This is a genomic window from Amycolatopsis sp. WGS_07 (assembly GCF_045278895.1).
Lineage (GTDB): Bacteria > Actinomycetota > Actinomycetes > Mycobacteriales > Pseudonocardiaceae > Amycolatopsis.
The window spans coordinates 6,591,310-6,821,995 of sequence record NZ_CP136053.1; the positions used below are offsets into that span (position 1 = coordinate 6,591,310).

Genomic DNA, 230,686 nt, shown 5'->3' on the forward strand with positions numbered 1-230,686 from the left:
GATCCGGTCGGCACGTTCTCCGGCGGCATGCGCCAGCGCGTCCAGATCGCCAAGGCACTGGCCACCGAACCGCCGGTGGTGCTGCTCGACGAGCCCACCACGGGGCTCGACGCCTCGGTCGCCGCCGGGGTGCTCGACCTGCTGCGCGGCCTGCTCGCCGAACGGGACGTCGCGGCCGTCGTGGTCAGCCACGACTTCTCGGTGATCGACGCGCTCACCGATCGGACCCTGGTCATGCAGCTCGGCCGCGTGGTCGAGCACGGCCTGACCGACCAGCTGTTCCACGATCCGCACCATCCCTACACCCAGCGGCTCGTCGCCGCGGCCAGGAGGTGATCCCCGTGTTGCCCGTGCTTTCCGTTCGCGACCTCCGCAAATCCTTCACCTTGCACACGATTGACGGCCGCACCGTCCATTCGTTGCACGGTGTCGATCTCGACGTGCACGCCGGCGAGCACGTCGCGCTCGCCGGGCCCAGCGGGGCCGGGAAGTCCTCGCTGCTGCGCTGCGTCAACCGGACCTACCTGCCGGATTCCGGCTCGGTCCGGCTGCGCACCGGCGCCGACGACGTCGAGCTGACCGACCTCGCCGACCGCGCGATGGCCCGGCTGCGCGGCCGAGAATTCGGCTATGTGTCGCAGTTTCTCGCCGCCCCGCCGCGCAGCGGACCGATGGCCGTGGTCTCCGCGACCGCCCGCCGCCGCGGCCTCGACCGGGCGGAGGCTCGCGACGCGGCCGCCGAAGCGTTGCAGCGCCTGAACTTGGACGAAGCGCTCTGGGACGTCGACTGCTCGGTTCTGTCCGGCGGCGAGCGGCAGCGGGTGAACCTGGCCGCGGGCACGGTCCGGCCGCCTCGGCTGTTGCTTCTCGACGAGCCAGTGTCCGCATTGGACCCAGAGAACCGGGAGGCCGCCTTGGAACTGGTCGCGGGCTTGACCGCGCAGGGAGTCGCGGTCCTGGCCGTGTTCCACGACCTCGACGCGATGCACCGGCTGGCCTCGCGAGTCGTCCTGATGCGGGACGGGCAGATCGCCGCCGAAGGCGCCCCGGCCGAGATCCTGGCGGCGGCATGACGACCGGACTGGAGGAACGCTGGACGCTTGGCGCACCGCCCGCCGACTACGTGCTCGGCCACGTCCGCGCTGTGCTGGCCGACCGGGTCGTGGACAACGCGCTGGTAGCCGTGCGAGACGGCCGGATCGCCGAGGTCGCGCCGCATCCGCCTGGCGTGGTGTCCGATGTGGATGGTCAAGGCCTGCTGTGCGTGCCCGGTCTGGTAGACGTGCACAGCGACGGCCTGGAAAAGGAACGGCTGCCGCGTCCCGGTGCCGAGCTGCCCGCGGAGTTCGCGCTGTTGTCCTTTGAAGGAAAACTCCGCGCGGCGGGCGTGACCACCGTGTTCCACGGCGCTGGCTTCGAGGAAAGCTTCGGCCGCGGCTTGGACCGGTCGGTGGCGCGAGCCCGCAGCCTGTGCGAGGTCATCGACGGCCGCCCGGACGGACTGGTGGGCCACCGGATCCTGTACCGATTGGACGTACGCTGCCCAGAAGGCTTGCGTGCCCTCCGGGAACGACTGTCCACAGTCGACGGTACGCCGGTGGTGTCGCATGAGGACCACACACCCGGGCAGGGCCAGTACGCCGACCGCGCCTATTACGAGCGTTACCTGCGGGGCACGCGCGGAATGTCCGAAGTGGAGGCATCTGATCACGTAGACCGGCTGATCGCCGACCGCGACGGACGGCTGGACGTCCGAGAGGAAGCCATGGCCTGGCTCGGCGAACAAGCTCGGGCGGGCCGGATCCGCTTACTGGGACACGATCCCAGCTCGGCGGAAGAAATCGAAACCCTGGTGGAACGCGGCGGCGCGGTCGCCGAATTCCCGACCACTGTGGACGCCGCCGAAGCCGCCCGTGACCGCGGACTGCCGGTAGTGATGGGCGCGCCGAACGTCCTGCGCGGCAGCTCGCACAACGGCAACGCCTCCGGCCGAGACCTGGTCTCACGCGGCCTGGTTACGGCTCTGGCGTCGGACTACCTGCCTTCGGGCTTGCTGGCCGCCGCCTTCACCCTGGCTGAGGAAATCGGCCTCCCGTCGGCAATTTCCCTGGTCACCGCCGGTGCCGCCGAGGTAGCCGGACTGCCCGACCGCGGACGCCTGGCCCCCGGCCTGCGCGCCGACCTGGCGTTGATCTCGCCCGGCACCCGGTGGCCGGTCGTCCACTCTGTACTCACCGGAGGCCGCACGTGAGCCACATTCATTGGCCAGTACCAGAACCCGTGCTGCCGTCCGATGTGGACCCGGTCCTGGCTCATGCGACCCGCGCCGCTGCCAGCGCTTTCGCGGAAGCCCGGCGCATCCACGACCGTGCCGCGCTGGCGGAAAAGGTGCAGATCGGCGCCGACGGCACCCCGACGATGCGGCTAGACATCCTCGTCGACACCGCAGTCGCCGAGACAGCCAACGCACACAAGGTAAACCTCCTCAGCGAGGAAATCGGTTCGATCGACAACGGCTCCGCGTTGACCCTCGTCGTCGACCCAGTGGACGGCACCGCCAACGCCGCCGCCGGGGTGCCGCTGTCGGCGTTCGCCGGGGTGATCGCGGTGGACGGAGTCCCGAAGGAAGCCTTGACCTGCTGGCTGGACACCGGCCGCTGCTGGCACGCTGTCGCCGGTCGGCCCACGCCGTACCGCACCAGCGGCCGTCGCGAGTTAGACGGTGCCGCCGTCAGTCTGTTACGTCCTCACGGGCCGGACGACGACGCGTGGTGGCGGATCACAAAACGTGCCGCGCGGGTGAGAATCCTTTCCAGTTCGTGCATCGAAGCCGCGCTGGTGGCGGAAGGCTCGACCGACGCCTTCGCCGACGCCGGCTCCGACACCCACCGCATCATGGACCTGGCCGCCGCGATGATCACCGTCCCCGCCGCGGGCGGCGCGGTCCTGGACGTGCACGGCCGCCCGCTGGAGATCGACCCGGACCTGACCCGCCGCTGGTCCGGCGTCGTCGCCGCGACCCGGGAGCTGGCCGAGGAACTGGCTTCCACGATCAAGGAGGCGTTGTGAACGAAACGGAACTCGCGTCGCTGGTCGACGGCCTGGCAGGCTTGCCCTACGGCGGAGAAGTGGTCGACCAGCGGACGCACGCCCTGCAGACGGGCTGGTTCGCCGCCGAGGCCGGTGCTGATGACGAGCTGCTGCTGGCCGCCGTCCTGCATGACGTCGGCCGCGCGGAGCCGGTGCGCGCGCAGTACCCGGGGTTGCCGCACGAGCTGTCGGGCGCGGAGTTCGCCCGGGCGCAGCTGAGCGAGGCGGCGGCGTGGATCATCGCGCAACACGTGCCAGCGAAACGCTTCTTGGTCGCGACGGACGACGCCTACGCGGCCCAACTGAGCCCGGCTTCGGTGGAGTCGCTGGCCCGTCAGGGCGGGCCGATGTCCACAGTGGAGGTCGAGGAGTTCCGCCGCCACCCACGCTGGGAGGACGCGGTGCGAGTCCGGCGATGGGACGACGCCGCCAAAGACCCGGACGGGCCGCAGCTCCGCACGGAGGATGTGGTGGCGGCTTACCGGCGGTGGTTGGTGGGGAGGTAGGGGGTTGTGAGTGTTTATGCCAGTTCTAACCGGGATTGGCACTCACGACCCTTGTTCAGCCGCGGCGGGCGCGGCAAGGTCCCGCTGCCCGCTGCCCGCTGCCCGCTGCCCGCTGCCCGCTGCCCGCTGCCCGCTGCCCGCTGCCCGCCGTTGCGCCATGCTGCCGGGCGAGGGCGTGGCCTGTCCGGTGAGGGGGCTGTGTCGGTGCCGGTCTCGTGAGTGGCTATCCCGGTTCTAACCGGCATAGCCGCTCACGACCCATCCTGCCGACGGCACCCCGCGCACCGGATGGCGGTCGGTGCGCGGGGCGCGGTCGGGCTGCGGCTGTTCCCCCCGACGTGTGGGACAGCCGCAGCCTCGGAATTGCTGTGTTGCTGCTTCGCGCGGCCTGTGCTGCGTTGCCGCTCGCGGCTTGCTGCGCTACGGCTGCGTGCGGGTTGTCGTGTTGTGGTTTCGCGTGGGGCTGCTGCGCACCCGCTTCGTGCGAGCTGCTGCGTTGCGGCTTTGCGTTGCCGCTTCATGGCTTGCTGCGCTACGGCTGCGTGCAGGTCGTCTCGTTGCGGTTTCGCGTGGGGCTGCGCGCTCCCGTTTCGCGCGAGCTGCTGCTTCGCGCGAACCGTCGCGCTACTGCATCGTGCAGGCTGCGTTGCTGCTTCGCGAGAGCTGGTGCGTCGCGGCTTCGCGAGGCTGCGTTGCGTTTCGCGTGGCTATCGCGCCACTGCTTCGCGCAAGCTCCACTGCTGCTTCGCGTGGGCCGTCACCGCGTCGCGCGGGGCCGTCGAGACTGCTTCGCGCACCACCAGCTCACCCGAGCGACCGCAGGCCCGGCCCCACCCGAGCCCCCGACACCACCGTCTCACCCGAAGCCGCGCTACCCCTTAGCCCGCTTGGAAGTCACCTGCGCAACCGCGCTCCCCGCAAGGTAAAGCCCCAGCCCGTAAATCGCATGCGTCCGCAAGCTGCGCAACCGAGCCACCGCCGGCTTCGGGGTCTTCGCCGCCGCCACACCCAGGCCGAACGCAGGCTGCATGATGAACCACGGCGCCGCAGTCGTCGCGAGGCCGGTCAGCAACGCTGGCAGCGGCGTCGGCTTGTTCGCCCAGCCAGGGCGGGTCGCGACGAGCAAGCCGGCGAAGGCTGTGCCGATCGAATAGTGCGCTGCCCAGCCGATTTCGCGTTCGTGCGGGACCGGTTCCGCCTTCGCGATGCTCTCGTGGCGGACGGTGCCCTCCGGCAGGTGGCCGATCCATCGGCCGAGGAGGCGGTAGTCCAGCGGTTGCACGCCGGTGGTGCGGCGGACGACTTCGCCGCCGAGGTCCATGATGGCGGTGGCGCCGACGCCGATGGCGACGGTGCGCGCGAGGGTCGAGAACATGGTGCTCCTCAGGTTCGGGGTAGGGGACCGGGAAACGAAAGTCAGGACGGGTCGCCGGCGAGCGGGTGGCCGTTCACTTTCCACTCGAGGATGCCGTCGGAGAGGCGGAACGCGCGGAAGCCGTGTGCGGTCAGCAGCCGGACGGCGTCGTGGGAGAACGCGCAGTACACGCCGCGGCAGTAGGCCACCACGTCGAGGTCGGCGGGGAGTTCGCCGATCCGGTCGGCCAGTTCCGCCATCGGGATCGAGATCGCGCCGGGGATGTGGCCTGCGGCGTACTCCTCGGCGGGGCGCACGTCGACGACGATCGCCTGGCCCGCCTCGACGCGGCGCATCAGCTCGTCGCGGTCGACGGCCTCGGTGTCGTCCGAGCCGAGGTAGCGGCGCGCGGCGGCGTCGACCGCGGGCGACTGCGCGGCGGCGACCGCCAGCAGCCTGCCGTACAGCGAGGCGACGTCGGGGCTCGCGATGTGGTGGCGGACGGTCGTGCCGTCGCGGACCGCGGCGACGAGCCCGACCTGCTTGAGGACCTGCAGGTGGGCGGACGCGGTCGTGACGTTCAGCCCCGCGGCCTCGGCCAGTTCGACCACTCCGCGCGGACGCTGGACGAGCAGGTCGACGAGTTCGAGCCGCTTGTCGTTGCCCAGTGCTTTGGCGACGCGCGCCAGTTCCCCGAACAGGGCTGATCGCGGAGGCGAGGGGTCGGTCAATCGATGCTCCGAAGGTGGTACCCGAGGGTGCGGCTATATTCCATAATTCCATGGAATACCGTAATGTGCCATCCGGCAAAGATCAAGGGGAAGGGAGACCGAGGGTGACCCTGCTCAACCGGCGTGCCGACGACGGCGGGCCCGAAGGACGGAGGGGACTCCGATGACCTCGGCGGACAACCGGAAGGGCGCGCTGCCCGCGGCCGTGTACCTGCTCGGGCTCAGCCTGTTCGCGATGGGCAGCTCCGAGTTCCTGATTTCCGGCGTGCTGCCCGGGATCGCGTCGGACCTGCGGGTCTCGCTGCCCTCGGCGGGCGCGCTGATCTCCGCGTTCGCGGTCGGGGTGCTGGCGGGCGCGCCGCCGCTCGCGGTGCTCACGCTGCACTGGCCGCGGCGCGCGACGCTGCTGGCCAGCCAGGCGCTGTTCGTGGCCGCGATCGCGCTCGGCATGCTCACCTCGAGCTACTGGATCCTGATGGTGGCCCGCGTCATCAGCGGGGTCGCCTACGCCGGGTTCTGGGCGGTCGCGATGACCACCGCGGTCAGCCTGGTGCCGCCGGACCGCACGGCGCGTGCGCTGTCGGTGGTGGTCAGCGGGCTGAGCCTGGCGATGGTCGTCGGCGGCCCGGCGGGCACGGTGATCAGCGGACTGGCCGGCTGGCGCGCCGGGTTCTGGGCGGTCGCGATCGCCACGGCGGCGACGGCGGTCGCGGTGTGGCTGACGCTGCGCCAGCCGGGACAGGACGGCGGGCCCGAGCCGGACCTCAAAGCGGAGCTGCGGACGATGAAACAGCCGCGGCTGTGGGTCGCCTTCGGCACCACGATCGCGACCACCGCGGCGTACATGGTGACCTTCGGGTACCTGGGCGCGATGGTCACCGAGACGAGCGGGCTCTCGGAGTCCTGGGTTCCGGCGGTGCTGTCGCTGTTCGGCATCGGCGCGTTCGTCGGCCTCACCATCGGCGGCCGGGTCGCGGACCGGTTCCCGTTCCGCGTGCTGGCGGCCGGCATCGCCGGGATGATCGTGTTCTCGGTCGCGCTGGCGGCGCTCGCCGCGCAGCCCGCCGCCGCGATCCCGCTGGTGTTCCTGCTCGGCGTCGCGGCGTTCCTGGTCAACCCGGCGGTGATCGGCCGCGTGTACACCATCGCGGCGGGCGCGCCGACGCTGGCCGGGGCGACGAACGTGTCGGCGTTCCAGCTGGGCATCACGCTGGCCCCGCTGGCGGGCGGGCTGGCCATCGGCGCGGGATTCGGCCTCGCCTCGGTCTGCTGGGTCGGCGCGGCGATCGCGGTCGTGTCCGGAATCGCGGCGTTCGCGGACAGCAGGCTGCACCGCAGCCCTGCCGTGCCGGAAGGAGCGGTTTCGGCCGTGGCGGAACAGTAGGAACAGCAGGAACGGTTTTTCGCGGCACGGGCGGAATGGGGTTTCGCGCCGCGTCCGGGCGCCGCGCCGCCGGAGGTTCTTCCGGCGGCGCGGGCGCCACCGTTTGGTGGCTTACGCAATGGCGGCAGGCAATTACTGTGTGATTCGAACAACTACATGTCTGGGGGGACAATGGTTCAGGTGTTGCGGTGCCGGGATTCCGCAGCCGGAAGCCTGCCCGAGGACTGGGCGGACGAACGGCTCGCCTGGCAGGCAGTAGACGAATGGATCGAAGGAGAACAGGCGGTTCCGGTGCCGATCGCCGCGCTGCGGCCGTCGGATTCGCCCCGGCTGGCCGGCGAGGACTGCGCGCACGCGCGGCTGCTCGCCTCGGCTCCCGCCGAATTGCCGCCGGTGCTGGTGCACCGGCCCAGCATGCGGGTGATCGACGGAATGCACCGGCTGCAGGCGGCGCAGCTGCGCGGCGCGGAAACCGTGCTGGTCCGGTTCTTCGACGGTTCGGCGGCGAACGCTTTCGTGCTCGGCGTCCGGCTGAACGTCGCGCACGGCCTCCCACTGTCCATTTCGGACCGGCGGGCCGCGGCGATGCGGATCGTGGCCTCGCATCCGCGATGGTCGGACCGGGCGATCGCGGCGGCGACCGGAATGTCGGCGAAGACCGTCGCGGCCGTGCGCCGGTGCGCAAGCGAGGACAATCCGCAGTTGCGCGTCCGGCTGGGCCGCGACGGAAGGGTGCGCCCGCTCAGCACCGCGCCCGGAAGGCTGCGCGCGAGCAAGCTGCTGCAGGAGAAACCGGACGCTTCGCTGCGCCAGATCGCGATGGAATGCGGGATTTCCCCGGGCACGGTCCGCGACGTGCGCGACCGCATGGCCCGCGGTGAGGACCCGGTCCCGCCCGCGCAGCGGACCGGCCCGCGCGCGCAGCTGACGAGCCGCCCGGAGCCCGCCCGCTGCGAGACCGGCGAGCTGATGGCGTTGCTGCGCAAGGATCCTTCGCTGCGGCTGACCGAAAACGGCAGGCGGCTGATCTCGCTGCTGAGCGTGTCCGCGATCAACGGGCGCGAGCAGCAGGAACTGCTGGGGACGGTGCCGCCGCACTGCCGCCGGACGGTGGCGGAACTCGCGGCGGCGTGCGCCCAGGCGTGGCAGGAGCTGGCGGAGAAACTGGTGGAGCACGCCTGAGCTGACCGGAAAACCGTTGTGGCGCGGTCAAGTCCTCATTCCGAGGACGCGGACGACAGGATGTCGGCGACGATCTTGACCGCTTCCGCGGGCGGCGGCATCGTCGGATGCCGGGAGATCCGGCCGAGGCCCACGTCGTACGTGTCGTGCCACACCGGTTCCGGCAGGTGCCCGCCGTCGGCGCGGATCGTGGCGACATTGCGGCGCACAGAAGGCTTTTCCCACATCGCCGCGCCCATCGACGGGAAATAGACCACCGGGTACGGCACCGACAGCACGACGGTCGCCAGGCGGTTGGGAGCCGCTCCGGTCGCGGCCGCGGCGAGGAAGTTCGCCGTCGCCGGCAGCACGATCACCACATCGTGGTCGGCGGCGAGCCGGGACGGTTTGTCGGCGGGCCAGTCGTCCGGCGATTCGCCGTGCACGACGCGGTCGGCGTGCAGGCGCACGGTCGCGGCCGGCAGGAATTGTTCCGCGGTGTGCGTCATGAGCACGGTCACCGGTCCGCCGAAATGGCTGCGGAATTCACTCAGATAGGCCGGGAGGGCGGTCACGGCGATCGAACCGGTGGCGCCTATCAGCAGTCGGGGCGGCCGGGCGCCGGCGGAATCCTGAGTCATGGGCGCGATCGTGCCCGGAATCCGGGGACGAGCGCAATACGCTATTGCACGCGTGTGCAACCTCCCGTTCTTGACAGTCTCCACTTGTGGGTGATGTCATCTGCCCCTCGTCGCATTTCCTCGGCCGGACCGCATTGTTCCGGTTTTTCGGTGTGTTTCCTATTCCATCGTGATGTCTGGGGGCAGGATGGCCGACCCGAATGTAGAACTGATGGATTTTCTTTTCAGCAGTGCCGGCGCCCGGCCGGGCGAACCGTTCCCGCTCACCGACATCCAGCAGGCCTATCTGGCCGGACGGCATCCCGGGCTCGAACTCGGCGGCGGCGCGGCGCACTCCTACTTCGAGTTCGACTGCACGGACCTCGACCTGCCGCGGCTCTCGCGCGCGCTGGACAAGGTGATCGAACGGCACGACGCGCTCCGCACGGTGGTCGACGGCGCGGACCGGCAGCGGGTGCTGGACCGGGTTCCCGCTTACGAGATCGCCGTGCGGGACGTCAGCGAGCGGTTGGCGGAAGCGCAGGCCGCGGAGCTGGCCGCCGTCCGCGCCGAACTCGGCGCGCAGATCCGGGACGCGGGCGCCTGGCCGCTGTTCGACATTCGCGCGACAGTGCTGCCCGGCGGCCGGACGCGGCTGCACCTGAGCCTCGACCATCTTTTCGTCGACCTGCGCGGTTTCCTCGCGATGTTCGCCGATTGGCAGCGGCACTACGAGAACGAGTACCTCGAGGCCGACCCGCCGGAACTTCCGTTCCGTGCCTACGTTCTCGACCGGCAGCGGGCGGCCGAGGGCGAGGAGGGCGAGCGGGCCCGGCAGTACTGGCTCTCCCGGCTCGACGAGCTGCCGCCGGGCCCTGAACTCCCGCTCGCCGTAGCGCCGGAGCAGCTGGGAACGCCGGAGTTCGTCCGGCTCGGCTCTTCGCTGGAGAGCCCCCGCTGGAGCGCGCTGGAGGCCGCCGCGGCGAGCCGGGGGCTGAGCCCGGACGCGGTGCTGCTCGCCGCTTACCGCGAGGTGGTGCGGGCGTGGTCGAACCGGCCGGACTTCACCGTCACGCTGACCTTGCTCGACCGGTGCGGGCGGAAGGACAGCGAGGTCGGCAACTTCGTGTCGCCCAGCCTGTTCGCGGTGTCCGATGTGGACTGTGCGACGTTCGCCGAGCGGGCGGCCGCCGTGCAGCACCGGCTCGCCGAGGACCGGCGGCACACCGCGTTCAGCGGGATCCGGGTGCTGCGGGAGCTGGTGCGGCGGCGCCACGACAGCCGGGCGGTCGCGGTGCCGGTGGTGTTTTCCAGCCTGGTGGAAGAGGAATCCGGCGCGGACGTGCTGCGGGCGTTCGGCGAGCCGGTGCACGGCGCGAGCCAGACGCCGCAGATCTGGCTGGAGAACCAGGTTCTGCGGCGCGACGGCGGACTCGTGATCGCCTGGAACGCGGTGTCCGGGCTGTTCCCGGACGGCATGCTCGACGCGATGCTCGCTGCGTACCGGTCCGTGCTGGCGCGCTTGGCCGACGAACCCGAAGCCTGGGACCAGCCCGGCCGGATCGTGCAGCTCCCGCCGGAAGCCGCGGCCGAGCAGGCAGCCGCCAACCGGACGGCCGCTGATCTGCCTCCGGCGGCGCTGCACGAACTCGTGGCCAGGACGGCCAACCGCACGCCGGACGCGGTGGCCGTGATCGCCGACGGCACCGAGACCACTTACCGCGAGCTGACCTCGAACGCGCACCGTCTCGCCCGGCGGCTGCGGGACGCTGGCGAGGGGAAGCCGAACACGGTCGTCGCGGTGTCCATGCGGCCGGGTGCGGGCCTGATCGCCGCGTTGCTCGGAGTCCTGCACTCCGGGGCCGCCTACGTTTCGATCGACCCGGACCTGCCCGAACAGCGCCGCCGCAAACTGCTGAGCCGGTGCGCGGCGACGGCGGTGATCACCGATCCGGAGCTGCGGGACGGGCTTGCCTGGCCGTCCGGGATCACCGTGGTGACCGCGGCCGACGCGGAGGTGCTCGCCCAGGACGACGGCCCGCTGGACCTCCGACAGGGATGGGACGACCTGGCGTACGTGATTTTCACTTCGGGTTCGACCGGCGAGCCGAAGGGTGTGATGATTTCACACCGCTCGGCGGCGAACACGGTGCAGGACATCAACCAGCGGTTCGGCGTGACGGCCGCGGACCGGGTGCTCGCGATGGCCCCGACCGGGTTCGATCTGTCGGTCTACGACGTCTTCGGGGTGCTCGGGGCCGGCGGCGCGATGGTCGTGCCGGAACCGGGGAAGGCGGGCGACGCCGGGCACTGGACCGAGCTGATCGACCGGCACCGCGTGACGATCTGGAACAGCGTGCCCGCCCCGATGCGGCTCTGGACGGACTCGCTCGACGACGCCCCGCCCGGCGCGGGCTCCAGCCTCCGGCTCGCACTGCTGTCCGGCGACTGGATCCCGGTGACCCTGCCGGGACGGATCCGGGACCGGCTGCCCGGGATGGAGGTGGTCAGCCTCGGCGGCGCGACCGAGGCGTCGATCTGGTCGGTGTTCCACCGGATTCGCGAGGTGGCGCTCGACCGGCCGAGCATCCCGTACGGCAAGCCGCTGGCGAACCAGACGCTCTACATCCACGACGAGAACTTCGAACCGTGCCCGACCTGGGTGACCGGCGAGATCCACATCGGGGGCGTCGGCGTCGCGATCGGGTACTGGGGCGATCCGGAGCGCACCGCGGAACGGTTCGTCACGCATCCGCGCACCGGCGAGCGGCTGTACCGCACCGGGGACCTCGGCCGGTACCTGCCCGGCGGGGACATCGAGATCCTCGGCCGGACCGACTTCCAGGTGAAGATCAACGGCTACCGGGTTGAACTGGGCGAGATCGAGGCCGCGCTGGCGGCGCGGCCCGGTGTCCGGCAGGTGCTGGTGGACGCGCCGGTCTCCGCGGCCGGACAGCGGCAGCTCGCCGCGTACCTGATCGTCGACGACCCCGGCGCGGCCGACCCGGCGAAGCTCCGGCCGGCGCTGGCGGAGACCCTGCCCGGCTACATGGTGCCGCACCATTTCGTCGCGGTGGACGCGTTTCCGCTGACCGGCAACGGCAAGATCGACCGGGCCGCGCTGCCCCGGCCGTGGCACGCGACCGGCGAACCGCAGCGGGATCCAGCCCCGGACGACGAGGTCGAAAGCGGTCTCGTGCGGATCTGGGCCGAGCAGCTCGGGCACTCCGAAATCGGCGTCGAGGAAGGGTTTTTCGACGTCGGCGGGGATTCGCTGCACGCGATGGCCATCGTCCGGCGGCTGCGCGCCGAGTTCGGCATCGGCGACGCCGCCGAACAGGAGGTGATCGAGGGGCTGTTCACCAACGCCACCATCGCGGAGTTCGCCGACGTGATCCGGTCGCTCGTGGACGGGCGGCGATGACCGGCCCGGAGTACGACCTGATCGTGGCCGGGGCCGGTTCGGCGGGTTCGGTCGTGGCCGCGCGGGCGGCGCAGGCGGGCCGCCGGGTCCTGCTGCTCGAGGCCGGGCCGGACCAGCCGCGCGATCCGAATCCGCTGAGCGACGGCACCCGGCTGATCCTGCAGGGCTTCAACTGGGATTACACGGCCAACCTGCGTTCCGGCGGCGGAAAGGGCGCGCGGCGGGCGTTGTGGGAGCGGTTCCCGTACCGGCTCGGCAAGGTCGCCGGCGGTTCCTCCGCGGTCAACGGCGCGGTCGCGCTGCGCGCCCTGCCCCGGGATTTCGACGACTGGGTCAAGCTGGGCAACCCGGACTGGGCGTGGGACCGGGTGCTGCCGTGGTACCGGAAGATCGAGCGGGACGCCGATTTCCCGCGCGACGGACGGCACGGCGACGACGGCCTGATCCCGGTCCGCCGTCCGCGCCGGGACGACCTGCACCCGCTCGACGCCGCGTTCTGGGCCGAGTGCCGCGCGGCCGGGCTGCCCGAGCTGACGGATCTCAACGGCGGCACCGAGATCGGCGTCGGCGCGGTGCCGGCCAACGCCGTCGACGGGGTCAGAATGGACGCCGCCGCCACCTATCTGGCCGCCGCGCGCGAGTGCCCGGGCTTTGCGCTGCGGACCGGCATGCCGGTCTCGCGGGTGGTCCTGGACGGACGGCGCGCGGTCGGCGTGGAAGCGGGCGGCGAAGTCTTCCGGGCGCGGGACATCGTGCTTTCGGCCGGCGCGATCGGTTCGCCGCTGGTGCTGGAGCGCTCCGGCATCGGGTCGGCGGCCCGGTGCGCCGCGCTGGGCGTCGAGCCGGTCGCCGATCTGCCCGGGGTCGGCGAGAACCTCGCTGATCATCCGTCGGTGATGATCTGGGCGAAGCCGGCCGACGGGCTGTGCCGTCCGGGGCTGCCGTGGCGCCAGGTCGCGGCGCGGGTGGCGAGCGGGCTGTCCGACGACGGCGCGGACCTGCAGGTGTGGCTGCTCAACAACGTCCCGAGCCAGGCGATCCCCAGTTTCGCCGACCGGCTCGGCTGGCCGATGGTCATCGGGATCTCGGTGATGCTGCTGCGCCCGCGGTGCCGGGGCAGCGTGCACGCGACGGGCGCGGACCCGGCGGCCCCGCCGGACATCCGGCTCGGCTTCGGCACCGACGCCGACGACGTGGAACGCCTCATGCGCGGCGTCCGGCTGGCGTGGCGGATCCTGCGGTCCGAGGGGTTCCGCGGGCGGCTGGAGAAAATCCAGCTCTGGAGCGACCGGATGGTCGAGGACGACCAGCTGCTGCGCGGCGCGGTGCGCAACGTGATGAGCCCCGGCTGGCACGCCGTCGGCTCCGCCCGGATGGGCCCGGCCGCGGACCCGCAGGCCGTGGTCGGCCAGGACTGCCGTGTGCACGGTGTCGAACGGCTCCGGGTGGTGGACGCGTCGGTGTTCCCGACGATGCCGAGCGCGCCGACCCATCTGACTACTTCGATGCTCGCCGAAAAGATCGCGGGCGAGGCAAGGGAGTGACTTCCGTGCGGCTGTACTGCATTCCCCACGCCGGCGCGACCTCGTCGGTGTACCGCTCCTGGCCGGATCAGCTGCCACCAGGCGTCGAGGTCGTCGGCCTCGACCCGCCCGGCCGCGGCGCGAAAGCCCGGGAGAGACCGGCAGCGGACTACTCGACGCTGGTGGAAGCCCTTGCGTCCCAGGTGATCGCCGATCTGGAGCGAACGGGCTGCCCGGCGTACGCGACGTTCGGGCACAGCTTCGGCGCGATGCTCGCGTTGGCCGTCGCCGCCCGTGCGGCGGAGACGACCGGCACGGCCCCGGCCGGAGCGGTGCTCTCCGCGTCGCTGCCGCCCCGCCTGCTTCCGGTTCCGGACGAACTCGCCACCCTCGGCGACGAGGAACTGCTGGCGAAAATGGCCGCGGACGGCGGAACCGCGCCGGAACTGCTGTCGTCCGGCGCGATGGCCGGGTATCTGCTCCGCCTGTTGCGGCAGGACCTGACGATCCGGCCGGAGTTCCGCGAACACGCCTCGTTGCGGGTCGATTTCCCCTTGGTGCTCGTCGCCGCCCAAGAAGACGCGTACGTCCCGCCGGAGCAGATGTGGGCGTGGGCCGAGCACAGCACCGCGTCCGTCCGGTGCGTCGAGATACCCGGCGGGCATTTCGCGGTGCTGCAGCGTCCGCGCGAAGCTCTCGCGCCGTTGTTCCGGGAAGTGGTGTGCTGACATGGACCTCAACGCCTACGAACCCGACCACGAGGACTTCCGCGCGCTGTGCCGGACTTTCCTGGAGCGCGAAGCGGTGCCGAACCATCCGCGGTGGGAGCAGGAAGGCATCATCGGCCGCGAATTGTGGCTCGCCGCCGGGAAAGCCGGGCTGCTGGGGCTGGACGCGCCCGAGGAAGACGGCGGGGCGGGCGAGCCGGATTTCCGCTACTCCGGGGTGTTCATCGAGGAACTGGTCCGCGCCGGGGTGAGCGCGCCCGGTTTCGTCGCGCACAACGACCTGATCTCCTCCTATTTCGCGACCAGGACCACCCCGGAACAGCGGGCCCGGTGGCTGCCCGGCCTCTGCTCCGGGGAATTGATCGCCGCGCTCGCGCTCACCGAACCGGACGCCGGGTCCGACCTGTCCGGGATCCGGACGACCGCGACGCGCGACGGCGACTGCTACGTCCTCAATGGACAGAAGACGTTCATCACCAACGGCGAGAACGCGGACCTGGTCATCGTCGCGGCGAAGACCCCGTCCGCCCGGGGCGGCTCCGGCATGACCCTGCTGGTGGCCGAACGCGGAATGCCGGGCTTTTCGCGCGGACGGCGGCTCGACAAACTGGGCTGGCGGGCCAGCGACACCAGCGAACTGTTCTTCGACGACTGCCGGATCCCGGCCGCGAATCTGCTCGGCCGGGAGAACGGCGGAATGGGCTGCCTGATGCGCGGCCTGCCGAGGGAACGGCTCTGCATCGCGACCGTCGCGGTGGCGACCGCGGAGAAAATGCTCGCCGCCACTCTCGACTACGCCCGCGAACGCGCCGCCTTCGGCAAACCGATCGGCAGTTTCCAGCACAACAAATTCCTGCTGGCCACTTTGGACACCGAGGTGACGCTGGCGCGGGTGTTCCTCAACCACTGCACGGCGGAACTCAACGCCGGGCGGCTGACCGTCGCCGACGCGGCGAAGCTCAAATGGTGGACGACCGAACTGCAGAACACGGTCGCCGACCGGTGCCTGCAATTGCACGGCGGATACGGCTACCTGAAGGAATCGGAGATCGCCCGAGACTGGGCGAACAGCCGAGTCCAGACGATTTACGGCGGCACCACGGAAATCATGAAAGAGATCGTCGGCACCGCACTGGGCCTGTGACGGCCCGGCAACGAAGGGAGACCGCGATGGGGGACCACCAGCCGACCGTCTACGAATGGGCGGGCGGGGAGGAAGCCTGGCACCGGCTGACCGAAGTCTTCTACAAAAAGGTCGTCGAGGACGATCTGCTGAAGCCGCTGTTCGAGCACATGCAGCCGGACCATCCGAAACACGTCGCGATGATGCTCGGCGAGGTGTTCGGCGGACCGCCGGTCTACACCGAGGAGTTCGGCGGCTACCCGCGGCTGGTCCGGCGGCACCGCAACCGGGACATCCAGCCCGCCCAGCGGGCGCGGTGGGTCGAGTTGATGCTCGAGTCCGCCGACGAAACCGGTCTTCCGCAGGACGCGGAGTTCCGCGCGGCCTTCGTGTCCTACCTCGAATTCGGGTCGCGACGGGCGATGGCGAACTCGGCGCCGGGCGCGGTTCCCGGCGAGCGCGAAACGCTGAAGCTGTGGGGCTGGGGCGAGGCGCGGCCGGGAGGCGAGTGAGGTGGGCATCGGCGAACGGGCGGCCCGCCTGCTTCGCGAGGCCCCGGACGAGGCGGTCGCGGTCGAACACGACGGGACGCAGTGGACGTGGGGGCGGCTGCGCCGGTGCGCGGAAGCGGTCGGCGACGCGGTGCGCGGCGCCGGGATCGAGCCGGGTGCCCGGGTCGGGCTGGTCCTGGAGAACCGGCCCGAACACGTCGCCGCGTTCGCTGCCTTGCTCGCCGGCGGATGGTGCGCGGTCGTGGTCGATCCGTTGCAGCCCGCCAGACGGCTGCGCGAAGACCTCGAACGCGCCGAGGTTCCGGTGGTCATCGGAGCGGCCGAACGGCTGGCCGACGCACCGGGCGTGATCGCGCTCGGCCGGGACGGTTCGGCCCGGCTGCGCGGCGCCCCGGCCGAGACGAAAGCCGAGGACTCCGACGCGGCGTTCGAGATGTCGACCTCCGGCACCACCGGGACGCCCAAACGGATCGCGATCCGGCACCGGCAGGTGGACCGGGCGCTCGCGTCGGCCTCGCGGCCGTCCGGGACGGACGCGCTGCTGCTGCCGTCCGCGTCGGTGATCGCCAGCCCGCTCGCGCACATCGGCGGGCTCTGGGGCTTGGTCCACGCGCTGCACACCGGCCGCCGGATCGTGCTGATGACGAAGTTCGCGGTGGAGCCGTGGGTCGCGGCGGTGGAACGGCACCGGGTCCGCGCCGCGTTCCTGGTTCCCGCCGCGCTCCGCGACATCCTTGCTTCGGAGGTGCCGCCGGAGCGGCTGCGGTCGCTGAAGCTCGTCACGTCCGGCTCCACCGTGCTGCCCGCCGAACTGGCGGACCGGTTCTTCCGGCGGTATGGCGTCCGGGTGCTGATGACCTACGGCGCGACCGAGTTCGCCGGTGCGGTCGCCGGGTGGACTTACGCGCTGCACGAGCAGTGGTGGGACCGCAAAGCGGGCAGCGCCGGGCGGGCGTACCCGGGCGTGCAGCTGCGCGTGACCGACGACCTGGGCCGGGAAGTACCGCCGAACTGCGCGGGCAGGCTGGAAGTGCGCACGGCGCAGTCCTCTCACGGCGCACAGGACTGGGTCCGCACCAGCGATCTGGCGCGGATCGACGAGGACGGCTTCCTGTGGAGCATGGGCCGCGCGGACGACGTGATCAGCCGCGGCGGCTTCACCGTCCGGCCGGACACCGTCGAGCGCGCGCTGGAACGGCATCCGGCGGTCCGCGAGGCGGCGGTGACCGGGGTGCCCGACGAACGGCTGGGCGCGGTCCCGGTCGCCGCGGTCGAGCTGGAACGGGGGCAACCCCCGCCCGCCGCCGAGGAGCTGATCGCCTGGTGCCGCAAGGAATTGCTGCCCTACGAACTGCCCGAGCGGGTGGTGCTGGTCGACGCGCTGCCGCGCACAGCGTCGGCGAAGGTCAGCCGCGTCGCGCTGGCCGAACTGGTGCGCGCCGCACCGCCGGACGAGACCCCGATTCCCGACGACACAGAAGGTTCCCGCCATGAGCACGACTTCGCACCGAGTCCCGACGGCGCTGCCCGGGTTCACCGTGAGCACCGCCACCGCGGACGACTGGCGGCAGGTGACTGACTGGGCGCACCGGGAGGGCTGGAACCCCGGGCTGCGCGACGCGGAATGCTTTCTCGTCACCGATCCGGGCGGGTTCTTCGTCGGGAGCCTCGGCGACCGTCCGGTGGCGGCGGTGTCCCTGGTCAACCACAACGACCGCTACGCCGTGTGGGGCCATTACCTGGTCCATCCGGAGTTCCGGAACCGCGGGTACGGCCGGGCGACCTGCCGGGTGGCCCGCAAGCACGCGGGCGACCGGATCCTGGCGTCCGACGCCATGCCGGAGCAGGTCGAGAACTACACCAGGTCCGGGCTGGTCCGCGCGCACGACACGGTGCACTACGCCGGAACGCCGAGGCGGTCCGGAGCGAACTGGGCGGTGCCGTTCGATCCCGGTTGGCTGGACCGGGTCGTCGAGTACGACCGGCGGAGTTTTCCCGGCGGAAGGCCGGAATTCCTGCGGCACTGGCTCACCGCGCCCGGGCACGTGACGTTCCTCCGGGTCGTCGACGGCGCGCTCGCCGGGTACGGCGTCCTCCGCCCGGCGCGGGGACGGCACCGGATCGGCCCGCTGATCGCGGATTCCGCCGCGGACGCCGAAGCCGTGTTCGCCGCGCTCGTCGACTCGCTCGACCCCGGCGCCGAGGTGTCCCTGTTCGCGCCGGGCGAGCAAGGCCCGTTCGCCACCAGTCTCGGGCTCGCGGAGGAATTCCGGGTCGTGCGGATGTACACCAAGGCGCCGGACACGTCCGCGGACCGCGTCTACGCCATCGGCAGTCTCGAACTCGGCTGAAACCGGCCGCTGGAACGGAGGAGAACATGACCGGAATCGGCGCCGATCAGGCGAAGGCGCGCGGCACGCTGCTGCGGCGGCTGTTCGGCTCGCGGATCACCGAGGTGGTCGCGCTGATGGCGAAACTGGACCTCGCCGACGCGATCGGGGACGGCGTCGCCGACGTCGGCGATCTGGCCCGCGCGTGCGACATCCCGGCACCGCAGTTGCACCGCTTGCTGCGGGCGCTGGTCAGCCTGGGCATGTGCGTCGAAGCGGGTCCGGGCAAGGTGTCGCTCAGCGAGACCGGCGCCTTGCTGCGCAAGGATTGCCCGGGTTCGATGTACGAGTTCGCGCGGTTTCACACCGCCGCCGAGACCACGCGGCCGTGGCAGCGCCTCGAACACAGCCTGCGCACCGGGAAACCGGCTTTCGACGAGGTATTCGGCAGCCCGCTGTACGACCATCTCGGCGCGCATCCGGAGATGTCCGCCCGGTTCGGGGCGGCGATGGGGGACGAAAGCCGGGCCGCCGCCGAGGCGATCGCGGCGCAGCACGATTTCTCCGGCTGCCGGATGGTGACCGACATAGGCGGCGGCGACGGCACGCTGATCACCGCGATCCTGCGCGGGAACCCGGGGCTGCAGGGCACGATCTTCGACACCGAGGAGGGCGCGGCCCCCGCGGTCGAGCGGCTGCGGGCGGAGGGGCTGGCGGACCGCTGTTCGATCGTCACCGGGGACTTCTTCACCGCGGTGCCGACCGGGGCGGACCTGTTCCTGATCAAGAGCACGATCCACAACTGGGACGACGAGCACGCCGTCCGCATCCTGCGCAGCTGCCGGACCGCCTTGGGGGACAACGGAAAGCTGCTGATCGTCGACGTGCTGCTGCCGGACCGCGTCCAGCCGGACCCGGCCGGGCTGAACCCGTACATCAAGGACCTGCAGATGCTCGTGCTCCTCGGCGGGCAGGAGCGCACGCGCGCGGACTTCGACCGGCTGTGCGCGCAGGCGGGCCTGCGGATCGCCGGGGTCGAGGCGCTGCCGCCGCACGTGGGGCAGAGCATGCTCGAAGTGGTGCGGGCATGACGGGGTCGGTCGGCGCGCTGGTCGAGCGGTGTGCGCGACGCTACGGCCAGGAGGTCGCGGTCGAGTGCGGCGGCCGGAAGATCACCCATCACGAGCAGATCGGCCGGATCCGCCGGACCGGCCGGGCGCTGCTCGCGCTGGGACTGCGGCCGGGGGACCGGGTCGCGCTGCTGATGGGCAACTCCCCGGAACTGGTCGACGTGTGGTTCGGGCTGGCGTGGGCCGGGCTTGCCGTCGTGCCGCTGGACCCGGTCGGCGGACCGCCGGACCACGCCTTCCGGATAGGGGATTCCGGCGCCCGCGCGGTCGTGCACGATCCGGTGCATGCCGGCGCCGTGACCGCCGAGCACACCCTCGACACCGAGCGGCTGTCGCGGCTGGCCGCCGCGCAGCCGGACGGCCCGGGAATGCCCGACGTCGCCAGCACGGACCTGTTCGGCATTTACTACACCGGCGACGAGAACGGCCATCCGATCGGCGCGGTGCACACGCACGGCACCTATCTCGCCGCGGTGCTGGGGCATCTGGCCGACAGCGGGCTCGGCGAGCGCGACCGGTTCGCCCACGTCGCCCCGATCACCCACGCCAGCGGGATGTTCGTCCTCCCGACCTGGCTGCGCGGCGGCACGAACGTGCTCCTCGACCGGTTCGATCCGGACCTGTTCGCCCGGACCGCCGAACCGGTCACCGCGACGATGTTGGTGCCGACCACGCTGCATCGGCTGGTGGAGCACGGGCGGCCGGCCGCACTGTCCACAGTGGTCTGCGGAGTGGCGCCGGCGCGGGCTTCGCTGCTGCTGGCCGCGCGCGAGCTGTTCGGCCCGGTCGTCACCTGCCTTTACGGGCTCGCGGAAGCGCCGAACCTGATCACCACGCTGGCGAAAACGGACCGGGCGTCGGATGCGCTCGGCCGTCCGGTCACGATCGCCGAGACCCGGCTGGCCGGCGACGGCGAACTCCTGGTCCGCGGGCCGCACGTCTCGCCGGGGTACTGGCGGCGTCCGGACCGCGATCCCGGCGGCTGGCTGCACACCGGAGACCTGGTCGAAGAGGACGACCAAGGGTTCCTGCACCCGGTCGGCCGGAAGAAGGACCTGATCGTCTCCGGCGGCTATCCGGTGTTCGCCGCGCCGGTGGAGGAGGCGCTGGCCGCGCATCCGGCCGTCCGGCAGGCGGCGGTGATCGGCATTCCGGACGACCTCTGGGGCGAGCGGGTCGCCGCGGTCGTCGTGGCCGATCCCGGGAGCGCGGTGAGCGGCGCGGACCTGACCGCGTGGACGGCGGAGCGGCTGGGCCGGGTGCGGGCGCCGAAGACGGTCGAGTTCGTCGCGTCGATTCCCCGCCTCGCCTCGGGACAGCCGGACAAGGCCGCGCTGCGGGGGAATGCCCGATGCGGGACCTGACGATCAGCAGCCAGCTGGCCCGGCACGCGCGGATGCACGGCGAGCGGGTCGCGCTGGGGCAAGGCTCCCGGCAGCTGACCTACCGCGAGCTGGACGACCGGGTCGGCCGGCTGGCGGCGACGCTGCGAGCCCGCGGGGTCCGGCACGGCAGCCGGGTGGCGGTGCTGAGCCCGAATCTGCCGGAGGTGCTCGAAACGTACCTGGCCGTCGCGCGGCTCGGTGCGCTGTCGGTGCCGCTGAATTTCCGGCTGACCACTGCGGAAATCGGCTTTCTTCTCGCCGACAGCGGGGCCGAAGTCGTGCTGGTGCACGAATCCCTTGCGTCCAAAGTGGAGGGTACCGAGCGGCTGGTGTTCGGCGCGGACTGCTACGCACCCGTCCGCGCGGCCGAAGCCGAAGTGTCCGATGTGGACGCTGCGTTCCTGATGTACACCTCCGGTACCACTGGCCGGCCGAAGGGAGCGGTGCTGACCCACCGCAACCTCCTGGCCAACACGCTCGCCTACCGGTGCGAGCTGGGCGGCGGCCCGGAGGACGACGCGGTGTGGCTGGCGGCGACCCCGCTGTTCCACATCGCCGCGCTGGCCGGGCTGCTGCCGACGTTCCTTCGCGGCGGCCGGATCGTGCTTGCCCCGCCGGGAAAATTCGACGCCGCCGAGGTAGTCGACGTGATGGCTCGCGAACGGGTCACCGCCTGCTTCCTGGTTCCGACGCAGTGGCAGGAGATCTGCGCGCTGCCGGAGGTCAGCCTGCCCGCGCTGCGCCGCGTCGTCTGGGGCGCCGCGGCCGCGCCGGACAGCCTGGTCCGGACGCTCGCCGAGACCTTCCCGCACGCCGAGCTGACGACCGGCCTCGCGCAGACCGAATGCGGCCCGATCACCACGGTCGCGCGCGGTCCCGAGCTGCTGCGCAAGATCGGCTCGGTGGGGCGGCCGATGTTCGCCGTCGAAGCCCGGGTGGTGGACCGCGAGATGCGCGACGTGCCGCCCGGCACGGTCGGCGAGATCGTCTACCGCGGCCCGTCGGTGATGCGGGAGTACTGGAACCGGCCGGAGGAAACCGCCGAGGCGTTCCGCGGCGGCTGGTTCCATTCCGGGGATCTCGTGCGCATGGACGACGACGGATGCTGCTGGCTGGTCGACCGGATGGCCGGCCTGATCGTGTCCGGCGGGGAGAACGTCTACAGCGCCGAGGTGGAGAACGCGCTCGCCGGACATCCGGGGATCGGCGAGGTGGCGGTGATCGGGGTTCCCGATCCGCACTGGGGAGAGGTGCCGCTGGCGGTGATCACCGCGTCCGCCGGGCAGCCGGCGCCGACACTGGAGGAAATCCGCGCGTGGTGTGAGCCGCGGATCGCCGGGTACAAGCATCCGCGCCGCGTCGAGGTCGCGCCGGAGCTGCCGAGGAACGCGACCGGGAAGGTCGCGAAGGCGCTGCTGCGCGCCGAATACACCGGATCCTGAAGGAGAATCATGCCTGAATGTTCGTTCGACCCCTACGCCGAGACCCTCACCGAACCGGAGGTGTGGTCGGTCTACGCGGATCTCCAAGCCCGCTGCCCGGTCGCGCATTCGCCGGAACGCGGCGGATTCTGGATGGTGAGCCGCTTCGACGACGTGCGCGCCGCGCTGAAGGACCCGGAGACGTTCTCGTCGGCTTGGGGCCACCGGGTGCCGACCACGGTCGAGCACGGATCGATCCCGATCAACTTCGACCCGCCGCTGCACACGCAGTACCGGAAGCTGATGACGCCGTTCTTCACACCCAGCCGGGTACGGGAGCTGCGGCCGCGGCTGGCGGAGGTGATGGCCGAGATGATCGGCCGGTTCCGGCGGGACGGCGGCGGCGATTTCGTCAGTGCGGTGGCGCTGCCGTTCCCGTTGCAGGTCCTTGTGGAACTGCTGGGCTTCTCCGAGGACACCGTCTCCGGGCTGCGGGAGCTGACCGAGGGGCTGTGGGCGAAGGTCGCCGATTTCGACTACGCCGACGCGATGCAGGACATCTTCGCCCTGATGCGCAAGGAACTGGCCGAGCACCGGACGAGCCGCCGCGACGATTTCGTGACGTCGCTGCTCGACGCGACGGTCGACGACCGCCCGCTCACCGAGGACGAGCAGTGCCGGATGCTGTCCGCGCTGGCCGTCGCCGGGCACGAGACGACGATGAACTCGATGAGCACGCTCGTGTTCCTCCTCGTGTCCGATCCCGCGCTGCAGCAGCGGATGCGCGCGCGGCCCGAACTCGCTCCGCACTACGTCGACGAAATGCTGCGCCTGCGGACCCCGGCGCAGAACTTCGCCCGGAAGACCACCCGCGAGGTCGAGATCGGCGGCGTCACGATCCCGGAGGGCGACGCGGTGCTGCTGTCGTACGCGGCGGCGAACCGGGACCCGGCGAAATTCCCGGACCCGGACCGGTTCGACCCGGACCGCGACACGCGCGGCCACCTCGGGTTCGGCTGGGGGATCCACCAGTGCCTCGGATCCGTGCTGGCCAGGGCCGAGCTGACCGTGCTGCTCGAAACGCTCGCCGCACAGCCTCCGGTCCGCGCGGCCGGGGAGGCGAAGTGGAGCCCGCTGCACGGCGGGCACCATCTCGGGCCGGTGGTGCTGCCGGTCCGGTTCGAGACGGAAGAAAGCGGGGTGGCCTGATGCGGTACGCCGTCGAAATCGACCGGGAGATCTGCAACGGATACGGGAACTGCGTCCTGGCCGCGCCGGACGTGTTCGACCTCGACGACGAGGACTACGCCGTCGTCCGCCCGGGGAGACCGACCCCCGAGGACGTCACCGCGGTGGCGGAGGCGGTCGACGACTGCCCGATGCGCGCGATCCGGCTCCGCCGCGACCCCGGGGACCCGCGATGACCGCCCCGGCGCGCTACGGCACGATCGGCCTGCTGTTCCTGACGCTGATCTTCGACGGATTCGACGCCGTCGCGATGAGCATCGTGGTGCCCACCCTCAGCCGGGACTGGCACCTCCCGCCGTCGGCGTTCACCGCGCCGCTGGTGGCGACCAACGTGGGCGTCGTCATCGGCCTGCTGGCGGCGAACCGGTTGTGCCGCTTGCTGAACCGGCGCACGGTGATCTGCCTGGCGACCCTCGTGTTCACCCTCGGCGCGTTCGCCACCGCCCTGGCCGGGAACGTCGCGCTGCTGACCGTGATCCGGGGACTGACCGGCCTCGGCTTCGGCGCGGTGCTGACCGCCGCCACCTCGCTGGCCGCCGACATCGTTCCGGACCGCTGGCGGGAAACGGCGAGCATCGTCGTGCCGCTGGGCCTGAGCTTCGGCGGCAGCGCGGCCGGCTTCGTCGGCAGCCAGGTGCTCGCGACGCTCGGCTGGACGTCGGTGTTCTGGCTGCCCGGGATCTTCGGGCTCGCACTGGTCGCGATCCTGTTCTGGCGGCTGCCGTCGGTCGAATCGGCCGCGACGGTCTCGGACGGCTCGCGCGCGACGGTCCGGGACCTGTTCGCGCCCGGCCTGCGGTTGACGACCATCGCCATGTGGGGCTTGGCTTTCCTGGTGTTCGCGACGATGTACTCGCTGGACGCCTGGCTGCCGACCTTCGCGGTGGACTACGGCATGACGCCCGCGCAGGCCCCGGTGAGCAGCGCGGTGAAGGGCATCGGCGGACTGGCCGGGGGAGCGGTGCTCGTGTTCGGCACGATGGCCTTCGGCGCCCGCCGGATGATGCTCTTCTTCCTCGCCCTCGCCGCGGTGTGCCTCGGCGTCGCCGGTCTCGTGCCGATCGGGACCACCGCCCTGCTCGCCCTGGTCGGCGGGATGGGCGCCGGGCTGATCGGCGCGTGCGTCGGCCAGGTCGGCCTGGCCACCCGCATCTACGACGGCGACCGCCGCACCGCCGGCATCGGCTGGACCCTGGGCATCGGCCGCGTCGGCTCAATCGGCGGGCCCGCAGTGGCCGGCCTGCTGCTGGCCGGGGGCGGGAACCCGCGCACGGTGCTGCTGATCATGGCGGCAGTGATCGTGGCCGGGCTGGCGGTGACGGTGACGCTGGGGCGGAAGGGCGTGGTCGAGGCGGAGGAGGTGCGCGCGCCGGTGTCGTGAGTGGCAATCCCGGTTCTAACCGGGATTGCCACTCACGACCCCACCTCACCGGCTGGCGATCACCACCGGACGTTCCGTCGGCCCACTGTTGACATTCGTCCGCCGGTGCCAGCGCAGCTGCCCGTCCGCGAATTCCACCGTGACGGTGTCGTGGAACGGCGACTCCACGAAGTACCACTCCAGCACCAGCTCCCGAGACGACCGCCATTGCGCAGCAGCGAGAACACGCGTCGATTCGGACTGGTACGAGTGGTGCAGCTGCCAAGTCGAGACGCCAGTCTTCGACTCGACCCAAGTGGACAGTCCACAACGGACGGAATGACGACCGCGCCCATCCTCCAGCGTCACGACAAGAACATCATCCTCCACCGCGAACGAGATCTCCGTCAGGGAGTCCTCATTGGACTCGCACCGATACCGCTGGCCATCCAGCTCAGCAACAGTCGGCGAAAGCCCCGGAGCAACCGAGGTCTCAGCGAGATCAGCCGCCAGCGAGGCATCGGCCGCAGCGGACGGGGCGCCGTCGAACGCGGGCACCAGCAGGTCGTGCACCAGGCCGGACAGCAGCCGGTGTTTGCCGTGCGCGATGCTGCCGGTCGTGACGACCACCGCGTCGTGCTGGGGGAGCACGAAGACGTCCTGGCCGAACATCCCGGACGCTCGGTACCCGCCGTCGGCGTCGAGCCACAGCTGGTATCCGTAGCCCTCCGGCCGCTCGTCGGAGTCGGTGGAAGCGGGGACGAACTCGGTCCCGTTCCAGCTTCCGGCGTCGGCGTTCTCGACGTGCCACGCGGTGGCCTCGCGCACCCAGCCCGCGGGCAGGATCCGTTCGCCCTGCCAGATTCCGTCGTGCAGGTGCAGCACGCCCCACTTCAGGAAGTCGATGCTGCGCAGGCTGAGGCCGTTCCCGCCGGAGCAGATGCCTTCCGGGTCGGTGTCCCAGCTGTGGCCGGAGAAACCGAGCGGCTCGAACAGCCGCGGCTGGAGGTAGTCGAAAACCGGCTGGCCGGACGTGCGCTGCACGATCGCGGACAGCATGTGCGACGTCGCGCTGGAGTAGGTGAATGCCTTGCCCGGCGGCAAATCCACCGGAGTGCGCAGGTATTCCCGGACCCAGCTCGTCTTCAGCAGCCGCCAGGTCTTCCCGGACAGGCCGACGCGGTGTCCGGTCCGCATGGTCAGCAGGTCTTCGACGGTGATCGCGCGCAGGTGTTCCGAGGCGTCCTCCGGCACGAGTTCCGGGAAGAACGACACCAGCCGGTCGTCCAACCGGAACAGTCCTTCGTCCAGCGCGAGCCCGACTGCCGTGCCCACAAAGGACTTCGTCGCCGAGTGTGTCGTGTGTGGACGGTCCGCGCGGTAGGGCCACCAGTACTGCTCGAAGGCCAGCTTGCCCGACCGGTAGACGAGCAGGCTGTCGAGCGAGATCCCGTCGGCGGCCAGGCGGTGCAGGAACCCGCGCACGCCGTCGGCGTCGAGGCCCGCTTCGGACGGGGCGGCGGAGGGGAAAGCAGAGGTCACGAAGGCTCCCGGACGAGTGTTTTCTTGCGGTTCGCGAGCCGTTCGGCGACCCGCGAGAGGAGGATGTTGACGACGATGTAAAGCAGCCCGGCCCCGACGTACGCCTGGATGAAGTCGCCGCTGAACTCGCCGAGCACCTTGCCGTTGTTCAGCAGTTCGGCGATGCCGACGACGTAGCCGAGGCTGGATTCCTTGATGACCCGCACGGTCTGGCTGATCAGCGCGGGCGCGAGCGCGCGGGCGGCCTGCGGGAGCACGACGAACGTCATGACCTCCCAGTGCCGCAGCCCGATCGCGTGCCCGGCCTCGCTCTGGCCGCGCCCCACCGCGAGGATCCCGGCCCGCACGATCTCGGCGAAGATCGCGCCGGCGTGCGCGACGATCGCCAGCACCAGCTGCCAGAAGATCGGCACCCGGACCCCGAGGATCGGCAGCCCGAACATGAAGAAGAACAGGATCAGCAGCAGCGGCATCGCGCGGAAGAACTCGATCACGGTCGCGGACGGCCAGCTCAGCCACCGCTTCCGGCTCAGCCTGCCGAGCGCGAGCAGCACGCCGATCGCGACGGACAGCACCGTGGACACCACGCCGACCAGCAGGGTCATTGCCAGGCCCTGCAAGAGGAAGCGCAGCATCGCGCCGTCGACGAGAATCGCCCAGCGGGCCGGGTCGAGCTGGCCGGAGGCGCCGAGCCGGATCAGCACGAGGGTCAGCAGGCCGAGCAGCACGAGTCCACAAAGGATCGACACGGTGCGCAGCCGGGCCTTGGCCTTCGGGCCGAGGGCGTCGAAGAGAATGTCGTCGTTCACCGGAGCACCCGGACCTTTCGCTCGATGAGCCGCACGACCCCGCTGACCGCCAGGTTGATCACCAGGTAACCGCAGGCCGCGACGGCGAAGGCGAGGATCGGCTCGGCGGTCTCCAGATTGAACGAGCGGGTTTCCAGCGTCAGCTCGTCCACGCCGACGGCCGCGCCGAGCGCCGACCCGAGCGCGACGTTGATCAGGATCGTGCCCAGCGGCTGCACCATCGCGCGGAACGCTTGCGGCAGCAGGACGTCCAGCACGACCCGGCGGAACGGCAGCCCGATCGCCCTGGCCGCCTCGACCTGGCCGCGATCCACCGCGCGGATGCCCGAGCGGACGGTTTCGCAGACGTACGCGCCGAAGTAGATGCCCAGCGCGAGCACCAGGCACCAGAACAGCGGAATCAGCACCCCGGCGTCCGGCAGCCCGAAGATGAGCAGCACGGCGATCAGCAGCAGCGGCGAGTTGCGGACCAGGTCGACATACAGCCGCCCGGCGACGCGCAGCGGCCGCACCGGGCTGATCCGGCAGATCGCGACGAGACAGCCGAGGACGAGCGCGAGCGGAAAGGCGCACGCGGTGAGCAGCAACGTGGTGGTGAAGCCGCCGAGGATTTCCCCGGCGTGACCGGAAAGCACGGGCGATCTCCCTTCAGGAGCCGGGGACGGAGCCGGGCGCGGGCGGCTCGGGGGCGGGACCGGACACGAGCGGGCCGACGGTCTGCTCCCACAGCCGCCGCCAGCTCCCGTCGGCGGCGATGCGCCGCAGGAACCCGACGACGATCTGCTTGAACGCCGGGTCTTCCTTCGGCAGCCCGATGCCGAACGGGCTGCTGCCGTACGTCGCGGGCGTCATCCGCAGCCGCGCGTCGACCGCCGCTTTGCCGAGCAGGATCGCGGTGTTCGCCGACCACGCCTGCACCCGGCCCTGCCGGACCGCGGCCGCGCACTGGCTCGATTCCTCGAACACCACCGCGCGCGCCTGCGGACACGCCTTCTGCAGCGCTTCCTGCGCCGCACCCGGTTGCACCGCGACGTCCTTGCCCGCCAGATCGCGCACGGCGGTGATCCGGGGACCGTCCGCCGCGGTGACGATGCCCGAGCGCGCGACGTAGTACGGCCCGGCGAACGAGACGAGCCGTGCCCGGCTTTTGCTGATCGTGTAAGTACAGACGGCGACATCGACCGATTGGTTCTGCAGGATCGCTTCGCGCGTGTCGGCGCCGCCGGTGATGGTGTCCACCTCCGGCGTGCCGAGCAGGTACTTGGCCAGCAGCTGGGCGATCCCGATGTCGAACCCGGTGATCTTGCCGGTCGCCGGGTTCATCATGCCGAACCCTGGCGTGGTCACCGAACCGGACTGGCGCAGGACGCCCTGCTCGCGGATCCGGCGCAGCGTCGGCGTTTCCGGCAGGTCGGCGCCGACCGGTCCGCGCGCGACGGCGTCGGCTTGGTCGAGCGTGGCGTAGGCGGGATTGCCCGCCGTGCGGGTCGTTCCGCCGCTGCAGGACGCGAGCAGGGGGACCGTGCCGGCGGCGAGCAACGCGGTCCGGCGGGAGAAAAGAACGGACATGAGGACCTCCCGGCTCAGTGGCTGAGCACGCGGGCGAGGAAGTCGCGCGCGCGTTCGGTCTGCGGAGAGCCGAAGAAAACGTCCGGCGCGGCGGATTCGGCGATCCGGCCGTCGGCCATGAACACGACGCGGTCGGCGGCCTTGCGGGCGAAGCCCATCTCGTGGGTCACCACGATCATGGTCATGCCGTCGGCGGCGAGCGCGGTCATCACGTCGAGCACCTCGTGGATCATCTCCGGGTCGAGCGCGCTGGTCGGTTCGTCGAACAGCAGCACGCGCGGCTCCATCGCCAGCGCGCGGGCGATCGCGACCCGCTGCTGCTGACCGCCGGACAGCTGCGCCGGGTACTTGTCCCCGTGCGCGCCGACACCCACGCGTTCCAGCAGCTCGTCGGCTCGCTTGTGCGCCTCGGCGCGGCTGAGCCCGCGCACCCGGACCGGGCCGAGCATCACGTTCTCCCGCACGGTTTTGTGCGCGAAGAGATTGAAGGACTGGAACACCATGCCGACGTCGGCGCGCAGCCGGGCGAGGTCCGCGCCCTCGGCGGGCAGCGGGCGGCCCTCGATCTCGATGGTGCCCTCGTCCGCGGTCTCGAGCCGGTTGACGCAGCGGCACAGCGTCGACTTCCCGGACCCGGACGGGCCGATGACCACGACGACCTCGCCGCGCCGCACGTCGAGGTCGATTCCGGACAGCACCCGGGCCGATCCGAACGACTTCCCGACGCCGCGCAGCCGTACCAGGGGCTGATCTGTGCTCATGAGTGCTCCTCGTCGAGCCGGCGGGTAGGGTTCACTACACAACGGAGAACCCTCCGGCATCTTGTAGTAGCCACTACGTCTCGTCAAGGGTGTCATGTCCACTACTTATCTCGACGGCGATCACTTCGACGACCACGTCCGCGCCCGGCTCGACGACCTCAAGCCCGCGGAACGCCAGGTCGCCCGGTTCATGCTGGCCAACCCGAACGAGGTGCTGTTCTCCTCGGCGGGCGACCTCGGCGCGGCGGCCGGGACCAGCGACGCGACCGTGGTCCGCACCGCGAAAGCGCTCGGCTATTCGGGACTGCCGGAGCTGAAACGCCACCTCGGCCAGACGTTCACCGCACGCACCGAGCCGACCGTCCGGCTGAGCGCGGCGATGGAGAACATCGGGTCCACCGGCTCGCGCCAGATCGACCGCGTGATGGCCGACAGCGCGGAGCGGCTGCAGGAAATGCAGCGGCAGCTAGCGCCCGAAGCGGTCGAGGAAGCGGCGCGGCTGCTGGTCGACGCCCGGATGGTATTCACCTGGGGCCTCGGGCTGTCGTCGGTGTGCGCCGAGTACGCCGCGTTCCGGCTCGCCCGCCGCGGCCTGGTGACGCGCCACTGCGACGACACCGGCTTCCGGCTCGCCGACGCGCTGCTGCCACTGGGCGCCGACGACGCGGTGCTGGTGTACGTCCCGGCCCGGCAGAACCGCGACGTCGAGTTGATCCTGCGCTACGCCGAGGACGTCGGCGCGGCGGTAGTGCTCGTGACGAGCCAGCTGTCGGCGGACCTCTCGTCCCGGGTCCGCGTGGTGCTGCCGGCGCCGGATTCCCCGACGAAGTTCACCGGCGAGACGCTCACCGCCTCGATCGTGACCGACATCCTCGCGCACACCATCGCGAGCCGCGAACCCGACCGCGCGAAGACGACGGCGGACCTGCTGACCCGCCTCCGGGCGGACCTCGGCGAGCGAAAGTAGCCGCTCGTGAGTGGCGATCCCGGTTAGCACCGGGATCGCCACTCACGACGCCCGCCTAACCCAACCCGGCCCTCGCGGCCCTCCGTCCCTGCCTTCCTCCGCGCCACGACATCCGCGCGGCCCCGCCCATGCGCCGCCCTCGGCCTCGGGAGGGTTGATGCCGGTTCTCACTGCCCTCAACCTCCTGGCCTCCGTCCAGCCGCAGGAGCCGTAGCAAGCTTCTTCTGCCTCCTGCTGCCCGCCAGCATGCGGCGATCCCGGCGAGTGTCGACGTTGCCGCTCGCAACCCCCTGACCTGCTGAAACGCACTACTCTATGGTGGTATACACGGCGCGTATACCTCTGCTGTATAGTGATCTTCACCCCCGGGATTCCGGGGTCAAGGGAGGAACAGGGGAATGTCGGTTTCACACACCCTGCTCGCGTTGCTCGAGTCGGGTCCGAGACACGGGTACGACCTGAAACGGGCGTACGACGAGCAGTTCGGGCAAGACCGTCCGCTCGCGTACGGCCAGGTCTACTCGACGCTGTCGCGGTTGCTGCGCAACGGCATGGTCGAGGTGGCTGGCGTCGAGAGCGGCGAGGGGCCGGAACGGAAGCGCTACACGATCACCGACGCCGGGATCACCGACGTCGAGACGTGGCTGAGCACTCCGGAAAGCCCGGAGCCGTATCTGCAGAACACGCTGTACACGAAGGTGGTCCTCGCGCTGCTGTCCGGGCGCGACGCCACCGACGTGCTCGACGTCCAGCGAAGCGAGCACCTCAAGGTGATGCGCTCGCTCACCAAGCGGAAATACGAGGGCGACCTCGCCGATCAGCTGATCTGCGACCACGCGCTCTTCCACCTCGAGGCGGATCTGCGGTGGCTCGAACTCACCGCGGCCCGGCTCGGCGAACTCGAGAAGGCGGTGCGCTGATGACCAGGCCGGGAACTCCGTTGCTCGCGGGCAACGGGCTGCACAAATCGTTCGGGCAGACGCGGGCGCTCGACGGGGCGGCGCTGGCCGTCTCGGCGGGGGAAGTGCTCGCGATCATGGGCTCGTCCGGTTCGGGCAAGTCGACGCTGCTGCACTGTCTCGCCGGGATCGTCCGGCCGGACGCGGGGGCCATCCACTACAACGGCCAGGACCTGGTCGCCATGGACGACAAGGGCCGGAGCGCGCTGCGGCGCACCGAGTTCGGCTTCGTGTTCCAGTTCGGCCAGCTCGTGCCTGAGCTGACCTGCCTGGAAAACGTCGCGCTGCCGCTGCGGCTGACCGGGGCGAAGCGGGGGCCCGCCGAGGCCAAGGCGACCGAATGGCTCGCCCGGCTGGAGGTCGACAACCTGGCGAAGCGCCGCCCGGGCGACGTCTCCGGCGGGCAGGCCCAGCGGGTCGCGGTGGCGCGGGCGCTGGTCACCGGGCCGAAGGTGGTCTTCGCCGACGAGCCGACCGGCGCGCTGGACTCGCTCAACGGCGAGAAGGTCATGCAGATGCTCACCCAGGCGGCGCGGGAAACGCACGCCGCGGTGGTGCTGGTGACCCACGAACCGCGGGTCGCGGCGTACTCCGACCGCGAGATCGTGGTGCGGGACGGGCGCACGGTCGACCGGGAGCTGGTCGCATGATGCGGGATCTGCTGCTGGGACTCCGGCTGGCCGTCGGGGGCGGCCGGATGTCCGGTTCGGCGCTCCTGCGGCTCGCGATGACCGCGTTCGGGATCGCGCTCGCGGTCGCCGTGCTCCTGCCCGCCGCCTCGGTGAGCCACCTGGTGAACGCGCGGGCGGACCGCGCGGCGGCGATCACGCAGGACACCGCGCCGCGCGAGGGGATCGCGCCGCTGGCGACCTACCGCTGGTACCCGTCGGTCGGCGAAGACTTCGTCAAGCTGACCGCGGTCGCGCCGACCGGGCCGAACTCGCCGGTGCCGCCGGGGCTCGACCGGCTGCCCGCGCCGGGCGAGCTGATCGTGTCGCCCGCCTTGGCCGAGAAGCTGGCCTCGAAGGAGGGCGAGTCGTTCAAGGCGCGGCTGCCCGGGCACGTGACCGGCCAGATCGCCGAGCCGGGGGTCAGCGACGCCGCGGACCTGACGGCGTACTTCGGGTCGACGGCCGAGGAGATCAAGGCCGAGGGGGAGAGCGCGAGCAGCGTTTACTCCTACGGCAAGCCCGGCGACGGGTTCACCTTGCCTTTGGTGATGTGGATGGTCGTCGCGCCGATCGCCGCGGTGCTGCTGCTGCCGTTGCTGATCTTCGTGACCACTGCGTCGCGGATGGGCGCGGCGCAACGCGAACGGCGGCTCGCCGCGCTGCGGCTGATCGGGGTGGACGCCCGGCAGATCAAACGCGTCGCGGCGGCGGAATCGCTGGTCGGCGCGGTGATCGGCCTGGTGGCGGGCGGTGCGCTGTTCTACGCGCTGCGGCCGTTCATCGGGGACTGGCTCCCGTTCGGCCTCCGCGTGTTCGCGGACGACTTCACGCCGTCGTGGATTTCGCTGCTGGTGATCGTGCTGCTGGTGCCGGGGCTCGCGGTCGGCTCGGCGCTGTTCGGCCTGCGCCGGACGATCGTCGAACCGCTCGGCGTGGTCCGGCAGGGCAAACCGGTGCGGCGGCGGATGTGGTGGCGCTGGACGATCACCGGGATCGGCGCGGTGTTCCTGCTCGGCACGCTCGTCGTCTCGCCGGGGTCGGGGGACCAGGCCGCGGCGCTGGCGCTCGCGGTGGGCAGCGTGTTCCTGCTGATCGGCGTCGCGGCGCTGCTGCCGTGGCTGGTGGAACGGATCGTGGAGCGGCTGCAGGGCGGCCCGCCGTCGTGGCAGCTCGCGGTGCGCAGGCTGCAGCTCGACAGCGGCACCGCCAGCCGGGTGGTGTCCGGCCTGGTCGTCGTGCTGGCCGGCACGATCCTGATCCAGGGCGTGCTCACGTCGATGACCAACCGCAACAGCACCCGGTCGTTCGAGGCGGCGGCCGGCGCCGCCGCCGCTCCGGTGCGGGTGCAGACGACGAGCCAGCACGAGGCCGAGGTGCGCCAGCGGCTGTCCGGCGTGGCCGGGGTGACCGGGGTGCACAGCTCCAAGTCCCTGCAGCTCAGCGCCGGGGACCGGGAGGTCTACGGCACTGTCGGGGACTGCGTGGCGCTGAAGACGGAGGCGAACATCGGCGACTGCGCCGACGGCGACGTCTTCTACGTGGCGGGTTCGTCCTCCCCGGCGCTCCCGAAGGGCGACTACCACCTGAGCGACTACGTCCGGGGCAAGACGGTCGAGGGTCCGAAGTGGACAGTCCCGGACAACGTCCGGGTAGTGCCCTCGGGCAACACCGCGAAGGCGTCGTCCAGCTACCTGCTGGTCACCCCCGCCGCGCTCGGCGACCTCAAGCCACCGGGCGAGCACACGGTGCTGTACGTGGAAGGCCCCGGCGGCGTGGACGCGCTGATCGACCGGGTCGCGGCCGCGGTGGGCCCGCTGGCGTGGAAGGCCGAAGTCGGCAAGACGGACTACATGTCCGACTACGCCGGCCGCGACGAGCGGATGGTCGCGAGCTTCCGCGCGGTGCTGCTGACCGCGTCGCTGTTCGTGCTCGCGGTCGCCGCGATGAGCCTGCTGATGCTGTCGATCGAGCAGATCAGCGAACGCCGCCGCCCGCTGGCCGCACTGTCCGCGTCCGGCGTCCCGATCGGCGTACTGGCCCGAGGATCCCTGTGGCAGACGGCGGTCCCGGTGGTCGTCGGCGTGGTGCTGGCGGTCGGCGCCGGACTGGGGCTGACCGCCCCGATCCTGCGACTGGCGAAAATGCCGATGATGGTCGACGGCGGGGTACTCGCCGGGCTGGCCGCCGCCGCGGTAGCCGCGGTGCTGCTGGTGACGGCGTTGACGTTGCCGCTGCTGCGCCAGGTGACTCGGCTGGACACGCTTCGCTCGGAGTAAGTCTGGATGGTCGGTGAAGGGCTCCTGGGGGAATTCCCTCGAGGGGCCCTTCACGGCGTGGTGGGGCCGCCTGACTCGCTCCGCCCCGGCGGTTTACCGGAGTGCCGACACCTCGCCGAACTTCGCGAGGTCGTGCGGCTCCAGCAGGATCGACCAGCCCAGCACGTTCCCGGAGTTCGCATCGACGGTGACTGTCAGGACGTTTCCCCTGGGCGCTTTGCTTCCCGGGGGAATCTTGGCGGCGTGCCCGACGAAGTTTCCGGTCATTTGAATCAGGTAGACCGGATCGTTGGTCTTGGGCTGCGTTCCGTCGATGTGCCTGAGCGTATTGCGGTCGGTCTTTACGTATCGAATAGTGGCGGGGCGGTTTTCGTCGTTCGCGGCAGCCAGCCTCTTCGCTGTGCTCAGCAGATCGGCGGAAGCAGGCGGGACGGGATTGCTTTCTGCGGGCATTTCTCCGTCTTGTCTGTGCGGGGTTTGCTGCGACCAGTAGTTCAGCATGGCCTGCCAACGCACTCACGAAGTATGCGCCCGCCATCACCGCGTGCTCAAGTGACCTGTCCTGCGTAATAGGTGGCGGAATCACCGAAATCGCACGGAATTCAGTCCGCGCCGGTGGCGGTTCCCCGCGTCCAGTCGCCGTCCGGCGACGCAGGCCGGGGAGGGATTCGCGGACAGTACGATCGAACCCGGGGGAGAGCCAACCGAGGGAGGTCGGCGGTGCCGACGGGGACCTGGCAGCGGCTGTCCGAGAAACGCCGCTCAGCTGTGCTGGCCGCGGCGGAGGCGGAGTTTGCCGCGCGCGGGTTCAGTGGCGGCAGTCTGAACACGATCTGCCGCGAGGCCGGGGTGTCGAAGGGCAGTCTCTTCCAGTACTTCACCGACAAAGCCGACATGTACGTCCACCTCGCCGAGTTGGCGAGTGCGCGGATCCGTACGGCCATGGAGGCTGAGATAGCGAAGCTTCCGTGGGACGAGGACTTCCCCGGCTCGCTCGATCGGCTGCTCGACGCGTGGGTGCGGTACTTCTACGACCACCCGCTCGAACGCGCGATGACTGCGGCGGCCAATCTGGAACCCGATCCGGTCGCCCGCACTCCGGTTCGCGAGGCGGTGAACCGCCATTACCTGGCGGTGCTGCGGCCGCTGGTCGAGCGCGCGGTGGCGGCCGGGCAGTTGCGGGCGGACGCCGAGGTGGAGATCGTGTTGTCCTTGTTGCTGCTGGTCCTGCCGCATGTGGCGCTGGCCCCGCACGTCGAGGGACTGGACCCGCTTCTCGGTCTGGCGCAAGGCGATGCCGAACACGCGGCGGCGACCGCGCGCCGGTTGGTCGGGGCAGTGCTGGCACCGTATCTCCGCTGAGCCCCCGACGGCGTGGCGGTCGTGAGTGGCTAACTGGCGTAAACGCTCACGAGTGCACCCGCGCGCCCCGCAGGTAAGACGCGAGTCGGATCCTCAGTCCGCGCAGGTCGCGCAAAGCGAGTGGCAGGTGGTACGCCGGGCGGTAACCCACTGTAATCCCGGCGTCCCCGCATGGGCCGGCGAAGTAGACGAAACCGTCGTCGTGGTCGCGGCGGGCGGGGGACCACGGCTGGTCTTGCCAGGCGCGTGCGGCGGCGTGACTGGCGATCCAGTAGTTCGGGGCCTTCATGGTTTCGGCGATCGCGGCAGCGAATCCGGCGGCGTCGGTGTCGCTGACGCCCAGGCCGCGGCCTGGCCACAGGCGGGGCAGCACTCGGTCGGCGGTGTGGTCCTCCAACCAGGGTGCGCAGGCGAAGATCGCGCGGGAGCCGTCGACCGAGACCGACCAGCGTTGCATGGCCGCGGTGGGCGGGATTTCGTACATGGCGACCTCCTGCCGGCCGGTCGGGAAAAATGACGGTTCGGCGAAGCATAAATGAACAAGGGTCACCCCGGTGCGCCGAGTGCGGCGGAGATCCGGTCGGCGACGGTGCGGGTGAAGCGGCCCGCGGCGGGCAGCCGTTCGCCGAGGCGCGATTTCGGCGCGGACACGTTCACGGCGGCGACGATGTCGCCGCGGAAGCCGTACACCGGGGCGGACACGCCGACGAGTCCCGGTTCGAACTCCTCGTCCACGGTCTCGTAGCCGCGTTTCCGGATCCGCGCGAGCTTTGCGGTCAGCTGGCCGAGGGTGAGCGGCGGAGGGTCCACTGTGGAGCCGGGGAGGTCCGGGAGCGGGGGTGCGGCGGCGCCGGCGAAGGTCCGCCACCATTGTTCGACGGTTTCCTCGTCCCATTCGCTCAATAACACCCGTCCGGGTGAGGTGGTGAACGGGTCGACGCCGACGCCTTCCCATCCGAGGCCGCGAAAAGCGTGCGACGCGAGTTCGCTGCGGAGGGTGAACACCTGACCCGCGCGCAGGACGCACAAATGGGTCGTTTCGTTCAGCCGGGCCACGATCGTGCGCAGGAACGGCGCGGCGAGGTGGGCGAGATGTGTTTCGGTGGCGTGCGTGGCCAAGGCGAACAGCCGCCAGCCCGGCCGGTACGCGCGGGTGTGCTCGTCGCGCGACACCAGGCCCGCGTCGGCGAGGGTCGCGAGGGCGCGGGAGACCTGCGCCTTGTCCCGGCCGGACAGTTCGGCGACGCGGGACACGCCCAGCCCGTCGCGCGCTTCCGGCAGGGCGAGGACTTCGAGCAGGTCGACGTCGCGGACGAGACCCGAACCGTAGGTGCGCTGGGTCGCCATGTTGAGGACTGTGCAACAACGATTGGGCACCAGTCAATCGGCGGTTACCGTCCGGGGAGTGAAGATCGCCGACATCCAGCTGCTGCCCGGGACGCTGCCGCTCGATCCGCCGTTCGACGCCGCGTGGGATCCGGTGCCGCGCACGCGGTTCGACGCGACGGTGGTCAAGGTCGTGACCGACGAGGGCGTGGTCGGCTACGGCTCCGGCGACACGATGGCCGGGTTCGAGCCGTACGCGGAGCTGTTCCTCGGCCAGGACCCGATGGCGATCAGCCGGCACGTGCGGGCGCTGGAGACCATCGCGTTCCACGCCGGGCGGTACTGGCCGCTGGAGATCGCGCTGTGGGACGTCATCGGGAAAGTGCTCGGCGTTCCGGTCGCGACGTTGTTCGGCGGTGCGGCTCGCGAGATCCCGGCGTACGCGTCGACTGGCCGGATCCTGCCCGCCGGACAGCGCGCGGAGGTGCTGGCCGAGATCCGGGGCCGGGGCTTCCAGGCGGCGAAAATCCGGCTCGCCGCGGACGATTTCGCCGGGAGCATCGCCACGATGCGGGCGGTCCGGGAGGCGGTCGGCCCGGAGATGACGCTGATGGCCGACCTGAACCAGGCGTGGCGGATGCCCGGCGACGTGCGCCCCTCGCTCGACCCGGCGGCGGTCCGCCGGTTCGCGGAGGCGCTGCGCGAACTGGACGTGTTCTGGCTCGAGGAACCCCTGCCGCTGGACGACCGGCCCGGCCTGCGCGCGGTGCGGGCGGCCGGGGTCCGCGTCGCCGGGGAGAGATGGTCCGGACCTTCAGCGAGCTGCTGGACCTGGTGGAATCCGACGCCCTCGACGTCTACCAGCCGGACGTCGCGCTCGCCGCCGGGATGCTGCGCGCCCGCACCCTCGCCGAACTGGTGCTGGCGCGCAACCGGCTCTTCACGCCGCACACCTGGTCGAACGGCCTCGGCCTGCTCGCGAACCTGCACGTCACCGCGGGCGTCGGCGGCGGGCCGTACCTCGAATTCCCTTACGACCCGCCGGTGTGGACGCCGCGGCGGCGCGACTTCCTGCTGGCCGCCCCGCTCGACATCGACGCGGACGGCCTGTTGCACGTGCCGTCCGCGCCGGGGCTGGGTGTCGGCATCGACGAGGAACGGTTCGGGAGGAAGCCATGACGGACAACCAGATCCCAGCCATGGAGATCGGCCCTTACCCGGCCGCCACGTTCGCCGACGGCGCCATCGAACAGCTGCCGCGCTTGGTACAGAACATTGGCGCGCGAAACGTCGTGCTGGTCAGCGATCGCGGCCTCGTCGCGACCCCACTGCCGGAACAGGCGATGCGGCTGGTGCGGCAAGAAGGCCTGACGGTCGAGGTTTTCGCCGAGGTGCAGCCGAACCCGACCACCGACGACGTCGACGCTGGCGGTGCCTTCGTGCGCGAAATCGGTGCGCAGGCAGTGATTTCGCTCGGCGGAGGGTCTGCTTTGGACGCTGCGAAGGGGATCGCGCTCGCCGCCGTCAACGACCGTCCGGCGGCCGAACTGAGCTGGAGCACCGAAGCGGCTGCGGATCTCGTGCCCGCGTTGCCGATCGTCGCGATCCCGACCACCTCCGGCACCGGTTCGGAGTGCAACGACCTCGGCGTCATCACCGATCCGGCGCAGCAGCGCAAGTGTTACCTCGGCGGCCCGACTTGCCTTGCCCGGTACGCACTTCTCGACCCGGCCCTCACCCTGAGCCTGCCGCCGCGCGCGACGGCGGCCGCCGGAATCGACTGCCTGACCCACGCCGTGGAGTCGTTCCTGTCCGCCCGGCCGAATCCCTGGGCGGATGGTCTGGACCTGCAAGCCGTGCGGCTGGTCGCGGCGAATCTGCGCCGCGCCGTTTCCGTCGGCGGGGATTTGGCGGCGCGGGCCAATCTGATGGTGGCCGCGCACACGGCGGGCCTGGCGATGCGGACCACCGGACTCGGGGTGGTGCACGGGATCGGGCACGCGCTCGGCGGCCGGTTCGACCTTCCGCACGGTCAGGCGCTGGCTTTGGTGCTCGGCGAGTGCCTGCGGTTCAACCGCGCGGTCCGGGAGGAACGCTTGGCGCGCTTGGCCGAACCGCTGGGCGTCGCCGATGCCCGGAAATCGGCCGCGCACAATGCGGACGCGGCGATCGCGGCGGTGGAACGCCTGGTCGCGGAGGTGGAGCTGGCCGGCCGGTTACGGGACTTCGGGATCGGCGAAGGGGATCTGCCGGAGCTGGCGGCGGACACGCTCGCCGACGGGGTGCTGGCGAACACGCCTCGGGAGGTCTCGGCGGCAGACGTAACGGGGATTCTCCGCGCGGCCTGGTAGCGGGGCGCACGTTGCCCGCCGAGCGGGTCGCTGAGATCTGCGCGCGGATAATCTAGGTCGTGGCCACCCTTCGCTTCGAATTCCGTCCACCCGGTGAACTCGCCGCGGTGCCGTTCGTCGACGACGTCGCGCTCACCGAGCTGATCGACCGGTTCGAACTCGCCGCGGGCATGTCCCCGGCCGGGGATGCCTACGGCGGCTTGAGTCTCCGCGCTTTCGAGGGGACGCCGACCGAGCACTTCCACGGCCAGGCGGACGGCGCGACGCCGCTGCTCGGCTGTTCGTGCGGGGATTGGGGTTGCTGGCCGCTGCTGGCGCGCATCACGGTGACCGGCGACGAGGTCGTCTGGGATGCGTTCGCGCAGCCGCATCGCCCGAAGCGGGACTACCGCGGGTTCGGGCCGTTCCGGTTCGCCCGCGCCCAGTACGACGCCGCGGTGCTCCGGCTGGACTCCGCCTGACCCTATGCTGCTCCCCGGAGGTCGGGATCATGGGCGCGAGCGTGGTTTTCGTCGTGTTCGACGGCGTGAAGATGCTCGACGTGACCGGGCCCGCCGAGGTGTTCGCCGAGGCGAACCTGTCCGGGGCCGGGTATTCGATCGGCTACCGGTCGCCGTCCGGGGCTCCGGCGGCGACGTCGGTCGGGATCCGGCTGCCGGTGGACGGACCGGTCGCCGAAACGCCGGACCCGGACCTCGTCGTGGTGTGCGGCGGGGACACGCTGGTGGAGCACGGCGTGCCGGCCGACCTGACCGGCGCGATCCGGGAGATCGCGCCGCGCGCCCGCCGGCTGGTATCGATCTGCACCGGTTCCTTCGCGCTGGCTGCCGCGGGCGTGCTGTCCGGACGGCGGGCCACCACGCACTGGCGGCACGCGGCCCGGCTGGCCAGGGCGTACCCGGACGTCCAGGTGCTGCCCGACGCGCTTTTCGTGCGGGACGGCGAAATCTTCACCTCCGCCGGAGTGTCGGCGGGCATCGATCTGGCGCTCGCGCTGGTCGAAGACGACCACGGTCCCGATCTCGCGCGCACCGTCGCCCGCGGTCTCGTGATGTTCATGCAGCGGCCAGGCGGCCAGTCGCAATTCTCCGCGCCGCTGCGGGTCCCGCGGCCGAACACGCCGACGTTGCGGGAGGTGCTCGACCTGGTTTCGGCGCAGCCCGCGCTCGACCACAGTGCGAGCACGCTGGCGTCGCGGGCCGGAGTCAGCGCACGGCATCTCGCGCGGCTGTTCGCGAGCGAACTGGACACGACGCCGGCGAAGTATGTCGAGCAAGTGCGGCTGGACCACGCGAAAGCACTTCTCGACGCGGGCCACGGCGTCGCGGAAACCGCGCGCCGAGCCGGATTCGGCAGCTCCGAGACGATGCGGCGCGTCTTCGTGGCGCGGCTCGGGGCGTCGCCGAGCCAGTACCGCGCACGGTTCGAGACCACGCGGGCGGACGTGTCCTGATCTGTGGGCAGGCGGTCGGTTTTCGCGGTGGGACCGGGAAACTCGCCGGGCGAGACTCGGCTCAGCCCATTTCGCGAGGAGGTTCGTGGTGTCCGAGGTCATCGCCGGGATCGAGATCCCCGAAACAGCACTGGTGCGCCAGGCGACCGCGCTGGTGCGCAGCGCCGCCGACGAAACGCTGTTCCATCATTCGCGGCGAGTGTTCCTGTGGGGCTCGCTGAAAGCCGCCGCGCGCGGGCTGCCGGTGGATCCGGAACTGGCGTACGTCGGCGGGCTGTTCCACGACCTCGGGCTCACCAAGTCCTACGCGACCGCCGACCGCCGCTTCGAACTCGACGGCGCCGAGGCGGCCCGGACGTTCCTCCTCGACCACGGCCGCCCGGAGGAAGACGCCCGGAACGTCTGGCTGGCGATCGCTTTGCACACCACCCCGGAGATTCCGCTGCACCTGGCTCCGGAAGTGGCGGTGGTGACGCTGGGGGTGGAGACCGACGTGCTCGGCCTCGACCTGGCCGAGATCGGCGAGGAGCAGCGCGCGGAAGTGGTCGCGGCGCATCCTCGGGTGGATTTCAAGAACCGCATCCTGCGGGCGTTTCGCGACGGCATGGCCGGGCGTCCGGAGACGACGTTCGGAACGATGAACGACGACGTGCTTGCGTATTTCGATCCGGAGTTCGAGCGGAAGGACTTCGTGGAGATCATCAAGGGCAGTGCCTGGCCGGAATGACAAAGGCCGCTCAGGAACTGCGGCGAAGACTCCGCCGCACCGCGTCGCGCAGCCAGCGATGAGCCCCGTCGGCCGACTGGCGCGGATGCCACGCCATCCCGATCGTCAAGGGCGGCAACGGAACCGGGATGTCGAGCAGCCGCAGGCCGAGCGCGGTCGCGTCGGCGGTGAGCGGCGACGGGAGATCGCCGGGGAGCGCGGCGGGGACCAGACAGACAACGTCGCTGCGGGCGGCGAGGGTCATCGCGGCCAGGTGGCTCGGGAGGACGATCGCGACGCGGCGGCGGAGGTCGTGTTCGGCCAGCGCGGTGTCGAGGGGGCCGGTGAAGCGGCCGCGGCGGCTGACCGCGACGTGGTCGGCGGAGGCGAGCCGGGCCGGGGTCAGCGGTTCTTCGGCGAGGGGTGCCCGGGCCGGACGCCCGCCATCATGCGCAGGGTGAACAGTTTTTCGACCTGTGTTTCGGGGTCGACGTGGTCGATCGAACCGACTTCCAGGTCCAGCCGGCCGTCGCGCAGCGCTGAACCGGCTTCCAGTTCCTCGGCTCGGACGCGCAGCGAGATTCCGGGGGCCTCGTCGCGGGTGAGCCGCAGCAGGCCGACAGCCAAAGCCGCGCCGACGAGATCGGCGGCCTGGATGGTGAAGGTGCTGCGCAGGGCCGCGGGGTCGACCACCGTGCCGGGGCTGAGCAGCGCGCCCAGGCTTTGCACCACCGCGGCGGCCTCGTCGCGCAGGGCCTGGGCGCGTGGAGTCGGCACCATGGCCTGCCCCGCCCGGACCAGCAGCGGGTCTTGCAGGATGCGGCGCAACCGGGCGAGGGTGCGGCTCATCGCGGCCGGGGAGGTGTGCAGGCGCGCGGCGGCGCGGGTGACGCTCTGCTCGGTCAGCAGGGCGTCGAGCGCGACCGCGAGGTTGGCGTCGATCGCCGGGTTCAGGCTGTTCACCAGGGTCATTCCACTTCAGGCAATGATTGCGTGCTGAAGTTCCCATTGTGGCAGCACCGGAGCGCTCAGCAGGATCGAGGACGTATCCAGTCGGTCCTATCCACGAGGTTTTCATGATCGTCATCACCGCCCCCACGGGCAACATCGGCAGCGGCTTGCTGGCTCGGCTGCTGGACTCCGGCGAGGACCTGCGGGTGATCGTCCGCGATCCGGCCAGGCTGCCGGACGCGGTGCGCGAGCGCGTCGAGGTCGTCGTCGGTTCACACGGCGACGCCGAGGTGGTCGACCGCGCCTTCGAGGGTGCGGACGCCGTTTTCTGGCTCGTCCCACCGGATTCGACGCGTACCCCGGCGGAGGGCTGGAGCGGCTTCACCCGTCCGGCCGCGAAAGCCCTTGCCGCGCACGGGGTCGGGCACGTCGTCGGCGTTTCCGCACTCGGCCGCGGCACCGCGGTCGCCGATCGCGCCGGGCTGGTCACCGCCTCTCTCGCGATGGACGAACTCATCGCGGAAACCGGCGTCGCGTACCGGGCGCTGGCCAATCCGTCGTTCTTCGAGAATCTGCTGGAGGAGGTCGACTCGATCCGGGAGAAAGGCGTCTACACCGACGTCCTGGAGCCAGACCGCAAGGCCCCGCTCGTCGCCGTCGCGGACATCGCCGCGGTCGCCGCGCGCCTGCTGCTGGACCGGACCTGGACCGGCTTCGCCGACGTCCCGGTGCTCGGGCCGGAGGACCTGTCTCCCAACGACTTGGCCCGCATCATGACCGAGCAGCTGGGCATTCCGGTCCGTTACGAACGCGAGTCGCTGGACGATCTGCGCAGCACGCTCCTCGGCTACGGCCTCAACGAAGCGTTCGTCCACGGCATCGCGGACATGAAGCACGCCAAGGACAACGGCCTCGACGCGGGCGTCACGCGCACGGTGGACACGGCGTCTCCCACCACTTTCGAACAGTGGTGCGCCGAAATCCTCAAGCCTGCCTTCGAATCCTGACCCGGAAGGAACACACCAATGTCTGAAACACCGGTGACCGCGTTCCTGCTGGTGAAGACCACGCCGGAATGGCTCGCGCTGACTCCCCATGAGCGCGCGGACGCCTTCGCCACCCAGGTCGTCCCGGCGATCGAGGCGAAAACCACCGGCGTCCGGTCGCGGTTCTACGACACCGAGTTCTACTCCGCGCGCGTCACCGACGTCTGGGTGTGGGAGGCCGACGACCACCGTGCCTACCAGCTCCTGATCGACGCGCTGCGGGAAACTCCGTTCTGGGACCGATATTTCGAGGTCGTCGACCTGCTCGTCGGCGTCGAGAACGGGTACGCCCGCACGTATGGCCTGGACCCGTTGGCCACCATCGCCACCTGACGCGCGAACGGGCCCCGTCTCCCGGAAGCGGAAGACGGGGCCCGTTCAGGCCGGGATCAGTGCGCCGCGGCCAGTGCGGCCGGCTTCGGCTGCATCAGCTTCGGGTACACCTTCTGGAACTGCTCGATCATCTTCGCGGACGGGACGATCCGGTTCGGGTTGTTCTGGCTCACGGCCTGCTTCTCGCCCCAGGCACCGGCGGCCTTGCGCTGGTCGGGGGTGCCGTGGCTGTGCTGGCAGTCGCCGATGGAGGCGTCCAGGTACGTCACTTCCTGCTGCGTGCGCGCGTTCCACGCCTCGCCCTTGGCGTGGGCGCCGAAGTAGCCGCCGTACGCGTCCGGGCCCATTTCGCTGGACTCGTTCTCCGGGTAGTTCTTGTGCGCGAAGTCGACCTGGTGGCCGTACTCGTGGCCGACGACCGCTTCCACCGAGACATCGTCGAAGCCGAGGTGGTTGACCACGTCGAGCAGGCCGTCGCCGAGCATGATGCGCTTGCCGCCGAGGCTTTCGGCCGGGGCGGAGAACGCGTTCAGGGTCAGCAGCGGGTGACGGCCGCCCTGCAGGCCCGGGACCTCGTAGAGCACCTTGACCGCGAGCGCGCCCGCCTCGGCGGCCCGCTTCGGGTCGAGGCCGAGCTTGAACGTCTGCGTCACGCGCTCCTGGCTGCCGAGGTCGGTGCCCTTCCAGGCGACCAGCTGGATGTTCCAGCTCTCGATGTCCCAGAACCCGCGCAGCTTGTCGATCGTCGAGCCGGCGCGCGGCGTGTACTGGCCGTCGGTGCCGAAGACCTGCGGCGTCTTGTCGGAGGCGATGGCCTGGGTGTAGAGCTGGCCGATCCCGCTCAGCGCGCTGAGCGCCTTGCCCTCGGTCGGGGTCAGCTTCGCGGCGAGGCCGTTCGCGTAGGTGAGCAGCGCGCCCGGGGTGCAGCCCGGGATCGGGCCCTGCGCGGCGTGGGCCTGCTGGCCCGGCCGCTTCACCGGCGAGTCGAACAGCGGGTCGACGCCGCGCAGCGCGTTCGCGGGCAGCCCGTTGTAGAGGTCTTGGACGTCCTGGTACAGCTGCGCGATGTCCTGGTCGACCGACGTCGGCTCGGCCGCTCGCGGCGCGGCGGCGGCGGGGACGGCCGTGGCGACCGCCAGCGCCGCGAGGGTGCCCGCCGCGGCGAGCGTTCTGCCGAGAATCCTGGTCCGTTTTCGCATGGGCCCCTCATTCCGGTTTCAAGATCACGAAGTACCGCAACCCTAAGACGATCTTGAGGCCGGAAACCGGGGCGCGAAAAAGTACCCCGGAATGGCTCAGCACTTTCGGCGGGTTTTCGCCCTGCGGACATCGGCCGAAAGTACTATCGGGCAACCGGGCGTCCGGGGCGGAAAGCGCTAACCGCCGACCCGGAACCGCATCCGGCAGACGACCGCGTCCGAGCGCCGGCGCAGCGCCCTCGCCAGCACCGCGCCGCGCCGGTTCTGCAGGATCCGCTGCCAGAAGTGCTCCGGTTCGACCTCGGCGACCAGGACGAAGACGTGGCATCCGGCGTGCCGGCGGAGGTGTTCGACGATCGGCTCGCCGAGGCGGCGGTGCTCGTCGTGCAGCTGGACCAGCGTGACGTCCGGATGCCAGCGTTCCCACGCTTGGACGAACTCACGCGCCGTGGCTTCTTCCTCGGGATGCGTCACGTGGACCGCTTCCACGTGGTCGCCGAGGGACAGCGCCGCGGCGAGCGCGTCGCGGGTCAGCCGGGAGACCGTGTGCACCGGGACGACCACCAGCGACCGGTTGGGCCGCGGCGGGGCCGGGGTGCGGCCGAGTTCGAGGCGGTCGCCGATGTGCCGGTAATTGCGGTGGACCCATTCCATCAGCAGCACGAGCAGCGGCAGCGCGACGACGATCAGCCAGCCGCCTTCGCCGAATTTCGTCGCGGTGACCACGATCGCGGCGAGTCCGGTGAGCAGGGCGCCGAAACCGTTGAGCGCGGCTTTTCCCCGCCAGCCGCGCGGACGGGCGGTGAACCAATGCCGCACCATTCCGATCTGCGACAGCGTGAAACCGACAAACACCCCGATCGCGAACAATGGCACCAGCGTGTTCATGTCGCCATTCGCGAGAATCAGCAGCAGGGCCGAGGCGACGGCGAGGAAACCGACGCCGTAGCGGTACACCTGGCGTTCGGCGCGCAGCGCGAAAACGTGCGGCAGGTTGTTGTGCTTCGCAAGCAGCTGGGCCAGCACCGGAAGCCCGCCGAAGGACGTGTTGGCGGCCAGCGCCAGCAGGACCACGGTGGAGAATTGCACCAGGTAGTACCCGAAACCGTTCCCGAGCGACGCGGCGGTCACCTGCGACAGCACGGTCACGCCGTCGACCGGGTGGATCGAGAACTTCCCGATCAGCACGGCGATCCCGAGCAGCATCACCGCGAGCAGCCCGCCGAGCGCGACCTCCGCCCGCTGCGCCCGGCGCACGCGCGGCTTGCGGAACGACGGGACGGCGTTGGCGATCGCCTCGACCCCGGTCAGCGCCGCGCAGCCGTTCGCGAAAGCCTTGAGCAGCAACAGGATTCCGACCGTCTGGAGGTTCTCGACGTGCCCAGCCGCGACCGTGGCGGCCGGCGCGCCGCGGAAGAGCCCGACCACGACGACGGTGAGGATCGACCCGACGAACACCGCGGTCGGCACGATGAACGCCCGCGCGCTTTCGGCGATGCCGCGCAGGTTGATGCCGGTGATCAGCGCGAGGACGCCGAGGCAGAGCCACAGCTTGTAGGGGAGCAGGGCGGGGAACGCCGAGGTCAGCGCGGCGACCCCGGCGGCGACCGACACCGCGACGTTCAGGACGTAATCGACGATCAGCGAGGCGGCCGCGACGAGCGAGGCGCGCCGGCCGAGGTGGGTGCGGCTGACGCCGTAGGCCCCGCCGCCGTCCGGAAACGCGGCGATGACCTGCCGGTACGACAGCGTCAGCACGGCGAGCAGCACGGCGATCGCGAGCGTGACGGGCAGCGTGAAGCCGAGCCCGGTTCCTCCGGCGACGGCCAGGACGAGCACGATCGCCTCGGGCCCGTAGGCGACCGACGCCATCGCGTCGAGGGAGAGAGCGGCGAGGCCGCCGACGACGGAAAGCCGGTGCCGATCGGCGGTGCGCGGCGTTTCCGGGCGGGACAAAGTTGCGGTCACCCAGTCAGGGTGGGGCCGGGACCGCGGTTCGAGGGCGGGCGTTGACGGTTTCCTGACAGTGATCTAGCGAACGATCTAGCGACCGCCGGACTTCCAGTGCCGCACCGCGAACGGCCCGCCCAGGAAGACGGCGAGCGTGACGACCCCCGCCACGATCATGCCCGGCCGCGAGTCGAACACGCCGGTGGCGGCCAGCACCACGCCGGTGATCGTCGCCAGCACCTCGAACGCGGACCGGCGCCGTCGGCCGGATCCGCGGTCCAGCTTGGCGCTGAGCCGCGGATCCGTGGTGCACAACTCTCGTTCGATTTCGTTCAGCGCGCGCTGTTCCCGGTCGGTCAGCATGCGCCGCCCTGCTTCCGGCGGCGAGCGAGGAACCGGACGGCGAGCACCCCGCCGAGCACCGTCGCGAACAGCGGGAGCGGGTTGCTCCGGACCGCCTCGGCACCCGACCGGAACTTCTGCGCGGCCGGGGCCGAGACCTTTTCTCCACCTGTCCGGCCGCCCGGTCGATCGTGTCGTCGACCTTGTCCGCGGCCCGCGTCCGGACGTCCAGCTTGTGTCCCAGCGCGTCCAGCGTTTCGGCCAGCTCCTCGCGGGTGACGTCCCGGTCCGCCTTGGCTTCCTCGACCTTGCGTTCGGTCATGACCGCACCTGCTTCATCGTCTCGACGTCTTCACGCACCCTCTCGACGGATTCCTCCGGCACCGGCGGGGCCGCGCGGCTGGCTTCCTTGCCGCCGACCAGCGCGGCCAGGCCCGCCACCAGCAGCAACGCCCCTCCGACGACCAGCGCGGCCAGCCAGCCGGGCAGCACGAGCGCGAGGCCGAGCACGGCCGCGGCGACCAGGGCCGCCCCGCCGAACAGCGCCAGCACGCCGGCGAATCCGACGAGCCCGGCGCCGAACCCGAAGCGCTTCCCCTTCGTCTGGAGTTCGGCCATGGCCAGCCGGAATTCGTCCTGGAGCAGGCGTTTGATGGCGGTGGTCAGATCGGCCGCGAGGTCCGCGGTGGACTTCTCGTGCGCGGGCGTCCGGTTCATTTCCTCCAGCACGGTTTGCCTCCCTTCGTCCTCCGGGCTTACCCGGCTTGGGTGCGGCGAAACGGGTCAGCGGGATTCCCAGGCGGCGAGCGTTTCGCGGAGCGCGTCGACGACCCGGCCGTGGCCGAGCGGCAGCGGGCTCGGCACCTGGTCGTCGAGGTCGTCGGAGCTGTGGGCGAGCACTTCGACCTCGACGCCGGTGTCGCGCAGGGCGGCGATCTCGGCGTCGTGCCGGGCCAGCCAGGCTTCGTCGGCGGCGGTGGCGTCGCCGGGGCTGACCACGCCTTCGGCGGCCGGGTCGACGAGAAGGACGGAGCGCAGCGCGTCCGGATGTTCGGCGGCGAGCCGCAGGGCATCGGCGGCGAGCGGGCCGCTCGTGACGAGATCGCTTCGCTGAGGCGTGGCAAGGGCTTCGGCGGTTTCGCGCCACGCGCCCTCGACCGGGGTCCGGTACCAGAGGATCTCGTGGTCCTCGGCGAGCGGACGCCAGGTGGCGGGCAGGCCCTCGTGTTTGGCCGCGCCCGCCGGGTCGAGCACGATCAGCCGGTGCGCGCCGGACCGGCCCGCGGCGACGAGCGGCGGGCCTTCCGCGCGGACGGGGTCGGACGGGAACGGTTCTGGCATGTCGGCTCCTTCCTCGAGCATCCGGATACCCGTGGCCCCGCAAGGGAAACCGCGCGGCAGGCGTAAAGGCCCGCGACGCCGGGTAGCCGGGGAGCGAACGGAGGAAGGAGGTTCTCATGACCACAGCCCGCGATTTGATGACGCCGAACGCCGTCTGCGTGCGTGCGTCGGACACGGTGAACGACGCCGCGCAGACGATGGCGCGCGAGCAGCTGGGCTCGCTGCCGGTGTGCGGCGAGGACAACCGGCTCAAGGGAATGCTGACCGACCGGGACATCGTGGTGAAGGTGCTCGCCGAAGGCAAGGATCCGCGCGCGGTGCACGCCGGCGAGCTGGCGCAAGGCGAAGCGGTGACGATCGGCGCGGACGACGACGTGTCCGAGATCCTGCAAACCATGTCGCAGCACCGGGTGCGCCGGCTGCCGGTGATCGACGGCCACGACCTGATCGGCGTCGTCGCGCAGGCGGACGTCGCCCGCGCGATGCCGAATCCGGACACCGGGGTGCTGGTCGAGGCGCTGTCCCACGACTACTGACCGGCGCGGAGGTTTGCTGATCGCCGGCCGGGGTAACCGCTGGTGCGAGGAGAGGCCGCGCGACCGTCGCAGGGGGACGGTTGCGCGGCCGTATCAGGCCTTTCGGGGAGGACACGCATGGCTGACCGGATCCGCCCGCCGCAGCGGCAGGAACCGCCGGGCTCGACCGAGGACATGGACCCGCGTCCGCGTGATTCGATGGACGGTTACGAGGGCCGCGGCCTGCTCGCCGGACAGCGGGCGCTGATCACCGGCGGCGACTCCGGGATCGGCCGCGCGGTCGCGATCGCCTTCGCGAAAGAAGGCGCGGACGTCGCGATCTCCTACGTGAAGGAGGACGAGGACGCCGAGTACACCGCCGACCGGGTGCGCGCCGAGGGCCGGGAATGCCTGCTGCTCCCCGGCGATCTGGCCGAGGCCGCGCATTGCCGGGAGATCGTCGAGCACACTCTGTCCGAATTGGACGGACTCGACATCCTGGTGAACAACGCGGCGACCCAGTGGCCGGTCGACCGTCCCGAGGACCTGACCGAAGAGCAGTGGCTACACACCTTCGACGTGAACCTGCACAGCTACTTCCGCGTGACCGCGGCCGCGCTGCCGCATCTGGGCGACGGTGACGTGATCATCAACACCGGCTCGGTGAACGGCTTGCGCGGCAACAAATCCCTGATCGACTACTCGGCGACGAAGGGCGCGATCCACGCCTGGACCTACGCGATGGCGCAGGCATTGGCCGACCGGGGGATCCGGGTCAACTGCGTCGCGCCGGGTCCGGTGTGGACGCCGCTGATCCCGTCGACGTTCCCGCCGGAGAAGGTGGAGAAGTTCGGCCTGCAGGTGCCGTTGCAGCGTGCGGCGCATCCGGACGATCTCGCGCCGTCGTATGTGTTTCTTGCGTCGAATCGGATGTCGTCTTACTACAGCGGTGAGGTGTTGGCGGCACTCGGCGGGGAGACGGTTCCCGGCGGCTAGCCGCGGTTCGGTCCGTGAAGGACTCCTTGAGGGAATCTAATTCCCTCAAGGAGTCCTTCACGGAGTTCGTGGAGCTGGGTGCGGAAGCTGAATCCGTCGGCGAGCACGGCCGTCCGCTGGTCGGCTTCGCGTACCCGGGGCAGCAGGACGCGTTCCGCGCAGGCGCGGCTGACCTCCAGGTCACCGCGCTCGACGTCGATTCCGGCTGCTTGTAACAGATTCCGGTCAGTGTCTAGCTCAGCATTGCGTGCGGGTGGTAATGCCCCTGGGCGTGGCGTGCCCAAAGGGCGCTGCGGCTTATAGGCGGCGTTGGGCGGCGAGACGGTCCCCGGCTAGCCGAGCCCGGTGGCGAGCAGTTCGGCGAGGTGGATGCCCTCCCGGCCGCCGCTGTCGAGTTCGTGGAGCTGGGTGCGGCAGCTGAATCCGTCGGCGAGCACGGCCGTCCGCTGGTCGGCCTCGCGTACCCGGGGCAGCAGGACCCGTTCCGCGCAGGCGCGGCTGACTTCCAGGTGACCGCGCTCGAAGCCGAAGTTCCCGGCGAGCCCGCAGCATCCTGACGCGAGTCGTTCGACGTCCACTCCGGCCGCCTGCAAGAGTTTCCGGTCGGCGTCCCAGCCCAGCACGGCGTGCTGATGGCAATGGACCTGCGCGAGCGCGTGCCCGGGGACCTGCGGTGGCCGGTAGCCGGGCGAGTGCTGGGTCAGCAGTTCCGCGAGCGTCACGGTTTGGTCCCGCAGCCGCCGGACGTCCTGGTCGCCCGGGAACAACTCGGCCGCGTCGGAGCGGAAGACCGCGGTGCAGCTGGGTTCCAGGACGAGCACCAAGCCGCCCTCGCGCAGGTGCGGGGCCAGGGTGCGGACGGTGCGGGTCAGCACCCGCTTCGCGATTCCCAGCTGGCCGGTGGAAATCCAGGTCAGGCCGCAGCACGTCGACGGTTCGGGCAGCGTCACCCGCCAGCCCGCGTCCTCCAGTACCCGGACTGCGTCGACCGCGACGTGCGGGTGGAAATAGGCAGTGAAGGTGTCTGGCCAGAGCATTACGGTGCCGCGTGCGCCGGTGCCGGTGGGGTGGTGCCGGGCGAACCACTGGGGCAGCGTTTTCGGGGCGAAGCGGGGGATTTCGCGGTCCTCGACCCCGGCGGCGCGGGTGGCGAGCCGGGTTTTGCCCAGCAGGTTCACCAGCCGGGCGGTGCGGGTTTTCCCGACGAGGCGGGCGAAGAGCGGCAGCCAGCCCATGCTGAAGTCCGAGCGCGGGCGCTTCCAGGGGCGGCCCGCGTAGTGGTGCGCCAGGAATTCGGCCTTGTAGGTGGCCATGTCCACGTCGGCCGGGCAGTCGGATTTGCAGCCCTTGCAGGAAAGGCACAGGTCGAGCGCGTCGCGGACCGCGGTGGAGCGCCAGCCGTCGGCGATCGGGCCGTCGCGGTGTCCGTTCAGCATTTCGAACAGCAGCCGGGCCCGGCCGCGCGTGGAGTGTTCTTCCTCGCCGGTGACCTGGTAGGACGGGCACATCACGTCGCCGCTGTCCGAAGTGGACTGGCGGCAGCGGCCGACGCCGACGCAGCGGTTGGCGGCCTGGGAGAACGAGCCGCCGTCGTGCGGGAAGCGGAAGTGCAGGCGGCGCGGTTCGGCGGGGGACCACGAACCGCCGAGGCGCAGGTTCTCGTCCAGCGAGCACGGTGCGACGACCTTGCCGGGGTTCATCCGGTCCGCCGGGTCGAAGATCGCCTTGAGCTGGCCGAACGCGGTGACCAGGGTGTCGCCGAACATGCGCGGCAGCAGTTCGCCGCGGCTCTGGCCGTCGCCGTGCTCGCCGGAGAACGAGCCGCCGAACTCCGCGACGAGGTCGGCGGCTCGTTCCATGAACCGGCGGTAGGCCGCGACGCCGGACGCGGTGTAGAGGTCGAACGGGATCCGCGTGTGCACGCAGCCCTGTCCGAAGTGGCCGTACAGGCTCGGCCCGGTTTCGCTGGCGTAGCCGAATTCGGCGTACAGCGCGTCCAGCCGCCGGAGGTAGTCGCCCAGCCGCGCGGGCGGGACGGCGGAGTCTTCCCAGCCCTCGAAGGTGTCCGCCTCGCCGGGGACGTGCGCGGTCGCGCCGAGCCCGGCTTCGCGGACCTGCCAGAGTTCGGCCTCGCGAGCCGGATCGTCGAGGAACGCGACCTCGGCGCCCTCGACGGAGTCCAGCAATCCGCGCGCCTGGTCGTCGGCCTCCTCCCGGGTTTGCCCGCCGAACTGGACCATCAGGAACGCCCGCCCGCGCGGAAGCTTCTCGCGGGCTTTTTCGTTGAGGTGCTTGAGCCGTTCGTCGTAGAGCAGCCGGTGGTCGACGCCTTCGAGGGCGATCGGTTCGTGCGGCAAGATGTCCGGCACCGCGTCGGCGGCGGTCGCGATGTCCGGGTAGCCGAGCACGACCAGCGCGCGCTCCGGCAGCACCGGCACCAGCTTGAGTTCCGCGCGCAGGACGGTGACCAGCGTCGATTCGCTGCCGACGAGCAGACCAGCGACGTCGAAGCCGTGTTCGGGCAGCAGTGAGTCGAGGTTGTAGCCGGACACCCGGCGCGGGATGTCCGGGAAGCGGCGGCGGATCTCGCCGGCGTACTCGTCGCGCAGCCGGCGCAGCTGCCGGTAGACCGCGGCGCGACGGTCGCCGTGATGCTCGATCTCGGCGTACTCGGCGTCGCTGGTTTTTCTGCACCAGAACCGGGTTCCGTCGGCGAGCAGCACTTCCAGGGCCACGACGTTGTCCACCACCTTGCCGGTGCGCTGGGCAGTCGCGCCGCAGGAGTTGTTGCCGATCATGCCGCCGAGCGTGCAGTTCATGTGCGTGGCGGGTTCGGGGCCGAACCGCAGTCCGGTGCCGGCGAGCTGCCGGTTGAGGTCGTCCAGCACGATTCCTGGCTGCACGACGCACGTGCGACGCTCGGTGTCCACGGATTCCAGCTCGGCGCAGTACTTGGACCAATCGAGCACGACGGCGGTGTTGGTGCACTGCCCGGCGAGGCTCGTCCCGCCGCCGCGCGAGAGCACCGGCGCACCGAATTCCCTTGCCACGGCAAGTGCTTCGACGGCGTCGTCAGGGGAACGCGGCACGACGACGCCGAGCGGAACCTGGCGGAAATTGGACGCGTCGGTCGAGTAGGCGGCGCGGCTGCCGTCGTCGAAGCGGACCTCGCCCTGGACCCGGTCGCGCAGGGCGGCGGCGAGGGCTTCGAGGTCGATTTCGGCGGGTTCGGGGAGGCGGGCGATGGGGTTGGGGAGTTCGGCGGTGCTCATCGGCTCTCCTTGACCGCGTACTCGGCGGCCGCGTCGGTGTGCAGCCGCAGCCCGTGCCCGGCGGTGGTCATCGACGGAGCGACCCGGCCGCCGTGGGGGTCGAGGCCGCCGTAGAACAGCTCCCGTTCGATCCGATCGTGGTCGGCGAACCATTCGAGATGCCGGAAGTTCGGGGTCGCCGCGGCCGCGTGCGCGGACAGATTCGGGGCGCAGTGCGCGGAAACCTCGCGGTTCGCGGCGGCGGCCAGCGCGGCGGCCCGGCGCCATTCGGTGTAGCCGCCGCATCGCGTCACGTCGATCTGGAGGCAGTCGACGGAGGGCAGCATCCGGGCGAAATACGGCAGGTCGTAGCCGTACTCGCCGGCCGCGATGTCCGGGCCGTCCGGGCTGCGCAGCTGCGCCAAACCGGGGAGATCGTCGCTGGACACCGGCTCCTCGAACCAGGTCACGCCGAACTCCCGCAGCGGCCCGGCGATCCGGCGGGCGCGGCCGACCGAGTAGCCGCCGTTCGCGTCGACGTACAGCGCCGCGTCGTCCCCGATCGTCTCCCGGGCGAGCCGGACCCGGCCGATGTCGCGGGCGACCGCGTTTCCCCAGGACTCGCCGATCTTGATCTTCACCCGCGGAATGCGCTGCTCGCGGACCCAGCCGTCGAGCTGCGCGGCCAGCTCGTCGTCGTCCTGCGAGGTGAGGCCGCCGCTGGCGTAGACGTCGACCTCGTCGTGCACGCGGCCGAGCAGGCGGCTCAGCGGGACGTCGAGCAGCCGGGCGGCGGCATCCCAGATCGCGATGTCCACAGCGGACAGTGCACAAGAGACCAAACCGGCGCGGCCGAGGTTCCGGATCGCCTGCTGCATCGCGGTCCAGCACGCGGGCGGGTCGAGGACCGGCCGTCCCACGACCGCGGCGGCGAGTCTGCCTTCGATCAGCGGGGCGCACGAGAAATCGGCGTACGTCCAGCCGAGCCCGTCCGCGTCGCCGGCGCGCACCCTGGCCACGACGAGCGTGGTGGAGTCCCAGGCGAGCGTGCCGTCGGCCTCCGGCGAAGGGGTCGGCACCCGGTAGGCGCGCGCGTCGATCCGTTCGATGCGCGGGGCGGCGACGGTCACCGCGACCGTCCGGGCAGGAACTCCTGCAGCTTCGTCTTCGCGCCCTGGAACATCAGGTGGAACGCTTCCGGATCGCCCTTGAGCACCGATTCGGTGACCGACTTCATCTGCTCGAACGTCGCGTGCGGCGGAATCGGCGGGACCTCGGCGTCGCAGCGCACGTCCAGCACCGCCGGCCGGTCCGCGGCGAACGCGGACTGCCAGGCCGAGCGGAGGTCGCCCGGTTCCTCGACGTTGATCCCCTCGAGGCCGATGCTGCGCGCGAACCCGGCGTAGTCGACGTCCGGCAGCGACTGCGATTCCTCGAACTTCGGCGCGCCGCCCATCGCGCGCAGCTCCCAGGTGACCTGGTTGAGGTCATTGTTGTGGAACACGCAGACGATGCACCGCGGATCGGTCCACAGCCCTTGGTAGCGGGCGATGGTGATCAGCTCGGCGAGGCCGTTCATCTGCATCGCGCCGTCGCCGACCAGCGCGATCGCCGGCCGGTCGGGATGGGCGAACTTCGCGCCGATCGCGTAGGGCACGCCGGGGCCCATCGTCGCGAGCGTGCCGGACAGTGTGGCGCGGATGCCGTCGCGGATCCGGAGGTTGCGCGCGTACCAGTTGGTCGACGAGCCGGAATCGGCGGTCACCATCGCGTTGCCCGGGATCTGCCGGGACAGCTCGTGCACGATCCGCATCGGGTTGACCGGTTTCGCGTCGACCGCCGCCTGCTGGTCCATGGTCTCCCACCAGTCGGCGACGTTCTTCTCGATTTTCTCGCGCCACGAACGGTTTTCCGTCCGGTGCAGCTTCGGCAGCAGCGCGCGCAGGGTCGCCGCGGCGTCGCCGACCAGGTTGACCTCGGTGGGGTAGCGCATGCCGATGAACCGGCCGTCGAGGTCGATCTGGACCGCGCGGGCCTGGCCGTACTCCGGCAGGAACTGGCTGTAGGGGAAGTTGGAGCCGACGATCAGCAGGGTGTCGCAGTCGCGCATCATCTCGTAGCTCGGCCGGGTGCCGAGCAGTCCGATCGCGCCGGTCACGTAGGGCAGGTCGTCGGCGAGAACGTCCTTGCCCAGCAAGGCTTTCGCCACTCCGGCCCCGGTGCGGTCGGCGACCTCGCGCACCTCCTCGGCCGCGCCGCGGGCGCCCTGCCCGACGAGGATGGCGACCTTCTCCCCGGCGTTGAGCACGTCGGCCGCTTCGCCGAGGGCGGGTTCGGGCGGCACCGGATTCGGCCACGCGGTCCCCGGCGGGCTCGACGGCATCTGCTTGAACGCGTGCCGCGGCGGTTCGTACTCCTCTTCCTGCAGGTCCGCCGGGATGATCAGCGCGGTCGGCGTGCGGGACGCCTGCGCGACCCGGAACGCGCGGTCGAGCGCGTTGGGCAGCTGCTCGGCGACATTCACCTCGATGCAGTACTCGTTCGCGACGTCCCGGTACAGCGTCTGGAGTTCGACCTCCTGCTGGTAGCTGCCGCCCATCGCGGTGCGCGCGGTCTGCCCGACGATCGCGACGACCGGGACGTGGTCGAGTTTCGCGTCGTAAAGCCCGTTCAGCAGGTGGATCGCGCCAGGCCCGGACGTCGCCATGCACACGCCGACGGCCCCGCTGAACTTCGCGTAGCCGACCGCGGAGAAGGCGGCCATCTCCTCGTGCCGGGCCTGCACGAACCGCGGCTGGTTGTCCGCCTTGCCGAAGGACGCGACGAGACCGTTGATCCCGTCCCCGGGGTAGGCGAAGACCTGCTCGACGCCCCAGTCGCGCAGCCGTGAAAGCAGGTAATCGCCGACGGTCTCGGTCATGACAAGTCCTCCCGTGCGTTGAGTTCTCCCCGGCTACCCGGGCCTGCCGGGCGTTACACGTCGTCGCGCAGCCCTTGCCGGGCGCCAGTGGCGTTGGTGGCGGTTTCCGCGCCGTCGAGGCGGCGCGCGGTGTTGACGAGCCCCACCATGCTGAAGGCCTGCGGCATGTTCCCGAGCTGCCGTCCGGCGGCGACGTCGTACTCCTCGCTCAGCAGCCCGACGTCGTTGCGCACGGCCAGCATCCGCTCGAAAACCTCGACGGCTTCGGCGGTCCGGCCGGTGCCGTGCAGGGCGTCGGCGAGCCAGAAGCTGCACGGTAGGAAGGCACCTTCGCCCGACCCGGTGTCGTAGCGCCGGACGAATCCGTCCCGAGACAGCTCTTTCCGCACCGCGTCGACGGTTCCGCGCACGCGGGAGTCGCTCCAGGGCAGGAAACCGACGCGCGGAATGAGCAGCAAGGCCGCGTCGAGGGCGCGAGATCCGTAGAACTGGGTGAACGTGTTGCGCTCCGGGTCGTAACCCTCGCGGCAGACCTCCGCGTGAATGCGGTCGCGCAGCGCGCGCCAGCGGTCGACCGGTCCGTCGAGCCGGTGGCGTTCGACTGTCCGCACGGCGCGGTCGACACCCGCCCACGCCATCACCTTCGAGTGCACGAAGTGCCGTGGCTCGCCGCGGACTTCCCAGAGGCTCCGGTCGGGTTCTTCCCAATGGCCTTCGAGGAAATCGAGCAGTCCGCGCTGCAGGTCCCACGCCGGATGCGTCACCGGCAGCCCGGCCTCGCGCACGAGGTGGAGGCCGTCGAGCGCTTCGCCCCACACGTCGAGCTGGAGCTGGCCCGCGGCGGCATTGCCGATCCGCACCGGGGCCGAACCGGCGTAGCCGGCCAGCCAGTCCAGAGTGGACTCGGGCACCCTGCGGGCTCCGTCGAGTCCATAAAGGACCTGGAGTTCGGCCGGATCCCCGGCGGCGGCCCGGACCAGCCATTCCCGCCACGCGCGTGCCTCGCCGGGATAGCCGGTGCCGACGAGCGCCTGCAGGGTGAAGGTGGCGTCGCGCAGCCAGCAGTAGCGGTAGTCCCAGTTGCGTTCGCCGCCGAGCTGTTCGGGCAGCGACGTCGTCGGCGCGGCGAGAATGCCGCCGGTCGGTTCGTAGGTCAGCGCTTTCAAGGTGATCAGCGCACGGCGCACGGCGGCGGGCCACCGGCCGTCGTACTGGCAGCGGCCGATCCAGTCCGTCCAGAAGCGTTCGGTGTGCGCCAGCGCCTTCTCGGCGTCCGGCGGATCGGGACGGTTCCGGTAGGACGCGTGATAGGTCAGCACGAACGGCACCCGCTCGCCCTCGGCGACGGTGAACTCGGCGACGCCCTCGACCGGCACCGGGACCGGCGTCGTCAGCCGGATCGCGTCCGGCCCCGCGACCGCGTCGAACCGGCCGCCGACGTGCCGGACCCACGGCCGGACCGAGCCGTAGTCGAAGCGCGGCCGCAGACTCGTCCGCATCGGGACCTGGCCGCGAAGCCCTTCGACGATCCGGACCACGTCCGCGGCACCGTCGCGCGGCGGCAGGAAATCGAGCACGCGCACGGCACCGTCGGCGGTCTCCCATTCGGTCGCCAGGATCAGGGAATCGCCGAGGTAGCCGCGGCGCGTCGCCGGTCCGCCGCCCTTCGGCGCGAGCTGCCAGCTGCCCGCGCTTTCGTCGTGCAGAAGCGCGGCGAAGCACGCGGGGGAGTCGAACCGCGGCAGGCACAGCCAGTCGATCGAGCCTTCCCGCGACACCAGCGCGGCGGTGTGCAGGTCGCCGAGCAGGGCGTAGTCCTCGATCGGGCGGCTCATCACCGTTTCACCGGCAGCAGCCATGGCCGGGTGCGGGCGGCGGAGCCGTCAGGCCCGGCCGAGCGCCTTCGCCAGCTCCTTCTTCGTCATCGTGGACCGGCCGTGGATGTTGCGCTGCCGGGCTTCGTTGTAGAGCTGGTCGCGCGTCGGGCCGCCGGGGCCGAGCCGTTTGCCCGACCGGTGCCCGCCGCGTTCCTGCGGCGATTTGTCCCGTACCGAGGTCCGGCTCGCGCGGTCCGATTCGCCCGACTGCGCCCGGTTCTTGTTCACCGTGCGCGCGGCGATCTCCTTCGCGCGCTTCTTGCTCGCGCCGCGCTCCTCCTGGGACTCTTCGATGTGCTGGTACTGCCGTTCGCGCTTCGAATTCCAAGCCTGCTGCGGCATCCCCGTCTCCTTTCCGCCGTTCTTGATCCCCGGATTGCCCCGACCGCGGAGCCGGAAACATCGCGGTTCGGCGCGCCGGAAACGGGTACCCGGCCGCGCGTGGGACGCGAACAGACTCTCGCCGGGCGGCTGCTGGCCGAGCACCTGGTCGCCGGGCGGCTCGAACCGGGGACCGAGATCGGCCTGCGGGCCGACCAGACGCTGACGCAGGACGCCACCGGCACGCTCGTGATGCAGGAGCTGGAGGCGCTCGGACTGGACCGCGCGCGGACCGAGCTGAGCGTCCAGTACGTCGACCACAACCTGCTGCAGGCGGACGAGAAGAACGCCGAGGACCACGCCTATCTGCGCTCGGCCTGCCGCCGGTTCGGCCTGTGGTTCTCCAAGGCGGGCAACGGCGTTTCGCATCCGACGCACATGGAGCGTTTCGGCGCGCCCGGCAAGAGCCTCGCCGGGTCCGATTCGCACACCTGCGCGGCCGGGGCGCTGGGCATGCTCGCGGTCGGCGTCGGCGGCCTCGAAGTGGCGCTCGCCATCGCCGGGGAGCCGCTCTACCTGCGGATGCCGGAGATCTGGGGCGTCCGGCTGGAGGGCGAGCTGCCGCCGTGGGTGTCGGCGAAGGACGTCGTGCTGGAGATGCTGCGCCGGCACGGGGTGAGCGGCGGGCGGCACCGGATCGTCGAGTACCACGGCCCGGGGCTGGCCTGCCTGAGCGCGATGGACCGGCACGTGATCGCGAACATGGGCGCCGAGCTGGGCGCGACCGCGACGGTGTTCCCCGCCGACGAAGCCGTCCGCGCGTTCCTGCGGGCGGAGGGACGCGAACACGACTTCCGCGACCTGCGCGCCGGACGCGACGCGGTCTACGACGTCGAGGACGAGATCGATCTGTCCACTGTGGAGCCACTGGTCGCGAAACCGTCGTCGCCGGGCAACGTGGTGCCGGTGCGCGAGGTTTCGGGCACGCCGGTGGCGCAGGTCGTGATCGGTTCGTCGGCGAACCCCGGGTTCCGGGACTTCGCCGTCGCCGCCGCGACCGTCCGGGGCAGGCAGACGGCCGATTCGGTCAGCTTCGACGTCAACCCGACCTCGCGGCAGATCCTCGTGGAACTGGCCCGCAGCGGCCATCTCACCGACCTCGTCGCCGCCGGTGCCCGGGTGCACCAGGCGGGCTGCCTCGGCTGCATCGGGATGGGCCAGGCGCCCGCGCCGGGCACGAACTCGCTGCGCACGTTCCCGCGGAACTTCCCCGGCCGGTCCGGCGCCGAGGACGACGCGGTCTGGCTGTGCTCGCCGGAGACCGCGGCCGTGTCGGCGCTGACCGGCGTGCTGACCGACCCGCGCGACTACGCCACCGCCCACCACCTGGCGCATCCGCGCGTCTTCGCCCCGGCCCGGTCGGCCGCTGACCCGCGCGTGTTCGCCGCACCGCTGCCCGAGGAGGAGGCCGTGCGGGAGGAGCTGGTGAAGGGCCCGAACGTGGCCGGCCTGCCGGACTTCGATCCGCTGCCGGACGAGATCGAGGGACCGGTCCTGCTCAAGGCCGGGGACGACGTGTCGACCGACGAGATCTCGCCGGCGGGCGCACGCGCGCTGCCGTACCGGTCGAACATCCCGAAACTGGCCGAGTTCACGTTCACCCGGATCGACGAGGACTACCCGAAGCGCGCGGCGGACAGCCCGGCGCATTTCGTGGTGGCGGGGGAGAACTACGGCCAGGGCTCCTCGCGCGAGCACGCCGCGATCACCGCCCGGTATCTCGGTCTGCGGGTGGTGCTGGCCCGGTCGTTCGCCCGGATCCACTGGCAGAACCTGGTCAACTTCGGCGTGCTGCCGCTGGAATTCGCCGACCCGGGGGACAGCGAGAAGGTCCGGCGCGACGACGTGCTGTCGGTGTCCGGGCTGCACCGGCTGGCGGAGACGGCGGAGTTCGTCGTCCGGAACCAGAGCCGGGACGAGGAGTACCGGGCCCGGCATCAGCTGTCGCCACGTCAGGTGGACGTGCTGCTGGCCGGTGGGCGGATTCCGCAGCTGGCGCGGGCGTTGCACTAAGCGGTTCCCGGGAGTGCTGGCGGTTCGGCTCTTCCGCGGAGGTCCGTGAAGGACTCCTTGAGGGAATCTGCCTGCCGACTGTCCATACGGGACGTCAGCTCGGCCGAAATGACCGATTGATATCCGTCTGACCGTATTTGCGGGTCCGTGAGGGACTCCCTGAGGGAATCAGATTCCCTCAAGGGGTCCCTCACAGACCCGCCAACCTCGCTCCCGCTGGCCGGTTTAAAGTCCCTGGCACGGGATGATTCCCTCAAGGAGTCCTTCACGGACCGTCCCGCACACTAAGCCGCTCAAGAGGCCTTCAGCGCAGCCTCCAGATCGGCACGCGACATCTTCGAACGGCCCTTCACATCCCGTTCCTTCGCCAGTTTCTGCAGGTCCGCCTTGGACAGCTCGGATAGATCCGGGGTACGCGGCCGCCGGTTGCCGCGGACGCTCTTGGCCAGCGCCTCCATGAGGTCGACCACCTTCGTCGGCTGCTCCGGCTCGGCGGCGGGCGTGACGGTGTTCCCGGCCTTCTTGGCCTCGATCAGCTCGTCCACCCGCTCGCGGTAGGTGTCGTGGAAGTCCTCCGGCCGCCACGGTTCGGTCATCGCGTCGATCAGCTTCACCGCCAGGTCCAGTTCCTTCTTGTTGGTCTTGGCCTTGGCGGGCAGCTGCGGCACGTCGTCCGCGGTGCGCACCTCGGCGGCGTAATGCAGCGTGTTGAGCACGATCACCCCGTCACCCGCACGGGCGAGCGCGAGGTGTTCGCGGCCGTGGAAGACGAACTTCGCGACCGCTGCCTTGTCCCGGCTGGACAGTGCGTCGAGCAGCAGCACGTACGGCCGCTGGGCTTCCTCGTTGGTGGGGGCGAGCCAGTAGGCGCGGTCGAAGTACACCGGGTCCACCTCGGCGAGGTCGACGAAGCTCTCCACCTCGAGCGACCTCGACCGGCCCGGTGCGATCTCGTCCAGTTCCTCCTGCTCGACCAGCACGTACTCGTCGTCGCCGACCTCGCGGCCGCGGACGATGTCGTCGTAGCGCACCTCGTCGCCGGTCCGCTCGTTCACCCGCCGGTAGCGGATGCGGTCCCGCGTGCCGCGCTGGAACTGCGTGAAGTGCACCGCGTGGTCCTCGACCGCTTTGTACAGCCGCACCGGGACGTTGACCAGCCCGAACGACAGCGCACCCTGCCAGACCGGACGCATCTGCCCCTCCTTCCGTCCTGATTGCCCGCTGGGTACCCCGTGCGGGCGCCCGGCACACGGCGGCCGTGTAAGCGCGGGGGATTCGGGGTAAGTGATCTTCCGATGCGCCTGAAACCCCAGGGAAGCAAGTTCTTCCAGCTGCTCGCGGACGCCGCCGCGAACCTCGTGACCGCCACCGCGCTGCTGCGGGACCTCACCGCGGCCGCGCCGCCGGACCGCGCGGCCGTCGCGGCCCGGCTGCATGAGGTCGAGCACGCCGGCGACGACCTGACGCACACCATCATGGTCGAGCTGAACAGCACGTTCGTCACGCCGTTCGACCGCGAGGACATCCAGGCGCTGGCCGCGCGGATCGACGACGTCCTGGACTTCCTGGACACTGCCGCCGACCTCGCCGTGCTGTACCGGCTCGAGCAGTTCCCGCCAGGCACCGACGCGATGCTGCGCGTGCTGTGCCGCGCCGCGGAGCTGACCGCGGAATCGATGCCGGGGCTGGCGAAAGTCAGCGATCTGGAGCCGTACTGGATCGAGATCAACGCCTTGGAGAACGAGGCGGACCACACCTACCGCCGCATGCTCGCCGACCTCTTCCAGCCGGGCGCGGACGCGCTAGAGGTGCTCAAGGCGAAGGAGGTCGTCGAACAGTTCGAACTGGCCGCCGACGGATTCGAGCACGTCGCGGACGTGGTGCAGACGATCGCGGTCAAGGAATCCTGAGTGGACGGCACCGCCGCGCTGGTCGCCGTCGTGGTGCTGACGGTCTTTTTCGACTACACCAACGGTTTCCACGACGCAGCCAACGCGATCGCCAGCGCGGTTTCGACGCGGGCGCTCCGGCTGCGCGCCGCGCTCGTGCTGGCCGCGGTGATGAACCTGGCCGGAGCCCTGCTGTCGACCGGCATCGCCGCGACGGTCGCGAAAGGCATCATCGACGTCCCGGCCGGCCCCGGCGCGCTGACCGTGGTGCTCGCCGCGCTGGTCGGCGCGATCGCCTGGAACCTGGTGACCTGGTATTTCGGGCTGCCGTCCTCGTCGTCGCATTCGCTGATCGGCGGCATGGTCGGCGCGGCGCTGGCCGCGGCGAGCACGGTGCACTGGGCGGGCATCGCGGAGAAGGTGCTGATCCCGATGGTCGCGTCGCCGCTGCTCGGGCTCGTGCTCGGCTACCTGGCGATGGTGGCGGCGCTGTGGCTGCTGCGCCGGCGGAATCCGCACCGCAGCGGCCGGGTGTTCCGGCGGCTGCAGATCGTGTCGGCCTCGGCGCTCGCGCTCGGCCATGGCCTGCAGGACGCGCAGAAGGGGATGGGAATCATCGTCCTGGCGCTGATCGCGGCGGGCAAACAGGACACGTTTTCGGTGCCGCTGTGGGTGACTCTCGTGTGCGCCGGGGCGCTGTCGCTCGGCACCTGCTCGGGCGGCCTGCGGATCATGCGGACGCTCGGCCGTCGCGTGTTCCCGCTCGATCCGCCGCACGGTTTTGTCGCGGAATCGGTCGGAGCGTCGGTGCTGTACCTGACGGCTTTCGCCGTGAAGGCCCCGATTTCGACCACGCATGTCATCACCGCCGCGGTCATGGGAGTGGGGGCGACGCGGCGGCTTTCTGCGGTGCGGTGGGGAATCGCGCGGGACATCGTCTTGGGCTGGGTGCTCACTTTTCCTGCTGCGGCGGCGGTTTCCGCGCTGGCGTTCTGGATTCTGTCGGCGTTCGGCTGATCACTGGGGCACCAGGGCGAGGACTTCCTCGTCGGTGGTAGGGCTGAAGTCCGAGTAGAACTCGCCGACTGCGCGGAACTCGGTCGGCTCGCGGAGGCAGACCACTTCGTCGGCCTCGCGGGCGAGCTTGTCCAACGCGGGCGGCGCGTCGACTGGAGCGGCGAAGACCAGCCGCAGCGGCGCGTGCGACCGAAGCGACCGCAGCGCGGCGATCGCCGTCCCGCCGGTGGCGACGCCGTCGTCGACCACCACGACGTCGTGGCCGGCCGGCGAGTGCGGGACCCGGTTGCCCAGATAGCGGTGGACCTGGTCGCGGGCCTCGGTGCGGGCGGCTTCGACCTGGCGGGTGACGTCGTCGGTCGTCAGCCCGAGCGCGTGGAGCCCGGCGCGGTCGAAGAACGGCGGCCCGTCCGCCGCGACGGCGCCGAGGCCGAGTTCCGGCTGTCCCGGTGCGCCGATCTTGCGGGCGACCAGGAGTTCCAGCGGCGCGTCCAGTTCACGGGCGACGGGGGCGGCGACCGGCAGACCGCCGCGGGCGAGCCCGAAGACGACCGGGTCGGCCCAGTCCCGGCAGGCCAGTTCGGCGGCGAGCCGGGCACCCGCGTCGGCACGGTTCCGGAACGGCTTCATCGGCGGCCCTTCGCGCGGCGCACCAGCTGCCCGGCGGCGAGAACGGCTACGGCCAGCCCGGCAGCCGCCGCACCGTGGTGACGGCTCAGCATCGGCTGGACGTCTCGCGCTTTCGCCAGCCGGTCGAATTCCCCGTGTGCGCCATAGTCGAACCCGCTCGGGCCGTCCGCCGGTTCCCACAGGTTCGCGGGCTGGCGCGGCGGACGCGGACGACCGGTCTGCTGTGCGCCGAAGCCGGTGCGGGCGAGGTATCGGTCGAGCAGCCCGGGTGCGACGGCGTTGGCCAGCAGAGTCGCGACGGTGCTCGTGCCGACCCAGTATTCGCGGCGGCGCGGGTGATCGGCGGCGTGCAGCACGGCGCGGGCGGCGAGTTCGGGCTGGTAGATCGGCGGCACCGGCTGCGCGTGTTCGGGCAGCCGGGACAGCAGCCAGGTGAACTGCGGCGTGTTGACCGCGGGCAGTTGCACCATCGTCGTGCGGATTCCGCTGTGCTCGTGGAGAAGTTCGCAGCGAAGCGCTTCGGTGAAGCCCTGTACAGCGTGTTTGGCCCCGCAGTAGGCGCTCTGCAACGGGATCCCGCGATACGCGAGCGCCGAACCGACCTGGACGATCGTGCCCTGGTCCCGTGTCCGCATGCGGTGGAGCGCGGCCATCGTCCCGTGCACGAAACCGAGATACGTGACCTCGGTGGCCCGGCGGTACTCCTCGGGTTCGATGTCGGCGAACCGGGCGAACACCGAGCTGAACGCGACATTGACCCAGACATCGATCGGCCCGAGTTCCGCTTCGGCACGGCGCGCGGCGGTGTCGACCTGCTCGAAATCGGCCACGTCCGTCGGCTGCTCCAACGGGGTGCCGCCAGCGTTCCGCACGTCGTCCGCCGCTGCGGCGAGCCCCTTCTCGCCACGGGCAAGCAAGGCGACCTTCGCGCCGCGGCCCCCGTAAGCGCGCGCGACGGCCCGGCCCACTCCGGCGCTGGCCCCGGTCACGACTACGACGGGCGGCATGGAAATCCTTTCCCCGGACCGGGAGTCCGGCGGGTCGGCGGGCGCAGGCATTCCTGGCGCGCGACGTGCCCGCACAGCGCGACCGCGCCCAGCACGAAGCCGAGCAGCGCGAGCGGCACCTCCGGCGGAAAGACGATTCCGCAGACCACGAGGCCCGCCGCCACTGCCGTGAGGGCCCAGCACGCCGCCCGCCACGTCCGGCGCAGCGGCCACGCCGACTGGCCAGAAGGCGCGCCGCACCCACTGGGCGTCCGTGGCGAGAAGCCCTCGTTCCATTGCCCGCAGGCGGGGATCCGTGGCCATGGCCTGCTCCCTTCCGCCCTGTTCCCCCGCGTACCCGCTCCCGGCCGGGCCAAACCGGCGCCGGGAAAGCGTCCGGTTTGCCCGGGAAAGCGCGGGGTAACCCGGCGGGCGACCGCACTCGCCGGAAGGAGCACGAGATGAGCAGGCTGCTGATCGACCCGGAAAGCGCGACTGTCCCCTGTGGACAGTGCGGACGCGAAGCGGTGCACGTGGGCAGGCTGGTCCAGGAGGACGGGACGCCGGTCAGCCACGCGGTGGTGTGCACGGTCTGCCGCGCGCATCGCCCGGGGCCCGGGCTGGGGGAGACCCGGCGGCCCCGGCTGGCGGTGGTTTCCCGGCCGGAGTGAGCCGGAGCGCTCCCGGACCGGCTCGGTCCGGCCCGGGAGCTTTCCGCTAGTCGATCCCGAGCACGGACTCCGCGGTGGTCCAGTTGTCGAGCATGGCGTGCTGCGCGTCGGCGAGGGTGGCCTTGCCCGCGCAGACGGCCTTCTTCACCGCGTTCTCGACGGAATCCTTGCTGTAGGAGTTCTGGTCGCCGTCGTGCGGTTCGGGCCAGAGGTTCTTCGGGTCCTTCGGCGCGCCGCCCAGTTCCAGCGGCAGGAAGTGGTCCTCCTCGTAGGAGCTGAGCGAGGTGTCGGAGTAGCCGTAGTCGATGATGCCCTGCTTCTTGAGCTTGTTCGTGTAGCTCGTCGGCGGGCGGATGGTGGCGGTCCAGCCGGGGGTGCAGATCGTGTCGTCGATGGTGTCCTGGGTGACGTCCGGGTTGGTGGCGCCGGGCGTGCAGGCGGGGTCGGGCAGCGGAAGGTAGGACTGCGAGCATTTGGCTGCAAGTGACTGCGGGGCGCTGGCGTGCGCGGCGGGCGCGAGAACGATCAGCGAACCGGCCAAAATGGCGGCGGGCGCGGCGAAACGGGCAAGTCGGGACATGGAAATCTCCTCCTCGGGCACGGTCGCGTCAGCGTCTTCCGAGAACGGGGAATCGCACTACCTACCTTCGAAGGAAGGCGTGAAGAATTAACCGGGCGTGCACCTTTCCGAGGGCGGTTCAGGACATTGACCGGCAATCGGAGAAATGCGGCCGAGCTGGGTAAACCCGGGTGAAACGCCTGATCCGGCAAGATCCGGTCGTCCTGGGCGGCTGCCGGAAACGTTCTTCCTGGTCGGTTTTTATGCGCCTTCCGCGCGAGCCGGCGAGAAAATACTGCAATCGATTTCCGCTGGGCCGTTCGGCTGAAGGTGCGACCGCGCCGGTATCCGTTCCCGGCTCCGGTGCGACCTTTTTCGTGAACGCTGCCGGAATTGATCTTTTCGGGCGGAATTCCCGGAGGTGCGCGATGGTCGAGCGGGAAGGGCCGGGCGGCGGCGAGGGAGCCGAAAGCGGCCCGGCGGGAGAAAACGCGCCCGCCGAGCCGGAGGCGGGGTACGAGATTCCGATCGGGATGCCGGTTCCGGCCGCGGAAATGGAGCGGCTGAAGGCGGCCGCCGAGCGGCACCGCGATCGGGAGGAGGCCGACGCCCCGGCACGGGCCGGCGACGCGGCCGAGGAGGAAGAGGGTGAGCACCGTGATGCCTGAAGCACCAGTGCCGGAAGGGCAAGCCGGCGGAACCGCCGGCGGCGTGTCGCGGGAAATGGCGGATCTGACGGTCGGCGAACTGCTGGCCGAACCGCCGTCGCCGGTCCGGTCGCCGTTGTTCGCGCAACGGTTTCCGGTGCCGGTCGAGGAGTACGACCAGCTGAAGACCGGCGCGCGGGAGCACGCCGCGGAGGCGCTGGCCGCCGAGGACGCGCTCGATGCGCAGCTCGACGAGGAAACGGCGGCGGAGGCGCCGGAGGAGAATCCGCCGGAGGACGAGATCGCCGAAGGACTGGCCCCGGCGGCGTCGGCGAGTTTCGAGGGGATTTCCCAGACCGCGTTCCGGCCGCCGGACTGCACGGTCGCGGTCGGCCCGAGGCACGTGCTCGCCGCGGTCAACGTGGACCTGGTCGGCTACGACAAGACCGGGCTGCAGCAGTTCCGCTGGGCGAATTTCACCGCGATGTTCAACCCGGTGCTGCCGGCCGGCGCGCAGCTGTTCGACCCGAAACTGGCCTACGACCACTACAGCGGCCGGTGGATCGTCTGCATCGCCGCCCGGCGCGCGAACCCGCAGGGCTCGTGGATCCTGCTCGGCGTCTCGCAGACCGGCGACCCGGCCGGCGGCTACTGGATCTGGAGCACCGACGCGTCGGCGAACGGGGCCACCGCCACCGGCAACTGGTCGGACTACCCGATGCTGGGCTTCGACACCCAGGCGATTTACGTCTCCACCAACCAATTCGCCTTCGGCGGCGGGTTCGCCCACGCGAAACTGCGCATCTTCAACAAGGCCGAGCTGTACGGCGGCGGTGTCGGCGCGGCGCACACGATTCGCTGGTGGGACTTCTGGGGCCTGAAGAACCCGGACGGAAGCGCGGCGTTCTCCGTGCAGCCGTGCTGCCATTTCCAGGGCGTGGGCGGGAATCCGCGCGCTTACCTGGTGAACTCGCTGTTCCCGTCCGGCTCGAAACTCACCCTCTGGACCCTGTCGAACCCGCTGGCCCTGTGGTCCGGCGGCGCGCCGTCGTTAGCCTCGGCCGCGGTGGCCTGCCGCAGCTACAGCCTGCCGCCCGGCGCGGTGCAAAAAGACGGCGGCGCAACCCGGATCGCCACGAACGACACCCGGCTGCTCAACGCGGTCTTCCAGTCGGCGGGCCGCACCCAGCGCGTGTGGACGACGCACACGTCCGCGTACAGCTGGCGAGGCGACACCGAGGCGCGCTCGGTGGTGCAGTGGTACGAGATCGACGTGCCCAGCCGCACGGTCACGCAGCAAGGCGCTTTCGGCGCGCCCGGCAGGCACTATTTCTTCCCGGTCATCCAAACCGACATTTCCCGCAACGCCCACGTGGCGTTCGGCCGGTCCGCGTCCGACGAGTACGGGCACTTCCGCCAGACCGGCCGCCTCGCCACCGACGCGCCGGGCACGCTGCAGGGCAGCGCGTCGGTGATCGCCGGCCAGAGCGCTTACACCGGCGGCCGATGGGGCGACTATTTCGGCGTCGGCCGCGACCCGTCCGATTCGCGGACCGTCTGGAGCTACGGCGAATACGCGGGCGCGGGCAACACCTGGCGGACCCGGCTCAACGCGGCGAAGTACTGAGGAGGTCGTCATGAACACCGCACAAAAGCTTCGCATCGCGGCGGAGGCCGTGCTCGCTGTGCTCAGCGCTGTCGCCTTGGTGCTGACGCTGACTGTCCCGGACTGGATCGAACGCACCACCGGCGCTTCCCCGGACGGCGGAGGCGGGGAAGCGGAGTGGCTGCTGACGGCGGTCGCTTGCGTGGCGACGGTGCTGTTCACCGGACTGGCCGCATGGGAGTGGCGGCGGTTGCGGACAGCGTGATCGGTTGGCGGGCATCGGTTTCCGGCTGGTGCCCGCTGTTCCGTCCTAAGCTGGGCCGGGTGAGCAACTTTGAGCCGCCCTCACTGGTTCGCCGGTCCGAAGCGCCGATGTACGTGGTGGAAAACCTGCGCGACACGGCGGGACCCGGTTCGCGGGACACCATCGGCGGGAGGCCGATCCTGCCCGCGGGCGAGGACTGGCCGGAGTGCTGCTGCGGCGCGCGGATGGTGCTCTTCTTCCAGTGGGAAACCCCGATGGTCCGGGGCCATCCCAGCCCGTTCTGGCGGATCATGCTGCACCGCGACCCGACCGGTCCGGCCGACGCGGAGGAACCGCATCTTCTCGGCTGCGAGCTGGTGCTCCGTCCGGAGTACGAAACGGTGACCATGTGGCTGGACGAGACGCGTGCCCGGTACGCCACCGACGACGAGATGTTCGCCGCCGAGGGCGTCGGCCGGAACCAGTTCAAGGTCGGCGGACTGCCGTGCTGGCTTCAGGATCCGGTGGCCCGCCAGTGCGCGTGCGGTGCCGAGATGGTGTTCCTGTGCGGGCTTCCGGAGGACATCGGTTTCCCGACCAGCGGCGGTCTGGCCGGTGCTGCAGCACTGACCGGCGTCAGTTTTCCTCGTACGTGATCGCATACCGCGCCGCCACCGGGTTGATCTTCACCGGATCCACCGCACCGTCCGTCAGCACCGCGGGACCGGCCTCGAACAGATCCTCCAGATAGTGCTCCCAGCCGCCCGGCGACGAGATCTGCAGCAGCCGCGGCGCGGGATCCGACACCGCCCGCAGCGCGTGCGGAACCCCGTGCGGCAGCAGCACGAACATCCCCTTCGTCGCGACGTGGGACTCGTCGGCGAAGTCGATGCCGAGTTCGCCGTCGAGGACGTAGATGCATTCGTCGGCCTCGTGGTGGACGTGGCGCGGGATATCGCGGGCCAGCGTCACTTCCAGCAGGGAGAACCGGCTCTCGGTGTCGCCGGTCATCGCCTTCACCGCGAAAGCGGGCGGCAGCGGCACCCGGCCCGGGCGCGCCTCGCCGGGCTGGAGCAGCAGGAAGCGGTCCTTGGTCATGGGGTATCCTCGCAAACGTATCGGAAGCGGAGTCCGTTTCCAGATTAACCAGAGGAGGGCATCGGTTGTCAACGGAGCGCAAACCGAGGGCGGACGCGGAACGCAACCGGACGCGGGTGCTGGAGGCCGCCCGCACGCTGCTGGCCGGCGACGAGGACGTCCAGCTGCCGGAGATCGCCCGCGCGGCCGGGGTCGGCGTCGGCACGGTGTACCGGAACTTCCCGGACCGGCAGGCGCTGGTGGAAGCGCTGGCGGAACAGCGGTTCGCCGAGATCGCCGAGTACGCGCGGAAGCGGTGCCTCGACGGGAAATCCGGGGTGAAGCGCTACCTGCGCCACGTCGGCGAGGTGCTGTCCGGCGACCGGGCCCTGTCGTCCGCGATCGAGACAGCACGGGGTTCGGCGGGGAGCGAACCCCGCGGTGCCGCCCTGGCTGAGCTGGAAACCGTGGTGGCACAGGCGATCGCGGCGGACCAGAAAGCGGGCGTGCTCCGCGCGGACTGCACGGTGGGCGACGTGTACCTGCTGGTGGGCTGCCTGTCGTCAGTGGTCCGCACGAAAAGCGGCGACTGGCGGCGGTTTGTGGAATTGGCGATGGAGGGGTTGCTGCCGCGCTAAGCGGTGCCGTACCGCTCCAGCACCGAAGTGAGGTCGTCGCTGTCGTGCATCGCGATCAGCACGGCGGCCATCTTCGCCACGCCGGGTTCGCGGACGATGAGGTCGCGGGAAACGGGAAAATAGCGGCCGTCGGCGTATTCGCCGGTGCGTTCCCAGCGGCGCATCAGGCGGTCGACCTCGTCGAGGGTGAACATCGTCGCGCCCCAGCGGGCGCTGTCCGGGTACTGGACCCGGAAGTCGACGTTGGCCACCTCGTCCGGATCCTCCTCGCCGACCAGGAAGAACGCGTCGAACGCCGAGGTCCGGACGACGTAGTACGGCTCGTCCCAGCCGCGGGAGAGGATTTCGGTCGCCACGGCGAACGAGCTTAGCGGGACCGGAGCGCGAGCCGTTCCGCCGAACAGACCGCAACGGCTCGCGCGGTCGGGTCAGGCGAGGTCCTCCAGCGGGACCTCCGTGTCGCCCAGCCGCTCCGGGTCCACCGTCTTTCCGGAACGGATCAGCGCCTTGATCGGGTCCGTGACATCCCAGACGTTGACGTTCATCCCCGCCAGCACGCGGTTGTCCTTCAGCCAGAAGGCGATGAACTCCCGGCCGGGCACATCGCCGCGGAAGACGACCCGGTCGTGGCCTTCGATGGTCCCCAGGTATTCCATGCCGAGGTCGTACTGGTCGGTGAAGAAGTACGGCAGCTCGTCGTACTCCTCCTCCTTGCCGAGCATCCCGGCCGCGGCCACGGCGGGCTGGTTGAGCGCGTTCGCCCAGTGTTCGACGCGCACGTGCTTGCCCAGGAACGGGTGGTAGGCGTTCGCGACGTCGCCCGCGGCGAAGATGTCCGGGTCGCTCGTGCGCAGGCTCGCGTCGGTCACCACGCCGTTGTCGACGCGGAGGCCGGCCGCTTCGGCCAGTTCGACGTTCGGCTTCGCGCCGATTCCGGCCAGGACGGCGTCCGCCTCCAGGACGCTGCCGTCGCTCAGGCGGACGCGCTTGGCCTGCCCGCCGTTGCTGATGTGCTCGACCTGGACGCCGAGCCGCAGGTCGACGCCGTGCGCGCGGTGCAGGTCGGCGAACACCGGGGCGACGTCGGGGCCGAGCGCGGTGATCAGCGGGAGTTCGAGCGCCTCGACGACGGTGACCTCCACCCCGGCCTGGCGCGCGGCGGCGGTGGCTTCGAGGCCGATCCATCCGCCGCCGACGACCACCAGCTTGGCCGCGGCGCCGAACAGCTCCTTGAGCCGGTCGGAGTCCTCGATCCGGCGCAGGTAGTGGATCCCCGCGGCGTCCGGCAGCGTGCGCGGGCTCGCGCCGGTGGCCAGCAGGAGCTTGTCGTACCCGAGGCTGGTGCCGTCGTCGAGCGTCACCTGGTGCTCGTCCCGCGCGATCGCGGTGGCTCGCACGCCCTGGCGCAGGTCCACGCGCTTTTCGGCGTACCACGCGGCGTCGTGCACCTGGAAGCTCTCGGCCTCGGCGTTGCCCGCGAGGTAGTCCTTCGACAGCGGCGGACGCTCGTAGGGCAGGTGCCGCTCGTCGCCGACGAGGGTGATCGTGCCCTCGAACCCCTTGTCGCGCAACGCTTCCGCGGCCTTGGCTCCGGCCAGCCCGGCGCCGATGATGACGAACGACGAGGTCACGGGTGAACTCCTTCGATGCGGGGACGAGGGGAGTACTTATATCACTAGCGAAGTTTGGTCTTATTCGCCGCCTCGGTCAAGATTCCCTGATCAGGAGTACCCCATCGAGGCTGCGCCTACCCAGGAAGGCGTTACCGCGGCAGATGGGAGCTAGACGGGAAGGCGTCCGCCCCCGTACGGTATGGCAAGGCTAACCTAATTTTCGAGGAGGACCCATGCCAGAGCGTGCGCTCGACCGGGCCGCCCCGTTCGTGCTCGGGCTGTTCCGGATCGTCGTCGGGCTGCTGTTCGCCGCGCACGGTGCGGCGGCGCTGTTCGGGATTTTCGGCGGCGGCCCCAAAAGCGGCACTGTCGGCACGGTCGCCGTGGGCGCCTGGCCGTCCTGGTACGCGGCGGTGATCCAGCTCGGCTGCGGCCTGCTGGTCGCGCTCGGTCTCGGCACCCGGATCGCGGCCGTGCTCGCGTCCGGCTCGATGGCGTACGCCTACTTCGTCGTGCACCAGCCGGACGGCCTGCTGCCGCTGCAGAACCACGGCGAACCCGCGGCGATGTTCTGCTGGGCCTTCCTGCTGCTGGTCTTCACCGGACCCGGTGCGCTGGCTTTCGGTTCGCTGCTGCGGAAACGGTCAGACGACGCTCGCGGCGCGCGACCACTGGGCGGCGAGCCGCGCGGCATCCTGAGCGCGGTCCAGGTCAACCCCGGCGCGCGCGACTAGCCGGAGCCGGGAAACGCCGTCCGGGACGCTCGGCGGCCGGAAGCAGCCGACGACGATATCCCTTTCGTACAGCCGGTTCGCGGCCGCGACGGCCTGTTCCGGAGAGTCGGCGGGGATCGACTGCACCGCGCCGGGCGCGCGCGAAACCCCTGCGGCGTCGGCGATCGCGACGGCCGCGCGGTGCAGATCCTCCACTCGCGACGGTTCGGCCGCGATGATCCGGCACGCTTCCGCCGCGCTCGCGGCTGCGGCCGGCGCGAGACCGGTGTCGAAGATGAACGTTCGCGCGGTATTGACCAGATGTTCGCGCAGCAGCGGCGATCCCAGCACCGCGCCGCCCTGTGCGCCCAGCGCTTTCGACAACGTGGCGGTGACCGCGACGTGCGGCGCGCCCGCGAGCCCGGCCGCGTGCACCGCACCTCGTCCGTTGCCCGCGACGCCGATGCCGTGTGCTTCGTCCACTACCAGAAAGGCGTTGTACTTAGCGCACAATGCCGCTGTACTAACAAGATCCGTCGCGTCGCCGAGCACCGAATAGATCGACTCGACCGCTACGATCGCCCGTTCCTGCGAGCGGTCGCGCAGCAATCGCTCGAGGGCGTGCAGATCGCCGTGCGGGCAGATCGCGACGGGGGAGCGGGACAGCCGCGCGCCGTCGATCAGCGACGCGTGGATGTGCGCGTCGGTGATCAGCAGCGTGTCCGGCGAACCGAGTGCGGTGATGACGCCGATGTTCGCCGTGTAGCCACTGGAGAACCCGAGCGCGGCCGGTTGTCCAGTGAGGACAGTCAGCTCGCGTTCCAGCTCCGTGTGACACGGCGTGGTGCCGGTGACGACTCGCGAAGCGCCCGCGCCCGCGCCGTACCGTTCGATGGCTTGGACGGCGGCCGCGCGCAGCCGCGGATCGGTGCTGAGGCTCAGGTAATCGTTCGACGCGAGGTCCAATGTGGACGACCGCGGATGCCGCCGGTCGTCGGCCCGCCGGACGAGACCGGCGACGTGCCGGTCCCGGTCGGCGGCGGTGAGCCAGTCGTGCATCGACACCATGGCGGTCACGCGTTGGGCGCGGCGGCGGTGCCCGCTCCGCGTTCCCGCAGCGCCGGGGCGGAGTGCCCGGCCTGCTGCTGTTCGCCCGCGCCGAGCACCTCGAACCCGGCGTCGGCGATCATCTCCAGGTCGGCCTTCGCGGCCTGGCCCTCGCTGGTCAGGTAGTCGCCGAGGAACAGCGAGTTCACCACGTGCAGCGCGAGCGGCTGCAACGACCGCAGGTGCATTTCGCGGCCGCCGGCCATCCGGACTTCCTTTGCCGGGCAGGCGAAGCGCGCCAGCGCGAGGATGCGCAGCGCGCGCAGCGGGCTCAGCTCCCACGTCCCTTCGAGCGGCGTGCCCTCGAACGGCATCAGGAAGTTGACCGGGATCGAATCGCTGTCGATGTCGCGCAATGCGAAGATCGCGTCGATCAGCTCGTCGTCGGTCTCGCCCATTCCGACGATCAGGCCGGAACACGCGGAAAGCCCGGCGGACTTGGCCTTTTCGACCGTGTCCACGCGGTCGTCGTACCCGTGCGTCGTGCAGATCTCGGAGTACCGCGACTCGCTCGTGTTGAGGTTGTGGTTGTAGGCGTCGACCCCGGCCTCGCGCAGCTTCTCGGCCTGCCCGTCCTTGAGCAGCCCGAGGCACGCGCACACCTCCACGTCGGCGTGCGCGGACTTCACCGCCTCGACGGCCTTGGCGACGCGGTCGACGTCGCGATCGCTCGGCCCGCGCCCGCTCGCGACCAGGCACACCCGCGACGCGCCGCCCTGGACGCCGGCGCTGGCCTGGCGCGCCGTTTCCTCGGCGGACAGCCAGGAGTACTTGAGGATCTGCGCGGACGACCCGAGCCGCTGCGAGCAGTACCCGCAGTCCTCGGGGCACAGGCCCGATTTCAGGTTGACGAGGTAGTTGACCTTGACCCGGTTGCCGAAGTGCGCGCGGCGCAGCCGCCCGGCCGCCGCGACCAGGCCGAGCACGTCCTCGTCCGGCGCTTCCAGCACCGCACGGGCGTCGGTGCGGTCGAGTACGCCGCCGGCCAGCTGCCGGTCGGCCAGGTCGTCGAAGGTTTTGAACACCTATCAAATCCTAGGCGGCCGATCGGCCGGAAGCAAGCGGCAGGCAGAATGAGAGGGGTGAAGGTGACGCGAGACCAGATCGTCGACCGGGCGTACGAGCTGCTGCGGGAGGCGGGGCTGAGCAGTTTGTCGATGCGGCGGGTGGCCCTCGACCTGGGGGTCCAGCCGGGCGCGCTGTACTACCACGTCGCCAACAAACAGGAGCTGCTCGCGGTCGTCGCGGCGCGGATCCTGAAAGGACTGCCGGAGGTGGCGAAGGATCCGCGCGAGGCGGCCGGGGACTTCCGCGCGGCGCTGCTGAAGGTCCGCGACGGCGCCGAGGTGGTGTCGTTCGTGCAGGCGTACCGGCCGGATCTGCTGGTGCCCACGCACGCGCTGCGTCAGCTGTTCACCGGGAGGTTCGACGACCGGCGCGCGGAGTGGGCGGCGCGGACGGTTGTCCACTATGTACTCGGCTTCGTCGCGGAAGAACAGAACCACGCCGAACTGGTGCGCGCCGGGATCGTCGAGGAAGACCCGGCGCACAGCGGGGATTCGGACGAGGCGTTCGGGTTCGGCATCGACGCGATCCTCAGTGGACTGTCCGGTTGAGACAGTGTGAACCATGGAACGCCATCAGGTCGCCATCTATCTCGCCGCGCTGGCCGCCGGAGCGCTCGTCGGCTGGCTCGCTCCGGCGGCCGGGCCGGTGCTGGAGCCCGCGATCAACCCTGTGCTGGCCGCTCTGCTCTACGTCACCTTTCTCCAGGTCCCCTCCGCTGAACTGGGCCGGTCCTTCCGCGACGGCCGGTTCCTCGGCGCCGCGCTGGCGGTGAATTTCGTCGTGGTGCCACTGGTTGTCGCGGCGATGGTCAGTTTCTTCCCGGCCGGACAGGCGGTGCGGCTGGGAATGCTGCTCGTGCTGCTGGCCCCGTGCGTGGACTACGTGATCGTCTTCAGCGGCTTGGCCGGCGGCAGCAATCAGCGCCTGCTCGCGGCGACGCCGTTGCTGTTGCTCGCGCAGATGATCCTGCTGCCCGGGTTCCTGTTTCTCTTCCTTGGCGCGGATCTGGCGCACGTCGTCCGGATCGGACCGTTCCTCGAAGCGTTTCTCGTGCTGATCGTGGTACCGCTGGCGCTGGCGTGGCTCACCCAGGCCTGGGCGGCCCGGCACGCGACCGGACGCCGGTTCGCCGACGCGGCCGGTACCGCAATGGTGCCGCTGATGGCCGCGACGCTCGTCACCGTGGTCGCGTCGCAAACCCCGAAGCTCCACAGTGGACTCGGTCCAGTCGCTTCGGTCGTGCCATTCTACGTGGTTTTCCTGGTGGCGATGGCCTTCGCCGGACTCGGCGTCGCGCGACTGTTCCGAGTGGACACTCCGGCCGCGCGCGCGATCGTTTTCTCCGGGGCGACGCGGAATTCGCTCGTGGTGCTTCCGCTGGCGCTCGCGCTGCCGGACGAGTTCGCGGTCGCGCCGGTCGTGGTGGTGACGCAGACGTTGGTCGAGGTGGTGGGCATGGTCTGCTACGTCCGGCTCGTGCCCCGTCTGGTGCCGTCGGGCGCGTAGTCAGCGCCCGGTCGAGCCGTCGATCAGCTCGCGGAGGATGTCGGCGTGGCCCGCGTGCCGTCCGGTTTCCTCGATCATGTGGGTCAGCGCCCAGCGGACGCTCGGCCCTTCGCGGCCCGGCAGCGGCTCGGCGAGATCCGTGCAGCCGTCGAGGATTTCGTTGGCCTGCTTGACCGCTTCCCGGTAGCGGGCGACGACGTCGGCGACGCTGTCCTTGGTGCGAAAGGTCGACGGCCAGCTGGTGACCTTCTCGCCGAGGAACAACGACCGCTCCACGAAAGTCAGATGGTTGAGCAGACCGACCAGATTCGTGCCGGATGGCACCGCGGCGGCGTGTGCCTCGGGTTCCGGCGCGCCGTCGACCTTGGCGGCGGCTGACGTGCGGAGATAGTCGAGAAATCCGCGCAGGACTTCGGTTTCGCTGCTTCCGGTGCGGGGCGGCGGGGTGTCGCGGCGGCGGGCCACAGTGGTCTCCTCTGCCGTATCAGGCGGTGCGGCGGATCAGCAGGACGTGGTCGACGACCTCGGCGGTCTGGCCGTCCGGCCCGGTCGCGAGGCGGGTGGGGGAATCGGCGCGTTCGACAGTCCAGCCGGACGGGTCGAGGGCGAGGTCGGCGGCGATCTCCGCCGGGCCGGGGAAGTGCGCGTCCGGGTCCTGGTTCCACGACCACGGCGCGCTCGAACCGTGGTCCACGATCAGCAGCCGGCCGCCCGGGCGCAGGGCGTGCGCGGCGGTGCGCAGGACGCCGGTCCGGTCCAGTTCGAAGGGCGACTGCAGGTAGTGCGCGGTCACGAGATCGAACTCGCCGGCCGGGAAGCTGACCCGGAGGTCGTGCCGCACCGCGGTGATCCGCGGCCCGGCGAGGCGCTGGACGGCGACGGCGGAGATGTCGGTGGCGGTCACGCGCCAGCCGCGTTCGGCGAGCCAGCGCGCGTCGCCGCCGTTGCCGCAGCCCAGGTCGAGGGCGTCGCCGGGGGTCAGGTCGGCGGCGATCTCCACGAGCCGGGCGTTCGGCCGCGGCGCCGTCGCGGGCCGGGCGGCGTGCACTTCGTCCCAGAACTGGGTCGCGTCGGTGGTCATCGGGGCTCCTCGGGTCGGTGTGCGCCCAGGGTCGCCGCCGCCGCGGCCGGAGCGCACGCGATCTTGCCGGAACGGCAACTCCCACCTCGTGGGAAGCGCGCCGGGCAAGATCGTTTCGCCGGTACCGTCGGGTCCGAACGGCCGGAAAGCGAGGAGCGCCCATGAAAATCGGGACCGTCGACATCGTCGGCGTCCTCGACGGGATCGCCCGGCTGCCGCTGGCCAGCACCGTGGTCCACGCTCGCGGCGCGCGCTGGGAGTGTCACCACCAGCCGGTCGGCGCGGACGGCCGGATCCGCATGGACGTCGGATCTTTCCTCGTCCGGCTGGGCGGCCGGACGGTGCTGGTCGACGCGGGAACCGGGCCGGGTTTCGAGCACGACGGCTTCGCCACCGGCGGTTTGCTCGACAATCTGCGCCGCACCGGGGTCGCGCCCGAGGAGATCACCGACGTGGTCTTCACCCATCTGCACGCGGACCACGTCGGCTGGTCGACCGTGCGCGGCGAAGCGGTCTTCCCGAAGGCGACGTTCCGCATGCATGCCGCCGATCGGGCGTACTTCACCACCGGCGAGACCGCGGATCCGGCGGTGCGCGAGACGTTCGAGCCGATCGCCGGCCGGATCGAGACTTTCGACGAGGAGACCGAACTGGTTCCCGGCCTGATCGCCCGTCCCGCGCCCGGCCACACCCCCGGTTCCACGGTGTTCGTGGTCAGCGACGCGGGCGAACGCGCCCTGCTGCTCGGCGACGTCCTGCACACGGTCGGCGAGCTGACCGACCCCGAATGGGAGGGCATGTTCGATGTGGACCGGGTCGCGGCGACCGCGATCCGGCAGCGGCTCGCGGCCGAACTCGAGGCCTCCGGCGACGTTTTCGCGCCCGCGCACTTCCCGGAACTCGCCTTCGGGCGGCTGATCTCCGAGGACGGGCTCCGGCGGTTCGCCTGGGCCTGACCGCTCATCCCGGGCCGCGCCGCGGCGGGGTTTCCCGCGACCAGGCGCACGGCTGCCGCGTCCCGCCCAGCAGGACCAGCACGTCCGGGCTCACGCCCGCGCGCACCCGGGAGGCGAGTTCGGGCGCGGTCTGCCCGAGTGCCGAGTAGACCGCGCGGACCAGGCATCTCGCCGCGCGCGGGGAACGCCTGGTGCGCACCGAGACCTCCAGCAGAAGGGCCTCCGGATCGCACGTGCGGCCGCGGCTCGGCGCGACGATGCCCAGCCGGGTTTGCTCGGCCAGGGGGAGGCATCGCAGCAGGCTGTCGACCACGCCGTCGATCGCGAGCCGGTTCCGTTCCGTGCGGGGTGGGGAGGCCCGGGCAGAATTTCCTTCCGCACCAGCATGGACCATCAACTCCTGCGCGCAGAGTAGCCGATCCGCCGCGCGGCGTGGCCGCGCGGTTCCGTGCGACGGAAAACCATTCCGGTCCGTCCACTGTGGACGGTACGGTTCAGCCGGGAGAACCGGACAGCACGGCGAGCCGGTCGAGCGCGGCGCGAATCCGCCCTGGTGCGCCGGGCTCGTCGGGGAACGACAGATGCAGCGTCGCGTGGCTGGTTCCGGCGGCGCCGGGCTCGACCTGGAGCCAGCCGGCGTCCCATTCGAGCCGCAGCCGGCCGGGGCGGCGGGGCGGTTCCGCGGAACCGGGACCGGGCAGCCAGTCGTTCCGGCGCGCCGCGACGGCATACACGTGCTCCGCGGTCGCGGGCATCCTCCGTCCGGCTTCGAACTCGGTCATGGCACTGGCTACCCGGTTCGCGGCGGCCCTAATCCCGGTTGGTCCACAGTGGACTCACGCGTAGTCGCGGAGCACGGCGTCGAGGTCGGCGCGCGTGCCGAGGGTCCGGATCTCCGGCGGCGCGAGGCAGCCGATGCGGTGGTCGTCGTCGCGCACCGCCGCCGCGAACTCGGCGACCCGGGGCGCGGGCGGCGCGACGGAAGGCCCGCCGAGGTAGCGGATGACGATGAGGTCCTCGCCGGAGTGGGTTTCGATGGCGGCGGCCCAGCCGTGGATCTCGTCCCAGAGCAGGGCGACGTCGCGGTCGGGATAGGCGGGCAGGTGGCCGTCGAGGGCGACGTAGGCGGACACCGGGGTGTCGTGGTCGACGGTGCAGGACTCGAGCCCGATGCCCAGTGCGCGGGTGACGTCGGCGAGGTAGCTCCACAGCCGGGTGAGGGCGGGACGCGACGGGCCGGTCTGGGCGGTCGGCAGCGGAAGGGACACGGGGACAACGCCTTTCTCGTGAGAAGGACGGATGCGAAGAGGCCGCGCCCGGCGGCGCGGCGGAGGTGCTCCGGCTAGCGGCCGGGCGGCTCGCACCGGATTCCCGGTGACCGCGGCCGGAAAACCCGCGGGGCGCGGCCGATCGGCGCGCAGGGCAGGCAGGTCATCCGGAATCACCTCCGCCGCTCGACAGGGGACGCTCTTTTCTTCTAGCATGTCATCGAAACGATGACAACTGCCAAGTCGTCGAGAGGATGACGCGATGACGGAGGCGGATCCCGCCCTGCTGCTCGAGGGCGTCCGCGACGCGGTGCTGGCCGCCCGGGCCGGAGACGTGCCGGCGGACCGGTCGCTGGCCGCGCTGTCGGCGTTGCGGACGCTGCGCGACCAGCTCGGCGCCTGGGAACCGGAGCTGATCGCGGCCGCGCGCACGGCGGGCGCGAGCTGGGCGGCGCTCGCCCCGGCGCTGGGCGTGGCGAGCAGACAGGCGGCGGAGCGCCGCTACCTGCGGCTGCAGCCGTCGGCGACCGGGGAGACCACCGGCGAGGCCCGCGTCGACGCCGAACGGGACCGCCGCGCCGGAGACCGCGCCGTCGCGGACTGGGCCCGGCGCAACGCGGCGGTGCTGCGCCGGCTGGCCGCCGAGGCCAGCTCCGCGGCCGACCTGGACGAGGCGGGCCGGAAAAGCGCCGAACGGCTCGGGATGGCCCTGGGAGAGGACGATGTCACGAGGCTGCTGCCCCCGCTGGCGGAGGTGCGCGTGCATCTCGAACCGCGGCATTCCGTGCTGGCCGACCGGGTCGGCGAGGTCGGCGAACACGCGGACCGGCTGCGGCAGCAGGTGGCTGGGCGGCGGCGGAATCGTCCTCGGTGAGGCGGGGCGGGCCGGGTCGGCGGGTTCGCCGGTTGGCCGCGGCGGGACTCGGCTGTTCGGGGTCAGTGGGGCTCGGCCGGGCGGTGGTGCGGCCGGTGAGTGGGCCTGGGTGGCGAGCGGGTGGACTGGTTGTGGCAGCAGGTGGTTGGGCGGTGGCGGAATCGTCCGCGGTGAGGCGGGAGTGCCAGTCGGCCGTGCCGGGATTCGGGCGTCCGGGGTCGCTGGGGCTCGGCCGGACGGCGGTGTGGCCGGTGCGTTGGCCTGGGTGGCGAGCAGGTGGACCGGTTGTGGCAGCAGGTCGCTGGGCGGCGGCGGAATCGTCCTCGGTGAGGCGGGGCGGATCAGGGCGGCGGGTGCGCCGCTCGGCACCGCCGTGCCCCGGCCGGACGGCGGCGCAGCGCGTGAACCGGCCCGGACGCTGCCGGATCGAGGTCGGCAAGCCGGGCGACCGAGCCAGCGCAACGCAACCCCTGACCTGCCCCGGAAGCCCCCGTGCCGCCACCCGCGCCCCGGCCCGGCGAACCCGCCGCCCGCCCGCCGCGCCAGCCCCCGGGCGCCCCCGCGCTGCCGGTTCCCCTCCGGTCCGAGATCATTTCGGCGGCGGCATTCGCGTGAGGCCGCCGCAGTGAGGCATGCTATTCGCGGTTGAGCAGCCAGCCGCGTCCTTTTCCTGCCCGGTCGCCGAGGCCGGGCTTCCTGAGGAGGGAAAGAGCGATGAGTGAGCTGACCGACCCGGTGCTCGATCCGCCGGGTTCGCTGTCGATCGACCGGGCCGACCGCTCGCCCGCGGCGGTGCTGGTCCTGCGCGGGGACCTGGACCTCGGGACCGCCCCGAAATTGACGGCCGCGGTCGCCGAAACGGTCTCCGGGAAGCCTCCGGTGCTGGTCCTGGACCTGACGGAGGTGGACTTCCTCGCCTCGGCGGGGCTGACCGCGCTGCTGGCCGCGTGCCGCGAGGCTCCGGAAGGGACCGAGGTGCGGATCGTGGCGTCCGGCCGCGCGACCCTGCGGCCCATCCAGCTGACCGGGCTGGAGCAGAGCTTGCCGCTGTACCGCACGCTCGACGCGGCGCTGGCCGGGTGAGCTGAGGCGGTCAGCGAGTCCCGGCCCCGGCGGTGCGGTGGAGCACGACGAGTGCGACGTCGTCCTGCGGGGGCCGGGACCCCACCATCGCGGCCATGATCCGGGCGCAGGCCCGTTCCGGGTCCTCCGGCCGGACCAGGGCGGCGAGCTGGTCCATCCCCAGGTCGACGAGCCGGTCCCGCCGTTCGACGAGGCCGTCGGTGTAGAAGGCGGCGACCGCGCCCGGCGGCAGTTCCACGGCGGTGGTGCGCCGCCGCGCGGTGGACCCGACGGTGAGGCCGACCGGCGGATCGGGCGGCGCGGGCACGAGTTCTGCCGGTTTGCCGGGCGAGGCCACGACGGGCGGCAGATGCCCGGCGAGCGACAGCGCCATGCTTCCGTGGCCGGGTCTCAGCACGCCGTACGCGACGGTCGCCATCACGCCGTGCTCGAAGTGGTTCGCCTTGCGGTCCAGTTTCGCGAGGACTTCGGCGGGGTCGTCGCAGTCGAGTGCGTAGGCCCGCAGTGCGCTGCGGAGCCGTCCCATGATGACCGCCGCTTCGAGACCGTGCCCCGAGACGTCGCCCATCACGATGCCGGTCTGGCCGCCGGGGAGCCGGAAGACGTCGTACCAGTCGCCGCCGAGCCCGGCCTCCGCGCCCGGCACGTAGCGGGCGGCGAGGCGAAGGCCCTCGATGACGGGCAGGACGCCGGGCAGCAGGCTGCGCTGCAGGGCGATGGTCGCGGCCTGGTTCTGGTGCATGATTTCGGCCTGGAGCACCGCGGCCAGCCGGTCGGCGAGCAGCCGCAGGGTTTCGACGTCGTCGGTGGAGAAGCGGTGCTCCCGGACGGCCCCGACGTGCAGCACGCCGACCAGTTCGGTGCCGGCCAGCATCGGGACGCCGAGCATGGTGTGCAGGCCGCGGTCGGCCAGCAGTTCGTTGAGCGCCGTGGTCCGGTCGACGCGATCGACGACCACCGGCTCCCGGCGCTCGGCGACGGCCCCGGCGAAGCCCGCGCCGACCGGCATCTGGACCCCTTGGTAGACCTCCTCTTCGAGCCCGGCGGCCGCGATCGCGACGAGGCGCTGCCACCGGGACTCGTGCCGCAGCACGGTGGCCGTGTCGACGCCGAGGACGGTGCACGCCCTGGCGAGGATCTTCGGCAGATCCTCGCCGAGGTCGGCGTTGCTCGCGCCGGCGCCGAGGATTTCGGCGAGGCGGGTGCGCGATTCGGGCTCCGGCGCGTGAGGCGGCATGCAGCGACAGTAACCGAACCGGCGCCGCGGTCCAGAGATGCGCGGCAGGAGGTGTGAAGTCGGCTCTGTCCGGGTACGTCCGGTGGGGGCAACGGCGAAGTCAGGAACGGGAAAGGGACTTCACCATCGTGATGTCAAGCGGCTGCGGCGAGGGGACGGCGTTCAGCGGCACGGATCGTCCCGCTCGGCCCGGCCGGGCGGGCGAGGGCCGCCGGTGACCGGCCCGGATCCCGAGGCGGGAGACCTGCCCTGGACCTTGGACCTGCGGGGGACCGGCGTGTCGGCGCTGCCCCGGGTCCGCGCGTGGGCGGGCCGGTCGCTGGGGCATTTGTCGCCCGATCACCTCGCGGACGTGCTGATGGTGATCGAAGAACTGGCCTCGAACGCGTACGAGCACACGCCGGGTCCGTACTACGCGCGGCTGACCGTGCTCTCCAGCCCGTGCGTGGTGGTGATCGAAGTGGACGATCCGGAACCCGGCCGCCCGCGGGTCCGCCCGCCGGACTTCTGCACGGGCGCGCGGCCGGGGAATGCTGCTGGTCGACCGGCTGGCCGACGACTGGGGCGTGCACGAGCATTCCGCCGGGAAGACGGTCTGGGCCCGGCTGGGATGCGGGGTGCCGGCGCGGGAAGCCTGCGATTCGTCCGGCTGAGCTTCACCGGCCCTGCTGCGGGTCGGCGTCGTCGTGCTCGTCGCCGGAAGTGCCCTGTTCGCCGCGGACAGTCTCGCGTTCCTCTTCCGGGGTGTCGCCGTAGACGTCGTCGGATCGGCGCGGTTCGGTCATCGTTCGGCTCCTTTCGTTCCCGGCCCGGGTACCCGGTGGCGCCGGTGGCAATCCGGCTGTTTGTCCTGACCGGACAGGGGTATCCGCGCGGTCCGACCACGATGGAGGACCGCGATGACGACGTCCGTGCGCACCGAACCGGAGGCCCGGCCGCCGGGCAGATTGTTCCGGCTGCCCGGGGTGTACCGCCCGCAGGAGGACACCGCTTTGCTGTCCGGCGTGCTGGCGGGAGACCCGCGCATCGGGCCTGGAGCGCGATGCGCGGACCTGGGCACCGGCAGCGGTGCGCTGGCGATCGCCTTGGCGCGGACGGGTGCCGTGGTCGTCGCGGCGGATATTTCGGTGCGGGCGTTGGCTTCCGCGTGGGTGAACACCGTGCTGCGAGCGTTGCTGATCGGCCTGCTCCGGGGCGGGCTGCGCGAAGCGGCCGAGGCCGGGCCGTATGACGTCGTGGTCGCCAATCCGCCTTACGTGCCTTCCCCGGCACCGGCGGTCCGTTCGACGCGCGCTTGGGACGCCGGTCCGGACGGGCGCGCGATGCTGGACCCGTTGTGCGCGGCCGCGCCTTCGCTGCTGACCCGGGCCGGCGCGCTCTACCTGGTGCAGTCGACGATGTCCGATGTGGACAAAACCCGGTATGCGCTGGCCGCGGGCGGGTTGCGCAGCGAGGTGCTGGCGCGGGCGGAAGTGCCGTTCGGGCCGGTGGCGTCCGGGCGGCTGAAGTACCTGACGGAGCGAGGATTCGTGCGGCCCGGCGACCGCGCGGAGGAACTGGTGGTGCTCCGTGCCGCGCGATGAACGCCGGGTGCGGGTGGTGCCGGGCGGGCCGGTGCTGGTCGAGGGTCCGGTGGAAGTGTCCACTTCGGACGGCCGGACGGTGCGATCGGACCGGTTTGTGGTGGCGGTGTGCGCGTGCCGGCGGAGCAAGCGGTTTCCGTGGTGCGATACGAGCCACCGGAAGCGCGGTCAGGGCAGGGGTTGACGCAGTGACGAGAGCCCGGCTTGCCAGCAGGCGAGCAGGTGCTGGTCCAGTTGTCCTTCCAGCAGCGCGGTGGCTTGGACGCCGAACACGACGTCGGTCGCCAGGTCCGGTTCCGCGGCCAGCAGGCCGCCGACGACCTCGTGCCGCATGACCTGTTCGTGCACCGCGTCGGCTTCGATGTGTTCGGTGTAGAAGAAACGGCAGGCGGCGGGCGCGTCCAGCCGGCGCAGGATGCGGTCCATCCGCCGCGCCGCCGGGGCGGTGGTGATCTCCGCGGCGGCGAAGTGCCCGATCAGCGACCCGCGCGAAGCCCGGTGCAGCCCGAACATCGACATCATGTTGACCAGCGCGAACATCGGGCCGGGGACGTGCTCCAGAAGGGCAAGGTAGCCGTCGGGAAGTCCGGCTGCCGCGAGCAGGTCCGCGAACAGCGTGGCGTGCACCCGGTCGGCGCGCCCGCCGCCGAACTCGTCGAACTCGACCGCCACCAGTCCGGCCTTCGCCGGGCCGGACAGCCGGGGGATGACCCACGCGTGCGGATCGGCTTCCTTGAGGTGGTAGATCGAACGGTGCGCGAACAACTCCCTTACGTGCCACCATTCGCCCTCGGCCAGCAGGAAGCCGACCGCCCCGTCGGGGGCGGACTCGGTGAGCAGCGCGTCGAGTTCGGTGTCCACATCGGACCCGCCGGGAACCGACTCGCGCAGCGCGGTGCGGAAGGCGGTTTCCAGCTGTGTGCGGATTTCCAGCAGCGCGGTGTCCCATTCCCGGTCCGCGGCGACGCCGGGCAGCCCCCGGTAGTGCAGTTCGTAGCAGAGGTGCAGGGCGAGGTGGAGATCGTCGCCGAACGGATCGGCGTCGCGGAGATCGGGCGCGGCCGGCCGTTCCCGCAGGGTTTCCAGCACGGCGGCGGAGATCGGACCGCGTGCGGCCGGCAGCGTGGTGAGGGAGGTCGTCATTGTGGCCGGGTACCCGGCGGGCGCGGTGTCACGCGTGGGATGTGCGTGCGGCGAGCATCGCGACCACTCGGTCCGGTCCGGCTTTTCGCTGGGCGGCTGATCCGGTGCCTTCGCGCAGGGCGGTGCGGACGAGTCTGCGGGCGAGGTCGTGGTCCCCAGTCGCGCGAAGGGCGGGTCCGGCGTGACGGAGCAGCGCGGCGAGAGCGTCGGCGGCGGGCAATGGCTGTGCGCGCACCAGGTCGACGAGCGCGCCGGTGAGGCCGTGCCGCGTGGCCGCCCACACCGCTGCCGAACCGATCTGCGGGTCGACCGGGGGAGCGGCGACGCCGCGCTCCAGATCGGCCAGCGCGGTAGCCACGAGCGCACGGGACAGGCCGGGAGCCACCGGGCGAGATGGTTCACGACGGCTACCGCGGTGTCCGCGTCCGGGACTCCCACGTGCACATGGCAGCCGCAGGCCTCGTAATCCGCGGCCAGGTCGCCGTAGTGGGCGTCGATCCGCGCGTACCGGGCCGCCCGTTGCGGCTCGGCGGGGGAGCGGAGGACGCCGACCGGGCTTCCCGTCGCCAGCAGCGCGCACCCGGCGTCGGCCGCGGCGCGGGAAAGCGCCCGCCGGCCGCGGTTCAGCTGGTCGCGGAGCTGCGCGGCGGTGGTGCAGATGCCGGTCGCGTGTTCCACCTGCGTCGCGCGCAGCTCCCGGTGGACGGCCGCGCCGTCCGCGAGCCGCCCGATGGCGCCGAGGACCTCGTCCGCGGCGGGCATCGGGCGGCCGTTGTCCGGCGCGGCGAGCAGGAATTCCTCCTCGACCCCGAAAGTCGGCACGTCCACCTGCTCCGGAATACCCGCGCCGCGGCAAGGAAATCCGGGTTCAGGAGTGGAATCGCGTCGTCTCGTCGAGCGGTGCGCGTCCGACCGTGAACCGGTTGACCGGCGCGGCGTGATCGGCGTAGCCGAACGAGATCCCGAACAGCAGCTTCCCGCCGTCCAGTCCGAGCGTTTCCCGGACCGTGTCCGCGTAGAAGCTCAGCAATCCTTGCGGGCAGCTGGAAACTCCGTGCGCCTGCATGGCCAGCAGCAGGGTCTGGCCGTACATCCCGACGTCCGCCGCGAGCCGTGCCTCGGCGGTGTCCGGCGCGAACAGCAGCGCGACGTGCGGGGCGCCGTAGAAGCGGAGGCTTTCGGCGTCGTAGGCGGCTCGGGCTTCGTGGTCGTCGAAGCCGATCCGCAGCGCGCCGTACAACGCGCCGCCCGCCGCTGCCCGGCGTTCTTGGTGCACCGCTTCGTAAATCGCTTCGCTGTAGGGGAAATCGACCGACCGGCGACCTTCCTCGTGCGCGGCGACCAGCGCGTCGGCGAGCTGGTCCCGCTTGGCCCCGCTGACGACCTCGACCCGCCACGGCTGCGCGTTGGAGTTCGACGGCGCCGCGGCGGCGAGGTCGAAGATCTCGCGGAGCGTGCGGTCCGGGACCGGGTCGGGCCGGAACGACCGGGTCGCGCGCCGCCCGCGGATCAGGGTCGCGGCGGCGTCGGCGAGTTCGGGCATCGGAGTACTCCTCAGGTCCTTAGGTAAACGAGAACGTGTACCTAAGTACGGTAGCAGGCTCCGGCGGCTTAAGTAAACGTTTCTGTACACTTGGGCTCATGGTCGAGGACAAGGCGAGGCGAGCCGGTCGCGGCGGACGCGAGCGGGTGCTGGCCGCCGCCGCGGACCTGTTCGCCCGCCACGGCATCACCGGCACGACGATGGAGCAGGTCGCGGCCGCCGCCCCGGTGTCGAAACGGACGCTGTACCTGCATTTCCCGGTCAAGGACGAACTGGTCGTCGCGTATCTGCGGGACCTGGTCCGCTCCGGCGAGACCCTGCACGACGTGCTGACCCGCGCGGATCTGCCGCCGCGGCAACGGATCCTGGCGATGTTCGACCTGCCGGAGTCCGAGCCGGTGCGCGGCTGCCTGTTCGTCGACGCGGCGGCGGAGTACCCGGACCCGGAAAGCGCGGTGCACGCCTACGCGCGGGAGCAGAAGCTGCTGATGCTCCGGCTGGTCACCGACCTGGTCGCCGAACTGGGCGCCGCCGATCCCTCAGCGCTCGCGGAACAGCTGGTCACCCTGGCCGACGGAGCCGCGAGCCGGGCGATGGTCCTCGGCGATCCGAGTTATGGCCGCCATGCCCGGGCGGCGGCCGAGGTGCTGCTGGAGCACGCGCTCGGCTGAGCGTTCACGAGGCGGGGAGTGTCGCCGGGACGAGGTCGAGCCCGGCCAGCATCCTTGCCGCGTCGACGAAATCGCGGACCGGCTGGGCGTCGAGGTCGTTGCGCCAGGCGATGGCGACGGTGGACGGCGGCAGGCCGTCGACCGGGACGAACGCGAGGCCGGGCCGGTCGTAGAACCGTTGCGTCGAGGCCTGGGTGAAGGCGATGCCGCGCCGGGACAGGATCGCCTCGAAGCATTCGTCGACGCTGCTCACCTCGGCGCCGAGCCGCACCGGATGCGGGCCGCGGCAGTCGGCGGCGAGCCAGAAATCGCGCCAGTACTCGGGCGCGCGCCTGCCGACGAACCGCTCGTCGACGACGTCCGCCACGGTCACCTTTTCCCGGCAGGCCAACGGCGATTCGCTGGACGTCACGAGCATCCGCGGCTCCGCGAACAGCGGCTCGACCGAAAGCCAGCTCTGCATGAGCACGGGCAGCCGGACGAACGCGACGTCGACGCTGCCGTTGCTCAGCCCGACGTACGGGTCGGTGAAGTCGTGCGAGCGCATCTCGACCTGCACCCGCGGGTAGCGGCTCTGGAACGCGGCCAGGATTTTCGGCGTGAGTTCGGCGGCGGCGTTGGCCTGGAAGCCGACGATCAGCGAACCCCGGACCCCGTTGGCGGCTTCGCGGGTGGCGGCGGCGAGCCGTTCGGCGTTGACGAGCAGCCGGCGCGCCTCGTCGAGCAGCACTTCGCCGGCCGGGGTCAGCTCGACGTGCCTGCTCGTGCGCTCCAGCAGCCGCGCGCCGAGGGAGTGCTCGAGCTTGCGGATCTGCACGCTGAGCGAGGGCTGCGTGATGTGCAGCCGCGCCGCCGCCCGCCCGAAGTGAAGCTCCTCGGCGACCGCGACGAAGTAGCGAAGCACGCGCAGTTCCGGGGGTTCGGCCACGTCCGCATGGTAGGCGGCGGCCGCGCCGGAAACCAATTGTTCCGGCCTATCGAAAGTGCCCTCGGCAAGTATTGGACCTGCGGCGATGGCGCGCGCTGAGATCGGAAGGGCAACCCGTTCACGCTCAGAGAGGAGCCCGACGATGACCGCGGCCACCCGCTCCCCGTCGGCACGAGCCTGGGCCGAGGCGTTCGCTTCGGCCAGCAATGCCGACCCCGAAATCCAGGCCCACGGCAAGTACTTCACCTGTTCGTACCTGATCGACGCCGTCGAGCACACGTTCGTCGTGAAGGTCGAATCCGGCCGGGTCGCCGGCGTGGCGGTGGACCCCGGGCCGCTGGACGAGCCATACCAGTTCGCGATCCGGGCGAGCGCGGACACGTGGCGGAACTTCGGCGAGCCGGTGCCCGCCCCGATGTACCACGGCATCTGGGCCGCGAGCTTCCAGCGCGACATGCGGCTGGAGGGCGACGTGCTCGTCCTCATGCAGAACCTCCGCTGCGTGACCCGCCAGATCGAGCTGCTGCGCACCGTCGGCGCCCCCGTCTGAGAAAGGACCTCCCCGATGAGCACGATTTCGCCCGTGACCGGGCACTACGTCACGCTTGAGGTCGACGGCCTCGAATACAAGGTCTTCTACCTGGAGAACGGCACCGGCCAGCCGCTCGTGTGCCAGCACACCGCGGGCTGCCACAACCACCAGTGGCGCGGCCTGCTGGAGGACGACGAGATCACCGCGGACTACCGCGTGATCGCCTACGACCTGCCCCGGCACGGCAAATCCGACCCGCCGGAGAACGCCGAATGGTGGAAGGAGGAATACCGGCTCACCGCCGACCACTACGCGAATTTCGTGATCGCCCTGTGCGACGCGCTCGACCTGCGCGATCCGATCTTCATGGGCTCGTCCTTCGGCGGGAACATCGCGCTCCAGCTGGCGCTGCGCCGCCCGGACCGCTTCGCGGGCGTGCTGGCCGTCGAGGGCGCGGACTACTCGCCGGGCTTCTACCTCGACTGGTGGCAGCATCCGCACGCGAACGCGGCACAGGTGTGCGCGAGCGGGGTGTGGGACCTGATGGCCCCGCAGTCGCCGGACGCGGACCGGTGGAAGACCTGGTTCTACTACTCGCAGGGCTCGGAGTCGTTCAAGGGAGACCTGCATTTCTACTCGGTCGACCACGACCTGCGCGGCCGCCTCGGCGACATCGACGGGGACCAGTGCCCGGTGGTCATGCTGACCGGCGAGTACGACTACCTGACGACGCCCGCCGACAGCGCGCGCACCGCGGCGGCGATCAAGAACGGGACGTTCATCGAGATGCCGGGCATCGGGCACTTCCCGATGAGCGAAAACCACGCGGTGTTCCGGAAATATCTGCTGGAGGGGCTGGCGGCGCTGCGGGCGGCGAAGGCCTGACGCGGGCCGCCGGGAAGCGGGCAAGGGCGGAGCCTGGGGTTGCGACCGCCCTTGCCCGAACCGGCCGGGAGGGTCTGGCCCGGCCGGTTCGTCCCCCTTGGCGCCGGCGCCACCCTCCGGGCGGACTCGACGCACCGAGGAGGACGCTGCCCGGACGGTATGAAGCGGTCCTGGAACACCGCTGGAATCCGCAGGTCAGGCCGGTTTCGCCAGCGGGATCTCGCGGAGCAGGCACGCGGCCGCCAGCGCGAGTGCCGCGACGACGAGCGTTCCGGCGGCGACCGCGTGCAGCCCGCCGGCCACCGCTGCCGGGGCCGGTTCGGCGCCGCCGCGGGTCAGCGCGCCGACGTAGAGCGAGCCGAACAGGGCCGCGCCGATGCCGCTGCCGAGGGTCCGGGTCAGCGAGCCCATGCCGAGCGCCGCGCCGAGGTCGCGGGGTTCGACGCTCAGCCGGGTGATCAGGATCGTGTTCTGGATCAGGCAGCCGAGCCCGGCGCCGAGCGGGAGCCCGACCAGCGACGCGAGCAGCGGGTCGGTGTCCGGCCCGAGGAAGAAGACCCCGGCCATGCCGACGACGACGCACGCGCTGCCGGCGATCGGCAGGATCCGGTACCGGCCGGTGCGGCGGATGTAGGCCGAGCTTCGGTGCATCACCGCGACCATTCCCGCGGTCATCGGGATCAGCAGCAATCCGCTCAGCGACGGCGGAACGCCTCGCGCGTTCTGGAAGTACAGCGGGAGGAAGGTGACCGTCGCGACCATGGTGACGTTGAAGGCGAAGCCGAGCACCTGGGCGAGCGCGAAATTGCGGGTGCGGAACATCCGGAACGGGACGAGCGGTTCGGGACAACGGCGTTCCACGAAGACGAACGCGGTCAGCGCGGCGACCGCCACCGCGCACAGCCCGAGGATCACCGTCGAGCCCCACGGGTAGCGCGTGCCCGCCCAGCTGGTGACGAGGGTGAGGCTGACGACCGCGGCGACCAGCAAAACCGTTCCGCCGTAATCGATCCGCGCCTTCCCGGTCTTCGGCGGGATCCGGACCCCGACGATCGTCCCGGCGAGGCACAGCAGCCCGAACGGGACGTTGATGTAGAAGATCCAGCGCCAGCCGAGCGCGTCGGTGAGGAATCCGCCGGCCAGCGGGCCGCCGACGAGCGAGAGCCCCAGCAGCAGCCCGGTCCAGCTGGAGATCCGGGTGGATTCCTTGGGCGGCACCAGAACCTGGACCATCGCCATCGCCCCGACGAGCAGCCCGCCGGCCCCGATCCCTTGCAGGGCGCGGAAACCGATCAGCGCGCCCATCGTCGGGGCGAGGCCGCACAGCATCGAACCGGCCAGGAAGACCGCCACCGACAGCAGGAACATCGCCTTGCGGTCGAACTGGTCGCTGAGCTTGCCCCAGACCTGGGTGGACGCCGCGATCGCCAGCGCGTAGGCGGTGATGATCCAGGTCATCGCGCCCGGCCCGCCGAGATCCCCGGCGATGCTGGGCAGTGCGGTGGCCACGATGTAGCTGTCCAGCATGCCCAGCGCCATGCCGGACAGCGCGCCGGCGATGCCGACCTTGACGCGCCGGGTGAACGGGCTGGTTTCTTCGGGCGCGCCGGTTCTCGGCACGGCTGTGCTCGGCATGGCTGGACGTCCTTCCCCCGGGAATGTGCTCCCAAGGTAGCCACAAAAGTGCCCACTAGGCAACTTTGCCTGGTGGGCACTTTGTAGCTAGGCCAGCTTCAGCAGCAGCTCGCTCAGTTCGACCGGCATCGTGATCATGCAGTCGTGCCCGGTCGGCAGCTCCCAGACCTGCGAGGGCGTCCCGTTGGGCTGGAGCGCGGGGACGGGGCGGCGGATGATGCCCTTCGGGGTCGTGCCGACGCAGTGGATGTGCGTCCGCGGGATCGCGCGCGCCGCCGGGTTGTCGAGCCGCACCGGCTGTTGCAGGCAGCGCACCGGCTGGTCGGACAGCATTCCGCGCAGCCACTCGACGTCGGCGGGATCGGTGACGCCGAACAGCCCGAACGGCGCGGGCTGCTCCGGCATCGGCGGGACGCGCCAGCCGTCACCCTGCCGCGCGGCGAGGTCGATCAGGTTCTGGGAGATCGGCTGGACGTCGACCGCGGTTTCGCCGTGCTCGGGCACCATCGCGTCGAGATACACCAGTTCGGCGACCCGGTCCGGCAGTTCGTTGGCGGCCGACGAGATGACCAGCCCGGCGTAGCTGTGCCCGACCAGGACGACGTCCTTCTCGTCGCGCAGCAGGTCGACGATGTCCTGGACATGCGTGTCGAGCCCGGTTTCGGGGCTGAGCAGGTGCTTCTTGTCGCCGTAGCCGGTCAGCGAGGGCGCGAGCACCCGGTGCCCGGCCGATTCGAGCAGCGGGACCACCCGGTCCCAGGCCGCACCGCTGTGCCAAGCGCCGTGGACCAGCAGAAATGTCGTCATCGCAAGGATTCCTCGTGCACGGATTGACGGTTACCGGAAGTAACCCGGTACTGTTCGAGAACCATCGTGATCGTCCGCGCCGCGGCGGGCAATAAGGCACTAATTAGTGCCCCGGTTCTCCGGAGGTAACCATGGCCGACGACGTGTGCCGGACCCGCGTGGTCCTGGAGATCGTGGGGGACAAGTGGGCGCTGCTGATCGTCCGCATGCTCCGCGACGGCCCGCGGCGGTTCACCGAACTCAAACGGGAAATCGAGGGGATCAGCCAGCGGATGCTCACCGTCACGCTGCGGGATCTGGAACGCGACGGGATTCTCACCCGGACTGTCCGCAATGTCATGCCGCCGCACGTTTCCTACGAGCTGACGCCGATGGGCCGGACGCTGCGCGAGGCGGCCGCGCCGCTGTTGGAATGGAGCGTCGAGCATCTGGCCCGCATCGAGCAGGCTCGCGCGGATTACGACGCGCGCTGAACGGAATGGGCGAGTTCGCTGAACCTGCGCAGCAGCGGATCGCTTGACCGGCGCGTCGGCCACAGCAGGCGCAGCGCCACCCGGGGCGCGTTCCGCAGCGGGAGGTGCGCGACCCGGGCGTGGGTGTGCGCTTCCGCGGCCGAGGTGGTGGTCGAGCCGACCGCCCGGCCGGACGCGATGATGGTGAGCCATTCGTCGTAGCTGCCGCACTGAATCACTTGTGCGGGACGGTTTTCCGGCGGCCAGTCGTGGGGGCTGGTCGCGCCGCTGACCGTGTTCACGACCACCGGATGCGCCGCTAGCTCAGCCCAGTCCAGCTCGGCGCGGGTCGCCAGTTCCGAACTAGCGGCGACGGCGGCCAGCCGGTCTTCCTCGAACAGCACCGTCCCGCTGATTCCGGACGCGTCGATTTCCCCGCGCACCAACGCCGCGTCGACGTCGCCGGAATGCAAAGCGGCCACGATGTCGTCGCGGCGCAGGAGAGTGGCGGTCGCGCCGGTCGCGGTTTCGAAGGCGGATAGCAGATCGCTCGCCCACGGATCCGGCAGCGCCCACTGGAAACCGATGCGCAGCCCGGCATTCCCGCCTGCCGCGGCGAGCGCGGTGTCGAGATCGCGCAGCAGGACGCGCAGCCGTCCGAGCAGTTCGCCGCCCGCCTCGGTCGGTTCGGCGCCGTGCGGAGTGCGTTCCAGCAGCCGCGTCCCGACCGTCTCCTCGAGCTGCTGGATCGTGCGCGTGAGCGCCGGCTGGGTGATCAGCAGTTCGCGGCTCGCGGCCGTGAACGTGCCGCACGTCGCGACCGTCACGAACGCGCGCAGATGCCGCAGTTCGACCTCCATGACCGGCAGCCTACCCAGCTATGCCCGCCGTGCATGGCGTCGCCGTGACGAGCATTTCCCCGCCAGGTTCCAGATTTCTACCGTGGGAAGCATGGAGACAACGGCTTTTCCCGGCTGGATCTTGCGCGACGGTGTGACGCTCGAACAGCTTGACCCCGCGATGCTGGACGACCTCGACACGACGGTCCGCGTGCGCTACTCCAGCATCAACTACAAGGACGCGCTCGCGCTGCACGGCCGCCCTGGTGTGGTCCGGCGGCATCCGCTCGTCGCCGGGATCGACCTGACCGGCGAGGTGCTCGCGTCCCGGCATCCGCGATGGCGGGCGGGGGACGTCGTCACGCTGAATGGCGCGGGGCTCGGCGAAGACCTGCACGGCGGGCTGGCCGGGCTCGCCGCCGTCAACGGCGACGACCTGGTCCGCGTCCCCGAGCGGCTCGGCCCGCTGCGCGCGGCGGCGATCGGCACCGCTGGGTTCACCGCGGCGCTGAGCCTGCTCGCGCTCGAACGCCACGGCCTCGCCCCGGAAACCGGTCCGGTCCTGGTCACCGGCGCGGGCGGCGGCGTCGGCTCGATCGCGGTCGCCCTGCTGGCAGCGGCTCGCTACGAGGTGATCGCCGCCACCGGCCGTCCCGCCGAACTGTCCGAACGGCTCGCCGCACTGGGTGCCGCGCGCGTCCTCGACCGCAGTGAGCTGACGTCGTCTGGCAAACCGCTCGGCAAACAACGCTGGGCGGGCGTGGCCGACGCGGTCGGCGGCCCGGTCCTCGCCGGTGCGCTGGCCGGGCTGCAGCACTCCGGCGTCGCGACGACCTGCGGATTGGCTGGTGGCGCCGAGTTCCCGGGCAACGTCCTGCCGTTCATCCTGCGCGGCGTCTCCCTGCTCGGGATCGACTCGGTCCGCACGCCGCCGCTCCGCCGCGAAGCCGCCTGGCAGCGCCTGGCCCAGCTGCTCGACCCCGAGCTCCTGGACTCCCTGACGCGCGTCGTCCCGCTCGCGGAGGCCAAGGACGCCTCCGCTTCGCTCCTCGCCGGCACCGGTACCGGCCGCATCGTGGTCGACGTCGCGTCGGCCTGAAAGGAAAGAAAAATGCACGCCTTCGACGAACTCATGACCCTGCGCGACGGCCCTCGCCCCGCCTCCGACGAGGTGACGATCACCGGCGCGGACCCGCTTTTCGCGTCACCGTTCCGGATCGGCGAAACCCTCGCCGACGCACTCGCCGCCCGCGCGGTCGCCGCGAACGACCTGTGGGAACTGCGCACTGGACGTCGGCAGAAGATCGCCGTCGACGTCCGCGCCGCTGCAGCCACCGCCCTCGGCGGCGAAGACATGACGCTCATCCGCTCCGCGGACGGCGACTATCGCCCCGCACCGCTGTCACCGGCCGTCGAGCACATGGTCGCCCTCACCCAGCCTTGGCCGACCGCCGACGGACGCTGGTTCCTGCCGCACTTCAACCTGCCGCACCTGGAACGCCGAGTCCTGGACGTCCTCGACTGCTCGCCGACCCCGTCCTCAGTGGCGGCCGCCGTCGCCAAGTGGAAGGCGGACGACCTGGAAGACGCCATTGCCGTCGCGGGCGCGTGCGGGGGAGTCGTCCGGACGCCCGAAGAATGGCTCGCGCACCCGCACGGCGCCTACCTGGCTTCGCGTCCGGTTGTCGAGATCACCAAAATCGCTGACAGCGCCCCCGCTCCGCTGCCGGACGGTGCCACTTCGCCGCTCTCCGACGTCCGAGTCCTGGACCTGACCCGCATCCTGGCGGGCCCCACCGCCGCGCTGAGTCTTGCCGAACACGGCGCCAACGTGCTGATGGTGACCGCGCCGCAGCTGCCGCAGGTCGCGCCGTTCGTCCGGGATACCAGTCATGGCAAGCGAAGCACCTACCTCGACTACTCCACAGTGGACGATGCCGCCCGGCTGCGCTCGCTGGCCAGCACCGCCGATGTGTTCGTCGAGGGCTACCGCCCAGGCCGGATGTCGGCCCACGGCTTCGGCCCGGAAGACGTTGCGGCGCTTCGCCCCGGAATCGTGTACGTAAGCGTGAACTGCTTCGGCTCCGGCGGCCCGTTCGGCATGCGCGCCGGGTGGGACCAGGTCGCGCAGGCCGTCACCGGTGCTTGTGTGATTCAGGGTGGGAACCGTCCACAGCTGACGCCGGTGTACCTGTGCGATTTTCTCACCGGCTTCCTCGGCAGCTACGGCGCGATGCTGGCCCTGGCCCGCCGGGCGCGGGAAGGGGGTTCGTACCACGTGCAGGTTTCGCTGTGTCAGTCGTCGATGCTGCTGCAGCGGCAGGGGTTGTTAACGGATCACACCGATGCGCCGGGCCGTCTGTCACCGGAGGAGTTCGAACGTTACGCGGTGACAGATGACGGGACGATCTATGGGGATCTCAAGAGCCTCGGTCCGGTGATCCGGATGAGCGAGACGCCGCCTGCTTGGTCGGGGACCACGCCTCGGCTGGGGAGTTCCCGCCCGGAGTGGTGACCGGCCGCGCGCGATTTTGAGTACCCTGAACGCAGGGGACGGGATCGCGGGGCGAATGGGGCACTTGATGGCCGACGCTGAGTACGAAAGCGAAATGGACAAGGGCAGAGCCGCCTTGACCGCTAAGGATTTCCGCGCTGCCTACCGGCATTTCGGGCGTGCGCACAACCTTGGCCACGACGTGCTGGCCGATCACCTCGCCGCCCATCGCGGGTTGCTCGCCACCGCGTGGAAGCAGCGTCGGCTCGACCGGGCGGTCGCGCAGCTCTTCCTGATGGGCGGGGCGGCTTTGTTCGACCGGGATCAGCGGAAACCCGTGCGCTGAGCGGCACCGCGCCCGTCCCCTGCCCGCGCCGGATTTTGTCCGAGGACGTACTATTATCGGTGCGCAGGGATGCGGGGACAGGCCGCGGCGGGCCGGACGGCCTGCCGGGGCGCGGGCGCGTAGTTAAGGTCGAGGGATGTCGACAGCAGTGGGCGGGTCAGCGAAAGGCGGCTCGAGGGCGGGACGCCGGGTCAGTCTGGAGGCGCCCGCGGATCTGGCCGCTGCGCCCGGGTACGGGGCTCGGCGGCTGTATCAGGCGTACCTGGCGGCTTGGAATCGGCATGTCGATTCGGTGCTGACCGGGCCGCAGTTCGCGGTGCTGTCGGCGGTGCGGGCTTATCCGGGGTTCGACCAGACCGCGCTGGCCAAGGCGGTGGCGCTGGATACCTCGACGATGGCTGATGTGTGCCGGCGGTTGGAGAACCGGGGGCTGATCGTCCGGGGCCTGCGCCGCATGATGCCCGGGCGAAGGTGCTGACGCTGACTGAGGACGGGTTGGCTGCGTTTCGCGAAGTGACTCGGCGGACCCGGAAGCTGGATCAGGCTTTGCTCGCGGACTGCCCGGAGGAGCGGCGGGCTGAGGTCGCGGGGATGTTGAACGAACTGGGGGCGTTGTGGGAGGCGGTTGCTGAGCGTCGGGAGATTTGACGGTTCGGCTTGGGTTTCCCGGGTTGCGTGGGGCACCCCGAAGCCCGAGTGTGCTGACGGTTCGGGGGTGCTTGTCAAGGCGGGAAAGATGCCTTGACAAGCACCCCCGAACCGCAGGGGGCTTCGTATCGGGGTGCGGGGGAGGGGCTGGGTGCCTCGCTGGGTTGGGTGCGTTGGCTGCGGGTTGTGGTGGGGGTGGGGCTTGCGCCCCAATGTGGCGTTGGGTGCATCCTGCGCAACCAGTGCCGCATTGGGTGCATCTGACGCACCCAATGCCACATCGGGGTGTATCGGCGGGTGGTGCGGGTCGGGTCGTGAAGGGCTCCTTGGGGGAATCTGAGTCCAATGCCAGGGCGTGGTCTCATGCTTGCTGGACCATCCACAAAGGACTCTAGAGCTGCCGGATTGCCCGATTGATGCCCGCGTGGCCGTATCTGAAGGTCTGTGAGGGGAACCCTGAGGGAATCAGGGGCTGTGAAGGTGGCCCTCACGGACCTGGTGGGGGTGGGGGGACTCTGAGTTCGCGAAGGTTCCCTCGCTGCACGCGGTTTGTGAGGCTCGGCTCGCTGGCGTGGTGGGGCGGCGCGGCTAATTGGCTCCCTGGTGACTCTGCTGCCGTTGCGGTGGCCTGGTAGGCCAGGTCGCCAGTCTGACTGGCGCTGCCCGGTCAGGTCGCCAGTGTGGCTGAGGCTGCCCGGTCAGGTCACCAGTCTTGCTAAGGCTGCTCGGCGAGCGGCCGGCGTGGCTGAGGCTGCCCGGCGAGTTGCCGGTGTGGCAGGGCTGCCCGGTGAGGTGTCGGTGTGGCGGGGCGGCCCGGTGAGGTGCCGGTGCGGCTGAGGCTGCCCGGCAAGCTGTCAGTGCGGCCAAAGCTGCCCGGCGAGGTGCCAGGGCTGCTGAGGATGTCCGTCGACTTGCCCGGGCGGCCAAGGCTGTCCGTCGGTCCGTCCTGCCTCGTTCGGTGACCACATCAGCACTCAGTGCACCCGAATCATCCCGCTCGCACAAAATCCTCCGCCGACTATTGCGTGTTCGGATAATCCGTGTTCGGATTAACTCCGTCCGGGTGAAGCGGAGAGGCGTGGAGCGCTAGGAGGTCAGCAAGTGGCGGCGAGTCAGTCTTTCGAGGTAGTGGTCGCCGGGGGCGGGTTGGGCGGGTTGTGTGCTGCGTTGTCGTTGCGGCAGCGCGGGCTGCGGGTCACCGTCGTCGAGGCGGCGCCGCAGTTGGGGGAGATTGGGGCGGGGATTCAGACTGCGCCTAACGCTAGCCGGATTTTGATTGGGCTTGGGTTGCGGGCTGAGTTGCAGAAGGTTCGGTGCGAGCCGCAGGATCAGGTTCGGCGGCGGTGGGCTGATGGCAGCATTATCGCGCAATTACCGCTCGGGCAGCGGGTGGTTGAGCAGTATGGGGCGCCTTATTGGCATTATCACCGTGCGGATTTGCATTCGGTGCTGTTGCGGGCGTGTGTTGATCCCGATGGGGCGGGGCCCGTGGTGAAGGTGGCTACTGCGGCGAAGGTCGTCGATCTTGACCGGGGGAATCCGGAGCGGCCTGCGGTTGTCACTGAGGACGGGCGGCGGTTCGAGGGGGACGTTGTCGTTGGGGCGGACGGGATTCGATCGGCGGTGCGGGATCTTGCCGGGTTTGACGATACGCTCGCGTTTTCTGGTGAGATGGCTTATCGGGCGTTGATTCCGGGGGATTCGATAGCGGCGGATCCGGCTACTCGATTTCTCGTCGACCGGTACCATTCTACGATTTGGTACGGGCCGGACAAGCATCTGGTGCACTACATGATCCGCGGCGGCGAGTATCTGAATGTGGTGGCTATTGTGCCGTGCACGGAGGACGTCGAGAAAAACTGGAGTGCGCCGGCCAGTGCGGAGCAGCTTGCGGCTGAGTATGCCGATTGGGACGATCGCGTGCCGACGATGTTGTCGAAGGCCAAGGACGACGTTTCGGTCTGGGCGATGTACCGGCGGCGGCGCGATCCGGTGTGGGTTGACGGGCGGGTGGCGTTGCTTGGGGACGCTTGTCACGCGATGCTGCCGTACCAGGCGCAAGGGGCGTCGCAGGCGATGGAGGACGGGGCGGTTCTCGCGGAGGAGCTGGGCCAGGCCACCCGCGAGGGGATCGACAGTGCGTTGACCCGGTATGTGCACCGGCGCGCCAAGCACGCGGGGATGGTTCAGGACGCGTCCCTGCGGAACATGAGTTTCTATCACCTTCCGGACGGCCCGGAGCAGCGCGAACGTGACGAAAAGCTGCGAAGCTTCGACGGGGAGTCCGACGTGTCCTACGACTGGCTCTGGAACGGCACTCCGCTGAACGACCCCGACAACGAATCGATTCACTACCAGTTCGCCCGATAGCACTGAACGGCCCACGCAGACTTCGCAAAGGAGCAAGGCTATGCGTACCGGAGACCAGGTGGTCCAGGACTTGCCGTGGCGCTGGCGCGTCCAGGGCAAGATCTTCCTCATCGGCGGGCTCGGCTACATGTTCGACGCCTGGGACGTGGCGCTGAACGGATTCCTCACCCCGCTGGTGGGCACGGAATTCGGGCTGTCGGCCACGCAGCGGGGGTTCGTCGCCACCGCCAACCTGATCGGCATGGCGGTGGGGGCCGTCGCCTGGGGGACGGTCGCGGACCGGATCGGGCGCAAGCGGGCGTTCAGTATTACGTTGCTGCTCTTCGCGTTCTTCTCGGTGTTCGCGGCGTTGTCGCCGAATATCGAGGTGTTTCTGCTGCTGCGGTTCCTTGCCGGGGTCGGGCTTGGCGGGTGCATTCCCGTCGATTACGCCATTGTCAGCGAGTTTTCGCCGCGCAAGCAACGTGGTCGCGTACTGTCCGCAATGGACGGTTGGTGGCCGGTCGGCACGACGCTCGCTGGTGCGTCGGCGACCTTGCTGGTTCCGGTTTCCGGGAACTGGCGGTGGATGCTGGTGCTGATGATTCTGCCCGCGGTGCTGTTGTTCTGGGCGCGTCGCGGGGTTCCGGAATCGCCGTTGTATCTGGTGCGCAAGGGGCGGGAGGCGGAAGCCCGGCTGGTGATCGACGATCTCGTCGAACGCACTGGCGCGCCGAAGGAAACGTATCGGATTCCGCCGGCGGTCAAGGAGGACAAGCGCGGCGGCGGGCTGTTCGCGGCGGTCGACCAGTTGCGCCGGGTGTGGGCGTACCACCCGAAGGTCACCGGGGTCGCGTGGGCGCTGTTCATCACCGTGATGCTGGTTTACTACGCCGCGCTGAGCTGGATGCCCTCGATTCTCAAGGCGCAGGGGTTCGGGGAGATCGCCGCGTTCGCGTCGACCACCCTGATGAACGCGCTCGGCATCGTCGGGGTCGTCGTGGCGGTGCTGCTGGTGGACCGGATCGGCCGCAAGCGGGTGATCGCCGCGGCCGGGCCGCTGGCCGCGGTCACGCTCGTGATCTTCTCGCTGGTGCTCGGCTCGGCCGGGGCCGCGGTGGTCGCGATCGGCGCGTTCGGGCTGTTCTCGCTGATCGTCATCCCGGTGATGTACGCCTTCGTTTCCGAGTTGTACCCGACCGAACTGCGGGCGTCGGGCTTCGGCTGGGCGTCGTCGTCCAGCCGGGCGGTGACCGGGTTCGCGCCGTTGCTGTTCGGCAGCGTGCTGTGGCCGGTGCTCGGGCTGCCGCTGACGTTCACGCTGCTCGGCCTGCTCGTCGTCGGGGCCGTGGTGTTCATGGTTTTCTGCGCGCCGGAGACCCGGGGCCGGGAGCTGGACCGGATCGACGACGACACCGCGCCCGCACCGCAACCGTCCGAAGTGGACGCAGTCTGAGTGAAGGAGTCCCATGAAGCCCGCCGCGTTCGCCTACCACCGGGCGCACGACGTCGCCGACGCCGTCGGCCTGCTTGCCGAGCTTGCCGGGCGAGGACGGGAGCCGAAAGCGATCGCGGGCGGGCAGAGCCTGATGCCGATGATGAGCTTCCGGCTGGCCCGCCCGAGCGACCTGGTCGACCTCGGGCGGCTGCGGGAGCTGCCCGGGATGGCGGAACTCGGGCACGCCGGTCCGGTGCTGCGCGTCGGCGCGATGACGACGCACCGCCGGGTCGAGCTTGCCGCGCGCGAGCTTGGCCCGGGGTTCGCCGTGCTGGCGGAGGCGATGCGGTACGTCGGGCACCTGCCGATCCGGTCGCGCGGCACGGTCGGGGGCAGCCTCGTGCACGGCGACGCCACCGCGGAGTGGTGCATGCTCGCGCTGCTGCTGGACGCGGTGATCGTCGCCGAGGGCCCGGACGGCCGCCGCGAGATCCCGGCGGCGGAGATGTTCTACGGCTTCTACGCCACGGCGGTGGAGGCGGACGAGATCGTCACCGAGATCCGGTTCACGCGAGCGGCTCCGCAGGCCGCGCTGACCGAGTTTTCCCGTCGTGCCGGGGATTTCGCGACGGTCGCGGCGGCGGTTTCGCTCGAACCGCGTCCGGACGGGTCGCTGGCGGGCGGCCGGGTGGTGCTCGGCGGGGTAGCGCCCGCGCCGCTGCGGGTGCCGGAGGCGGAGGAGGTGCTGGCCGACGGGACGCCGGGGCCGGAGCTGTTCGCCGCGTGCGGCCGGGCGGCGGCGGAGGCGATCGATCCGCCGGGCGACGTGCAGGGCAGCGCGGACTACCGGCGGGCGCTTACGCGGACGTTGGTGGCGAGGAGTCTGGGCCAGGCTTGGGAAAGGGGAGGCCGGTGATGATGGGTTCGTGCGGAGTGTCCCGGTTGGACAGTCGTGGTATGGGGGATGGGCGGCTGGTGACGGGGAGTTTGTGCGGTGTGTCCTGGTTGGACGGACGTGGCGCTCGGGTGACGCCGGTGGCGGGGCCGCGCGAAGTGTCCTGGTTGGACAGTCGTGGAACGGATGGGCGGCTGGTGATGGGGAGTTCGTGCGGAGTGTCTCGAGTGGAGGCTCGCAGCGCCGGGGAAAGGGGCGACCGCTGATGGCCAGCGCACCCGAAGAGCCCCGCTTCGACGGCCGGGGCGGCAAGTGGGTCGGTGCGTCCGTGCGCCGTCGCGAGGATCCTCGGCTGGTCACCGGACGGGGACGGTTCGTCGACGACATCCACCTGCACGGCATGCTGCACGCCGGGTTCGTGCGCGCGACCGTCGCGCACGGCAAGATCACCGGGCTCGACCTCAGCGCCGCTCGCGAGGTGGACGGGGTCGTGGCCGCGTACTCGGCCGAAGACCTCCAGCTCGGCGACATGGTCGCGCTGCTGGACCGTCCGCCGGAGGAGTTCACGCCGACCACGATGCCGATCCTCGCGCGAGGCAAGGTCCGGTTCGTCGGCGAGCCGATCGCGCTGGTGGTCGCGAAGGATCCGTACTCGGTGGAGGACGGGATCGAGGCCGCGCAGGTGAGTTACGAGGTGCTCGACGCGGTCGTGTCCGAGGAAACCGCGCTCGCCGAGGACGCGCCGTTGGTGCACGAGGACACGGCGAGCAACGTGCTGCTCGACGTGACGTCGTTCGACACCCCGGGCGTGGACGAGGCGTTCGCGGACGGGTGCGTGATCGAACTCGTCACTCGCAGCGGACGGCAGAACGCCTTGCCCCTGGAGACGCGCGGAGCGGTGGCGTCCTGGGACGACCGCGACGACCAGCTTCTCGTGCAGACGTGCAGCCAGGTGCCGCATCAGGTTCGTACCGTGCTGGCGCGTTCGTTGCGGATTCCGGAGCGTTCGGTGCGCGTGGTGGTGCCGGACATGGGCGGCGGGTTCGGGCAGAAGTGCGTGGTCGGGCGGGAGGAGATCGCGGTCGCGGCGGCGGCGAAGCGGTTGCGGCGTCCGGTGAAGTGGATCGAGGACCGCAGTGAAGCGCTCACGTCCGGCTTCCTCGCGCGTGAGCAGCGGTATCGCACGCGTGCCGCCTTCACCGAGGACGGCGAGCTGACCGCGCTGGAGTCGGACATCGTGTGCGACATGGGCGCGTACTCGTGTTATCCGTTCACAGTCGGCATCGAACCGCTGATGGCGGCGGCCGAGATGCCGTCGGTGTACCGGGTGCCGGCTTACCGCGTCCGGGCGCGGGCGATCACCAGCAACAAGGCGCCGACCGCGCCGTATCGCGGGGTCAGCCGTCCGCAGTACGTGATGGTGATGGAGCGGATCATGGACCTGGCCGCGCGCCGGCTCGGGCTCGACCCGGTGGAGATCCGCCGCCGCAACGTGATCACCGAGTTCCCGTACGCCGGCGTCAACAAGGTCACCTACGATCCGGGCAGCTATCTCGAATCGCTGGAACTCGGTGAGAAAATTTTACGCGACGAGGGCTGGTACGCCCGGCGCGAGAAAAATCCGCACATCGGCATCGGCTACAGCTGTTTCTCCGAGCGCACCGGCTACGGCTCCGAGGCGTTCGCGAAGCGGAAGATGACCGTCGTCCCGGGGTTCGACGTGAGCGAGATCCGGATGGACCTCACCGGATCGGTCGTGGTCACCAGCGGCACGATCAACCACGGGCAGTCGCACGAAACGACGTTCGCGCAGATCGTCGCGGACCGGCTCGGCGTCGACCTCGCCAAGGTCAAGCTGCGCCAGGGCGACACCGAGCGGATCTCCTACGGCTGGGGCACGTTCGCGTCGCGGTCGGTGACCATCGGCGGGTCCGCGGTGGCCACGGCGGCGACCCGGCTGGGGGAGCAGCTTTGTGTGATCGCCGCACACCTGCTGGACACCCGCGTTGAGAATGTTGAACTCGACGGCGACGGCGGTGTGATCCAGCTGGACGACCCCAGCCGGCGGCTTTCGTTCGAGGAGATCGCCGACGTCGCGTATCTGCGCAGCCACCTGCTGCCGAAGGAAGCCGAGCCGACGCTCACCGCCACCGCGGCGTTCGACGTCCCCGGCGACGGCACGTTCTCGAACGCGACCCACGCGGTCGTCGTGGAGGCCGATCCGGGCACCGGGCAGGTGAAAATCCTCCGCTACGCCTGCGTCGAGGACTGCGGCGTGGTGATCAATCCCAAGGTGGTCGACGGACAGGCGCGCGGCGGCATCGCACAGGGCATCGCGGGCGCGCTGTTCGAGGAGGTCACCTACGCCGAGAACGGCGAACCGTCGGCGGCGAGCTTCATCGACTACCTCGTCCCGACCGCCGCGGAGATCCCCGACATCACCGTCGACCACCTCGAAACCCCTTGCGCCTTCACCGAAAGCGGCGCGAAGGGCGCGGGGGAGGGCGGCACGATCGGCGCGCCCGCGGCGGTGCTGAACGCGGTCAACGACCTCCTCTGGCACACCGGGGTCCAGCTGGAGCAGACCCCGATCCACCCCGAGGCCGTCCTCGCCGCGCTGAGCGCGGCCGACCGGGAGAAAGCGGGTACCGGCGCGTGACCGACAAACAGCTGATCGTCCTGACCGTCAACGGCGAGGAGCACGAACTGCTCGTCGAACCCCGGTGGACCCTGCTCGACGTGCTCCGGCACGACGTCGGGCTCACCGGCACGCACGCCGGCTGCGAGCACGGCGTGTGCGGGGCGTGCACGATTCTCGTCGACGGCGAACCGGTGCGCGCGTGCCTGATGTACGCCGTGCAGGCGGAGGGCTGCGCGATCCGGACCGTCGAGGACCTCGGCACCCCGGAGGAGCCGAACGACCTGCAGCAGGCGTTTTCCGAGCACCACGGGCTGCAGTGCGGCTTCTGCACGCCCGGCTTCCTGATGCTCGCCGAAGGGTTCCTGGCCCAGGAGCCGGAGCCGACGCGGGAGGAGATCCGGGAAGCCGTGTCGTCGAACCTGTGCCGCTGCACCGGCTACCAGACCATTGTGGACGCGATCGAGGCGACCGCCGCCCAGCGGTCCGAAGCAGGCAGGAAAGAGGACGCCGTCCGATGATTCTCGAGAACACCCTTGACCTTCCCGGCGACCCGGACACGGTGTTCGCGCTGCTCAACGACGTCGAGCGGGTCGCGGGCTGTCTTCCCGGCGCGGTGCTGGACGGCCGGGAGGGCGAGTCCTACCTCGGCCGGGTCAAGTTCAAGGTCGGCCCGGTCAGCGCCGCGTACGCGGGCAAGGTGCGGTTCACCGAGATCGCCGAGGGCGAGCGGCGGCTGCGGCTGTCGGCCAGGGGCGCGGACAGCCACGGCAACGGCGACGCCGAAGCGGACGTCACGCTGACCCTGGTGCCCGGCCCGAAGGGATCGCAGCTGAACCTGCACACCGATCTGGTGGTGCGGGGCAAGATCGCGCAGTTCGGCAAGGGCGCGATCAGCACCGTGTCGAACCGGATCCTGCAGCAGTTCGCGGGGAATCTCGGTGCGCTGCTGGAAAACGGCGGCACACCGGCCCCGGCGGCCACGGCGACGGCCGCTCCCGTTTCCGCTGAGTCGCTGGACGGCCTGGCGATGCTGCTCCCGCCGGGGACGAAGCGGTATCTCCCGCTCGTCGCGGCGGGCGCGCTCGGGCTGGTCCAGGGCTGGCTGCTCGGCCGGGTCCGGTCGCAGCACAAACTGATCAAGGAGCTGCTGCGTGAACGCGCCTGAGAACGGATTGCACGGCACCGAGACCGACCAGACCTACGCCCGCGCGGGTTTCGGCGCCGCGGTGCCGAGGGGAACCGCGCCGGTGCTGGTCGTGGTCGACCTGACCCGCGGCTTCACCGAGCCGGCTTTCCCTTCTGGCGCAGACCTTTCCGCCGAAGTCGAGGCCGCCGGCAAGCTGGTTCGGGCCGCGCGCGAAAGCGGTGCGCCGGTCGTGTACACCGCGATCAGCTACACCCCGGCCGAGGCGGACGGCGACGCGATCGCGTGGCTGCGCAAGGCTCCCGGCATGCGCAGCCTGCGCGACGGAAGCGCCGAAGTAGCGCTCGACCCGAGACTGGAGCGGCGCGACGACGACCACCTGATCGTCAAGAAGGGCGCGTCCGCGTTTCACGGAACGGGCCTCGCCGCGCTGCTCGCCGGCCTGGGCGCGGACACCGTGCTCGTGTGCGGCGCGACGACCTCCGGCTGCGTGCGGGCGACGGCGGTCGACGCGGTCCAATCCGGCTTCAACACGCTCGTCGTCCGGGACGCCTGCGGCGACCGCGCGCGGGGGCCGCACGACGCCGCTCTCTTTGACCTGCAAGCCAAATACGCCGATGTGGTCGGCCTGGGCGAGGGCGTCGAGCTGCTCGCCAAAGCCCGTTAGGAGTTCCCGCATGTCCGCGAACACCGACCGGGTGCTGACCCAGCCCGCGCTCGCCGAACTGGCCGATGTCCCGGCGGCCAGCGTCTGGGTGCGTTCCGGTTCCGTCCGGCTGCACGTGCTCGACTACGGTCCGGCCGACGGCGTTCCGCTCGTGGTGTTGCCCGGGATCACCAGCCCGGCGATCACCATGGACTTCGTCGCCCGCGAGCTGACCGACCTGGTCCGCCCGCTGGTACTGGACATCCGCGGCCGCGGCCTGTCTGACGACGCCCCCGACGCCGGACCGCTGCACGGCTACGACCTCGATGCCTACGCCGCCGACGTCGAAGCGGTCGTCGATCAGCTCCAGCTGGCCAAACCGTTGCTGCTCGGCCATTCGATGGGTGCCCGGATCGCCGCCAAGGCCGCGCATGCAGGTCGGGGCACGGTTCTGGTCGACCCGCCGATGAGCCATGCGGACCGGCCGTATCCGACCACTTTGGACACTTTCTCGGCTCAGCTGGACCAGGCCCAGCGGGGCACGGACGCGGACGAGGTCGCCGCGTCCTGGCCCCGGTGGCCGCGCCGGGAGCAGGAGCTGCGCGCCGGATGGCTGGCGTCGTGCTCGCGGACCGCGATCGCCGCGACGCACGCCGGGTTCGAGTCCGAGGAATTCCTTCCGCTGTGGGAGAAACTGGCCGGACCGGCCGCGCTGCTGTTCGGTTCGGACAGTCCGGTCGTGACGTCGGCGGACGTCGCCGCGCTGGCGGAGGCGAACCCGGCGCATCCGCTGATCGGCGTCGAGAACGCCGGGCACATGATCTTCTGGGACGAACCACAGGCTGCGCTGAGGGCCCTGCGCTCGGTGCTGAAAGACCTGCTCTGACCCCGCCGCTTTTCGTGTACTCGGATAATCCGTATTCGGACAATAAAGGAGGTCGCCATGGACCAGAACCTGTTCAACGACATCTGCTTGCGCCAGCTGACTTTTTCGGGGGTGCACGAGGGGGAGACGGTCGTCGTGCTGACGCGCGGGGCCGAGCGCGCGGAGTACGCGGACGCCTTCCTCTGGGCCGCCCAGCAGCTCGGCGCGGCGACCTATCACATGCGGCTGCCGTCGCCGGCGAGCGCGTCCGGCGCGTGGGCCGTCGGCGATTCTGGTCTTGACCAGCTGCCGCTCGCGGTGGAGGCGCTGAAGGCCGCGGACATGGTCGTGGACTGCACGTTCCTGCTGTTCAGCGAGGAGCAGTTCGCGATCCAGGCCGCGGGCACCCGGATCCTGACCGCCGTCGAGCCGCCGGAGCTGCTGGCCCGGCTGATGCCGACGAAGGAACTGCGCGAGCGCGTCGAGATCGGCGCGGAGCTGCTGGCCAAGGCCAAGACGATGCGGATCACCAGTCCACACGGGACAGACGTCACCTACCAGCTCGGCGTGTACCCGACGCTCAGCGAATACGGCTACACCGACCAGCCGGGCCGCTGGGACCACTGGCCCGCCGCGTTCGTGTTCACTGGCGGTTCCGACGACGGCGTGGACGGCAAGATCGTGCTCGCGCCCGGCGACGTGCTGCTGCCGTTCAACACCTACGTGCAGACGCCGGTCGAGCTGACCATCGAAAAGGGCTTCATCCAGGACATCCGCGGCGGCGCCGGCTCGTCCGGACTCGACGCGGACCTGCTGCGCAGCTACATCGAGTCCTTCCACGACCCGCGCGGCTACGGCATGTCGCACGTCGGCTGGGGCCTCGACGAGCGGGCGCACTGGCACGGCCTGACGCAGTTCCCCGGCGGCATGGGGATGGAACTGCGCAGCTTCTACGGCAACGTGATGTTCTCCATCGGCCCGAACAACGAACTCGGCGGCCCGAACGACACGGCGTGCCACTTCGACATCCCGATGCGCGGCAACAGCCTGTACCTCGACGACGAGCTGATCGTCGACGCGGGCGAGCTGACCGTGAAGGAAATGCGCCCGGCGGCGAAGCGATGAAAAATCATCACATCGGGATGATCGTCCCGAGTTCAAATCTCACAATGGAAACCGAGCTGCCGCGGATGCTGCGCGCCCGCGAGGAGCTTTACCCGGAGGACCGGTTCGTCTTCCACTCCGCCCGCGCGCGGATGCAGCACGTGACACCGGAGCAGCTGCGCGCGATGAACGCACAGGCGGAACGCGCGGCGACCGAACTGGCCGACGCCCGGCCCGGCGTCGTGGCGACCGCGTGCCTGGTCGCGATCATGGCGCAGGGGCCGGGATATCACTGCACCGCCGAGGAGTCGATCACGTCAGCGCTGCGCGCGGAGGGCTCGGACGCGCCGGTGGTCTCGTCGGCGGGCGCGCTGTTATCGGGCATCGCCGCGCTGGAGGCGAAGCGGGTCGCGATTGTGACTCCTTATCTGAAGCCGTTGACGCAGGCTGTGATTGATTATCTCGAGGACGCGGGCGTCGAGGTGGTCGATTCGCTGTCGCTGGAAGTGCCCGACAACCTGGCGGTGGCGCGGCTCGACCCGGCGGATCTGCTTGCGCACTACCGGAAACTGGACCTGTCGCGGGCGGACGCGCTGGTGCTGTCGGCGTGCGTGCAGATGCCGTCGCTGCCGTCGATCCAGCCGGTCCAGGACGCGGTGGGGATCCCGGTGCTGTCCGCGGCCACGGCTACGACGTTCAAGATTCTCAGCGAGCTGGGGTTGCCGCAGGAGGTGCCGGACGCGGGGCATTTGCTGAGCGGGAAGGTTTCCGGCTAGCCGCCCGCGGGGGCAGATTCCGTTCTGCCCCCGCGGGTTTTCAGGCGTGGCACTGGTAAAGCGTCTGTGCTCCGCCCATCGGACCGGGTTCTTGTGTTTGCCCGCCGTAGGCGGCCGGATCGACCGCGGTGCAGTGCTGCTTGATCCAGTCCTGCCGCTTTTCTTCGGCACCGCCGCCCATTCCGCGCATGCCGGTGGTGCCGAGGACGAACTTCAGCTTGCCCTCGGCGGTCCATTGCTGGAGCTGGCCGACCGACGGCGAATCGTCGCTGCCGAGGAAACCGCCCATGCCGATCACGATTTCGTCGGTGCCGATGACGAAACTCGACGCGGTCATGGCCGGTCCGGCGACGGCGAGGGTGATCGCGGTTCCGCCGCTGTGCTGCTTGGCGTAGCTGAGGATGCGTTGCTGTTCGGCGGAGAGCTTGCCGTTCATGAGGTCCGCCATGTCTCGGCCGGGTTTGTGCGTGCCGCCGGGGAATCGCATCCCGCCGAACTCGCTGGGCCCGGCCGAAGGCATGCCGCCCATGCTCTCGCCGGTGGCCGCGGTCGCGGTGGACCACACCGCGGGCACGAGCAGCAGCGTGATCACCGCGAGCACTAGCGATGCCCGGGTGAAGACCGCCTTGCGCACCGAAGCGAGTTTCCCCAGCACGAGTGCGACGACCGTGACCACGCCGACCGCCAGCACCGCCCACCGGGTCCAGCCGTGCCACGAAGGATCGCGGTTCGCCAGGACGAAGGCCCAGCCCGCGGTGAGGGCGACGGCCGCCGGGAGCAGCAGCCAGGCGGAGCCGTGCCGGTACTCGCGCCAGAAGCCGACGAGCCCGGCCGCGCAGATCGCCGCGATCGCCGGGGCCAGCATGGTCGTGTAGTAGGGATGCCAGATTCCCTGTGCGTAGCTGAACACCACGCCGGTCACCAGCAGCCAGCCGCCCCAGGCGAACCAGCCTGCCCGCCGTGCCGGGTCGCCCGGCTGCTTCCGCCGGAGGCCGCGCACCGCGACGGCGGCCAGCACCAGCAGGGCGAGCGGCAGCAGCCAGGAGATCTGCCCGCCTACCGAAGCGCTGAACATCCGGCCGAGCCCGGTTTCGCCGCCGAACATTCCGCCGCCGCCGGGTGGCAGCTCCATGCCGCCGGGTCCGCCGGAGGGCGGTGCCATGCCGGCGGGCAGGTCAAGGCCGCCGGGCACGGCACCGCCTGGTCGATGGCCGGGGCCGAAGTTGCCCTCGCCGCCGAAGATCCGGCCGAATCCGTTGTAGCCGAAGATCAGGTTGAGCGCGGTGCCGTCGGTGCTGCCGCCCATGTACGGTTTCGAGCCCGGCCACAGGTCGTGCAGCGCCGTCCACCAGAACGACGACACGAGCAGCACGACGGCCGCGCCGAACAGGTCCAGCAGCCGCCGCTTGACCGGGGCGGAGGTGCCGACGAAGTAAGCGAGCGCGAAGCCGGGGAGCACGATCCACGCCTGCATCATCTTGGTGACGAACCCGCAGCCGACCAAGAACGCGCACCACAGCAGCCACCGCGTGCGGCTCGCGTCCGCCTGGACCGAGCGCGTGAACGCGTACGCCGCGGCGATGAGCAGCAGCACGAGCAGCGTGTCCGGGTTGTTGTCCCGGTTGATGGCCACGGTGATCGGGGTCAAGGTGAGGAACAGCGCGGCCAGCAGCGCGGCGTTTTCCCCGGCCCACAGACGCACTGTGCGATGCAGCAGGAAAACCGCCGCGACGCCTTCGAGCACCTGCGGAAGCAGCAGAGACCAGCCGTGGAAGCCGAAGATCAGCACCGAAAACGCTTGCGGCCACAGGGACATCGGCGGTTTGTCCACAGTGAACACGCCGTACGGGTCGAACGAGCCGAAAAGGAAGTTGGAAAAGCTGCCGGTCATGGATTTCACGGCTGCGGAGTAGTAACTGTTGCCCAGTTGCCCGCCGCCGATCCGCCACGCGTAGAGCGCACCGGCGGCCGCGCAGATCGCGGCGAGCGCCCACGGCCGCCAGCGCACGCGGGCTGCCGGGGCGGCGGTTCCGGCCGGTGCCGCGGAGGGGGCGGCCACTGTCATTCTTCGTCCTTTCCGTTGTCCTTGCGGAAGACCCAGGTGCGCAGCAGCACGAACCGGCCCGCGGTGCCGAGCACCGAGGCGGCGAGCAGCACGGTCAGTTCCAGCGCCCGGCCGGGTTCGGCGACGAGCGCGTGGAGCAGGAGCAGCGCGGCCGAGGTGAAGGCGTAATAGAGGCCGAACACGACGAATCCTTGCAGATGCGCCTTGCGACGCGGGGTGCCCGCGCCGGAGAAGGTGAAGCGGCGGTTGGCCTCGGTGTTGAACAGCGTGGTGAGCACGAGCGCGGCCAGGTTGGCCGCGAGCACTGGCCACCAGAGCCGGAAAAGCCCGTACAGCGCGAGATTCGCGACCGTGGAGAGCACGCCGATCACCGCGAACGACAGGATCTCCCAGAACCGGCCGCCGCCGGGCGGGCTCAACACGGCGTCCGGATGCGCGGCCCTCGGCGCGGGACGGCGGGGCAGGTCCGGCACCTTCGCCGTGCCCGCCGCCTTGGCCCTGGCGACCCGGATCAGCCCGCGGATGTCGTCGAGCGCGGTCTTGGCGACGTCGACGCGGCTGTCGGCGTCCTCGACCCAGTCGACCGGCACCTCGTGCACGCGCAGCCCGTTGTGCTCGGCCAGCAGCAGGAGTTCGGTGTCGAAGAACCAGGCGTCGTCCCGCACGTGGTCCAGCAGCGGCCGGAGCACGTCGGTGCGCGCGGCCTTGAACCCGCATTGCGCGTCGGAGAACCGCGCGCCGTGGCTCAGCCGGATCATCTTGTTGTAGCACCGCGAAACGAACTCGCGCTTCGGCCCGCGCACCGTGCGCGCCCCTGGCGCCAGCCGGGATCCGATGGCCAGGTCGGAATGCCCGTTGACCAGGGGAGCGACCAGCGGAAGCAGGGCGTCGAGCCCGGTGGAGAGGTCGACGTCCATGTAGACCACGACGTCGGCGGTGCTCGCGCGCCAGGTTTCGCGCAGCGCGAGGCCGCGGCCCTTCCGGTCGAGCCGGCGGACCCGCAGCGCCTGGTCGGCGCGGGCGAGCGCCTCGGCGACCTCCGGCGTCCGGTCGGTGCTCGCGTTGTCCGCGATCACGATGGTCCAGTCGAACGGGAACTCGCGGCGCAGGAACTCGCGCAGCACCTGAACGCAGCCGGGCAGGGCGCGTTCCTCGTTGTAGACCGGGATGACGATGTCCACGGTCGCGGTCGCCGCCCCGGGCTCGGGGGACGTGGTCAACCCTCTGGTCGCGCCGACCGACATGCTTCCTCCGTTCGGGGATGGGTTCCGGCCGTGCACGACGCTGTGTGACCGCCTCGCGTCTCACCGTCGCGCGCCGGTCGTGAGAAAGACCTGGAAATTTCCTGAGAGGATCGTGAGAAGCCGATCTTTCCCCGGTCGGGGGAGACGGGTCCGCGGCCCGTGAAGGACTCCTTGCGGGAATCAGAGTCCTCAAGGCGGCGCTATGCGTGCCGGTGCGGCTGGTGGCGGACGGCGGGAGCGGGGCTGGGTCGTCTGTGCGGGTTCCCCTCACAGACCTTCGGAAACGGCGATGCGGGCATCAACCGGGCATTCCGGCTGCGGTTGTGTCCTTTGTGGATGGCCAGCCGGACGAGGCCGCACAGCGTGAGTTCCTGGCTTTCTCCCGTCGTGGGACGAACAGCCGCCGCACAGATTCGCCGCGTAGCCTCGGCCCGATCCGGGGTGATCAACGGCGCGGAGGAAGGACCGGGCGGATGCGGCTGCTGGTGGTGGACGACGACCCCGACGTGCGGGAAAGCCTCCAGCGCGGCCTCGCCTTCGAGGGTTACGACGTCGCGGTGGCCGACAATGGCACCGCGGCGGTGGCCGCGATCGCCGGGGCGGGCAGACCCGATCTGGTGATCTTGGACGTGATGATGCCCGGCGTCGACGGCCTGGAGACGTGCCGGCGGATCCGGGCGGCGGGGAGCGGCTGCCGGTGCTCATGCTGACCGCGCGGGACGCGCTGGGCGACCGGGTCACCGGTCTCGACTCCGGAGCCGACGACTACCTCGTGAAGCCGTTCGCGCTGGAGGAACTGCTGGCCAGGGTGCGCGCGCTGCTGAAGCAGAACCGTCGCCGCCCGGGGTCGGCGGTGCACCGGTTCGCGGATCTGGAACTCGACCTGGAGACGCGCGAGGTGACCCGCGCCGGGCGGAGCCTCGACCTCACGCCGACCGAGTTCGACCTGCTCGCGGAGTTCCTGCGGGCGCCGGAGAAGGTGCTGACCAAGAACCGGCTGCGGCAGGCGGTGTGGGGGCGGGAACCGAGCCGCACCAACAATCTCGACGTGTACGTCGGGTACCTGCGACGCAAGACCGAAGCGGGCGGGGCGAGCCGGTTGCTGCACACCGTGCGCGGTGTCGGATTCGTGCTGCGGGCGCCGTGAGGCGGCGGCGGGAGCCCCGGATGCTGCTGCGCAGCCGGGTCGCGCTGATCACCGCGGCGATCGTCGCGGTGGCGATCGCGGCGATCAGCACCGTCACGTATCTGTCCACTGAGCACAGTCTCCGCGCGCAGCTGGACGAAACCCTGCTCGGCGGCTGGCCGCCGCCCGGAGCCCGCCCGCCGGACCAGCCGAAACCGGGCCCGGCGGACCTCTGCCGCCCGGGGCCGCCTGGCCGTCCGCTGCAGCGGTTCGTGGAAGGCATCCAGCTGCTGAAGGCGGACGGGACGGTCTGCTCGCCGCCGGGCGTGGACTCGGTCGTCCTCGATCCGGCGGACCGGACCGTGCGCACGGTGACCTTGCGGGACGGCTCCACGCAGTCCGGCAAACCGGTCCGGGTCCTGCTCGGTCCGCTCGGCGACGGGAACGTGCTGGCCATCTCGCGCAGCCTCGCCGAGGTCGACAGCACGCTGGCCGGGCTCCGCACCATCCTGATCGCGGTGTCCGTGCTCGGCGCGCTGCTCGCCGCCGCGGCCGGGCTGCTGCTGACCCGGCGGACGCTGCGGCCGATGGCGCGGCTGACCGGGGCCGCCGAGGAGATCGCCCGCACGCACGACCTCGACCTCCCGGTCACCGTGTCCGGCCGCGACGAGGTGGGCCGTCTCGGCCGCGCGTTCGCCGCGATGACCGGCGCGCTGGCCGATTCGCGACGGCGGCAGCGCGCACTGGTCACCGACGCGGCGCACGAACTGCGGACGCCGCTGACCAGCCTGCGCACCAACATCGACCTACTGGCCCGCAGCGAACGCACCGGCCGCGCGCTGGCCGACCGCGGCCGTCTGCTCGACCGGCTGCAGGTGCAGGCGGGCGAACTCGGCGACCTCGTCACCGAACTGGTCGTGCTCGCCCGCGACGAGCACGAGTTCGACCACGCCGAGGTCGCCATGGACACGGTCGTCCGGCACGCGGTCCGCCGGGCGGCGAGCCGGGCGCGCCGGCACACGTTCGACGTGGACAGCGCTGAATGGTCCGTCACCGGCGACGAAGGCGCGCTGGAGCGGATGGTGCTGAACCTGCTGGACAACGCGCTCAAGTTCTCGCCCGCCGGTTCGGTCGTGACGGTGCGTTCGGCTCCGGGGCTGGTGTCGGTGGGCGACGAGGGACCGGGGATCGCCCCGGCGGACCGGGCTCCGGCGTTCGACCGGTTCTGGCGGTCGCCGGAGGCCCGGTCGCTTCCTGGGTCGGGGCTGGGACTGGCGATCGTCGCGGACGTCGCTGCTGCGCACGGCGGGTGTGCGCGGTTTGAGGACCCGCCGTCTGGACGGGGTGCGTTGGCGGTGGTTCGGCTGCCGCAGTCGGGGTCGACCACTGACTAGCGGCGGCTGGCCACTAACTCCCGCACTCGCGGCGCGACCTCCCGCGCGAACACCCGCACCGCATCAGCGGAATCGACCGACAGCAGAAACGCACTCACCCCGTGCGTCAGTGCCAGCCCGGCAAGCTGTTCCGCCCATTCGCCCGCACTTCCGGACGGAACCCCCGGCAGGTTGTACAACCGCCGGATTTCGCTGGGGGAGCGGCCTGCCTTTCGCGCGGCCTCGTCGATGAGCGCGTTCGCGGCGGGCAGCCGGTCCGGTGGGATGCGGGTCATGCTGGGCAGCCAGCCGTCGGCGGTTCGGCCGATCAGGCGCAGCATTCGCGGGCCGAGGGCGCCGAGCCAGATTTCCATGCGGTGTGCGGGGAATGGGCCCGGCGGGGTGCCGGTGATCCGGTGGTGGGTGCCGCTGACCGGTGGCCCGGGTGTCCACAGTGCACGGACGACGTCGATCGCCTCGGCGAGTGCGTCGAAGGCCTCGCCCGGGGTGTAGCGCGGGCCGCCTTGTGCGGCGATGTCGTCCCAGTACGCGCCGGCGCCGAGGGCGAGTTCCGCGCGGCCGCCGCTGAGGAGGTCGAGGCTCGCGGCCGAGCGGGCGAGCACCGCGGGCGGGCGCAGTGGCAGGTTGGCGACGTTGGGGAACACGCGCACCCGCTCGGTGCGCGCCGCGACGACGCTGAGGACGGTCCACGCGTCGAGCAGATCCGGGCGGTACGGGTGGTCCGGCACGCTGAGCAGGTCGAGCCCGGCGGTGTCGGCGGCTTCGGCGAGCCTGATTACCGCGTCGGGTCGGGCGGTTTCGGGCAGGAGGATGACGCCGAACCGGAGGTCGTGTCCGTAGTCGGGCATGGGGTCACCGGCCGATGCCGGAGAATCGTGTCATGGCGACATGATTACATGACGGAACGATATGCGTCCAGCGGGTAGGATCGCGGCATGGACGAACTGCGCCCGCCGACCCTGCTCGCGCTGCCCTCGTACCTGGCCGGGCACGTCGCGCGGATCGGGCGCCGGGAGCTGGTCAGCGCGCTCGAGGAGCACGGCCTCCGGCTGCCGCATTTCGCCGTGCTGGCCGGGCTTTCCGACTTCGGTCCGCTCGCGCAGCACGCGCTCGCCGACCGGCTCGGGCTCAACCGCAGCCATCTCGTGGGCTACCTGGACGAGCTGGTGCGCCAGGACCTCGTCGGCCGCGAACGCGATCCGGACGACCGGCGCCGTCAGCGCGTCGCGCTCACCGAACCGGGGAAAGCGTTGACGCGGAAGCTGAAGGACGAGGCGAGGCGGTCGCAGGACGTGTTTCTCGCCGAACTGTCCGAAAAGGAACGAGAGACGCTGGTCTCGTTGCTGCGGCGGGTGGTCGTCGCGGACGACCGGGCGCGGGACGGAGAATCGGTGGTTGCGCTGCGGCACAACGGGTAACCGGGGGTTTCCCGACACCCGAGGAGGCGGCACATGGCCACCCGTACCCGAACTGACCTCATCACCGTGATCACCGACGACCACCGCGACGTGGAGCGGGTGTTCGCCGAACTCGAAAGCGAGCCGGCGGCGGGCAACCGGAAAGACGTGGTAGACCACGTGATCGCCGAGCTGGTCCGGCATTCGGTCGCGGAGGAGCAGCTCATGTACCCCGCCGCGCGCCGGTATCTCGAGGACGGCGACAAGATCGCCGATCACGAGATCGAGGAGCACGGCGAAGCCGAGAAGATCATGAAGCAGCTGGAGCGCAAAAAGCCTGGCGAGCCGGAGTTCGAGGAACTGCTCGGCAAGCTGATCGCGGACATCCGGCACCACATCAAGGACGAGGAGCACGACCTGCTGCCGCGGCTGCGCGAGGCGTGTTCGGCCGAGGAGCTGGACCAGCTGGGCGAACGGGTGCTGGCGGCGAAGAAAATCGCGCCGACCAGGCCGCATCCCGCCGCGCCGAGCAGGCCGCCGGCGAACCTGATCCTCGCGCCGGGGACGGCGATCGTCGACAAGATCCGCGACGCGCTGGCCGGGCGGAAGAGCTGAGTCTGTCCCGGAAACCACTCCGGACGAGCCTGGTGAGGCAGCCTCGGGCGGACGGATTTACCGGCGTGCGTAAGCCTTTTCGCGTCGGCGAACGCTCGGGACCGGCTGGTCGGTATCAGTGCTCGTCCAGCTGCCGCAGCAGGCGGCGGGCAGGCAGCGCCATCGCGCCCAGCCCGAGCGTCGCGGTCACCCCGTCCTGCGACGAGACCAGCCGGTCCTCGACCTGGCAGACCAGCGACCGGCAGCGCTCCAGGTCCGGGTTCCGCCCAGGGACGGCGGTCTCGCGCACCGCGGCCGCGAGTTCCAGCAGCAGGTTGGCGAGCGCGTCGCGGGCCTGCGGCCAGGGGTAGACGAACGGCTCCCGGCCCTCCGACGTGGTGCGCACCGCCTCGACGAGCTGTTCGACCGGCGGCCACAGCGCCCCCAGTGTCTGAAGTGGACGTTCGTGCTGGACCCCGGCGTGCCGGCTTCGCTGGCGCAGGTTGAGAAAGCGGCCTTCCCGGGTGAGCCCGGAGGCGTCCTCGGCGGCGCGGGCGAGGCTGCGCACGTCGCTGATTCGGCCGAGCCACCAGTCCAGGTCCTCCGGCAGCTCGTCGGCACGCACCAGTTCGGCGGTGTCCTCCAACAGCCCGGCCAGCGCGGCGGCGAGCCGGTCGGCCGCGGTGGCGACGCGTTCGCCGTACAGCGGCGGGAAAATCAGCACGTTCACGGCCAGTCCGATCGCGGCGCCGAGAGCGGTTTCCAGCAGCCGGTCGCCGAGCAGTTCCGAACTCCGGGCGGTGCCGTAGGTGACCAGCAGCATCCCGGTCACCCCGACCCACACGCCGGAACCGCCGAACCGCCGCCACGAACCGAGCAGCAAGCCTACGAAGACGACCAGCGCCAGCGTCACCGTCTGTTCCGGCACCAGCTGCGCCACCCCGGCGGCGAGCAGCACCCCGGCCGTCACCGAACCGACCTGCTGCGCCCAGCCGAGCAGGCTTCGGTACACAGTGGCTTCGACCAGGAAGATCGCCGCGTACGGAGCAAGAAACGGTTGCGGCAGGCCGAGTACGACGGTGGCCAGCAGCCAGGCCGCTACCGCCGCGATGGTTGCTTTCGCCGCCTGCAGCGCGGTCCGCCGCTCGCTGCCGGGCACGCGGACGGCGCGCGCCGCCCAGCCGAGGGGCGTGCGGTCGAGTTTGGGCGTCACGCGCGGACTGGCTCGGCTCGGTCGTCGAGCGTGGTCAATCTAACCTCCTGGTAGGCGGTCGCGGTTCTGTCCACAAAGGACTGTGCTGGACGTGTTCGCCGAGGCGTTAAGCCCGTTCTTCGCGGCTGCCGCTGAGCGCGACGACCAAGGCGACGAGCGCGGTGAGGCCGTGCAGCCAGTTGTCCGCCCAGTTGAGGTTCACCGGGTCCTGCGGAACGGTGCTGAACGCCGTCGCCAGTATCCCGTACGCAGTCAGCCCGGCGAACGCCACGAACAGCACCCAGCAGTACCCGACCGCGCCGGAAACCTTGCGCGCGGCGAGAAGGCCGAGCAGCCCGATCGCGGTGTGCACGATGTTCAGCACCGTGCTGGAGCTGAACAGCCAGATGACGCGCGAGGTGTCGTGCCCGGCGTGCGCGGTCTGCGGCAGGAAGAACCCCGCGACGCCGAGGACCAGGTAGATCAGCCCGAGCGCGGCGACCGCCGGACGGGCCCAGGAACGAACGGTGACCGTCGGCATGGGGGACTCCTTTCGCGGGTTTACTCCTCGCGCAGCGATTTCGCGACGGAACCGCCGGCTTCGTCCGCCTGTTCGGCAGGGTCCGGATCTGCCCGGTACTGCGGGAGATCCTCGTCCGGGGCCACCGCCCGGGCCGCTTCCGCGCGGGCTTCTTCGTCCGGCGGGCCTGGCGCGGGCTGGACGTCCGGCCGTTCCTCGGCCAGCCTGTTCGCGAGCGGCTCGCCTTCGCGCGCTTCGGCCGGTGTCGTGGCTTGCCGGGTCGCCGGGCTCCAGCGTTCGGCGGGCTCGACGCCGCCTTCCAGCGGGTCGACCCGCAGTTCGTCCTCGTCGAGGGACTCGGACGGATCGAGCGTTTCGGGCTCAGCCGGATCGCGGTCGGCCATCGTGCTCCCTTCTCCGTGCTTTGCTCGCCGGGTACCCGGCCGGAACGGGGCAAAACAGCGTCAGGCAGCGGTGAGATCGCGGATCGCGGTCTGGGCTTTCTGGATTTCCTGCCCGACCAGGAGCGCGGTGAAGCGGGCGATCGAAATGCTGTGCGCCGCCGAGGCGACCGCGTCGCAGGCTTCCTGCGCGTCGGCGGACTGATGCCGCACTCGCCCGGCGAGCAGTGCGTCCTCGAGCTGGCCGCAGAGGTCGGGGAGCAGTTCGGAGAGGTCGTCGGCGAGGAGGCTCAGCGAGCCGAACGTCCGGTACAGGTCCGCGGGGGATTCGTAGCCGCCGGCACCGGCTTCGCGACGGAGCCGGCGCAGCGCGGTCTGCGCCTGCTCGGCCGGTGCGGGAGACGTCGCTGGATGGTCCATGTCCCGCTGATACCCGGTGGTGGTGCGGCTAACCTGATTGCGCCCGGCCGGCGCGGGTATCCGGACGGGATGAACGAGATCGTCGAACTGATCCGCAGACGGGCTTGCCTCGCGGAATCCCGCGACGCCGAGCGCGTCGCGCACGCGGTGCTCCAGACGCTGTCGGAACGGATCTCGCCGGAAGCGGCGGCCAGCCTGGCTGTGCAGCTGCCGCCGGACCTGGCCGAAGACGTGCGCCCGGGCGGCGCCGCGGCGGGTTTCGAGCTGGCGGAGTTCGTCGGGCGGATCGCGGACCGGGAGAACCTGACCGATCCGGAAGCGGTGCACCGGACCGGCGTGGTGCTGGACGTCCTCGGCCGGGAGACGGTGCACGTGGCGGACGAGGTGTGGGCCGCGTTGCCGAAACCGTTGCGGCACCTCGTGGAGGGGGTCCGGGTCCGGGTCCGGGTCGCCTGAGGGTTTCTGTGTTTTCCGGACGCCGGGCATCCTGCGGTCGTGGGCGAATTCAGGGTGCCCGGCCCTTTGCCGTCGCGGGTCAGGCGTCCCGCATCCGCGGCCGGTGCGGCTGGGCGTGCCCGCCTGGTTCGCTCGGGATATCGCGGTCCACGTGGTCGGCGTGGTGCAGCGCCTGGGCCAGCAGCCCGCGGACGTGCTCGTCCGCGGCGGAGTAGTACACGAACGTCCCCTCGCGGCGGCCCTTCACCAGCCCCGCGAGCCGGAGCTTGGCCAGATGCTGACTGACCGCGGTCGGCGCGGCACCCGCCAGCTCGGCGAGACACGCGACGGACGATTCCCCCTGCAGCAGCGCCCAGAGCACCTTGATCCGCGTCGGGTCGGAGAGCAGGCGGAAGCTCTCCGCGGCGAGATGGACCTGCTCGTCGGCGGGCATGTCGAAGTCCGGCAGGGAGGAGTGCATGCGCTCGATGGTACCGTTCTCGACTACCTGCGCATCTGCGCAGGTATGCTGACAGCCGAGCGGCCTCGTCCGGCTGCTTCCGAGCATTTCGAGCGTCCCCGGGAGTTCTTGATGGCAGAGCCGCGCCGCGACCGACGGCAGCCGGAGACCGGCCACGGGCATGGCCACGGCCACGGTCACGGTCATGGCCACGGCCACGGCCACGGTCATGGTCATGGACACGGTCATGGGCACGGCGCGGGCTGGCGGCACCGGATCAAGCACCTGCTCACCCCGCACAGCCACGACAGCGCCGACCGCCTCGACACCGCCCTGGAAACCTCCCGGCGCGGCATCCGGGCGCTGACCTGGTCGTTCGCCGCCCTCTTCGGCACCGCCGCGATCCAGCTGGCGCTGGTGGCCGTCACCGGATCAGTCGCCCTGCTGGGCGACACCATCCACAACTTCGCCGACGCACTCACCGCCCTGCCGCTCGGCATCGCCTTCGCCCTGGGCCGCCGCGCCGCGACCCGCCGCTACACCTACGGCCTCGGCCGCGCCGAAGACCTCGCCGGAGTCGTGGTGGTGCTGATCATCGCCGGATCCGCCGCACTGGCCGCGTACGAGGCGATCGACCGGCTCCTGCACCCGCACCCCGTGCAGCAGCTGTGGGTGCTGGCCGCGGCGGGCGTAGTCGGCTTCGCCGGAAACGAACTGGTCGCCCGGTACCGGATCACGGTCGGCCGGGAAATCGGCTCAGCCGCCTTGGTCGCCGACGGCCTGCACGCCCGCACCGACGGCTTCACCTCGCTGGCGGTCGTGCTGGGCGCGATCGGCGTCGCACTGGGCTTCCCGGCGGCCGACCCGGTGATCGGGTTGCTGATCACGGTCGCGATCCTGTTCGTCTTGCGAGACGCGGCAAAGGAAGTCTTCCGGCGGCTGATGGACGCCGTCGACCCGGCGACCGTAGAACTGGCCGAGCGCACAGCCGCGGCGGTGCCTGGAGTGGAGGGCGTCCGGGAGGTGCGGATGCGCTGGATCGGCCACAGCCTGCGCGCGGAACTCGCTGTGCAGGTGGACAACGCGCTCACCGTCGAGCAAGCGCACGAGCTGGCGCACAGCCTGGAACACCGGTTGATCGAAACGGTGCCCCGGTTGACCGCGGCAGCGGTGCATGTGGAACCGGCGGTGGGGGCGGAGGCGGTTCATCTGGGTTGATCGGGGGATCGACCGATCGGTGCGTGGAGGGTGAGTTCGAACGGCGTGAACCCGAGCCCGCGGTAGAAGCTGACCGCGGATTCGTTGGCCGAATAGGCCGTGACGCTGACCTGGTTCGCGCCGGATTGCCTGGCCCAGGCGAAGAATTCCTCCGCCAAGGCCGTTCCGACACCAACCCCGCGGTGCGAGGCGTCGACGCGCATGCTCTCTAGCACGCCGACCACCGCTGCCGGGCGGAGTGGGTCGGCTTGGCGGATTCGGCCGGTCAGGTGTCCGATCGCGGTGGTCGAATCCGCGGCCGGGTACGCCAGTAAACACAGGGAGTCGTTGCCGCGCACCAGATCCGTGTAGTAGCCGGGGCCTTCGCGGCGTGGCCAGGTGACGTCCATCCACGGATCGCGCTGGCCGCCGTCTTCGGCGAATAGGGACGTTGCCGAGGCGACGAGCTGCGGGACGGATTCCGGAGTGGCGCGGACGACGACAGCGGTCATCTCAAAAACAGTAACCGCCGCGATTTATCTTGAAAATATCGAACTTCCGCCCTACGCCGACCAGACCCGCTCCCCGCCGACCCACGTCTCGCGCACCGCCACCCGGTCCAGTGCGTCCGGGTCAACCTCGAACGGATCCTCCGCCAGTACCGCGAAATCGGCCAGGAATCCCGGTGCCAGCTGCCCCTTCGTCGTCTCCTCGCCAGAGGCATAAGCCGACCCCGTGGTGTAAACCCCGAGCGCGGCCTCCACGCTGATCCGCTGCGAGGCCCCGAACAGCTCCCCGTCCGGAGCCCGGCGCGAAACGCAGCTGCGCAGCGCGAACAGTGGCGCATACGGCCCGCATGGATGGTCGGACGAACCGGCCACGGCGACTCCGGCGTCGAGCATCGACCGGTGGGCGAACATGCGCTCCACCCGCTCCAGGCCGTAGTACTGGGTCAGCTTGTCCCCGTGCGCGGCGGCGTAGTTCGCGAACGGGACCGCGACCATGCCGTGGTCGCGCATTCGTTTCAGGATCTCGTCGTCGATGATGGAACAGTGTTCGATGCGGTGTCGCGGGTCGGGGCGCGGGTTGGCGGCTTGGGCTTGGTCGACGGCGTCCAGTACGCGGCGGATCGCGCGGTCGCCGTTGGCGTGTACGCAGACTCGCCAGCCTGCGTCGTGTACGTGCCGCACGGTGTCGGCCAGTTCGGCGGCGCTGACTCGTTCCAGGCCGTAGCTGTCGGTGCCTTCGATGGGCTGTTCGACCAGGCAGGTTCCGCCGTTGACGGCACCGTCGGCGAAGGTCTTCACGCCGCCTAGGCGCAGCCGGGTTTCCGGGGTGAGCGGGGCGTCGGGGAGCGCGCGGAAGTAGTCGAAGTGGTCGTAGGCGGCGAGGGCGTTGACGCGCAGGGTGAGCTGGCCCTGGTCGGCCAGATGCCGGAGGACCTGCCATTCGGTGGGGCCGACGAGTGCGTCGCCGACCGAGGTGATGCCGGCGGCGTGCAGGTCGGCCGCGTGGCGGGTGAAGGCGGCGGCGAGGACGGCGGTGGACGGGTCCTTCACGATGGTCGGGCGCGGGGTGAAGGCGGGGAAGGCCAAGTCGTAGAGGGCCTGGTCGTGGATGACGCCGTCCAGGCGGCCGGCGGCGTCGCGGCCAAGGTGGCCGCCGTGCGGCGGTTCGCTGGCGTCGGTGAGTCCGGCCAAGGCGAGGCCGGGGGAGTTGAGGACGCCGGCGTGGAGTGTCACGTGCACGACCAGGACGGGGTGGTCGGGGCAGGCTTCGTCCAGTTCGGCGCGGGTGAGTTCGCGGCCGCCGTTGCTGCGGAAGGAGTCGTAGCCGCAGCCGATGATCCATTCGCCGGGCGGGGTGTCGGCGGCCCGGGCGCGCAGGGCGGCGGTGAGGTCGGCGGTCGAGCGGATCCGGGCCGGCGAGAGGTCTACCTGCAGGGACTGGGCGGCGACGACGGTCGGGTGCTGGTGCGCGTCGTTGAAGCCGGGGACGACGGTGGCGTCGCCGAAATCGTGCACCTCGGCCGAGGGGAACTCGCCGCGCAGGTCCGCGACGCTGCCGTGCGCCGCGACCCGTTCGCCGCGGATCGCCAGTGCGGGCGGTTCGGCTCCGGCCATGGTCACGATGCGCCGGGCGGTGACGATCTGCACGGATTCCGGTGCGGACACGAGGTTCCCTCCAGGGTCGAGGCGGGCTGCCGCGCGGCGCGGTGTCCACAAAGGACAGTGTGGCCACGGTGCCGCACCGCCGATTCTAGGGGCGGCGCGGGCCCGGGCGCATCGCCGAAGCGGGGTTGCGGCAATCGGGTGATCTAGGTCCCAGCGTCCGGAACTGCGGAATGAGAACCGGCTCCCCGGCGGTGTATACGCTGGAAGCACAGGGCACCCGGCCCGGCTCCCGAAGCGGGAGGAGGCTCGCATGTCCGGCATCACCGCGGCGCGGGCCGCGCTCACCGCGGCGGCCGAGCCGTGGGAGATCCAGGTCGGCCGCGACCTCGCGGACCGGCTCGACACCAAACCGCCGTCCAGCCGGGCACGGCCGGGCGCGGCGAACGAGGACCTCGCGGACCTGGTCGGGCCGGGCGAGGTGGTGCTGGCCCCGTCGGCGACCCGGCCGTCCGGCGACGGCGTGGTGTGGACGCCGGAGCAGGCGCTGAGCGCGGGAACGCGCGGCGTGGCGCTGTGGGTCGACGACCTGCCGTATCCGCGCGTCGTCGGCGCGATCCCGTACCCCGAGCTGATCGCGGTCGAGCACGCCATGGCGGGCAAGCACGCCTGTCTGGTGCTAACCGGTGTTCGCGCGACGCTGGTTTTCCGGTATCGCTCCTGGGCGTGGCCGGCGGTGGCGGATCTGCTGACGCACGCGCGGGCCCGCGCGCATCGGCCGGGCGCGCCGGAGCCGGCGCACGCGGGTCCGCCGACGCTCGGCTGGGACCGGCTTCCGGCGTCGCCGCTGGTGGCGCTCGGACATACCCGGCATACGCGTTATCTCGGCGCGGAACCGGAGCTGCCGCGGCGTTGGGTGTGGCAGCAGTCGCGGCCCGCCGCGTTCGTCGTTTTGACGCGGCAGGAGCTGGTCGTCGCGCAACACGTGCAGGGACGGCGGCCGCTGGCGCACGGCGTGCAGCTGCTCGCGGTGGCGCGGGATCGGATCACCGGTCTGGCGGGCCGGGGCGATCGGCTGCGGATCGTGACGTCGGCGAGCAAGCACGAGGTGGACCTCGGGGCCGAGCTGGCGGAGGAGGCGCGAGTGCGGTTCGGGCCGATGCTGCGCGCGGACGGTCGCCGGCGAGTGGTGCGCAAGGCGTCGAAGGCCGCGCCGCAGGCCTGACGGGCGTTCGCGCAGGCCCAGCGCCGGATCGGTGATTCTTCGACGCCGTCGGCCTCGTGCCGGGCGAAAACTACCGTCCACTCCGGACTCTTCCCTTCCACCTGCGGCCGGACAAGGATCGGGCTACTCGGCGGCGCACGCGATCCTTGACATATTGATGAGCCTTCATCACGATGAAGACGTGACCACAACGCTGATTCCCGGCAAGCTCACCGCCCTCGGCGGGATGATCCCGATCGACAGTCGGGTCAGCTGGGTGCCTTCGACGGCGGAGGGCTGGCAGCCGTCGAATTGCTATCTGCTCACCGAGGCGTCCGGGGCGCTGCTGGTCGATTCCGGGCTGGCCGTGCACCGGGACGCGGTGCTGGACGGGCTGCGCGCCTCGCTCGGCGGGCTCGGCGAACTCGCGGTTTTCTTCACCCGCGGCGAGATGGACTGTGTGTCCAATCTGGAACCGATTTCCCGGGAATTCGACATTTCCGCGCTGTTCACCGGCGGCGTGGTGAATCCCTTCGACGCCTTCGACGACGTGCACCGGATGCGGTATCAAGGGCGGCGCAAGCAGATCGACACGCGCAGCGAGGGCGGAGATTCGATGCCCCGTGCGCCGCGGCTCGAGGTCGGCGACGGCGGACGGGCGCTGGAGATCGAGTCCCCGTTGCTGCGACTGCTGCCGACTTTTTGGGGCTGGGACGAGGAAACCGGCGCGATCTTCACCTCGGACGTCTTCACGCACGGGGTGGTGAGCGATCCGGCTGCGTCGCGGGTGATCGATCCGTCTACTGAGGACTCGACCACTGTGGACGATGTGGTGGGCCATCTCGTGGCGAAGTACGAATGGCTTCGCAAGGCGACCACCAACCGGCTGTGCGAATGGCTGGAAGACCGGTTTTCCACGCTGCAGCCGGAAATCATCGCGCCCGCGCGCGGTTGCGTGCTGCGCGGCCGCCCGGTGGTCGAACGGCATGTGCGGTTGATGATCCAGGCACTGAGGACGGTGGGCGCATGAGCAAGATCGAAGACCTCGACCTGGACGCGATGGCGCACGAGCTGAGCAGCGATCTGCCCCGGCTCGTCGCGGACGGGGTGACGTGGATCGGGGCCTGTCTTCCGTTCGAAGTGGACGGACGGCTCATCCACGGGCACAACTCCGCGTACCTGGTGCAGGGCACCGAAGGTTCGGTGCTGGTCGACACCGGGGCTCCGTCGAGCTGGTGGGCGATCGAGGAGGTGGTCGAGCGGGTGCTCGGCGGCCGGGACCTCACCTATCTGTTCGTGACGCATCCGGAACTGCCGCACACCGGCAATCTCCCGCGCTTCGTCGAGAAATACCCGGAAATCCAGGTGATCGGCGACGTCCGGGACTACCACCTGTTCTATCCGGAGGTCGTGCCGAACCTGCGCGCGACCCGGCCCGGCGACCGGTTCGACCTCGGCGGCGGGCACGAATTCCTGGTGGTGGAAGCCATGATCCGCGATCTGCCGAACACGCAGTGGGGATACGCGCCGCGCGCGAAGAGCCTCTTCACCGCCGACGGGTTCTGCTACATGCACCGGCCGGAGCTGGACGACGAGGACCCGGCGCACCTGCCGGGCGAATGCGGGCTCACGACCGGCGAACTGCGCCGGCCGATCGCCGTGGAGAACGCCGCGTTCTTCACCGGCAGCGCACTGTATTTCTCCCGTTTCGTCGACGACGCCGACGAACGGTACGCGGGGGTCGCCGACCTCGCCCGGGAACTGGGCGCGGAACTGGTGTGCCCCACGCACGGCAACGTCATCACCGATCTGCTCGACGTGCTGCCGATCGTCCGCGCCGGGCACAAACAGGCTTACCGCGCCTGAAACGCCGCGCAACCGCCGTGAGGGGAACCTTCACGGACTCTCGATTCCTTCAGGGTTCTCTTACCGGACCCTGCCCTGATCGCGCTCGTCAGCAAGGAGCGAACAATGAGGCCTGTGCACGGTGCGGCCGCCGGAGCGGTTCTGCTCCTGGCGGCCGGGATCACCGCCTGCGGCGGCGGAGCCCAGCAGTCCGGCGGCGGCCGCCACGTCGTGATGGCGGTCCAGAGCCTGCCCGACACGCTGACCATCGCCCCGTGGGGCGGGGCGGCGTCGCAGCTCGTCCTGTCCGGGCTGGGTTCCCAGCTCGCGACCTACCAGCAAGGCGACACCGCGAACGGCTGCGGGTCGACGCCCAACGGCGTGACCGGGCTGCTCGCCGAGGCGATCGAGGTGAATCCGGCGCGCACGGCGATCACGGTGAAACTGCGGCCGCTCAAGAGCCAGACCGGGAACACGCTGTCCGCCGACGACGTCAAATGGTCGTTCGAGAACTACGGCTTCAAAGCGCAGCCGGTGCTGAAGAAGACCTTCGAGATCGCCGGATACGACACGGCGAAGCTGGTGACCGTCGTCGATCCGCACACCGTTTCGCTGAACATCAAGAAGTGGAACTCCTACACCGAGGAAATGCTGCAGAACCCGCTGGCGTACGTGTACGACAGCACCGAGGCGAAGAAACACGTCACCGGCGCGGATCCGATCGGGCACGACTGGCTGGCCAAGAACATCGCCGACTACAGCGGGTGGAAGCTCGATTCCTTCACGCCCGGCCAGGCCCTCAGCGTGTCCACAGTGGCCGGTTACGGCGGGCCGAAACCGGGCATCGACTCGCTTTCCGTGCAGGCGGTGCCGACGGACGCGACCCGGAGCCAGATCGTCACCTCAGGGCAGGCGCAGGTCGCCAGCGGTTTCCAGTACGACCAGTACAAGGCGCTGTCCACGAAGCCGAACGTCAAGGTGCACGACTGTCCCGGGCTGAACATGGACAACCTGATGCTGTCGGCCCAGAAACCGCCGTTCAACGACGTGCGCGTGCGGCAGGCGGTTTCGATGGCCATCGATCGGCAGCAGATCGTCACCGGCGCCTATTTCGGTTACGCGAAACCGGCGAAATCGTCTTTCAACGCCGCCTTCGGCCTCGGTGCGTTCGGCAGTGCGTACAGTTTCGACGCGGCCAAGGCGAAAGCGCTGCTGGCGGAAGCGGGTTATCCCAACGGGTTCAACCTCACCCTGACCTACAGCCCGACCCGGCCGGGCCCGGTTTCGCAGCGCACCGCGGTGCTCGTGCAGTCGATGCTGAAGAACGTCGGCATCAACGTCACCCTGCGGCCGATGGCCAGCCCGACCGACTTCTCCACCGCGGTCCTCAGCGGCTCCTACCAGGCCGTGCTGTACGGCGAACCGGTCGTCATCGCCGACCCGGCGTACCTGGCCTGGATCAAATTCTCCAACTCTCCCAACAACACCACCGGGTTCTCCGACCCGGCCTACGACAGCGTGCGGCAGCAGCTCGCCGGGACTCCGGTCGACCAGTCGGCCCAGCGCACCGACCTGCTCAAGAAGCTGGCCCAGATCGGCGACACCCAGGCGCCGGTGATCGAGCTGGTCGAAACGCCCAACCTGGTCGTGACGGCGGGCGGCAAAGCCGTCTCGGCGCCGCTGCCGAACGGGCCGATCCGCTGGTCCGGCATTCACAGCTGACCCGGCCGCACCAGACAAGGGGACAACGCACATGATCGAAATCTGCGGCAAACAAGTCCGCGACACCCTGGAAGAACTGCTCGACCCGGCGGTGAACGCCCTGCTCGTCATCGACATGCAGCAGGGCGCGGTCGCCAAGGGCGGCACCATCGGCGAGGACCACGACCTGTCCATGATGAGCGGCGTTTCCGGCCGCTGCGGCCAGGCGATCGCGGCGGCGCGCGAGAACGGCGTCCCGGTTTTCCACGTCCGCGTGGAGAATCTGCCGGACGCGCACAGCTCGCCGCCGGCCTGGCTGCGGTCGCTGTACACCATCGCCAACGGACGCTCGGTGGATCTCGGGCGGCTCAGCCTGGCCGGCGATCCGGCGACGGACTTCTGCGCCGAGTGTCAGCCGGAGCCGGGCGAAGCGGTCGTCACCAAACGGCGGCCGAGCGCGTTCATCAGCACCGAACTCGAATTGCTGTTGCGCAGCCAGGGAATCGAGTCGGTGACCGTGATCGGCATTTCGACCGGCGGTTGCGTCGAAGCGACGCTGCGGGACGCGACGCACCACGACTTTTACGCCGTGCTCGTCGAGGATTGCGTTGGCGCGTACGACACCGAGGTGCACAACGCGGCGATGACCGTGATGCGCGCCCGGCACGACACCTGCACGCTCGACGAGGCGATCGCCGCGTGGAAGGCGGGCGCGCGCCGCCGGGTGGCGTCGTGAGCGAGCGCGATCTGATCGGCTACGGGGAGCACCCGCCCGCGGTGCCGTGGCCGGGCGGCGCGAAGGTCGCCGTTTCGGTGGTGCTGAATTACGAGGAAGGCGCGGAAAGCTCGATCGCGCACGGCGATGAAGCCGACGAGGACATTTCCGTCTTCGGCGGCTGGAGCAGCCCGCCCGAACGGCGCAGCATGATGAAGGAATCGTTCTTCGAATACGGCAGCCGCGCCGGCGTATGGCGGCTGCTGGGGATTCTGCGGGAATTCGCGGTGCCGTCCACGGTTTTCGCCTGCGGCATGGCGCTGGAACGCAACCCGCAGGTCGCCGAGGCGCTGATCCGCGAAGGACACGAGGTCGCCTGCCACGGTTACCGCTGGCAGGGCACCGTCGGAATGCCGGAGGAGGACGAACGCGAGGAGATCCGCCGCGCCCGCGAGTCGGTCGAGAAGACCACCGGCGTCCGGCCGGTCGGGTTCTACCTGCGCGACGGGATCACGGAAAAGACGCGGGAAATCCTGGTCGAGGAAGGATTCCGCTACGACTCCAACGCCTATTGTGACGACCTGCCGTACTTCGTGCCGGCGGGCGAGGCGGAACATCTCATCGTCCCTTATGCGGGCGACACCAATGACGCGCGGTTCTGGGGCCCCGGCAGCCTCGGCACCGCGGACGATTTCGTCGCGGTGCTGTCGGACAGCCTGGACATGTTGCTGCACGAGGGAAACACCGTGCCGAAGCTGATGTCGGTCGGCCTGCACTGCCGGATCGGCGGACGGCCGGGCGTCGCGATCGCGCTGCGCCGGTTCCTGCAGTACGCGCTCGCGCAGGAGGGCGTCTGGTTCGCCACCCGGGCCGATATCGCGCAATGGTGGATCGACCACGCGCCGAGGGGTGCCCGGTGACGCTCGATCTCAGCCGCCTGGTGCACAGCGTCGCGCAGCAGGGGTTCACCGAACTCGACAAGACCGGGCTGCGGGGCCAGCGCGACGAGGGACTGGTGTGCCCGCTGATCAACCCGGAGCTGAGCGGGTCGGACGACCTGAACGTCAGCTGGGGGCGGATCCGGCCCGGGCAGCACCACCTGCGCCACCACCATCCGGACGCCTCGGAGTTCTACGTGGTGGTCGGCGGCGAACCGCTGATCCACCTGGGCGACCAGGACTTCCGCGCGCGGCCGGGCGACGCCGTCTACATCCCGAAGTCCGTCGTCCACGGGCTCACCAACGACACCGGCGAGGACGTCGACCTGGTCGTGGGCATGAGCGTCGCGGCGAACTGGACATTCATCCCCGACGAGTAGGAGGCGATCCCGATGGGAGCCAACCCCACCTATCTGCTGCACGACGGCGAACTCGTGCCCTACGCCGACGCCCGGCTCCACGTGCTGTCGACCTCGACCAAGTACGGCGTCGGCGTCTTCGAGGGCTTCCGCGCGTACCTCGACGACGAGTCCGGCGAGCTGTACGCCTTCCGCGTGGCCGACCACATGCGGCGGCTGGTCGCGTCGATGCGGGTGGTCGGGATCGACGGGCCGGAGGACACCGGACGGCTCGAGGAGCAGCTGCTCGGCCTGATCCGGGCGAACGACCTGCACGAGGACCTGCACATGCGGGCGCAGGTGTTCGTGGACTCGCCGGACGGCAAACCGGACGACACCGGCCCGGCGACGGTGTTCATGGCCGCGATCCCGATGGGCCGGTACTTCGACCGGCCCGGCCTGAACGTCCAGATTTCCAGCTGGGCCCGGATTTCCGACCGGTCCATGCCGCCCCGGGTCAAGTCGATCGCGAACTACCAGAACGGACGGCTCGCGCTGCTCGAGGCGCGCCGCAACGGGTACGACGCCGCGCTGCTGCCCACTGTGGACGGTCATGTGTCGGAAGGCGCGGGCTACAACGTGTTCATGGTGCGCGACGGCCAACTGTGCACGCCGCCGGTGACCGAAAGCATCCTCGAAGGCATCACGCGGGACTCGGTGCTGCAGCTGGCGCGGACCGAACTGGGCGTCGAGGTGACCGAACGGCCGATCGACCGCACCGAGCTGTACTCCGCCGAGGAGGTGTTCGTCTGCGGCAGCGCGGCCGAGGTCAGCCCGGTGAGTTCGGTCGACCGGATCCCGGTCGCCGACGGCGAACCCGGCGAGCTGACGCGGCAGCTGCAAGACCTCTACCGGCGCGCGGTCCGCAACCGGGTCGCCGCCGACCGCGGGTGGGCACAGCCGGTGTACGCGCCCGCGGCGGTGCGGTGACCGGGCGGGTCGGTGTCCTGACGGCGGAGCCGGACCGCCTGCTGATCAGCCAGATCGCGCAGGCGGGGCTCGGTTTCGTCGTCCTCGACGCCGAGCAGACCGCGCTTTCGGTCGGCCGGTGCGCGGACGTGGTGCTGGCGCTCGCGGGCAGCGGCGTCGACGTCTCGGTGCGGGTGCCGGATCTGTCGCCGCAGACGCTCGTCGCATACGCCAATACCGGGGTGGCCGAACTGCTGTTGCCGCAGGTCCGGACGCTCGCCGAGATCGAAGCCGCACATCTGGCGACGCGGTTTCCGCCGGAGGGCACGCGGTCGCGGCAGGTGTCGTACGCCAGCCGGTACGGGACGGATTTCGGTGCCGCGCCGAGGATCGCGGTGCTGGTGGAGACCGCCGACGCGATCGAGCAGGCGGCTGCGTTCGCCGCGTCCGGGCTCGTGGACGCGGCGTGGTTCGGCCCGACCGACCTGGCGGACGACCTGCGGATCGCCCGGCCCGGTTCGGAATCCCAGGCGCAGCAGCTGATCGACCAGGCGCTCGGGGTTTTCCGGGCGCACGGGGTGCCGGTCGGGCTGCCCGCGGCGGACGCGGCCGGGGTCGCCGCGGCGTTCGCGCGGGGCGCGGACGCATGCTCGGTGTATTGGGAGAAGTGCCTGCTCAGCGTGTTGCACGAATTGACGGAGGCGGGCCGGTGAGGGTGGTGAGCGCGGACCGGGTCGAGCAGGAGTTCGGCGCGGAGGTCACGCCGCGGTGCGAAGTGCCGGAGCACGAACGGTTCGTCCTCAGCACCCGCAGCCTGCACACCGGCGGCGGCTTCGACCGGTCGCGCGATTACACCGACCTGTCCATCCCGCTCACCGGCCCGGTGCGGCTGCCGGGAGTCCGCGCGGGCGACCGGATTCGCGTTGACCTGCACAGCATCGACGTCGCCGACCGAGGCGCGCTCGTCACGCTGCCCGGGCGCGGCGCGGTCCGGGGCTTGCGCACGTCCGGGCATTCGGTGGCGATCGCGGACGGGTTCGTCGAGTTCGGCGACGACGTCCGGATCCCGGTGCGGCCGATGGTCGGCAAGATCGGCGTCGGCGTCCCCGGCGAGGCGCCCGGCAGCAGCACCGTCGGCGTGCACGGCGGCAACCTCGACTGCAAGGAACTCACCGCGGGCGCGTCGATCTTCCTGACCGCGCAGACCGACGGTGCCGCGCTGTACCTGGGAGATCTGCACGCCTGCCAGGGCGACGGCGAATCGTCGCTGACCGGAGTGGAGGTCGAAGGGTCGGTGACGCTGTCCTGGCATCGCGCGGCACCGACCGGCTCCGACCGTCCGCTGGTGCTCAGCGCGGACGGCCGGCTCCTGACCATTGGCGACGGCGACACGCTGGCCGAGGCCGTCCAGGCGGCGCTCGATGACCTGCTCGCGTTGACCGTCGATGCGTTCGGCTGGACTCGCGAGCGTGCGGCGATGTTCTTGAGCGTCGCGGCGGATGTCGGGATCTGTCAGCTCGTGAATGCCCGGTTGTCGGCGAAGGCGGCGGTGGATGTCGCGTATTTCGCTGGCACTCCGCATGCGTCGCTGCTGGCGCGTGCTCAACGGTAGCGGAGGAACCCATGCTCGATCTCATCGTGCGCAACGGCACCGTGGTCACCCCGGCCGGGGTGGAACGCGTCGACATCGCGGTGGCTGACGGCATCGTCGTCGGCCTGCACCAGTCCGGGCGCGGCGACTCGCCGGAGGCGGCGCGGACGGTCGACGCCGCCGGGCTGCTCGTCGTTCCCGGCGGCATCGATCCGCACGTGCACACCAACTCGGTGCTGCCGACCGCCGCCGAGTCCGGGATCAAATGCTTCGGCCCGGACCGCGTCAGCGAGGGCGCGGTGCACGGCGGCACCACCACCCTCATCGACTTCGCGCACTGGAAGCCGGGGGAGGAGCTGTGGCAGTCGTTCGAGCGCAAGGGCAAGGAATGGTCCGGCAGCTCGTACACCGACTACGCGCTGCACGGCACGTTCGCCCAGCCGGAGATCCCGTTCGAGGTCCTCGACCAGGTGCCGGAGGTGGTCGCGGCCGGGCACGGCAGCTTCAAGGTCTGGATGACGAACACGACGCCGACGCGGCCGAAGCAGAAGACGGACGTCGGGCACATCTGGGCGTTGATGGAGAAGACCGCTGAGGCGGGCGCGATGCTGTGCGTACACGGCGAAGACGACGACATCGTCATGTACGCGTACAAGCGGCTTCAGCGTGAGCAGCGCACAGCGGTGCCGTACATGCCCGACGCGCACAACGCGCTCTCGGAGCAGCTGTCGTTCCAGCGGGTCATCACGCTCGCGCGGCATGTCGGTGCGCCGATCTACCTGATGCACGTCAGCGCGGCGGAAGGCATCGAGGCGATCCGCGAGGCGCGCGGGCGGGAACAACCGGTGTACGGCGAGGTTTTGCCGCACTACGCGTACTACACCGCCGAGGACTACAAGCGCGAGAACGGCGTCATCTACCACACCTATCCGTCGCTGAAGACCGCCGCGGACCGGGACGCGATGTGGCATTCGCTGGCCGCCGGCACGCTCAGCACGCTGGCGACCGACGGCGTGTGCACCGACCTCGACGTGAAGACGCGCGGGCAGACGATCCTCGACGCGACCGGCGGGCACGCCGGGGTGGAAGTCCGGATGGCGGTGGCGTACACCGAAGCCGTGGTGCGGCGGGGGCTTCCGCTGAACCGGTTCGTCGACTTCACGTCGGCCAACGCGGCCAAGATCATGGGCCTGTACCCGCACAAGGGCGCGATCGCGATCGGCAGCGACGCGGATTTCGCGGTGCTGGAAACGGGCCTGAAGTGGCGGATCACCGCGGCTGACCTGCACGAAGCGGACTACACGCCGTGGGAGGGCTACGAGGCGGCGGCGCGCAACCGGGTGACCGTCCTGCGCGGGCAGATCCTGGTCGAGGACGGCGCGCTGCGTTCCCCGTCCCCGGGCGGACGGCTGCTGCGGCAGTCGCTGTCCTCGGACGTGGCGAGCCGTCCGGCCTGCTGACCCCCTCCCTCGGAAAAGGCGCGGCCCGCCCGGGTCGCGCCTTTTCCGCGTGCGCTTGTCACAAACCGGGACGCCGTCCGGTCTTAGCCGTCGACCTGGCCGTTTTTCCCGAGGAGAACCCATGAGCTTGGCCGATTCCACCCGCCTCGACGAGCTGGTGCCGTCGCGTTACGCGCTGCGGGTCGGCGACATCGAGGTGCTGGTGATCAGCGACGGGGTGCTGCCGATCACCGCCGAAACGCTGGCCACCAACGTCGACCGCGCCGAGTTGTCGGCGTGGCTGCGCGAAATGTTCCTGCCGCCGGAGATGATCGACTGGCCGCTGAACGTCGCCGTCGTGCGCAGCGGCGGCCGGACGATTCTGATCGATTCCGGGCTGGGCACCGAATTCCCGGGCTTCCCGCGCGCCGGGCAGCTCGCCATGCGGCTGGAGGCGGCCGGGATCGACCCGGCGTCGGTGACCGACGTGGTGCTCACCCACCTGCACATGGACCACATCGGCGGACTGCTGGTGGAGGGCCTGCGGGGAGGCTGCGCCAGGACCTGCGGGTGCACCTGGCGTCGGCCGAGGCCGAGTTCTGGCAGGCGCCGGACTTCTCGCGCACCGTCATGCCGGAGCCGATCCCGGAGGTGCTGCGCACGACCGCGGCCAAGTTCCTCGACGTGTACCGCGGCCAGCTGCGGCCGTTCGAAACCGAGCACGAGGTGGCGCCGGGAGTGCGGATCTGCCGGACCGGCGGGCACACCCCCGGCCACAGCATCGTCCGCCTGGAATCGGGCGGCGACCGGCTCACCTTCGCCGGCGACGCGGTGTTCCAGCCCGGATTCGACAATCCGGACTGGTACAACGGATTCGAGCACGATCCGGAGGAATCGGCGCGCGTGCGGGTCCGGCTGCTGAAGGAGCTGGCGGCCAGCGGGGAGCAGCTGGTGGCCACGCATCTGCCGTTCCCGTCGGTGTGCCACGTCGCGGTGGCGGGCAACGCGTTCCGGTTCGTGCCCGCGGTGTGGGACTACTGATCAGGCAGTGGCCGGTTTGACCGCCCGGGTGCGGGCTTTGCTCCGCACCCGGGGGTCCATCAGCATGGTCACGATGTCGAGCACCAGGTACGCGCCGAGCGTCGCCGTCCCGAGCACCAGGACGAACCCCTGGATCACCGGGATGTCGCCCTTCAGCACCCCGTCCAGCGACCAGCCGCCGATGCCCGGCCACGCGAACACGCTCTCCAGGATCGCCGCCCCGCTCAGCGAAGCGCCGAACAGGATCACCAGATAGGTCAGCAGCGAGCGCCGGATGTCGGCCATCGCGTAGCGGTACACGCGGAATTCGCTGAGCCCGCACGCTCGCGCGAACTCCACCTGTGCGCTGCGCAGCGACTGGCTCAGCCCGGTGCGCACGGTTTTCGCGAAGTACGCGGCGAAGAAGATCCCGAGGGTCAGGATCGGCAGCGCGGCGTGCGAGAAAATCGAGCTGAGCGTCGGCCACGAACCGGAAAGGAACGCGTCGAGGGTGACCGAGCCGGTTTGGACGGGCGGGACCGGCGCGGTCGGGTCGACCATGCCGAGCGGGGCCGGGGCCAGGTGCAGGAGCTGGTAGAAGACGTACACCAGCACGAGTCCCAGCGCGAACTCCGGCACCGCGAGGATCAGCGAAGACGCCCAGCTCAGCCCGCGGTCGGCCGGACGGCCGCGCAGGTACGCGGCGGCGGTGCCCATCGCGGTGCCGAGCACGACCGCCAGCAGCAGGCCCGGCACCAGGATCACCAGGGTGTTCGGCAGGCGGGTGAGCAGTTCGTGCGTGATCGGCGCGCCGGTGAAGTACGACGTGCCGAGGTCGCCGTGCAGCACCCGGACCAGGTAGTCCCAGAAACGCACCGGCAGCGGCTTGTCGAGGCCGAGCTGTTCGTGGACGCGGGCGATCTGGTCCGGGGTGGCCGCGTCGCCGAGCATGGTGACGGCTGGGTCGCCGGGGATCATCGACACCAGCCCGAAACTCAGTGCGATGAGCAGGACCAGCATGCCGACCCCGGCCGCCAGCCTGCGGAGTACGAAGACGATCATGCCTCTGTCTCCTTCGCGTCGAGGCCGAGATCCTGGCCCGCGTGCAGGCAGGCCACCTCGTGGGCGGCGGCGACCGGGCGCAGCGGGACTTCGGCGGTGGCGCATTCGTCAGTCGCGATAGGACAGCGGCCCACGAGGGCGCAGCCGACGCGGTGTGCGGTCGGTTTCGGCGGGTCGCCGGCCAACGGCAGATGCGGCAGGCGGTGCCCGGGGTCGACCGGCAGCGCCGCGGACAGCAATGCCTTGGTGTACGGGTGCTGCGGATGAGCGAGCACGGACTCGGTGGGGCCGATTTCCACGATCCGGCCCAGGTACATCACCGCCGTGCGTGAGCACAGCCGCCGGACGGTGTGGATGTCGTGGGAGATGAACAGGAACGTCAGGCCGCGGTCGCGTTGCAGCCGGGCGAGCAGTTGCAAAACCTCGGCGCGGACGGTGAGGTCCAAAGAGGACGTCGGCTCGTCCAGCACCACGAAACGCGGGCCGGTGACGAGAGCGCGGGCGATGCCGACGCGTTGCTGCTGGCCGCCGCTGAGGTCGGCCGGGCGGCGGTCGTAGTGCTCCTCGGATAGGCCGACGTCGGCGAGGGTGTCCAGCACGCGTTGCCGCCGTTCGGCTTTGCTGCCGGATTTTCCGTTGACCAGCAACGGTTCCTCGACGATCGCGCCGACCTTCAGGCGCGGGTTGAGCGAGGCGAACGGCTCCTGGAACACGATCTGGAAGTCGCGCCGGCTGCGGCGCAGGGCGGACCCGCGCAGGCCGGTCAGCTCGCGGCCGTCGAGCGTGACGGTGCCGCGGTCGGCGTCGAGCAGGCGCACGAGCAGTCTGCCCAAAGTGGACTTTCCCGAACCGCTTTCGCCGATCAGGCCGAGGGTTTCGCCCTCGGCGACGGCCAGATCGACGCCGTCCACGGCGCAGACCTGGCTGCCGCCGGGACCGGGGAACGTGCGCCGCAGGTCTTCAGCGACGAGTACCGGCACTGGTGGTCACCTCGATCGAAAGCGGGTGGTGGCACCCGAAGCCGTGGCCCGGGTCCGTCACGGTGAGCGGGGGACGTTCCTCGGCGCACACGCCGTCGGCGCGCGGGCAGCGGTGGGCGAAATTGCAGCCGGGCGCGGTTTCCCGCTTCGCCGGCGCGGATTTCGGGGTGGCGGAGCGGATGTCGGTGGTCGCGGCGTCCAGCAGCGTGCGGGTGTAGGGATGGCGCGGGTCGCTGAACACCGTGGTGACGTCGCCGACTTCCACGACCCGCCCGGAGTACATCACGACGACGCGGTCGCAGTAGTTGGCCACGACGCCGAGATCGTGCGTGACCAGCAGCATCGACCGCTGGCTTTCCCGGACCAGGCCGCGGATCAGGTCGAGCACCTGGCGTTGCACGGTCAGGTCGAGCGCGGTCGTCGGTTCGTCGGCGATGAGCAGCCGCGGGCCGAGGCTGAGCGCCAGCGCGATCACGGTGCGCTGCGCCATGCCGCCGCTGAGTTCGTGCGGGAAGCCGTCGAGTGTCCGTGCCGGGTCGGGAATTCCGGTGGAGGCGAGGAGTTCGAGCGCGCGGGCGCGGATTTCGCTTCGGCTCGCGCGTTCGTGCGCCCGGATGACGTTCTCGAACTGCTTGCCGATCCGCAGGACCGGATTCAGCGCGTCGAAGGGGCTCTGTGCCACGAAACCGATCTCGCGGCCGCGGATCCGGCGCAGTTCTTTCGGCTTGGCTCGATGCAGTTCCTGGCCGTTGAACACTACGCTCCCGCCGGTGATCCGCGCTGGTTTGTGCAGCTGGATCACCGACCGGACGGTGGTGGACTTTCCGGACCCGGATTCGCCGACGACGCCGACGATCTCGTTGTCCCGCACCGAGAACGACACGTCGTCGAGCACCCGGAACGCGCCGCCGGGCACCGGGAATTCGACTTCCAGCCCGCGGACTGAGAGCAGTTCGCTCATGCTTTCGTCCCTCCTTCGACGCGGTTTTCGAACCAGTCGGCGATGACGGTCAGGGACGAGACGACGAGGAAGATCGCGACCGTCGGGAAGATCGCGGCCCACCACTGGCCTTCGACCAGCATCGACGCGCCGTCGTGGATCATCGAACCCCACGTCGGCTGCGGCGGGTGCACGCCGACGCCGAGGAAGTTCAGCGCCGCGATCACGCCGATCGCGTTGGCAGCGGCCAGAATCGCCTGTACCAGCACGACGCCGTAAGCGTTGCGGAACACGTGGTTGAGCGCGACGCGCAGCGGGGAACAGCCGATCGCCACCGCGGCCTCCACGAACCGGGCTTGCCGCAGCGCCACCGCCTCGGCCCGGGTGAGCCGGGCGAACCGCGGGATGTTCACCACCGCGATCGCGCCGACGACGTCGAGCAGCCCGCCGCCGAGCAGCTGGATGGCCACCACGGCGAGCACGATCACCGGCAGCGCGGAAAACGCGTCCACCACGCGCATGCACGCCTCGCCGATCCGGCCGGTCGTGGTGAACAGGCCGATCGGGACTCCGATAGCGAGCGACAGCAGCGACCCGAACACCGCGATCGGCAGGTCGCTCGCGGCGGCGGTGATGGTGCGGGAGAAGACGTCGAATCCGCTGATGTCGACGCCGAACGGATGGGCCGCGCTCGGCGCGGCGGCGATGACCGACACGTCCGGCACCGTGGCGCTGTGGGGGAGCGGCACGAACGCCGCGACAGCCCACAGGCCGGCGAGGAAGACGAGCGCGGCGAGGACACCCGCGTCGCGGAACCGGCGTCCGGCCCGCCGTCGCGCGGACCGGACCCGGCCGGTGCCGACCGCCGCGGCGGTCATTCCGCTCCTTCATTATGCATTGGGTCACTGTTACATAGTGAAGAAGCCTGTGTCCAGGGCGGAAGCGAGGTCACGAGGGGTTCACCGTCCACTTCGGAGCGTGGCCTGCGCGGGGCGGGCCACGGCGGATTCATAGTGCTGCGCCAGGCGCAAAAGCGCCAGGTCCTCGTACGGGCGGCCGAGCAGGTGCAGTCCGATCGGGAGTCCGCCGGCGAATCCGCCCGGCACGCTCAGCGCGGGCAGTCCGCACACGTTGGACGGGGCCAGCAGCAGAAGCGCGCTCGACAGGTCGGCTTCGTCGCTTTCGCGGGTCAGATCGGTCGACATCTCGCTCAGCCGCGGCGGAATTCCGGAGAGCGTGGGGGAGACGAGCGCGGTGAGATCGTTTTCCAGGAATGTCGTGCGGATGCGGTCCCGGAGATGCGCTCGCGCGCGGCGGGCCAATGCGAGGTGTTCTTCGGTTACCGCGCAACCTAGTTCGAGCATCACGCGGGTGCCGGGTTCGAAGTCGGCCGGCCGGTCGGAAAGTGTCGAACCGTGCAGGCGTAATGCGTCCGCCAAACACAATACGAGCGTGGTCGGCAGTGCGAGACTCAATTCCGGGAGACGGATGTCCACGATTTCGACGCCGACGGCGGCCAGGACGTTCACCGCTTCTTTGATCGTCGCCTGTACTTCGGCGGAGACACCCCAGTCGTGCCACGCGGCGAGGTCGACACCGGCGCGGGGCCGGTTCAACGGCCGTCGCACCGCGGTGGCGATGTCGTCCGGTCCGAAGCGTTTTGCCATGCCCTGCAACAGAAGTGCACAGTCCACAGTGGTGCGTGCGAGCGGGCCGATCTGGTCGAGCTGCTCGCTCAGGTTGAGCACGCCGGCACCGTCGATGAGGCCGGTTGTCGGCCGCATTCCGACGATCCCGTTCACGGACGCGGGATTGCGCACCGAGCCGGACGTGTCGGTGCCGAGGCTGCCCGGTGCCGACCCGACCGCGACGGCGACCCCGGAACCGGCGCTCGACCCGCCTTGGTATCGGGTCGGATCCCACGGATTGCGGGTGGGCGGAAAGTTTTGCCCGTAAGCGATTTCGTGCGTGACAGTCTTGCCGAGCACGATCGCGCCCTTCTCGCGCAGCGTGCGAACCACCGCCGCGTCCTGTGCGGGAACCCGACCGGCATACGCCTTCGATCCGCCCTCGGTCGGCATGCCCGCGGTGTCGATGACGTCCTTGACGCCGAGCGGAATTCCGTGCAGTGGCCCGCGATAGCGTCCGGCTGAGATCTCCTCGTCCGCCTGCTGGGCGGCGGCCAGCGCGCCTTCCCGGTCCACATAGGTCCAGGCGGAGACGTCAGGTTCGGTCTCGGCGAGGCGGTCGAGCACGCTGCTGACGTACTCGACGACGCTCAGCTCGCGCGCGGCGATGTGGCTCGCGGCTTCTTCGATCCCGTACTGCCACTTCACTGTGTCCACCTGACCTCGAAGTCGTCGGGCTGGTTGTCTGGGACCGCGCGCAGCTGCTCGATCGCGCCGGCGAGGTTGGCGTGCGCGGCTTCCAGCGCGGCGCGGTCCTCGGCCAGGATGTCTTCCCCGACAAGCTTGGCGACGGCGGCGAGTTCGTCCTCGTTCATCGGCGGGCCGCCAGGGTGAGCCGGCCGTCGCGGACGACCTGGATGCCGTCTACGAACACGTGCCGCACCTCGCGCAGATCCGCGCTGGCGACCACCACGTCGGCGGCCATTCCGGGTTGCAGCCGTCCGGAGTTCGGGGCGAGGCCGGGGATGGCGTCGGCGACGTTCGCGCTCGCCAGGGCGACGGCGTCGGGCAGGCTGCGGTGCCCGTGCGCGACCAGGTCCGCGACGCCGGAGAGGAGCGGATCGTGCTGGCCGAGGTACCCGTAATCGGTGGCGAGGAGGCGCACTGGGGTTTCGGAGAACAGCCGGTCCCAGTGCTCGCGGGTGCGCACCGTGTGCTGCCGGTGGAGCAGGTCGAACGTGCAGCACTCGAGCAGCCAGCCAGCGTCCTCTAACGCCAAGGCGGTTTCGACGGCCTCGTCGGGGGAGTAGGACGGATGGTTGCTGTGCGTGGCGATCACTTGCGCGCCCAGCTGTCTCCGCGCGAGTTCGCGCAGCGGCTTTCCGCTGGCCGCCGCACTGTGCACCAACGCGGGCACTCCGTACTTCGCCGCCGCCTCGACGCCTTCCCTGAGCCCGTCAAGCGCGGCGCGGAAGGACGGCAGCACGGAATCGCGGACCAGCTTCGTCGCCGTCTGCGTGCTCAGCCTCGCCAGACCTGCTGCGGCGAGGGCGGTCTTCAACGCGGGTTCGTCCGGGTCGCGGTCGAGGTGCGGACCGAGAACGGCTTCCTTGAGCGTCCGGGCCTGCTCGGCGGAGATGGTCACGCCGGTCTCGCGGTGGATCGCGGCCGGGAGGTACTGCAGGTCCTGACCGCCGCCTCCCATCGTTTGCCCGCCGCCGAGTTCGCCGATCGCGATCGCGCCGTCCGCCAGCTGCTTCTCGACCGACGTGGTCAGGTGTGCCTCGGTCAGCCCCGCGCCGTCCGCGGCTTGGGCGGCGGCGATGGCTGCTGGCGTATGCGTGGTCGCGCCGCGGACTTTCACTGCGTGCGCCCGGTCCGCGGTCCGTACTTCGTCCATTGTGGCCAGTCCGCACAGATTGAGGACGGTGGTGGTGCCCGCGAGCAGATGCCGGTCGAGGTTGCCGAGCCAGCCGTCGTCGGGCAGCGCGGCGGCGCCGCTCGGGAAGAGCGGACCGGGCGTGACGCCGTGCGTGTGGCAGTTGATCAACCCAGGCAGGACAACGCATCCGGCGGCGTCGAGCCGGACGTCGGCGTCCTCGGGCGGGCGGGGATCGATGGACTGGATGTGGCCGCTGTCGAGCGTGACGGCGGTGGCCGGAAGCGCGTCCGGCCCCGCGATGACTGTTCCCCCGGTGATGACGGTCCGCATGCCGCCCGAGTCTACGAGCTTGCTTCAACAAATAGAAGAGTATTCAATATGGCCCTGTGAGCGAACGCGACTTCATCGGGTACGGGGCGGAGCCGCCCGCGAGCACGTGGCCGGGCGGCCGGAAGGTCGCGGTGTCCATTGTGCTCAACATCGAGGACGGCGCAGAACGACAGACCGCGCGCGGCGACCGCGTCGACGATCTGGGCGCGCACTGGGAACGGCATCGAGTCGTGCCCGGGCAGCGGAATCTCAGCCTGGAGTCAGCCTTCGACTACGGTGCGCGAGCCGGTTTCTGGCGGGTCCTGCGCGTGTTGCGGGAGTTCGACGCTCCGGTGACCGCGTTCTGCTGCGCCCACGCGCTCACCCCGCCGATCGCCGCCGCGCTGGTCGCCGACGGACATGAGATCGCCAATCACGGCCTGCGCTGGGACACGCACACCGATCTCAGCCCGGCCGAGGAAGCCGAAAAGATCCGGTCCTCGACGGCGCTGCTGCGAGAGCTGACCGGCGAACACCCGGCCTGCTGGTACTCGCGTGACGGAATCACCCCGTGGACGCGTGCCTCGGCGGCTGCGGAAGGCTACTCGTACGACTCCAACAGCTTCTCCGACGACCTGCCCTACGCGGACGTGCTGCCGGTGGTCCCGTATGCCGGGGACACGAACGATTCCGGCCTGTTGCGCCAATTCCGGACCGGCCGCGCGTTCGGCGCGTACCTGTGCGACTCGCTCGCGATGCTGCTGGACGACCCCCGTCCGGGAGCGACGGTGCTGAGCGTGGGGCTGCACCCGCGCTTGATCGGGCGGCCCGGGTATGTGAACGGTTTACAGACGTTCCTGCGGTATGTGAAAACGCAGAACGTGTGGCTGGCGCGCCGGGGTGAGATCGCCCGTCACTGGGTGAGCAGCTGTCGCTGATCGGGCGGCCTGGTGTGTGAACGGTTCACAGGTGTTCCTGCGGTACGTGAAAACGGAGAACACCTCGCGGGGACGAGATCGCGCGTCAGTGGGTGAACAGCTGTCCCCAGCCCTGAAGCGGTTCCGGCATCCCGGCGAGCGCGAGCAGTTGCCACACGGTGGCCGCCGCGCTGTCTACGACCGGGATTCCCAGCCGGGATTCCAGCTGCGGCACCAGATACGCCGCCCGGAGATTCGTCCCGACGCACACGATCGCCTCGGCCTCGTCCGAAGCCGCGGCCGAGACCAGGGAGGAGATCTCCGCGAACGGCAGTCCGGAAATCTCCGGATTCGTCATCGGCCGCTCCGGGATCGATCGCGACACCACCTCGATCCCGGCCGCGCCGTACTCCGTCGCGATCGTGTCCGCGATCGACACCGGCCCGGGGAAAACCAGCCCGATCTTCTTGGCCCCCAACGCTTCCACCGCCGCCACGAGCGCCAGCGACGCGGTCGTGGCGGCCGCCCCGGTCCGCTCCACCAGCCCGGCGGCGAGTGCCCGGTCGTGGTCCAGGCCGAGCCATGAACCGGACGTCCCGTGGAACGCGAGCGCCGAGATCCCGGCCTCGGCGAGGAGGTCGGCGGCCGGGCCGACCAGCGCCGCGTCGATCACCGCGGCCAGGTCCGCGGGCAGCGGGAACCGGCTCGCGAACGCGGTCGCCCTGGTGCCGGCCAGCATCGCCGCGGTGAGCGGTTCGGCGTTCGTGTTCGACGACGGCACGATCAGGCCGAGCCGCGTTTCGCCGGGGTGCATCAGTGCACGCGGCCGAGCGACGGGGGCGTGGAGATCGCCAGGATGACCGCGGGCTCGTCCTGTTCGTTGCTCCACCAGTGCGGCGTGGACGAGTCGTAGCTCATCGTGTCGCCCTCGCCGAGCACGAACGACTGCCCGCCGATGGTGGCGCGCAGCGATCCGGACAGCACCACCACGACCTCCTCGCCGGGGTGCGAATGCGGCACGTCCTCGCCGCGGAACCCGGGCGGGATGGTCATTTCCAGCACGCCGAGCTTGCGGTCGGTGTTGGGGACGAGCATCTCCTGCACGATCCCGTCGCCGGGCAGTTCCATCCGCAGCCGCTCCTCGCGGCGCACGAGCACCTTCGTCTCGTGCGACTGCTGGCCGAGGAACATGTCGGCCATCGGCACCTCGAGCGCGTTGGCCAGCCGCAGCAGCGTGGCGAACGACGGATTGCCGATCCCGCGCTCGATCTGGCTGATCAGCCCGGCGCTGACGCCCGAGCGCGCGGACAGTTCCTCGACGGTGAACCGGCCGCTGCGGCGCGCCCGGAGCGTGGCGCCGAGGTGGTTGACCCAGTAGTCGCGGTTGTCCTCCGCGGCGGGCGGTTCGGGTGAGGCGGATCCCATCTCTGCTGTCTCCTCCGGGAGCCGGTCGCGGCGCTGGGCCGGGCTTGCGGACGGCGTCATCTTATCAAAAGCTCTTCAGTATGTTGCGACCGGAACCGGACAGGGCGTTGACATAGTGATGTGACTTCAACAAACTGAAGAGCATGACCGCACCGCACGAGGGCCGGGTGTCCCGGCTGGGCGGCTCGATCCTGCTGGACGGCCGGGTGAGCTGGGCTCCCGCCGGCGTCCGCGGGACGCAGCCGCTGAACTGCTACCTCATCCGCTCGGCGGCGGGCGCGGTGCTGATCGACACCGGCGTCCGCGCGCACGCGGCGCCGATTGTCGCGCGGCTGCGCGGATTGCTGGCCGAAAACACCCCGCTGGCGGTGGTGCTGACCCGGACCGAAATGGACTGCTGCCTCAACCTCCCGGAGATCGAGGCCGCGTTCCCGGTGACCGCCGTGCACTACACCGGCGGCATCACCGTCCCGGTCGTGGACGCGGCTCGCGAGCGCATCACCGTCGAAGAAGGCCGGCCGGTGGACCTGGAGCCGATCCCGGGCATCCCGCTGCGCATCCACGCGCCGCGCCTGCGATTGCTGCCGACACTGTGGCCGTACGACCCGCTGAGCCAGACGCTGTTCACCTCCGATTCCTTCTGCCACGCCAGAACCGAGACCGACACCGTGCTAGACCCGGAGGCGGTCGCGGCGCAGCTGCGGGTGAAGTTCTCCTGGCTGGACCACGCGGACCCCACGCCGGTGCTGGACGATCTCCGCACCGTCTTCGCCGCGGACCCCGTGCACGCCCTCGCACCAGGACACGGTTTCCCGTTGCGGGGTAAGGAAACCGTCGCCGCGCACGTCGAGGCCACGCTGAAGGAGATCGCCCGATGACCGCTCGCCGGATCGCCGCCACCACGCATTGGCTGGGCGGCTGCATGCAAGCGATGGCCAGCGACGGCCCGGTCCACTACCACGTGTCCGCGTACCTGATCTCCGGCTCGGCGCACACCGTCCTGATCGACACCGGCGACCCGCGACACTGGCCGCTGATCGAAACCCAGCTCGACGAGGCGCTCGCCGGACGTCCCCTCGACTACCTCCTGCCGACTCACCCCGAACTCCCGCACGCCGGAAACCTCCCGGCGCTCCTGGCGCGCTACCCGGGTGCCGAGGTGGTCGGCGACGTGCGCGACTACCACCTGCACTACCCGGAGTACGCGCACCGCTTGCGCCCGCTCGCCCCCGGCGACCGCTTGGACCTCGGCGACCGGCAGCTGGAACTGGCCGAGGCCTACATCCAGGACCTGCCGAACACCGTGTGGGCCTACGACCCGGGCGACCGCGTCCTCTACGTGTCGGACGGCTTCTCCTTCGTCCACGACGTTCCGGCGCTCCCCTCGATGGGGGACGACGAGCCGGGCCACCGTCCGGGCGAATGCCGTTTGCTGTCCACGGAAATGCCCGCCGCGCCGACCGTCGACCAGGCCGCCTACGGCACCGGCCGCGCGCTGTACTGGACGCGCTATGTCGACGTCACCGGCACGTTCGGCCGGATCGGCGAATTCCTGGCCGCCCATCCGGCGGAGCTGATCGCCCCCGCGCACGGCAACGTCATCGCCGACGTGCCGCGGATGATGACCACCGCCTTGGCCGCGCACCGCCAGGTTTATAACGCCTACGCGTGATCTTGTGGTAAGCAAACGGGCTATGCGCGGAAAGATGATGCGCGGCCTGGTGGTCGCCGCGATGAGCCTGCTGACCTGTCTCGTCGCCGCACCGCCGGCGCCGGCCGCCCCGGAGCCGAAGGCACCGCCCGAGTTCGTCGCCCTGCGCGACGTCGATCCGACCATCGTGCAGGAAATCCGGTACATCACGCCGCACAACTTCACCGGCGCGCCGGTCGACGGCTACCGGCAGCCGATGTGCATCCTGACCCGGGACGCCGCCGTCGCCCTGCACAAGGCGCAGCTGTCGTTCCTGCGCCAGGGCTACACGCTGAAGGTCTACGACTGCTACCGCCCGCAGCGCGCGGTCGACAACTTCGTGCGCTGGGCCGAGGATCTTGCCGACCTTCGGATGAAGGCCGAGTTCTACCCGCGCGTGGAGAAGGACCGGCTCTTCGCGGACGGCTATATCGCGGCGAAATCCGGGTACAGCCGGGGGAGCACGGTGGACCTGACGCTCGTCCGCCTCCCGGCGTTCCCGACGCGGCCGTACCGTCCGGGGGAGCCGCTGAAGCCGTGCTACGGCCCGAAAGCCGAACGATTCCCGGACAATTCGATCGACATGGGTACCGGTTTCGACTGCTTCGACACCCTCGCGCACACGCTGGATCCGCGGATTGTCGGGAAGCAGCGGGAGAACCGGATGCTCCTGCTGCACGGGCTGGAGCGGGCCGGGTTCAAGAACCTGCCGGAGGAATGGTGGCATTACACATTCAAGCCGGAGACCTTCCCGGACACGTATTTCGATTTCCCGGTTTGGCGGCGGTCGCTGACGTGCCGCGCGGCCTAGGGCAGCCGGGCCGCGACGACCCCGGCGACTGATTGTGCGGTGGCGCAGATGGCGGCCAGGTTCCCTTTGTTCGCCTCGTCGGTGACCTCGACCAGCACCACCTCGTCCCGCTTGCCGGGCGTCCCCTCCAGCGTCGGCAGCGACGGCGAATACGTGCGATACACGACAGTCACGTCGCACACGTCGCCCTCGCTGTCGTGCGGATCGACGTACGCGAGGCGTCCGCCGACGGTCGTGCGGGTCTGGCCGTCCGGCGGGTCCTCGGCCAGCGGCCACTGGCGGTCGTAATACAAGTCGACCGATTTCGCGTCGTGGCCCCACGAACAGGCCCAGTTGGCGAAATGCCGGTCGAGCGGGTAATCCGGCCCGACGGTCCGGCGGAGCGTCGCGTCGTCGACCAGCGTGCAGCCGTCCGTCCGCGCCAGTGAACCCGGCTGGAACGGCTGGGCGCGGCGGGCGATCGGGCCCCTTGCGACGCGTGCATAGGCGTCGCCGACGACCGCGTCCGCCATCGCGCACAGTTGCGGGGCGGGCGCGCCGTCGGAGCGGACCGAACTCACCGTGACGACGCTCAAGTCCGGCAGGGTGAAGGAGCGGCGGCACTTCCCGGCGTCGGGGTTCGGCCGCCGGATCTCGCCGAGCTTCCCGCGGACCGGCGGCACCTGCGGGTACTGCTCCGGCTCGGCCAGCTCCAGGCTGGTCACGATCGTGCCGCTGCCGCCGGGCAGGGTCGTGTTCAGGTCGCAGCGCGCGAACGTGCCGAGGTTCGGTTCGAGGAAGACTTTGCCGTACTGGCCCAGGGAATTCACCGAAAGCAGCGAGCACGGATCGGCGGTGTGCGGGTCGCCCACGAGGTCGGCGGGCGGTCCGGCGTTCGCGGGTGGCGCGTCCTCGCGAGGGAGGACGAGGAATCCGGCGGTCAGCAGGACGACCGCGCCCAGTGCCGCGCCGATCAGCAAGGGGCGCTTGGATTTCTTCGCAGCTTGGGGGACCGGAGCGCCGCGCAGGAAAGCTTCGGCTTCGACTGCGGTAGGGCGGGTTTCCGGCTGACGGCGGAGCATCGCCTCCAACGCAGGCCCAAGTGCTCCAGCGTTGCGCAGCGGTTCGGGTGTCCCGTCCGCAGCCCGGCGCAGCTGCGCGAACGGACCGTTTTCCCCGCTGCCCCAAGGAGAGCTGCCCTCTACGGCGGCGAACAGCGTCGCGCCGAGCGAGAAGACGTCCGACGCCGCGGTGGCCGCTTCGCCGTTCGCGACTTCCGGCGCGAGGTACCCGGCGGTGCCGCCGACGCGGGCGCTGTCGGTGATCGTGACCTCGTGTCCGCGCGAAAGGCCGAGGTCGGCGAGCTTGGCGGTGCCGTCGTCGGCGACCAGGACGTTGCCCGGGGTCAGGTCCCGGTGCACCATGCCGCGGGCGTGCATCGCGGCGAGCGCGGACGCGATCTGCCCGCCGATCGCCGCGGCTCGCTCGGGGGTCAGGACGCCGTCGGTGCGCACGATTTCGGCCAGGCTGCGCGCCGGGAGGTACTCCATCACGAGCCACCGGTCGGCACCGTCCGAAATGGAGTCGTACACCGCGACGATGTTCGGATGCTGCACAGCCGCGCCGAGCCGGGCTTCGCGGCGGATCTGCGGTTCGTCGCCGTCGAGCGACCGTTTGAGCGCGACCGTCCGCCGCAGTTCGAGGTCGCTCGCCCGCCAGACGACACCCATCCCGCCGGCTCCGAGGCGTTCCTCGAGCCGGTACCGCCCGGCGACCACGTTCACCGCGACAGCTTAAGGCGCGTTTCCCGGACCGCGCCCCGGTTCCTCCATTATCCTCTCGATCATGACGACTGACCTGGGGTTCGACTGTTCCTGCTGCGGCAGACGCCACGACGAACTTCCGCTCGCCTACGGCGCGCCCGCCCCCGCGTACTGGCACGACGGCTTGGCCGGCCAGCCCGGCTTCGTCCTCGGCGAAGAACAGTGCGTGCTCGGCGGGGAGCATTTCTTCGTCCGGGGCCGCCTCGTGCTGCCGATGCCGGACGGCGAGGACTTCGAGTGGGGCGTCTGGGTTTCGCTCAGCGAAGCCAATTTCACCCGCGTCACCGAGCTGTGGGACGACCCCGCGCGGGTCGACGAACCGCCGTACTTCGGCTGGCTGTCGACCGAACTGCCCGGCTACGAGCCGACCACGATCAACCTGAAGACCAACCTGCACAGCCAGCCGGTCGGCGTCCGGCCGCTCGTGGAACTGGAGCCGACCGACCATCCGCTCGCGCTCGAGCAGCGGAACGGCATCGACCGAGCCCGGGTGCAGGAGATCGCCGAACTGCTCCTGCACCCGGGGCGGTAGCTCAGCGGTTCTTCCGCAGGCTCCGCCGCACCAGCGGCCAGAACGCGGCGATCACGGCCAGCGACACGATGCTCGTCCACACCTGGGTGCGGGCGGAGTCGTCGGTGAGCAGCATGACCACGACGATCGCCACGACGCCGGCGACGGTCAGGATGCCGAGCCACGGGTGCAGCCACATCTTGAGCTTGAGCCCGGCGCGCTCCTCCGGCGTCATCTTCTGCCGCATCCGCATCTGGGTGAACGCGATGAACGAGTACACGAACAGCGCGACCAGCCCGGCGGAGTTCATGATGAAGTCGAAGATGCCCGAGTCCGGCGCGACGAAGTTGACCAGTACCGCGATGTACCCGCCGATCGTGCAGGCCACCACCGCGACGGCCGGGACGCCTGCCTTGTTCTTCTTCGCCACCACGCGCGGGGCGAGCCGCTTCTCGGCGAGCGCGGAGAACATCCGGCCCGCCGAGTAGAGCCCGGAGTTGAGCACCGAACACGCCGCGGTGAGCACGACCGCGTTCATCACCAGACCGGCCCCGGGCAGCCCGAACAGCGTGAAGGCGTGGGCGAACGGCCCCTCCTGTTTGGGATTGGGCAGCTGGTTCCACGGGACGATGGTGACGATCAGCAGCACGCCGCCGACGAAGAACAGCAGGATCCGCCAGATCACCGTGACGACGGCCTTCCGCACGCCCTTGGCCGGGTCCTCGGATTCGGCCGCCGCCATCACCGCGATCTCGGTGCCGAAGTAGGAGAAGATCACGATCGCGACGCCGCTGAGGATCGGCCACCAGCCGTTCGGCGCGAACCCGCCGTGCTGCCAGAGGTTCGGGACCGAGAAGCTCGCCTTCGGCCAGAGCCCGAACGCGAACAGCGTGCCGACCGCGAGGAACACGACGATCGCGGCGACCTTGATGCTCGCCAGCCAGTACTCGACCTCGCCGAACGACCGCGCCGACACCAGGTTCGTCGCGGTGAAGAACAGCAGCAGCACCACGGAAAACACCCACTGCGGCACCGCCGGGAACCAGCCGCCGAGCACCGAACCGCCGACGACCGCCTCGAACGCGATGACGCCGATCCAGTAGTACCAGTACAGCCAGCCGACGAGATAGCCCGCCCATTCGCCGAGCCCGACCCGCGCGTACTCCATGAACGAGCCGATCGCCGGGCGCGCGGCGGCCATCTCGCCGAGCATCCGCATCGCGAGGAAGACAAGCAGCCCGCCGATCAGGTAGGACAGCACGGCGGCGGGCCCGACCGCGCGCACGACGTTGCCCGAACCGACGAAGAGGCTGGCCCCGATGATCCCGCCGAGCGCGATCATCGTGATGTGCCGGGAACGGAGCTTCTTGGCCTTGCTCGCCTGGCCGGCGGTCGCTTCGCCCTGTTCGGTGGTCCGATCAGCCATTGACCGAGGTTCCTCTCGTCCGTGCCGTCCCGCTGCCCCCGGCCGACAACGATGTCGGAAACGGCCGCGGGGCTGGGCTTCGCGGGTGCGGCCGCCGGGTCCGTCGAGGCTAGGTGTGTGAAGGGGCGGATGCCGGGCGGGGGAGTTGTCGATCATCCGAATGGAGCAGCGGCGCGCGCCGGTTTTGTGTGGGCTGATGTCGGATAAATCCGTTCTTGTCAAGTTTGGGCCACGCATACGATGAACCGGATCGGCTCGATACTCCTGCGGGGGAACCCATGCACATCAGGTCGGACTCGACGCTCAAGTCTTTGATGCTCACGCTTCACGAGCACGCGAACGGCGACGAGGTCGCGCAGCCGATGATGGACGTGCTTGAACACCTGGGCCCGAGGAGCCCGTACAAAGGAGGACGGCAGCTCCTTGAACTCTTGGAGTTCGCCCGCCGGACAGCTCAGGAGCACGACGACGAGCACACCGTGCGAGGGTTGGCCGACGCTCTCGGCTATGCGACCGGCACGGTGCTTGAGCAGGACCTGGAGGGCAGGTACCAGCTCTACGAGGGGACGGGCCAAGACGATGTGCGGATGCTTGAACTGACCGTCAGCGCGAGTAAAGGGATGGCGGCGCGGGAGATCGCCGGATACCTGGAGGAAAACCCGGGAGCTTCGGGCGAAGATGTCAAGAACTACTTCGCTCAGCACGGGAGCAGGGCGTTGCGCTTCGCTCGGGCGAGGCGCGCGGGTCACTACGGCGCTTACCGGATCCGCTCAGACGCTGCTGCCTGGATTATCGACGTCCTAGCTGATCGAGTCGACTACGTCCGCCCTTTCGATCCCGAGAGCAACTCGCTCGAAGGACTGGCTGAACTGCCCGGCGTAGCGGAACTTCTGGCAGCAGCTCAGGTCACGCGGCGTCGAACTGAGCTTGCGGAGATCACCAGGGTTGTCGAAAGCCGCTACAGCTCTGAAGAACACATCCGGAGAGCACTGTCGAACTCATGGTGGATCTTCGGCGGCAAGTATGTCGGCGAACTGGCGCGGCGACGGCTGATGCTCGGCATGGAGGCGGACATCCCGCTGCTCCGGCCGGACGGGGTCCTGCACGTCGTGGAACTCAAGAAGGCGAACGTCGAGATTGTCAAACGCTATCGGAACAGGTGGATTCCCACCTCGGCTGTGCACGACGCCGTGATGCAGGCCGCGAATTACCTGCGGGAACTCGACGAAGGGCGCAGCGAGGTAGCGGAGGCGTTCGGGGTGGAGACCAGGCGAGCGTCCTCGACCGTAGTGATTGGGCATCCGCTGTTCCAGCCCGGCGCTGACGCGCGGCGGATCGGGGAAGCGCTGCGCACCTATGCCAGCCATCTCAGCAGGATCGATGTCGTGACCTATGCCGAGCTTCTAAGCAGCGCTGAACGATCACTGGACTTCGGAGACGCCGCCAGCGGATCGTGAGCTGAGTTCCGGGAGGTATTGATAAGACCGTGCGAAGGACGGTTCGTCGGGGAGGTGGTGGTGCAGGCGCGGAAGACGGTTGCTCTCGGCGAAGAGCTTGTCGCAGGGCATGTCCGGGTGGCGCTGCATTCGGCTGGGTAAGGCCTCCCGGCTGGAAAGCGTCCACCGTGGTGTTCGCCGGTGTGGCGAGTTCGGCCTTGTGCTCGCGTGGACAGGCCCAGTGCGGCGAGACCCGTCGAACCGGTTCCCGGAAACCTCGCTCGTGATGGAACAGCGGTGCAGCCGGATGTGCGGGCAACTCGCCGGGCAGGGGCAGCCGAGGCTTCTGTCGGATCGTCCAGGCTTCCAGTTCAACCGCAGGCTCGGATGAACGCCGCCACGGCCGGTGCCGGTTCGTCGCTTCGGTGCAGCACATGGAACTCGGTGGAGGGCCCGGGTTCGGCCAGCGGCCGGTACACCACCTCCGGGACCGCGGCCCGGTCCACGCCCGATGGGACGACGGCGATTCCGACCTTCGCGGCGACCAGCGCGAGGACGCTCAGGGTGCTGTCGGCGCGGAACCGGCCTGGCGGGAGTGTGACGTGGCGGGGCACTCCGTGCGGTGCGAGGTCGCCGTCGCCGACCATGTATTCGATCAGTTCCTCGCCGTCGATCTGGTCGGCGGTCAGGGTTTCGTGCCCGGTGAGGCGGTGCCCGGCGGGAAGCGCGACCAGGAAGGACACCGAACCGGCCCGGATGGACGACAGGCGCGGTTCGCCGGGCGGAGCGGCGAGTGCGCTGAAGCCGACGTCCAGTTCGCCGGCGAGGACCGCGGCGTGTTGCGTCAGCGGGCCCGCTTCCCGCAATTCGATTCCGACGCGCGGCCGTGCCTGGTGGAAATCGCGGATCAGGCCGGTGAGGAGGCCGCCGAACACCGCGGCACCCGCCACGCCGATCCGGACGGTTCCGGTCTCCCCGCGCAGTGCCGACCGCGCGGTGTCCCGTGCCCGTTCGGCCTGGGCGAGCGTCTGCCGGGCTTCGGCGAGGAACGCGGCGCCCGCCGGGGTGAGCCGGGGCTGGCGGCCGGCGCGGTCGAACAGCGGTCCGCCGAGTTCGTGTTCCAGGTCGCGGATCTGCATGCTCAGCGTGGGCTGGACGACGTGCAGCCGACGCGCGGCCGCGCTGAACCCGCCCTCCTCGGCCACCGCGACGAAATAGCGCAGATGCCGCAGTTCCATCTCCAGCTCCTATCAGCGGTACTGATCGATGAATCAGAAACAAGTGTTTGAGCTTATCGCTCGCCGGGGCGATCGTGGAGGAAGGACGACGGAACAAGGAGCAGCGATGCGGATTGTCACGCTCGAAGAACACTGGACCGACCCGGCGGTGAACGCCGCGAGCATGCCGCGGCTGCTCGAGCACGTGCCCGGCTACGCGGCCGCGTTCGACCCGGACACCGGGATGCCCTACCCGCGGCACCCGGAGCTGCTGGCGGACCTCGGCGCCGCCCGGATCGCCGACATGGACCGCAACGGCATCACCACGCAGGTCCTCTCGCTGGTCAACACGTTCCTGCCGGCGGACGTCGCCCCGGAGCTGACCGCCGCGGCCAACGGCGCCATGGCCGAGGCGGTCGCGGCGTTTCCCGGCCGGTTCGCCGCGTTCGCCGCTCTGCCCACGGCCGTGCCTGAAGCCGCCGCCGACGAATTGCGCCGGTGCGTCGGCGAACTGGGCTTCGTCGGCACGATGATCATGGGACGCACCGACGACGAGTTCCTGGACCGGCCGCGGTTCGACCCGATCCTGCGCGCCGCGAACGAGCTGTCCGTGCCGATCTACCTGCATCCGGCCCCGCCGCCGGTGGCGGTCAGCGAAGCCAGTTACGCGGGCGGGCTGTCGCCCGCGGTGTCGGCGGCCCTCCGGCTGCCCGCGTGGGGCTGGCATCAGGAGACCGCCGTGCATTTCCTGCACCTGGTGCTGACCGGAGTGTTCGACCGCTATCCGGACCTGCAGTTCGTCCTCGGCCACTGGGGCGAGTTCATCCCGTTCTACCTCGACCGGCTCGACGACGCCCTGCCGAAGCGGATGACCGGGCTCGACCGGACCTTCCGCGAGTACTTCCGGGACAACGTGTTCATCACCCCGAGCGGCATGTTCAGCCAAGCCCAGCTGCGGTATTGCGCGGACACCGTCGGCGCCGGCCGGATCATCCATTCCGTGGACTTCCCGATGCTCGGCAACGAGGGCACCGTGTCCTTCCTGACCGAATCGCATCTTTCCGCGGAGGACCAGGAAAAAATCGCGCACGGCAATGCCGACGCTTTGCTCGGCCTCGGCTGATTCCCGGCGTCAGTGCGGCTGGGTGAGATCTCCCGGCCGGAAAGCGTCCACTGTGGTGCTCACCGGAGTGTCGAGTTCGGCCTTGTGCTCGCGCGGGTAAACCCAGCGCAACGAGGCGGTCGACCCGGTTCCCGGGTAGCCGCGCTCGTAGAAGATCTTTCCGTCGCTTTGATAGCCGGAAATCGAGTAATGGTCGCCTTCGTCCTTGCGATACGTCACCCGTCCGCCCGCTGATTCGGCTTCGGCGGCTGCGTCGGCCAGGGCTGCCGCGGTGGTTCGGCCGCCCGAATTGGTGCCCCATACGGTCAGGGTCGCGCCGAGTTCCGGGTTGGTGAACGTCATTCCGTCGCCGTTTTCCGGGCTGTACGGGGCCGCGGCGTAGCCCTGGGGCACGCGGGTGGTGAAGCCGAACCGGGGGTTGGTGTAGGTGGTGCCAACCGCCGAGGACGACGGGGGAGCCGGTGACGAGGAAGGTGCGGTGGTGCCGAGCATTGCCAGGAACTTCGGTTGCAGCAGATCGCTGATCTCCGCGTACGGCACGGTCGCGGTTTCTTTTCCGGACGCGTTGTCGCAACCCAGTTCGTACCAAAGGATTTCGAACTCGACGCCGGTTTTGGTGAAGCCCATCGCCGCGCCGGGAACGTGCTCGCGGGCGGGGTCCCGTTCCGCCGCGTCGATGGTGGTCTTCGGGCCTGGTTCGCCGACTGAGACCACCCGGCAGAAACCGTACTTGGTGTGCGGTTCGATGCGGGCGGTCAGCGTGCGCATTCCGGCGGCGGTCAGGATTTCTGGGCGGAACATGTCCTTGGGGCCCAGCTGATTGCCGGTGGCGAGGTCGACGGTGACGGTTTCCGGGAAACGCCACGTCGTATGCGACAGCACATTCGAATCGAGATCGTGGTCGTAGCGGACGGAAAGCAGGCTCGGCGTTTGCAGCAGGATCTGCGCGGTCGTCCGCGCGGTGGGCGTTTCTCCGGCAGCGGCGAACTGTTGCTGCCAGTCCGGATTGGCGACGGCGTCGCGGATGGCCTTCAGCCGTTTGTCGATCGGGGCGCGCAGAGCGTCATTAATGCGTTTCCGGACGGCCGGAACGCCGCCGGACGCCTGCGGGTACTGGAGATTGTAGGCGACCGGATGGGCTTGGTCGCGTCCGGAATCGGTTTGCATCGCGACGGTGAGCGGGGTCGGGGCCGGTGGATCGTCGTGGCGGTTGAAGACGAGGATTCCGCCGGTGACCAGCGCGCCGACGACCACCAGCACGGCGATCACCTTGCCGACGATCACCGTGGTCGCGCCGGCTCCGGTGCCCGCGGCGGGCACCCCGGCGGCGGCCGCGCCGGCGCCGATCGGTGCGGCGGCGGTGCCGGCGGTGGTCAGCAGGGCCAGCGGGGTGAGCGCGGTCAGCGCGGCGGCGGAGGCGGCCAGGCGCTTCCAGCCGCGTTTCTCCCAGTCCTTTCCGTAGGCCTTGCGGGCGATCGTTTCCAGTTCGGTCACGAAGGCGTCGGCTGTGGACGGTCGCCACGCCGGGTTCTTCGCCATCCCGCGCGCGATCAGCGGACGCAGTTCCTCGGGCACGGCCTCCAGCGGCACGGGCGCCATCTGGTGCAGCGAGCGCAGTTCGTTCGTGGTCGCGCCCTCGAACGGCTGGTGCCCGGTGATGCACTGATAGAACACACACGTGGCGGCGTAGACGTCGGTGGCGGGCTGGCCGGGCTGCCCGGCCCACTGCTCGGGAGCCATGTAGGACGGGGAACCGGCGGTCAGTCCGTTGTGTCCGTCCAAAGTGGCCAGTCCGAAGTCGACCAGCTTGGACTGGCCTTCCCGGGACACGAGGACGTTTCCCGGCTTGTAGTCCCGGTGGACGACTCCGGCCGCGTGCGCGTCGGCGAGGCCGAGCAGCGAACCCTTGAGGATGGCCAGCGCGGATTCGGGCGCGAGAACGTTTTCCGTGGCCAGCAGCGCGCGCAGGGACACGCCGGGCACGGCTTCCATCACCAGCGCGGCACCCTGCGGAGTTTCGACGAAGTCGAACAATCGCACGACATGCGGGCTCCGGACGCCGGACAGCAGCCACGCCTCCCGGCGGAAGCTCGCCGCGATGTCCGGGTCGGCGAGGTACTCGGCGAGCAGGTACTTGATGGCCACCATGCGGCCGGATTCCTGGTGCTTGGCCAGCACCACGCGCCCGAAACCGCCGACGCCGAGCACGTCGACCTCGGTGTACCCGGGCACCTGCCAGGTGTCGCTCATCCCCGCCGCTTCCCCTCTCCGCGAGGCCGGTCGCGGTCGGCGAGATCGTACTCCGGAACTGTGGCATCCGGAGTGGAGTTGTCACATTTGTGCTCCGGTCGAGGGAACGGAGCCGTCCGGGCCGGTCAGCAGGCGCAGTCCCTGTTCGGTGGTGCGGTAGAGGACGGCGCGGCCGGATCGGCGGCCGGTCACCAGTCCGCTGTCCCGCAGGACCCGGAGGTGCTGGGACACCGCGCTCGGCGACACGCGCAGGGCCTGGGCGAGGCTGGTCGTCGTGGCGGGGGAGCGCAGGGTCTCCAGCAGTTCGGCGCGGCGTCGGCCCAGCAAGCGGACCGCGTGCGCGGCGGGGGAACGGCGTCCGGCTGTCCACAATGCACCGCTGCCGCGGGCCGGGTAGCGGATCGTGGTCTGGGTGGTGGTGTGCAGTTTGATCATGACCCACGGCGGGCCGAGCACGACGGGCGACAGCACCAGCCCGCCGGCGGGGCGGCCGGGCGAGGGGCGGTGGTCGCCGTCGAGGGTGAGCCGTCCGTCGCGCCAGTTCAGTTCGGCGTGCAGGCCGGAGAACAGCCGGCTCGCGCCGCCGTCGGCCCATCGCCGGGCGCGGTAGGCGATGTCGGCGTCGAGCACGGCGCGCAGCCGGGCCCAGTGCGGCGCGATCAGCCGGTCGTGCGCCTGGCGCAGTTCGGCGGCGACGGCGCGGAGCCCGGACGCGGGGTCGGCCGCGAGCGCCCGGGCCGGGGCGGGCAGGTCTTCGCCGAAGACTCCGCGCAGGCTGCGCCGGACCTGGCTCGCGGTGGTCCGGCGCATCGCGTCCAGCGCCTCGTCGATCGTGCTCGCCGCCCGCGCCGGGGCGGGCAGCAGGAACTGGGGCCAGCTGGTCCGGCCGGTGACGAGCAGCGGCCACGTCCAGGACAGGTCCAGCGGACGGGCGGCGAGTTCGGCCTCGGCCCAGCGCGCCCAAGGCGTGCGGCCCGGGCCCCAGCAGCCGCCCAGCGTTTGCAGCCCGGAGACGGTTTCGGACAGCGGCGAAACGGCGAACCTGGTGTCGGCCAGGTCGCCGGTGCTCAGTTCCAGGGTCAGCGCCACGTTCGCGATTATCGGGGTTCGCCGAACCAGCGGGCGAGATGGCGTTCGAGGTCCCGCTGGTCTTCGCCGATCCAGGCGACGTATCCGTCCGGTCGCAGCAGGACAGCCGGATGCTCCAGCGCCACAGTGGAATCCGCGATCAGGTCGACCCGGTCCGTCCAGCCTTCGGAGCTCAGCTGTCCGGTCCGGTCGAGCACCAGTCCGCGGCCCTGACGCAGCCGGTCGAAGAGGCGGCCCTGCTCCAGGTCGAGGTCGGGCAGGCGGCTGCCCAGCAGGGCGGGCCCTTCGCCGAGGTCGTAGCGGAGGTCGATCGCGGTGATTTTCCCGATCAGGCGGCGGTTCACCTCGTCGATGTCCATCAGTTCGGCGAGCAGCTTCCGGACGGCGGACGTCAGCTCCACCTGCGCGCGAGTGTTGTCGAGGACGTCCGCGGCGACTGGGCGGCGTTCGGTCTCGTAAGTGTCCAGCAGGGAATCCGGAGCCCAGCCACGGATCTGCGCGGCCAGCTTCCAGCCGAGGTTGAACGCGTCCTGCACGCCGAGGTTGAGCCCCTGGCCGCCGGTGGGCGGGTGGATGTGCGCGGCGTCGCCGGCCAGCAGCACGCGGCCGACCCGGTACTGCTCGGCCAACCGCGTCGCGTCGCCGAAGCGGGACAGCCAGCGCGGGGAGTGCACACCGAAATCGGTTCCGGCGATGGCGCGCAGCCGGTCCTTGAAGTCCTCGAGCACGGGCGGCTCAGCGCTGACCCCCGCCGCCGGGACCACGACGCGGTAGCTGCCTTCGCCGACCGGGCTGAGCATGAACCGTTTGTCCGTCTCGCGAATCTTCGCGACCTTGGCGGCGATTTCTTCCTGCGACGCACCGACCGCCATCTCGCCCATCAACGTCTCGTTCCGCGACGGCTCGCCGGGGAAGCCGACGCCGAGCAGTTTGCGCACCGTGCTGCGCGCGCCATCGCAGCCGACGAGGTACTGCGCGCGCAGCCGCTCGCCGTCGGTCAGCTCGACGGTCACGCCGCTGTCGTCTTGCTCGAACCCGGCTAACGCGCGGCCGTGCCGGACTTCCGCGCCCAGTTCGGTCGCGTGGTCCTCCAGCAGGCCGACGACGACTGGCTGCGGGATGCCCAGCAGATAAGCCGAATCGAGGCCCGCGGGCGCGGGTTTGGCGATCCCGGCGAAGACACCGCCGACCGGACGCCGCCGTCCGCGTTCGAGGACGCGCTCGGCCAGCCCGCGCATCGCGAGCAGCTCGAGAGTCCGGATATGCAGACTGACGATGCGCGCGAGCGGAATGGGCTCGGTTTCCCTCTCCAGCACCAGGACCCGCACGCCGTGCAGCCTCAGCTCGGCGGCGAGCACCGCGCCGGCGGGGCCGCATCCGGCGATGATCACGTCGGTCATGAACCACCTGTTCTCGGGTCGGACAACGGCGGGTCAGTGTGCGGCGCCTTGGATCTTGCGGCAAGCGATATCCGCACGCCTTCATTGCTCGGTGCCCGCTAGGGAGCGGACAGAGCGGCTTCGGCGCTGCACGGAAGCTCCATCCGCTGATCCCGGGCGCTGAGCGACCACACTCGCACCTTGCCGCCGACCCGGTGGCCCAGCATGCAGTCCGTGGTCCCGGCGCCTGTCCGGGCGAACAGGGCCACGCCGACGTCGGATCCGTGGACCTGGACGAAGACCTCCGGCGGGATTCCGGCCAGGTGGGTCTGGGGATCCACTGGGGGCGCGGGCATCCCGGAGGTCAGCGCCGCGCGGACCTCGGGCGGGCCGACTGTGGCTGGCAGGTGCTTGAGGACGGCCTCGAGCGCCGGGGCGAACCCGGGCGGGATGTCCCGCCTCGGCAACGGCGGTGGGGTGATCGCGGCGGCGTTCGCCGGGCAGGTGATCCGCGAGGGTCCCGACGACGTCCCGTAGTAGTCGAACTCGACGCGGTAGCAGGCGTCGAAGGTCTCCGCGCCGAGGTTCCAGCCCGTGTTCGGCGCCTCGTGATGGATCCGCCAGACCAGCCGGGCCATCGGATCCCGGGGGCCGTCGTGGGGCAGATCCGTGGCCTCCAGGACGCCGAAGCCGTTGCTGTGCCCCAGCGGCGTGGCGAGTGCGGCGCGGGCGAATCCGGCAGCGTCCGCTTGGCGCGGATAGCTGATCGCGTCGGCGAGTGTGGCTGACTGCCGGTCTGTCTCGGCGTCGCCCGCGTCCGAGGTTGCGAACCAGAAGGATGCGACCAAGGCCGCGCAGCCGAGCAGCACGATACCGTGCGAAACCTTCACCGTGTCGAGGTTATCGGCGTCTGATCGCCGGTGGTCGCGTTTCCAGGATCGTCGACGGCAATACCTGGCCTCCGAGCCGGAGGCTTCCGGCTGGCGGCAGCAGTTGGCCAGTCGCCACCCCGACTGGCCAACGGAAGCGTTCAGTTGCGCCTCGCTCTTTGTAGCTCCATGCTACATGGTGGCGAACACATGTTCGACTCCGGCACTGTCCCCGTTATGATGAAACGCGACTCCAAGCTCCCGGCCGCGTATTGGCGGCTGTGGTGGGCTTCGGCGGTGGACAACGTCGGCGACGGGGTCTTCTCGGCGGCCGTTCCGCTGCTCACTGTCACGCTCACGCGCGATCCGGTGCTGGTCTCGGTCGTCTCCGCGGCGACCTATCTGCCCTGGCTCCTGCTCTCGTTGCCGGCGGGCGCCGTGGTGGACCGGTGCGAGCGGGTCGGGTTGCTGTGGCGGTCGCAGGTCGTTCAGGCGGCGATCGTCGGGGCGGTCGCGGTGCTGATCTGGCTCGGGCGGATCGACATCGCGGGGCTCGCGGTCATGGGGTTCGGGCTCAGCGCGTGCGAGGTCGTGTTCTCCAGTGCGTCGCTCGCGGTCTTGCCGGATCTTGTCTCCGAAGCGCAGTTGCATCGGGCGAACGGCAGTCAGTATGCGATCGCCAACGCCGGGCAGTTGTTCATCGGGCCGCCGATCGGCAGTGTGCTGTTCGCGGTGGCGGCGGCGGTGCCGTTCGGGGTGGACGCGGCCTCGTTCGCGGTGTCCGCCGTATTGCTGGCGACTTTGCCGCGTCGTCCGTTGCCGCGGACCGTGCAGCCGCCGATCCGGGTCGCGGTGGCGGAGGGGGTGCGCTGGCTCGGGCGGCATCGGCTGTTGCGGACGCTGGCCGCGCTGCTGGCGGTGAACACGTTTTGCTATCAGCTCGGGAACGTCACGGTCGTGCTGCTCGCGACGCAGACCCTGCACGTCGGCGGGCGCGGGTGCGGGGTGCTGCTTGCCGGGGCGGCGGCCGGGAGCGTGCTCGGCGGGATGGTCAACGCGCGGATCGTGGCGAGAATCGGCGCGGTTCCGGCGTTGGCGAGTGCGTTGATCGCCAATGTCGTGATCTTCGGCTTGATCGGGCTCAGTCCGAATGCGGTCGTTCTCGGGGTGCTGCTGGGGATTAACGGATTCGCCACGACAGTCTGGAGCGTGGTCACGGTCAGCTTGCGACAGCTTGTGGTGCCGGCGGATTTGCGCGGGCGGGTGCACAGCGTTTACCGGATGCTGGGCTGGGGATTGATGCCGCTGGGATCGCTGGCGGGCGGACTCGTCGCGGACGGATTCGGTATCCGGGCCGCGTATCCGGTCGCCGGTGCGGTGCGGGGGATCGCGCTGGCGGTCGCATTGCCGGTGCTGCTTTCCGCGATGCGCGCGGACAGGGACGTCGAGTGACGCGTGTCGGTTCCGAATGTCCGCAGTGGACGTATTCGGTCCGGCCGCGACAAGGCCGTCAATTCGCGGGCAACCGGACGGACAGTCTCCTTTAACGGCAGGTTCGGCTGACGGACGCCGAATTGACCTGTTATTGGCAGTTTGCCGACAGTGGGCATTTCCGGAGTTCGGGGCGAGAAGCCCGTTCCGCTGTTCGGCTATTGGTCGCGGAGGGCCTGCAACGTTTCGGCGGGCGGGTGCGACTGTGCGTTCGGAGGTGCCTGTGACGGAATCGACGGAGGAAGCCCGGGCGGGACCGCGATGCGGCGACGGCCGGTTACCCGGCGGTAAGAAACCGGATCGGGGCGGGAACGCCGGGCGGTTTCGCCGCCGGGCATTCGCACGGCGATCCGGGAGGAACGAATTCCGCTTCCGGATCCGGCGGAATCTTCCGGTGATCGGGTGAGGTTTAACGGGACGACTCGCGGGATTCCGCGAGATCGACTTGTCGCGCCAGCAGTCCGGGGACGTTTTCGCCCGATCCGGAAGGTGATCCTTTAACGGAATGCGGGGCGCGGCCGCGAAGTTGCTGCGTTCGGGCCAATGCCGACCTCCGTTGGCGCCACTTCTTCAGTCGTGCGCGCGGATCCGGCGGGCTCGGGAAAGGGCGGTTTACGCTGGTCGGCGCAGCGGTAATCGGTGCGGTGCGCGGGCGGGCGGTCCGCCGAATGCGCAAGATCCGGTTCGGTTATCCGCGAGTCGCCCCGAGGTGTGAGCCGGTTGTTCATATTTTAGAATGGTCGCGGCAATGTGTGACGCTGGGTGCGATCGGGTATATGCCGGAGTCCTTCGTTTGGCGGTTGCTGGAGCGCAAGCGATCTAGGCAGGGTATGGATTCCGGCGCGGGCCTGGACTCGATGGCGTCCGCGCTCTGCTGGGGCCAGCGCCGTGCGGGCGGGGGCAATTCCCCGCGCGGTTCCGACGAGTATTCGAAAGGCATGGTCATGCACTCCCGGAAAGAAAGACCAGAAGCCCCGAGACGGCGCCCGGTCCCTGGCGTCGTGGGCGCGGACCGGCTGGCCGAAGCGCTTTCGCGGCTGGCCGTCCGGCATCGGGTGCCGGGGGCGCAGGTCGCGGTCTGGTCCGGCGGCGAAACGGCAATGGTCCAGACCGGTTGGGCGGGCCGCGGCCGGGCGATGCGCGCGGACACGCGGGTGCCGATCGGCTCGGTCACCAAGGTCGCGACCGCGACGCTGGCGATGATGCTCGTCGCCGACGGCGATCTCGAGCTGGACCAGCCGGCCGGCGAGATCCTGGGCGACGCCCGGATTCCCGGCGCGCTGACCCTGCGGCGGCTGCTGAGCCACACCAGCGGGCTGCCGTCGGATCCGGCCGACGCGGCGGGCTCTTGCCGGAAAGAGGTGCGGTCCGCGGAGTTCGTGTGCGAGCCGGGGACCGCGTTTTCCTATTCCAATCTCGGGTACGCGCTGGCCGGCTCGCTGATCGAGGAGGTCACCGGGATGGGCTGGCGCGAGGCGGTCGAGTCGATCCTGTTGCGGCCCTTGGAGATCGAGCCGGTCTACGTGGACAGTCCTGGCGTCGCGACCGGGCATGCCCGCGACGGCGAGCGCCCGCTCGAACAGCTGCTGCCGCCGATGCTGGACCCGGCGGGCGCGCTCGCGCTGAGCGCCCGCGACCTCGTCGCGCTGGGGCGGGTCCACCTCGGCAAACCGGGGCTGCTCGACGTCGTGACCGCGAGCGATCTGCACCGGCCGGTGCCGAGTGCGGAACCGTTCGGCCTCGCCGACGGCTGGGGGCTCGGGCTGGCCTGTTTCGGCGACGAGGATTCCCGCTGGCTCGGGCACGACGGCACGGCCGACGGCGCCTCCTGCCACCTGCGGATCGACCAGTCCGGCGCGTGCGTGCTCGCGCTGACCGCCAACGGGGCCGGGGGCACCGACCTCTGGCACGACCTGGTCGGCGAGCTGCCGGAATTCGACCTGCCACGCCAGCGCTCGCTCACTGCGGATTCCGTCGCGGTTCCCATGCCGGACGGCGATTTCGGCAGTTACCGCAACGGCTCCCTCGAGTACACGGTCCGGCCGGACGGCGCCGGCGGCGCGTGTCTCGACGTGGACGGCGACGTCTTCCCCGAGCTGGTCCGGTACGCCGGCGGCGCCTTCACCGTCCGAGATCCGGCGACCGGCCGCGCCACGCCCTGCGGCCGGTTCCGCGGCGAGCCCGGCGCGGCGGTCGCGGTCGAGATCGGCGGACGGCTCGCGCGGCGGTGCTGAGCCGCCGCCTGTGACAACCCCTCGTTCCCGCTCGGCGGGATCCCTTGGTGTGCCCGGAAGGTGGCGAAAACGATGACCGCCCAAGACATTCCGGCCGGAACGGACGCCGCGCCGCGACCCGCCGGCCTGCCGGAGCTGTTCGCCGCGCAGGTGCGCTCGGCCCCGGACGCGCTGGCCGTGGACGGCGCGAAGACCCTGACGTACGCCGAACTGGCCGGGGAGGCGGGCCGGCTCGCCGCGTACCTCGGGCGGCTGGGGCTGCGCGCGGAGGACCGGGTCGGGATACTGGCGGAACGGTCGGCCGGGCTGGTGGTCGCGGAGCTGGCGGTCGTCGCCGCCGGGGGCGCGTACGTGCCGCTCGACCGGCGCGCGCCGGACAGCCGGTTGCGGACGCTGCTGGTCGAGGCCGGGGTTTCGGTGCTGCTGACCGACGATCCGGCGCGTGCCACGGAGATCCACAGTGGACAGATCGTCGCGCTCGGACAGCCGCTGCCGTCGGCGGAATTCCCCTCGGCGGCAGTGCATCCGGACAACCTGGCGTACCTGATGCACACGTCGGGTTCGACCGGGACGCCCAAGGGGGTCGCGGTCCGGCACGGGGACGTGGCGGCGCTCGCGGCGGACCGGAGGTTCGCCGGGGACGCGCATCGGCGCGTGCTGCTGCACTCGCCGGCCGCCTTCGACGCTTCCACCTACGAAATGTGGGTGCCGCTGCTCACCGGCGGCACGGTCGTGGTCGCGCCGCCGGGCGACCTCGACGTGGAGAGCCTGCGCGAGGTCCTTTCGCGGTTTGACGTGGGCGCGATCTGGCTGACGGCGGGCCTGTTCCGGGTCGTCGCGCAGGAGGCGCCGGACTGCTTCCAGGGCGTGCGAGAGGTCTGGACCGGTGGCGACGTCGTCCCGGCCGGGGCGGTGCGGCGGGTGCTGCGCGCCTGCCCCGGCGTCACCGTGGTCGACGGCTACGGCCCGACCGAGACCACCACCTTCGCGACGGCCCACGCGGTCCAGTCGGCGGACGTCACGGCGGTGCCGATCGGCCGCCCGCTGGACGACGTGCGCGCGTATGTCCTGGACGACGACCTGAACCCGGCCGCGTCCGGCGAGCTGTACCTGGCCGGAGCCGGGCTGGCGCGCGGCTATTGGGCGCGTCCCGGTGCGACGGCGGAGCGGTTCATCGCCGATCCCGCCGTGCCCGGCGAGCGGATGTACCGCACCGGCGACCTCGTCCGCTGGAACGACCAGGGCGAGCTGGACTTCCTCGGCCGCGCCGACGACCAGGTCAAGATCCGCGGTTTCCGGGTGGAACTCGGCGAGATCGAGGCCGTGCTGGCTGCCGATAACACGGTCGCGGAAGCCGTGGTCGTCGCGCGGGAGGACGGCGTTCGCGGCAAACGGCTGGTGGCCTACGTCGTGCTGGCGCCCGGCGCGCCGCAGAAGGACTTGAAAGCCGTTGCGGCGGCGGTATTGCCGAGCTACCTGGTTCCGTCCACAGTGGTCGTGCTGGACGAGCTTCCCTTGAGCGCCAACGGAAAGGTCGACCGGAACGCGCTGCCCGCGCCCTCGGCCGGACCGGCGGACCGCAGCGAGCCGAGAACGGACACCGAACGCGCCGTCGCCGAAATCCTGGCCGAAGTGCTGGGCCTGGACCGGATCGGGACGGACGACGATTTCTTCGCGCTGGGCGGCGATTCGATCCTGGCGGTGCAGGCGTTGTCCCGATTGCGCCGGACGTTCGGCGCGGACCTCTCGGCGCGGGCGCTGTTCGACGCGCCCAGCGTGGCGGATCTCGCGCAGCTCCTCGAGAACCGTCCGCGGACCGAGCAGGCGATCCCGGTCGCGCCGGCCCGGGAGGTGCTGCCGCTTTCCCCGGCCCAGCGGCGATTGTGGTTCCTCGACGAGCTGACCGGCGGAAGCACCGAATACAACACCGGCGTCGGGATCCGCCTGTCCGGCCCGCTGGATCTCTCTGCTCTGCGCACTGCGCTGGCCGCGCTCTGCGCCCGGCACGAATCGCTGCGCACGACGTTCGGAGAAGGGACGCAGCGGATCGCGCCGACCGGAGAGATCCCGCTGCGCATCGCGGAGCAGGCCCCGGACGACGACGTGCTGAAGGCCGAGCTGAGCGAACCGTTCGACCTGCGGACCGGACCGCTGACCCGGGCCGTGCTGTTCCCGCTCGCGCCGGACGAGCACCTGCTTCTCCTGTGCCAGCACCACATCGTCACTGACGGCCGGTCGATCGCCGTGCTCACCGACGAGCTTTTCGCCTTGTACTCCGGCGCGACGCTGCCCCCGCTGCCGCTCGGTTATCAGGACTACACCCAGTGGCGCCTGGCGTCCGAACGGCTGGACCAGCTCGCGTACTGGCGCGAAGCGCTCGACGGGCTCGAACCGCTCGCCCTGCCGACCGACCGTCCCCGGCCGCCGCAGCGCACCACCGAAGGCGCGGTGCACCGGCACGACCTGCCTGCCGACCTGGTGCACCGCGTCGCGGAAGCGGGCCGCGCACAGGGCGCCACGTTGTTCATGACCCTGACCGCGGCCGTGCAGGTCGTCCTGGCCGCTTACAGCGGGCAGCGGGACGTCGCGGTCGGCACGGCGGTGTCCGGACGCGATCGGGCCGAACTGGAGCCGCTGACCGGATTCTTCGTCAACACCCTCGTGCTTCGGTCCACTGTGGATGGTGCGCGGCCGTTCGACCGTTTCCTGGCGGAGTTCCGCGAAACCGCGCTGGCCGCGTTCGCGCACGGGGACGTCCCGTTCGATCGCGTGGTGGAGGAGGTCCAGCCCGAACGCGACCCGTCGCGGACGCCGTTGGTGCAGGCGGTGGTCGTCCTGCAGCGTCCGTTGGTGGCGGAGCGCACGGTCGCCGGGCTGGCGGTGAGCGAGTACGCGCTGCCCCGGCCGTCGGCGCGGTTCGACCTCGTGGTGGAGTTCTGGCCGCGTCCGGACGGTCTGCGCATCACCGTCGAGTACGCCACCGCGCTCTTCGACGCCGCCACCGTCGAAGGCCTCGCGCGGAGCTTGGAAGTCTTGCTCACCGGGATCGCCGCCGATCCGGCGCGGCCGCTGGGCGACCTTCCCCTGCGCTCCGCAGAGGACTGCCCGATCTCGGACACTCCTGCCGAAACGGTGCCGGACCTCTTCGACCGGTGCGCCGACCGTCGCCGGGACCGCACCGCGGTGGTGTGCGGCGACGTCCGGCTGAGCTACGGCGAGCTGCAGGACCGGGCGAACCGGCTCGCGCGACACCTCCGCCGCAGGGGTGTCCAGCCGGAAGAGCGGGTCGGCGTGCTGATGGACCGCTCGGCCGATCTCGTCGTGGCCGTGCTGGCGATCCTCAAGGCAGGCGCGGCGTACCTGCCGCTCGACCTGCGCGCCCCGGCCGACCGGCTCCGGCGGGTCCTCGACGGCGTGTCACTGGTGCTGACCGACGACACCTGGCACGACACCGCCGCCACCGTCCACCAGGGACTGTCACTGGTCGTGACGGACGTCGACGAGCCCTCCAGCGCACCGGAAACGACGCTGAGCCCAGAAAACCTGGCGTACGTCGAGTACACGTCCGGGTCCACAGGGGTTCCGAAGGGCGTGGCGGTGCGGCACGCGGACGTCACCGCGCTCGCAACCGACCCGCGCTTCGCGCGCCACGACCGCGTGCTGCTGCATTCCCCGCTGGCCTTCGACGCGTCCACCTACGAACTGTGGGTGCCGCTGCTCAACGGCGGCACCGTCGTGGTCGCGCCGCCCGGAGACCTGGACGCTGACGTGCTCCACGGGCTGATCGCGGAGCACCAGATCACCGCGCTGTGGCTGACCGCCGGGCTCTTCCGGCTCTTCGCCGAGGAGACGCCGGAGTGCTTCGCCGGGCTGCGCGAGGTCTGGACCGGCGGCGACGTCGTGCCGCCCGCCGCCGTCCGCCGGGTCCTCGACCAGGGGATCGCCGTCGTGGACGGTTACGGCCCGACCGAGACCACCACCTTCGCCACCTCGTTCCGGATGACCGCCGACGCACCCGACGTCGTCCCGATCGGCACCCCGCTGCGGGACGTCCGGGTGTACGTGGTCGACGACCGGTTCCGCCTGCTGCCGCGCGGCGCGGCCGGCGAGATCTGCATCGCCGGGGCCGGGCTCGCGCGCGGGTACTTCGGCCAGCCCGGCCTGACCGCGGACCGGTTCGCCGCCTGCCCGTTCAGCGCCGGCGGGCGGATGTACCGGACCGGCGACCGGGGCCGGTGGCGCACCGACGGGACGCTCGAATTCCTCGGCCGGGTGGACGATCAGGTCAAGATCCGCGGGTTCCGGGTCGAACCGGCCGAGATCGAACGCGCGCTGGCCGCCGAACCCGAGGTGGCGCGGGCGTTCGTGACGATTCGGGCGGCCGACGGGCGCAAACAGCTGGTCGGCTACGTGGTCCCGGCCGAAGACTCCACTGTGGACACCGAAGCGCTCCGCCGCGCGGTCGGCCGCACGATGCCGGACTACATGGTGCCGTCGGTGCTCGTCGAGCTGGCCGAGCTGCCGCTCACCGTCAACGGCAAGGTCGACCGGCGCGCCCTGCCGGAACCGCGGGCGGCCAGCGAGCGGACGGTCGCGCCGCGCACCGAACGGGAGGCCGTCCTCGCCGGGATCTGGGCCGATGTGCTCGGTCTCGAACGCGTCGGCGTGGAGGACAACTTCTTCGCCCTCGGCGGCGATTCGATCCTGAGCATCCAGGTCAGCGCGCAGGCCCGGCGCGCGGGGCTCAGCGTGACCACCGCCGATCTGTTCCGCCACCAGACCATCGCCGCGCTCGCGCCGACGGTCGGCGAGGCTGAGGCGGTCCCGGCCCGCGGCCCGGAAATTGGCGACGTCGTCCTGACCCCGATCCAGCACTGGTTCTTCGGCCTGGGCGCGGACCGGTTCGACCAGACCATCGCCGTCCGGCTCCCCGACGACGTGCGGCTGAGCGCCCTGGTCCCCGCACTGGCCGCGCTCTCCGAGCGGCACGACGCGCTGCGGATGCGGTTCGTGCACGACCGCGACGCTTGGCATCAGTACAACACCGCCGTCAGCGAGGGCCATTCGCTGCTGAACTGGTCGCTGACCGGCGAGCCGCGCATCCTGCACCTGTCCGCGCCTCACCTGGTGGTCGACGGCGTGTCGTGGCGGCTGCTGCTCGAAGACCTCGACCGCGCCTACCAGCAGGCCGTGCGCGGGAAGCCGATCGACCTGGGCCCGAGGACGACGTCGTTCCGCGAGTGGGCCGCCCGGCTGGCCGAGCACGCGCAGACCGGCGGTTTCGACGACGAACTCGCGCACTGGTGGGAGCTGCCCGCCCCGACGCCGCTGCCGGTCGACGGGAAGGGAGAAAACACCTTCGGCCGAGCCCGCGTCGTCACGGCTCGGCTCACCGCGGACGAGACGCGCGCGCTGCTGCGTGAGGTGCCGCAGGCGTACCGGACGCAGGTCAACGACGTGCTGCTGACCGCGCTCGGCCGGGTGCTGGGGGACTGGACCGGCGAGCTGCCGGTGATCGATCTCGAAGGCCACGGCCGCGAGGAGCTGTTCGACGGCGTCGATCTGTCGCGGACGGTCGGTTGGTTCACCAGCATGTTCCCGGTCGCGCTGGACGTCCCGGACGGGTGGGGCCACGCGCTGAAAGCGGTCAAGGAGCGGCTGCGCGCGGTCCCGCGACGGGGGATCGGTTACGGCGCGCTGCGGTATCTCGCTGGCACCGCACCGGTGATCGAGCCGCAGGTGAGCTTCAACTATCTGGGCCAGTTCGACCTGCCCGGCGGCTTTGCCCTGCACCGTGAACTCGCGCTGGACGTCGCGCCCGATACGGTCCGGCCGCATCTGCTGGAGGTCGTCGGCCGGGTCGAGGGCGGCGAGCTGGAGCTGGCCTGGCATTACGCCGAGGGCGTGCACGAGAAGTCCACTGTGGACCGGCTGGCCGCTGCCATGGCGGAAGCGCTGCGCGAGATCGTCCGGCACTGCGCGGAGCCGGGCGCGGGCGGACGGACGCCGTCGGACTTCCCGCTGGCCGGGCTCGATCAGTCCACTGTGGACACAATAGTCCAAGGGCAAACCGTCGAGGACATCTATCCGCTGACGCCCATGCAAGCGGGGATGGTGTTCCACGACCTCGCCCAGCCCGGCGACCGCGTCTACTTCGAGCAGGTTTCGTTCACGGTGGACGATGTGCCCGATCCCCGGCGGCTCGGCGAGGCCTGGCAGCGGATCGTCGAGCGGACCCCGATTCTGCGCAGCCGGATCGTGTGGGACGGCGTGCCCCGGCCCCTGCAGATCGTCCAGCGCACGGCCGGGCTTCCGGTGTCCTATCTGGACTGGTCCGCTGTGGACGCGGAGAAAGCGTTGGAGCAGCTGCTCCAAGAGGACCTGGCCGAGGGATTCGACCTCGACCAGGCACCGCTGGCCCGGCTTGCCATCGCCCGGGAATCCGCCACCCGGGTGCGGGTGCTCTGGACGTTCCATCACGTCCTGCTCGACGGCTGGAGCGTCTTCGGCATCCTGTCCGACGTCGTCGCGCTGCTGCGCGGGGAAGAACCGCCCGTCCGGCCGCCGTTCGGCGCTTACGCGGCCTGGCTCGCGGCGCAGGACGACGAGCGGGCCGAGGCGCACTGGCGGGTCGAACTCGCCGGGGTGACGCCGACGCCGCTGCCGCTCGAGCGTCCCGCAGCCCGTACGCACACGGCGAGTTCGACCGGCCGGATCCCGGTGGAGCTGGACGACGAGACGTCGGCCGCCGTGTACGCCTTCGCGCGGCGGCACCGGTTGACGGTCAACACCGTCGTCCAGGGCGCGTGGGCCGCGCTGTTGTCGCGCTACAGCGGCGAAACCGAGGTGTGCTTCGGCGCGACAGTGTCCGGCCGCCCGGCGGAACTGCCCGGCGCGGACGACATTCACGGCATCTTCATCAACACCCTGCCGGTGCGCGTCCGGCTCGACGGTGCCCGAGGAGTCGCGGACTGGCTGCGCGATCTCCAAGTGGCGCAAGCGGAATCGCGCCGGTTTGGGCACGTCGGCCTCACCACGTTGCAGGCGTGGAGCGGCAGCGACGGGAGCCTTTTCGACAGCATTGTCGTGTTCGAGAACTATCCGATCGACGAGGTGTCCGAGCTGCGGGACGTCCGCGCGGCCGAGCGGACCAGCTACCCGCTGGGCGTCGTCGCCTACCCGGGACGCCGGCTGTCGATGGTCCTCACGTACGACCCGGCGCGGATCGGTGATCCGGCCCGGCTCGCAGCGCACCTTGAAGCGCTGGTCCGGGGCATGGTCGCCGCCCCGCACGAGCCGGTGTCCCGGGTGCCGATGCTGTCCGACGCGGAGACCAAGGAGCTGCTCGCCGAGCGGAACGAGACCGCCCGTCCGGTGCCGTCCGCCGCCGTGCCGGAGCTGTTCGAGGCCCAGGCCCGCCGCACCCCGGACGCCGTCGCCCTGGTGACCGACCACGAGCAGATCACCTACGGCGAACTCGAGGCACGCGCGAACCGGCTGGCCCATCGGCTGATCGAGGCGGGGGTGCGGGCGGAGGACCGGGTCGCCGTCCTGATGGACCGTTCGCCCGAACTCGTCGTCGCGGAACTCGCGATCGTCAAGGCCGGCGGCGCGTACCTGCCGCTCGACCTGCGCGCTCCAGCCGACCGGCTGCGGCTGCTCCTCAGCGAGGCCGACGCGAGCGTGCTGGTCGCCGACGAAGCGTGGCGCAAGACCGCCGAGGAAGTCCACTCCGGCACCATCCTCAGCGGAGAGAGCAGTGCCCCGGACACGCCGCCGGGCATCCACGTCGATCCCGAACAGCTCGCGTACGTCATCTACACGTCCGGTTCGACCGGCCGGCCGAAGGGCGTCGCGGCGCGGCATTGCGACGTCGTGGCGCTCACCGCCGACCAGCGGTTCGCCCGGCACGACCGGATTCTGCTGCACTCGCAACAGGCCTTCGACGCCGCGACCTACGAGCTGTGGGTGCCGCTGCTCAACGGCGGCACCGTCGTGCTGGCCCCGCCGGGCGACGTGGACGTCGAGACGCTCGGCCGCTCGCTCACCACGCACGGCGTGACCGGCGCGTTCCTGACGACCGGGCTGTTCCGGCTGGTCGCGCAGGAGTCGCCGGAGGTCTTCGCGGGCGTGCGGGAAGTCTGGACCGGCGGCGACGCCGTCCCCGCCGCGGCGCTGCGCCGGGTCCAGGCGGCCTGCCCGGACACGCTGGTCGCGGACGTGTACGGCCCTACCGAAACCACCACCTTCGCGACCGTGCACCCGCTGCCCGGCGAGGTGCCGGACGTCGTCCCGATCGGCGGACCGCTCGACCACACCCGGGTTTACGTCCTCGACGGCGACCTCCGGCTCGTCCCGCCCGGCGCGCCCGGCGAACTGCACATTGCCGGTGCCGGACTGGCCCGCGGCTATCTGAGTCGGCCCGGGCTGACCGCCGAGCGGTTCGTCGCGGACCCGTTCGGACCGCCGGGGGAGCGGATGTACCGCACCGGCGACCTGGTGCGCTGGAACGAGGACGGCGCGCTCGAATTCGTCGGCCGGGCCGACGAGCAGGTCAAGATCCGCGGCTTCCGGGTCGAGCCGAGCGAGATCGAAGCCGCGCTCGGCGAGCACCCCGGCGTCGAGCAGGCGGCTGTGCTGGCGCGGTCGGACGGCGGTGTGAAGCGGCTGGTCGCGTACGTGGTCGGCGAGACCCGCGACCTGGCGGAATTCCTCGGCCGGACGCTGCCGGACTACATGGTGCCCGCCGCGTTCGTCCGGCTGGAGAAGTTCCCGGTGAACGTCAACGGGAAGCTCGACCGGCAGGCGCTGCCGACGCCGGACTTCGGCGCGCGGGATCACGTTCCGCCGCGCACCGAACGCGAGCACACGATCGCCGGGATCTGGGCCGACGTCCTCGGCGTCGCCCGGGTCGGCGCGACCGACGACTTCTTCGAGCTGGGCGGCGACTCGATCCTCAGCATGCAGGTGGTTTCGCGCGCCCGCCGGGCCGGGCTGGACCTGCAGCCCGGCGACCTGTTCGCGCACCGGACCCCGGCCGCGCTCGCGACGGCGGCCCGCACCGCGACGGAGGCGGTCGAACGCGGCCCGGTCCACGGCCCGGTGCCGCTCACCCCGATCCAGCACTGGTTCTTCGCGACGCAGACCGCCGAACCGGACCACTTCCACCAGTTCGTCCGCCTGGGCACCGTCGACCCGGTGGCAGCGCAGGCGGCCGTCGAGGCGCTGCTCACGCACCACGACGCACTCCGGATGCGCTTTGCTCGCGGAGAAACCCACTGGCTGCAGGAGAACGGCCCGGTCGGCGCCGAGACCCCGCTGGTCCGGTTCGACGGAGACCGGCTCGCCATCCACCACCTCGTGGTCGACGGCGTGTCGTGGCGCGTCCTCGTCGAGGACTTTGAACGCGCCTACAACCAGGTCTTGCAAGGCAAACCGATCGATCTCGGCCCCCGCACGACGTCCTTCCGCGACTGGGCGATCCGGCTCGCCGAGCACGCCGCCGACGGCGGGTTCGACGACGAACTCGACTACTGGCGCGGCGTGTCCGGCCGGACCGTGCTGCCGGTCGACGGCTCAGGGGAGAGGACGGTCGCCTCGATGCGCTCGGTGACCGCGCGCCTGTCCGCGGCGGAGACCGGGGCGCTGCTGCGCGACGTCCCGAAGGTCTATCGCACACAGGTCAACGACGTGCTGCTGACCGCACTCGGCCGGGTTCTGCGGGACTGGACCGGCGGCACGCCCGTGGTCGATCTGGAAGGCCACGGCCGCGAGGAGCTGTTCGACGACGTCGACCTGTCCCGGACGGTCGGCTGGTTCACCACGGTCTTCCCGGTGGCGCTGGACGTCCCGGACGACTGGGGTGCTGCGCTCAAGTCCGTGAAGGAGCAGCTTCGCGCGGTGCCCCGGCGCGGCATCGGTTACGGCGCGCTGCGGTACTTGACCGGCACCGCGCCGGAGATCGACCCGCAGGTGAGCTTCAACTATCTCGGCCAGTTCGGCTCCGGCCGCATCGAGTCCGACGAAAGCCCGCGCTCGGCTCGCGCGCATCTGCTCGACGTCGTCGGCCGCGTCGAAACCGGCGAGCTGGAATTGACCTGGTACTACGCCGAAGGCGTCCACAGCCGGTCCACTATGGACACCCTGGCCGCCGCGATGACCACCGCGCTGCGCGAGATCATCCGGCACTGCGCCGGCCCCGAGGCGGGCGGCCGTACGCCGTCGGACTTCCCGCTGGCCGCCCTTGGTCAAGCAGAAGTGGACGAACTGGTCGGCACCGGCTCGGCGGTCGAGGACGTCTACCCGCTGACGCCGATGCAGTCCGGGATGGTGTTCCACGCGCTGTCCCAGCCCGGGGAGCGGGTCTACTTCCAGCAGGTCGGGTTCGTGCTCGACGGTGTCAAAGACTTGGCTGCTCTGGAAAAGGCGTGGCAGCGGGTGGTCGACCGGACGCCGGTGCTGCGGACGCGGATCGCCTGGGAGGGCGTGCCGGAGCCGGTCCAGGTCGTTCAGCGGCAGGTGCCGGTCCCGATCACCCGGCACGACTGGCGGGATCTCGCTGCGGACGAACGCGACCAGGCGTGGCGGGACCTGCTCGCCGCCGACCGGGCCCAGGGGCTCGATCTCACCGAAATGCCGTTGCTGCGCCTGGCTTTCGCACGGCTGTCCGACACCGAAGTCCGGGTGCTGTGGACGTTCCATCACGTCCTGCTCGACGGCTGGAGCGTCTTCGGCGTGCTGTCGGACGTCTTCGCCGCGTACTCCGGCGCCGAGCTTCCCGAACGCCCGCCCTTCCGGGACTATGTCGCCTGGCTGGACCGGCAGGACGACGCGGCGGCCGAGGCGCATTGGCGGCGCGAACTCGGTAGTCTCGCCGCGCCCGCCCGGCTGCCGTACGACCGTGCGCCCGCGCAGGCGCACACCACCCGGTCGTCTCAATGGCTGCGTGTGCCGGTGGAGAACTCCAAGCGGCTGCGCGACTTCGCGCGGGGAGCTGGGCTCACGCTGAACACTGTTCTGCAGGGCGCGTGGGCGCTGGTGCTGGCCCGGCTCAGCGGCGAACGCGACGTCTGCTTCGGTACGACCGTGTCCGGCCGTCCGGTCGATCTGCCCGGTGCGGACGACATCACCGGCATCTTCATCAACACCCTGCCGGTGCGGGTCACAGTCTCCGGGGCCTCGGTGACGGAGTGGCTCGCCGAACTGCAGGCCGCGCAGGTCGAGTCTCGCCGGTACGGTCACCTCCCGCTGACGAAGCTGCAAGCCTGGAGCGGTTGCGGCGGAAGCCTTTTCGACAGCATCGTGGTGTTCGAGAACTACCCGATCGACAAGGCGTCGACGCGCGGATTGCGGTTGCGTGATGTCGACGCGGCCGAGACGACGAACTACCCGATCAGCGTCGTCGCGTCGCCGGGGGAGCAATTGACCCTCGACGTCGGCTACGACCCCGACCTGTTCGACGCCGAGACCGCCGAGCGGATCACCCGGCAGCTCACGGCCGTCCTCGAGGCCTTCGGCACGCACCAGTCGCTGGAGGACATCGACCTGCTCACCGAGGACGAACGGCGGCGGGTGCTGGTCGACTGGAACGACACCGCCCAGCCGCTCCCGCGAGAAGACCTGACCGAACTGTTCGCCGCGCAGGTCCGCCGCGCGCCGGACGCGATCGCGGTGGCCGGGGACGGGATCAGCCTGACCTACGCGGAGCTGGACCAGCGTTCCGACCGGCTCGCCCGGTACCTGGTCTCCCTCGGGGCCAGGCCGGAAACGCTCGTCGGCGTGCTGATGGACCGCTCGCCCGGGCTGATCATCGCCGAACTCGCGATCGTCAAGGCCGGTGCGGCCTACCTGCCGCTGGACACCCGTGCGCCCGCGCCCCGGCTCAAGACCCTGCTGTCTGGGGTGCCGATCCTGGTCACCGACGACGTGTGGCGCGACACCGCCGAGGGCGTCCACAGTGGACCCATCGTGATCCCCGGCGACCACACCGCGGACGTCCAGCTCCCGAAGGCGGATCCGGGCAACCTCGCGTACGTCATGTACACCTCGGGCTCGACCGGCAAGCCGAAGGGCGTGGCCCCGACCCGCCGAGACATCGTGGCTCTCGCGGCCGACCGGCGTTTCGCCCAGCACCACCGGGTGCTGCTGCACGCGTCGCAAGCCTTCGACGCCTCGACCTACGAGCTGTGGGTGCCGCTGCTCAACGGCGGCACGGTCGTCGTCGCCCCGCCCGGTGACCTCGATCTGGACACCATGGGCCGCCTCCTCGCCGAGTACCGCGTCGGCTGCGCGTTCCTCACCACGGGCCTGTTCCGGCTCGCCGCGCGGGAAGCGCCGGAGATCTTCCGCGGCCTGCGCGAGGTCTGGACGGGCGGTGACGCGGTCCCGTCGGCGGCGGTGCGGCGGGTGCGGGAAGCCTGCCCGGACACGACCGTCGTGGACGTCTACGGCCCGACCGAGACCACGACGTTCGCGCTCGCGCATCCGGTGCTCGGCCCGGTGCCGGACGTCGTGCCGATCGGGAAACCGCTGGCCAACACCCGGGCGTACGTCCTCGGCCCGGATCTGCGGCCGGTGCCGCCGGGCGCGCTGGGCGAACTGCACCTCGCCGGGGCGGGCCTGGCGCGCGGCTACCACGGCGCGCCCGGGCTGACCGCCGAACGGTTCCTGCCCGATCCGTTCGGGCCGCCGGGGGAGCGGATGTACCGCACCGGCGACCTGGTCCGCTGGACCGCGAACGGCGAGCTGGACTTCGCCGGCCGGGTGGACGAGCAGGTCAAGATCCGCGGGTTCCGGATCGAACCCGGCGAGGTCGAGGCCGCGCTGGCCGCGCACCCCGGGATCGCCCAGGCCGCCGTGCTGGCGCGCGAGGACCACGGCGTCAAACGGCTCGTCGCCTACTACACCGGCGACGCGGACGAGCTGCCCGCGTTCCTCGGCCGGACCCTGCCGGACTACATGGTCCCGGCCGCGTTCGTCCGGCTGGACCGATTGCCGTTGAACGTCAACGGAAAACTCGACCGCACCGCGCTGCCCGCCCCCGATTTCGGCTCGGCAGGCACCCGCACGGCCCCGGCGACGGAGGCCGAACGGGTCCTGGCCGGGATCTGGTCCGAGGTGCTCGGCGTCGAGGACGTCGGCGCCGAGGCGAACTTCTTCGAACTCGGCGGGGACTCGATCCTCAGCATCCAGGTCGTGTCCCGCGCCCGCCGCGCCGGGCTGATTCTCTTGCCGCACGAAGTGTTCCGGCATCCGACGCTGGCCGCGCTGGCCGCGCACGCCGGCGGCGGCCACGGGCCGAGCGCCGAACAGGGCCCGGTCGTCGGCGACGCGCCGCTCACGCCGATCCAGCGCTGGTACTTCGAGACCCAGCCCGAACGCTTCGACCAGCGGGTGGTGCTGGAGTTCGCCGAGGACATCGACGAGGCAGCCCTGCGGCGCGCGCTCGCCGCGGTCTGGGCGCACCACGACGCCCTGCGCCTGCGGTTCGACGGGACGCAGCACGGCGAACCGGTCGGCGAGGCGGAGCTGCTCGTCGCCGAGCCCGCCTTCGACGTCAAACGCGGCCCGCTGCTGAACGCGGTCCTCGACGGACGACGGCTGCTGCTGGCCGCGCACCACCTGGTCGTCGACGGCGTCTCGTGGCGGATCCTCCTGGAGGACCTGGAAACCGCCTACCGCGGCGAAGACCTCGAACCGAAGACGACCTCGTTCCTCGCCTGGTCCCGGCGGCTCGCCGAACACGCCGACTCCGGCGGTTTCGACGACGAACTCGCGCACTGGCAATCCCTCCCGCCGGTGCCCCCGCGCGACCCGGGCGTCATCGCCGACACCCGCGAGGTCACCGTCCGGCTCACCGCCGAGGAAACCCGCGCGCTGCTGCAGGACGTCCCCGAGGTGTATCGCACGCAGGTCAACGACGTGCTGCTGACCGCGCTGGGCCGCGTTCTCCGGGACTGGACCGGCGAAACGCCGGTGATCGACCTCGAAGGCCACGGCCGCGAGGAGCTGTTCGACGGCGTCGACCTGTCGCGGACGGTCGGCTGGTTCACCACCATGTTCCCGGTCGCGCTGGACGTTCCGGACGACTGGGGCGCTGCGCTGAAGTCGGTCAAGGAACAGCTGCGCGCGATCCCGCGGCGAGGCATCGGTTACGGCGCACTGTGCTACCTGACCGGCACCGCGCCGGTGATCGAGCCGCAGGTGAGCTTCAACTACCTCGGCCAGTTCAGCGAGTCGGAAGGCGGACTGTTCCGCGTCGGCAGCCTGGACGCCGACGTCGACCCGGACGCGCCCCGGACCCACGTGCTGGACGTCGTCGGCCGGGTCGAAGGCGGCGTGCTGGAGCTGACCTGGTCGCACGCCACCACCGGGGTCGAAGCCCTGGCTGAGCAAATGCTGGCCGCACTAAGGGAAATCATCGCGCACTGCGCCGAGCCGGGCGCGGGCGGACGCACCCCGTCCGACTTCCCGCTGGCCGCGCTCGACCAGTCCACTGTAGACAGCCTGGTGGCGGGGCGGGCCGTCGAGGACATCTACCCGCTGACCCCGATGCAGGGCGGGATGGTCTTCCACGGGCTCTCCCAGACCGCCCAGGGCATGTACTTCGAACAGGCCACCTTCGTGCTCGAAGGAGTCACTGATCTGCAGCGGCTCGGCCAGGCGTGGCAGCAGGTCGTCGACCGCACCCCGGTGCTGCGCACGTCGTTCGTGTGGACCGGCGTGGCCGAGCCGGTCCAGGTCGTGCACCGCGCGGCCGAACTGCCGGTCCGGCACCTCGACTGGACCACTGTGGACGATCGCGAAGCGGAGCTGGCGCGGCTGCTGGCCGAAGACCGGGCACAGGGGCTGGACCTCGCCGTCGCGCCGCTGGCCCGCGTCGCGGTCGCCCGGCTGTCGGCGACCGAAGTCCAGGTGCTCTGGACGTTCCACCACGTCCTGCTCGACGGCTGGAGCGTGTTCCAGGTGCTCTCGGACGTCTGCACCGCCTACGCCGGGCAGCCGCTGCCGTCGCGGCCGCCGTTCCGCGACTACCTCGCCTGGCTCGGCCAGCACGACCAGGCCGCCGCCGAACAGTTCTGGCGCACGGCGCTCGCCGGGATCGAGGGCCCGACGCAGCTGCCGGGCGACCGGACCCCGCCGTCCGGCCACGCCCCGTGCTCGGCCGAATGGCTGCCCGTCCGGCTGGACCGGTCCGCCACCGCGCGGCTCGACGCGTTCGTCAAACGCCACGGCCTCACCCACAACGTCGTGCTGCAGGGAGCCTGGGCGCTGCTGTTGTCGGTCTACAGTGGACAGAACGACGTCGTGTTCGGCGCGACCGCGTCCGGCCGCCCGGCCGAGGTGCCCGGCGTGGACGACATTCCCGGCATCTTCATCAACACCCTGCCGGTGCGGGTCGCGGTGGACCGGGGCGCTCCGGTCGCGGACTGGCTCGGCGCGGTGCAGGCGGCGCAGGCCGAAGCGCGCGGACACGGGCACGTCCCGCTCGCGCGGGTGCAGGGCTGGGCGGGACTGCCGGGCGGGGTGAACCTGTGCGACAGCCTGGTGGTCTTCGAGAACTACCCGATCACCGGCGCGTCCGCCGGGCACGGCCTGACCGTGCGCGACCTGTCCGCCAGGGAGACGACGAACTTCCCGGTCACCGTCGTGGCCTCGCCCGGCCCGGAGCTGACGGTGGACGTCGGCTACGACCCGGCGCTCTTCGACCCCGCGACGGTGACCGGCCTGACCGCCCGGCTGCTGGAAATCCTCCGCGGCCTGACCGAGGACGGCGCCCGCGCGCTCGGCGCGGTCCCGGTCCTCACCCCGGCCGAAACCCAGCTCCTCGCCGAACGGGCCGAGACCGGCGGCGAACCGGAGCCGCGGTCGCTGCCCGAGGTGTTCGGCGACCAGGTGCGCCGCCGGCCGAACGCGCTGGCGGCGGTCCTCGGCGGCGCGCCGGTGACCTACGCCGAGCTGAACCGGCGGGCCAACCGGCTCGCGAACCGGCTGGCCGGGCTCGGGCTGCGGCCGGAGGAACCGGTCGGGCTCGCGGTGGACCACGCGGACGCGGTGGTCGCCGAACTGGCCGTGGCCAAGGCGGGCGGCGCGTATCTGCCGCTCGACCCGCGCGCCCCGCTGGAACGGCAGCGGATCCTGCTCGACGGCGTCCGGTTCGTCGTCTCGCGGGAAGAGCACCCGCTCGGCCAGACCGTGCTGCTGTCCTCTGTGGACGATGAGCCGGACACCGATCCGGAGATCGCGGTCGACCCGGATCAGGCGGCCTGCGTGATGTACACGTCCGGCTCGGCCGGAATCCCGAAGGGCGTGGTGGTGCGCCACCGCGACATCACGGCGCTGGCCGGCGACCACCGGTTCCGCGGCGGGGCCCACGAACGGATCCTGCTGCACTCGCCGCTGGCGTTCGACGCCTCGACCTACGAGCTGTGGGTGCCGCTGCTCACCGGCGGCTGGGTCGTCACCGGCCCGGAGACCGGCCTCGACGCGCCGCTGCTGCGCGGCCTCGTCCGCGAGCACGGCCTGACCGCCGTGTGGGTCACCGCCGGGCTGTTCCGAGTACTGGCCCAGGAAACGCCGGAGTGCTTCACCGGCCTGCGCGAGGTCTGGACCGGCGGCGACGTCGTCCCGGCCGAGGCGGTGCGGCGGGTGCTGGCGGCGTGCCCGGGCCTGCGGATCGTCGACGGCTACGGCCCGACCGAGACGACCGTGTTCGCCACCGCGCATCCGATGGACGACACGGTTCCGGACCGGATCCCGATCGGCCGCCCGCTGGACGGCACGCGCGTCCGGGTGCTCGGCGCGGACCTGCGCCCGGTGCCGCCCGGCGTGCCCGGCGAGCTGTGCCTGGCCGGCGCGGGCCTCGCCCGGGGCTACCGGGACCGGCCCGGGCTGACCGCGGACCGGTTCGTCGCCGACCCGGACGGCCCGCCGGGGGCGCGGATGTACCGCACCGGCGACCTGGTCCGCTGGCGGCCCGACGGCACGCTGGAGTTCCTCGGCCGCCGGGACGACCAGGTCAAACTGCGCGGGTTCCGGGTCGAGCCGGGCGAGGTCGAGGCCGTGCTGGCGAAGCATCCGGACGTCGCGCAGGCCGCGGTCGTGGTCCGCGAGGACCAGCCGGGGACCAAGCAGCTGGTCGCCTACGTCGTTGCGGCCGTGCAAGAAAACCAGCTCAGGGAGTTCCTGGCCCGGTCCCTGCCGGACTACCTGATGCCGTCGGTGTTCGTCGCGCTCGACCGGTTTCCGGTCAGCGCCAACGGAAAACTCGACCGGCACGCGCTGCCCGCGCCGCGGGCGGCGGAGACCCGGCACGTCGAGCCGGAGACGGAGACCGAGCGCGCGCTCGCCGCGATCTGGGCCGAGGTCCTCGGCGCGGACCGGGTGGGCACGCAGGACAGTTTCTTCGCCCTCGGCGGCGATTCGCTGCGCAGCCTGCACATTTCCGCCAAAGCCAGCGCACTGTTCGACGTCCGGCTCACCCCGGCCGACGTGCTGACCGCGCGCACTGTCGCGGCGCTGGCCCACACCGTCGAAGACCTCGTTCTCAGCGAGCTGGAAAGGCTTGCCGCGGAACTGGAATCGTGAGGACTCCCCATGACGTCGTCCCGTGAGGACCGCATCGCGGCGCTGCCCGCTCACCTGCAGGAAGCGCTGCGCCGCCGGATGGCCGGAGCGGCCGGCCGCGCGCCGGAGATCCCGGCCGCCGCCGACCGCTCCGGCCCCGTGCCGCTGTCGTCCGCGCAGCGCAGGCTGTGGTTTTTCAGCAGGCTCCGCCCGGACGATCCCGAATACAACAGCGCGTTCGCCCTGCGCCTGACCGGCGAACTGGACGTGGTGGCGCTGGCGGCCGCGCTGCGGCTGCTCGTGGCCCGGCACGAACCGCTGCGCACGACCTTCGAGGAGGTCGACGGCGAACCGGTGCAGATCGTCCGGCCGCCCGGCGCGGTTGCGCTCCCGACGGTGGATGCCGCGCCGGAGGACCTCGACGCCGTCCTGCGGGCCGAGTACTCGCGGCCGTTCGACCTCGCGCACGGGCCGCTGCTGCGTGCGGTGCTCGTGCGGCTCGGCCGGACCGAGCACGTGCTGCTGGTGTGCGTGCACCACATCGCCACCGACGGCGCGTCGATGGGCGTGCTGACCGAAGAACTCGGCCTCTTCTACCGCGACGGCGAGCGCGCGGGCCTGCCGCCGCAGCCGTTGCAGTACGCGGATTTCTCGGTGTGGCAACGGAATCGCCCGACCCGCGCGGCCGGGCTGGAGCACTGGACCCGGCAGCTGACCGGCGTGACTCCGCTCGACCTGCCGACCGACCGCCCGCGCCCGGCCGCCCGCAGCACCGCCGGGGCGGTGCGCGAGTTCGCTGTCCCCGCTGACGTGGCTCGCCGGCTCGCCGAACTGGCCCGCACGTCGGAAACCACGCTGTTCACCGTGCTGCTCGCGGCGTGCCAGGCGTTGTTCGCGCGCTATACCGGGCAGGACGACATCGCGCTCGGCACCGTCGTGTCCGGCCGGGACCGGCCCGAGCTGGAACGGGTGGTCGGGTTCTTCGTCAACACCGTCGTCCTGCGCTCGGCGGTGGACCTGTCGGCCTCGTTCGCCGACCACCTGGCCACCGCGCGGCAGACCGTCCTGGACGCCTTCGCGCACGACGACGTGCCGTTCGAGGAAGTGGTCGACGCCGTGCGCGCGGGCCGGGACCCCGGCCGCAACCCGCTGTTCGACGTCATGGTGCTCCTCCACCGCAATACGGGAACCGTCGTCCCGGGCCTGGCCGCCGAACCGGTCGGCGTGGGGCGGGATTCCTCGAACTTCGACCTCACTGTCGAGTTCGAGGAATCCGCCGGACGGCTGGCCGGTCTCGTGGAGTACAGCACCGAACTGTTCGACGTCGGGACGATCGACCGGCTCATCGCGCACCTGCTGCGCCTGCTGGCCGGGATCGCCGCCGACCCGGGCCGCCGGATCGCCGACCTGCCGCTGATCACCGAGACCGAGGAAGCCCAGCTGCTCGGCTGGAGCGGCCCGGCGGCCGACGTCCCGCCGGGCACGATCGTGGACCTCCTCGACCGCCAGGCCCGAACCCAGCCGAATGCGACCGCGCTGGTCTGCGGAAAGGTCCGGCTGAGCTTCGCCGAACTCGCCGCCCGCACCGACGCGCTCGCCGCGGACCTCGTCGCCCGGGGCGCGGGACCGGACCGGGTGGTGGCCGTGCTGCTCCCGCGCTCGGCCGAGGCGATCATCGCGCTGTTCGCGGTGCTCAAGGCCGGTGCGGTGCACCAGTCGATCGATCCCGGCCTGCCCGCGGAGCGGATCGAGCTGCTGCTGGCCGACACCCGGCCCGTTGTGGTGCTGGACAGCCTCGGCACGCCCGCCAGCGGCCCACGCCCGGCCGGGCCAAAGCCGCCGGACGCCGCTTACGTCATCCACACCTCGGGTTCGACCGGCACGCCCAAGGGGGTCGTGGTCGAGCACGCGGCGTTGGCCAATCTCCTGGCCAACCACCGCGCGGTCTTCGGCCAAGAACGATTGCGCGTGGCGCTGACCGCGTCGCTGTCGTTCGACACGTCGTGGGAAGGGCCGCTGCTGCTCGCGGACGGCCACGAACTGCACCTGATCAGCGACGAAACCCGGCTGGACCCGGCCGCGCTGATCCGCTACGTCCGCGACGAGCGCATCGGCTTCCTCGACGTGACCCCGTCCTACCTGCGGCAGCTGCTGCCCGCCGGACTGCTCGCGGGCGCCCAGCGTCCGGAGTTCCTGATGGTCGGCGGCGAGGCCATCGGCGAGAGCCTGTGGCGCGAACTGGCCGGATCCGGGGTCGCCGCCGGGAACTACTACGGCCCGACCGAGTCCACTGTGGACGCCACATGGGCTCTGGTGACCGGGGACCGGCCGTCGATCGGCCGTCCGCTGGGCAACGTCGGCGCGTACGTCCTCGACGAAGACCTTCGGCTCGTCCCTGCTGGGGTGCCCGGGGAACTCTGCCTCGCCGGAGCCCAGCTCGCGCGCGGCTACCTCGGCCGCCCGGGCCTGACCGCCGACCGGTTCGTGGCCAACCCGTTCGACGCGCCCGGCACCCGGCTGTACCGCACCGGCGACCGCGCCCGCTGGACCGCGGACGGACGGCTGGAACACCTCGGCCGCATCGACGACCAGGTCAAGGTCCGCGGCTTCCGGATCGAGCCCGGCGAGGTCGAGGCCGCACTGCGTGCCCAGCCGGGCGTGGTCGACGCCGCGGTCGCCGCCCGCGACGGAAGACTCGTCGCCTACGTCGTCGGCGAGACCGCGGACCTGCGGAGCGGGCTGGCCGAGACACTGCCGGCGCACCTGATCCCGTCGGCGTTCGTCCGCCTCGACCAGCTTCCGCTGACCCGGCACGGCAAACTGGACCGCCGTGCGCTGCCGGAGCCGGAGATCGCCGCGTCCGCGCAGTACACCGCTCCGCGAGACGAGCGCGAGCAGCTGGTCACTGACGTCTGGGCCGAGGTGCTTGGCCTGGAGCGCGTCGGCGTCGACGACGATTTCTTCGCCCTCGGCGGCGATTCGCTGCTCGGCATCCGGGTGGTCGCGCGGCTGCGCGCCGAACTGGGCGCCGACGTCCCCGCCCGGCTGGTCTTCACCGCGCCGACCCCGGCGCTGCTGGCCGCGCAGCTGCCCGCCGCGTCCGCGCCGCAGGAGGCGATCCCGCTGCTGCCGCGCGGCGACGGACCGTTCGAAGCTCCGCTTTCCTTTGCCCAGCAACGACTCTGGTTCCTCGACGAGTTCGACCCCGGCAGCACCGAGTACGTCTCGCCGACCGCGCTGCGGCTGCGCGGCGAACTGGACGTCCGCGCGCTGAACCAGGCACTCACCGCGCTCGTGGCCCGGCACGAATCGCTGCGCACGACCTTCGCGACGGTCGACGGCCGCGGCGTGCAGATCGTCCACCCGCCGCACGCCGTCGATCTCCGCGCGGTCGACGGCAGCCTGGACAGCGCGCTCGCCGCCGCGACCGAACCGGTCGACCTGCACACCGGCCCGCTGCTGCGCGCCGCGCTCACCCGGCTCGGCCCCGGCGACCACGTGCTCACCCTCGTGCTGCACCACATCGTCACCGACGGCTGGTCCTCGGGCGTGCTCCTGAACGAACTCGCCGCCTGCTACGCCGCGTTCACCCGCGGCGCGGTGCCGGACCTGCCGCCGCTGCCCCTGCAGTACGCCGATTACGCGGTCTGGCAACGAAACCGCGCCGCTTTCGACGGTCAGCTCAGCTACTGGCGGCACCGGCTCGCCGGTCTGGAACCGCTGGAACTGCCCACTGACCGCCCGCGCCCGGCCGTCCGCACGAAAAACGGCGCGCTGCACGAGTTCAGCGTCCCGGCCGGTACCACCGCGCGGCTCACGGAGCTGTCCCGGCAGCAGGGCAGCACCCTCTTCATGACCCTGCTTGCCGCTTGCCAGCTGGTGTTCGCCCGCTGGTCCGGACAAGACGATGTCGCGGTCGGCACCGTTGTGTCCGGCCGCGAACGCACCGAACTGGAAGGCCTGATCGGTTTCTTCGCCAACACCCTCGTCCTGCGGTCCACAGTGGACTTGACCCGCGGCTTCGATGCCTTCCTCGGCGAAGTCCGCGAGACCGTCCTGGACGCGTTCGCGCACCAGGACGTCCCGTTCGACCGTGTCGTGGACGACGTCCAGCCCGAACGCGACCCGAGCCGCACCCCGTTGTGCCAGGTCATGGTGGTGCTGCACAACACCCCGGACGCCCGGCCCGCCCTGCCCGGCCTCTCCGCCGAGGAGGTCGCCCCGCCGATCGTGACCGCCGGATTCGACCTGGCCCTGCACTTCCAGCAGACCGCCGGCCGCCTCGACGCGGTGGTCAACTACAACACCGACCTGTTCGACCCGGCCACCATCGAACGGCTGGCCGGCTGGGTGCGGACCCTCCTGGCCGGGATCGCAGTGGCCCCGGAGCAGCCGCTCTGCCGGCTGCCGTGGATCACCGCCGCCGAACGCGACCGCGTGCTGCGGGAGTGGAACCCCGTCGCGGTCGCGAGCCCGGAGCCGACGCTGCACCGGCTGTTCGCCGCGCAAGCGGCCCGCACCCCGCGTGCCGTCGCGGTGACCTGCGAAGGCACCGAGCTGACCTACCGCGAGCTGGACCGGCGGGCGAACCGCCTGGCCCACCGGCTGATCGCCGAGGGGGCCGGGCCGGAACGGCTGGTGGCGCTGCGGCTGCCGCGCTCGGCGGACCTGGTCGTCGCGATCCTCGCCGTGCTGAAGTCCGGCGCGGGATACCTGCCGATCGACCCGGACTACCCGCCCGCGCGGATCGAGGCGATGCTGGCCGACGCGCGACCGGTGTGCGTGGTCGACTCGATCGCGGCGGACGGCTACCCGGAGACTGATCCCGGTGTGCGGGTCCGCCCGGAGAACACCGCGTACGTCATCTACACCTCCGGCTCCACCGGCGTGCCCAAGGGCGTGCTCGTCCCGCACGCGAACGTGACCAGGCTGTTCTCCTCGACTGAGCACTGGTTCGGCTTCGGCGACCAGGACGTCTGGACGCTCTTCCACTCCTACGCGTTCGACTTCTCGGTGTGGGAGCTGTGGGGCGCGCTGCTGCACGGCGGCCGCCTGGTCGTGGTTCCGTCGGACACGGTCCGCTCGCCGGAGGAGTTCCTGGCCCTGCTGGCCGAACAGAGCGTGACCGTGCTGAACCAGACGCCGTCGGCCTTCTACCGGCTCGGCTCGCTGCCGTCGCCGCCGCTGAGCCTGCGGTACGTGATCTTCGGCGGCGAGGCGCTGGACCCGGTGCGCCTGGAGGAATGGCGACGGCGGCATCCGGACGGACCGCGGCTGATCAACATGTACGGCATCACCGAGACGACCGTGCACGTGACGTACCGAGTGCTCGATGACCGCGCGACGGTGGGCGTGCCGATCCCGGACCTGCGCGCCTATGTCCTCGACGACTGCCTAGAACCGGTGCCGCCCGGCGTCACCGGAGAGCTGTACGTGGCGGGCGCGGGCCTGGCTCGCGGCTATCTGAACCGGCCCGGCCTGACCTCCTCGCGGTTCGTGGCGGACCCGTTCGGCGCGCCGGGGACGCGGATGTACCGCACCGGAGACCTGTTGTGCTGGACCGCGGACGGCGAACTCGCCTACCGGGGCCGGGCCGACCACCAGGTCAAGATCCGCGGGTTCCGGATCGAGCTGGGCGAGGTCGAAGCGGCGTTGTCCGCGCATCCGGACGTGACGGGCGCGGTGGTCGTCACGCACGGCGCCGGCGACGCCCGCCGGCTGGTCGCCTACCTGACCGGGACAGTGCCCGGAACGACCGTGCTGCGCGAATTCCTCGCCCGCTCGCTGCCCGCGCACATGATCCCGGCGGTGTTCGTCGCGCTGGACGAGCTGCCGCTCAACGCCAACGGGAAGCTCGACCACCGCGCCTTGCCCGCGCCCGGCGCTAGCGTCGAAAACCGTTATGTGGCACCGCGGACCGAGATCGAGACCACGCTCGCCGAGGTGTGGTCGGCGGTGCTCGGCGTCGACCAAGTGGGCGTCGAGGACAACTTCTTCGGCCTCGGCGGCGACTCGATCCTCAGCATCCAGGTCGTCTCCCGGGCCCGCCAGGCCGGGCTGACGCTGTCGTCCAAGGATCTCTTCCAGCACCAGACCATCGCGGAACTGGCCCGGGTGGTCACCACCGACGGACCAGCCGTTTCAACGCCGGAACAGCACGGACCCGCGCCGCTCGGCCCGATCCAGTCGTGGCTGTTCGAGCATCTGGAACGGCCGTGGCGGCTCGCCATGTCCGTCCATCTTGTACTGTCCGCAGTGGACGTTCCGCGGCTGACCGACGCGCTCATGCAGGTGGCCGATCGTCATGCCGCCCTGCGGATGCGGTTCTCCCAAGTGGACGGAACCTGGCAGCAGGAACCGGCCGCTGCCGAAACGGCGGACATTCTCCGGCACGCCGATCTGTCCGAAGTAGACGACGTGCTGGCCGCCATGCACGACGAGGCCGTGCGGGCGCAGACCTCTTTGGACATCATCGACGGCCCGGTGTGGCGCGCGGTCCTGTTCACCTTCCGGGACCGTTCGCCGCAGCTGTTCCTGACCGCGCACCACCTCGTGCTGGACGGCGTGTCCTGGCGCGTCCTGCTGGACGACCTCGACCACGCCTACCGGGGCGAGCACCTGGAACCGGCGGGCAGTTCGTTCACCCATTGGGCCCGGACGCTCGCCGAGCACGTCCGCTCCGGCGGGCTGGACGGCGAGGCGGAGTACTGGGGGAGTGTCCTGCGCGACGCGGAGACCGAACTCCCGGTCGACCGCTCCGGGCGCAACACCGCGTCCTCGGCGCGGTCGGTGTCGGTTTCCCTTGGCCGGGCCGAGACTTCCGCGCTCCTGCAGGAGGTTCCCGGCGCGTACCGGACCGAGGTCAACGACGTCCTGCTGAGCGCGCTCGCCCGGGTGCTGGCGCGCTGGACCGGCCGGTCCCGGGTCGTGCTCGAGATGGAAGGCCACGGCCGCGAGGACATCGCCGCGCCGCTCGACCTGTCCCGCACGATCGGCTGGTTCACCGCGCAGTACCCGGTCGCGCTGACCGTGCCCGGCGACGGCTGGGACGCGATTCTGAAGTCGGTCAAGGAACAACTGCGGGCCATCCCGAACAAGGGCGTCGGCTACGAAGCCCTGCGCTACCTGAGCGAGTCACCGCTCAAGGACGACCCGACCCCGCAGATCTCATTCAACTACCACGGCCGCTGGGACGTCGGGACCGCCGAGGACGGGCTCTACCGGGGCCGAGCGGAAGGCCTCGGCCACGATTCCGCGCCGGACAGCCTCCGCCCGTATCTGCTGGACGTCGTCGGCGTGGTCGAATCCGGCGAACTGCACCTGACCTGGGAGTACTCCAGCGAAGTGCACGAGGAAGCGACTGTCCGCGACCTAGCCGAGGCGACCGTCGAGGCGCTGCGGGAGATCATCGCGCACTGCGCCACCGCCAGTGGCCGCACGCCTTCGGACTTCCCGCTCGCCGCGCTGGACCAGGCCACTGTGGACCGACTGGTGGACGGGCAGGACGTCGAGGACATCTACCCGCTGACGTCGCTGCAGGCGGGCATGGTGTTCCACAGTCTGGTCGACAGCGGGTCGAGCGCGTACTTCGACCAGTTCCGCCTGCGGCTGGCCGGAGTCCGCGACCCGGGAGCGCTGGCCGAGGCCTGGCAGCGTGTGGTGGACCGGACGCCGATCCTGCGCAGCAGCACGGTGTGGGACGGCGTCGACGAGCCGGTGCAGCGCGTCCATCGCGGGGTCCTGGTGCCGGTCGGGCAGCACGACTGGCGCGGCCTCGCTCCGGAGCGGCAGCGGGCCGAGCTGGCGAAGCTGATCGAAGCCGACCAGGCGGCGGGCATGGATCTGACGACGCCGCCGTTGATGCGTCTGGAGATCGCCCGGCTCACCGACGACGAGGTGCAACTGCTCTGGACCTCGCACCACGTCCTGCTCGACGGCTGGAGCACCGCCCAGGTCTTCGGCGAGGTGTGCGAGCAATACACGGCGATTGTCGAAGGCACGCCAGCGAAACTGACGCCTCGGCGGCCGTTCCGCGACTACCTCTCCTGGCTGGCCGGGCAGGATCGGGCCGCGGCGGAGGAGCACTGGCGCGAAGCGCTCGACGGCTTCGCCGCGCCGACCCCGCTGCCGTACGACCGCCGCCCCCGCGAAGCGCACCAGGCGGAATCCGGAGCGACCGTGCTGGTCGAGATGTCCACAGAGGAATCGGCGGCGCTACGCGAGATGGCGAAAACCGCCGCGCTGACGGTCAATTCGGTGGTGCAGGGAGCGTGGGCGCTGCTGCTCGCGCGCTACAGCGGCGAGCCGGACGTCTTGTTCGGCACCACGGTTTCCGGCCGTCCCGCCGAACTGCCCGGCGTGGAAGCGATGATCGGGATGTTCATCAACACCGTGCCGACGCGGGTCGAAGTCCGGAATGGACAGTCTACTTCGGAATGGCTGCGCGGGATCCAGGCCGAGCAGGCCGAGGCGCGCCGGTACGACTTCCTGGCGCTCTCGCAACTGCAGACCTTCACCGGGGTGCCGGCGGGCGCGTCGTTGTTCGACAGCGTGGTGGTCTTCGAGAACTACCCGATCGAAGACAGCGGGCAGGACGGCGTCCGGGTGCTGGACGTGGAATCGCTGGACACCACGAGCTATCCGCTGAACCTCACCGCCTATCTGCACGACCGCCTCGGGCTCGAACTCTCGTACGACCCGAAGCTCTTCGACGAAACGACCGCCCAGCGGCTGGCCGGGCACCTCGCCCAGCTGGTGCGGGCGATCGCCGCCGACCCGGACCGGCGCGTCGGCTCGCTCTCGCCGCTCACCGACGAGGAGCGAAGCCGCGTACTGGCCCTCGGCCACGGCGATTCGGCTGACCTCCCGGCGGAGACGGTCTTGGACGTGTTCGAGGCGACCGTCGCCCGGATCCCGCACGAAACCGCGCTGATCTGGCACGACACCGTCCTGGACTACGCGGAGGTCGACGCCCGTGCCACCCGGCTGGCGGAGGAACTGGTCCAGCGCGGCGCCGGGCCGGAACGAGTGGTGGCCGTGCTGCTGCCGCGCTCGGCCGAGGCGGTCATCGCGGTCCTGGCGATTTTCAAAGCCGGCGCGGTGTATCTGCCGATCGATCCGGAGCTGCCGGACGAACGCGTCCGCTTCCTGCTGAACGACGCGCGCCCGGTCGTCGTGCTGGGCAGGCCGGACGAGAGCTACGGGCCGCCAGCTCTGCTCTCGAAGCGGCCGGACGCGGACACCGCCGCGTACGTCATCTACACCTCCGGCTCGACCGGCACGCCGAAAGGCGTCGTCGTGGAGCACCGCGCGCTGGTGAACCTGCTGGTCGCGCACCGCGCGATCTTCCTCGACCGCGGCCGGGAACGGGCGGCGCTCACCGCGTCGCTGGCCTTCGACGCGTCCTGGGAACCGCTGCTGGCCATGATCGACGGCCACGAGCTGCACGTGCTGGACGACGACACCCGGCTCGACCCGCGTGCCCTGGTCCGCGCCGTCCGCGCGCACGGGCTCAACCTGCTCGACCTCACCCCGGCCTACCTCCAGCAGCTGCTGGACGCCGGGCTGGCGACCGGCGAAGTCCGGCCGCGCACGGTGATCACCGGCGGCGAGGCGGCCACTGAAACGCTGTGGCGGCAGCTGGCCGCCGCGGACGTCACCGGCCACAACTACTACGGCCCGACGGAAGCGACCGTCGACGCGATCCACGCACCGGTGACCGGGGACCAGCCGCTGATCGGCCGTCCGCTGACCAACTTCCGCGCGTACGTCCTCGGCGACACCGGCGAACCCGTGCCGCCCGGCCTGCCCGGCGAGCTGTTCCTCGCCGGGCCGCAGCTCGCGCGCGGCTACCTCGGCCGGCCGGGACTGACCGCGGACCGGTTCGTCGCCGACCCCTTCGGCCCGCCGGGATCGCGGATGTACCGCACCGGAGACCAGGTCCGCTGGACCGCGGAGGGCTCGCTCGACTACCTCGGCCGCGTCGACGACCAGGTCAAGATCCGCGGGTTCCGGGTCGAGCCGGGGGAGATCGAGACGGTCCTGCGGCGGCATCCGGCGGTTGCCGACGTCACCGTGGTCGCCCGCGAAGGACGGCTCGTCGCTTACGTCGTCGGCGAAGCGCGCGGTCTGCGGGAGTGGGTGCGCGACCGGCTGCCGGAGCACCTGGTCCCGTCGGCGTTCGTGTCGCTGGACGCGTTGCCGCTCAACCGGAACGGCAAACTCGACCGCCGTGAGCTGCCCGCCCCCGGCCGTGCCGGAACCGCCGAGTACGTCGCGCCGCGGACGGCCGCCGAACAGCGGCTCGCCGCGATCTGGGCCGACGTGCTCGGAATCGACCGCGTGGGCGCCGACGACAGCTTCTTCGAACTCGGCGGCGATTCGATCCTCAGCATGCGGATCACGTCGCGGGTGCGCGCGGAATTCGGCGTGGAGGTGTCGCCGCGGATGCTGTTCTCCGCGCCGACGCTCAGCCAGTTCGCCGCCGAACTGCCCGTCGAACCGGCTGGCGCGCAACCGATCCCGGTCGTCGCGCGGGACGGTGCGCTGCCGCTGTCGTTCGCGCAGCAACGCTTGTGGTTCCTGGACGAGTTCGAGCCCGGCGGCCGCGAGTACCTGTCGCCGACGGCCTTGCGCTTGCGCGGTGACCTCGACATCGACGCCTTGCGGCGCGCGCTGGACACCGTCGTCGCCCGGCACGAATCGCTCCGCACCACCTTCGACGCGATCGAGGGCCGGGCCGTGCAGATCATCCACGAACCCCGGCCAGTCGAGCTTCCGGTCGAGGAGTTCGACGAGGCGACATTGGTCCGCGAGGCGCTCCGGCCGTTCGACCTGCGCACCGGGCCGCTCCTGCGCGCGCGGTTGTTCCGGGAGAAGTCCGGCGACCACGTCCTGCTGCTGGCCCTGCACCACATCGTCACCGACGGCTGGTCGGCCGGAGTGCTGGCCGCCGAACTGGACGCCTGCTACTCGGCCTACGTCCGCGGCGAAGAGCCGCGACTGCCCGCGTTGCCGGTGCAGTACGCGGATTTCGCTGCCTGGCAACGGGATTTCCTCGACAGCCCGAGCTTCGCCGAGCAGCTCGACCACTGGCAGGACTGCCTCGCCGGCCTCGCGCCGCTCGAACTGCCGACCGACCGGCCGCGGCCCGCCGTGCGCACGAGCGAGGGGGACTGGCTCGGTTTCGAGATCCCCGCCGAGGTCGCCGCGCGCCTCCGCGACCTCGCGGGCGCGCAGCACGGCACCCTGTTCATGACGCTGGTGGCCGCTTGCCAGGTGGTGCTCGCGCGGTGGTGCGGACAGGAGGACGTGTCGGTCGGCACGGTGGCCGCCGGACGCGAGCGGGCCGAGCTGGAACGGCTGATCGGCTTCTTCGTCAACACCCTCGTCCTGCGGTCCACAGTGGACTCGCGCGGGACGTTCCGGGAGTTCCTCGCCCAGGTGCGCGACACGGTGCTCGACGCGTTCGCCCACCAGGACGTGCCCTTCGACCGCGTCGTGGACGCCGCCCAGCCGGTCCGCGACCCGAGCCGGACGCCGCTGTTCCAGGCGATGGTGGTGCTGCAGAACACCGGCGACCGCCCGGGCGGCGGCGCGCTGGTCGCCGAGGAGGTCGCCCTGCCCGCGACGACCGCGACTTTCGACCTGCTCATGCAGTTCGAGGAGGACGGCGGCGCGCTGCACGGCGCGATCAACTACTCCACCGGCCTGTTCGACGTCTCGACCATCCAGCGCCTCGCCGAACGGCTGGTCACGGCGCTGACCGTGCTCGCTGCCCAGCCGGACCAGCCGATGTCGTCGTTGCCGCTGCTGCCTCCGGCGGAACTGGACCAGCTGCGGGCCTGGAACGACACCGCCGCCCCGGTCCAGCCGGCGTCCCTGGCGCAGCTGATCGAAGCACAGGCGGCGCGGACGCCGGACGCTCCCGCGCTGGTGTCGGACACCGGGGAAATCACCTTCGCCGAGCTGAACGCGCGGGCGAACCGGCTGGCCCGGCTGCTCGTCGAGCGGGGTGCTACCAGGGAACGGATCGTCGCCGTCCGGCTGCCGCGCTCGACCGCGCTCGTCGTCACGGAGCTGGCGATCGCGAAGACCGGCGCCGCGTTCCTCCCCGTCGACCCGGGCTATCCCGCCGAGCGCATCGAGTTCATGCTGCGCGACGCCGACCCGGTCTTCGTGGTGGACGGGGAACTCGACGCGGCGGAGTACACGGACACGAACCTCGGCGTCCCGGTCGACCCGGACCAACCGGCGTACGTGATCTACACGTCCGGTTCGACCGGGCGGCCCAAGGGCGTCGTGGTGCCGAACGCCGGGCTGGCCTCCTTCTCCGCGGCCATGATCCGCGACTTCCAGGTCCGCCCCGGCGACCGGACGCTGGCGTTCAGCTCGCCCAGCTTCGACGCCTCGGTCATGGAACTCTGCCTGACGCTGCCCGCCGGAGCCGCACTCGTGGTCCCGCTGGAAGGACCGTTGCTGGGCGCGCAGCTGGCCGAAGCGCTGACTCGGATCACCCACGTGCTGCTCCCGCCGGTCGCGCTGGCAACCGTGCCCGACGTGCCGCTCCCGTCGCTGCGCACGATCGTCGTCGGCGGCGACGTGTGCCCGGCGGAGCTGGTCGCCCGGTGGGCACCGGGGCGGCGGATGATCAACGCGTACGGGCCCACCGAGTGCACTGTCGCGACCTCGTGGAGCGAACCGCTGTCGCCGGGCGGCCCGCCGCCGATCGGCAGGCCGATCCAGAACACCGAAACGTACGTGCTGGACGCCGGGCTGCGTCAGGTCCCGATCGGGTCGACCGGCGAACTGTGCGTCCGCGGCGCGGGCCTGGCGCGCGGCTACCTGTCCCGGCCCGGCCTGACCGCCGACCGGTTCGTCGCGAACCCCTACGGCCCGCCCGGGTCCCGGATGTACCGCACCGGCGACGTGGTCCGGCAGACCGCGTCGGGCGAGCTGGAGTTCGCCGGACGCGCGGACGACCAGGTCAAGATCCGCGGGTTCCGCGTCGAACTGGGCGAGATCGAGGCGGCGCTGCGGCGGCATCCGGCGGTGCGCGAGGCCGTGGTGGTGGCCCGGGAAGCCAACGGGCACAAGCGCTTGGTCGCCTACGTCGTCGGCGAAACGGCGGAGCTGCGTTCGTTCCTCGGCGAAACGCTCCCGGACTACCTCGTCCCGTCGGTGTTCGTGCCGCTCGACGAGATTCCGGTGAGCCGCAACGGAAAAATCGACCGCTCCGCTCTGCCGACCCCGGATCTCTCGACGCTGCAGACCGCCGAATACGTCGCCCCCAGTACAGAACTGGAGGAACTGCTGGCGAGCGTGTGGGCCGAGGTGCTCGGGATCCCGCGCGTCGGCACGGGCGACAACTTCTTCGAACTCGGCGGCGATTCGCTGCTCAGCATCCAGGTCGTGCATCGCGCGCGGCAGGCCGGGCTGGCGATGCGCTCGAAGGACCTGTTCACCCACCAGACGGTCGCGGAACTGGCCAGCGTGGTCCAGCCCGCCGACGCGGCGGCGGACGACCGCGAAGCCGTGGTCGGACCCGCTCCGCTGACCCCGATCCAGCGCTGGTTCCTGGACTCCGAGCCGGTGAACCCCGCGCACTTCAACCAGTCCGTGCTGATCGAACTGAACGGCCCGGTGGACGAAGAGGTCCTGCGGCAAGCGATCGACGCCCTGGTCGCCCAGCACGACGCCCTGCGCCTGCGCTTCGAACACACTGCGGACGGATGGACCCAGCACAACGACCCCGTAGAGTCGGGTTCCCTGCTGCGCACCGTGTCCACTGTGGACTTGGAACGGTCTGCCGACGACGCACAAGCCAGCTTCGACCTGGCCCGGCCGCCGCACCTGCGTGCCCTCCTGGAGGACTCCGCGGAGAACCCGCGCCTCTTCCTGGTCGCGCACCATCTGGTCGTAGACGCGGTTTCCTGGGGCATTCTGCTGGAAGACCTGGAACGGGCCTACCGGCAGATCGAAGCCGGGGAAAAGCCCGACCTGGGCCCGAAGACGACGTCGTTCCGCGACTGGGCGCGCCGCCTGCGCGAGTTCGCCGAATCCGGCGCACTGGACGGCGAACGCGCGCATTGGGCCCGCGCCCTGCCCGGCTGCGAGATCCCCGTGGACCGGTCGGACGCCGCTGCAGAACCACAGGAACTGGTGACGATCCGCGCCGGAGAACGAGACACCGACGCGCTGCTGCACCTCGCCCCCGGCGCCTACCGCACGCGGATCAACGACGTCCTGCTGACCGCACTGGCCTGGACCCTGACCCGCTGGACCGGCGAGCCGTCGGTAGCGATCGACCTGGAAGGCCACGGCCGCGAGGAAATCCTGGACGACGTCGACCTGACCCGCACCGTCGGCTGGTTCACGACGCTCTTCCCGGTCGCCTTGGAAATCGATCCGGCGACGAGCTGGCGTGCGTTGGTCAAATCGGTCCGCAAACAGCTGCGAGCGGTGCCGGGCAACGGTTTCGGCCACGGAGCGCTGCGGTGCTACCGCTTCCCAGACCTGGGCGGGGACACCCCGCGGGTCGCATTCAACTACCTGGGCCAAGGCGAACACACCGCCGCCGGGGACGGCTTGTTCCTGCGCTCCCTCCCGCCGCTGGGCCGCGACCAGGACCCGGCGAACCGCTCGCCACACGCACTCGAGGTGGTCGGCGGGGTGCGGGAGGGGCAGCTGGAGTTCTCCTGGTACTACCTGCCGGACCTGCACCGGAGAACAACGGTGACCGGGGTCGCGGCGGGGTTCGCGGACGCGCTGCGAGCGATCGCGGCGGATTGCCGGGGGGACGAGTCATGAGCGGGGGTGCCGGGTGTCGTAGCTGTCGGCCGCGGATGTGCCGTGGCGCGCCGGAGGCTGGCCGTGGCTTGCGGACCGCCGTCGATTGCCCGGGGCGGAGCGCGAGCGGGGCTGCCGGTAACTGCCGGTGTTGGCCGCTGGTCGGCCAGGAGAGTGCCGGGTGCGCCTGGTTTCGCCGGGGGATCGCGGAGGCTGGTTGCGGATTCGTGGCGGCGCTCCAGGGTCTGGCGGCGATTGTCCGGGGCAGGTGCGGCGTGGACGGGGCGGCTGATGCTCGCGGCACCTTGGGAGCTGGTGGCGGGTTGCGTGTTGCTGCTGATGGCCCGGGGTCGCGGCGCGTGAGCGGGGCGGTCAGTGGTCGCGACGCTCGATGGCGGAGCGGCGAGTTGCGAGCCGCCGCCCCTCGCTCGGGCAGGCGCGGGATTGCGGCGAGTTCTGGCGGCACCCCGGCTCGTGGATGTCTTGCGGCCCGTCGGCTGGCGGCGGGGCTCGGTGTGGCTGACCACCGCGGTTCTCGGCCGGGTTCCGGCAGCATCCCGTTCCGCGGATGCCTCATGGCCCGTCGGCTGGCGGCGGGGCCTGGCGTGGCCGACGACCGCGGTTCTGGGCTGGGTTTCGGTGGCATCCCGCCTCGCGGATGCCTCGCGGCCCGTCCGCAAACGGCGAGGCCCGGCGTGGCCGACAACCGCGATGCTCGGCCGCGACCCGGCAGCATCCCCTTCCGCAGCCACCCTCCCCGAGCAGCGCGGGGTGCCAGCAGGGGAGGCAGCGCATGAGCGGCATCACCGGCAACCGCGACTACCGGCTCCTCTGGACCGGTCAGGTCGTGTCCGAGGCCGGGTTCAGCACGACCACCATCGCCTTCCCCCTGCTGGTGCTGGCGCTCACCGGGTCGGCCGCGCAGTCCGGGCTGGTGCTCGGGGCCGTCGCCATCAGTCAGCTCGTCGCCGGGCTGCCGGCGGGGGCGCTGGCGGATCGCTGGCACCGCAAGCGGATCATGCTCGGCTGCGAAGCGGCCCAAGCCGTCGCGGCGGGCGGGCTGGTGCTCGCGTTGTACTCGGGCGTCGCGGAGGTCTGGATGCTCGTCGTGGTGGCCGTCGTGATGGGGTTGAGCCGGGCGTTGTTCGAACCGGCCGAGGAGGCGAGCCTGCCGCGGCTCGTGGCGGAGGAGCAGGTGCCTTCGGCGGTCGCGATGAACGCCGCGCGGACCAGCGCGGGGCAGCTGTCCGGGACCGCGCTCGGCGGGTTTCTCTTCGCGGTGGGGAGGGCGGTTCCGTTCCTCTTCGACGTGGTCGCGCATGTCTTCGCGTTCGTGTCGCTGCTGTTCGTCCGGTTGCCTGGGCATCCGGAGCGGGCCGGCCGTCCGCCGAGGCACCTCGGCCGCGAGATCGTCGAGGGGCTGCGCTGGGTGTGGACGCGGCCGCCGTTGCGGGCGACTGTCCTGTGCGTGGTCAGCCTGAATCTGTTCTTCTCCGCATATTACCTGGTGATCATCGTGCTGGCGACCGAGCGCGGGGTGCCGTCCGGGGAGATCGGCGTGATGGCCGCGATGCTGGGGGCGGGCGGGATTCTCGGGTCGCTGGCCGCGCCGTATCTGCATCGGTGGCTTAGTGCTTACTGGTTGGTCATCGGGGTGTTCTGGGCACTGACGGTGCTGACGCCGCTCGCCGTGTTCGTCCACAATGGATATTTGATGGGCGTGCTGTTCGCGGGGATCGCGTTTTTGCCGCCTGCGGCTAATACGGCTATCGCTACTTATCAGCTGCTGTCCACTCCGGACGAATTGCGGGGGCGGCTTGGCGGGGTGCTCGGGGTGACTGGCGGGCTGGCTGCGGCTGCCGGGCCCGCGTTGGGTGGGTGGCTGGTGGAGGTGTTGCCTGCGGTGACGGCGGTGCTGACGTGTACCGGGTCGATTGCCGCGGTCACGCTTTTGACGACGTTCAGCGGGACTCTGCGTGGTTTGCCTGCCGCGCCGAAGGTTCCGGAACTTGAGGAAACGAAGGGAGAGGTTTGATGGAGGACGACGCTGTGTTTCAGGTTTTGGTGAATGACGAGGAGCAGTACTCGTTGTGGCCCGCGGACAAGGAGGTTCCGGCGGGGTGGCGGCCGGACGGGGCGCGGGGGTCGCGGGAGGAGTGCATGCGGCATGTCGACGAGGTGTGGACGGATATGCGGCCTCGGTCGCTTCGGGAGCGGATGGCTGCGGAATGAGTTGTTGCGGGTGGGCACCCCGAAGCCCGATTGTGCTGACGGTCTGGTGGTGCTTGTCAAGGCGGGAAAGATGCCTTGACAAGCACCACCAGACCGCAGGGAGGCTTCGTATCGGGGTGCGGGGGAGGGGCTGGGTGCACCGATGAGTTGGGTGCATCGGCGGCGGGTTAGGGCTGTGAAGGACTCCTTGAGGGAATTAGATTCCCTCAAGGAGTCCTTCACAGGCGATCTCGGGAAAAATTACGGCAGGACGAGGCCGTACGCGCTGAGTGCTGCGGGTACTGGCTGGAAGAAGGTCTCGCCGCCGGAGGTGCAGTCGCCGCTGCCGCCGGAGGTGAGGCCCAGTGCGGTGGCTCCGTCGAACAGTGCGCCGCCGCTGTCGCCCGGTTCGGCGCAGACGGTGGTGTCGATCAGGCCGCTGACGCTGCCTTCCTGGTAGTTCACCGTGGCGTCCAGCGCGGTGACCTGGCCGTCGTGCACGCCGGTGGTCGAGCCGCTGCGGGTGACGGTTTCGCCGACGGTCGCTTCGCCCGCGGCGGTGATCTCTTGGCCGGTGTTGACGGCGCTGGGGGCGTCGACGCCGGAATCGTAGGTGGCGTAAGAGTAATCCGTGCCGGGGAAGTTGGCCCCGGCCGTGCTGGCGATGTGCTGCGAGTTGCCCTGGTCGGCCCACCAGTCGTTGGTGGCCACGCCGCAGTGCCCGGCGGTCAGGAGCGCGGGCTGGCCGCTCGAGGTGTGCACGTTGAAGCCCAGCGAGCACCGCAGGCCCTGGCCCCAGATCGCGTCGCCGCCGCTGATCAGCGGGCGCAGCTTGCCCTTCGTCTGAGCGAACCGGGCCTTGTCGCCGAAGCGGTGCACGGCGCTGGTCACCTGGGTCAGCTTGGCCCCGGAGACCGTCGAATCGGCGGTGACGAGCACCTGGCCGGTTCGCGGGTCGACCCGCCACGCGGTGCCGGGGACGCTGGCCGTGCGGGCGAGGTCCGCGGTGACGGCCTTCAGCTGGGACGCGCGGTACTTGACGAACTTCGGCGTCGCGCCCGCGGCGCGGACCTGGTCGGCGGCAGCCTGGTCGGTGACGGTGACCGTCAGCTGCTTACTGGCCTGGTCGTAGTACGAGCCGACGGTGCGGTCGCCGAGGGACTTCGCGATGCTGGCGGACATGGCGGTCGCGGCTCTCGCGTTCAGCGGCGCCGGGGAAGGCTGGGCAGCCGCGACGCCTGAGGCGGCGAAAACTGATCCAGCGGCCAGAACCGCCGCGGCGAAGGCGATACCGCCGCGTCCGCCGTGTCTTTGACTGAGTGCTGGGATCATGCACATCTCCGTTTCTTGCGAATAGGACGATGGCGCGCCGCGGTCAGCGAATGCGGCGCAATTTGCGAGTTTAGAGAAGCTCGGCAATCGCTTATACCCACGAAAGTTCCGAATCACGTTCGGTTTTGCTGCCCAGTGACGTCCGCCGTCCGCTCAACGGAAGTCCGTATCCGATCCATTAGCGGCTCGTTGAACTGCGCGGACACCGAACTCGAACGCCTTATTCGGCGTTCGGTTCATCCCGGTAATCGAGGTTCGTGCCGCCCCGCACGGTTCGGCTCCCTCCTTTCGACGGTGTTCGGACTCCGGCGGCCCTGGGACTCTGTGGTTTCCGGCGTGGGCCCGGCGCCCACGAAAGTTGTCCCCCGGCCGCAGATCAGGCCGAACTCTCCCGCGGTCGGCGGGATGGGTTGCGATGGAAGGGAAAGCGATGCGGAAAATAATGCTGGCGGTGATGGGCGCGGCGGCTCTGCTGTTCGGGGTCGCCGCACCGGCGGTCGCGGCGCAGCCGGCCATCATCGGAGGCGGCGACGCCACCGAAACGTACTCGTTCATGGTGTCGCTGGACAACGGCTGCGGCGGCAGCCTGGTCGCGCCGCAGTGGATCATCACGGCGCACCACTGCGGCTACGCCTCGACGGCGCGGATCGGCGCCATCGACATCAACGCGGGCGAGGTCGGCCAGATCGACAACGTGACCACCAACCCGGGCACCGATCTCACCATGATGCACCTGAGCCAGCCCGCCCAGTCGGCTCCGGTCGCGATGGCGCAGAGCAACCCGGCGCCGGGCACGAGCGCGCGGCTGCTCGGCTGGGGCTGCACGAGCTGGCCGAACTGCCAGACGGCGCAGACCCTGCAGCAGATCGACCTGCAGGTGCTCGACAGCGGCGACTGCGCGGCGGGCGGCGGCGGAGCGGGCGACGTCTGCATTTCCGGCGACTACGGGCATTCCGCGTGCCACGGCGATTCGGGCGGGCCCGCGATCGTCGGCACCACCGGGAACTGGACGCTGGTCGGCGAAACCCACGGCCCCGGCGACAACGGCGGCGAATGCGCCACCAGCACGCTCTACACCGGCATCGCCCAGTACTCGTCGTGGATCCAGCAGCAGATCGGAAGCTGACCCGGAAACCCTCGTGCGGAGAGGAAAAACCATGACCCTGCAACGCTTTGCCCGGCTGGCCGCCGGAGCGGCCGCCGCGGTCGTGCTGCCGCTGGCCGGAGCCGGCACCGCCGCCGCGGCCCCGCTGGACGCGGTGGAACTATACTACGACGCCAGCGGTTTGCCCGACTACCAGGCCGAAGCCACCCAGGCCGCGGCGAACTGGAACACCTCGGTGCACAACGTCCACCTCAACAGCGGCGGCGCCGCGACCATCATCCTGCACGAAACCACCGGCGGCGGTTCCTACACCACGACCGACGGGCACGGCAGCGGCGACATCTACATCGACACCCAGCAGGTCGCCGAGGGCAACGACCCGACGAGGATCATCGCCCACGAGATCGGCCACAACCTCGGTCTTCCCGACCACTACGAGGGCCCGTGCTCGGAACTGATGTCCGGCCACGGCCCGGGGATCTCGTGCAAGAACGCGATGCCCGACGCTCAGGAATCGGCACAGGTGGAAGCCAACTTCGCCAACGGCTTCGCGACGGTCCGCCTTCCCGAGAAGCACGTCTACCGCTGATCCGACGATGCTCGCCGGAAGCGCACGGCTTCCGGCGAGCACCGCCGTGCTTCAGGAGCGGGCGACCTCGACGTCGTCGAGGATCCCCAGCGCGTCGGGCACGAGCACCGCGACGGAGTGGTAAGCACTGACCAAATAGGACGACACCGCGCGGTCGCTGATGCCCATGAACCGCACGTTCACTCCCGGCCGGTATTCGTCGGCGAGGGATTTCGGCCGCAATCCGATGACGCCCGCGTCGTCTTCCCCGGTGCGCATCGCGAGCACCGAAGTGGTGCCCGCCTCGGTGACCGGGATTTTGTCGCAGGGCAGGATCGGGACGCCGCGCCACGCGGTGACGCGTTTCCCGTCGACCACGACCGGCTCCGGGTAAATGCCCGCCCGCGTGCATTCGCGCCCGATCGCGGCGATCGCCCGCGGATGGGCGAGGAACAGCCGCGTTTTGCGCCGCCGGCACAGCAGTTCGTCCAGATCGCCGGGCGTCGGCGGACCGGTGCGCGTGGTGATCCGGGATTTCAGGTCGGCATTGTGCAGCAGGCCGAAATCCGGGTTGTTGACCAGTTCGTGTTCCTGCCGTTCCCGCAGCGCTTCCACGGTGAGCCGCATTTGCTGCTCGAACTGGTTCATCGGGTCGTTGTACAGATCGGTGACGCGGTTGTGCACCCGCAGAACCGTTTGCGCCACCGAGAGGTCGTACTCGCGCGGCGAGGGTTCGTAGTCGACGTACGTGCCGGCGAGGACCGGTTCGCCGTCGTGGCCCGCGGACAGGTCGATTTCCGCCTCGCCCTTGTGGTTCTGCGGTTTCCGCGGCCGGGACGCGACCTGGGCGACGTGCGCGCGCAGCGAGTCGAGCCTGCCGTTGAGCCGGGCGTACGAGCCCGCCGGCAGCACCATGGCGACCACCCTGGTCGCGGCACGGGCGGTGAACCCCCAGGCCGCGTCGCCCCCGGCGAGCAGCTCGCCGCCGAAGTGGTCGCCGTCGGTGGAGGTGCCGAGGTGGGTTTCCGCCCCGTACTCCCCGGGGCGGTGCCGGGTGACCTTCCCGTGGACGACGAGGACGAGCTGGTCCAGCGCGTCGCCGGCGGACACGAGCGTGCTGCCCGCTTCGTACTCGCGCTGTTCGAACGCGTCGGCCAGCGCGCCGAGCGCCGTTTCGTCGGCGAACCCGCGCAGCAGCTCCAGTTCGCCGAGTTCGGCGGGGACGACCTGCACCCGCGCGCCGGTCTGGAAGAAGCTCACCTTGCCGTCGCCGACGGTGTAGGTGAGCCGCCGGTTGACCCGGTAGCTGCCGCCGGGCACCTCGACCCACGGCAGCTGCGAGAGCAGCCACCGCGGGGTGATCGAGCGCATCTGCGGCAGCGTCTTGGTCGTCGTGGCGAGGGTGCGGGCCGCCTTGACGCCGAGGGAAAGCTGCTGCTCTTCTTGCGTGATCGGCACCGGGCTCAGCCCTCCCGGCCGATTTCGGCGGCTTCCAGCACGGCGAGGGCGTCGGGCACGAGCACGGCGGCGGAGTAGTAGGCCGAAACCAGGTAGGACAGGATGGCCTGCTCGCTGATGCCCATGAACCGGACGTTCAGGCCCGGCTGGTACTCGTCGGGCAGCCCGGTCTGGTGCAGCCCGACCACGCCCTGGGCCTGTTCGCCGGTGCGCATCAGCAGGACCGAGCTGGTGCGGGTCTCGGTGACCGGGATCTTGTTGCACGGCAGGATCGGCACGCCGCGCCACGACGGCACCTGGTGCCCGCCGAGGTCGACCGAGCCCGGGTAGATCCCCGCCTTGCTGCATTCCCGCCCGAACGCGGCGATCGTCTTCGGGTGCGCGAGGAAGAACCCGGGGTCCTTCCACACCAGCGAAAGCAGCTCGTCGAAGTCGTCCGGCGTCGGCGGGCCGGTGCGGGTGGGCACCCGCTGCTCGAAGTCGGCGTTGTTCAGCAGGCCGAAGTCGGGGTTGTTGACCAGCTCGTGCTCTTGCCGCTCCCGCAGCGCCTCGACGGTGAGCCGCAACTGCTGCTCGGTCTGGTTCATCGGCTCGCTGTAGAGGTCGGCGACCCGGCTGTGCACCCGCAGCACGGTCTGCGCGACGCTCAGCTCGTACTCGCGCGGCGAGGTGTCGTAGTCGACAAAGGTACCGGGCAGCTGCGGTTCGCCGTCGTGCCCGGCGGACAGGGCGATCTCGGCTTCGCCGTGTTCGTTGCGTGCCGCGGATCCGCCCTCGATAAAGGCATCGAGATGCGCGCGCAACGCGTCGGAGCGGTTCAGCACGCCTTCGAATTCCTGGCGCGACAACACGAGCACCGTCACGGAGGTGACCGCCTTCGCGGTGAACTCCCAGATCGCGTCCGAACTGGTGAGCGCGTTCTCGCCGAAGTAATCGCCGTCCACGAGCGTGCCGAGCACGGTCTGGTCGCCGTACGCGCCGACGCCCGCCTTCGTGATCTTGCCGTGCGCGACGAGGAACACCTGGTCGGCCCGGCTGCCGAACTCGGCCAGCACGTCGCCCGGCTGGTACTCGCGCTGTTCGAACCGCCCGGCCAGTTCGGCGAGCACCTCCTCGTCGTCGAAACCGCGCAGCGCCGCCAGTTCCCCGAGTTCGGGCGGGATGACCCGGACCTCGGACCCGCTGGTCACGAACGTGACCCGGCCGTCGCCGACGGTGTAGCTGAGCCGCCGGTTGACGCGGTAGGTGCCCGCGGACACCTCGACCCACGGCAGCACCTTCAGCAGCCACCGCGAGCTGATGCCCTGCATCTGCGGCACGGACTTCGTGGTCGTGGCCAGTTGCCGCGCCGCTGCCCGGCCTAGGCTCAAGGGTTCGTGGTCCTCCACGTCCGCGGAGTCGACCGGATCGGTGACAGTCACAGCGAAACCACCTTGTCTGGGGAAGCGTGTGTGGGAAGGCTTGTCTCGGAATCAGGAGTGCGGGATCAGGACCGGTAGCGCGGGTTCGTGGCGTGCCATTCGAAGCCGCCGCCCATCCAGTCGCGGACGCCGGCGAGGAAGCGCTGCAGTTCCGGCGACGGGATCGAGAGCAGGGCGCGGTGCCCCTCCTCGAACTCGCGCACGATCCGGTTGTGCAGCGCGACGGTGGCCTCGACCGCCTCGGAGACCGGGCAGTTCCGGTCGGCGGCGATCTGGAGCACCATGTTGCAGACCGGGTTCTCGTCGGCGGCGTCCTTGGCCACCGAATGGAGGTCGTTGACCAGCACGGTCGCGGTGCCCGCGCGCATCATCGCCTCCCGCACGCGCGGGTCGTAGTAGAACGGGGCGGGCAGTTCGTACCCGCCGACCGCGTCGATGAGGGTCATCGAGGTGTAGAAGCTGTCGTGCTGGCGGGCGGCCAGGTACTCCCACGCCGGGGGATAGCGGCCGGTGTGGCGCCACGCGGCGTAGGCGTCCCAGCTGACGAACATCGCGAAGGTCGAATAGCAGACCCGCTGGACCACCACCGGCGAACCGTGCCTGCCGAGATGGTCGACCGCGGAGCGGAACCCGACCCGGATCGGATCGGCCGCCAGCGCCTCCTCGAGCGGCGCGGTGAACTCGCCCGCCGGAGCGACCGGGTCCATCGCGGGCATGACCAGCGCCAGCCGCGGCGGGAGCTTGGTCGGCGAGGCGCCGAGGGAACTGTCGTCGGCGTAGTAGTCGTCGGCGGCCCACCACACCGCGTTGAGCTGAGCGGCGATCAGCAGCCGGTCAGGATCGTCGCAGTCGGGGTGGGCGAGCATCACGAGCCTGCCGAGCGTGGCCCGCGCGATCTGGTCCAGCCCCTCGCCCTCGAACCCGCACTCGGCCGCCCACTCGACCAGCCGCCGGTCGACTTCGGCGGCGAGCGCTTCGTTCTCCCGCCGCACCGCCGGGCAGTACAGCGGCGACGCGCTGCCGTCGCCCCATTCCCGCTCCGCGTACGCCGGATCGTGCCCGCCGGCAGGCGCGAACTGCTCGGCGATCCGGGCCGCGGAGGTGCCGAGCCCGAGCGGCCCGCTCAGCCAGCCGGTCGGGCACGCGAGGTCCGCTGCGGTTCCGGACATGACGGCGGCCCCGCTCAGACGCGGTCGGCGGCGATGAGCAGGTACTGGAAGCTGCCCTCGCGATAGGCGGTCAGGAACGGCTGCTCGATCCCGGTCGCCACGGACGACTGCTCCCGCAGCTCCCAGTAGGGGATCGTCGCCGCGGTCAGGTCCACGACGTTGATCGGCACGAACCCGTTGGCGGCGAGCGCGGCGAAATAATCGCTGCGGGCGTGGATATTGCAGATGTAATGCTGGTCGATCTGGCTCACCGCGCGCGAACGGCCGCCGGTCAGGTCGTTGTAGCATCCGGTGATCGTGACGAATCGCCCGCCCGGCCGCAGCTGCCGCGCGTGTTCGGCGAACAGTTCGCGCAGATCCACGTACATCGTGCTTTCGTTGTTCCAGATTCCGGCGAAATCGCCGCTTTCGAATCCGGTGTCCAGCATGTTCCGCAGATGGAATTGCACCGCGCCGTCTATTCCGCGCAGCCGGGCCTGTTCGTTGGCGAATTCGACCTGCTGCTCGGAAATGGAGATCCCGTCCACCCGGGCGCCGAACCGCTGGTGCGCCTGCACGCTCGTGCCGCCGCGCCCGCAGCCCGCGTCGAGCAGCCGGTCGGTCGGCTTGATCGGGGCGAGGTGCTGCAGCAGGAATTCCGACTGCGCGGTCTCCAGCCGGTGCATTTCGGCGATGATCGCCTCGTCGCGGCTGTCCCCGCGACCGTCCAGAACGGACGGATCGTAGTCGCCGATCCCGTAGTGGTGGTGGTAAAGCCCGTCGACGTCGCCGAGGCGCAGGTTCACCGGGTCCTTTTCGGCGTTCCAGTAGTCGGCGACCGACTGCTGATACGCGGTGCGGGCAACCGGACGGGCAACAGATGTCATGACGAACTCCCTTTTCGGGTCGCAATTCCCGATCTGCACGCGGCGAACTGCGCCGGCGCGCCCCGGGCTGGGCCGGAGCGGCCGGCTTTTCCTCGATCCGGGACCGAGGCTAGCGAGGATTCTTTTGCCCGGACAAGACGATTCGCGGTAATTCACTCGCGGGCTGGCGGGCCCGCGATTCCGTGCCTCTTCTGGCCTAGGAGGACACTCGTGCGGGGTGTTCGCGCGCCGGTCCCCGGGGCACGATCGATGCCGCCGGAGACACGAGCGGATGACGGCGCGCAACAGGCTGTGGACGGCCCTGGCGTACGGGTGACGCCCGATGGGCCGAAGCGGTTCCGGAGCACGGAACCCGGGGCGGCCCGGCACTCACGCGGTGCGCGAGGTCAGCTGGAGAAGAACGACACCTCCCACGATCAGCGCCAGTGCGAGGATTCGCGGGAGGCTGACGGGTTCGTGCAGCCAGAAGATGCCGACGACAGCCGTGCCGACCGCGCCGATTCCGACGAACACCGCGTACGCCGTCCCGACCGGAACGGTTTTCATGCCGAGGTTCAGCACGTATAGGACGAGGACGGTGAGCGCTCCGCAGATCAGCGTCGGCACGAGCCTGGTGAAGCCGTCGGTGAGGCGAATGCTGTGCGCCCAGGCGATTTCGAGCAGCCCGGCCGCGACCACGGCGATCCAGCCCATCGCTAGATCTCGTCGAGCGCGGTGCGGACCTCGGACGGCAGGGCGAGGTCTCGGGCGGCGACGAGGTCGGCGAGGTGCGCCGGGTTGCTCGTGCCGGGGATGACCACGACGTTGTCGGCGAGGTCCAGGAGCCAGGCGAGAGCCAGCGTCGCCGCCGGAACCCCCAGCTGCCGTGCGGGTTCGGCCAGCGGAGAAGCGTCTCCGGCGAGTGCCCCGTTGCCGAGCGGGCGGAACGCCAGATACGGGATTCCGGCGGCGGTGGTGGCGTCCAGGACGTCGCGTCCGCCGGAGTGTCCGACGTGGTACTCGTTCTCGACGGACGCGATCGGCGTGATCGCGCGGGCCTGGTTCAGCAAGTCGACCGTGACGTTCGAGACGCCGACGTGCTCAAGCAGTCCTTCGTCGCGCAGTTCGGCGAGGGCACCGACGGTGTCCGCCCACGGGACGGTGCTGTCCGGCATGAATCTGGCGTGCACCAACGGAAGCCGTTCGACGCCGAGCTGCGCGAGATTGTCCCGGACGGCCGCCTTGACCGCGTCCGGCGCGGCATCGGCGGCGAACCCGCCGTCCGGGGTGCGGCGCGCGCCGACCTTGGTGGCGATCAGCAGGTCGTCCGGGTAGGGCCGGAGCGCCTCGGCAAGCAGGCGGTTGGCGACCTCGGGCCCGTAGTAGCCGGACGTGTCGATCAGCCGGATCCCCGCGTCGACGGCGGCGCGGACAGCTGCCTTGGCCCGCTCCGGATCGGCGGGCTCGCCCATCGCTTTCGGCCCGGCGAGCTGCATGGTCCCGTATCCGATCCGGCCGGCGGTCTCGAGTGGCATGGTTCTCCCCATCCGTTCATGTGGACACTGTGTCCACTTACGACCGTACTCGATCCGGACATAATGTCCAGATACAGTGACGGGGTGAACAGCGAACCAGTCACCGAGCGAGCGGACGCCGCGGCGAACCGGCGGCGGATCCTGGCCGCGGCCGAGGAGCTGTTCGCCACGCGCGGCCCGGACATCACGATGGGCGACCTGGCCGCCGCGGCGGGGGTCGGCCGCGGCACGCTGTACCGGCGCTACGAGAGCGTCGCCGCGGTGGCGGTCGCGCTGCTGGACGAACACGAACGCCGCCTGCAGGAGGCAATGCTGTCCGGCCCGCCGCCGCTCGGTCCGGGAGCCGCGCCCCGGGAACGGCTGATCGCGTTCTACGACGCGATGATCGATCTGCTGGAACAGCACCTGCCCCTGGCCCTCGGCGCGGAGACCGGAGCGCGGCGGTATCAGACCGGTGCGTACGGGTTTTGGCGCGTTTTCGTGGCGACGCAGGTGCGCGAATCCGGATTGCGCGACGACGCGTTGCCGGATGTGCTGCTGGCTCCGTTGGCGCCTGATCTGTATCAGAACCAGCGGCACGAGCGGGGGCTGTCGGTGGCGGCGGTGAAGAAGGCGCTGCATCGGCTGGCGTACGCGTTGCCGTCGGACTAAGCCGGGCGCTGGCCGGGCGGAGTAGATTCGCCGGATGAGCAGCGGCACGCCGATGCGGATCGGCTGGATCTGCCTCGCGGCGGTCAGCGCCGGGATCCTGGGGTTCGGGATCGTGGTGCTCGTCGCGCCGCCCGCCGGGGACGCGCCGCTCTACCGCGCCGACGCGCTCGCCACCGCTGGGCTCGGGCTGTTCGGCGGGCTGACCGCGGCGATCCCGTTCCGCGCGGGGGAGCGGTGGGCGTGGTGGGCGCTCTGGTTCTATCCCGTGTTCTGGCTGGCGCATCTGGTGTTCCGGCTGCCGCCGGGGACGGACCGGGTGCATCAGGCGGTGTTCCTGGCGCTGTCGGCGGCGGGGTTGCTGGTGCCGGTGCGGGCGTTCTTCCGCGCTTCGGCCGAAGGACACCACGCTCGCCGGTGAGCCGGTGATCCGGTGCCCGCGATCGCGGCGGGCTGCCCTGCGGGAATGTCTGCTCGTTCGTCTCTGGTCCCCGCCCGAACGCCTGGTCATGCTCCAGTCGGAACCGTTCGACGCGGGAGGACGCCTTCATGACCATGCAACGCGGCGCGGACGTGCCGCTGCCCGATCTGTGCGTGCACGAGCTGTTCGCCCGGCACGCCGCCGAGGCGCCGGGGGCCGCGGCGGTGCGGTACGGGGACGAACGGCTGGACTACGGAGAGCTGGACCGGCGTGCCAACCGGTTCGCGCATCTGTTGCGGGCACAGGGAATCGGGCCGGAAACGCCGGTGGCGCTGTGCCTGGAGCGCGGCACGACGCTGCTGGTCGCGATGCTCGGGATCCTCAAGGCGGGCGGTTACTACGTCCCGCTCGATCCGGGTTATCCGCCGGAGCGGCTCGCGTTCATGCTCGGCGATTCCGGCGCGGCGGTCGCGGTGACCGAGCGGGCGCTGGAGGACCGGGTGCAGGCCGCACCAGCGGTGGTTTTCGCCGACGAGGCCGACCTCAGCGGCTGGCCGGACACCCCGCCGGTCGCGAATCTGGTGCCGGACAACCTGATCTACCAGATGTACACCTCCGGCTCGACCGGCCTGCCGAAGGGCGTGCAGGTGACGCACCGCGGGGTGGTCCGGCTGGTGCACGGTTCCGGGTTCGCCGATTTCGGGCCGGGCGAAGTGTTCCTGCTGCTTACCTCCCTGTGCTTCGACGTCTCGACGTTCGAGCTGTGGGGAGCGCTCGCGACCGGCGCGACGCTGGCGGTGCTGCCGCCGGGGGTGCCGACTGCGGCGTCGGTCGAGGAGGCGGTGCGCCGGTTCGGGGTGACGACGGTGTGGCTCAGTTCCGGGCTGTTCGGGCACGTGGTGGACGACCGGGTGACCGCGCTCGCCGGGGTGCGGCACGTCATCGCGGGCGGCGACGTCGTGCCGCCGGTGCAGGCGCGGCGGGTGATCGAGGAACTCGGCGCGGAGATGAGCAACGGGTACGGGCCGACCGAGTGCACGACGTTCGCTTGCGTGCACCGGGGCATGACCGTCGCCGACACCGCCGGGCCGATTCCGATCGGGAAGCCGATCGCGAACACCCACGCGTATGTCGCGGATGCCGATGGAGTGCCGGTCGAAGCGGGGGAACGAGGGGAACTGCTGCTGGGCGGGCCTGGTGTCGCGCGCGGGTATTTCCGGCGTCCGGCGCTGACGGCGGAACGGTTCGTCCCCGACCCGGCTGGCGGCGGCGGGCGGGTTTACCGCACCGGCGACGAGGTCGCGCTGCGGCCGGACGGCGCGTTCGCCTTCTTCGGACGGCTCGACCAGCAGGTCAAGATCCGGGGTTTCCGGGTCGAGCCGGGCGAGGTGGAAGCGGTGCTGACGGCGCATCCGCTGGTGCGGTCGGCCGTGGTGGTGCCGTACGAGCGCGACGGCGACCGGGTCCTCGCGGCACATGTGGTGGCACCCGGGGCGGACGCGGCTGAGCTGCGCGAATTCCTGGCTGCCCGGTTGCCCGCGCATCTGGTGCCGTCGCTGTGGTCCTGGCTGGCGGAGCTGCCGATCACGCCGAACGGCAAGGTGGACCGCGCGGCGCTGCCGGAGCCGGCGGAGAGCGGGCCGATCCAGGAGTTCGTCGCGCCGCGGACGCCGGTGGAGGAGGCGGTCGCCGAGGTGTGGCGGGAGCTGCTGGACCTCGAACGCGTGGGCGTCCACGACGATTTCTTCGCGGATCTGGGCGGACATTCGCTGCTGGCGACCCGGGTGGTGGCGTTGCTGGGGGAGCGGTTTCCGGTGGAGCTGCCGGTGAGCGCCGTGTTTGAAGCGTCCACAGTGGAGCAGTTGGCGGCCGAGGTGCAGCGGGCGGTGGCGGAGTATGTCGCGACACTGTCCGATGTAGACGTCGAGCACGCGTTGGGCTGAGGGATAGGCCGCGTCCGGGCGTTCTCGGACGCGGCCTTTGTTCATGCTTTTTCGATGACGGTGGCCAGTTCGGCGACGGTCCGGGCGGCGAAGAGGTCGCGCAGGGAGACCCGGACGCCGAGCTGCTTCCGGATCCGGGCGAGTACCCGGGTGGCCAGCAGCGAATGGCCGCCGATGCGGAAGAAATCGTCGTGCACGCTGATCTCCTCGACCCGCAGCACCTCCCGCCAGATGCCGGCCAGCGCGTGCTCCACGGCGGACGACGGCTGGGTGATCGGCTCGGCCCGCGCGGCACTGTCGGGCGAGGGGTCCGGCAGTGCCGCGCGGTCCACCTTCTTGCTTGGCGTCAAGGGCAGCTCCTCCAGGGCGACCCACTGCCCGGGCACCAGGTAATCCGGCAGCTGCGAACGCAGGCTCGCCCGCAGTGCGGCGAAGTCCGGTTCTCCTTCGGCCGCAACGACATAGGCCACGAGTGTCCGCTCCGGCAGGTCCTTCACCACCACGGCGGCCGCGCGGACCGCGGGATGGGCGTCGAGGGCGGCTTCGATTTCGCCGAGTTCGATCCGGAAGCCGCGGATCTTCACTTGACGGTCGAGCCTGCCGAGGAACTCGATCGTCCCGTCCGAGCGGAAGCGGGCGAGGTCGCCGGTGCGATACAGCCGCGCGCCGGGCGAATACGGGTCCGGCACGAACTTGTCCGCGGTGAGCCCGGGGCGGCGGAGGTAGCCGCGCGCGACGCGGAGCCCGCCGAGGTGCAGTTCGCCGGGGACGCCGACCGGCGTTGGCCGTCCGAGGGGGTCGAGCACGTAGACGCTGGTCGCGGCGACCGGGCGGCCGATCGGCAGGCTCGCCGCGCCGAGATCGGCGTCGTCGGCCCACTGCAGGAGGCTGGAGATCGTCGCCTCGGTCGGGCCGTAGCAGGCCACGAACCGGCCGGGCAGGCCCAGCTCGCGCCAGCGTCGGGCATCTTCGGTGGTCACGACGTCCGCGCCGACGTTCACCATCTTCAGGTGCGCGACCCGCGGATCGCGCGGCGCGAGCACGCCGAGCAGTTCGCGATAGTAGGCCGGGGTGAGGTTGACGCTGGTGATCCGGTGCCTGCCGAGCTGGTCGGCCAGCTCCTCGGGCTCCCAGAACAGCGGATCGCTCAGCACCACCGACGCTCCGGCCAGCAGCGGCGCGCCGATCTGTTCCAGCGAACCGTCGAACGCCAGCGAGGCGAGCGACAGGACCCGGTCGGCCGCGGTGATTCCGTACTCGCGCGCGATGACCAGCGCGTGTTCGGCGTAGGAGCCGTGCTGGATCTGGACGCCCTTCGGCCGACCGGTCGAGCCGGACGTGTAGATGACGTAGGCGAGATGATCCGGCTCGATCGTCCATTCCGGACTGTCCGAAGAGGTCTCGGCGATCTGGTCGAGGGTGACTACTGGGCAGCCTGAGTCGGCGAACAGGCTGGCGTAGCGTTCCTCGGTGACCACGGCGGCGGTGCGGGCGTCTTCGACGAGGTAGGCCAGCCGATCGGGCGGGTTCGCCGGGTCGAACGGGACGTAGGCCGCGCCGGATTTCAGCACGCCGACCAGCGCGATCACAGCGTCGACGCTGCGTTCTAGACAGACGCCGACGGTCGATTCCGGGCCGAGTCCGCTCGCGCGCAGGTACCGGGCGAGCCGGTTGGCGGCCGCGTCGAGCTGCGCGTAGGTGAGTTCCTGGCCGCCGCAGTGGACGGCGAGGCGGTCCGGGGTTTCGGCGGCTCGCTGGGCGAACAGGTCGGGGAAGCAGGCGGGCGGCGCCGCGTAGCTCGGGGCCAGTGCCCAGCTGGACAGCAGGTCCAGTTCGGCGGCCGGGGTCAGGTCGAGTTCGCTCACGCGCCGGGCCGGATTGTCGGCGATGCTTTCCAGCAGGCGCTGGAAACGGGCGGCCAGCCGGTGCGCGGTGGCGGGTTCGAAGAGGGCGGTCGGGTAGGTCAGGGTCCCGGTCAGCGAGCCGTCCGGCCGGTGCTCGAACTGCAGTCCGAGGTCGAACGACGCGGCCGTCCAGTCCACATCGGACTCTTCGACGTCGAGGCCGGGGAGCCGGAACCGCTGCGCGGGCACCTCGTGCAGGCCGAAGAACGCTTGCACCAGGGGGTTGCGGGAGAGGTCGCGGTCCGGTTCGAATTCGCCGACGAGCCAGTCGAACGGGACGTCCTGGTTGCCGAAGGCGTCCAGCGCGGTTCCGGCGACCTGGTCGAGGAAGGCGGTGAAGGCCGGGTCGCCGCCGAGGTCGGCGCGCAGCACCAGCGTGTTGACGAAGAACCCGGCCAGCCCCTCGACCTCGGCGGGGGTGCGGCCGGCGACCGGGCAGCCGACGGCGATGTCCGTGCCGCCGGTGTGCCGGGCGAGAAAGACCTGGTAGGCCGCGAGCAGGACCATGAACGGCGTGGCCCGGCGGGACCGGCCGAGCGCGGTGAGCCGTTCGGCGAGCGCGGCGGGCACCTCGACCCGGACGGCGGCGCCCGCCGGATCCCACACCGGTCCGCGCGGACGGTCAGCGGGCAGCTCCAGCGGGGTCAGCCCGGCGAGCCGTTCGCGCCAGTAGGCGAGCTGGCCGCCGAGCCGGGTTTGGGCGTCTTCCCGTTGCCATAGAGCGAAATCCGCGTATTGGATCGGCAAGGCGGGCAGCTCGGGCAGGGCTCCGGCGTGGAACGCGCGGTACAGCTCGGCGAGTTCGGCGGCGAGGACGTCCCAGGACGCGCCGTCGAAGGCGATGTGGTGCACGACGATCAGCAGCACGTGGTCGCGCGCGTCGAGGCGCAGCAGCCGGGCGCGCAGCGGCAGGTCGGTGGCGAGGTCGAAGGGCACGGTCAGCTCGGCGGCGACGACGGTGTCCACCTCGTCCTCGGTGACGCCTTCGATCGGCAACGGCACCTGCTGCGGCTTCCCGACGGCCTGGATCGGCACCCCTTCGCGGCTGCGATACCGCGTCCGCAGCACCTCGTGCCGGGCGACGAACGCGTCGATCGAGCAGCTCAGCGCGGGGACGTCCAGTTTTCCGCGCACCCGCAGCGTCAGCGGGAGGAGGTACTCGGTCCCGCCGGGCCGCAGCGCGTCGAGGAACCACAGTCTTTCCTGCGAGAAGGACAGCGGCAGGTCGCCGGGCATGGTCATGGCGCCAGGGTGGCGGCTTCCCGCCGATCGGCCCAGAGCCGGGACGGTGCGCGCGTTGCTGCGCTTTCTTCTCTGCCGCGCCGCCGCCCGCGCGGGAAGGCTCGGCTCGCGACGGGACGGGTGTGCCCGGCGCGAGGACGAGGAGGACCGGATGAGCGAGGACGAACGCACCTACGGCGTCGTGCTCAACGACGAGGAGCAGTACTCGATCTGGCTGGTCGGCCGGGAGCTGCCGGCGGGCTGGCGCTACGAGGGGAAACGCGGTCCGAAGCAGGAGTGCCTCGACCACATCGACGAGGTCTGGACGGACATGCGGCCGAAGAGCCTGCGCGACCGGATGCGCGCCTCCGCCTAGTTCCCGCCGGTTCCGCAGCCCGCCGACCACCGCCCGCTGTCCGCTGTCCGCTGTCCGTGAAGGACTCCTTGAGGGAATCGGATTCCGTCAAGGAGTCCTTCACGGACCGTCCGCCGGCCAGCCCCGGCCCCGATCGACCCGCAGGGGGAGCGATGACCACCGAACAGTCCCGGCGCGCGGAGCTGCTGCAGCGCTATCTGGCGAACGCGGCCCCGGCCCGTCCGGCGGCTGCGATGCGGGCCGATCGCGGCCGTCCGCTGCCGCTTTCCCCGGCGCAGCAGCGGGTCTGGGTGCTGGACCGGCTCCGGCCCGGCGGGACCGAATACGTGGTGACCGCGGCGTGGCGCCTGCGCGGCCCGCTCGACGTGGCGCGGCTGCGCGCATGCTGGCAGACGATCGTGTCGCGGCACGAGATCCTGCGCACCACGTATGCGGAACGCGACGGGGTGCCGGAGCAACTCGTCGGCGAGCCCGGGGTCGACCTGACAGTGCGGGACGTCGCGGCGGAGGACGTCGAGTCGGTCACCCGGGAAGCGGCGTCGGTGCCGTTCGATCTGTCGCGGGACCGGCCGTTGCGGATCCGGGTGCTGCGGCAGTCCGCCACCGAGCATGTGCTGCTGCTCGTCGTGCATCACATCGCTTACGACGGCTGGTCGACGTCGGTCGTCGCGCGGGAACTTGGGGCGTTGTACAGCGGGGAAACCCTGCCGGAGCTGCCGGTCCAGTACGCCGATTTCGCTTCCTGGCACCGGACCCACGCGGTCAGCGATCGGGTTTCGGAGCAGGTCGAGTTCTGGCGACGCCGTCTCGACGGAGTGGTGCCGCTGACCCTGCCGACGGACCGCCCGCGCCCGCCGGTGCACGATCCGCGCGGGGAAACCCTGCGGTTCACCGTGGACGCCGAACTGGGGGCGGCGGTTGCCGCGCTCGGCCGGGCGCATCGGGCGACCACGTTTATGGTGCTGCTGGCGGCGTATCAGATTCTGCTGAGCCGGTATTCGGGCCAGTCCGACGTCACGGTCGGCACGCCGGTTGCCGGACGTACGCGGGCCGAATCGCAGGATTTGATCGGACTGTTCCTGAATACCCTGGTGCTGCGGGCTTCGGTGGACGGTTCCTTGTCGTTCCAGGACTTCCTGGACCGCGTGCGTCGGGATACCCTTGACGCTTACGCCAATCAAGACGCCCCGTTCGAGCGGCTGGCCGACGAGTTGGCACCGGAACGAGATCTTTCGAGGAATCCGCTTTTCCAGGCCATGCTCGTGCTGCAGAACACCGCTTCCGCCGGGTTCGAGGCGGCTGGCGTCAGCGGCGAACAGGTACATTCTCCTTGGCACAGTGCGAAATTCGACCTGACGCTGGAATTGACCGAGCGTCCGGACGGGAGCCTGGACGGGGTGCTGGAGTATCCGGTCGCCCTGTTCGACCGGGATACCATCGCGCGAATGGCCGGGCATTTCACTGAGCTGCTGCGCGGGATTGTCGCGGATCCCGGTGCGCGGCTGGCGGAGCTGCCCTGGCTGCGTGATGCCGAACTGGCGCGGTGGAATGAGACTGATGTCGCGTATCCGTCCGGGACTTTGCTGTCGCTCGTCGCGGAGGGCGTGACTGCCCGCGTGGTTGCTGACGGTGTCTCGGTGTCCTATGTGGAGCTGGATGCGTTGTCGAATCAGGCGGCGCATTGGCTGAGGTCGCGTGGGGTGGGGCTGGAGTCGGTGGTGGGGGTTCGGCTGGAGCGTGGCCTGGAGATGGTGGTCGCGTTGGTGGGGATTCTGAAGGCTGGGGCGGCGTATTTGCCGTTGGATCCGGATTATCCTGAGGATCGGCTGCGTTTCATGGTCGAGGATTCGGGCACCGAGTTGGTGATTGAGCCGGGTGATCTGACTGGGTTGAATGAGCCGGTCTCGCCGGTGGATGTGCTGGTGCGGCCGGAGAATGCGGCGTATGTGATTTACACGTCGGGGTCGACCGGCAGGCCTAAGGGCGTGGTGGTCGAGCATCGCGGGATTGTGAATCGGCTGCGGTGGATGCAGGCGGAATACGGCCTGGCTCCGGATGATCGGGTGTTGCAGAAGACGCCGTTCGGGTTTGACGTGTCGGTGTGGGAGTTTTTCTGGACGCTTTCCGCTGGTGCGACATTGGTGATGGCTCGCCCGGGCGGGCATCGTGATCCGGCCTATCTCGCTGAAGTCATGGCGGAGGGGATTACGACCGCGCACTTCGTGCCGTCAATGCTGCGGGCGTTCCTGGCCGAGCCGGTGCCGTCGTTGCGCCGGGTGTTGTGCAGCGGTGAGGCATTGCCGGATGAACTGGCGGAGCGGTTCCACCGGGTGATCGGCGCTGAGCTGCATAATCTTTACGGGCCAACGGAAGCATCGGTCGATGTCACGGCGGATCGATGCCTGCCGGGAGAGCCCGTCACGATCGGCCGCGCGATCGCGAACACCCGGGTGTTCGTCGTGGATGCCGAGTTGCGCGAGGTGCCAGTGGGCGTCCCCGGCGAACTGGTCATCGCTGGGGTGCAGCTGGCGCGTGGGTACTTGAACCGGCCGTCGCTGACCGCCGAGAAGTTCGTGCCCGACCCGTTCGCGCGGACGCCCGGTGAACGGCTGTACCGCACCGGCGACCTCGCCCGCCGGTTGCCGGACGGGCGGATCGAGTACCGGGGACGGCTCGACCACCAGGTCAAGATCCACGGCAACCGGATCGAACTCGGCGAGGTCGAGACGACCCTGCTGACCCATCCCGACCTGCGCGCGGCAGCGGCCGCGGTGCACGACGACCGGCTGATCGGCTACTTCGTGCCCGAGCCAGGCTGGACCCCGGACCCGGCCGCGTTGCGCGCGCATCTGGCCCGCACGCTGCCCGAACCGATGCTGCCGTCGGTGTGGGTCGAGCTGGCCGAGCTGCCGCTGACCGCCAGCGGCAAGACCGACCGCAACGCCCTGCCCGCCCCCGAGGGCGAACGCACGACCCAGGGTTACGTCGCGCCCCGGACCCCGGCCGAAGCGTCGGTGGCGCGCGCGTTCGCCGCAGCGACCGACGTCGACCGGGTCGGTGCGGAGGACAGCTTTTTCGCCCTGGGCGGCGATTCCCTGCGCGCCATCCGGGCGGTGGGACTGCTGCGGGCGGAGGGGATCGAGGCGAACGTCGCGGACCTCTTCCGACAGCCGCGAGTGGCCGATTTCGCCGCCGGACTGGGCGGTCCGGCAGGTGCGGTGGAGGTGGTCGAGCCCTTCGCCCAGCTTACCGAAGACCAGCGCCGCGGGCTGCCGGACGACGTGACCGACGCCTACCCGCTGTCCCTCGCCCAGGCGGGCATGGTGCACGAAATGCTCGCCGGAGCCGACCGCGGCCTCTACCTGAACCACCTCGGCTACCCCGTGCACGAGGAGTTCCGCCTGGACGCGTTGCAGCAGGCCGCGAACCGGCTGGTCGCCCGGCACGAAATCCTGCGCACCTCCATCGACTTCGCTGCGGTCCCCGCCTTGCAACGGGTCCATGAGACCGCTCGCCTGACGGTGACCTGCGACGACCTCCGTGCGCTATCCGCCGATGACCAAGCCGAACGAGTGCGGCGCTTCCCTTTGGAGGACCGAGCGCGCGGTTTCGACCTGCTCCGCCCGCCGCTGCTGCGCCTGCACGTCCACTGGCTCGGCGATCGCGAATGGCGGTTGTCGTTCAGCTATGTGCACGCCATTCTCGACGGCTGGAGCCAGAACTCGCTGGTCGCCGAGCTGATCTCGGACTACCGCTCCGGCGCGGCAGGCCCGGTCTCGCCGCCTCCAGTGCGGTTCGCCGACACGGTCGCCCGGGAACGCGTCGCACTGGAGTCCACTGTGGACCGCGAGTTCTGGTCGGACCGCGTGCGTGCCGCCGAGCGATTCACCGTACCGTCCGGCTGGGCAGGTGAGGACGACGGAATCTATCGCACGGTGCGGGTACCGTTCGATGATCTGGCACCGCAATTGCGTTCCGTCGCCTCGTCGGCCGGGGTGCCGTTGAAGAGCTTGCTACTGGCCGCGCACCTCACCGTACTGCGCACGGTCGCCGGACACGACCGGCCGTTTCAGACCGGCGTGGTGACCAACAGCCGGCTCGAACGCGCGGGCGGCGACGAGGTTCGGGGAATGTTCCTGAACACCGTGCCGTTCGCGGTGCCCTCGGACGCGCGGGACTGGCCGGAACTGGCTCGCGCGGTCTTCGCGGAGGAGACCGCGATGTGGCCGCACCGGCACTTCCCGCTGCCCGCGATGCAGGCGGCTTGGGGTGGGCAGATTCCGCTCGTCGACGTTTTCTTCAATCATACGGACATGCACGTGCTCGCGGAAGCACTGGTTGATCTTGCCGAGGTCGCCGACAGCACGCCCAACGAGTTCGGCCTATCCGTCTCGACCGTGCCCGGTGCCTTTGTGTTGGAGGCGTTCACCCACCGGATTTCCTTGGTGCATATGGACTTCCTGGCGCGGCTCTACCGGCATGTACTGGAACGGATCGTAACCGCGCCGACCTCGAACCCGCGCCGCAGCGGTCTGCCCTCGGCGGATCGGGCCGCCCTGCTGCGAAACCCGGCACGGACTCCTGTCTTCGACCAGACCCTGCCGGAACTCTTCGCCGTCACTGCGGCAGGGTGTCCCGCCGCAGTGGCCCTGCGATGCGGCGACGTGACGCTCACCTATCAGGAATTGTCGGTGCGGGTCGGTAAACTGGCGGGGTATCTGAGGGACAGCGGAGTGCGGCGCGGGTCGTTGGTCGGCGTGCTGCTCGATCGCGGTCCGGCGCTGCTTGTCGCGCTGCTGGCCGTGCACCGGGCGGGTGCGGCGTATGTGCCGATCGATCCGCGTTATCCGGCTAAGCGCGTGGGTTACGTGCTGGCTGATTCGGGTGTGGAGGTGGTGATCAGCGAGGAGCCGCTGGCCGGACTGCTTGCGGAAACGGCTTGCTCGACGGTGCTGGTGGACCGGGACGCGGCGGCGATCGAGGGCGGTCCGGTGGTGTCGTCGGGTCGGGATGCTGCTGTAGTTGCGGCTGGCGTGGCGGTGCCGTCGGGCCGAGATGCTGCGGCTGGCGGAGTGGTGCTGCCGGGTCCGGATGCTGCTGTGGTTGCGGTCGGCGGGGCGGTGCCGTCGCGTGGAGCTGCGGCGGCGATCGAGCCTGGCCCGACGGTGCGGCCAGGTCAGGATCCGGCCTCGGTTGTAGCTGGCTTGGCTGTGTCGCCGGACCGGGAAGCGGTGGCTGCGGCCGACTCGGCGGTGCGGTCCGAGCCAGGCACTGCTGTGGTTGCGGCCGGTCCGGTGGTGTCGTCGGGCGGGGCTGAGGCGGCGATCGAGCCTGGCCGCACGGTGCAGCCAAGCAAGGATCCGGTTGCGGTGGAGCCTGCTTCGCCCGTCCCGTTCGAGCGGGATGGCGGGGTGGTCGCGGCTGGCCCGCTGCTGCCGTCGGGTCGGGATGCGGTGGCGGCTGGCTCAGCGCTGCCGTCGGGTCCGGATGCCGTGGCGGTCGGTGTCCGCCCGACGGTGCCGTCGGGCAGCGACGCGGCGAGGGCTGACGTTTCCCCGGCGCCACCAGGTCGCGATGCGGCGGCCATAGAAGTCCGCGTACCGGGCCGGGAAGGCTCTGCGGCCGTCGACACGCCGAATATTCCGGTGCCGCGACCACACGGGGACGAACTCGCCTACGCCATCTACACCTCCGGTTCCACCGGCCAGCCCAAGGGCGTCCAGATCACCCACGCCGCCCTCGCGAACTTTCTCCTCTCCATGCGGGACCGTCCAGGCCTCGCGCCTGGAGCGGCAGTGCTCGCCCTGACCACCGTGTCGTTCGACATTTCCGCGCTTGAGTTGTATCTGCCTCTCCTGGTCGGCGGGCAGGTGATCCTCGCGAGCGCCGAGGAGTGCGTTGATCCGCAGCGGCAGGCGGCGTTGATCGAGCGGACTGGGCCGTCGGTGGTGCAGGCGACTCCGTCGGGCCTGCGGTTGCTCGTCGATTCGGGGTGGACGCCGCCGGCGGGGCTCGCCGTGTTCTCGGGCGGCGAGAAGCTGCCGGGGGACCTCGCGCGGCGGCTTACCGCGGGCGGGGCTCGGCTGTGGGATCTCTACGGTCCTACCGAAACGACGATCTGGTCTACCGTCGCCGAACTCGGCCGGGATGCCGTCGTGGCGTGGGAGCCGGTCGCGAATACCGACGTTTACCTGCTCGGCGACGATCTGGAGCCGGTTCCGCTGGGGGTCGTCGGGGAGGTCTGGATCGGCGGGGACGGGCTCGCGCGCGGGTACGCCGGGCGGCCGGGGCTGACGGCGGAGCGGTTCGCGCCGGATCCGCACGGGGTTCGGCCTGGCGGGCGGCTTTATCGGACCGGGGATCTGGCGCGCCGGCGGCCGGACGGATCGGTGGAGATCCTCGGTCGCGCCGACGATCAGGTGAAGGTCCGCGGGCATCGGGTCGAGCCGGGCGAGGTCGAGGCGGTGTTGCGGGCGGATCCGCGGGTGCGGGACGCGGTGGTCCAGCCGAGCGCGACCTTGGACGGCGTGGAGTTGACCGCGTATGTGGTCGCGCGGGGGGAACTGTCCATTGCGGACGTCCGGAAAGGACTGTCGGGCACCCTGCCGGATTACCTGGTGCCCAGCGGGTTCGTGCTGCTGCCGGAACTGCCGCGGACTCCGGCGGGGAAGCTCGACCGGGCCGCGTTGCCTGCGCCTGAACCGGCGGTGCGGGAGCGTTCGCATGTCGCGCCGCGCGGGCCGGTGGAGGAGATGGTCGCGGGTGTGTGGGCCGAGGTGCTCGGGATCGAGCGGATCGGCGCGCGTGACGATTTCTTCGATCTCGGCGGGCATTCTGTTGCCGCTACTCGGATCTCGGTCCGGCTTCGGGCGGCGCTCGATGCCGACGTTCCGGTGCGGGCGTTGTTCGATCACCCGACGGTCGAGGCGCTCGCCGCGGCGGTCGCCGGGTATCCGCGGCTCGCGTCGGAACCGGCGGCTCGGGCGACGATCCGGCCGCGTGCGAGGGTGAGCGAGGACGTATGAACGAGACGTTGCTGTCGCTCGTTGCCGAGGGCGTGACTGCTCGCGTGGTTGCTGAGGGCATCGAGGTGTCCTATGTGGAGTTGGATGCGTTGTCTAATCAGGCGGCGCATTGGCTGAGGTCGCGTGGGGTGGGGCTGGAGTCGGTGGTGGGGGTTCGGCTGGAGCGTGGCCTGGAGATGGTGGTCGCGCTGCTGGGGGTTCTCAAGGCGGGGGCGGCGTATTTGCCGTTGGATCCGGATTATCCTGAGGATCGGCTGCGGTTCATGGTCGAGGATTCGGGTGCTGAGTTAGTGATTGAGCCGGGTGACCTGACGGATCTTGACGAATCGCGACAGCCGGTGGATGTGGTGGTGCGGCCGGAGAACGCGGCGTATGTGATTTACACGTCGGGGTCGACTGGGCGGCCCAAGGGTGTGGTGATCGAGCATCGCGGGATTGTGAACCGGCTGCGGTGGATGCAGGCGGAGTACGGTCTGACGCCGCAAGATCGGGTGTTGCAGAAGACGCCGTTCGGGTTTGACGTGTCGGTGTGGGAGTTTTTCTGGACGCTCTCTGCCGGTGCGACGCTGGTGATGGCGCGGCCGGGCGGGCATCGTGATCCGCAGTATCTCGCCGAGGTGCTGGCCGACGGGATCACGACGGTGCATTTCGTGCCGTCGATGCTGCGGGCGTTTCTGGCCGGGCCGGTGCCGTCGCTGCCGCTGCGGCGGGTGTTGTGCAGTGGCGAGGCGTTGCCGGACGAGCTGGCGGAAAAGTTCCACCGGGTGATCGGCGCTGAGCTGCATAATCTTTACGGGCCAACGGAAGCATCAGTCGACGTTACGGCGACACAATGCTTGCCGGGGGAGACAGTCACGATCGGCTATCCGATCGCGAACACCCGCGTCCACCTCCTCGACGGCGAGCTGACGATCGCGGGGGTGCAGCTGGCGCGCGGGTACCTGAACCGGCCGTCGCTGACCGCGGAGAAATTCGTGCCTAACCCCTTCGCGCAGACGCCCGGGGAACGGTTGTACCGCACTGGCGATCGAGCCCGGCAGCGCGAGGACGGCGCGTTCGAATACCTGGGCCGGTTCGACCATCAGGTCAAGATCCATGGGAACCGGATCGAACTCGGCGAGGTTGAGGCTGCTCTGCATTCGCACCCGGCGATCGCGGCGGCGGCTGCTGCGGTGCACGACGACCGGCTGGTCGCGTACTGCGTTTACCGGGCGGGAGCGGAGCCTTCGACGGCTGAGTTGCGGGCGCATCTGGCCCGCACCCTGCCGGAGCCGATGCTTCCGGCGGTGTGGACTTCGCTGGCCGCGCTGCCGCTCACCTCGAGCGGCAAGATCGATCGCAACGCCCTGCCCGCGCCCGACGGTGGACGTCCGGCGCTCGGAGTCGCTTACGTGGCACCGAGGAACGGGGCAGAGCAAGAGATCGCGGAGATCTGGGCGGACGCGCTCGGGGTCAGCCCGGTCGGCGTCCACGACCCGTTCCTCGAGCTGGGCGGTCGGTCGCTGGCCGCTACCCGGATCTGCGCCCGGATCTGCCGCGCGGCCGGGCGGCGGCTGTCGGTCGCGGATCTGTTCACCGCGCCGACCGTCGCGGAGCTGGCCGAGGTAGTGGCCGCAGCGCCGCGTACGGCGGAGGTCCAGAGTGGACAGAGGGCGATTTCGGCGGCGCAGCACCGGATGTGGTTTCTCGATCAGCTGTCCGGGCCGTCCGCGACGTACACCATGTATGAGGCGTACCGGTGCACCGGAGAGCTGGACGTCGAGGCGTTGCGGGAAGCGTTGGCGCAGGTGGTCCGGCGGCACGAGAGCTTGCGCACGACGTTCCGGAGCCGTCGCGGCGAGCCTGAACTGGTCGTTTCCGCGGAAGCGGACGTGCCGTTGACGGTCGTGGACGGCTCGGCGGAGGAGATCGTCGACGCGGAGATCGGCAAGCCGTTCGATCTGGCGCGCGGGCCGTTGCTGCGGTGCACGGTGATCCGCGGCGAGCCTGGGCGGTTCACGCTGCTCGCGGTGATCCACCACATCATCGCCGACGACACCTCGATGGAGGTCTTCTGGCGCGACCTCGCCGAATGCTACGCCGGGCGGGCTGCCGCCTTGCCGGAGCTGACCGTGTCCCACACGGCACCGGATCAGTCCGGGCTCGAATACTGGAGGTCGGCGTTGAGGGGTGCGCCCCCGGCGATCGAGCTGCCGGACAGTCTTCCGCGACCGGCTCGTCAGGCGCAGCTGGAAGGCACGGTCGAGTTTTCCGTGCCACAGCACGTCATCAGCGCGCTGGACACGGTCGCCACCGAGGCGGGCGCGACGGGGTTCATGGCGTTGCTCGCCGCGTTCGTGCTCGATCTGCGCCGGGCGACCGGGCAGGACGATCTGGTGGTCGGCACTTTCGCCGGCAACCGGCCGTCGGTCGAGGCCGAGGACCTGATCGGGCTGTTCGTGAACACGCTCGCGCTGCGGGTGCGCCTGCCGGGCGATCCGGCGTATCGGGAGGTGCTCGACGCGGTGCGGGAGGCGGTGCTCGGGGGTTTCCGGCATCAGGACGTGCCGTTCGACCAGGTGGTGACGGCGGTGCGGCCGCCGCGCGATCTGAGCCGGAACCCGGTGGCGCAGGTGGCGTTCCAGTCGCTCGGGCCGCTCGCGGACCGGCTCCGGCTCGACGGGGTCCGGGCGGAGCCGTGGCGGGCGGGGCAGGGCGGGAATCCGTTCGACGTGCTGGTGACCGTCCGCGAGCATCCGGACGGGCTGGCCGGCACGCTGCATTACGACCGGGCGCTGTTCGCCGAGGCAGCGGCCAAGACGATGGCGGACCGGTTCGTGCAGGTCGTCGAGACGGTCGCGGCCGCGCCGGGCACCCGCGGCTCGGAGCTGCCGGGGTGAGCGCGGCCGCCCGTACACTGGGCGGGTGGACGGCGAGACGGCATACCGGCCGCAGCTCGGCGAACGCGAGCTGCGGGTGCTGCGGCTGGTCGCCGACGGGTACAGCAACAGCGAGATCGCGGCCGAACTCGGCTGGTCGGAGCACACGGTGAAGAACGCGCTGTACGACCTGATGGCGACGCTGGGCGTCCGCAACCGGGCGCACGCGGCGGCTTACGCGGTGCGGAACGGCCTGATCTAGCCCGGTGTCCGTACCCGCGGATCCGTGAAGGACTCCTTGCGGGAATCAGATTCCCTCAAGGAGTCCTTCACGGACGGCGAACCCCGCGGCGCGGTTTAGATGAGGCCTTGGCGCAGCGCGAAAGCGACAGCGTGCGCGCGGTTGCGCAGGCGCAGCCGGTGCGTGATGTCGTGCACGATCGTCGTCACCGTGCGGGCCGAATAGGCCAGTGCGGAAGCGATTTCGGCGGTCTCGTGGCCGTCGGCGACCATGCGCAGGACGTCGCGCTCGCGGGCGTCCAGGGTCGGCGCGGCGGGGGCGGGGGACTGCCGGGACTCGAACAGGTCGCTGAGCAAGTCCGGCGGCATCGTGCCGTGTCCGGTCGCGGCCGCGCGGACGGCGGAGACCAGCGTCTGCGCGCACGCCTGTTCCCGCCGCAACACTCCGCAGGCTCCGGCCTCGATGGCGCGCGCTGCCCGTGCCGCGTCGACTTTGCCGGTTACCAGCAGCACGGTGGCGCTGCGTTCCTTCGCGGTCCGGATCGCCTCGACGGCCGCGTCGTCGACCTCGTCGACCGCCAGCACGGCGACCCCGCCGTCGTCCCCGGTGAACTCGGCGCAGCCGAACAGCGCGCTCTCCAGGCCGGCGCGCAGGAACGGGTCGGCGGAGACCACTCGCACCGGGACGGTCTGTTCGAGGGTCGTCATTTCCCCTTCTCCTTTCCGGTCGCCGCCACCGCGGCGGGTTCGGGCTCTTCGAGCAGGTCCGGCAGGTCTTCCACGCGCCGCAGCGACGGACGGGCGGCCAGCGCGCCCAGCACGACCAGCAGCAGCCCGGCGAGCAGGAACATCAGCGCCATGCCGCGGCCGGGGCCGGTGCCGATCAGCTGGCCGACCGAGCCGGCGAGCGCGCCGCCGGGTCGCATCAGCGGTTCGAACACGCCGTCGGCGAGCGGGCCGGCGACGAGGTAGGCCACGGGGCTCGCGGCCTGCGACACGGCGCGCGAGGTCGCCATGACCTTGCCGAGGTTCGCCGGGTCGACCTTGCTCTGCAGCACGGTCTGCGCGGTCCCGGTGATCACCGGCAGGGTGAACAGGAAGAACGGCCCGATCGCGATCACCAGCGCCAGCGACGGGGCCAGCGCGTGGATCGCCAGCGCGACGCCGCCGAACGCCATGAACGCCGCGATCCCGCGCATCCGCTTCTTCGGCCCGCCCCAGACGCCCATCACCAGACTCCCGGCGAACAGCCCGCAGCCGCCCGCGAACACCTGGAAGCCCAGCCCGGTGGGGCTCGCGAACGACAGCACCAGCGGACGGACGAGCGTCCCGGCGATGCCGAAGCAGAAGTAGAACCCGGCCAGCACACCGAGCAGGCCGGTCAATCCGGGACGCCGTCGCAGTTCCGCCCAGCCCGCCGGTACCTGCCGCCAGATCGAGGGCGCGCCCGGTTCCGGCGCGGCGGTGCGCACTGCGTTGCGGGGCAACGGGACCAACAGAACGACCAGCAGGGACGCGGCGAAGGTGACGAGGTCGATCAGCACGACGCCGCGCAGTCCGGCCAGCGCCAGCAGCGTCCCGGCGACGACCGGGGCGGCGATCTGGGCGCTGAACACGACCTGGGACAGGCCGTTCGCCCGGCTGAGGTGCTGTTTCGGCACCAGGAGGGGGATCATCGCGCTGAAGGTGACCTGCTGCAGGGTTCCGCACATCGCGGTCAGCGCGGTCACGACGTAGACGTGCCAGGTCTGCAGCTGGTCCGCGTTGATCAGCAACGCCAGCGCGCCGACCGAAACAAGGGCGACGCAGTCGGCGGCGACGAGGATCCGGCGGCGGTGCAGGCGGTCGGCGAGCGCGCCCGCGAACGGGGCGATCAGCAGCGCCGGGATCGCGCCGGACAGCATGATCAGCGCGAACTGGGTGGCCGAGCCGGAACGCTCGTAGGTCCACACGCCGAGCACGAACCCGGTCAGCGCGGAGCCGACGATCGAGACCAGCTGTGCCGACCAGAGCAGGAAGAAGCCCCGGGTTCCCATCGTGGTCAACGGTGCTCCTCTCGAGCCGGGCGGTCCGTGAAGGACTCCTTGAAGGAATCTGATTCCCCCAAGGAGTCCTTCACGGACCGGGCCGGGGCGGGCAAGTGTCCGATGTGGACGTAGTGGGCCAGATACCGTTGCAGCAGCGCGCGGTCCGCGGGCGGGCACACCAGCCCGCCCGCGGCGACCACGACCTCGGTGTGCGAGCAGTCGAAGACCGTCCGCCGCGGCGGCGACGTGCGTTCGACCATCGCGGTGATCGCGCTCAGCGCCGGGTCCGCCGTCGCCGCGGCGGCCGCGGCCAGCGCGGAGTGCCACTCGTCGAACGGGATCGCGCCGATCGGGTAGCCGAACTCGCGCAGCCCGGCGACTACCTCGCCGAACCGGATGGTGCGCTGGTTGTGGAAGTGGAAGTCCTGGCCGTATCCGGTGCGCCGCCGCGACAGGTGGCCGATGGCGGCGGCCACGTGGTCGACCGGGGCCATGTCCTCCTCGATCTCGAAGTCCTCCTCCGGCGCGGAGCCGAGCAGCACGAGGCAGCGCAGCAGGTTGGCGAACCGGTCGCCGAGCGGGCCGATGCCGGTCCGGCTGTGCCCGGTGACCCGGGCCGGGCGGTGCACGGTCACCGGCAGGCCGCGTTCGCGGGCGGCCCTGGCCAGCCGGTCGGCGGCCCATTTGCTCAGCTCGTACCCGCGGCCGAGGCCGGCCGGGTCGTCGGGCGGGACGTCCTCGGTGATCACCGCGTCCCGGTCCAGCGGGTAGACGCCCAGCGACGACACCAGGTGCACCGGGGTTCCGCCGCCCCGGCAGGCCAGCCGGAGGAGTTCGACGGTGCCCAGGACGTTGCCCGGCCGCAGTTGCGCGTACGGGCGCAGGAAGTTCGCTTCGCCGCCGCAGTGGAAGATCACGTCGAGGTCTTCGGCGACCGCATCGAAGCCGGCGGCCAGACCCAGGCGAGGCGCGCCGAGGTCGCCGGGGACGGCGACGATCCGGGGGCGGAAGGTCTCGTCCCACAGCAGATGGTCGCGGAGCACCTGTTCGATCCGGGCGGCGCCCTCGGCGGCGTCGGCGGCCCGGACCAGACAGCGCACCACGGCGTCGGTGTGCCGCAGCAGGTCGGCGAGCAGGTGCGGGCCGAGGAACCCGGACGCGCCGGTGAGCAGCGCGATCCGGGGTGCCATCGCGCGCTGGATCGCGGCCTCGGCTTCGGCGGGCGAGCAGCGCGGGTCGAGGTCGGCGGGCAGCACGCTGTCGGCCAAGACCTCGGCGAGGTGGTCGTTTTCGCGATATCCCGGGGCACGGACGGCGTCGGCGAACGCGGCGAGCGTGCTGGCCTCGAAGAGGGTGCGCACCGGGACCTCGACGTCCAGTTCCGCGCGCACCTTGGCGATCAGTGTCCCGGCGAGCAGGGAATGCCCGCCGCGCAGGAAGAAGTCGTCGTCTCGGCCGACGCGGTCGACGTCCAGCACCGCTGCCCAGATCGCGGCCAGCCGTTGTTCCAGCTCTCCTTCGGGCTCGGCGAACGCGGTCGGCGCAGTATCCGCCGGTTCGGGGAGCGCGTGGTGGTCGACCTTGCCGTGCGCGTTGAGCGGCAGCGCGGGGAGCACGGCGAAGGCGTCGGGGACCAGGTAGCCAGGCAGGGTGGCGCGCAGGGCGGAGCGGAGGGCCAGCGGATCGACGTCTCCGACGAGGTAGGCCACGAGCCGTCCGTCGCGGGCGGTGACCAGGACGTCCTGGACGTCGGGCTGGCGTCGGCAGGCCGCTTCGACCTCGGCCGGTTCGATGCGGTGGCCGCGGACTTTCAGCTGCCGGTCCACCCGGCCGAGGAACTCCAGCCGTCCCTCGCCGTCGAGGCGGGCCAGGTCGCCGGTGCGGTACATCCGCGCGCCGGGCACCGGGGAGAACGGGTCCGGGACGAACTTTTCCGCCGTGGCGCCGGGCCGGTCCCGGTAGCCGCGGGCAGGCGCGTCGCCGCCGATGCACAGTTCGCCGGGGACGCCCGGGAGCACCGGACGCAGCAGGTCGTCGACGACGTAGACGCGGGCATGGGGGAGCGGAACGCCGATCGGCAGCTGCACCCGGCCGTCGAGTTCGGCGGCGTCGAGGGTGCGGTAGCTGGTCGCGCAGACGGTCGCTTCGGTCGGGCCGTAGTGGTTGTGCAGTTCGACGCGGCCGCCGGTGAGCGCTGCCCACCGCTTGACCGCGGTCGTCGGGACAGCTTCGCCGCCGACCATCATTGTCCGCAATGGACAGTCGGCGGGAACGGTGTCCAGCTCGGCGACCCACTTCTGCCACAGTGCGGACGCGGTGTCGACCATGGTGATCCCGCGCTCCCGGCAGAGCTGGACCAGACCAGGGCCGGTGAGCGCCGCCGGGTCCTGCCACGGCAGGACAGCCGCGCCGGAGATCAGCGCGGGGAAGATGTCGCCGGCGGCGGCGTCGAAGGTCAGCGGCGGGATCATCAGCACCCGTTCGCCGGGGCCGAAACCGTGCAGCTGACCGAAGGATTCGGCCAGTTCGGCGAGCGCGCCGTGGCGGACGGCGACTGGCTTCGCGGCACCGGTCGAGCCGGAGGTGTAGATGACGTACGCGAGGTCGTCCGGTCCGAGGTCGACGTCCGGCGTCGGGGCGTCGGGGAGGTCGTCGGTGTGCAGCACCGGGCCGTCGAACGCGAAGGTGTGCTCGTGGTTGGTGACCATGGCGGCGGGCGCGGCGTCGGACAGCAGTTCGGCCAACCGGGCGGGCGGGTGTCCGGGGTCGAGCGGCAGGTACGCGGCGCCTGCCAGCAGGATGCCGAGCAGGCCGGTGATCGCGTCCGGACCCGCTGGCAGGCCGAGTGCGACCACGTCGCCGCGCCGCACTCCGGACGCGTGCAGGGCCCCGGCGACTCGCTGCGCGCGGGCGAGGAGTTCGGCGTAGGTGAGGTCGTCCGCTACCGCTACCGCGGTGGGAGTCCGCGCGGCCTGGCGGGCGATGAGCGTGGTGACCAGGGTTCCGTCGGTGCTTACTGGCGGGGCCGAGTGTCCGCCGTTGCGTAGCCGGGTCCGGTCGGCAAGCGGTAAGGCGTCCACTGTGGACACTGGAGCATCCGGGGCGGCCAGCAGCGCGCGCAGCAGGTGTTCGTACTGGTCGGCGAACCGGGCGACGGTGGCGGCGTCGAAGAGGTCGGTCGCGTAGTCGAGCCGTCCTTCGATACCGTCGGGGGTGGTGGCGAGCGCCAGCGTCAGGTCGAATCGCGCGGTGGTCACCGGCAGGTCGAGCCAGTCCGCGCGGATCCCGGGCAGTTCCAGCCCGGCGCCGGTGGAGTTGAGCACGAACATCACCTGGAACACCGGGTTGTGGCTGAGATCGCGGGCCGGCCGCAGGTCTTGCGCCACCCGTTCCCACGGATAGCTCTGGTGCTCCAGCGCGCCGAGGCAGGCGTCCTGCACCTGCGCGAGCACCTCGGTGACCGTCGGGTCGCCGGTCAGCCGGGTCCGGACGGCGACGGTGTTGGCGAA

General features: G+C 70.8%; 188 protein-coding genes and 9 pseudogenes (2 of these 197 running past the window's edge). 113 read left to right on the forward strand and 84 right to left on the reverse strand.

Features of this window, described 5'->3' with window-relative positions; all coding sequences use genetic code 11:
- The 5 genes in view from RPX00_RS31105 to RPX00_RS31125 are tightly spaced (at most 5 nt apart) and all read left to right on the forward strand, a layout consistent with a single transcriptional unit that may run on beyond the window.
- Nucleotides 1–336 carry the end of an alpha-D-ribose 1-methylphosphonate 5-phosphate C-P-lyase PhnJ gene (locus RPX00_RS31105; RefSeq protein WP_406630693.1) on the forward strand. The gene continues 1,464 nt to the left of window position 1, outside the view, so 336 of the gene's 1,800 nt are visible here — the last part of the coding sequence; its start codon lies beyond the left edge, outside the window; the stop codon is at nt 334–336.
- A 5-nt stretch (nt 337–341) separates the two neighbouring features.
- Nucleotides 342–1,073 carry an ATP-binding cassette domain-containing protein gene (locus RPX00_RS31110; protein ID WP_406630695.1) on the forward strand — a complete coding sequence of 244 codons (732 nt, stop codon included), beginning with the start codon at nt 342–344 and terminating at the stop codon, nt 1,071–1,073.
- The gene (locus tag RPX00_RS31115) at nt 1,070–2,251 is read left to right on the forward strand and encodes an alpha-D-ribose 1-methylphosphonate 5-triphosphate diphosphatase (protein WP_406630697.1); all 1,182 of its coding nucleotides are present in this window, start codon (nt 1,070–1,072) and stop codon (nt 2,249–2,251) included. Before RPX00_RS31110 ends, RPX00_RS31115 begins: the two co-directional genes overlap by 4 nt.
- Nucleotides 2,248–3,069 carry an inositol monophosphatase family protein gene (locus RPX00_RS31120; protein WP_406630699.1) on the forward strand — a complete coding sequence of 274 codons (822 nt, stop codon included), beginning with the start codon at nt 2,248–2,250 and terminating at the stop codon, nt 3,067–3,069. The genes RPX00_RS31115 and RPX00_RS31120 overlap by 4 nt, the downstream gene beginning before the upstream one ends.
- The gene (locus RPX00_RS31125) at nt 3,066–3,596 is read left to right on the forward strand and encodes an HD domain-containing protein (protein WP_406630701.1); all 531 of its coding nucleotides are present in this window, start codon (nt 3,066–3,068) and stop codon (nt 3,594–3,596) included. Before RPX00_RS31120 ends, RPX00_RS31125 begins: the two co-directional genes overlap by 4 nt.
- A gap of 871 nt (nt 3,597–4,467) precedes the next feature.
- On the opposite strand, the gene RPX00_RS31130 is transcribed toward RPX00_RS31125, so the two are convergent.
- Both RPX00_RS31130 and RPX00_RS31135 read right to left on the reverse strand, forming a co-directional pair.
- The gene (locus RPX00_RS31130) at nt 4,468–4,971 is read right to left on the reverse strand and encodes a DUF2938 domain-containing protein (RefSeq protein WP_406630703.1); all 504 of its coding nucleotides are present in this window, start codon (nt 4,969–4,971) and stop codon (nt 4,468–4,470) included.
- A gap of 41 nt (nt 4,972–5,012) precedes the next feature.
- Nucleotides 5,013–5,681: an ArsR/SmtB family transcription factor gene (locus RPX00_RS31135; protein ID WP_406630705.1), complete on the reverse strand. Its 669-nt coding sequence runs from the start codon at nt 5,679–5,681 to the stop codon at nt 5,013–5,015.
- Nucleotides 5,682–5,844: 163 nt separating this feature from the next.
- Here RPX00_RS31135 and RPX00_RS31140 point away from each other — a divergent pair, with 163 nt between their 5' ends.
- Nucleotides 5,845–7,065 carry a Cmx/CmrA family chloramphenicol efflux MFS transporter gene (locus RPX00_RS31140; RefSeq protein WP_406630707.1) on the forward strand — a complete coding sequence of 407 codons (1,221 nt, stop codon included), beginning with the start codon at nt 5,845–5,847 and terminating at the stop codon, nt 7,063–7,065.
- Between the two features lie 171 nt (nt 7,066–7,236).
- Nucleotides 7,237–8,247, forward strand: a complete 1,011-nt coding sequence (locus RPX00_RS31145) for a ParB/RepB/Spo0J family partition protein (RefSeq protein WP_406630709.1) — start codon at nt 7,237–7,239, stop codon at nt 8,245–8,247.
- A 35-nt stretch (nt 8,248–8,282) separates the two neighbouring features.
- Here the strand turns inward: RPX00_RS31145 and RPX00_RS31150 are convergent, their stop codons facing one another.
- Nucleotides 8,283–8,867 (reverse strand): flavoprotein, encoded by a 585-nt coding sequence (locus RPX00_RS31150; protein ID WP_406630711.1) that lies wholly within the window; start codon nt 8,865–8,867, stop codon nt 8,283–8,285.
- Nucleotides 8,868–9,078: 211 nt separating this feature from the next.
- Here RPX00_RS31150 and RPX00_RS31155 point away from each other — a divergent pair, with 211 nt between their 5' ends.
- Genes RPX00_RS31155 through RPX00_RS31215 form a run of 13 tightly spaced genes read left to right on the forward strand, consistent with a single transcriptional unit; the run spans nt 9,079 to nt 25,051 of the window.
- Nucleotides 9,079–12,270: a non-ribosomal peptide synthetase gene (locus tag RPX00_RS31155; RefSeq protein ID WP_406630713.1), complete on the forward strand. Its 3,192-nt coding sequence runs from the start codon at nt 9,079–9,081 to the stop codon at nt 12,268–12,270.
- A complete protein-coding gene (locus RPX00_RS31160; protein WP_406630715.1) occupies nt 12,267–13,814 on the forward strand; it encodes a GMC family oxidoreductase in 1,548 nt (515 codons plus the stop codon). Before RPX00_RS31155 ends, RPX00_RS31160 begins: the two co-directional genes overlap by 4 nt.
- Entirely contained in the window at nt 13,811–14,521 is a 711-nt protein-coding gene (locus RPX00_RS31165; protein ID WP_406630717.1) for a thioesterase II family protein, read from the forward strand. The genes RPX00_RS31160 and RPX00_RS31165 overlap by 4 nt, the downstream gene beginning before the upstream one ends.
- A 1-nt stretch (nt 14,522) precedes the next feature.
- Complete coding sequence (locus tag RPX00_RS31170) at nt 14,523–15,665, forward strand: acyl-CoA dehydrogenase family protein (RefSeq protein ID WP_406630719.1); 1,143 nt, start codon at nt 14,523–14,525, stop codon at nt 15,663–15,665.
- A gap of 26 nt (nt 15,666–15,691) precedes the next feature.
- Nucleotides 15,692–16,156 carry a group II truncated hemoglobin gene (locus RPX00_RS31175; protein WP_406630721.1) on the forward strand — a complete coding sequence of 155 codons (465 nt, stop codon included), beginning with the start codon at nt 15,692–15,694 and terminating at the stop codon, nt 16,154–16,156.
- 1 nt (nt 16,157) lies between these two features.
- Nucleotides 16,158–17,735 carry a class I adenylate-forming enzyme family protein gene (locus tag RPX00_RS31180; RefSeq protein WP_406630723.1) on the forward strand — a complete coding sequence of 526 codons (1,578 nt, stop codon included), beginning with the start codon at nt 16,158–16,160 and terminating at the stop codon, nt 17,733–17,735.
- Nucleotides 17,647–18,507 carry a GNAT family N-acetyltransferase gene (locus RPX00_RS31185; RefSeq protein ID WP_406630725.1) on the forward strand — a complete coding sequence of 287 codons (861 nt, stop codon included), beginning with the start codon at nt 17,647–17,649 and terminating at the stop codon, nt 18,505–18,507. The genes RPX00_RS31180 and RPX00_RS31185 overlap by 89 nt, the downstream gene beginning before the upstream one ends.
- Before the next feature lie 26 nt (nt 18,508–18,533).
- Nucleotides 18,534–19,577 (forward strand): methyltransferase, encoded by a 1,044-nt coding sequence (locus RPX00_RS31190; protein WP_406630727.1) that lies wholly within the window; start codon nt 18,534–18,536, stop codon nt 19,575–19,577.
- A complete protein-coding gene (locus tag RPX00_RS31195; protein WP_406630729.1) occupies nt 19,574–20,980 on the forward strand; it encodes an AMP-binding protein in 1,407 nt (468 codons plus the stop codon). The genes RPX00_RS31190 and RPX00_RS31195 overlap by 4 nt, the downstream gene beginning before the upstream one ends.
- Entirely contained in the window at nt 20,968–22,443 is a 1,476-nt protein-coding gene (locus tag RPX00_RS31200; protein ID WP_406630731.1) for an acyl-CoA synthetase, read from the forward strand. The genes RPX00_RS31195 and RPX00_RS31200 overlap by 13 nt, the downstream gene beginning before the upstream one ends.
- A gap of 9 nt (nt 22,444–22,452) precedes the next feature.
- Nucleotides 22,453–23,631, forward strand: coding sequence for a cytochrome P450 (locus RPX00_RS31205; protein ID WP_406630733.1), 1,179 nt, complete (start codon nt 22,453–22,455; stop codon nt 23,629–23,631).
- On the forward strand, nt 23,631–23,846 hold the full coding sequence (locus RPX00_RS31210) for a ferredoxin (RefSeq protein ID WP_406630735.1): 216 nt from the start codon (nt 23,631–23,633) through the stop codon (nt 23,844–23,846). Before RPX00_RS31205 ends, RPX00_RS31210 begins: the two co-directional genes overlap by 1 nt.
- The gene (locus RPX00_RS31215) at nt 23,843–25,051 is read left to right on the forward strand and encodes an MFS transporter (protein ID WP_406630736.1); all 1,209 of its coding nucleotides are present in this window, start codon (nt 23,843–23,845) and stop codon (nt 25,049–25,051) included. Before RPX00_RS31210 ends, RPX00_RS31215 begins: the two co-directional genes overlap by 4 nt.
- Nucleotides 25,052–25,096: 45 nt before the next feature.
- Here the strand turns inward: RPX00_RS31215 and RPX00_RS31220 are convergent, their stop codons facing one another.
- From RPX00_RS31220 to RPX00_RS31240, 5 genes are read right to left on the reverse strand one after another with little or no spacing between them, the layout of a single operon-like run.
- Nucleotides 25,097–26,572 carry a serine hydrolase domain-containing protein gene (locus RPX00_RS31220; protein ID WP_406630738.1) on the reverse strand — a complete coding sequence of 492 codons (1,476 nt, stop codon included), beginning with the start codon at nt 26,570–26,572 and terminating at the stop codon, nt 25,097–25,099.
- Entirely contained in the window at nt 26,569–27,381 is an 813-nt protein-coding gene (locus RPX00_RS31225; RefSeq protein ID WP_406630740.1) for an amino acid ABC transporter permease, read from the reverse strand. Before RPX00_RS31225 ends, RPX00_RS31220 begins: the two co-directional genes overlap by 4 nt.
- Complete coding sequence (locus tag RPX00_RS31230; RefSeq protein WP_406630742.1) at nt 27,378–28,016, reverse strand: amino acid ABC transporter permease; 639 nt, start codon at nt 28,014–28,016, stop codon at nt 27,378–27,380. The genes RPX00_RS31225 and RPX00_RS31230 overlap by 4 nt, the downstream gene beginning before the upstream one ends.
- A gap of 13 nt (nt 28,017–28,029) precedes the next feature.
- A complete protein-coding gene (locus tag RPX00_RS31235; RefSeq protein ID WP_406630744.1) occupies nt 28,030–28,950 on the reverse strand; it encodes a transporter substrate-binding domain-containing protein in 921 nt (306 codons plus the stop codon).
- A gap of 14 nt (nt 28,951–28,964) precedes the next feature.
- On the reverse strand, nt 28,965–29,711 hold the full coding sequence (locus RPX00_RS31240) for an amino acid ABC transporter ATP-binding protein (protein WP_406630746.1): 747 nt from the start codon (nt 29,709–29,711) through the stop codon (nt 28,965–28,967).
- A 94-nt stretch (nt 29,712–29,805) separates the two neighbouring features.
- Between RPX00_RS31240 and RPX00_RS31245 the strand changes: the two genes are divergently transcribed.
- The 4 genes from RPX00_RS31245 (at nt 29,806) to RPX00_RS31260 (ending at nt 34,584) form a co-directional block, all read left to right on the forward strand.
- Entirely contained in the window at nt 29,806–30,678 is an 873-nt protein-coding gene (locus RPX00_RS31245) for a MurR/RpiR family transcriptional regulator (protein ID WP_406630748.1), read from the forward strand.
- A 398-nt stretch (nt 30,679–31,076) separates the two neighbouring features.
- A complete protein-coding gene (locus RPX00_RS31250; RefSeq protein ID WP_406630750.1) occupies nt 31,077–31,598 on the forward strand; it encodes a PadR family transcriptional regulator in 522 nt (173 codons plus the stop codon).
- Nucleotides 31,598–32,287: an ABC transporter ATP-binding protein gene (locus RPX00_RS31255; protein WP_406630752.1), complete on the forward strand. Its 690-nt coding sequence runs from the start codon at nt 31,598–31,600 to the stop codon at nt 32,285–32,287. Before RPX00_RS31250 ends, RPX00_RS31255 begins: the two co-directional genes overlap by 1 nt.
- Nucleotides 32,284–34,584 (forward strand): FtsX-like permease family protein, encoded by a 2,301-nt coding sequence (locus tag RPX00_RS31260; protein WP_406630754.1) that lies wholly within the window; start codon nt 32,284–32,286, stop codon nt 34,582–34,584. Before RPX00_RS31255 ends, RPX00_RS31260 begins: the two co-directional genes overlap by 4 nt.
- A gap of 93 nt (nt 34,585–34,677) precedes the next feature.
- Here RPX00_RS31260 and RPX00_RS31265 read toward each other — a convergent pair whose 3' ends face one another.
- Nucleotides 34,678–35,100 (reverse strand): hypothetical protein, encoded by a 423-nt coding sequence (locus RPX00_RS31265; RefSeq protein WP_406630756.1) that lies wholly within the window; start codon nt 35,098–35,100, stop codon nt 34,678–34,680.
- A 204-nt stretch (nt 35,101–35,304) separates the two neighbouring features.
- Between RPX00_RS31265 and RPX00_RS31270 the strand changes: the two genes are divergently transcribed.
- Nucleotides 35,305–35,946, forward strand: a complete 642-nt coding sequence (locus tag RPX00_RS31270) for a TetR/AcrR family transcriptional regulator (protein WP_406630758.1) — start codon at nt 35,305–35,307, stop codon at nt 35,944–35,946.
- 46 nt (nt 35,947–35,992) lie between these two features.
- Here RPX00_RS31270 and RPX00_RS31275 read toward each other — a convergent pair whose 3' ends face one another.
- Together RPX00_RS31275 and RPX00_RS31280 are read right to left on the reverse strand one after the other, a co-directional pair.
- Nucleotides 35,993–36,430: a hypothetical protein gene (locus RPX00_RS31275; protein ID WP_406630760.1), complete on the reverse strand. Its 438-nt coding sequence runs from the start codon at nt 36,428–36,430 to the stop codon at nt 35,993–35,995.
- Nucleotides 36,431–36,492: 62 nt separating this feature from the next.
- Nucleotides 36,493–37,293, reverse strand: coding sequence for an IclR family transcriptional regulator (locus RPX00_RS31280; RefSeq protein WP_406630762.1), 801 nt, complete (start codon nt 37,291–37,293; stop codon nt 36,493–36,495).
- Here RPX00_RS31280 and RPX00_RS31285 point away from each other — a divergent pair.
- The 6 genes and pseudogenes from RPX00_RS31285 to RPX00_RS31310 all read left to right on the forward strand — a co-directional run.
- A pseudogene (locus tag RPX00_RS31285) lies at nt 37,292–38,005 on the forward strand (mandelate racemase/muconate lactonizing enzyme family protein); the annotation flags it as partial. The gene RPX00_RS31280 and the pseudogene RPX00_RS31285 sit on opposite strands and share 2 nt — an antisense overlap.
- 68 nt (nt 38,006–38,073) lie before the next feature.
- On the forward strand, nt 38,074–38,451 hold the full coding sequence (locus RPX00_RS31290; RefSeq protein ID WP_406630764.1) for an enolase C-terminal domain-like protein: 378 nt from the start codon (nt 38,074–38,076) through the stop codon (nt 38,449–38,451).
- Nucleotides 38,448–39,623 carry an iron-containing alcohol dehydrogenase family protein gene (locus RPX00_RS31295; protein ID WP_406630766.1) on the forward strand — a complete coding sequence of 392 codons (1,176 nt, stop codon included), beginning with the start codon at nt 38,448–38,450 and terminating at the stop codon, nt 39,621–39,623. The genes RPX00_RS31290 and RPX00_RS31295 overlap by 4 nt, the downstream gene beginning before the upstream one ends.
- A 59-nt stretch (nt 39,624–39,682) precedes the next feature.
- Nucleotides 39,683–40,084: a hypothetical protein gene (locus RPX00_RS31300; protein WP_406630767.1), complete on the forward strand. Its 402-nt coding sequence runs from the start codon at nt 39,683–39,685 to the stop codon at nt 40,082–40,084.
- Between the two features lie 29 nt (nt 40,085–40,113).
- A complete protein-coding gene (locus RPX00_RS31305) occupies nt 40,114–41,076 on the forward strand; it encodes a GlxA family transcriptional regulator (RefSeq protein ID WP_406630769.1) in 963 nt (320 codons plus the stop codon).
- Nucleotides 41,077–41,164: 88 nt separating this feature from the next.
- Entirely contained in the window at nt 41,165–41,803 is a 639-nt protein-coding gene (locus tag RPX00_RS31310) for an HD domain-containing protein (protein WP_406630771.1), read from the forward strand.
- 10 nt (nt 41,804–41,813) lie between these two features.
- Here the strand turns inward: RPX00_RS31310 and RPX00_RS31315 are convergent.
- Nucleotides 41,814–42,754: pseudogene (locus RPX00_RS31315) on the reverse strand (LysR family transcriptional regulator).
- 104 nt (nt 42,755–42,858) lie between these two features.
- Here RPX00_RS31315 and RPX00_RS31320 point away from each other — a divergent pair.
- Together RPX00_RS31320 and RPX00_RS31325 are read left to right on the forward strand one after the other, a co-directional pair.
- Nucleotides 42,859–43,740, forward strand: coding sequence for an NAD(P)H-binding protein (locus RPX00_RS31320; protein WP_406630773.1), 882 nt, complete (start codon nt 42,859–42,861; stop codon nt 43,738–43,740).
- 18 nt (nt 43,741–43,758) lie between these two features.
- Complete coding sequence (locus RPX00_RS31325; protein WP_406630775.1) at nt 43,759–44,112, forward strand: darcynin family protein; 354 nt, start codon at nt 43,759–43,761, stop codon at nt 44,110–44,112.
- A 56-nt stretch (nt 44,113–44,168) separates the two neighbouring features.
- Here RPX00_RS31325 and RPX00_RS31330 read toward each other — a convergent pair whose 3' ends face one another.
- From RPX00_RS31330 to RPX00_RS31355, 6 genes and pseudogenes are all read right to left on the reverse strand, one after another.
- Nucleotides 44,169–45,311 (reverse strand): hypothetical protein, encoded by a 1,143-nt coding sequence (locus RPX00_RS31330; RefSeq protein ID WP_406630777.1) that lies wholly within the window; start codon nt 45,309–45,311, stop codon nt 44,169–44,171.
- 177 nt (nt 45,312–45,488) lie between these two features.
- The gene (locus RPX00_RS31335; RefSeq protein WP_406630778.1) at nt 45,489–47,279 is read right to left on the reverse strand and encodes an APC family permease; all 1,791 of its coding nucleotides are present in this window, start codon (nt 47,277–47,279) and stop codon (nt 45,489–45,491) included.
- A 75-nt stretch (nt 47,280–47,354) separates the two neighbouring features.
- The gene (locus RPX00_RS31340; protein ID WP_406630780.1) at nt 47,355–47,624 is read right to left on the reverse strand and encodes a DUF3040 domain-containing protein; all 270 of its coding nucleotides are present in this window, start codon (nt 47,622–47,624) and stop codon (nt 47,355–47,357) included.
- Between the two features lie 217 nt (nt 47,625–47,841).
- A pseudogene (locus RPX00_RS31345) lies at nt 47,842–47,925 on the reverse strand (DUF3618 domain-containing protein); the annotation flags it as partial.
- Entirely contained in the window at nt 47,922–48,332 is a 411-nt protein-coding gene (locus tag RPX00_RS31350; protein WP_406630782.1) for a phage holin family protein, read from the reverse strand. The gene RPX00_RS31350 and the pseudogene RPX00_RS31345, both read right to left, overlap by 4 nt.
- Before the next feature lie 54 nt (nt 48,333–48,386).
- Nucleotides 48,387–48,944 carry a hypothetical protein gene (locus tag RPX00_RS31355; protein WP_406630784.1) on the reverse strand — a complete coding sequence of 186 codons (558 nt, stop codon included), beginning with the start codon at nt 48,942–48,944 and terminating at the stop codon, nt 48,387–48,389.
- 116 nt (nt 48,945–49,060) lie between these two features.
- Here RPX00_RS31355 and RPX00_RS31360 point away from each other — a divergent pair, with 116 nt between their 5' ends.
- From RPX00_RS31360 to RPX00_RS31370, 3 genes are all read left to right on the forward strand, one after another.
- Nucleotides 49,061–49,480 (forward strand): CBS domain-containing protein, encoded by a 420-nt coding sequence (locus tag RPX00_RS31360; protein ID WP_406630786.1) that lies wholly within the window; start codon nt 49,061–49,063, stop codon nt 49,478–49,480.
- Nucleotides 49,481–49,597: 117 nt separating this feature from the next.
- Nucleotides 49,598–50,455: an SDR family oxidoreductase gene (locus RPX00_RS31365; RefSeq protein WP_406630788.1), complete on the forward strand. Its 858-nt coding sequence runs from the start codon at nt 49,598–49,600 to the stop codon at nt 50,453–50,455.
- A 14-nt stretch (nt 50,456–50,469) separates the two neighbouring features.
- A complete protein-coding gene (locus RPX00_RS31370; protein WP_406630790.1) occupies nt 50,470–50,670 on the forward strand; it encodes a hypothetical protein in 201 nt (66 codons plus the stop codon).
- 117 nt (nt 50,671–50,787) lie between these two features.
- Here RPX00_RS31370 and RPX00_RS31375 read toward each other — a convergent pair whose 3' ends face one another.
- The 5 genes from RPX00_RS31375 to RPX00_RS31395 are packed head-to-tail and all read right to left on the reverse strand — an operon-like array spanning nt 50,788 to nt 58,845.
- Nucleotides 50,788–53,727, reverse strand: a complete 2,940-nt coding sequence (locus tag RPX00_RS31375; protein WP_406630792.1) for an FAD-binding and (Fe-S)-binding domain-containing protein — start codon at nt 53,725–53,727, stop codon at nt 50,788–50,790.
- Nucleotides 53,724–54,836: an enolase C-terminal domain-like protein gene (locus RPX00_RS31380; RefSeq protein ID WP_406630794.1), complete on the reverse strand. Its 1,113-nt coding sequence runs from the start codon at nt 54,834–54,836 to the stop codon at nt 53,724–53,726. Before RPX00_RS31380 ends, RPX00_RS31375 begins: the two co-directional genes overlap by 4 nt.
- Nucleotides 54,833–56,626 carry a thiamine pyrophosphate-requiring protein gene (locus RPX00_RS31385; RefSeq protein WP_406630796.1) on the reverse strand — a complete coding sequence of 598 codons (1,794 nt, stop codon included), beginning with the start codon at nt 56,624–56,626 and terminating at the stop codon, nt 54,833–54,835. The genes RPX00_RS31380 and RPX00_RS31385 overlap by 4 nt, the downstream gene beginning before the upstream one ends.
- A gap of 53 nt (nt 56,627–56,679) precedes the next feature.
- Complete coding sequence (locus tag RPX00_RS31390) at nt 56,680–58,461, reverse strand: glycoside hydrolase family 15 protein (RefSeq protein ID WP_406630798.1); 1,782 nt, start codon at nt 58,459–58,461, stop codon at nt 56,680–56,682.
- A 48-nt stretch (nt 58,462–58,509) separates the two neighbouring features.
- Nucleotides 58,510–58,845 carry a plasmid stabilization protein gene (locus tag RPX00_RS31395; RefSeq protein WP_406630800.1) on the reverse strand — a complete coding sequence of 112 codons (336 nt, stop codon included), beginning with the start codon at nt 58,843–58,845 and terminating at the stop codon, nt 58,510–58,512.
- Nucleotides 58,846–58,944: 99 nt separating this feature from the next.
- Between RPX00_RS31395 and RPX00_RS31400 the strand changes: the two genes are divergently transcribed.
- Entirely contained in the window at nt 58,945–60,897 is a 1,953-nt protein-coding gene (locus RPX00_RS31400; RefSeq protein WP_406630802.1) for an aconitate hydratase, read from the forward strand.
- 293 nt (nt 60,898–61,190) lie between these two features.
- Here RPX00_RS31400 and RPX00_RS31405 read toward each other — a convergent pair whose 3' ends face one another.
- On the reverse strand, nt 61,191–62,090 hold the full coding sequence (locus tag RPX00_RS31405; protein ID WP_406630804.1) for a Ku protein: 900 nt from the start codon (nt 62,088–62,090) through the stop codon (nt 61,191–61,193).
- A gap of 102 nt (nt 62,091–62,192) precedes the next feature.
- Here RPX00_RS31405 and RPX00_RS31410 point away from each other — a divergent pair, with 102 nt between their 5' ends.
- Both RPX00_RS31410 and RPX00_RS31415 read left to right on the forward strand, forming a co-directional pair.
- Nucleotides 62,193–62,807 (forward strand): DUF47 domain-containing protein, encoded by a 615-nt coding sequence (locus RPX00_RS31410; protein ID WP_406630806.1) that lies wholly within the window; start codon nt 62,193–62,195, stop codon nt 62,805–62,807.
- Nucleotides 62,808–63,803 (forward strand): anion permease, encoded by a 996-nt coding sequence (locus RPX00_RS31415; protein WP_406630808.1) that lies wholly within the window; start codon nt 62,808–62,810, stop codon nt 63,801–63,803.
- Here RPX00_RS31415 and RPX00_RS31420 read toward each other — a convergent pair whose 3' ends face one another.
- Genes RPX00_RS31420 through RPX00_RS31430 form a run of 3 tightly spaced genes read right to left on the reverse strand, consistent with a single transcriptional unit; the run spans nt 63,804 to nt 65,604 of the window.
- A complete protein-coding gene (locus RPX00_RS31420) occupies nt 63,804–64,433 on the reverse strand; it encodes a phosphoribosyltransferase (protein WP_406630810.1) in 630 nt (209 codons plus the stop codon). It abuts the gene before it with no gap.
- A complete protein-coding gene (locus RPX00_RS31425) occupies nt 64,430–65,440 on the reverse strand; it encodes an SDR family oxidoreductase (protein WP_406630812.1) in 1,011 nt (336 codons plus the stop codon). The genes RPX00_RS31420 and RPX00_RS31425 overlap by 4 nt, the downstream gene beginning before the upstream one ends.
- On the reverse strand, nt 65,425–65,604 hold the full coding sequence (locus RPX00_RS31430) for a hypothetical protein (RefSeq protein ID WP_406630814.1): 180 nt from the start codon (nt 65,602–65,604) through the stop codon (nt 65,425–65,427). Before RPX00_RS31430 ends, RPX00_RS31425 begins: the two co-directional genes overlap by 16 nt.
- Nucleotides 65,605–65,880: 276 nt before the next feature.
- Here RPX00_RS31430 and RPX00_RS31435 point away from each other — a divergent pair, with 276 nt between their 5' ends.
- Nucleotides 65,881–66,090 (forward strand): hypothetical protein, encoded by a 210-nt coding sequence (locus RPX00_RS31435; protein WP_406630815.1) that lies wholly within the window; start codon nt 65,881–65,883, stop codon nt 66,088–66,090.
- A gap of 46 nt (nt 66,091–66,136) precedes the next feature.
- Here the strand turns inward: RPX00_RS31435 and RPX00_RS31440 are convergent, their stop codons facing one another.
- Nucleotides 66,137–66,670 carry a hypothetical protein gene (locus RPX00_RS31440; RefSeq protein WP_406630817.1) on the reverse strand — a complete coding sequence of 178 codons (534 nt, stop codon included), beginning with the start codon at nt 66,668–66,670 and terminating at the stop codon, nt 66,137–66,139.
- Between the two features lie 407 nt (nt 66,671–67,077).
- Between RPX00_RS31440 and RPX00_RS31445 the strand changes: the two genes are divergently transcribed.
- From RPX00_RS31445 to RPX00_RS31460, 4 genes are read left to right on the forward strand one after another with little or no spacing between them, the layout of a single operon-like run.
- Nucleotides 67,078–67,317 (forward strand): hypothetical protein, encoded by a 240-nt coding sequence (locus RPX00_RS31445; protein WP_406630818.1) that lies wholly within the window; start codon nt 67,078–67,080, stop codon nt 67,315–67,317.
- Entirely contained in the window at nt 67,310–68,923 is a 1,614-nt protein-coding gene (locus RPX00_RS31450; RefSeq protein ID WP_406630820.1) for a hypothetical protein, read from the forward strand. The genes RPX00_RS31445 and RPX00_RS31450 overlap by 8 nt, the downstream gene beginning before the upstream one ends.
- A gap of 10 nt (nt 68,924–68,933) precedes the next feature.
- On the forward strand, nt 68,934–69,167 hold the full coding sequence (locus tag RPX00_RS31455) for a hypothetical protein (RefSeq protein WP_378310890.1): 234 nt from the start codon (nt 68,934–68,936) through the stop codon (nt 69,165–69,167).
- Nucleotides 69,168–69,226: 59 nt separating this feature from the next.
- Nucleotides 69,227–69,802, forward strand: coding sequence for a hypothetical protein (locus RPX00_RS31460; protein ID WP_406630823.1), 576 nt, complete (start codon nt 69,227–69,229; stop codon nt 69,800–69,802).
- Here RPX00_RS31460 and RPX00_RS31465 read toward each other — a convergent pair.
- A complete protein-coding gene (locus RPX00_RS31465; RefSeq protein ID WP_406630825.1) occupies nt 69,783–70,244 on the reverse strand; it encodes a cupin domain-containing protein in 462 nt (153 codons plus the stop codon). The genes RPX00_RS31460 and RPX00_RS31465 overlap by 20 nt on opposite strands.
- 65 nt (nt 70,245–70,309) lie before the next feature.
- On the opposite strand from RPX00_RS31465, the gene RPX00_RS31470 reads away from it, so the two are divergent.
- On the forward strand, nt 70,310–70,861 hold the full coding sequence (locus RPX00_RS31470; RefSeq protein ID WP_406630827.1) for a TetR/AcrR family transcriptional regulator: 552 nt from the start codon (nt 70,310–70,312) through the stop codon (nt 70,859–70,861).
- Here the strand turns inward: RPX00_RS31470 and RPX00_RS31475 are convergent.
- Nucleotides 70,858–71,217 (reverse strand): hypothetical protein, encoded by a 360-nt coding sequence (locus RPX00_RS31475; RefSeq protein ID WP_406630829.1) that lies wholly within the window; start codon nt 71,215–71,217, stop codon nt 70,858–70,860. The two genes, RPX00_RS31470 and RPX00_RS31475, sit on opposite strands and share 4 nt — an antisense overlap.
- Before the next feature lie 72 nt (nt 71,218–71,289).
- Nucleotides 71,290–72,492, reverse strand: coding sequence for an NAD(P)/FAD-dependent oxidoreductase (locus RPX00_RS31480; RefSeq protein WP_406630831.1), 1,203 nt, complete (start codon nt 72,490–72,492; stop codon nt 71,290–71,292).
- Nucleotides 72,493–72,707: 215 nt separating this feature from the next.
- Between RPX00_RS31480 and RPX00_RS31485 the strand changes: the two genes are divergently transcribed.
- The gene (locus tag RPX00_RS31485) at nt 72,708–73,208 is read left to right on the forward strand and encodes a DoxX family protein (RefSeq protein ID WP_406630832.1); all 501 of its coding nucleotides are present in this window, start codon (nt 72,708–72,710) and stop codon (nt 73,206–73,208) included.
- Here the strand turns inward: RPX00_RS31485 and RPX00_RS31490 are convergent.
- Together RPX00_RS31490 and bioB are read right to left on the reverse strand one after the other, a co-directional pair.
- Nucleotides 73,119–74,255: an 8-amino-7-oxononanoate synthase gene (locus RPX00_RS31490; protein WP_406643147.1), complete on the reverse strand. Its 1,137-nt coding sequence runs from the start codon at nt 74,253–74,255 to the stop codon at nt 73,119–73,121. The genes RPX00_RS31485 and RPX00_RS31490 overlap by 90 nt on opposite strands.
- A 5-nt stretch (nt 74,256–74,260) precedes the next feature.
- On the reverse strand, nt 74,261–75,319 hold the full coding sequence (gene bioB / locus RPX00_RS31495) for a biotin synthase BioB (protein WP_406630834.1): 1,059 nt from the start codon (nt 75,317–75,319) through the stop codon (nt 74,261–74,263).
- A gap of 48 nt (nt 75,320–75,367) precedes the next feature.
- Between bioB and RPX00_RS31500 the strand changes: the two genes are divergently transcribed.
- Nucleotides 75,368–75,910 carry a TetR family transcriptional regulator gene (locus RPX00_RS31500; RefSeq protein ID WP_406630836.1) on the forward strand — a complete coding sequence of 181 codons (543 nt, stop codon included), beginning with the start codon at nt 75,368–75,370 and terminating at the stop codon, nt 75,908–75,910.
- Nucleotides 75,911–75,923: 13 nt separating this feature from the next.
- A complete protein-coding gene (locus tag RPX00_RS31505; RefSeq protein WP_406630838.1) occupies nt 75,924–76,868 on the forward strand; it encodes an arsenic resistance protein in 945 nt (314 codons plus the stop codon).
- Here RPX00_RS31505 and RPX00_RS31510 read toward each other — a convergent pair whose 3' ends face one another.
- Nucleotides 76,869–77,333 carry a DinB family protein gene (locus tag RPX00_RS31510; protein WP_406630840.1) on the reverse strand — a complete coding sequence of 155 codons (465 nt, stop codon included), beginning with the start codon at nt 77,331–77,333 and terminating at the stop codon, nt 76,869–76,871. It lies immediately after the preceding gene.
- Between the two features lie 19 nt (nt 77,334–77,352).
- Nucleotides 77,353–77,949 (reverse strand): class I SAM-dependent methyltransferase, encoded by a 597-nt coding sequence (locus tag RPX00_RS31515; protein WP_406630842.1) that lies wholly within the window; start codon nt 77,947–77,949, stop codon nt 77,353–77,355.
- 161 nt (nt 77,950–78,110) lie between these two features.
- Here RPX00_RS31515 and RPX00_RS31520 point away from each other — a divergent pair, with 161 nt between their 5' ends.
- Nucleotides 78,111–78,905 (forward strand): MBL fold metallo-hydrolase, encoded by a 795-nt coding sequence (locus RPX00_RS31520; RefSeq protein WP_406630844.1) that lies wholly within the window; start codon nt 78,111–78,113, stop codon nt 78,903–78,905.
- Nucleotides 78,906–78,909: 4 nt separating this feature from the next.
- On the opposite strand, the gene RPX00_RS31525 is transcribed toward RPX00_RS31520, so the two are convergent.
- The 3 genes from RPX00_RS31525 to RPX00_RS31535 form a co-directional block, all read right to left on the reverse strand.
- On the reverse strand, nt 78,910–79,218 hold the full coding sequence (locus RPX00_RS31525) for a DUF2267 domain-containing protein (RefSeq protein ID WP_406630846.1): 309 nt from the start codon (nt 79,216–79,218) through the stop codon (nt 78,910–78,912).
- 181 nt (nt 79,219–79,399) lie between these two features.
- Nucleotides 79,400–79,687 (reverse strand): hypothetical protein, encoded by a 288-nt coding sequence (locus tag RPX00_RS31530; protein WP_406630848.1) that lies wholly within the window; start codon nt 79,685–79,687, stop codon nt 79,400–79,402.
- Nucleotides 79,688–79,741: 54 nt separating this feature from the next.
- A complete protein-coding gene (locus tag RPX00_RS31535) occupies nt 79,742–80,173 on the reverse strand; it encodes a DUF6292 family protein (protein ID WP_406630850.1) in 432 nt (143 codons plus the stop codon).
- A 262-nt stretch (nt 80,174–80,435) separates the two neighbouring features.
- On the opposite strand from RPX00_RS31535, the gene RPX00_RS31540 reads away from it, so the two are divergent.
- Together RPX00_RS31540 and RPX00_RS31545 are read left to right on the forward strand one after the other, a co-directional pair.
- Nucleotides 80,436–81,047 (forward strand): HSP18 transcriptional regulator, encoded by a 612-nt coding sequence (locus RPX00_RS31540; RefSeq protein WP_406630852.1) that lies wholly within the window; start codon nt 80,436–80,438, stop codon nt 81,045–81,047.
- A gap of 714 nt (nt 81,048–81,761) precedes the next feature.
- On the forward strand, nt 81,762–82,130 hold the full coding sequence (locus tag RPX00_RS31545) for an STAS domain-containing protein (protein ID WP_406630854.1): 369 nt from the start codon (nt 81,762–81,764) through the stop codon (nt 82,128–82,130).
- A gap of 10 nt (nt 82,131–82,140) precedes the next feature.
- On the opposite strand, the gene RPX00_RS31550 is transcribed toward RPX00_RS31545, so the two are convergent.
- The gene (locus RPX00_RS31550; protein ID WP_406630856.1) at nt 82,141–83,367 is read right to left on the reverse strand and encodes a PP2C family protein-serine/threonine phosphatase; all 1,227 of its coding nucleotides are present in this window, start codon (nt 83,365–83,367) and stop codon (nt 82,141–82,143) included.
- Nucleotides 83,368–83,897: 530 nt separating this feature from the next.
- On the opposite strand from RPX00_RS31550, the gene RPX00_RS31555 reads away from it, so the two are divergent.
- Nucleotides 83,898–84,020: a hypothetical protein gene (locus RPX00_RS31555; RefSeq protein ID WP_406630858.1), complete on the forward strand. Its 123-nt coding sequence runs from the start codon at nt 83,898–83,900 to the stop codon at nt 84,018–84,020.
- A 3-nt stretch (nt 84,021–84,023) separates the two neighbouring features.
- Here RPX00_RS31555 and RPX00_RS31560 read toward each other — a convergent pair whose 3' ends face one another.
- Nucleotides 84,024–84,152, reverse strand: a complete 129-nt coding sequence (locus tag RPX00_RS31560) for a hypothetical protein (RefSeq protein ID WP_406630860.1) — start codon at nt 84,150–84,152, stop codon at nt 84,024–84,026.
- A 114-nt stretch (nt 84,153–84,266) separates the two neighbouring features.
- Between RPX00_RS31560 and RPX00_RS31565 the strand changes: the two genes are divergently transcribed.
- Nucleotides 84,267–84,950, forward strand: coding sequence for a methyltransferase (locus tag RPX00_RS31565; protein ID WP_406630862.1), 684 nt, complete (start codon nt 84,267–84,269; stop codon nt 84,948–84,950).
- Complete coding sequence (locus RPX00_RS31570) at nt 84,937–85,134, forward strand: CDGSH iron-sulfur domain-containing protein (protein WP_406630864.1); 198 nt, start codon at nt 84,937–84,939, stop codon at nt 85,132–85,134. The genes RPX00_RS31565 and RPX00_RS31570 overlap by 14 nt, the downstream gene beginning before the upstream one ends.
- Here the strand turns inward: RPX00_RS31570 and RPX00_RS31575 are convergent.
- The 3 genes and pseudogenes from RPX00_RS31575 to RPX00_RS31585 form a co-directional block, all read right to left on the reverse strand.
- Nucleotides 85,119–86,093 (reverse strand): iron-containing redox enzyme family protein, encoded by a 975-nt coding sequence (locus tag RPX00_RS31575; RefSeq protein ID WP_406643149.1) that lies wholly within the window; start codon nt 86,091–86,093, stop codon nt 85,119–85,121. The genes RPX00_RS31570 and RPX00_RS31575 overlap by 16 nt on opposite strands.
- A 432-nt stretch (nt 86,094–86,525) precedes the next feature.
- Nucleotides 86,526–86,855: pseudogene (locus RPX00_RS31580) on the reverse strand (glutamate-cysteine ligase family protein); the annotation flags it as partial.
- A 106-nt stretch (nt 86,856–86,961) separates the two neighbouring features.
- Nucleotides 86,962–87,636, reverse strand: a complete 675-nt coding sequence (locus RPX00_RS31585; protein ID WP_406630866.1) for a nitroreductase — start codon at nt 87,634–87,636, stop codon at nt 86,962–86,964.
- Nucleotides 87,637–87,734: 98 nt separating this feature from the next.
- On the opposite strand from RPX00_RS31585, the gene RPX00_RS31590 reads away from it, so the two are divergent.
- Nucleotides 87,735–88,307, forward strand: coding sequence for a TetR/AcrR family transcriptional regulator (locus tag RPX00_RS31590; RefSeq protein WP_406630868.1), 573 nt, complete (start codon nt 87,735–87,737; stop codon nt 88,305–88,307).
- A 4-nt stretch (nt 88,308–88,311) separates the two neighbouring features.
- Here the strand turns inward: RPX00_RS31590 and RPX00_RS31595 are convergent, their stop codons facing one another.
- The gene (locus tag RPX00_RS31595; protein WP_406630870.1) at nt 88,312–89,235 is read right to left on the reverse strand and encodes a LysR family transcriptional regulator; all 924 of its coding nucleotides are present in this window, start codon (nt 89,233–89,235) and stop codon (nt 88,312–88,314) included.
- Nucleotides 89,236–89,377: 142 nt separating this feature from the next.
- Here RPX00_RS31595 and RPX00_RS31600 point away from each other — a divergent pair, with 142 nt between their 5' ends.
- Together RPX00_RS31600 and RPX00_RS31605 are read left to right on the forward strand one after the other, a co-directional pair.
- Nucleotides 89,378–89,785, forward strand: a complete 408-nt coding sequence (locus tag RPX00_RS31600) for a hypothetical protein (RefSeq protein ID WP_406630872.1) — start codon at nt 89,378–89,380, stop codon at nt 89,783–89,785.
- Nucleotides 89,786–89,800: 15 nt separating this feature from the next.
- Nucleotides 89,801–90,652: an alpha/beta fold hydrolase gene (locus tag RPX00_RS31605; RefSeq protein ID WP_406630873.1), complete on the forward strand. Its 852-nt coding sequence runs from the start codon at nt 89,801–89,803 to the stop codon at nt 90,650–90,652.
- Between the two features lie 195 nt (nt 90,653–90,847).
- Here RPX00_RS31605 and RPX00_RS31610 read toward each other — a convergent pair whose 3' ends face one another.
- Together RPX00_RS31610 and RPX00_RS31615 are read right to left on the reverse strand one after the other, a co-directional pair.
- Complete coding sequence (locus RPX00_RS31610; protein ID WP_406630874.1) at nt 90,848–92,287, reverse strand: MFS transporter; 1,440 nt, start codon at nt 92,285–92,287, stop codon at nt 90,848–90,850.
- A gap of 87 nt (nt 92,288–92,374) precedes the next feature.
- Complete coding sequence (locus RPX00_RS31615; protein ID WP_406630875.1) at nt 92,375–93,094, reverse strand: alpha/beta hydrolase; 720 nt, start codon at nt 93,092–93,094, stop codon at nt 92,375–92,377.
- Between the two features lie 131 nt (nt 93,095–93,225).
- Between RPX00_RS31615 and RPX00_RS31620 the strand changes: the two genes are divergently transcribed.
- Nucleotides 93,226–93,567 (forward strand): winged helix-turn-helix transcriptional regulator, encoded by a 342-nt coding sequence (locus RPX00_RS31620; RefSeq protein ID WP_406630876.1) that lies wholly within the window; start codon nt 93,226–93,228, stop codon nt 93,565–93,567.
- On the opposite strand, the gene RPX00_RS31625 is transcribed toward RPX00_RS31620, so the two are convergent.
- On the reverse strand, nt 93,552–94,406 hold the full coding sequence (locus tag RPX00_RS31625; RefSeq protein ID WP_406630877.1) for a LysR family transcriptional regulator: 855 nt from the start codon (nt 94,404–94,406) through the stop codon (nt 93,552–93,554). The genes RPX00_RS31620 and RPX00_RS31625 overlap by 16 nt on opposite strands.
- Nucleotides 94,407–94,497: 91 nt before the next feature.
- Between RPX00_RS31625 and RPX00_RS31630 the strand changes: the two genes are divergently transcribed.
- From RPX00_RS31630 to RPX00_RS31695, 14 genes and pseudogenes are all read left to right on the forward strand, one after another.
- Nucleotides 94,498–95,484, forward strand: a complete 987-nt coding sequence (locus RPX00_RS31630) for an MDR family oxidoreductase (protein ID WP_406630878.1) — start codon at nt 94,498–94,500, stop codon at nt 95,482–95,484.
- A gap of 12 nt (nt 95,485–95,496) precedes the next feature.
- Nucleotides 95,497–96,900: a CoA transferase gene (locus RPX00_RS31635; RefSeq protein ID WP_406630879.1), complete on the forward strand. Its 1,404-nt coding sequence runs from the start codon at nt 95,497–95,499 to the stop codon at nt 96,898–96,900.
- A 67-nt stretch (nt 96,901–96,967) separates the two neighbouring features.
- Nucleotides 96,968–97,225: a DUF3703 domain-containing protein gene (locus RPX00_RS31640; protein ID WP_406630880.1), complete on the forward strand. Its 258-nt coding sequence runs from the start codon at nt 96,968–96,970 to the stop codon at nt 97,223–97,225.
- A gap of 148 nt (nt 97,226–97,373) precedes the next feature.
- Nucleotides 97,374–97,873, forward strand: a pseudogene (locus RPX00_RS31645) (MarR family winged helix-turn-helix transcriptional regulator).
- 1,101 nt (nt 97,874–98,974) lie between these two features.
- Complete coding sequence (locus tag RPX00_RS31650; protein ID WP_406630881.1) at nt 98,975–100,243, forward strand: FAD-dependent monooxygenase; 1,269 nt, start codon at nt 98,975–98,977, stop codon at nt 100,241–100,243.
- A 40-nt stretch (nt 100,244–100,283) separates the two neighbouring features.
- Complete coding sequence (locus RPX00_RS31655; RefSeq protein WP_406630882.1) at nt 100,284–101,678, forward strand: MFS transporter; 1,395 nt, start codon at nt 100,284–100,286, stop codon at nt 101,676–101,678.
- 13 nt (nt 101,679–101,691) lie between these two features.
- A complete protein-coding gene (locus RPX00_RS31660; RefSeq protein ID WP_406630883.1) occupies nt 101,692–102,576 on the forward strand; it encodes an FAD binding domain-containing protein in 885 nt (294 codons plus the stop codon).
- Nucleotides 102,577–102,820: 244 nt separating this feature from the next.
- The gene (locus RPX00_RS31665) at nt 102,821–105,214 is read left to right on the forward strand and encodes a xanthine dehydrogenase family protein molybdopterin-binding subunit (RefSeq protein ID WP_406630884.1); all 2,394 of its coding nucleotides are present in this window, start codon (nt 102,821–102,823) and stop codon (nt 105,212–105,214) included.
- Nucleotides 105,211–105,714, forward strand: a complete 504-nt coding sequence (locus RPX00_RS31670; protein ID WP_406630885.1) for a (2Fe-2S)-binding protein — start codon at nt 105,211–105,213, stop codon at nt 105,712–105,714. Before RPX00_RS31665 ends, RPX00_RS31670 begins: the two co-directional genes overlap by 4 nt.
- A complete protein-coding gene (locus RPX00_RS31675) occupies nt 105,711–106,361 on the forward strand; it encodes an SRPBCC family protein (RefSeq protein WP_406630886.1) in 651 nt (216 codons plus the stop codon). Before RPX00_RS31670 ends, RPX00_RS31675 begins: the two co-directional genes overlap by 4 nt.
- A complete protein-coding gene (locus tag RPX00_RS31680; RefSeq protein WP_406630887.1) occupies nt 106,348–107,007 on the forward strand; it encodes an isochorismatase family protein in 660 nt (219 codons plus the stop codon). Before RPX00_RS31675 ends, RPX00_RS31680 begins: the two co-directional genes overlap by 14 nt.
- A gap of 10 nt (nt 107,008–107,017) precedes the next feature.
- Nucleotides 107,018–107,872, forward strand: a complete 855-nt coding sequence (locus tag RPX00_RS31685; RefSeq protein ID WP_406630888.1) for an alpha/beta fold hydrolase — start codon at nt 107,018–107,020, stop codon at nt 107,870–107,872.
- Between the two features lie 57 nt (nt 107,873–107,929).
- Nucleotides 107,930–108,976 (forward strand): leucyl aminopeptidase, encoded by a 1,047-nt coding sequence (locus tag RPX00_RS31690; RefSeq protein ID WP_406630889.1) that lies wholly within the window; start codon nt 107,930–107,932, stop codon nt 108,974–108,976.
- The gene (locus RPX00_RS31695; protein WP_406630890.1) at nt 108,973–109,731 is read left to right on the forward strand and encodes an Asp/Glu racemase; all 759 of its coding nucleotides are present in this window, start codon (nt 108,973–108,975) and stop codon (nt 109,729–109,731) included. Before RPX00_RS31690 ends, RPX00_RS31695 begins: the two co-directional genes overlap by 4 nt.
- Nucleotides 109,732–109,771: 40 nt before the next feature.
- On the opposite strand, the gene RPX00_RS31700 is transcribed toward RPX00_RS31695, so the two are convergent.
- The gene (locus RPX00_RS31700; protein ID WP_406630891.1) at nt 109,772–111,796 is read right to left on the reverse strand and encodes an ArnT family glycosyltransferase; all 2,025 of its coding nucleotides are present in this window, start codon (nt 111,794–111,796) and stop codon (nt 109,772–109,774) included.
- The gene (locus tag RPX00_RS31705) at nt 111,793–113,040 is read right to left on the reverse strand and encodes a glycosyltransferase (protein WP_406630892.1); all 1,248 of its coding nucleotides are present in this window, start codon (nt 113,038–113,040) and stop codon (nt 111,793–111,795) included. Before RPX00_RS31705 ends, RPX00_RS31700 begins: the two co-directional genes overlap by 4 nt.
- 473 nt (nt 113,041–113,513) lie before the next feature.
- Here RPX00_RS31705 and RPX00_RS31710 point away from each other — a divergent pair.
- Nucleotides 113,514–114,187, forward strand: a pseudogene (locus tag RPX00_RS31710) (response regulator transcription factor).
- Nucleotides 114,188–114,207: 20 nt separating this feature from the next.
- Nucleotides 114,208–115,560 (forward strand): sensor histidine kinase, encoded by a 1,353-nt coding sequence (locus RPX00_RS31715; protein ID WP_406630893.1) that lies wholly within the window; start codon nt 114,208–114,210, stop codon nt 115,558–115,560.
- Here the strand turns inward: RPX00_RS31715 and RPX00_RS31720 are convergent.
- Entirely contained in the window at nt 115,557–116,408 is an 852-nt protein-coding gene (locus tag RPX00_RS31720) for an LLM class flavin-dependent oxidoreductase (RefSeq protein WP_406630894.1), read from the reverse strand. The genes RPX00_RS31715 and RPX00_RS31720 overlap by 4 nt on opposite strands.
- Before the next feature lie 87 nt (nt 116,409–116,495).
- Between RPX00_RS31720 and RPX00_RS31725 the strand changes: the two genes are divergently transcribed.
- Together RPX00_RS31725 and RPX00_RS31730 are read left to right on the forward strand one after the other, a co-directional pair.
- On the forward strand, nt 116,496–116,978 hold the full coding sequence (locus RPX00_RS31725; RefSeq protein ID WP_406630895.1) for a MarR family winged helix-turn-helix transcriptional regulator: 483 nt from the start codon (nt 116,496–116,498) through the stop codon (nt 116,976–116,978).
- 33 nt (nt 116,979–117,011) lie between these two features.
- Nucleotides 117,012–117,572: a hemerythrin domain-containing protein gene (locus RPX00_RS31730; RefSeq protein ID WP_406630896.1), complete on the forward strand. Its 561-nt coding sequence runs from the start codon at nt 117,012–117,014 to the stop codon at nt 117,570–117,572.
- 115 nt (nt 117,573–117,687) lie between these two features.
- On the opposite strand, the gene RPX00_RS31735 is transcribed toward RPX00_RS31730, so the two are convergent.
- The 4 genes from RPX00_RS31735 to RPX00_RS31750 form a co-directional block, all read right to left on the reverse strand.
- On the reverse strand, nt 117,688–118,764 hold the full coding sequence (locus tag RPX00_RS31735) for an FUSC family protein (protein WP_406630897.1): 1,077 nt from the start codon (nt 118,762–118,764) through the stop codon (nt 117,688–117,690).
- Nucleotides 118,765–118,870: 106 nt separating this feature from the next.
- Entirely contained in the window at nt 118,871–119,284 is a 414-nt protein-coding gene (locus RPX00_RS31740) for a DUF4383 domain-containing protein (protein ID WP_406630898.1), read from the reverse strand.
- Nucleotides 119,285–119,304: 20 nt separating this feature from the next.
- Entirely contained in the window at nt 119,305–119,667 is a 363-nt protein-coding gene (locus RPX00_RS31745) for a hypothetical protein (protein ID WP_406630900.1), read from the reverse strand.
- A 60-nt stretch (nt 119,668–119,727) separates the two neighbouring features.
- The gene (locus RPX00_RS31750) at nt 119,728–120,084 is read right to left on the reverse strand and encodes a hypothetical protein (protein ID WP_406630901.1); all 357 of its coding nucleotides are present in this window, start codon (nt 120,082–120,084) and stop codon (nt 119,728–119,730) included.
- Between the two features lie 69 nt (nt 120,085–120,153).
- On the opposite strand from RPX00_RS31750, the gene RPX00_RS31755 reads away from it, so the two are divergent.
- Nucleotides 120,154–120,540: a DUF2267 domain-containing protein gene (locus RPX00_RS31755; protein ID WP_406630902.1), complete on the forward strand. Its 387-nt coding sequence runs from the start codon at nt 120,154–120,156 to the stop codon at nt 120,538–120,540.
- Between the two features lie 79 nt (nt 120,541–120,619).
- On the opposite strand, the gene RPX00_RS31760 is transcribed toward RPX00_RS31755, so the two are convergent.
- A complete protein-coding gene (locus tag RPX00_RS31760) occupies nt 120,620–121,000 on the reverse strand; it encodes an ArsR/SmtB family transcription factor (RefSeq protein ID WP_378311724.1) in 381 nt (126 codons plus the stop codon).
- A gap of 111 nt (nt 121,001–121,111) precedes the next feature.
- Between RPX00_RS31760 and RPX00_RS31765 the strand changes: the two genes are divergently transcribed.
- Nucleotides 121,112–122,197 (forward strand): cation diffusion facilitator family transporter, encoded by a 1,086-nt coding sequence (locus RPX00_RS31765; RefSeq protein WP_406630903.1) that lies wholly within the window; start codon nt 121,112–121,114, stop codon nt 122,195–122,197.
- Here RPX00_RS31765 and RPX00_RS31770 read toward each other — a convergent pair.
- Together RPX00_RS31770 and RPX00_RS31775 are read right to left on the reverse strand one after the other, a co-directional pair.
- Nucleotides 122,185–122,688: a GNAT family N-acetyltransferase gene (locus tag RPX00_RS31770; RefSeq protein ID WP_406630904.1), complete on the reverse strand. Its 504-nt coding sequence runs from the start codon at nt 122,686–122,688 to the stop codon at nt 122,185–122,187. The genes RPX00_RS31765 and RPX00_RS31770 overlap by 13 nt on opposite strands.
- Before the next feature lie 51 nt (nt 122,689–122,739).
- Nucleotides 122,740–124,350: an amidohydrolase gene (locus RPX00_RS31775; RefSeq protein ID WP_406630905.1), complete on the reverse strand. Its 1,611-nt coding sequence runs from the start codon at nt 124,348–124,350 to the stop codon at nt 122,740–122,742.
- A 250-nt stretch (nt 124,351–124,600) separates the two neighbouring features.
- Between RPX00_RS31775 and RPX00_RS31780 the strand changes: the two genes are divergently transcribed.
- From RPX00_RS31780 to RPX00_RS31840, 13 genes and pseudogenes are all read left to right on the forward strand, one after another.
- Nucleotides 124,601–125,512, forward strand: a complete 912-nt coding sequence (locus tag RPX00_RS31780; protein WP_406630906.1) for a hypothetical protein — start codon at nt 124,601–124,603, stop codon at nt 125,510–125,512.
- Between the two features lie 181 nt (nt 125,513–125,693).
- The gene (locus tag RPX00_RS31785) at nt 125,694–126,521 is read left to right on the forward strand and encodes a hypothetical protein (RefSeq protein WP_406630908.1); all 828 of its coding nucleotides are present in this window, start codon (nt 125,694–125,696) and stop codon (nt 126,519–126,521) included.
- Nucleotides 126,518–127,357, forward strand: coding sequence for an MBL fold metallo-hydrolase (locus RPX00_RS31790; RefSeq protein ID WP_406630909.1), 840 nt, complete (start codon nt 126,518–126,520; stop codon nt 127,355–127,357). Before RPX00_RS31785 ends, RPX00_RS31790 begins: the two co-directional genes overlap by 4 nt.
- 105 nt (nt 127,358–127,462) lie before the next feature.
- On the forward strand, nt 127,463–129,058 hold the full coding sequence (locus tag RPX00_RS31795; protein WP_406630910.1) for an ABC transporter substrate-binding protein: 1,596 nt from the start codon (nt 127,463–127,465) through the stop codon (nt 129,056–129,058).
- Nucleotides 129,059–129,089: 31 nt separating this feature from the next.
- Nucleotides 129,090–129,773, forward strand: coding sequence for a cysteine hydrolase family protein (locus tag RPX00_RS31800; protein WP_406630911.1), 684 nt, complete (start codon nt 129,090–129,092; stop codon nt 129,771–129,773).
- A complete protein-coding gene (locus tag RPX00_RS31805; protein ID WP_406630912.1) occupies nt 129,770–130,672 on the forward strand; it encodes a polysaccharide deacetylase family protein in 903 nt (300 codons plus the stop codon). The genes RPX00_RS31800 and RPX00_RS31805 overlap by 4 nt, the downstream gene beginning before the upstream one ends.
- Nucleotides 130,669–131,070, forward strand: a complete 402-nt coding sequence (locus tag RPX00_RS31810) for a cupin domain-containing protein (protein ID WP_406630913.1) — start codon at nt 130,669–130,671, stop codon at nt 131,068–131,070. The genes RPX00_RS31805 and RPX00_RS31810 overlap by 4 nt, the downstream gene beginning before the upstream one ends.
- A 12-nt stretch (nt 131,071–131,082) precedes the next feature.
- Nucleotides 131,083–132,018 (forward strand): branched-chain amino acid transaminase, encoded by a 936-nt coding sequence (locus tag RPX00_RS31815; protein WP_406630914.1) that lies wholly within the window; start codon nt 131,083–131,085, stop codon nt 132,016–132,018.
- Complete coding sequence (locus tag RPX00_RS31820) at nt 132,015–132,710, forward strand: aldolase/citrate lyase family protein (RefSeq protein WP_406630915.1); 696 nt, start codon at nt 132,015–132,017, stop codon at nt 132,708–132,710. The genes RPX00_RS31815 and RPX00_RS31820 overlap by 4 nt, the downstream gene beginning before the upstream one ends.
- Nucleotides 132,707–133,609, forward strand: coding sequence for an acetamidase/formamidase family protein (locus RPX00_RS31825; protein ID WP_406630916.1), 903 nt, complete (start codon nt 132,707–132,709; stop codon nt 133,607–133,609). Before RPX00_RS31820 ends, RPX00_RS31825 begins: the two co-directional genes overlap by 4 nt.
- Nucleotides 133,610–133,620: 11 nt before the next feature.
- Nucleotides 133,621–135,048 (forward strand): dihydroorotase, encoded by a 1,428-nt coding sequence (locus RPX00_RS31830; protein WP_406630917.1) that lies wholly within the window; start codon nt 133,621–133,623, stop codon nt 135,046–135,048.
- A gap of 307 nt (nt 135,049–135,355) precedes the next feature.
- Nucleotides 135,356–135,496: pseudogene (locus RPX00_RS31835) on the forward strand (hypothetical protein); the annotation flags it as partial.
- Between the two features lie 95 nt (nt 135,497–135,591).
- Nucleotides 135,592–136,068 carry an MBL fold metallo-hydrolase gene (locus tag RPX00_RS31840; RefSeq protein ID WP_406643150.1) on the forward strand — a complete coding sequence of 159 codons (477 nt, stop codon included), beginning with the start codon at nt 135,592–135,594 and terminating at the stop codon, nt 136,066–136,068.
- Here the strand turns inward: RPX00_RS31840 and RPX00_RS31845 are convergent, their stop codons facing one another.
- The 7 genes from RPX00_RS31845 to RPX00_RS31875 form a co-directional block, all read right to left on the reverse strand.
- The gene (locus RPX00_RS31845; RefSeq protein ID WP_406630918.1) at nt 136,069–137,109 is read right to left on the reverse strand and encodes an ABC transporter permease; all 1,041 of its coding nucleotides are present in this window, start codon (nt 137,107–137,109) and stop codon (nt 136,069–136,071) included.
- Nucleotides 137,106–138,089, reverse strand: coding sequence for an ABC transporter ATP-binding protein (locus RPX00_RS31850; protein WP_406630919.1), 984 nt, complete (start codon nt 138,087–138,089; stop codon nt 137,106–137,108). The genes RPX00_RS31845 and RPX00_RS31850 overlap by 4 nt, the downstream gene beginning before the upstream one ends.
- Nucleotides 138,070–139,050, reverse strand: a complete 981-nt coding sequence (locus tag RPX00_RS31855; RefSeq protein WP_406630920.1) for an ABC transporter ATP-binding protein — start codon at nt 139,048–139,050, stop codon at nt 138,070–138,072. The genes RPX00_RS31850 and RPX00_RS31855 overlap by 20 nt, the downstream gene beginning before the upstream one ends.
- Nucleotides 139,047–139,907 carry an ABC transporter permease gene (locus RPX00_RS31860; RefSeq protein WP_406630921.1) on the reverse strand — a complete coding sequence of 287 codons (861 nt, stop codon included), beginning with the start codon at nt 139,905–139,907 and terminating at the stop codon, nt 139,047–139,049. The genes RPX00_RS31855 and RPX00_RS31860 overlap by 4 nt, the downstream gene beginning before the upstream one ends.
- An 81-nt stretch (nt 139,908–139,988) precedes the next feature.
- On the reverse strand, nt 139,989–141,374 hold the full coding sequence (locus RPX00_RS31865) for an amidase (protein WP_406630922.1): 1,386 nt from the start codon (nt 141,372–141,374) through the stop codon (nt 139,989–139,991).
- On the reverse strand, nt 141,362–141,532 hold the full coding sequence (locus RPX00_RS31870; RefSeq protein ID WP_406630923.1) for a hypothetical protein: 171 nt from the start codon (nt 141,530–141,532) through the stop codon (nt 141,362–141,364). Before RPX00_RS31870 ends, RPX00_RS31865 begins: the two co-directional genes overlap by 13 nt.
- Nucleotides 141,529–142,869, reverse strand: coding sequence for an amidohydrolase family protein (locus RPX00_RS31875; RefSeq protein WP_406630924.1), 1,341 nt, complete (start codon nt 142,867–142,869; stop codon nt 141,529–141,531). The genes RPX00_RS31870 and RPX00_RS31875 overlap by 4 nt, the downstream gene beginning before the upstream one ends.
- Before the next feature lie 56 nt (nt 142,870–142,925).
- On the opposite strand from RPX00_RS31875, the gene RPX00_RS31880 reads away from it, so the two are divergent.
- Nucleotides 142,926–143,786: a polysaccharide deacetylase family protein gene (locus RPX00_RS31880; protein WP_406630925.1), complete on the forward strand. Its 861-nt coding sequence runs from the start codon at nt 142,926–142,928 to the stop codon at nt 143,784–143,786.
- A gap of 85 nt (nt 143,787–143,871) precedes the next feature.
- On the opposite strand, the gene RPX00_RS31885 is transcribed toward RPX00_RS31880, so the two are convergent.
- Together RPX00_RS31885 and RPX00_RS31890 are read right to left on the reverse strand one after the other, a co-directional pair.
- Nucleotides 143,872–144,579 carry a hypothetical protein gene (locus RPX00_RS31885; RefSeq protein ID WP_406630926.1) on the reverse strand — a complete coding sequence of 236 codons (708 nt, stop codon included), beginning with the start codon at nt 144,577–144,579 and terminating at the stop codon, nt 143,872–143,874.
- Nucleotides 144,579–145,190 (reverse strand): helix-turn-helix domain-containing protein, encoded by a 612-nt coding sequence (locus RPX00_RS31890; RefSeq protein WP_406630927.1) that lies wholly within the window; start codon nt 145,188–145,190, stop codon nt 144,579–144,581. The genes RPX00_RS31885 and RPX00_RS31890 overlap by 1 nt, the downstream gene beginning before the upstream one ends.
- 143 nt (nt 145,191–145,333) lie before the next feature.
- Between RPX00_RS31890 and RPX00_RS31895 the strand changes: the two genes are divergently transcribed.
- From RPX00_RS31895 to RPX00_RS31905, 3 genes are read left to right on the forward strand one after another with little or no spacing between them, the layout of a single operon-like run.
- On the forward strand, nt 145,334–146,068 hold the full coding sequence (locus RPX00_RS31895; RefSeq protein ID WP_406630928.1) for a hypothetical protein: 735 nt from the start codon (nt 145,334–145,336) through the stop codon (nt 146,066–146,068).
- Nucleotides 146,065–146,862 (forward strand): MBL fold metallo-hydrolase, encoded by a 798-nt coding sequence (locus RPX00_RS31900; RefSeq protein WP_406630929.1) that lies wholly within the window; start codon nt 146,065–146,067, stop codon nt 146,860–146,862. The genes RPX00_RS31895 and RPX00_RS31900 overlap by 4 nt, the downstream gene beginning before the upstream one ends.
- Before the next feature lie 22 nt (nt 146,863–146,884).
- Nucleotides 146,885–147,691 carry a M15 family metallopeptidase gene (locus tag RPX00_RS31905; RefSeq protein WP_406630930.1) on the forward strand — a complete coding sequence of 269 codons (807 nt, stop codon included), beginning with the start codon at nt 146,885–146,887 and terminating at the stop codon, nt 147,689–147,691.
- Here RPX00_RS31905 and RPX00_RS31910 read toward each other — a convergent pair.
- A complete protein-coding gene (locus tag RPX00_RS31910) occupies nt 147,688–149,454 on the reverse strand; it encodes a serine/threonine-protein kinase (RefSeq protein WP_406630931.1) in 1,767 nt (588 codons plus the stop codon). The genes RPX00_RS31905 and RPX00_RS31910 overlap by 4 nt on opposite strands.
- 61 nt (nt 149,455–149,515) lie before the next feature.
- Between RPX00_RS31910 and RPX00_RS31915 the strand changes: the two genes are divergently transcribed.
- Nucleotides 149,516–150,025, forward strand: a complete 510-nt coding sequence (locus RPX00_RS31915) for a DUF2199 domain-containing protein (RefSeq protein ID WP_406630932.1) — start codon at nt 149,516–149,518, stop codon at nt 150,023–150,025.
- 1 nt (nt 150,026) lies between these two features.
- On the opposite strand, the gene RPX00_RS31920 is transcribed toward RPX00_RS31915, so the two are convergent.
- Nucleotides 150,027–151,430, reverse strand: a complete 1,404-nt coding sequence (locus RPX00_RS31920) for an amino acid permease (RefSeq protein WP_406630933.1) — start codon at nt 151,428–151,430, stop codon at nt 150,027–150,029.
- A gap of 278 nt (nt 151,431–151,708) precedes the next feature.
- Between RPX00_RS31920 and RPX00_RS31925 the strand changes: the two genes are divergently transcribed.
- On the forward strand, nt 151,709–152,887 hold the full coding sequence (locus RPX00_RS31925) for a Shedu anti-phage system protein SduA domain-containing protein (RefSeq protein ID WP_406630934.1): 1,179 nt from the start codon (nt 151,709–151,711) through the stop codon (nt 152,885–152,887).
- A 350-nt stretch (nt 152,888–153,237) separates the two neighbouring features.
- Here the strand turns inward: RPX00_RS31925 and RPX00_RS31930 are convergent, their stop codons facing one another.
- Nucleotides 153,238–154,104, reverse strand: coding sequence for a LysR family transcriptional regulator (locus tag RPX00_RS31930; protein WP_406630935.1), 867 nt, complete (start codon nt 154,102–154,104; stop codon nt 153,238–153,240).
- Between the two features lie 106 nt (nt 154,105–154,210).
- On the opposite strand from RPX00_RS31930, the gene RPX00_RS31935 reads away from it, so the two are divergent.
- A complete protein-coding gene (locus tag RPX00_RS31935) occupies nt 154,211–155,206 on the forward strand; it encodes an amidohydrolase family protein (protein ID WP_406630936.1) in 996 nt (331 codons plus the stop codon).
- Nucleotides 155,207–155,215: 9 nt separating this feature from the next.
- Here RPX00_RS31935 and RPX00_RS31940 read toward each other — a convergent pair whose 3' ends face one another.
- The 4 genes from RPX00_RS31940 to RPX00_RS31955 all read right to left on the reverse strand — a co-directional run bounded on the left by RPX00_RS31940 (nt 155,216) and on the right by RPX00_RS31955 (nt 160,814).
- Nucleotides 155,216–157,456, reverse strand: coding sequence for a serine/threonine-protein kinase (locus RPX00_RS31940; protein ID WP_406630937.1), 2,241 nt, complete (start codon nt 157,454–157,456; stop codon nt 155,216–155,218).
- Nucleotides 157,457–157,537: 81 nt separating this feature from the next.
- Entirely contained in the window at nt 157,538–158,545 is a 1,008-nt protein-coding gene (locus RPX00_RS31945; RefSeq protein ID WP_406630938.1) for an ArsR/SmtB family transcription factor, read from the reverse strand.
- Between the two features lie 8 nt (nt 158,546–158,553).
- Entirely contained in the window at nt 158,554–159,945 is a 1,392-nt protein-coding gene (locus RPX00_RS31950; protein ID WP_406630939.1) for an FAD-dependent monooxygenase, read from the reverse strand.
- Nucleotides 159,946–160,043: 98 nt separating this feature from the next.
- Complete coding sequence (locus tag RPX00_RS31955; RefSeq protein WP_406630940.1) at nt 160,044–160,814, reverse strand: hypothetical protein; 771 nt, start codon at nt 160,812–160,814, stop codon at nt 160,044–160,046.
- 216 nt (nt 160,815–161,030) lie between these two features.
- Here RPX00_RS31955 and RPX00_RS31960 point away from each other — a divergent pair, with 216 nt between their 5' ends.
- The 6 genes and pseudogenes from RPX00_RS31960 (at nt 161,031) to RPX00_RS31985 (ending at nt 199,102) form a co-directional block, all read left to right on the forward strand.
- Entirely contained in the window at nt 161,031–162,245 is a 1,215-nt protein-coding gene (locus RPX00_RS31960; RefSeq protein WP_406630941.1) for an MFS transporter, read from the forward strand.
- A 1,040-nt stretch (nt 162,246–163,285) separates the two neighbouring features.
- Nucleotides 163,286–164,518, forward strand: coding sequence for a serine hydrolase domain-containing protein (locus RPX00_RS31965; protein ID WP_406630942.1), 1,233 nt, complete (start codon nt 163,286–163,288; stop codon nt 164,516–164,518).
- 72 nt (nt 164,519–164,590) lie between these two features.
- A pseudogene (locus RPX00_RS31970) lies at nt 164,591–173,368 on the forward strand (amino acid adenylation domain-containing protein); the annotation flags it as partial.
- Between the two features lie 21 nt (nt 173,369–173,389).
- A pseudogene (locus RPX00_RS31975) lies at nt 173,390–196,891 on the forward strand (non-ribosomal peptide synthase/polyketide synthase).
- A 772-nt stretch (nt 196,892–197,663) separates the two neighbouring features.
- Nucleotides 197,664–198,905 carry an MFS transporter gene (locus RPX00_RS31980; RefSeq protein ID WP_406630943.1) on the forward strand — a complete coding sequence of 414 codons (1,242 nt, stop codon included), beginning with the start codon at nt 197,664–197,666 and terminating at the stop codon, nt 198,903–198,905.
- Nucleotides 198,905–199,102: an MbtH family protein gene (locus tag RPX00_RS31985; protein ID WP_406630944.1), complete on the forward strand. Its 198-nt coding sequence runs from the start codon at nt 198,905–198,907 to the stop codon at nt 199,100–199,102. Before RPX00_RS31980 ends, RPX00_RS31985 begins: the two co-directional genes overlap by 1 nt.
- Before the next feature lie 240 nt (nt 199,103–199,342).
- Here RPX00_RS31985 and RPX00_RS31990 read toward each other — a convergent pair whose 3' ends face one another.
- Nucleotides 199,343–200,263 (reverse strand): S1 family peptidase, encoded by a 921-nt coding sequence (locus RPX00_RS31990; RefSeq protein WP_406630945.1) that lies wholly within the window; start codon nt 200,261–200,263, stop codon nt 199,343–199,345.
- A 580-nt stretch (nt 200,264–200,843) separates the two neighbouring features.
- Between RPX00_RS31990 and RPX00_RS31995 the strand changes: the two genes are divergently transcribed.
- Both RPX00_RS31995 and RPX00_RS32000 read left to right on the forward strand, forming a co-directional pair.
- Nucleotides 200,844–201,539 carry a S1 family peptidase gene (locus RPX00_RS31995; RefSeq protein ID WP_406630946.1) on the forward strand — a complete coding sequence of 232 codons (696 nt, stop codon included), beginning with the start codon at nt 200,844–200,846 and terminating at the stop codon, nt 201,537–201,539.
- 31 nt (nt 201,540–201,570) lie between these two features.
- On the forward strand, nt 201,571–202,107 hold the full coding sequence (locus tag RPX00_RS32000; protein ID WP_406630947.1) for a snapalysin family zinc-dependent metalloprotease: 537 nt from the start codon (nt 201,571–201,573) through the stop codon (nt 202,105–202,107).
- A gap of 51 nt (nt 202,108–202,158) precedes the next feature.
- Here RPX00_RS32000 and RPX00_RS32005 read toward each other — a convergent pair whose 3' ends face one another.
- From RPX00_RS32005 to RPX00_RS32030, 6 genes are all read right to left on the reverse strand, one after another.
- The gene (locus tag RPX00_RS32005; RefSeq protein WP_406643152.1) at nt 202,159–203,553 is read right to left on the reverse strand and encodes a family 2B encapsulin nanocompartment shell protein; all 1,395 of its coding nucleotides are present in this window, start codon (nt 203,551–203,553) and stop codon (nt 202,159–202,161) included.
- Nucleotides 203,550–204,965 carry a family 2B encapsulin nanocompartment shell protein gene (locus tag RPX00_RS32010; protein ID WP_406630948.1) on the reverse strand — a complete coding sequence of 472 codons (1,416 nt, stop codon included), beginning with the start codon at nt 204,963–204,965 and terminating at the stop codon, nt 203,550–203,552. Before RPX00_RS32010 ends, RPX00_RS32005 begins: the two co-directional genes overlap by 4 nt.
- Nucleotides 204,966–205,030: 65 nt before the next feature.
- Nucleotides 205,031–206,134, reverse strand: a complete 1,104-nt coding sequence (locus RPX00_RS32015; RefSeq protein WP_406630949.1) for a family 2 encapsulin nanocompartment cargo protein terpene cyclase — start codon at nt 206,132–206,134, stop codon at nt 205,031–205,033.
- A gap of 14 nt (nt 206,135–206,148) precedes the next feature.
- Nucleotides 206,149–207,000, reverse strand: coding sequence for a geranyl diphosphate 2-C-methyltransferase (locus RPX00_RS32020; protein ID WP_406630950.1), 852 nt, complete (start codon nt 206,998–207,000; stop codon nt 206,149–206,151).
- A gap of 369 nt (nt 207,001–207,369) precedes the next feature.
- Entirely contained in the window at nt 207,370–207,693 is a 324-nt protein-coding gene (locus RPX00_RS32025) for a DMT family transporter (RefSeq protein WP_406630951.1), read from the reverse strand.
- 2 nt (nt 207,694–207,695) lie between these two features.
- Nucleotides 207,696–208,514, reverse strand: a complete 819-nt coding sequence (locus RPX00_RS32030) for an aldo/keto reductase (protein WP_406630952.1) — start codon at nt 208,512–208,514, stop codon at nt 207,696–207,698.
- A gap of 63 nt (nt 208,515–208,577) precedes the next feature.
- Here RPX00_RS32030 and RPX00_RS32035 point away from each other — a divergent pair, with 63 nt between their 5' ends.
- The 3 genes from RPX00_RS32035 to RPX00_RS32045 all read left to right on the forward strand — a co-directional run bounded on the left by RPX00_RS32035 (nt 208,578) and on the right by RPX00_RS32045 (nt 211,526).
- Nucleotides 208,578–209,165, forward strand: a complete 588-nt coding sequence (locus RPX00_RS32035) for a TetR/AcrR family transcriptional regulator (RefSeq protein ID WP_406630953.1) — start codon at nt 208,578–208,580, stop codon at nt 209,163–209,165.
- Between the two features lie 34 nt (nt 209,166–209,199).
- Nucleotides 209,200–209,583: a hypothetical protein gene (locus tag RPX00_RS32040; RefSeq protein WP_406630954.1), complete on the forward strand. Its 384-nt coding sequence runs from the start codon at nt 209,200–209,202 to the stop codon at nt 209,581–209,583.
- A 128-nt stretch (nt 209,584–209,711) separates the two neighbouring features.
- Nucleotides 209,712–211,526, forward strand: a complete 1,815-nt coding sequence (locus RPX00_RS32045) for an amino acid adenylation domain-containing protein (protein ID WP_406630955.1) — start codon at nt 209,712–209,714, stop codon at nt 211,524–211,526.
- A gap of 41 nt (nt 211,527–211,567) precedes the next feature.
- Here RPX00_RS32045 and RPX00_RS32050 read toward each other — a convergent pair whose 3' ends face one another.
- On the reverse strand, nt 211,568–214,672 hold the full coding sequence (locus tag RPX00_RS32050) for a non-ribosomal peptide synthetase (RefSeq protein WP_406630956.1): 3,105 nt from the start codon (nt 214,670–214,672) through the stop codon (nt 211,568–211,570).
- A gap of 151 nt (nt 214,673–214,823) precedes the next feature.
- Here RPX00_RS32050 and RPX00_RS32055 point away from each other — a divergent pair, with 151 nt between their 5' ends.
- The 4 genes from RPX00_RS32055 (at nt 214,824) to RPX00_RS32070 (ending at nt 225,172) form a co-directional block, all read left to right on the forward strand.
- Nucleotides 214,824–215,027, forward strand: a complete 204-nt coding sequence (locus RPX00_RS32055) for an MbtH family protein (RefSeq protein ID WP_406630957.1) — start codon at nt 214,824–214,826, stop codon at nt 215,025–215,027.
- A gap of 152 nt (nt 215,028–215,179) precedes the next feature.
- Nucleotides 215,180–222,052 carry an amino acid adenylation domain-containing protein gene (locus tag RPX00_RS32060; RefSeq protein ID WP_406630958.1) on the forward strand — a complete coding sequence of 2,291 codons (6,873 nt, stop codon included), beginning with the start codon at nt 215,180–215,182 and terminating at the stop codon, nt 222,050–222,052.
- Nucleotides 222,049–224,931 (forward strand): amino acid adenylation domain-containing protein, encoded by a 2,883-nt coding sequence (locus RPX00_RS32065; protein ID WP_406630959.1) that lies wholly within the window; start codon nt 222,049–222,051, stop codon nt 224,929–224,931. The genes RPX00_RS32060 and RPX00_RS32065 overlap by 4 nt, the downstream gene beginning before the upstream one ends.
- Nucleotides 224,932–224,956: 25 nt before the next feature.
- Nucleotides 224,957–225,172, forward strand: a complete 216-nt coding sequence (locus tag RPX00_RS32070) for a response regulator transcription factor (RefSeq protein WP_378302414.1) — start codon at nt 224,957–224,959, stop codon at nt 225,170–225,172.
- 95 nt (nt 225,173–225,267) lie between these two features.
- On the opposite strand, the gene RPX00_RS32075 is transcribed toward RPX00_RS32070, so the two are convergent.
- The 3 genes in view from RPX00_RS32075 to RPX00_RS32085 are tightly spaced (at most 5 nt apart) and all read right to left on the reverse strand, a layout consistent with a single transcriptional unit that may run on beyond the window.
- Nucleotides 225,268–225,858, reverse strand: a complete 591-nt coding sequence (locus RPX00_RS32075; RefSeq protein ID WP_406630960.1) for a response regulator transcription factor — start codon at nt 225,856–225,858, stop codon at nt 225,268–225,270.
- Complete coding sequence (locus RPX00_RS32080; RefSeq protein ID WP_406643154.1) at nt 225,855–227,186, reverse strand: MFS transporter; 1,332 nt, start codon at nt 227,184–227,186, stop codon at nt 225,855–225,857. The genes RPX00_RS32075 and RPX00_RS32080 overlap by 4 nt, the downstream gene beginning before the upstream one ends.
- A gap of 5 nt (nt 227,187–227,191) precedes the next feature.
- Nucleotides 227,192–230,686, reverse strand: the 3' portion of a protein-coding gene (locus RPX00_RS32085) for a non-ribosomal peptide synthetase (protein ID WP_406630961.1). 918 nt of this gene lie beyond the right edge of the window; only the last 3,495 of its 4,413 coding nucleotides appear in the window; its start codon lies beyond the right edge, outside the window; it ends in the stop codon at nt 227,192–227,194.

Bases quoted from the DNA above. Each gene is read 5' to 3' on its own strand.
- RPX00_RS31855 (WP_406630920.1), bottom strand. From the start codon at position 139,050: ATGAGCGAACTGCTCTCAGTCCGCGGGCTGGAAGTCGAATTCCCGGTG.
- RPX00_RS31140 (WP_406630707.1), top strand. From the start codon at position 5,845: ATGACCTCGGCGGACAACCGGAAGGGCGCGCTGCCCGCGGCCGTGTAC.
- RPX00_RS31985 (WP_406630944.1), top strand. From the start codon at position 198,905: ATGGAGGACGACGCTGTGTTTCAGGTTTTGGTGAATGACGAGGAGCAG.
- RPX00_RS31575 (WP_406643149.1), bottom strand. From the start codon at position 86,093: ATGACGACCTCCCTCACCACGCTGCCGGCCGCACGCGGTCCGATCTCC.
- RPX00_RS31800 (WP_406630911.1), top strand. From the start codon at position 129,090: ATGATCGAAATCTGCGGCAAACAAGTCCGCGACACCCTGGAAGAACTG.
- RPX00_RS31690 (WP_406630889.1), top strand. From the start codon at position 107,930: ATGGACCAGAACCTGTTCAACGACATCTGCTTGCGCCAGCTGACTTTT.
- RPX00_RS31845 (WP_406630918.1), bottom strand. From the start codon at position 137,109: ATGATCGTCTTCGTACTCCGCAGGCTGGCGGCCGGGGTCGGCATGCTG.
- RPX00_RS31815 (WP_406630914.1), top strand. From the start codon at position 131,083: ATGGGAGCCAACCCCACCTATCTGCTGCACGACGGCGAACTCGTGCCC.
- RPX00_RS31750 (WP_406630901.1), bottom strand. From the start codon at position 120,084: ATGGACCATCCAGCGACGTCTCCCGCACCGGCCGAGCAGGCGCAGACC.
- RPX00_RS31640 (WP_406630880.1), top strand. From the start codon at position 96,968: ATGGCCGACGCTGAGTACGAAAGCGAAATGGACAAGGGCAGAGCCGCC.
- RPX00_RS32035 (WP_406630953.1), top strand. From the start codon at position 208,578: ATGTCCAGATACAGTGACGGGGTGAACAGCGAACCAGTCACCGAGCGA.
- RPX00_RS31425 (WP_406630812.1), bottom strand. From the start codon at position 65,440: ATGCCGCCCGTCGTAGTCGTGACCGGGGCCAGCGCCGGAGTGGGCCGG.
- RPX00_RS31565 (WP_406630862.1), top strand. From the start codon at position 84,267: ATGACGACGTCCGTGCGCACCGAACCGGAGGCCCGGCCGCCGGGCAGA.
- RPX00_RS31465 (WP_406630825.1), bottom strand. From the start codon at position 70,244: ATGACCAAGGACCGCTTCCTGCTGCTCCAGCCCGGCGAGGCGCGCCCG.
- RPX00_RS31355 (WP_406630784.1), bottom strand. From the start codon at position 48,944: ATGCCAGAACCGTTCCCGTCCGACCCCGTCCGCGCGGAAGGCCCGCCG.
- RPX00_RS31715 (WP_406630893.1), top strand. From the start codon at position 114,208: ATGCTGCTGCGCAGCCGGGTCGCGCTGATCACCGCGGCGATCGTCGCG.
- RPX00_RS31920 (WP_406630933.1), bottom strand. From the start codon at position 151,430: ATGGCTGATCGGACCACCGAACAGGGCGAAGCGACCGCCGGCCAGGCG.
- RPX00_RS32080 (WP_406643154.1), bottom strand. From the start codon at position 227,186: ATGGGAACCCGGGGCTTCTTCCTGCTCTGGTCGGCACAGCTGGTCTCG.
- RPX00_RS31655 (WP_406630882.1), top strand. From the start codon at position 100,284: ATGCGTACCGGAGACCAGGTGGTCCAGGACTTGCCGTGGCGCTGGCGC.
- RPX00_RS31590 (WP_406630868.1), top strand. From the start codon at position 87,735: ATGGTCGAGGACAAGGCGAGGCGAGCCGGTCGCGGCGGACGCGAGCGG.
- RPX00_RS31705 (WP_406630892.1), bottom strand. From the start codon at position 113,040: ATGTCGGTCGGCGCGACCAGAGGGTTGACCACGTCCCCCGAGCCCGGG.
- RPX00_RS31320 (WP_406630773.1), top strand. From the start codon at position 42,859: ATGATCGTCATCACCGCCCCCACGGGCAACATCGGCAGCGGCTTGCTG.
- RPX00_RS31440 (WP_406630817.1), bottom strand. From the start codon at position 66,670: ATGTCCCGACTTGCCCGTTTCGCCGCGCCCGCCGCCATTTTGGCCGGT.
- RPX00_RS31205 (WP_406630733.1), top strand. From the start codon at position 22,453: ATGCCTGAATGTTCGTTCGACCCCTACGCCGAGACCCTCACCGAACCG.
- RPX00_RS31280 (WP_406630762.1), bottom strand. From the start codon at position 37,293: ATGGCGACCCAGCGCACCTACGGTTCGGGTCTCGTCCGCGACGTCGAC.
- RPX00_RS31130 (WP_406630703.1), bottom strand. From the start codon at position 4,971: ATGTTCTCGACCCTCGCGCGCACCGTCGCCATCGGCGTCGGCGCCACC.
- RPX00_RS31255 (WP_406630752.1), top strand. From the start codon at position 31,598: ATGACCAGGCCGGGAACTCCGTTGCTCGCGGGCAACGGGCTGCACAAA.
- RPX00_RS31160 (WP_406630715.1), top strand. From the start codon at position 12,267: ATGACCGGCCCGGAGTACGACCTGATCGTGGCCGGGGCCGGTTCGGCG.
- RPX00_RS31485 (WP_406630832.1), top strand. From the start codon at position 72,708: ATGCCAGAGCGTGCGCTCGACCGGGCCGCCCCGTTCGTGCTCGGGCTG.
- RPX00_RS31940 (WP_406630937.1), bottom strand. From the start codon at position 157,456: ATGAGCGACACCTGGCAGGTGCCCGGGTACACCGAGGTCGACGTGCTC.
- RPX00_RS31675 (WP_406630886.1), top strand. From the start codon at position 105,711: ATGATTCTCGAGAACACCCTTGACCTTCCCGGCGACCCGGACACGGTG.
- RPX00_RS31500 (WP_406630836.1), top strand. From the start codon at position 75,368: ATGAGAGGGGTGAAGGTGACGCGAGACCAGATCGTCGACCGGGCGTAC.
- RPX00_RS31900 (WP_406630929.1), top strand. From the start codon at position 146,065: ATGACCGCTCGCCGGATCGCCGCCACCACGCATTGGCTGGGCGGCTGC.
- RPX00_RS31740 (WP_406630898.1), bottom strand. From the start codon at position 119,284: ATGCCGACGGTCACCGTTCGTTCCTGGGCCCGTCCGGCGGTCGCCGCG.
- RPX00_RS31700 (WP_406630891.1), bottom strand. From the start codon at position 111,796: ATGACAGTGGCCGCCCCCTCCGCGGCACCGGCCGGAACCGCCGCCCCG.
- RPX00_RS31935 (WP_406630936.1), top strand. From the start codon at position 154,211: ATGCGGATTGTCACGCTCGAAGAACACTGGACCGACCCGGCGGTGAAC.
- RPX00_RS31780 (WP_406630906.1), top strand. From the start codon at position 124,601: ATGTCCGGCATCACCGCGGCGCGGGCCGCGCTCACCGCGGCGGCCGAG.
- RPX00_RS32040 (WP_406630954.1), top strand. From the start codon at position 209,200: ATGAGCAGCGGCACGCCGATGCGGATCGGCTGGATCTGCCTCGCGGCG.
- RPX00_RS31830 (WP_406630917.1), top strand. From the start codon at position 133,621: ATGCTCGATCTCATCGTGCGCAACGGCACCGTGGTCACCCCGGCCGGG.
- RPX00_RS31240 (WP_406630746.1), bottom strand. From the start codon at position 29,711: ATGAGCACAGATCAGCCCCTGGTACGGCTGCGCGGCGTCGGGAAGTCG.
- RPX00_RS31170 (WP_406630719.1), top strand. From the start codon at position 14,523: ATGGACCTCAACGCCTACGAACCCGACCACGAGGACTTCCGCGCGCTG.
- RPX00_RS32000 (WP_406630947.1), top strand. From the start codon at position 201,571: ATGACCCTGCAACGCTTTGCCCGGCTGGCCGCCGGAGCGGCCGCCGCG.
- RPX00_RS31545 (WP_406630854.1), top strand. From the start codon at position 81,762: ATGAGTGAGCTGACCGACCCGGTGCTCGATCCGCCGGGTTCGCTGTCG.
- RPX00_RS31980 (WP_406630943.1), top strand. From the start codon at position 197,664: ATGAGCGGCATCACCGGCAACCGCGACTACCGGCTCCTCTGGACCGGT.
- RPX00_RS31905 (WP_406630930.1), top strand. From the start codon at position 146,885: ATGCGCGGAAAGATGATGCGCGGCCTGGTGGTCGCCGCGATGAGCCTG.
- RPX00_RS31340 (WP_406630780.1), bottom strand. From the start codon at position 47,624: ATGCTGACCGACCGGGAACAGCGCGCGCTGAACGAAATCGAACGAGAG.
- RPX00_RS31950 (WP_406630939.1), bottom strand. From the start codon at position 159,945: ATGACCGACGTGATCATCGCCGGATGCGGCCCCGCCGGCGCGGTGCTC.
- RPX00_RS31420 (WP_406630810.1), bottom strand. From the start codon at position 64,433: ATGAAGCCGTTCCGGAACCGTGCCGACGCGGGTGCCCGGCTCGCCGCC.
- RPX00_RS31620 (WP_406630876.1), top strand. From the start codon at position 93,226: ATGGCCGACGACGTGTGCCGGACCCGCGTGGTCCTGGAGATCGTGGGG.
- RPX00_RS31215 (WP_406630736.1), top strand. From the start codon at position 23,843: ATGACCGCCCCGGCGCGCTACGGCACGATCGGCCTGCTGTTCCTGACG.
- RPX00_RS31695 (WP_406630890.1), top strand. From the start codon at position 108,973: ATGAAAAATCATCACATCGGGATGATCGTCCCGAGTTCAAATCTCACA.
- RPX00_RS32015 (WP_406630949.1), bottom strand. From the start codon at position 206,134: ATGTCCGGAACCGCAGCGGACCTCGCGTGCCCGACCGGCTGGCTGAGC.
- RPX00_RS31185 (WP_406630725.1), top strand. From the start codon at position 17,647: ATGAGCACGACTTCGCACCGAGTCCCGACGGCGCTGCCCGGGTTCACC.
- RPX00_RS31235 (WP_406630744.1), bottom strand. From the start codon at position 28,950: ATGTCCGTTCTTTTCTCCCGCCGGACCGCGTTGCTCGCCGCCGGCACG.
- RPX00_RS31445 (WP_406630818.1), top strand. From the start codon at position 67,078: ATGGTCGAGCGGGAAGGGCCGGGCGGCGGCGAGGGAGCCGAAAGCGGC.
- RPX00_RS31115 (WP_406630697.1), top strand. From the start codon at position 1,070: ATGACGACCGGACTGGAGGAACGCTGGACGCTTGGCGCACCGCCCGCC.
- RPX00_RS31275 (WP_406630760.1), bottom strand. From the start codon at position 36,430: ATGTACGAAATCCCGCCCACCGCGGCCATGCAACGCTGGTCGGTCTCG.
- RPX00_RS31990 (WP_406630945.1), bottom strand. From the start codon at position 200,263: ATGTCCGCCAGCATCGCGAAGTCCCTCGGCGACCGCACCGTCGGCTCG.
- RPX00_RS31530 (WP_406630848.1), bottom strand. From the start codon at position 79,687: ATGACCGAGTTCGAAGCCGGACGGAGGATGCCCGCGACCGCGGAGCAC.
- RPX00_RS31175 (WP_406630721.1), top strand. From the start codon at position 15,692: ATGGGGGACCACCAGCCGACCGTCTACGAATGGGCGGGCGGGGAGGAA.
- RPX00_RS31540 (WP_406630852.1), top strand. From the start codon at position 80,436: ATGACGGAGGCGGATCCCGCCCTGCTGCTCGAGGGCGTCCGCGACGCG.
- RPX00_RS31630 (WP_406630878.1), top strand. From the start codon at position 94,498: ATGGAGACAACGGCTTTTCCCGGCTGGATCTTGCGCGACGGTGTGACG.
- RPX00_RS32075 (WP_406630960.1), bottom strand. From the start codon at position 225,858: ATGACGACCCTCGAACAGACCGTCCCGGTGCGAGTGGTCTCCGCCGAC.
- RPX00_RS31195 (WP_406630729.1), top strand. From the start codon at position 19,574: ATGACGGGGTCGGTCGGCGCGCTGGTCGAGCGGTGTGCGCGACGCTAC.
- RPX00_RS31385 (WP_406630796.1), bottom strand. From the start codon at position 56,626: ATGACCGAGACCGTCGGCGATTACCTGCTTTCACGGCTGCGCGACTGG.
- RPX00_RS31685 (WP_406630888.1), top strand. From the start codon at position 107,018: ATGTCCGCGAACACCGACCGGGTGCTGACCCAGCCCGCGCTCGCCGAA.
- RPX00_RS31455 (WP_378310890.1), top strand. From the start codon at position 68,934: ATGAACACCGCACAAAAGCTTCGCATCGCGGCGGAGGCCGTGCTCGCT.
- RPX00_RS31960 (WP_406630941.1), top strand. From the start codon at position 161,031: ATGATGAAACGCGACTCCAAGCTCCCGGCCGCGTATTGGCGGCTGTGG.
- RPX00_RS31145 (WP_406630709.1), top strand. From the start codon at position 7,237: ATGGTTCAGGTGTTGCGGTGCCGGGATTCCGCAGCCGGAAGCCTGCCC.
- RPX00_RS31375 (WP_406630792.1), bottom strand. From the start codon at position 53,727: ATGAGCACCGCCGAACTCCCCAACCCCATCGCCCGCCTCCCCGAACCC.
- RPX00_RS31720 (WP_406630894.1), bottom strand. From the start codon at position 116,408: ATGCCCGACTACGGACACGACCTCCGGTTCGGCGTCATCCTCCTGCCC.
- RPX00_RS31925 (WP_406630934.1), top strand. From the start codon at position 151,709: ATGCACATCAGGTCGGACTCGACGCTCAAGTCTTTGATGCTCACGCTT.
- RPX00_RS31795 (WP_406630910.1), top strand. From the start codon at position 127,463: ATGAGGCCTGTGCACGGTGCGGCCGCCGGAGCGGTTCTGCTCCTGGCG.
- RPX00_RS31390 (WP_406630798.1), bottom strand. From the start codon at position 58,461: ATGAGCCGCCCGATCGAGGACTACGCCCTGCTCGGCGACCTGCACACC.
- RPX00_RS31210 (WP_406630735.1), top strand. From the start codon at position 23,631: ATGCGGTACGCCGTCGAAATCGACCGGGAGATCTGCAACGGATACGGG.
- RPX00_RS31250 (WP_406630750.1), top strand. From the start codon at position 31,077: ATGTCGGTTTCACACACCCTGCTCGCGTTGCTCGAGTCGGGTCCGAGA.
- RPX00_RS31585 (WP_406630866.1), bottom strand. From the start codon at position 87,636: ATGCCCGAACTCGCCGACGCCGCCGCGACCCTGATCCGCGGGCGGCGC.
- RPX00_RS32050 (WP_406630956.1), bottom strand. From the start codon at position 214,672: ATGACCATGCCCGGCGACCTGCCGCTGTCCTTCTCGCAGGAAAGACTG.
- RPX00_RS31660 (WP_406630883.1), top strand. From the start codon at position 101,692: ATGAAGCCCGCCGCGTTCGCCTACCACCGGGCGCACGACGTCGCCGAC.
- RPX00_RS31895 (WP_406630928.1), top strand. From the start codon at position 145,334: ATGACCGCACCGCACGAGGGCCGGGTGTCCCGGCTGGGCGGCTCGATC.
- RPX00_RS31605 (WP_406630873.1), top strand. From the start codon at position 89,801: ATGAGCACGATTTCGCCCGTGACCGGGCACTACGTCACGCTTGAGGTC.
- RPX00_RS31615 (WP_406630875.1), bottom strand. From the start codon at position 93,094: ATGACGACATTTCTGCTGGTCCACGGCGCTTGGCACAGCGGTGCGGCC.
- RPX00_RS32020 (WP_406630950.1), bottom strand. From the start codon at position 207,000: ATGACATCTGTTGCCCGTCCGGTTGCCCGCACCGCGTATCAGCAGTCG.
- RPX00_RS31245 (WP_406630748.1), top strand. From the start codon at position 29,806: ATGTCCACTACTTATCTCGACGGCGATCACTTCGACGACCACGTCCGC.
- RPX00_RS31405 (WP_406630804.1), bottom strand. From the start codon at position 62,090: ATGCGTCCGGTCTGGCAGGGTGCGCTGTCGTTCGGGCTGGTCAACGTC.
- RPX00_RS31305 (WP_406630769.1), top strand. From the start codon at position 40,114: ATGGGCGCGAGCGTGGTTTTCGTCGTGTTCGACGGCGTGAAGATGCTC.
- RPX00_RS32055 (WP_406630957.1), top strand. From the start codon at position 214,824: ATGAGCGAGGACGAACGCACCTACGGCGTCGTGCTCAACGACGAGGAG.
- RPX00_RS31995 (WP_406630946.1), top strand. From the start codon at position 200,844: ATGCGGAAAATAATGCTGGCGGTGATGGGCGCGGCGGCTCTGCTGTTC.
- RPX00_RS31295 (WP_406630766.1), top strand. From the start codon at position 38,448: ATGACGGACAACCAGATCCCAGCCATGGAGATCGGCCCTTACCCGGCC.
- RPX00_RS31260 (WP_406630754.1), top strand. From the start codon at position 32,284: ATGATGCGGGATCTGCTGCTGGGACTCCGGCTGGCCGTCGGGGGCGGC.
- RPX00_RS31730 (WP_406630896.1), top strand. From the start codon at position 117,012: ATGGCCACCCGTACCCGAACTGACCTCATCACCGTGATCACCGACGAC.
- RPX00_RS31725 (WP_406630895.1), top strand. From the start codon at position 116,496: ATGGACGAACTGCGCCCGCCGACCCTGCTCGCGCTGCCCTCGTACCTG.
- RPX00_RS31760 (WP_378311724.1), bottom strand. From the start codon at position 121,000: ATGCACTCCTCCCTGCCGGACTTCGACATGCCCGCCGACGAGCAGGTC.
- RPX00_RS31325 (WP_406630775.1), top strand. From the start codon at position 43,759: ATGTCTGAAACACCGGTGACCGCGTTCCTGCTGGTGAAGACCACGCCG.
- RPX00_RS31450 (WP_406630820.1), top strand. From the start codon at position 67,310: ATGCCTGAAGCACCAGTGCCGGAAGGGCAAGCCGGCGGAACCGCCGGC.
- RPX00_RS31745 (WP_406630900.1), bottom strand. From the start codon at position 119,667: ATGGCCGACCGCGATCCGGCTGAGCCCGAAACGCTCGATCCGTCCGAG.
- RPX00_RS31885 (WP_406630926.1), bottom strand. From the start codon at position 144,579: ATGCACCCCGGCGAAACGCGGCTCGGCCTGATCGTGCCGTCGTCGAAC.
- RPX00_RS31150 (WP_406630711.1), bottom strand. From the start codon at position 8,867: ATGACTCAGGATTCCGCCGGCGCCCGGCCGCCCCGACTGCTGATAGGC.
- RPX00_RS31435 (WP_406630815.1), top strand. From the start codon at position 65,881: ATGAGCAGGCTGCTGATCGACCCGGAAAGCGCGACTGTCCCCTGTGGA.
- RPX00_RS31665 (WP_406630884.1), top strand. From the start codon at position 102,821: ATGGCCAGCGCACCCGAAGAGCCCCGCTTCGACGGCCGGGGCGGCAAG.
- RPX00_RS31360 (WP_406630786.1), top strand. From the start codon at position 49,061: ATGACCACAGCCCGCGATTTGATGACGCCGAACGCCGTCTGCGTGCGT.
- RPX00_RS31505 (WP_406630838.1), top strand. From the start codon at position 75,924: ATGGAACGCCATCAGGTCGCCATCTATCTCGCCGCGCTGGCCGCCGGA.
- RPX00_RS32045 (WP_406630955.1), top strand. From the start codon at position 209,712: ATGACCATGCAACGCGGCGCGGACGTGCCGCTGCCCGATCTGTGCGTG.
- RPX00_RS31765 (WP_406630903.1), top strand. From the start codon at position 121,112: ATGGCAGAGCCGCGCCGCGACCGACGGCAGCCGGAGACCGGCCACGGG.
- RPX00_RS31755 (WP_406630902.1), top strand. From the start codon at position 120,154: ATGAACGAGATCGTCGAACTGATCCGCAGACGGGCTTGCCTCGCGGAA.
- RPX00_RS31200 (WP_406630731.1), top strand. From the start codon at position 20,968: ATGCGGGACCTGACGATCAGCAGCCAGCTGGCCCGGCACGCGCGGATG.
- RPX00_RS32065 (WP_406630959.1), top strand. From the start codon at position 222,049: ATGAACGAGACGTTGCTGTCGCTCGTTGCCGAGGGCGTGACTGCTCGC.
- RPX00_RS31860 (WP_406630921.1), bottom strand. From the start codon at position 139,907: ATGACCGCCGCGGCGGTCGGCACCGGCCGGGTCCGGTCCGCGCGACGG.
- RPX00_RS31155 (WP_406630713.1), top strand. From the start codon at position 9,079: ATGGATTTTCTTTTCAGCAGTGCCGGCGCCCGGCCGGGCGAACCGTTC.
- RPX00_RS31190 (WP_406630727.1), top strand. From the start codon at position 18,534: ATGACCGGAATCGGCGCCGATCAGGCGAAGGCGCGCGGCACGCTGCTG.
- RPX00_RS31515 (WP_406630842.1), bottom strand. From the start codon at position 77,949: ATGACCACCGACGCGACCCAGTTCTGGGACGAAGTGCACGCCGCCCGG.
- RPX00_RS31790 (WP_406630909.1), top strand. From the start codon at position 126,518: ATGAGCAAGATCGAAGACCTCGACCTGGACGCGATGGCGCACGAGCTG.
- RPX00_RS31490 (WP_406643147.1), bottom strand. From the start codon at position 74,255: ATGGTGTCGATGCACGACTGGCTCACCGCCGCCGACCGGGACCGGCAC.
- RPX00_RS31395 (WP_406630800.1), bottom strand. From the start codon at position 58,845: ATGCCGCAGCAGGCTTGGAATTCGAAGCGCGAACGGCAGTACCAGCAC.
- RPX00_RS31560 (WP_406630860.1), bottom strand. From the start codon at position 84,152: ATGACCGAACCGCGCCGATCCGACGACGTCTACGGCGACACCCCGGAA.
- RPX00_RS32025 (WP_406630951.1), bottom strand. From the start codon at position 207,693: ATGGGCTGGATCGCCGTGGTCGCGGCCGGGCTGCTCGAAATCGCCTGG.
- RPX00_RS31600 (WP_406630872.1), top strand. From the start codon at position 89,378: ATGACCGCGGCCACCCGCTCCCCGTCGGCACGAGCCTGGGCCGAGGCG.
- RPX00_RS31365 (WP_406630788.1), top strand. From the start codon at position 49,598: ATGGCTGACCGGATCCGCCCGCCGCAGCGGCAGGAACCGCCGGGCTCG.
- RPX00_RS32030 (WP_406630952.1), bottom strand. From the start codon at position 208,514: ATGCCACTCGAGACCGCCGGCCGGATCGGATACGGGACCATGCAGCTC.
- RPX00_RS32060 (WP_406630958.1), top strand. From the start codon at position 215,180: ATGACCACCGAACAGTCCCGGCGCGCGGAGCTGCTGCAGCGCTATCTG.
- RPX00_RS31875 (WP_406630924.1), bottom strand. From the start codon at position 142,869: ATGCGGACCGTCATCACCGGGGGAACAGTCATCGCGGGGCCGGACGCG.
- RPX00_RS31930 (WP_406630935.1), bottom strand. From the start codon at position 154,104: ATGGAACTGCGGCATCTGCGCTATTTCGTCGCGGTGGCCGAGGAGGGC.
- RPX00_RS31770 (WP_406630904.1), bottom strand. From the start codon at position 122,688: ATGACCGCTGTCGTCGTCCGCGCCACTCCGGAATCCGTCCCGCAGCTC.
- RPX00_RS31330 (WP_406630777.1), bottom strand. From the start codon at position 45,311: ATGCGAAAACGGACCAGGATTCTCGGCAGAACGCTCGCCGCGGCGGGC.
- RPX00_RS31635 (WP_406630879.1), top strand. From the start codon at position 95,497: ATGCACGCCTTCGACGAACTCATGACCCTGCGCGACGGCCCTCGCCCC.
- RPX00_RS31550 (WP_406630856.1), bottom strand. From the start codon at position 83,367: ATGCCGCCTCACGCGCCGGAGCCCGAATCGCGCACCCGCCTCGCCGAA.
- RPX00_RS31610 (WP_406630874.1), bottom strand. From the start codon at position 92,287: ATGCCGAGCACAGCCGTGCCGAGAACCGGCGCGCCCGAAGAAACCAGC.
- RPX00_RS31625 (WP_406630877.1), bottom strand. From the start codon at position 94,406: ATGGAGGTCGAACTGCGGCATCTGCGCGCGTTCGTGACGGTCGCGACG.
- RPX00_RS31555 (WP_406630858.1), top strand. From the start codon at position 83,898: ATGCTGCTGGTCGACCGGCTGGCCGACGACTGGGGCGTGCACGAGCAT.
- RPX00_RS31890 (WP_406630927.1), bottom strand. From the start codon at position 145,190: ATGGGATCCGCCTCACCCGAACCGCCCGCCGCGGAGGACAACCGCGAC.
- RPX00_RS31290 (WP_406630764.1), top strand. From the start codon at position 38,074: ATGGTCCGGACCTTCAGCGAGCTGCTGGACCTGGTGGAATCCGACGCC.
- RPX00_RS31520 (WP_406630844.1), top strand. From the start codon at position 78,111: ATGAAAATCGGGACCGTCGACATCGTCGGCGTCCTCGACGGGATCGCC.
- RPX00_RS31410 (WP_406630806.1), top strand. From the start codon at position 62,193: ATGCGCCTGAAACCCCAGGGAAGCAAGTTCTTCCAGCTGCTCGCGGAC.
- RPX00_RS31870 (WP_406630923.1), bottom strand. From the start codon at position 141,532: ATGAACGAGGACGAACTCGCCGCCGTCGCCAAGCTTGTCGGGGAAGAC.
- RPX00_RS31915 (WP_406630932.1), top strand. From the start codon at position 149,516: ATGACGACTGACCTGGGGTTCGACTGTTCCTGCTGCGGCAGACGCCAC.